This window comes from Clostridium rhizosphaerae, assembly GCF_016765585.1.
GTDB lineage: Bacteria > Bacillota > Clostridia > Clostridiales > Clostridiaceae > Clostridium_AT > Clostridium_AT rhizosphaerae.
The window spans coordinates 519,043-749,728 of record NZ_JAESWC010000002.1 but is presented as its reverse complement, the minus strand read 5'-3'; the positions used below and the strand labels follow the sequence as shown (position 1 = coordinate 749,728).

Here is a 230,686-nt window from a genome sequence, read left to right as displayed (position 1 = left end):
CTACATAAATTTTTAAGAATTATGAGTGAATTTTATTTATGCCTTTGTTAAAGAAACATGTTGGATTGCTGCATGTTATTCAAAGCCTTATTAATATTGGCACTAATGCTTTCTACAATGCAAAAAATATGTTTGTTTCAACGCTCTTCTTAAACAGGCCTTTACTAAAAGCAAGTAATAGCCTTATTATTATTCACATATTTAAATATAAACCTATAAAAATATTTAAATATTTATATATTTACTGAAGCCATGCTGGTTTGCAGTAGAATAAATAAAAAAGGATCTGAATATACATTCAAATCCTTGAGAAGCATGGCTTAGCCTGGCATTTTAGAGTCAGTTAATTTTCCTCCTATTTTTCCTAAAGCGGTACAGGTTGCAAGATTAACAATAGATAAAACAAATACAATAGCTTTTTCTGGTAAAGTTCTAAAACTTGTCTCAATTAAGACTATAGTAAGTATAGAAGATACAAAAAGTATAATTCCAAGATATATTTTAATTTTTAAGTAGGGTGGAGACAGCTTTTTGAATCTAACTTTTCCATCGTAAATGCCGCTTATAATAGCTATTAAAACCGTAATAGGAAAGAAGATAGATAAAATTTTTACAGTTGTTAACAGGTTTTCTGAAAAACTTCCTGATAGTAAAAAGGAAAGTATTAAAAAGCCTGTAGAAAACACTGCTATTGCCTCTGGAAAATGTACTGTGATAGGGTGAAGATGAAGATTTAAAAAATTTTCCCTTTTTTCGCTTACCTTGCTTTTGTACTCCACAAAAGCGGTTTTAGGAACGCCGCACGCAGGGCATACATCCTTTAAGTCCTTTTCTTCCATAATAAAACCGCAAACTTTACAAATAACGTATTTTTTCATAACAGCCTCCTGCAAATGTAAAATATAATTATAGATAAAAAGTTTCAACTATATATTATAAATTTTATTAATTTAGCTTAAAAAGTATAACTATAAAAATAAAAAAACACTATTTTGCTTTTAGATCAAAATAGTGTTTTTAACCTTATAAGTTATTCTTCTACAGGTTTAAATCGGATTACATTGTTAACTATTGAATAGGTATAATGAAAAGGTTGATTTTCTATTTCTACAGACATTGAATGATCAGTGAAATCCGTAACCTTTACTTCATCTGCCCCTATTGCATAGGTTTCACAAAATAAGTTTAGCACATTGCTTTTATCCATTGTATAATCTCCTTTGCTTAATTTTATAGCTATAGTATTTGCTTATTTATTATAAATTATTAGAACAATTTTCCTATGCCATATATTTAAAGGTCCAATCTAATAAATCTATTGCTAAGTCAGCTGTCATATCATTTCTATCTAACAAAGGATTAAGTTCAACGAAATCCATGGATTTTACAAGTCCGCTTTCAGCGAAAATCCTTAAAAGAATTTTTGCCTCATCTATAGTCATGCCGTCAGGTACTGGTGTCCCAGTCCCTGGCACAAATTGAGCGTCAATAAAGTCTAAATCGAAGCTTAAATGAATTGTATCGATATCTTTTTTCTTTAAATTATTCATTACTTCATTAACAACATATTCAAGTCCATATTCATGAATTCGCTTTGCAGTATAAACGTTAAGATCTTCTTTCTTTATTAAATCATATTCCCCCTTATCAAGGTCTCTTGCTCCAACAATATATACATGTTCATTTTCTACCTTTTTTCCTTTAAAATAAACATCTACAAGGTCAGGGTAGCCAATTCCCATTGCTTTAGCTAGCGACATGCCGTGCACGTTAGCACTTTCACTGGTTTCATGGGTGTTTATATCACCATGAGCATCTACCCATACTACAGCAAATTTTTTGCTTGCTCTGCTCACTCCTGCAACACTGCCAAGACCTATGGAATGATCGCCGCCGATTATTAATGGAAAACTGCCGCTTTTAATTGAGGAATAAACAATATGAGCAAGATTATTATTTACCTGTACTATAGGATCAAGGTATTTCATATTGGGATGTGAGAAAAATTTATTGTATTCTTTAACCTGGGGCACAAAAAGATCTCCAAAATCAAATACTCTGTGATTATATTTTCCTATAACTTCTACAATATTTTTTTCTCTAAGCTTTTCCGGTCCATATTCAGGTCCTCTTTTATCGGCACCGTAAAAGATAGGGACGCCTATAATATTAATATCCATAAAATTACCACCTTTTGCTTTACATTTAAAACTAAGAATAGTATGCCACTGTTTATTGAAAATAATTACATTTCACATATAGTTCTTATTGTATTTTGGGTAAAACAAAAGGGCATAACCTGAAAGTTATACCCATTAACAGTGTGCAATGCAATACAGTTGTTACATTGCATATATTATACTTTTGGATTTGGATTTTTGTCTGTACGTGTAGTTTGAGCCGTATTCATGCTCATGCTGTTTCCTTTATTATTGCTTGGAGTTTTATTTGCTTTAGCGTTTTTAGCTTGATTTTCACCTTTACTCATAATTAGTCTCCTTTCACTGGAATCTTTATCAAGAGCCAGCTTATCAGTAAAAAATTTAACACTTATATTTTTAACTGATTAAAGGCTAAGTATGTAAGATATTTTTACTTTATTTTTGTTCCGTTTTCATTTTGCTCAATCAAGTTTTTTTTCATAAGCCTGCCTAAAGCTTGTTTAAAGTAGTTTTTGCTAATATGAAAAGCTTCATATATTACTTCGGGAGAAGTCTTATCATTAAATGCCATAAAACCATCATGTTCTTTTAGATAAGCTAATATTTTTTCTTGAAGTTCACTTACTTCAGTTTTAGCAGATTTTCTTGTTGAAAGACCTAATTTGCCTTCTTCGTAAATTTTATTAACCGTTAGTTCTAGCACATCTCCATGATGAACATCGTTAAAATATTCATTGTTTAAAATAACGCCTCTATACATGTTGTCTACAGCTATCATGACGCTTTTATTGGTTTGAAAGCCATAAACAGTTCCTTTAACTGTATCACCAACTTTGTATTTGTCTGTAATATCAAGATACCTGTCTATGTTGGTTGTTGCGGCTATTCTTCCTGTCTTATCCAGATATATATAAAATAAATAGAATTTACCATCTGAAAGTCCGTAAAGTCTTTCTTTTAAGGGCACAAGTATATCCTTATCAAGTCCGAAATCTATGAAGCTGCCGATTTTAGTAGTAGCAACAACCTTAAGATATGCTAAATCAGAGACCTTTGCAAGAGGCTTTTCTAAGGTTGCAATTAATCTGTCCTTTGAATCTCTATATATAAAGACATCTACTTCATCATCAACATTAAGCTCATTACCTAAGGTGCTATTATTGGGAAGAAGTATATCATCCTTAGAGTTTCCGGTTCCAGCATCTAAAAAGTAGCCAAAGTCAGTTTGTCTTATAATTTTCAATTTATTAAAATCACCAATTTGAATCAAGTTCATTACCTCTTTCTGTTTTCAATATAAATATACTGTATTTATTGTTCTTCATTTTAGCATATTTTATGAAATTTGTATTCCTTTTTTATTATATATAATGTAAAAGTTCTAATACATTAATGACGTTCCCAAATTCCTTGAAGATTAGATATTTTGTGACAGTATCAATGTAAGAAATTTATTGAACTATATATAAAATAATATAGCACTTTTTGCGGGGTTTAGAGCAATATTGGTTATGTATCTAGTAAAATTTGTTGATATAATATTAATTAGAAATAATGATATATATTTAGGAGGAAAAAGATGAGCTTATTAAAAAATTATAAATCTTCTATTATTTTACTCGGCTCTGTATTATTAGGTGGAATTACAGGAGCTGTAATGGGACCCAAAGCAGCAGTGCTGGAGCCTTTTGGAAATTTGTTTTTAAATTTAATGTTTACAATAATAGTACCTCTTGTATTTTTCAGTGTTTCTTCTGCAATCGCTAATATGGCAAGTATGAAGAGGCTTGGGAAGATAATGGGAAGCGTGATAATTGTGTTTACTGCCACAGCCTTAATAGCCGCAATTATTGGAGTAATCGGAGCAGTTTTGATAAACCCTACAAAGGGAATAGATCATGGAATAATACAAAAGCTTATGGCTTCTGCTGGTGAAGCACCCAAGGCTGAAAAGGCAGGAGTACTTCAGCAGATAGTTAACACTTTTACTGTATCAGATTTTATGAATGTGTTTTCAAGAAAGAATATGCTTCAGCTTATTGTGTTCTCTTTATTATTTGGAATTTCAACAGCCTTGGTAAAAGAAAAGGCTGAGCCGGTTGCTAAATTTTTAAAAGCTGGCTCTGAAGTTATGATGAAATTCGTGGATATTATAATGTATTATGCTCCAATTGGACTTGGCTGCTATTTTGCTTCTGTTATAGGTCAGCTTGGAACTCAGATATTGCAGGGTTATTTAAGAGTTTTTGTTCTATATTTGCTGCTTTCAGTAATTTTGTATTTTGGAATATTAACTTTATATGCATTTTTGGCAGGTGGAAGAGAAGGAATAGCAGTTTACTGGAAAAATGTCATAACACCGTCTATAACTGCTTTAGCAACATGCTCAAGTGCAGCTTGTATACCTGTAAATCTTGAATATACAAAAAAAATGGGCGTCCCAGAGGACATATCAGAAACTGTTATACCGCTTGGGGCTAATACTCATAAGGATGGTTCCGTAATTGGAGGTGTGATGAAGATTACATTTCTTTTCGGATTATATGGAAAGGATATGAAAAGCTTAAGTGCTATAGTTGGTATAATATTTGCATCATATTTAGTTGGTGCAGTAATGGGAGCTATTCCTGGAGGTGGAATGATTGGTGAAATGCTTATATTAAGCGTCTATGGTTTTCCACCGGAAGTTTTGCCTATAATTGCGGTTATAAGCACAATTATAGATGCGCCAGCTACACTTCTGAACTCCACAGGAAACACAGTATGTGCTATGATGGTTACAAGGATTGTTGAAGGAAAGAACTGGCTTGTAAATAAAGTGAGCAGTTCTAATGAAGTAAAGGCTTAGGAAATAAATTATAGAAAAAATAATTTAAGTTAAGATAGTTCTATATAGATAAACGATACGTAAACTTAATTTATACAAACTGAAAATGCTGGATCTTCAACAGTTTTCAGTTTGATAAGTTAATAGTTGAAGTTGTTTCGCTATATGATATAATAGGAAATAAGAATTATTGTTAGATATTTAATGTTGCAAAAGTTTAGAGAGGTGATTTAATGCTAAAGATAGGATCTCATGTATCCATGAGCGGAAAGAAAATGATGTTAGGTTCTGTAGAGGAAGCTCTTTCTTATGGCGCAAATACATTTATGATATATACAGGGGCACCACAGAATACTGCAAGAAAGCCTGTTGAAGATTTAAAGATAGAAGAAGCTTTAAAGGCTATGGAGGAAAATGGAATAGAGGAAATCGTTGTTCATGCTCCATATATAATAAATTTGGGTAACAGCGAAAAGGCAGAGACTTTTGAATTGGCTGTAAGTTTTTTAAAGGAAGAAATAAGAAGAACAGAAGCCATTAAAAAAGCAAAGCAAATTGTTTTACATCCTGGAGCTCATGTTGGTGCCGGTGATGAAAAGGGCATACAGCAGATAATTAAGGGATTAAATGAAGTTATTACGAGGGAGCAGCAGGTTCATATCGCGCTTGAAACTATGGCAGGAAAGGGTTCAGAATGCGGGAGAACCTTTGAGCAGCTTGCGCAGATAATTGAGGGTGTGACTTATAATGAAAAGCTGAGTGTTTGTCTCGATACATGCCATATAAATGATGCAGGTTACGATGTTGTAAATAATTTTGACGGCATTTTAGAAGAGTTTGATAAAATTATAGGTCTTGACAGGCTTAGGGTAATACATTTAAATGATAGTAAAAACCCTTTAGGCGCAAGAAAAGACAGACATGAAAACATAGGTATGGGATATATAGGTTTTGAGGCGTTAAATTATGTGGCTAATCATGAAGCATTAAAACATATACCTAAGATATTAGAAACTCCTTATGTATCAAATGATTCAGAGGATAAAAAGGCTCCTTATAAATATGAAATCGAAATGCTTAGAAATAAGCAGTTTGATAATAGTTATAAGGAAAAACTCTTTGATAATTTATCAAAATAAAGTGAAATTAGGAATAAAATATAAGTATATAGAAAGTCAAGTACAGCAAACAGCTTTACTTGACTTTCTTTGCGTTTATATTTAATTTTCGGAAATCTATTGTATAAAAATAAGAAAAAATGTTTGGAGCTTTCAACAAGATACGCTATGGAAAAAATTTACATATTCTAATATAATTTATCATAAATATGAATGTAAGAGTTAGAGGGGCTAATTCCTACTTTCGTAAATAAAAATAAACAGGGGGTAGATTAAATGAAGGCTAGAAACCAAAAACTTGTTTCTATTATGGCTACTGCTGCAGTAATGTTTTCACTCGCAACAGGAACTGGGACAAGCAAGGTAAAAGCTGTGACACCGGGGCTTGATCAAAAGATAATCAATGAGCAGAAGAAAGCTGCTGCTCAGGAAGTTTCGCAAAAGGATACTTTAAATTGGCTTTCAAGTAAATATGGAGTTAAGGAAACTTTTAATGACAATTTACCTGTAGAAAGTACTAATCCGAATGATGATGTAAGAGTTATTGTTCAGCTTGAAGATTCGCCGGTACTTAAAAGACAAGGCCTAGAAGCTAATATTGCTGAAGATGGTGTAAGAATACAAAATCATGCTACAAAGGCAGCAGATAATGCTTTAAAGGCAGCACAAAATAAAAAGAAAGATATTATAAAAAAAGCAAGTAATCTTAAGTCAGCAAAAATAAGACATGAATATGATACAGCTTTTAATGGCTTCAGTATGGAGGTTAAAAGAAGCGAAATAGCAAATATTAAGAAGATGACTGGTGTTAAAAAAGTAACTGAGGCCAGAGTGTATAAACCAGACATGACTTCAGCTAAAGCTCTAACACAAGCTTATGATACTTGGAATGACTTAAAGCTTAAAGGCGAAGGCATGGTTGTTGCTATAATTGACACAGGTATTGATTTTACTCATAAAGACATGAGAATAACAAATACTTCAAAGGATGCTTTAAATAAGGATAACGTTTTAACAGCTGATGATAAAGGCAAATTCTATTCAGATAAGGTTCCATATGGCTATAACTTTGCTGATAACAATCAGGAAGTTAAGGACTTAACATCCAGCATGCATGGTATGCACGTTGCAGGTATAGTTGCAGCTAATGGAAAGAAAGCTCAAGTAGATACAAATCAAGCTATACAAGGTGTAGCTCCGGAAGCTCAGCTTTTAGCTATGAAAGTATTTTCAAATGACCCTAATAACACAGGAGCATATACAGATGACTTAGTTGCTGCTATTGAATCCTCTGTTGAACATAAAGCAGATGTTATTAATATGAGTTTAGGCTCACCAGCAGGTTTCCAGGATCCAGATGATCCAGAGCAATTAGCTGTTAAAGAAGCTGCAGATGCAGGTGTCCAAGTAGTTATTTCTGCAGGAAACAATTATAATTCAACCTATCCATATAAGATGCCTGGTGTAGTAGATACTGCAATGGTAGGTTCTCCAGGACTTGCAAAGGACTCTTTATGTGTAGCTTCCTATGAAAATACAAATATAACTTGCGTTGGCTTTGATTATACTGGCGGAACAAAGCCGGTAGCTTACTTCACTTCAGAAATAGATCCAGTTGGTACACTAAAAGGAGCATATCAGTTGGTTGATTGTGGAATTGGTCAAACTTCTGATTTTGCAGGAAAAGATTTAAAAGGTAAAATAGCTCTTATAAAGAGAGGAACATTAGACTTTGTAACTAAGAAACTAAATGCTCAGGCTGCAGGAGCTGCTGGTGTAGTTGTTTATAATCAAAGTACAGCAGAAAGAGCTGACGGCGGTGACTCTTATGTTTCAATGGCAACAGATACAAGAGTTAAGATTCCATCAATTTTTATTGGCAACACTGATGGTGTTAAACTTGTATCACTTATTTCTTCAGGTGTTACTATTTCCTTTAATGGCGCAGTTACTCAAGTTGCAAACCCTGCAACTAATGATATGTCTGACTTTACTTCCTGGGGACCAACTCCAAACTTAGACTTTAAACCTCAGATTTCTGCACCTGGTGGTAACATATATTCAACCGTTAATAATAATAAATATGAAACAATGAGCGGAACTTCTATGGCTTCACCTCATACTGCTGGATCAGAAGCTCTTATTATGCAGGGATTAAAGAAAGTTAATCCAGAACTGGCAGGAACTAGAATGATAGTTGATCTAGCTAAGATTTCCGCAATGAATACAGCTAAAGTAGAGATGGATAAGAATAATACAAAAGTTCCTTTCTCACCAAGAAGACAAGGAGCTGGCTTAGTTCAAATTGAAAATGCTATAAAGAATAAGGTTACAGTTACTACCGATGACTTTGAAGCAGCAGCTGCTTTAAAGGAAATAGGTAAGACTAAGAGCTTTAATCTTCAGTTAAGAAATCTTGGAAATAAAGCAGTAACCTATACTTTGGATAATATGGGTGGAGCATATACTGAATATAGTGATTTCTTAAGTAAGATGAGCTATGATGTAGCTATTGAAGGTGCAACAGTTACTTTTGACAAGAGCACTGTAAAAGTACCTGCAAATGGAGCAGCAAGTGTAAAAGTAACAATTAATTTGCCAGATAATTTTGCAACAGAACAGTTTGTTGAGGGTTATGTGAAGTTTGTCAGCAAAGATGCTTCAGTACCATCACTTTCAGTACCTTACATGGGATTCTATGGAAGCTGGTCTAAGCCAGATACCATTGATAAGCCAATATGGGATTCAAACAGTAACTTTGGTATAACAACTCAATTAACAAATATGCTAGGTGGATATTACTACTTAGGATACCAGGGAAAAGATAAGTATGGTAATCCTATAATAGACCCAAATCAAATTGCTATTTCACCAAATAACGATGGATATTATGATAATGTAATTCCAAAGTTATATCTGTTGAGAAATATCAAAAATATGAATATTGATGTTCTTGATTCAAACAATAAAGTTATAAGAACTATATCTCAAGATGAATTAATTAGAAAAGATAACTATACTTCTGAAAATTCTAAAGGTGCTTTTGGAAGGATGGATAATGCGTGGATGTGGGATGGAACAGTATTTAACAGCAAGACTGGAAATAATGACAAGGTTAAAGACGGACAATACTCAATTAGAGTTACAAGTAAAATTGACTTTAGTGGAGCTAAGCCTCAAACTTTAACTATGCCGGTAAAAGTTGATACAGTTGGTCCAGACGTACAGTTAACTTCCTCAGATAAGTCTGATTCATCAGCATATACCTTAAAGTGGACTGAAAATGATGCACTTTCTGGTGTAGATCCAGCAAATCCATGGGTATTCTTAAATGGTCAAAGAGTTGACGACTCCAAGATTAAAAAGGATTCAAACGGAGTATTCAGCTGCGATGTAACTTTAGCTGCAGGGGAAAACAGAATAGCTATATCTGCATTAGATAATGCTATGAATGAAACTGATAAAGAATTCTCAGTTAATCTTCCTCTTAACATGACTTTTAACAATTTTGAAAGCGGAATGCAGGTAAATAAACCTGATTTCACAGTTTCAGGTAAAATAAATGCTGCAGTAGCAAGCTTAACTGTTAACGGTACAGCAGCTACAATTAATCCTGATTTAACCTTTAGTGCTGCAGTTAAACTAAATGAAGGCATGAATGCGGTATCTGTAGTTGTTAAGGATTTCCAAGGCAACACTCTAGCAGATTATGCTAAGAAGGTAGTTTGCGATTCAGTAGGCCCAGTTATAGTTTTGGATAATAAGTTGGGTGATGACGGAAAGCTTCACGTAACTAAGAAAGCTGTTACTTTAACAGGAAAGGTTACTGACAATACTTTTGGCTGCAGATTCTATATCAATGGAAACCAAGTATTGAACTTAACTTCAGCTCTTGGAACAGGTGTAGAAAAGACTTTCAGTTATAATCTCAATGTAACCAATAACAGCTGGATAGAACTAAAAGCTGTAGATACTTCAGGAAATACTACAATTCAAAAAATACAAGTAGTTATTGATAAAGCAACTGCAAATGCAGCAGCTCCAACTGATAATGCTGTAGAACAATAATGATAGCAATATAAAACAAACTATAAAAACTGCTGGTGCGTTTTGCATCAGCAGCTTTTATTTTATCTGTTTGCAGGAAGAACTTCTATCCAATAGCCGTCTGGGTCATTTATAAAATAAAGTCCCATGCCGTAATTTTCGTAACAGATGCAGTTCATTCTTTTATGAAGTTCATGAGCTTCTTCATAGTCATCTACTGTAACGCAAAGATGAATCTCATTATCTCCTAAGTTATATGGCTCAGTTCTATCTCTAAGCCAAGTCAATTCTAATCTATGAGCAGAAACTCCATCGCCTAAATAAATAAGTTTAAAGCTTTTATCATCTGGTTCGTAAGTTCTAACTGGTTCAAAGCCTAAAGCTTCCTTATAAAATGTAACGCTTTTTTCAAGATTAAAAACATTTATATTATTATGGTCAAATTTAAACTTCATAGTATAAAACTCCTTTCCTATTTCATAACTATTATTATAACTTATCAAAGAAGTATTAAAAAGATTTTAGGATTAAAAATTAAAGTGATGATATAATAAAAAATATATACAAGTTGAGGTGGTTTAAGAATGAGAGAAGTAAAAGTTAAGATAAATTATTTATATAATAGTGCTTTTAAACTAGAAACAGAAAATCATGTGCTGATTTTTGATTATTTTTTGCAAACTTCAGACACTAAAAATAAAAATGCGTCCGATGGCATTATAGGAAGAGAGGATTTGACAGGAAATAAGCCTATATATGTATTTGCTTCACATAGTCATCCAGATCATTATAATGAAAGTATATTAAAGTGGAAGGAAGTAAATCCAAATATAAAGTATATATTAAGCAGTGATATAAATATTAAAAATAAGACGGCTGATATGTATACAATATCAGTGGATGAAAGCATTTCTCTTGATAAAGTGGATATAAAAGCTTTTGGTTCTACTGATCTTGGAGTTTCATTTTTAATTAAGCTGGATGACATTACATTATTTCATGCAGGAGATTTAAATTGGTGGCATTGGTATGACGAAAGTGATGAAGATAACAGAAAGCAAGAGGAAAATTTTAAAAAGGAAATAGAAAAACTTAGAAATGAAAATATACACATAGCTTTTTTTCCTGTGGATTCAAGGCTTAAGGAGAGTTATGCATTAGGAGCAGATTACTTTATATATAACTTGAAACCGCAAGTGTTTATTCCTATGCATTTTAGAGAGGATTATAACATAACAAAAGAGTTTTCTGAAAAGTATAAAGAAAAACACACAAATATTCTTAAAATATCTAAAAAAGGGCAAGAATTTAATCAATTAATACAATTGTAAAATAATATTGTTCTAATCAATAAATATTATTGACAAATAATTCTATTAGTTGATATCATAGACCTATAAACAGGAATAATTCGAAAATTAATTATTAATTTTATATGAGTATATGTATAGAGGAGAGAAAATTATGAAACAACATTTACTAGCTAGTCAATTAAAAGAGGTAGATTTTGAAGATAGAATAGCACTTCTATCTCTAGCAACTGGATTAACAAAAGAGTATGTAAGAGAAGAATATAGAAAAGGCATGAAAAATGAAGATGGTATGCTTATAGAATATGGATTTGCTTTAAAGATTGGAGAGCTAATGGAAATAATTCAAGACTTTACTGGTCAGTTTCCAGTACCAGAGATAGTTTCAGGTAAATATAGAGTTAAAATAGCATGGACAGATTTAAATGGAAAAGATGCAGAGGCAGATTCTGATTTACAAGGCAGCTATTGCGATGCTTTGTATGAAGTTGTTAAGCAGCTTTTAAAAGGAAAACATATTAGGGTAGAATAGTTCTATAGCTTTCAATAATTAATGGATAGTGTGTAAAGCATACTATCCATTAATTATTTTAAATACAACATTGGACATGTATATTTAAAAATAATAAGATTTAATGTATAATTATGTCTAATATAAGTAATATAATTTACATATTTTGAGAGGTTGCTAATGAAACAAATTAGACACAATTTAATAAAGCTTTTTACAATGCTTATTTTGGTTATAGTTTTTTTAACAGTATTAATAAAATATAGTTCAAGTGTGGGTGATTCTAAAAAGGTTGCAATAAATGCAAGAGCAGGAGTAATAGATTTAAGAGGCTGGGATTTTAATAAGGATGGTATTGTTAAGCTTCAAGGTGAATGGGAATATTATAATAATAAATTATTACTGCCTGATGATTTCAAAGAAGATGTTCATTTTGATAAAAAATATAATTTTATACCAGGGTATTTTGAAAACAGCGGATACGGTACCTATAGGCTGAAAATACTTGTAGATGATAAAACAGATATTTATTCAATAAGGATAGATTTTTTACAAAGTGCCTATAAGCTTTGGGCTAATGGGGAAGAGGTTATGTCTGTTGGGACTGTTGGTGAAGATAAAAATCTTATGGTGCCTCAGCTTATGCCAAAGTCAGGAGGATTATATGCTAAGAATGGAGAGATCGATTTAACTCTTCAAGTAAGTAATTTTTACTCAAAATACAGCTATATAGATAATATATCAATTGGCGGATATTCGCAGATAAATAAATTCAATAACAAAAAGCTTGCTTTTGATTTGTTTATATTTGGAGGAACTTTTGTTGCAGCTATATATAATCTTGGATTGTTTTTTAAAAGAAAAAAGGACAAGTCAACTTTGTATTTTGCTATAGTATGCTTGATAGTTGCAGTAAGAACCCTATTTTTAGGTGAAAGATTTTTTATTTCTATTTTTCCTAGCTTTAGTTATTTTGTTTCAGGAAAAATAATGCACTGGACGTTTTATCTGTACGTTCCCTTAATTGTATTTTTTATAAATGAGTTTTATAAAGGTATTCTATCTAAAACAATAATAAAACTTACAAAATATTCAGCTTATATTTACGGAATATTAGTGCTTTTAAGTCCTTGGAAGTACTACTCAGATTTGATACTTCCCTTTGAAGTACTAACTATGCTGCTTTTGATATATTTAATTTATAAAGTTTCTAAGGTTTATGTTTTTGGAAATCAAAGTGATCATGTTATAGTAGTAGCTCTTTTTTCACTGCTCTTAACTAGAATAAATGATATATTATATGAATACAGCATAATATTAACTGGCTCTTTTGCTCCTTTAGGAACACTTATATTTGTTGTGTGCAGCTCTTTTATTTTGGCAGAAAGACAGTCTATTGCTCTTTCAAATGTTGAGGACATGAGCGAAAAATTAAAATCCTTAAACAGCCTAAAGGACGACTTTCTGGCTATGACTTCCCATGAACTTAAAACACCTTTGAATGGAATTATTGGATTATCTGAAAGCTTAATAAAAGAAAATGCTACATTTAATTATAATCAAAAGGAAGACTTATTACTGATAAATAATAGTGCAAAGCGGTTGTCAAATTTGGTTAATGATATTATGATTTTTTCAAAACTTAAAAACGGCAACATAATACTTTGTAAAAGACCAGTTAGTGTTAAAAAGGCAATAGATATAGTGATTAGATTTTCTGATGTTTTAAATATTAATAAAAACATAAAAATTGATAATTTTGTTGGTGAAGATGCACCATTTGTTTTTGGCGATGAAGACAGAGTACAGCAAATTTTCTATAATTTAATAGGAAATGCAATAAAGTTTACTCATAAAGGAAAAATAACTATTTCGTATAAAATAATAAATAACCATATAGAAATTTGTGTAGAAGATACGGGAATAGGAATACCCAAGGATAAGCTTAATAAAATATTTAATATTTATGAGCAGGCGGAAGGCATTGGAGAGAAGTATGGAGGTACTGGACTTGGGCTTTATATTACAAAAAATTTAATAGAGCTTCACGGGGGGAGTATTCATGTTTTTTCTAAAGAAGGTGAAGGAAGCAGATTTACTTTTACTCTTCCATTATGCAGTGAAGACCAGAATGTAATTGATGAAAAATCCTTCTTTGATAATTATAAGCAAAATGAGAATTATAGTAATTTTATAGATGATAATAAAGATGCAATGGTTAAATATTATGATAATACAGATAAAAAGAGTAAGATACTCATTGTTGATGATGAATATGTAAATCATAAAGTTTTAGAAGGTTTTCTTAAAGGGGATAGGTTTTCAATAGTTAATGCTTTTAATGGAAAAGAGGCTTTAAAGATAATAGAAGAACAAGAGGATTTTGACTTAGTCATTTTAGATATGATGATGCCGGATTTACTAGGTTATGAGGTTTGTAACTTTATTAGAGAAAAATATTCCTTGTTTGAGCTTCCGATTTTAATTATGACTGCAGATAACAGGCTTGAAAATTTAGTAGTTTCTTTTGAGTGCGGTGCTAATGATTACTTAGTAAAGCCTTTTAACAAACATGAGCTCAATGCTAGAATAAATACTTTAATATCTCTTAAGCAATCAGTAAGTCAGGAGCTCAAGCTTGCACAAGATATTGCAGCGGCTAATAGTCAAGTTGAAAGCCTTAATGAGAAGAATAAGGAAAGCAACAAAAAAGTTGAAGAACTTATGGAGTATGACAAGCTTAGAACGGAATTTTTTACTAACTTATCTCATGAGCTTAGAACTCCTTTAAATGTAATTTGCAGCACTATTCAACTTATGGGAACTTTAGATAGCAGCACAAATATGGGTGAAGAGAGAATAAAGTACTATTTAAGCATTATGAATCAAAATTCTCTAAGACTTTTAAGGCTTATAAATAATCTAATAGATATGACAAAGGTAAATGGGGGATATATTAATTTAAATCTAGTTAATGGAAACATCGTTTATGCTGTTGAAGAAATAACTCAATCTGTAGCAGAATATATTAAATCTAAAAACATAACTATTACATTTGACACAGAAGTTGAAGAAAGAATAATCTGCTATGATGAGGAAAAGCTTGAAAGAATTATGCTAAATATACTTTCTAATGCTGTAAAGTTTACTAACGAAGGTGGAAGTATAGATGTGAATGTTTATGACAGAGAAAAGTTTGTTGAGATTTCAGTAAAGGATACAGGGATAGGTATACCAGAGGATAAATTAGAATTTGTTTTTGAGCGTTTTGCCCAAGTTGATAAATCTATGACAAGAAGAAGTGAAGGAAGCGGCATAGGACTTTCTCTGGTGAAGTCTTTAGTAGAAATGCATGGTGGTAAAATTGAGGCTAGAAGCAAACTTGGAGAGGGCACAGAATTTATTATAAAGCTTCCTTTAAAAACTGTAGATTCAGATAAAGCAAATAGCAATATTATTTACAAGGAAGTTCCAGAGTCAAAGTTTGATAAGAGCCTAAATATAGAGTTTTCAGACATATATATGTAATAATAAGATAAGGCTTAGGCTTTATCTTTTTTCTTTAGGTATACTATAATTAATAATGTAAATTATATATATAGAATTTACATTAAGAAAGGTCGAGAATTTTATGAGAATAGGATTAGTAAGACATTTTAAAGTGGATTTAAAAAGAAAAAGATTTATGACAGCAGAAGAATTTAACAAACACGTTTATGATTATGATAAAGCAGCAGTCATAGCTAATGAGCTAGTAGTCGATGAATATTGGGAAAAGTGCTATTGCAGCAGTCTTCCAAGAGCTATCACCACAGCTAAGACTATTTACCATGGGGAGATTATTACCTCGAATAAGCTTATAGAAATTCCAACAGCAGCCTGGGCAAATTTTAAATTTAAAATACCGTATCAGGTTTGGGCTATAGTTGGCAGATTTGCATGGATAAGAAATCATGTATCTCAGCCTGAGAAAAGAATTAAAACCTTGGAGAGGATAAATGATATTTTGAATACTATAATTGAAGAAAATGATCCTAAAAGTAATATTCTTATAGTAAGCCATGCAGGGACTCTTTATGAAATACAAAAGATGCTTAGAAAAAAGGGGTTTAAGGGGAGAGGTTTTATTAAGGCGAGCAATGGAAAATTATATATATATGATAAATAATAAAAGCTGTTCCTTTATTGCATTATACTTATGAACAGCTTTCATAATCTTATTTTTCTTTTGCCAAAATAACAACAGAAAGAAGTATAAAAATAGTGCCTAGGATTAAGGGGAAGGTTATTTTTTCATTAAATAAAATAATACCCATAATTATGCTGACAATAGGCTCAAAAGTTCCAAGTATTGAAGTTGAAGAAGGGCCTATTATCTTTAATGCTTTAACAAATAATCCGATGGAAATTATTGTTGAAATTAATGAAATTCCAATTATAGATGTTATTGATAAAGCGTTTACTGGGAAATAAAACTTTCCGCTCAAGAGTGTAATTATTAATAGGGAAATACCAGCAGAAATTGAAAAATAAAAAACTGTAACTAGATTGCTTAAGCCTTTAATAGCCTTATGATTCATACCCATTACGCAGCCAGCATAAGTAAAGCCAGAAAGAAGAGCTAATAGAGCTCCTCCAAAATGAATTCCTTGTGTTTTAATTCCGATTAAAACATAAACTCCAGCCATTGAAATTATAAGTGCGGCTGCTTTATGTTTTGTGAATTTTTCTTTATAGATTAAATAATTTAGTATTATAACTACTGCTGGGTAAATAAAATGCATTGTAGTAGCAAGTCCAACTGAAATATAGTTATAAGAATAAAATAAGGTCAACCCAGTTGAAGTATAACCTAAAATTCCTATAGAAAATAGAATTAAAAACTGTTTTTTATTAACCTTAAAATCAATTTTAAATATTAAGAAGTAAATATAAAGCATTAATGAAGCTAGTAAAAATCTAAAGCTAAGTACTGTAAAGGTATTGCTGCCGCTGTTATACATAGTTTTTGCAAATATAGGCATAAGACCAAAGGCGGCAGAAGAAAGCAGTGCATACATAATTCCGTATATTTTTTTCATATTAACCTCCGTGATATATCTTATAAGTCCAAAATAAGTTTAACAAATGAGGATAGGCTTGTCAAAATATGATATATTATATATATAAAGTTATAAGCTATTATAAGGAGAAAAAAATGGACTACTTTTTAATTTTATTCTTATTTGTATTTTCATTTTTACTAGGTTCCATACCGACAGCTTATATTGTTGTAAAGCTATTTACAGGAAAAGATCTTAGGATGATAGGAAGTGGAAATATAGGCGGTACAAATGGCAAAAGGGCAGGAAACAGTAAAATACAAAGTTACTTAATATATTTTTGTACAGGCCTAGGTGACATTCTAAAAGGATTGCTTCCGGTACTTGTAGCAATGAAGTTAACAAAATTTATAAATTTACCTGTAAATAAAGATTTGATCTATGTTTTAAGTGCTCTTTTAGCTATAACAGGTCACGACACTATGCCCTTTATGAAGAATGCAAAAGGAAAAGGCGTTGCTACAACAGCAGGCTCTCTTCTTTTAATAGAGCCAGTTCCTGTATTAGTTGGGGCTGCAGTTTTTGCATTATTAAATATTTTTTTTAAGGCTGCGTCAAGAAGATCTATTATAGCGAGTATAGCAATTGTAATAACATGCTTTTGCCTTAACTATTCAATTATAATAAAAATTGGGAGTGTTATAGCCTGTATTTTTATAGTAGTGAGACATAAGGAAAATATAGAAAGAATATTACGAGGTGAAGAATAACCAACTTAAATGTGTTATAATAAGTAAAGCATAAGGATAGAGATTCTATTAACTATCCTTATTTTTATGTGGTTAGATTGATTGAAAGGAATTGAAGCTTAATGAATAAAATATTAGTACTTGCAGAAAAACCTTCTGTAGCAAGAGATATAGCAAGGGTTTTAAATTGCAGAAAGCAGGGCAATGGTTATTTAGAAGGTGATAAATATATAGTAACTTGGGCACTTGGGCACTTAGTAACCCTAGCTGATCCTGAAAATTATGATGAGAGATACAAATCTTGGAGAATAGAAGATTTACCAATGCTTCCTGAACATCTAAAGCTGGTAGTTATAAAGGAAAGTTCAAGACAATTTTCTGTAGTTAGGGAACAAATGCATAGAAAAGATGTGGAAGAAATTATAATAGCTACAGATGCTGGGAGAGAAGGAGAACTTGTTGCAAGATGGATAATTGAAAAAGCAAATGTAAGAAAAAAAGTTAAAAGGTTATGGATATCTTCTGTAACCGATAAGGCTATTAAAGAAGGTTTTAGTAAGCTTAAACCTGGTAAGGATTATGAAAACCTTTATCACAGTGCAGTAGCGCGCTCAGAGGCAGATTGGTTAGTTGGAATTAATGCAACTCGTGCATTAACCTGTAAGTTCAATGCACAGTTATCCTGTGGAAGAGTTCAAACTCCTACTATTGCTATTATCGCAAAGAGGGAAGAAGAAATTAAAAATTTTAAGTCTAAGACTTTCTATGGTATTACAGCAGCTGCTGAAGGTATTAAATTAACCTGGCAGGATACAAGGAGCAAAGATACAAGAACCTTTGATAAGGAAAAGTGTGATAAAACACTTAGTTCTATAAAAGGAAAAGAAGCTCAGATAATTGAAGTAAACAAAACTCATAAAAAAAGTTTTTCACCACAGCTTTATGACTTAACAGAACTTCAAAGAGATGCAAATAAGATATTTGGCTTCTCTGCAAAGGAAACACTTTCAATAATGCAGAAGCTGTATGAGCATCATAAGGTATTGACTTATCCAAGAACTGATTCAAGATTTATATCTACAGATATAGTTGATACTTTAAAAGATAGAATTAAAGCCTGCGGTGTTGGACCTTATTCTAAGTTAGCTGTGAGGCTTTTAAGAGAACCAATAAAAGCAAACAAGTCCTTTGTAGATAACAGCAAGGTATCAGATCACCATGCTATTATTCCAACTGAGGAGACGGTGCAGCTTAGTTCTTTAAATGATAAAGAAAGAAAAATATATGATTTAGTTGCTAAAAGATTTTTAGCAGTTTTATATCCTCCTTTCGAATACGAAGAAACTTCAATAAAGGCTCAAATAGGAGAAGAACAATTTATTGCAAAAGGTAAGGTTGTTTCTTCTATGGGTTGGAAAGAAGTCTATGAAAACAGGTTTGATGAAGATGAAGAGGAACATGGACTTAAGGAACAGCTTTTACCTAATATAAATAAAGGAGATAGGCTTAAGATAAACTCTTTGACTCAAACAAAGGGTGAAACAAAGCCACCTGCTTATTTTAATGAAGCAACACTGCTTTCTGCTATGGAAAATCCAGTAAGATATATGAATAGCAGTGATAAAGAGCTTGCTAAGACGTTAGGCGAAACAGGAGGGCTGGGAACAGTTGCAACTAGAGCTGATATAATAGAAAAACTATTTAACACTTTCTTATTAGAGAAGAAAGGAAAAGATATTCACCTTACTTCTAAGGGAAGACAGCTTTTGGAGCTGGTTCCAGAAGAGCTTAAGTCACCAGAGCTTACAGCACAATGGGAGATGAAGCTTGGAGCAATAGCAAAAGGTACACTCAATAAGCAGGAATTTATTAATGAAATGAGAAGTTATGCGAAGGAAGTTGTAAATGAAATAAAAAATAGTGAAGAAAAATTCAGGCACGACAACCTTACTAGAACTAAATGTCCAGAGTGCGGTAAATATATGCTTGAAGTAAACGGAAAAAAAGGCAAGATGCTTGTGTGCCAGGATAGAGAATGCGGCTACAGAAAGGGTGTTGCTAAGATAACAAATGCAAGATGTCCGGAGTGTCATAAAAAATTAGAGCTGCGTGGTGAGGGTGAAGGACAAATATTTATATGCAGCTGCGGATATAGAGAAAAGCTCTCTGCCTTTAATGAGAGAAAGAAGAATGAAAGCAGCAAAGTAAATAAAAAGGATGTTTCAAATTTTTTGAAGCAACAGAATAAAGCTAATAACGAGCCAATGAATTCAGCATTAGCAGAGGCTCTAGCTAAACTAAAACTATAAAAGTTTATAATTTTATTATATAGAGAGTAAATATATTATTAATACTTTTTATATAGCTTACCTACAGAACAAATTCTGTAGGTTTTTGTTTTATAAAATATTACAAAATATTTACATAAGTTATGTAATATTAATAAAAATTGAAATAAATATACTTACAATATATGGAATTATTATAATGATAAAGCAATAAAATATTAGTACCTTAAAAACTGAATAGAAGGGAGGTTTATCTATTCAATTCTTAAAAATGACATCATGATCCTTGCGCAATAAACTATAATTTTAAGGTATAACTCAAAGAGTTATATAATGGGGGGAATTTAATTGATAAAAACGAAAAAGTTTAAAATTCTCAGCTGGGTAATGACACTTGCTTTGATTATTTCAAACTTTATAGGAATGGGGCCGTTGCAGATTGCTAAGGCGGAAACTCTAACTGTATTAAATGAAGGATTTGACGGAGTTACAAATGTAGCACCAGCTAACTGGACATTTATCGGCACTGTAGGTACCTATACTACTACAGGAAACTATGGCAAGACATCACCATCACTCAAATTTGCAGCAAGTAATAATCAGTTAGTATCTCCAAGTTTTAATTTAACATCACAAGCTGCTTTATCCTTTTGGATAAAAGGGCAAAGCACTGATACCAATTCTCATTTATTTGTGGAAAAGTCAGATGGAACTACTTGGTCATCAGTTGAAGATATTAAGCCATTACCTACTACTGGTACCACTAAGACTTACATCTTGGATAGTTCTACAAAGCAAATAAGATTCACATATACAAAGTCAGTTGGTAATTTATCACTTGATGATGTGGTTATAACACAAGAGGCTGTGTCAGCACCTGTAAACGTTACAGGAGCAACTTTAGATAAAAACACCCTAAGCCTTAAACCGGGCGAAACTTCTCAGCTAACAGCAACAGTATTACCTTCAAATGCCAGCAATAAAAATATTACCTGGTCTACAGATAATCCGGCTGTAGCAATAGTAACTAACGGGTTAGTTAAAGGTGTTAGCGAAGGAAAAGCTACAATAACAGCAACTACTGAAGATGGCGGCTTTAAATCTTTATGTGTAGTGACTGTTACTGCTAATGCACCTCCAACAAACAAAACCTTTGATATAGTAGAAATCACAGATTTTCATGGACAACTTCTTGATTCTACAAATACTAAGCCTGTAGGAGCAGGACTTGCATACTTAGTTAAGCAAGTTAAGGCTTCAAATCCGGACAGAACACTTATAATTGGCGGTGGAGACTTATATCAAGGAACACCAACATCAAATGTGTTGCAAGGTGTACCCGTTCAACAAGTTATGTCAAATATCGGCATGGAGGTAACAGCTCTTGGAAACCATGAGTTTGACTGGGGACTTAATACGATTATAAATAAAACCATGACTGGTGCCAACTATGAAATAGTCAGCGCAAACATGTATAATAAGGGAACAAACACAAGAACATTTAATCCTTATAAGATAGTAACTAAGGATGGAGTAAGGATAGCTGTAATAGGTGCTATTTTAAAAGATGCTCCAACGATAATTCTTCCTGCTAATGTTAAAGATTATGATTTCAGGGATGTAGCAACAGAAGTTAATGCTGCAGCCAAAGAAATCAGAGATAATAATAAAGCTGATATAGTTCTGGCAGTTATACACGACGGTGGAGATTCATTAAACACCATAGTAAATAACTTGCACGGAGTAGATGCAGTGTTTGGAGGACATACTCATACTACTTATGATGGTGTAAACAAAGATGCTGATGGAAAAGACGTTCCTACTCTAAATGCAGCTTCAAGCGGAAAAGGCTATATTGATTTCAAAATAACTATGGATGGTACTACAAAGGCTCTTACCTACTCAAGCAAAGGCAGCAATTGGAACTCGTTTACTGCTACGACTACATCACCAACAGATCCTGATTGCAAGAAGATAGTTGACGACGCTAGTGCTGCACTTCTGCCTATATTCAACGAAGTGATTGGTCATGATGACGTTGCCTATACTAAGGATCAGGTTGATTCACCCTATGGAGAGTCGCAGCTTGGAAACTGGATGGCCGATGTTGTTAAAAACTATGCAAATGCCGATGTAGGTATGGTTAATAACGGTGGGATAAGATTGAGCCCTGTACCTGCTGGAGACATAACTGTTGGTACAATATTCAATCTTATGCCTTTTGACAATACTGTTTGCAACGTAACCATGACAGGTGCTCAATTGAAGTATTTGCTTGAGCAGGCTGTTCAGGATAATGGAAAAGGAATTCAAATTTCTGGTGTTAAGTTCGTATATGACTCAACAAAGCCATCCTATAAACCAGCAGTAGTTGCTGCTGATGGAACAATAACTTCACCTGAAGTACTTGGACAAAGAGTTCAGAGTATAACTAGAGAAAGTGATAATACACCAGTAAAGGATGCAGATATTCTAAAGGTTGCCGCTCCAGATTTCGTAGCAACTGGCGGAGATACTTTCACAGGCTTCCTAGTGCCTTCAATAGCTTCTACTCTTGTAGATTCACATTACACAGTTAGAGATGCACTTAATGCTGATGTAAGAGCAAAGGACAAAATAACTGTTGTTATGAATAATAGAATAGATAATCAAATGGCGGTTGTAGCTCCTACAGCTATGAGCATAGCAGAAGCTAGAACAACAACTAAGACAGCAGTTATTCTAACAGGAACAGTTTCTGCAGTTAATGGCTATAACGTATTTATGCAGGATGATACCGCTGGAATATGTGTTTACAACTCAGGCGGTAAGGTATTCAGTGCTAAGAAGGGTGATAAGATTAAAGTAACAGGTAACTTGTCAACTTTCAACGGCCTGTTAGAGGTAACACCCACATCAGCTGCTAACGTTGTTTTAGTAAGTTCTGGAAATGCCGTAGCTCCAAAAGTAGTTACAGTAAATGGTGTTACTAACCAGATTCAAGGTCAGTTAGTTCAATTAAAGGGCCTGACCATCGACAGCATAGACAATGCTGGCGCTACAATGGCACATGATTCAACTGGAAGTATCAATATATACAAGATGCCGACAGTGACTGGTCTTGTTGTTGGAGATGTAGTTGACGTAACAGGTGCAGTTACCTGCTATGGAACAACTATGGAACTGGCAGTTGATAGTGCTGCAGATGTTGTAAAAACTACCCAAGCACCAACTGGAGCTACTATATCAATAATAGGAACCTCAGACCTTCATGGAGCAATATATCCAATGGATTATAATACAGGTGCTGCAACTAATGTAGGACTTGCTAGAATCTCCACATACATGAATAATCTAAGAGCATCAAATCCTTATACAATGCTTATAGACAATGGAGATACAATCCAAGGAACTCCTCTTGTTTATTACTATAATATGATCGATAAAACTGCGGAATATCCTATGATGAAGGTTATGGGCGCAATGCACTACGATTCATGGACACTTGGAAACCATGAATTCAATTATGGTTTAGAAACTTTAAACAGAGTTATAGCTGATGCAAATAAAAACAATATTACTGTTTTATCAGCAAATACCTATAACAATGCTGATAATACTAATTTTGTTAGACCATACTACTATAAAGATTTAGTAGTAAATGGTCACAGAACAAGAGTAGGTATTCTTGGACTAACAACTAAGACAATACCAAGCTGGGAAGATCCGGCACATTATGCAGGTTTACAGTTCAATGACCTAGTGGCTGAGGCTCAGAAATGGGTTCCAGTTATGAGAAATACTGAAAAGTGTGATGTTGTTATAGTAGCTGCTCATACTGGAGTAAGTGGTGCAAGCGACACAATTCCAGAAAATCAAGCTGATTTAATAGCTAAGCAGGTTTCTGGTATTGATGCTATACTAGCTGGTCATGCACATGCAGGAAAAACTTACACTTATGGTAACCCTGATGGCAAGAATGTAACCATCGTTGAACCTAAAAATGGCGACGGCATATTCAGCAGAATAGACCTGAACATTGATGCACAGGGAAATTACACTGGACTTAGTGCATACAATGTTGATACTTCTAAGGATAACACCTTGGTTGCAGATCCTAATATACTATCACTAGCTAAGCCATACCAGGACGCAACCCTTGCTTATACAAATACAGTAATAGGAAAGTCTACTGGAGAATTCACAGGAGCAGGACAGACAACTGGGCCAACTGCTATCATGGAACTTATAAATAAGGTTCAAACTAGCGCAGCAGGATCAGAGCTTTCAATAGCAGCTCCACTGAGTGCTTCAGCAAGAATTCCTCAGGGTGATATCAAGAGACAGGATATCATGGGAGTATATGTTTACGAAAACTTCCTCTTTGGAGTAAACATGACTGGAAAGCAGCTTAAAAATTGGATGGAGTGGTCAGTAAGATATTATAAGCAGACAGCTGGTGCAGGCGATTCTATAGTTAAGGATCCGGTACTAAATATCGCTGATTACAACCTTGACCAATTATACGGTGCAACCTATGATATAGACCTGTCACAACCAGCATGCACAGCTGATGCAAGTGGGTTAGTAGTTTCAGGCAACAGAATAAAGAATCTTAGAGTTAACGGTAAGTTAGTAAATGATACAGATACTTTCAAGGTTGCTATAAATAACTACAGATACAACGGCGGCGGCGGCTTCATGGCAGCAGCAGGCTTGATACCAGGAAGTGCTGCAACTACAGCTGCAACCTACTATGATTCAGCTAAGGCTCTTGGTGATGATGGACAGGTAAGAAACATGATGTTCAAATACGTTCAGGATAACGGAACAATATCTCCAACTAACAGCAATAACTGGAAGATTAGTACTACGCCTGTAGCACAAGCTAAGCCAGAAACAATTTCAATAGTAGGAACATCAGATCTTCATGGAGCAATATATCCAATGGATTACAATACCGGTGCAGCAGCAAATGTTGGTCTTGCTAGAATTTCCACATATATGAACAACTTAAGAGCAGCAAATCCAAATACAATGCTCATAGACAACGGAGATACAATCCAGGGAACTCCACTTGTTTACTACTATAATATGATTGATAAAACAGCTGAGTATCCTATGATGAAGGTTATGGGTGCTATGCATTATGATTCATGGACGCTTGGAAACCATGAATTCAACTATGGCTTAGAGACCTTAAACAGAGTTATAGCTGATGCTTATAAAAATAATATTAGCGTATTGTCAGCAAACACTTATAAAACTGCAGATAATTCAAACTTCGTAAATCCTTATTTCATAAAGACATTCACTATAAATGGGAAAACTTTAAAAGTTGGTGTGCTTGGTTTAACAACTAAGACAATACCAAGTTGGGAAGATCCAGCACATTATGCAGGATTACAATTTAACGACCTAGTAACCGAAGCTCAGAAATGGGTTCCAGTAATGAGAAATACAGAAAAGTGTGATGTAGTAATAGTTGCCGCACATACAGGAGTAAGTGGTGCAAGTGATACAATTCCAGAAAATCAAGCAGATCTTATAGCTAAAAATGTTTCAGGGATAGATGCCATTCTTGCAGGTCATGCTCATGCAGGAAAAACTTACACATACACTAACCCTGATGGCAGGAATGTAACTATCGTTGAACCTAAGAATGGTGATGGAATATTCAGCCAGATAGACATTAGTATTGACGTAGATGGAAATTTAGCAGGAATAAATGCAAAGAATGTAGATACATCAAAAGATAATACATTAGTTGCAGACCCAGCTATACTTGCAGTAGCTCAGCCATATCAAGATAAGACGCTCGAATATACAAATACTGTAATAGGAAAGTCAACTGGAGAATTCACAGGCGCAGGACAGACAACTGGACCAACTGCTATCATGGAACTTATAAACAAGGTTCAAACTAGCGCAGCAGGATCAGAGCTTTCAATAGCAGCTCCATTAAGTGCTTCAGCAAGAATTCCTCAGGGTGATATCAAGAGACAGGATATCATGGGAGTATATGTTTACGAAAACTTCCTCTTTGGAGTAAACATGACTGGAAAGCAGCTTAAAAACTGGATGGAATGGTCAGTAAGATATTACAAACAAACAACAAATGCAAGTGATCCAATAGTTAAGGATCCAGTATTAAATATCGCTGATTACAATCTTGATCAATTGTATGGAGCAATCTATGATATAGACTTATCACAACCAGCTTGTACAACTGACTCAACAGGACTAGTAGTATCAGGCAGCAGAATAAAGAATCTCAAGTTCAACGGAAAATTGGTTAAGGATACAGATGTATTTAAGGTTGCTATCAATAACTATAGATACAACGGCGGCGGCGGCTTCATGGCAGCAGCAGGCTTGATACCAGGAAGTGCTGCAACCACAGCTGCAACCTACTATGACTCAGCTAAGGCTCTTGGAGATGACGGACAGGTAAGAAATATGATGTTCAAGTATGTTCAAGATAATGGAACAATATCTCCAACTAACAGCAATAACTGGAAGATTAGTGCTACACCAGTGACTAATGTGGTTCCAGTAACAGGAGTTAAGCTTGATAAAACTTTAATAACAATAAAAACAGGAACTACTGCTGCTTTAGTTGCTTCTGTTAATCCAGATAATGCGACAAATAAGAAGGTTGCTTGGAAGAGCAGCAATGAATCTATTGCAACAGTTGATGATAATGGTGTGGTAACTGGAATTCTTCCTGGAACAGCTATTATTACAGCAACAACTGAAGACGGTGGATACACTGCAAAAGCAAATGTAGAAGTTCAGAAAGTAGCAGTTAAGTCAGTTAAGTTAAATAGCAGTTCTATTATAATGACCAGCAGTCAGACAAGTAAGCTTATAGCTGCGATAAATCCAAGTAATGCGACCTTTAAGGATGTCATTTGGACAATTCAAGATAATAGTATTGCTCAAATAAAAGGTATAGGAAATACAGCTACAATTACACCAGTGCATTTTGGAACAACTACTGTAACTGTAAGAACTGTAGATGGTAACTTTACTGATAGTTGTAAGATTATAGTTCTTCCAAGCCTTGCAGGAAAGCTTACAGCTTTAACACAAGCGGAAGCTTTACTCGTAAACTAAACTTAAGTTTATAGAGCACAGCCTAAAAAAAGCTGTGCTCTTTATACAAAATATAAAATGTAAGGAGAAAAACATGAAAAATAGGAACTTTAAAAAGATAAATGCAATAGTTCTATCAATATTTTTAGTAATTCTACAGTTAAGCGGGTTATCCTTTACAAAAGCTATACAAGCTAGTGCTGAAGCTGCAGCACCTTATCAATGGAATAATACAATTCCAGAAAAGAAACCAGCAGAAGGATCTAAAAATAACGGTAAGCTGGTTCTATTTGATAATTCACATCAAAATACAGCTGGTCAGGCAGACTGGGTATTAGATGGAGGTTTTTCAGATTTTGCAGATGCTTTAGTAAAAGAGGGCTACACTGTAAGGGAATATAGAGGAATTGATAAGGATAAGGATGGAGCAATAAGGTTTTTCGATGACAGAAGCTTGAAGGCTGAGGAAGAGGGAACACAAACGGATAAAAATGAAGCGATAATAACCTATGATGCCATAAAGGATGCAGATGTTTTTGTAACTGCAGAAGCAAACAGACCATTAAGGTTTTCAGAAAGAGAAGCTTTAAAAAAGTTTGTTGATTCAGGTAAGGGTATTTATTTTATAGGTGATCACTATAATGCGGACAGAAATTGCAATACTTGGGACGGCACTGAAGTTTATAATGGATACAATAGATTTGATGGAAGTCAATATATTATGGATGGTCTTTATGGAGATATGAGAAATCCTAAAGATGGGACCAAAGGCTGGCTTTCAGAAAACTTTGGACTGCGCTTTAGATTTAATGCAATTGATTTTAAAAGCGGCGCAACAGGAGTTAAGCCAGAAGGTGAGACAGAAGGCTTAACAAAAGGTGTTTCTCCAGTATTAATGGCTGCAAGTTCAACTCTTGCTATAACAAATCCTAATATAGCAAAGGGAATAGTTTATCTTTCAAACACTGATAAGGCTGCAAAATGGGGAAGTGCTGTAGACAAAGGAATTTACTTTGGAGGAGAAAATGAAGGAGCATATGTTGCTATATCAAAGCCAAGTGCTGGAAGGGCTGCCTTCATAGGAGATTCTTCACCTATAGAAGATGCTACAGCAAAATATAAAAATGAAAAGGACGGCTCAACAAAATCACTTCATGCAGGCTGGACAAGTGCAGGTAATGCAGCTCAACTTTCTATTAATATTGTTAATTGGCTTTCTGATTCTAGTATTAGCTATGTTGGTTTTGGAAATGGTGGTCATACAAAAGGCATAGCAACACCTACACCTATGGCTTTAGAAGAAATGACAGATCCTGATAAAGGAGCACCTTGGAGTAATCCAACTGTAGATTCTTGGAATACTGATAATTATGCAGCAGGTTCATATGGAGCACCTTTTGGTACAGCAACTGGAGGTGGAGGAACAACCCCGCCTGCAAGTGGAAGCCCTATTTTAACTTTAGCTCCTATATATATTTATGGCAGTGAACCTTTTGCTGTGATTATAGGTGGAACAGTAACTAATCCACAGCTTGGAATTTACTATAGAAATGGAGGAACTCAAGTAGGTGCAATTAAACAAGATGGAGTATGGTCTGCAGGAAATGCATATGCAACAGTAAATGGAACTCCGCCAATAGCTGTAACTGCAAAGGCAACTAAGCTTCCAAATGATGGTCAAATGGGAATAAGAGCAAGAGTTTCTGGAAACAGCAGTAAGGCTGATACACTATATGTTACTTCCATGAGTTCTGGCTATGGATTTATAGAAGGAACAGTGACAGCAGAAACTGGAGATGCAGCAGCAGTTATCGATGGTGAGGACATAATAGGAACTGCACAGGTTGAAACAGATAAAAAAGTAAAAATTGCAGTTAAAGAAGGAGCAAATTATAGTATAAGTATTTATGGTAAGAATGGAGAAAAGAAAACAGATTTACCAGGAACGTATAAAGTTACAGCTGGACAAAGTACTAATATAGTACAAGAAATAAAAGTAACGGGTATAAGCTTAAATAAATCTGAAGTTAAAGCAGCTGTTGGAAGTGAATTTAATTTATCAGCGACAGTTACTCCGGATAATGCTTCAAATAAAAAAGTAATTTGGACAACAAGTAATCAAGATGTAGCAACTGTTACAAACGGATTAGTGAAGCTTAATAATGCAGGGAAAGCGATTATTACAGCTGCAGCAGAAGATGGCGGATATACTGCGACATGTAATGTAACAGCTTATGTGCCAGTAGCTGGAGTTGAACTTAATAAAAATGCACTAACCATAAAACAAAATGAAAGCGAAACCTTAATAGCAAAGGTGCTTCCGGAAAACGCTGAAAACAAAGGTGTAAAATTTACAAGCAGCAATACTGAGGTTGCTTATGTAGATATAGATGGAAAGGTGACAGGAAAAACAGTCGGTTCAGCAACTATCACAGTTACAACTGATGAAGGCGGTTATACAGCATCAGCTGTTGTAAATGTAGAAGCTGTTCCAGTAGAAAACGTAGCAGTAAAGTCAGTTAAGCTTAATAAACATTCTTTGATAATGACAAGTAAACAGACATCTAAGCTAATAGCTAATATAAATCCTGAAAATGCAACAAACAAAAACTTGGTTTGGACTATAGATAATTCAAATTTAGCCGATATAAAAGCTAAAGACAATACTTTAGTAATATCAGCAAAACGCTTTGGAGTTACCACTATTACTGTTAAAACAGAAGATGGAGGTTTTGTAGACAGCTGTCAAATTATTATATTGCCTAGCTTATATTAAGATTATAATATGGACTATAGAAGTAAATTATATAAGTATACTTTTATAGCCCATATTATTTTGCTTTAATAACAAAAGACTATTATAATAATATAGTTGTGGTTAACGTAAAAGAGAGTTATTGTGATTTATATGAATTTATATTTAATAAATGTCAATTATATTATTAAGACTAAACTAATGAGGTATAAAAAATGAATGATTTTAAAGATTATAATTTAAGTGAAGAAATTCTTAAGGCATTAAATTTACTGGGTTTTAAAAATCCAACCAAAGTCCAGGAGGAAGTAATTGCTCTCGCACTTTTAAATAAAGATCTAGTAGTAAAATCCAAAACAGGAAGCGGCAAAACAGGTGCTTTTGGAATCCCTATTTGCAGCAACATAGATCTAGAGGTTAAAAACCCTAAAGCTCTTATTTTGACACCCACGAGAGAACTATGTGTACAGGTTAAAGAGGACATAACTAACTTTGGGAGATTCAAAAGGATAAGATGCGCAGCTGTATTTGGGAAACAGCCTGTAGAAGTTCAAGTAAGAGAACTTAAACAAAGAGTACATGTAGTTGTAGGCACACCTGGAAGAACTAAAGATCTTATAGACAGAAACTATTTATCTGTTGAGGAAATAAAATACTTAGTTATCGACGAGGCTGATAAAATGCTTAATATGGGCTTTATTGATCAAGTAGAGGAAATTATAAAGCTTCTTCCTAAAAACAGAGTTACCATGCTGTTTTCTGCAACAATGCCAGAGGAAATTGAAAGCTTGTGTCAAAAGTATATGATTAATCCAGAAAAAATCGAAATAGAAACTGATAATGAATCAAAAAACAATATTGAACAAGTGTTGTATGAAGTAGATGAGAAATTTAAGTTTGAACTTCTTAAGAGAATAATGTATATAGAAAACCCAGACAGCTGCATTATATTTTGCAGTACAAAGGAAAATGTAGATAAGGTATATGAAAAGCTGCAGGATACAGGCGTGAAGGTTGAAAGACTCCATGGCGGACTAATGCAGGAAGACAGGCTAAAGGTGATGAACAGTTTTAAGAAAGGAGAGTTTAGATTTCTAGCAGCTACAGATGTTGCTGCTAGAGGAATTGATGTTGAAAGCCTATCACTTATTGTTAATTATGATGTGCCAGTAGAAAAAGAAAGCTATGTGCATAGAATAGGAAGAACGGGACGTGCAGGAAAGAAGGGGAAGGCAGTAACTTTTAAGATATCTGCAGAAAACAGATATCTTAAAGAAATTGAAGATTATTTAGCTTATGAAATACCAAGAGGCAAAATTCCAACAGAAGATGAAGCGGATAACGCTAAAAAATCCTTTGATGAAAAGAATTCACAAAAGCCTCAGATAAAAGCCGATAAAGGTGCTAAGCTAAATAAAGAAATAACTAAGCTTTATATTGGTGCTGGAAAAAAGAAAAAGCTAAGAGCAGGAGATATTGTTGGAGCAATCACAAGCATTCAGGGGGTAAGCCCAGATAATATCGGTATTATAGACATTCAGGATAACCATTCCTATGTAGATATTTTAGATGGAAAGGGTAATTTAGTATTAGAAGGACTGAAAAGCGCTACTATAAAAGGTAAGAGCATTAAAGTAGAAAAAGCTGCTAAATAATTTCAAATAACTATTGAATAATATTTTGAAACATGGTAATATTAATAAGTAGTAAAAATTATGTTGATTTTTACTACAAGATTTAAATTGAAACAACAGTTCCTCTTTTATAGGAATCCATTGTTATCTAATTTTTAAATCTAAAATTTTTTATAAGGAGGAATGTTGAAATGGCAGATAAGAATTTAAATTGCAAAGATTGCGGAAAAGAATTCGTATTTACTGAAGGCGAGCAAGCTTTCTACAAAGAAAAGGGATTCGAAAACGAACCACAAAGATGCCCTGATTGCAGAAGAGCTAGAAAAGCTGAAAGAAACAACAATAGAGGATTCAGAAGATAATCTAAGCGTTGTGTGCCCTGTAGGATAAAACCTACAGGGTTTTTATTTTTTTTGATATTATAAAATATATTTGCGAAAATATATTTTAACCTAATAATCTACAATTTTCGAACAAGTAATAGTCTTGTTTCAAATACATACGTATATTTTATTTTTTGTTAACAAAATGTAAACGGTATACGGACGAATGATAGATAAAGCATATATGTATATTATTCGGATAAAGTAGTGAAAATTTAATTGTATTAACTTTTTTTAAAAAAATGTAAACGTTAATTAACGAATGTTAAAAATAATTAACTATATAATGAGAATTTTGTATATTTACACAAAATTTAAAAAGTTGTATAATTGAACGTGCATTGGAAGATAGTTGAATGTAAGGAGGTGTATGGATAAAAAGTAGACAAGCATCTAACAGCATACCATACTATTCTTAGCCTTCTTGTGCAGATATTAAAATTAATTAAGGGGGGAACCTGATTGTTAAAAAGGAAAAGTTTTAAAACACTAAGCTTAGCATTAACTTTAGCATTAACTTTATCTAATCTAACAGGACTTGGTGGTTTTAGCAAAGTTAAAGCTGCTGCAGGAGATAAGGTCTTCGACATAGTCGAAATAACAGATTTTCATGGACAGCTTACAACTACTGATACAGCTCAACTTCCAGTCGGAGCTGTTTTGGCTCAAAATGTAAAAAATATTAAAAAGAACAATCCTGATAGAACATTGATTATAGGTGGAGGAGACTTATATCAAGGAACACCAATGTCAAATGTACTTCAAGGGATACCAGTTCAGCAAGTAATGAACATTATTGGTTTGGAAGTAACTGCTTTAGGTAACCATGAATTTGACTGGGGTGGACTAGATACAATTAACAACATAACAATGAAGGGTGCAAACTATTCAATAATATGTTCTAACTTATATGATAAGAGAACAAATAAGAGAGTTTATGACCCATACAAGATTATTACTAAAGACGGAGTTAGAATTGCGGTAATCGGTGCAATCACCACGGATTTACCAAATATTGTAATGCCATCTTTGGTTGGAAACTATAATGTTACTAATCCAGTTACAGAAATCACTTCAGTTGCTAAAGAAATTAAAGATAATCATCTTGCTGATGTTATTATTGCAGATATACATGAGGGGAACGATGTTGATAAGGATGTAACCAATGTTAATGGAAAAGATATTCCTAACACTAATGGACCTATATCTGGTAAAGTAGAAGATATAGCTAATGGATTAGTCGGTGTAGTTAGTGCAGTTTTCGGTGGTCACTCACATACTGAAGTGCATGCATCCTCTTCAAATGGCATGCCAATCTATATTGCTAAGTCAAACGGTAAGGGAATTATTGATGCTAAGATGACTGTTCATGCGGATGGTACAGTTAGTTTTCCAACACCAAGTGCTAGTGACTATATAGCATTAGATAATGCAAATGCAAATGGATATAAAGCAGCAAATCCTGTTGCTGATGCTGATGTCAAAGCTATAGTTGATGATGCTAATGTTAAATTAGGACCAACCTTTAGTGTGGTTGTTGGAAATATTTCAGAGGATTTGAACAGGACTCAAGTAGCAAAACCTTATGGAGAATCACAGCTTGGAAACTGGGCATCTGATGTAGTAAAGAACAGTGCTAAGGCTGATATTGGTGTAGCTAACAATGGTGGCTTAAGATGCGACTTTAGCAAAGGTGACATAACTGTAGGACAAGTATTTAACTTTGCTCCTTTTGATAATGAAATTAATACAGTTAAAGTTAATTATGCTCAATTAAAAGCTATTCTTGAACAAGCTGTTATGGATGGCGGCAATGGGATACAAGTTTCAGGAATTAAGTTTTATTATGATCCTGCAAGACCTAGTTCAGACAGAGTTTATAAGATAACTAAGGAAGATGGATCACCTATATTCGGTACATTAACTTTGGCTGGTCCTGACTATGTTTTGACGGGCGGAGACAAATTTACTGCCTTTACAGATCCAGCTGTAAAAGCAACTTTAGTTGCTACACATGTCTTAGCTAGAGATGCATTTTTAGCAGATATCAGAGCTAAAAAGACAGTTAGTGTTGTTATGGATCAAAGAATAGTTAATGCTAAATCTCCAGTAACAACAATCTCTATTGTTGGAACTTCAGACGTACATGGTGCTATATATCCGATGGATTACAATACTGGATTGGCAGCAAATGTTGGACTTGCTAGAGTTTCAACATACATGAATGGTTTGAGAGCTGCAAATCCAAATACTATGTTAATAGACAATGGAGATACAATACAGGGAACTCCACTTGTATATTACTATAATATGATAGATCAAACTACTGAATACCCAATGATGAAGGTTATGGGAGCTATGGGTTATGATTCATGGACTCTAGGAAACCACGAATTCAATTATGGACTTACTACATTAAATAGAATTATAAAAGATGCTAGCAAAGAAGGAATTGACGTATTATCAGCTAATATATACAATACATCAGATAAGACAAACTTTGTAAAGCCATATGTTACTAAAAACTTTACTGTAAGTGGAAAACCAGTTAAGGTTGGGGTACTTGGACTTACTACAAAGACAGTGCCAAGCTGGGAAGATCCAGCTCACTATGCAGGATTACAATTTAACGATTTAGTAGATGAAGCAAAGAAATGGGTTCCAGTATTGAAAAATGCTGAAAAATGTGACTATGTTATAGTTTCAGCTCACAGTGGAGTTGCCAGCGCAAGTGATGTAATTCCAGAAAACCAAGTTGATGCAGTAGCTAAGCAAGTATCTGGAATAGATGCAATTCTTGCAGGACACACTCATACTGGTAAAACTTATTCCTTTACAAATCCGGATGGAAAAGTTGTAACAGTGGTAGAACCAAAGAATGGCGACGGAATAATTAGCCAGATAGACCTTAATTTCGACGCTGATGGAAATCTAGTTAATTTACTTGGATTTGATGTTACATTACCTACAGATACAGTTGCAGACCCAGCTATACTAGCGTTAGCTAAACCATATCAGGATGCTACGCTTGCTTATACTAATACAGTTATAGGAAAAGCTACAGCTGCATTTGAGGGAACAAAGCAATTAACTGAACCTTCAACAATAATGGAACTTGTAAACAAAGTTCAAATGGATGGAGCCAAGGCACAACTTTCAATTGCCGCTCCACTAAGTTTAACAGCAAAAGTTCCTCAAGGAGATATAAAGAGACAGGATATAATGGGGGTTTATGTATTTGAAAACTTCCTGTTTGGAGTAAATATGACTGGAAAGCAGCTTAAGAACTGGATGGAATGGTCAGTAAGATACTACAAACAAACAACAAATCCTAATGATTCAATAGTTAAGGATCCTGTACTAAATATTGCTGATTACAACTTAGATCAATTATTTGGAGCAACATATGATATTGATTTAACTCAACCAGCTTGCACAACAGATGCTAAGGGATTAGTTACTTCGGGAAATAGAATAAAGAATCTTAAAGTTAATGGGAAGCTTGTAAAAGATACCGATGTATTCAAAGTTGCAATAAACAACTATAGATACAATGGCGGTGGAGGATTTATGGCTGCAGCTGGATTAACACCAGGAAGTGCTGCTACAATAGCTGCAACTTACTATGATTCAGCTAAGGCTCTTGGAGATGATGGACAAGTAAGAAATATGATGTTCAAATATGTTCAATATAACAAAACAATAACTCCAACAAATGCAAACAATTGGAAGATTTACACTACAGCAGTAACACAGCAAGTGGATCAACCACAAGTTGTAGATAATAAGGATTCAGCTAGTGTTGTAAATGCTGTTAAGAATACAGCAGCTGGTTCAAAAGTAACTGTTGATATAACTACTAATTCAAAAGTTAGCAAAGATATATTCAACGCTATCAAAGGACAAGATAAAACTATAGTGTTCCAAAGAGATGGAGTAACTTGGACATTTAATGGAAAAGATATTACATCAGATGTTACAGCGGATATAGATCTTTCCTTAAAAACAGTTTCTGCTGAATTAAAGAACAAAGAAGAAGCTAAAATAAAGGCTGTTGTTGGAAAGGATGTAGCTATAGTTCCATTCTCCTTCAACTATGATGGACCTCTTCCAGGAACTGCAACAGTTAAAGTATTCATAGGTAAGGATTGGGCAAATAAAGCTGTTTATATTAACAGATATTATGCTGATAAGAACACATATGAGATAATTACTGATGTTACAGTTGACGCTGATGGATATATTACATTCACAACTAATCACTGTAGTGATTACTTTGTAATGGAAAAATCAGCAGCACCAAGTCTTCCTAAGACTGGTTCACCAATTGATTTTGCTGTAATGCTTGATTTAGGTGCATTAATTGCAGTACTTGGTGGAGCATTAATGGTAACTGGCAGAAGAAAGAGAGACAATGAAGCTGTTTAAAAAGCAGTAATAAAAGAAGATATGCTAAGGTTGAAATATACCAAAGCATATCTTTTTTTATTGCATTAAAACCATTCACATATGAAAGTATCAATATCTTTTAAATTTATTGTTTGCGATATCCATTTTGAGTTAATCCATACCCAGCAGACTATATTACCTTGATTTATTTGTATAGGTTTTGACCAAAAAGTTCTTCCGTTATTCAACCATATATAAGTTAATTTGTTTTGACAAGGTACTACAGTAGCTGAGGCAACTGTATTTGTTCCGGGCGTTTTAGTAAAGCCTAAGGCATGGGCTTTATCTTTATCAGGCAAAAAGTTTGGAGGTCTAGTTTTAGGAGCTTCGGAATCCTCTGGATTTCTGTCTACAGACAGAGTAGGCATACAGCCTCACCCTCTAAAATAGATGTAATTAGGCATGCTTTTTCCTACAAATAATTAATAACATATAAAGAAATCTATTCTATTTGTGTCGATTCCAAAGTATACCCATCTTCTGCCGTTCCATCTAAACCCTGCAACAGACCTTCTACCAACAAAGGTTAGAAAAGCCCAAAAAGAATTTCCGTTTCTAAGCCATAGGTAAGTAAATCTAAACAAGCAAGGCCTTAAAGATCTGGCATCAACTGCCAAAGCAGAAGGTCCGCCTGCTGAACTAAGACTCTTAGCCTGTGACTTAGATGGAGTAAAGTTTGGTGGTGGGCCTTGGGGTGCTCCGCCTTGACCTCCGCCAGGGCCCCCAGGAAAATTTCCAGGTCCGCCTGGGAATCCGCCAGGGCCTCCTCCTGGAGGACCAAAAGGTGGTCTAGGCGGCATAAAGCCTCCTGGAAACTGTTGACGATAAAATGGACATCCGTAAGGTGGAGTGAACTCAACAAATTCGTCAGCTTCTTCATCTCTAAAGTATTCATCACCTGATTCATCAATTTCATCATAATAATCATTTTCATTTAATTGCTCAGGATCACGATAATCGTCGTTGTACATACTATACTCCTTTAAAAAAGATTACATTACATATTATGCTTAGTAATTAAAATTTGTTAATAAATTTATAAGTATATTAGTAAAGTTTATAATATAATGTGGTAAAATATTGTTGTATTAAGTTGTGATAAAAAGGAGATATAAACTAATGAAAGCAGTAAGTTTTAGGGTAAAGTTAACTACAGCTTTTACAGATCCGCAGCTTATAAAAGGCGGGTGGAAGATAGAAGAGAAAGATAAGCTTTACACAAGAGTAAAAGGGAAGTTTAAATACAGTTATATAATAAAAATCTTTGGTAAAATTAGAATTAGTGAGATGAAAGGCGAACTTTACACTGAAGAGGAGCTGAGTCTTCATGATAAGCCGGAGTTTAATTTTGGAGATGGATGGAGTAACCTTTGGAACAAAAGCTTTAATCCGCAATCTGTTGAAATTATAACAAAAGATAATATTTTTGATAGGCTTATAGAAAATGGATGGAAGCCAGCAGTACTTGGAGTTATTGAAAATGTTGACGAAGGTAATAACTTAAGCTATTATTATCCGGCTCCAGAAGGAGAAGGTCTATATAAACTTGTTGATGACGAACCGGGAGATGCTTTGAAATTTATAGATAAACTAATAAAAATGAATATAGATTAGTAAATTTAACCTGATACAGATTTGATATTAACAAATCTGTATTTTTTTTATTAGAATTATACGAAGACAGTAATAAGAGGAAGCTAGCGGTAATATATTATATGGTAACTATAAATTAATTAAAATATAGTTACAAATGAATTGAATAATATTATAGGGGGTAAAATAGTGAAAAAAAGAACATTGTCAATCATTATTAGTATTGTTATGGTTACTTCGTGTATAACTTCAGTATCTGCAAAGGAAAAGAATACATCTTTAGAAAATGGGGCTAAAGCAAAAATAATAGAAAAAATGAAGGATAAAAGCGGTGACAAGCTAAAGATGAGTTTTCATGAAAACAAAGGACTGAATATATTTATTAGCGGTAAAATATCGGATAAAGTTAATGTAAATAATAATGATATTGTGAATTACTTAGAAGAAAATAAGGAGTTGTTTGGTTTAACAAATACCACAGAGAATTTTAAAATTTCAAAAATTGAAAAAGACGAATTGGGATATACTAAGGTAAAAATTAACCAGCTTATTAAAGGTGATCAAGTTAAGGGAAAAGAATTAGTAGTACATGTAGATAAAGATGGAATAATTTCAAATATTACTGGAAATATAGAAAATAAGATTAAAGATACGAAAGTTCTTGGAAATACAAGGATAACAGAAAAGGAAGCAGTAAAATTAGCTGAAAAGGAATTGAAATTTAAAGAATTAAGAACTGCTCCTAAGGTAGAGAAGCAAGTAATTATTAAAGATGATACTGCCTATGAAGTATATAATGTTAATATTCAATATAATGAACCTGAAATAGGAAATTGGAATATTTATATTGAAGCTAATTCAGGACAGATTATAGATAAAGAAGACAATATAAGATACGATGGCACTGCAACAGGAAGCGGAGTTGCTGTTGACGGCACAACAAAACCTCTAAATTTATACCTCTCAAGTGGAACTTATCAAATGAAGGATACAACCAAGCCAATGTCAGGACAGATTAATACTTATACAGCTGGCAATAAACAAGTTGAGCCAGGAACTTTAGTTACTAATAGCAGCAGTACTTTTAACACTACTGCACTTAAAGCGTCTGTAAGTGCACATTATTATGCTGGCGTAGTTTATGATTTCTATAAAAGCCTCTTTAATAGAAATAGTATAGATAATAATGGTATGAGTATAATTTCTACTACACATTACGGGAGTGCATATAATAATGCCTTTTGGGATGGGACTCAAATGGTATATGGAGACGGAGATGGCAGCCAGTTCACATACTTAAGTGGAGACTTGGATGTAGTAGCCCATGAACTTACGCACGGAGTTACTTCGTATACTGCAAATTTAAATTATTCGAATCAATCTGGTGCATTAAATGAGTCAATGTCTGATGTTTTAGGAGTTTTAGTTAATACTTACGATAAATATAATGTAAAAGGCGGAGGTACATGGACTTTTAATTCTTCTGACTGGGTAGTAGGGGATGCTGTATATACGCCTAGTACACCAGGAGATGCATTAAGAAGCCTTGCTAATCCATCATTGTACAGCCAGCCTGACAATATGAGTAAATATGTAAATACAACTTCAGATAATGGTGGAGTTCATACTAACAGCGGTATACCAAACAAAGCAGCGTTTTTAGTTGCTCAGTCTATAGGTAGTGAAAAAACAGCTCGAATTTACTATAGGGCATTAACAAATTATATGACAGCTAACACTGACTTTTTAGGAGCAAGAAATGCTGTTGCACAGGCCGCAGCAGATTTATATGGAGCTTCAGGTACGGAAGTTTCAGCAGTAAGTAATGCGTTTAATACTGTAGGAGTAGTATCAGTTAGTGATTCTTATGAACCTAATAATACATTGTCTCAAGCATATGCGATTACTTCAGGAACAACTTACAGCTCATATATATCTTCTTCAAGTGATATAGATTATTATAAGCTTTCAACTTCAACCGGAAGGAAAATAACTATAAGCTTATCAACTCTTCCTAAAGATTATGATTTATATTTATATAATTCAAGTGGTAATTTGCTAGCATCCTCAGAAAATGGAAGCACGACTTCAGAGAGTATCAGCTTTATAGCAAATTATACAGGGGCTTACTATATTCTTGTTGGAGGGTATAACGGTGCATATAGTACAACGACTAAATATTCCTTAAAGGCAACTTATTAAAACTATAATAAAGATATATATAAAAGAGTATGATTATTTTGTCATACTCTTTTATATTGGGATTGTGAAAATAATTTTTAATTGAAAATAATTATTGATAAATTATATTAATTCAGATAATATATATTTAAATCATTTGCTTAACAGCCGGCTGCATAATAAAGATAAAATGATAGTAGTGTATTATATTAAATTGTGTTAAAAAAATAACTAACTTTAAAGATATGGCAAGTTTGTTAAATACTATACAGGTTAAAATATAGAATATAATTAGCAAATAATAAGCTCAATTTTCTGAATTTACTTAATAAAACGAAATTTATTCCTCGAAACGTTTTCAATTTATTAAAAATTACTGGAATAATTTTAAAAATCAAAAATTATATTTTTATAAAAACTTTGTAGAAATTTTAACAAAAACTATTGCATTTTATTCAAAGTGCAATTATAATAATCTTGTGGTTAAAAATTTAACAATCAAATAAACACATAACATTGTAAAATAACTAATTTATATAAATTTTAAGGAGGCTTATTATGAGAGTTACTAACCCAGAAGAGTTAATCCAAAGAATTGAGCAAATTAGAGAAGCTCAAAGAAAGTTTTCTACTTACACACAGGAGCAGGTAGATGAAATTTTTAGACAAGCTGCTATGGCTGCAAACAACTCAAGAATTAAACTTGCTAAAATGGCAGTTGAAGAAACAGGGATGGGAATAGTTGAAGACAAGGTTATAAAAAATCACTTTGCTTCTGAATATATATATAATCAATATAAAGATGAAAAGACTTGTGGAGTTATAGAAACTGATGAAGCTTTTGGTATTACTAAAGTTGCTGAACCAATAGGAGTTATTGCTGCAATAGTTCCTACAACAAACCCAACTTCAACAGCGATCTTTAAAGCACTTATTGCTTTAAAGACAAGAAATGGTATAATTTTCTCACCTCATCCAAGAGCAAAGAAAGCTACAATAGCTGCTGCTAAAATAGTTTTAGATGCTGCAGTTAAAGCTGGAGCTCCAGAAGGAATCGTTGGATGGATAGACGAGCCTACAGTAGAAATGTCTCAAATGGTTATGGCAGAGGCAGATATAATACTTGCAACTGGCGGACCAGGAATGGTAAGAGCTGCATATTCCTCAGGAAAGCCAGCTATAGGGGTTGGTGCAGGAAACACACCAGCTATTATAGATGAAACGGCTCATTTAAAGATGGCTGTAAGTTCAATATTACTTTCAAAGACTTTTGATAATGGTGTTATTTGTGCATCAGAGCAGACAGTTATAGTAATGGATGAAGTTTACGAAGAAGTAAGAGCTGAATTTATTGAAAGAGGAGCTTATTTCTTAAAAGGTGAAGAAGTTGATAAAGTAAGAAAAACAATATTAAAGCCAAATGGTGCATTAAATGCAGATATAGTTGGACAATCTGCCTTCAAGATAGCTGAGATGGCAGGAGTAGTAGTTTCAGAAGATGCTAAAGTTTTAATAGGAGAAGTTGAATCAGTTGAACTTGAAGAAGCTTTCTCACATGAAAAGTTATCACCAGTGCTTGGAATGTATAGAGTAAAGAGTTTTGATGAAGCGCTTCAAAAGGCATCTAGGCTTGTTGAATTAGGTGGATTTGGACATACGTCTGTTCTTTATACTGATCAAGTTAAGTGCAAGGATAGAATAGAAAAGTTTGGCGCAATGATGAAAACTGGTAGAACAATAATCAATATGCCATCTGCGCAAGGTGCAATTGGAGATATATATAACTTTAGATTGGCTCCATCTTTAACACTTGGCTGCGGTTCTTGGGGCGGAAACTCTGTATCAGAAAATGTAGGAGTTAAGCATCTATTAAACGTTAAGAGTGTTGCTGAGAGGAGAGAAAATATGCTTTGGTTTAGAGTCCCAGAAAAAGTTTACTTTAAATACGGCAGCTTGCCAGTTGCTTTGAGAGAACTTCAAGATTTAGGAAAGAAAAAGGCATTTATCGTAACAGATAAGGTATTATATGATTTAGGATTTGTAGATACAGTTATAAGGGTACTAGAAGATATAGGAATTGATTATAAAGTGTTCTTTGATGTTGCTCCAGATCCAACGCTAGCAACCGCTAGAAAAGGTGCTGAAGAAATGAAGAACTTCCAGCCAGATACAATCATAGCAGTAGGCGGAGGATCACCAATGGACGCTGCTAAGATTATGTGGGTATTATATGAGCATCCAGAAGTAAAATTCGAAGATTTAGCTATGAGATTTATGGATATTAGAAAGAGAGTATACAAGTTCCCAACTATGGGTGAAAAAGCAATGATGATTGCTGTACCAACTTCAGCAGGAACTGGCTCAGAAGTAACTCCATTTGCGGTTATAACTGATGAAAAGACAGGAGTTAAATACCCGCTTGCTGATTATGAATTAACTCCAGATATGGCTATAGTAGATGCTGAGCTTATGATGAAGATGCCAAGAGGCTTAACTGCGGCTTCAGGTATAGATGCTTTAACACATGCTTTAGAAGCTTATGTATCAGTACTTGCTTCAGAATATACTAATGGATTAGCTTTAGAAGCTATAAGATTAATATTTAAATATCTTCCAGCTGCTTACAATGAAGGAACTACAAATATCAAGGCAAGAGAAAAGATGGCTCATGCTTCGACTATAGCTGGTATGGCTTTTGCAAATGCATTCCTTGGAGTATGTCACTCAATGGCGCACAAATTAGGAGCTGCACACCATATACCACATGGAGTAGCTAATGCTATTATGATTGACGAAGTTATAAGATTTAATGCAGTAGATAACCCAAGAAAGCAAGCTGCTTTCCCACAATATAAGTATCCAAATGCAAAATCAAGATATGCTAAGATTGCTGATTACTTAAATCTTGGAGGAAGCACTGAAGATGAAAAGGTTGAGCTTTTAATAAAGGCTATAGGAGAATTAAAGGCGGCAGTTGGAATGCCAAAGACAATTAAAGAAGCAGGAGTATCAGATAAGAAATTCTATGCTACACTAGATGATATGTCTGAGCAGGCTTTTGATGACCAATGTACAGGAGCTAACCCAAGATATCCATTAATAAGTGAATTAAAGCAAATGTATATAAATGCTTTTGAAGGAACAGTAGAAGAATAATACTATAATTTGTATAGGAAAGCTGCTAGAAATGTATCTAGCAGCTTTTTTTAATAGAATTTGATTTAATTAGAGTAATTATACAGATTAGTTACATATTTAGGAAACTTCAACATTGTACAAATAAGTTTTATAAATATTTTGCAATTATATAAAAGATAATGTAAAATAATGATTAGATTACTCGAATGGAGTGAGGATATGTTTAAGTTTTCCAATAATAAAAAAGAAACTATATCAAATAATGTAGAATCAACAAGTGGACAAGCTAATAAAAGTAAGAGTTATGATAATGAAATAAGCTTATTAAAGCATAATCAAAACAGTATTGTAAATAGGCTTGATAGCAAAATAGAAGAAGCATCTTTTGCTGCTGAAAATTTAATTTCACTTACTAATAATATTTCACAAAATGTTGAAGTTCAGATGGGGTCGATTGAAAAGGTTATCAACGAAATAAATAACTACTCAGCCTTAGCTGAAGAAGTATTTGCAAGCACAGAAAACTCAAAGCAAATAGCAGATCAAACTGTTGAAATTGCTAAAGGTGGCAGTGAGGCAGTAAATAATTCAATACAAGCAATGAAAGATATTGAGGAAGCTGTTGAAGGATCAAAGCAAGTAGTTAAAGAATTAAGTATAAAAGCTTCAAACATTAATCAGATGCTTGCAATCATCAAGGATATTGCTAATCATACTAACCTCTTATCTCTGAATGCATCTATTGAAGCAGCACGAGCAGGGGAAGCTGGAAGAGGATTTGCAGTTGTGGCACAGGAGGTAAAAAATCTTGCACAAAGAAGCGCTGAATCTGCAGGAAAGATAGCACAAACTATAGAAGAAATAAATGTGTGTATTGAAGATACAATAATAGCAATGAGCAAGAGCATGAGCAAGGTAGTTGAAGGTACTCAGATAGCAAACAATACAGTTGAAGTGTTTAATAATATTATTAATGCTGTAAGAATGACGAGCAATGTTACGGATGATATTAATGAAGCTGTTTCAAAGCAGACTAATAGTTTAGAGGAAATAATTACATCTGCTGAAAATATGAATACAACTTCTGAAAAAGTTATGGGAATGGTAGAATCTGCTTCATTAAATACGCAATATACAAAGACTTCCTTAAATCTGCTTTCTAATGTATCAAGCGATCTTAAAGTTGTTTCTCATAAGCTTCTTGATAAAATTATATGTGAAAACAAAGAAAATATCGAACTTAAGACTTATATATCAGAAGCTCCATTAACTTATGATCCAGCAATGGCTTTTGATCAACAAAGTGCTCAGATATTGTACAATATTAATACTGGACTTCTGCTTATTGGATCAACTGGAGAAATAACTCCTGGGGTAGCAAAAAGCTGGTATGTTGAAGAGGATAATACAACCTGGATTTTTAATTTGAGAAAAGGTGCTAAGTTTCATAATGGTAAAGAAATAACATCTGAGGACATAAAATATTCTTATGAAAGACTGCTAAGTCCTGCACTGAAATCGCCAAATTCATGGTTTCTGGATCAAATAGAAGGAGCTGATGATTTCAATAAAGGAAGAACAAGAGAAGTAAGCGGTATAAGAATACTTGATAGATATAGAATATCAATAAAATTATCAAGACCGTACAGCGGGTTCCTGCTAAATTTAGGTCAATGTGTATGTTCAATACTTTCGAAGGAAGATGGACAAAAAGGAAAGCTAACAGGCTGCGGACCTTTTATAATGGAGAAATTTGATAAAGATGGATGCGTTTTAACAGCTTTTAATGAATACTTTGGAGGAAGTCCATATATAGATAAAATAGTAGTAAGCTACAATGGGGCAGAATCTGTTAAAAGTTTTCTAAACAAGGAATGTGATTTTATTACGTTTGAAGATAAAGAAAAAATGGAGGAATTATCAAGCGCAAAAGTTTCAGGAATAAATTTAACTAGTGTTATGGGAACTTATTATGCAGGTTTTAATCTTCATTCTAACTCAATATTTGTAAAAAATCCTTCTATAAAGAAAGCAATTAATTATGCTGTAAATAAAAAGAAAGTAATAAATGAACTTCTTGGCGGCATGGGAGAAGAAGCAAAAGGACCATTTCCTCCAAATATGGTAAGCAATGATTATTTAGATGGTTTTAATTATAATACTAAAATTGCTAAAGAACTAATAGGCAAGACACCGGCTGCTAGGACAAATGAAAAGCTTAAGATACTCATGAGAGAGGACAATACAACATTGTTCAACAGAATAGCTGAGTACTTAATTAATGATTTGAAAGAAATAGGAATTGAGTGTATTCTACAAAGAGTATCATCAGGAGACTATTTGAAACCTGAGTCTATAAATAAGGCTGATTTGTTTTTAAGCCGTTGGATTTCTGATACAGGAGATATGGACAACTTTTTGCAGCCTATGTTTAATCCATCTAATTACACGGATTTTACTGGATATAATAATATAGATGTAACTGAAGCTATGGATAAAGCTAAAGAGATAATAAACCCTCAAAAGAGAATGCAGATGTACAAAGATATTCAAAATGTCATAATAGAAGATACTCCTTGGGTATACTTATATCATCCACAGGTTGGATATGTAGCTCAAAAAGGAATTTTGGGATTAAGAGTAAGCCCTCTTGGAATTGTTAGATATGATGATATAATAGTAGAGCATAAATAAAAGTTTAGACCATATAGGAAGCTATATGGTCTTTTTTAACTTTTTTTAGTTTTACCTTCTTTAATTAAGTATATATGCTCAAAATGCTCTGAGATTGCGATTAATAGAGCAGTAATAGCTGCACCAGTCGTGGTGATGTAAGAGCCTGATAAAAAAAACTGACTCAAATATATTATAATAAAGGAAAGAACTAAATCCGCAAAAGTATTGATCCACAAAGTACCTTTCCTAAGCATAAAGACTTCAGACATATGACCGATAATTGCAACCACCAATCCTGTTATAACAGCTTGATAAGTATTAGAATAGTTAATATCGTTAAATAACATGTCAGAAATATAAATAATTAATGGGCAAGCTACAACTTTAATTATAAGACCTATCAAAATACCACCTTCAATACGTAAAATATATAAATATTTATATAGTAGGTTTTCCAATAATGCGGAAATTATTCTTTTGTTAATATCAGTTTAGGTATTAAAACTCAATGAAAAATTACGATAATAAAGTATGAAAATGAAAAAATGGAAATTTATCTATATAATGTTTCACAGGAGGAGCTTATGGCAAGTAATGACAAACTAATTGTAGAAGAACTTAATAAACAGGAAATACTAAATAAAATTGAAGCATTCGAAGTATATAGAGCAATAAAAAGTTCTAATCCAAGAATAAAAATTGAAATAAAAAAACTTAGAAAAGAAATTTTAAGTGGCTTATCAAGACATGACAGAGTGAGCGGAATATGGTTTGTTAATCTTTATAAAAAGGTAGTTGAGGCTAGAAGTAAAATTATAAGTATAGAATCATTGGAAAAAGCCTATGATACTGAAGATAAAGAAATTATAGCTAAGAAATTAATAGCACATTATTCTAATTATGGTATTTCAGTAGGAGCAATCCTTGGTGCTTCAGGAGGATTACTTGGATTTATAACAGCTGCCTATGCTACTTTTGGAGAGGTTGCTTGTCTTTCATATTTTGAACTGTGTCTTTTATATGATTTATCGGTATTGTATGAAAGACCTTTAGATAAAGCAAATAATTTAGAGATTTACAGGCTTCTTAAGACAGCACTCGCTGTGAATGACTTAGATATGTCTAATGATAAAGTTGATAGCATGGTTGATAAAGGGGCTAAATTAATTGAAGAAAAGCTGTATAAAAATGATGTGCAGGTACTTCAAGGACTACTTAAAAATATGGGGGCTTCCATTGTAAAAAGAATGACTAAAAATTTATTTGCAAAGATGATTCCATTAATAGGTGTATTTTCGGGGACTTTAGTAGGGATTACTGAGGATTTTAAAGTAATTAAAAGTTTTGGAAAAAGAACCGTAGTATTTTATAAAAATATGAAAGATTATAAATTTAATTAAAACTATTAAGAAAGGAAAAAAATGAAGAGATTTATCATAGGATTTGTGTTCAGCTCTTTAATTGTTTTTGGAGCATATAAGAAAAAATCATTGGATATAAGCGGTGCTTTATCGGCAATTTTTCTTGGTACCTGTATATATTTTTGGGGAGGCTTATATATGTCAGCTATAATGATAAGCTTCTTTATATCTTCAAGCTTTTTTACAAAGATCAAGGAAAGCTTTGTAAAGGATCTGGAGGATATAAACGAAAAGACTGGCGCAAGAGATTATATGCAGGTAGCTGCTAATGGAGGTATAGGCTTAGTTTTTGCTTTTTTATATTATAGAACAAGTAATCCGGTGTTTTTAGTAATTTATGCAGTGGCCTTTTCTGCATCAAATGCTGATACATGGGCTTCGGAGCTGGGAGTTTTAAGTACTTCACAACCAATTTCAATTTTAAGTTTTAAAAAAGTAGAAAAAGGAATATCAGGAGCAGTAAGTTTAATAGGAACTTTATCAGCTATTTGTGGTGCTTTGTTTATAGCCTTAATTTATTCTTTTGGCTATGTTCTTAAGTTTGGATTTAGCATAAAATTGATCAGCCATATGTTTATCATAACCTTGTCAGGATTTATTGGCTCATTAATTGATAGTATTATAGGAGCGGCTTTTCAAGCGAAATACAAATGTAGTTTTTGCGGCAGAATAACTGAAAAGAAAGAGCATCATGGGCAAAATACTATACGCATATCAGGTATAAGATGGATAAACAATGATTTCGTTAATTTTATAAGCGGCTTAGCTGCATGTGCAATCTCGATAATTTTATATTGTATAGTATAGGTCTATATTAAAAGATATAGGCTTTTTTTATGTCATTTTTTAAGTTTAAGCATATTATTTAGTATAGAAACTTTAGGAGATGATCTTATAAATGATAGAATTGATTCTTTCAAGCATAAGTATGAGCCCTATACTTTTACTTCTATTAGTAATATGCTATTTAAGAATGAAAAAGGCCGATGAAAAATGGGAGAAAAGAATTTTAGATTATTCCTTTAAACATAAAAACAGAAAAGTTGAATGTGGAAAAGCTTATAATGAAAAACTAAAAGTAAATAAAAGTGACGTTATTAATGAGTTAAAGATATACTTTGAAGGTAAAATAACCACTTTTGATAAGGGGATAATATCTAAATATAACAGATATTATTTTTCCCTATATGATTTTCAAAAAATATTAGGATATTCAATTGAAAGCAAAGGAGATAATATCAAGCTGTTAATGAATAACAAAAAAATAATGATTAGTTATACTAACAACTGGTTTATTGATGCTGATAAAAAGTGCTTTAGAGTACCTGCAGTAATTTATAATGGAGAATACTATTTATCCTTAATAGATATATGTGAGATATTTAATCTGAAAACTTTATGGAATTATTATGAAAAAGAAATTAGAGTATTTAAAAACAGAAAAGAAATAATTAAAACTTCAAGAGAAAAACTTAAAAAGCCAGCACTTATAAGACTTGAGGATATTACAGCAGGTGATGAGTATGACGATGCAGAAAAGCTTTTTAAGCTGCGAATAGTGTCTGACTTAGCGTATTCAAAGTGCTTACCATTTCATATAGCTTGGATACCACATTATAAAAGCCCTGGGAGAGGAATAGATAATGATTTAGTTAAGGATTTTAATATATATAATGCAGACTTTCTCTTTACTTTAGATTATATGATAAATCGAGGAGGAATTATAGGGCTCCACGGTTATACACATCAATATAAGAATGGAGACAGCGTTGATGATTCTGAGTTTGGAATTGGTTTTTATTCTACAATAGATGAAGCGAGATCAAGAACTTTAATGGCAATAGAAACCGCAGAGAAACTTAATATTCCATATAAGTTTTTTGAAAGTCCTCATTACAGCTGTACCATTGAGCAGCAAGCAGTGTTTGAAAACTATTTTAAGTATATTTTTGAGCCTGCACAGGGAGTATGGAATCATATGCCTTATGTAAGCAAAAGAAATAATAAAACAATTTATGTACCAGCGCCATTGGGGTATGTGGAAGATGTGGATGTAGAGGCTATGCTTAAGAGAATAAAAAATAAGCCTAAAGGTGATTTAGCAGCTTTATTCTATCATCCATATAAGGAATTTGATTATATTATGTTAAATAAGTCAGCTGATGGATATTTAGAGTATAGTTACTTGGAAGACTCTATACTTCAAAAAATACTAAATTGTCTTTCAGAAGAAGGATATTCTTTAGTAAAGATTACTGACATTAGGAAATAGCTAGATATATATAATGTAAGAACTTTAGTGCATTATAAAATTAAAAGGGTATTACGTAAAGCCTGCAGTTAATTTACTTAAAACTGCAGGTTGTTTGTTTAAATAAGCGTAGTAAAATAATATTTTCTACACATACTAATAGAGATTATTATTTTATAATAGCGAGGTGCAGAAAATGAGCGTAACTAATGTTGATGAGTTAATGCAAAAATTAAAAGAAGTGAGAGAGGCTCAAAAAAAATTTGCTTCATATTCACAAGAACAAGTAGATGAAATATTTAGACATGCAGCAATGGCTGCAAATAATGCTAGAATTGAGCTTGCTAAAATAGCCGTTGAAGAAACTGGTATGGGAATAGTTGAGGATAAAGTTATAAAAAATCACTTTGCTGCAGAATACATATACAATCAGTATAAAGATGAAAAAACCTGTGGAGTTATAGAAAGAGATGAATCCTTTGGAATTGAAAAGGTGGCAGAACCTATAGGTGTTGTTGCAGCAGTAATACCAACTACAAATCCTACTTCTACAGCTATATTTAAATCTCTTATAGCGCTTAAAACTAGAAATGCAATAGTGTTTTCTCCTCACCCAAGAGCTAAGAAATCAACTATAGCTGCAGCTAAAATTATTCTTGAAGCTGCAGTAAAAGCTGGTGCACCGGAAGGAATTATAGGATGGATAGATGAACCTTCCCTAGATATGACTCATGTTTTAATGAGTGAATGCGATATAATTCTTGCAACAGGCGGACCGGGACTAGTTAGAGCAGCTTATTCTTCAGGTAGACCTGCAATAGGCGTTGGAGCAGGAAATACTCCAGCTATTATTGATGAAACAGCTCACATTAAAATGGCCGTAAGTTCTATACTTCTTTCAAAAACCTTTGATAATGGTGTTATCTGTGCTTCTGAGCAGTCGATTATAGTACTGGATGAGGTTTATGAAAAGGTAAGAGAAGAGTTTAAGGAAAGAGGAGCCTATATATTAAAAGGTGATGAAATAGATAAGGTCAGAAAAACAATATTAAAGGAAAATGGATCATTAAATGCAGATATAGTTGGTCAGACAGCATATAAAATTGCAAAAATGGCAGGAGTTGAAGTTCCTGAGACGGCTAAGGTGTTGATTGGAGAGGTTGAATTAGTAGAGCTTAAAGAAGCATTTGCCCACGAAAAGCTGTCACCAGTACTTGGAATGTATAGGGCAAAAGATTTCAATCAGGCACTAGACATTGCTATAAAGCTTATAGAACTTGGCGGCTTTGGTCATACTTCAGTTTTATATACTGATCAAGTTAAATCAGTGGATAGAATTGAAAAATTCGGAGCTGTGATGAAAACAGGAAGAACTATAGTTAATATGCCTGCTTCCCAGGGAGCTATTGGAGACATATATAATTTTAAGCTTGCTCCATCTTTAACTCTAGGCTGCGGCTCTTGGGGTGGAAACTCTGTATCAGAAAACGTTGGAGTTAAACATCTTTTAAATATTAAGAGTGTAGCACAGAGGAGGGAAAATATGCTTTGGTTCAGAGTTCCTGAAAAGATTTATTTCAAGTTTGGATGTCTTCCTATTGCACTTAGAGAGCTTGGAGAAATGCATAAAAAGAGAGCCTTTGTAGTAACAGACAGAGTACTGTTTGATTTAGGGTTTGTTGACTTAGTAACAGATGTTTTAGAGGATTTAGGAATTGAATTTAAAATATTTTATGATGTAGAGCCGGATCCAACTTTGGCTACTGCCAGAAAGGGAGCAATTGAAATGGCTATTTTCAAGCCAGATGTAATTGTTGCTTTAGGCGGAGGTTCTCCAATGGATGCTGCAAAGATTATGTGGGTATTATATGAGCATCCAGAAGTTAGATTTGAAGATTTAGCAATGAGATTTATGGATATAAGAAAGAGAGTTTATACTTTCCCTAAGATGGGGGAAAAGGCAATGATGGTATCAATACCAACTTCTGCAGGTACCGGCTCTGAGGTTACTCCTTTTGCAGTTATAACTGATGAAAAAACAGGTGTTAAATACCCTCTTGCTGACTATGAATTGACTCCAGATATGGCAATAGTAGATGCGGAGCTTATGCTTAAAATGCCAAAGAGCTTAACTGCAGCTTCAGGAATTGATGCTCTAACTCATGCTATAGAGGCGTATGTTTCAGTTCTTGCTTCTGAATACAGCAATGGTCTTGCACTAGAAGCTATGAGACTTATATTTAAATATTTGCCGCAGGCATATAATGAAGGTACTACAAATATTAAAGCCAGAGAAAAAATGGCTCATGCATCAACAATTGCAGGAATGGCATTTGCCAATGCTTTCTTAGGTGTATGTCACTCTATGGCACATAAGCTTGGAGCAATGCATCATGTTCCTCATGGAGTTGCCAATGCTCTTCTTATTAATGAAGTTATTAGATTTAATGCAGTAGATAATCCAAGAAAGCAGACTGCTTTTCCTCAGTATAAATATCCAAATGCTAAGTGGAGATATGCTCAAATTGCAGATTATTTAAGATTAGGCGGAAGAAATGAAGATGAAAAGATAGGAAGTTTAATAAAAGCAATCGAAGAGCTTAAAGAAAAGATCAATATACCTAAGACAATAAGAGATGCTGGAGTTTCAGAGCAGAAATTTTATGCTCACTTAGATGAAATGGCTGAGGAAGCTTTTGATGACCAATGTACAGGGGCAAATCCAAGATATCCTTTAATCTGCGAGCTTAAGCAAATGTATATAAATGCCTTTGAGGGTACGCCAGGTAAAATAGGACAATGTGAAGAGGACTCAGAACAAGGCGTTGAGTAAAATTTTTAATGGACAGTTCAGGGTGTAATGAACTGTCCTTAAAATTTATATAAAGTATTTGTAAACTTTAAAATTTATAGGGGCAAAGCTAGCTTAGTTGTGATAAAATAAATAAGGAAGGGATTTATTAATAAAAAGGTATAGGAGAAAGGATACAGTATGAATATAGCATTTTTTCTTACGCCTAAAAGTGAAGTAGTCTATGAGGATACCAAATCTACAATGAGACAAGTTCTCGAAAGAATGGAGTATCATAGATATACAGCAGTTCCTATTATTGATGATAAGGGTAGATATGTAGGAACTATAACTGAAGGTGATTTGCTCTGGAAGCTTAAAAATACCCCGGACATGAACATCAAGGAAACTAGCAATGTTAAGGTTACAGATATTGAGAGAAGAACAATTAATAAGCCAGTATCGATAAATGCCGATATGGAGAGCCTTATAAGCCTTGCAGTTAATCAAAATTTTGTCCCTGTTACGGATGATAATGGGATTTTCATTGGCATAATAAAAAGAAGTGATATTATTAATTACTTCTATAGCTATGTGGCAAATTCTGAGGAGAGTATGTTAAGTAATAGCTATGCGGCTACCTACAGCAAATAAGGATTAGAATATTTAAAAGTGGAGAAATTAAATTCTCCACTTTATTTTAATTTATAAGCTTTTTAGAAAAAATATCTTTTAACTCTAGGTCTTCAATTCTTTGCCGTATTTCTTCGTTATCTAAAGTGTAAAGATTAAGAGACTTCATTCTCTCAAAGTATTCAGCACCTGAAAAAGTATGTCTTACTTTTCTTCCTTCTTTTGTTGAAAGTCTGTAATTAGAATAGTATATAATATCACCAATTGATGTAGTCTCTTTTGGAAGAATTAATAAAGGTAAATTTAAAGAGAATCTTACTGCATTGTGGCCTGCTAAAGAACCGGTACTAATAGCTTCTGTATGACCTATGAAAAAGCCGGCTTTTTCACCTGCACAGAAGAGATTATCAACACCAATAACCTTCATATCATCTGTTCTAGGGGCTGCTGCCAGATATCTTATTGAGTTTCCTCTTCCACCTGAATAAGGATCCATAAATCTTACATTTTCAAGCCCTTTAAGTTTTCTTAGTTTTTCTAAAGGATAAAAAGGAGTCATTAACTTAATATGTCCTGTATCTAAAAGTACAAGGTTTTCAGCAAATTCCTCCAAAGCATATTGCTGGCAAACTTTAAGTTTTAATTTCTCTGTATTTATGTCTTCGGGCGGTATCTTTAGTACTGCAACGCCTTTCTCATCCAATTCCTTTAAAAGCTCTTCAGAAAGGCTGTCTCTAGACACCTCGCAGGAGCCGCTGAAAGCACCGGGAGAACCATCAGCTCTTTCACCAACTATATCCTGTACTCCAGCCTTAGAGCTTATGCTTATTCTCGCGCCAAAGGTAGGACATCTTAATACGCACATAACGCATCCATTGCCGTATTTAGCACAATTGTCCATTGCGCCAGTTGAACCTGTTGTATCTATAAACACATCTCCTGAAACAAGAGTATTGTTAGAAAGTCTAATTGCTTTAATTTTATTGCCTTCCATATCTACATTGGATACCCTAGCTACAAGGTTGACTTCTATTCCAAGACTTAAAATATATCTTCTAACTTCTGGTTCAAGTTTGTTTACATCGCATAAAGTAGCATGCTTATGTTCAGGAAAATCAACATTTTTATGACGCGCATTTTTATCAGTTATGTGTATCAAATCTCCCGCACCTAAGTTAATAAGCTCTTCAGCTGCAGTATATCTTCCATTGTTTCTCATAATTCCGCCAACATTTCCAACACCTAAGAGCAAATCAGATTTTTCATATATTGAAACCTCAGCACCAGCTTTTTTTGCTGTAATAGCAGCAGCGCAGCCAGCCCAGCCTCCACCTATAATAACAACTTTCATATCTTTTCTCCTTTCACTCAAAACACTGGGTAATCTAGAGTGTTTGCTTCACTCACAAATTATCCGCTGAATACTATTTAGGACTTCAACCCTCTATGTCAGAGTACTGGACAGTCTAATCTTCTCGTCTCAAGTATGAAGCCTGTCCGTTAAAGCTCATTTTTGGGTTTTGCCAAAAAATCAATTCGATGTAATACTATATTATGGGAGCTGAAAGCTTTCGGTTACCAATAAAATTATATTTGATAACAATTATTTAGTTAGTCAAATACTTAATAACATTTAAAGTATCATTTAAAATTAAATAATACTTTATAAAGCTGCAAATAATAATAAGGAATAAAAAAAGAAAGGAAGTATACAGCTATGAGCGATAAAAGTCATATATGTCTAAACAAATTAGATAAAGTACCAGCAGGAAAACCTTTTGAATATAAAGATATAGTTAAAGATGATTTTGAGCTTGAAAATCATACTGAGGATGGTAAAGTTTTTAAATCAGAGGTAGAACATGGAATATATGATAATATAAAAATCGAAAAAGATACAGGAAGTCATGTATTATATAGAAAAATATAAAATAAAAGCTGGAGTTCATTCTCTAGCTTTTATTTTTTTGGTATAATAAAGATTGTAATGAAATAATTTAGAGTTTATTAATTATATATAATGTAAGAACTTTATTGAATTATATATAGATTAAATGTTACAGGGTGGGTGGTCAGAAATTGAACTATGTAATAATAGATTTGGAATTTAATAACTTGAGAGATATAACAGAATTCTGCCCAACATTTTACGATGAAAATACAGAGGCATTAGAATATAAATGTCCTAACGAAATTATTGAGATTGGTGCAGTTAAGCTAAATAGAAACATGCAGGAAGTTTATAGGTTTAAAACTTACGTAAAGCCATCAATTTATAAGTTTTTAAATCCAAAGGTTTCTAAAATGACAGGGATTAAAGATGAAGATTTAAATAATGGAATAGCTTTTGAAGAGGCTTTGCAAATGCTGGGAAGTTTTGTTGGAGAAGACTCAATTGTATGCTCCTGGGCTAAGGATGATATTGCAGAACTTATAAGGAATGCTGATTATTATAACTGCAGCTCCATATGGTGGCTTAAGGGGTATATAGATCTTCAGGAATACTGTACAAAGGTTCTTGCAGAAAAGAAATCTTTAGGGCTTAAAAATGCTCTTAATAAGCTTAGAATAAAGGTGTTTGAGCAGGATTTGCATGATGCACTAAATGATGCTTCATATACTGCAGAAGTATTTAAAAGAATTTATAATGATAGAGCAGTAAAAGGTTTTATTGTAAAAGATATAATAAATATGCCTTCGATAATGATAAGAGATTATGAAAATATAAGACTTGAGGAAGAAAAAACTAAACTCAGCTGCCCTAAATGCGGAAATCCTATAGAACTTGAGTATCCTCTTAAACTTTTTAAATGGAGATTTATAGGACTTGGAAGCTGTGAGGAATGTAATAATAAAATATTGCAGAAGGTTGTAATTAAGCAGACATTAGCTGGAGATGAAGTATACATCAATACAAATAGAGTTTTAAATGATAGAGAATACTTGGAACTTATAGATAGATTTAATCATAACAAATTAATAGATTAAATGTAGCTTTTAAAAATAAAAAATACAGGAGGATACTATGAAACTTGATGCAGTACAAAGCAGAATAATTAGAAGCAAGCCTTCAAGTTTTAGTTTGCTTAAAGGTGTAAATGGAACTGGTAAAACAATAACGGCGGTACATAGAACATTTTACCTTAAGAATAATTTTTGCATTTATGATGAAGATAGAATACTAATATTAGCAAAGGACAGTATTAATAGAGATAGCATAAGGCAAATGTATAACAAAATAGAAGATGAGACCAAGATTGAATATAGAACACTTTTTACTAATAATATGGACAAGGTAGATATTTATACATTGGGAGATATTATTAATAGATATTATTTTGAGTACACAAATTCCTCTAAGAAATGCTTTAAAATTATACAAGAAGAAAAGGAAATACTGACTCTATTACAAGAATGTTCTCAGAAGTTAAGAGATAAATATAAGGGCACTAAAATATTAAGGAATGATTACTTGGAATTTTTTAAGGATGAAGTGCTTTGGATTAAAGCCTGTGGATACAGAGACTTAGAGTCTTATCAACAAGCTGATAGGATAGGAAGAAGATATAAAAAGGGAAAGGGGCCTTCAAGGCTCTTAAAAAATTCAAAAGAACGACAGTTTATATTTGAGCTTTTTGAAAGTTATAATAAAAAGCTTCAAAAAAACAGTTTGCTTGATTATCAAGATATAAACAGTATTGCACTTTATCAAACAGGAAAGAGTAAAAATAGTAAATATACGCATATAATTGTGGATGAAGCTCAAGAACTTACAAAGACGGAAATAGATTTTATAAGCAGCCTTCGCTTAGAGAGATCCTATGGAAGTATTACCTTTATAATTAATAAATCAATAGAACCTATTTATTCATCATGGTTTATAAAAGGAAGAAGGCTTAATAATTTAGGCTTAGGAACTGTTAAGAGCCATTTATTATCAAAAGTTTATATCACCGAGGGTGAAGGAGAGAAGCAAATGAATAATGCTCAAAGTTCATTTAATTCCATGGAAAGCTTTAAGTTTATTGATATAAAAAATCATAGAAGTTATGATTTTAAGAGAGACTCAAGTATTATAGATGAAATAATTTTAGAGGAAGGCAATAATGAAGAGAGCATTAAAGCAGAGAGCTTGAAAGCTTTTCCAGTTTACAGTGATATAGCTGCAGGGGAGCCTATTATGATGAATAATGAACTTGAGGCTGAATTTTATCTTCCAGAGTATTTTATACGAGGAGCAAAAGATTGCTTCATACTCAGGGTAAAAGGAGACAGCATGATAGGAGCAAATATATTTGACGGTGATCATGTTGTTATCAGGAGGCAACATATTGCACAAAAGGGAGATATAGTAGCTGTAGATTTAGAAGGAAATGCTACATTAAAAAGGCTTGCATATAATAAAAATATACCTGTGCTTATGCCGGAAAATGATAATTATAGTCCTATTTTTATTCATGACAGAGAAGCCTCTGTTTTGGGAGTTGCTGTAGGGATAATAAAAAGTATTCAATAGCGGAAAGGACTGTGGCAATAATTAGTTACCACAGCCTTTTTTGTGTCGTTTTTTGATTTGAGTACATACTGTGACGCATTATTAAGTTCTATCATATTATAGTAATAAACACTACGAAACAGGAGAAAACGATGAGATATTTAGAGGTGAAATATTCACAGCCGCTTAAAGGTGAAGTTAAAATTCCAGGTTCAAAAAATAGTTCTTTAGCACTTTTGCCTGCCTGTTGTTTAGCAGATGAACCTATCATACTTAAAAACATACCGCACATTCTTGATATTAAGAGAGTATTTGAAATTAGCAAAGATATTGGTCTTGGTATAGCAATAAAAGACGATAATGTTATACTTGATCCAACAAGATTAAAAAATTCAAATATAGATCCGCAGAAGGCTTCTTCCTTTAGGGCATCTTATTATTTTGTGGGAGCTTTACTTTATAAATTCAAAAGGGTTTCTATAGGTTATCCAGGAGGAGATAATTTTGGATATAGGCCAATAGACCAGCATATTAGCGGGCTAAAAGCTCTGGGTGCAAAATTCAATTTTTATACTAATCACTATGTGGTTGAAGCAGACGAACTTAGGGGAGCAGAAATAAGATTTGATAAGCTGACCTTTGGAGGAACGGTAAATGTTATGCTGGCGGCAGTAAGAGCTAAAGGAACTACTGTTTTATATAATGCGGCTAAAGATCCTGAAATTGCTGATCTTGCTAATTTGTTAAACAGCATGGGGGCAAATATTAAAGGTGCTGGAACAGATACTATTCATATAGAAGGTGTTAACAGTCTTAAAAGTTGTATTCATAGTGTGATTCCGGACAGACTTATTGCAGGAGCTTTTTTAATGGCAGCCGGAGCAACGGGAGGAAACATAACTATAAAAAATGTGATTCCAGAGCATCTTGAGTCTTGTATTAATAAACTTCGACAAACTAATTTAAAAATTGATATAAGATCTGACAGCATATGTGGATATGTAAATGACAGATTATTAGGAATTAATGTAGAGGCAGGAATGTATCCAGAGTTTGCTACTGACTTTCAGCAGCCATTAACTGCAATGCTTATACAGGCAAACGGAGTAAGTACTATAATTGATAAGGTATATCCAGGAAGATTTAATCATTGCAGAGAATTAAATAAATTAGGAGCAAAAATAACTATAGAAGATAATAAGGCAATAATTCCAGGCAAGAAATTTTTAGTAGGAGACTGGGTTAAAGCCACAGATGTAAGAGCAGGAATATGTCTTATGCTTGCTGGACTTACTGCTGCTGGAACAACATATATAACAGGTATTGAGCATATAGAAAGAGGTTATGAAAATATTGTACGTGATTTCGCTGCTCTAGGTGCCGATATAGTGCTTTATGACAGTGATGCCAAAAGAAAATAAAAAATTTAGAAAAATTGTAGAAAGAAGCTAATATGTTTAAAACTTACTATGCTTGCCTATATTTTTATAGTTTATTATTCTCAAAAAAGCACAAACTTATATTACAAAGCAACACCAAATAAAAAAATTATAAAATAGAAGGAGGAATTAATTATGGCAAGCAGAAGTAATAGAGTTTTAGTACCACAAGCTAAGGCAGGTTTAGATAGATTTAAGATGGAAGCAGCAAGAGAAGTAGGCGTTGAGCTTAAAGAAGGATACAATGGAGATTTAACTTCAAGAGAAGCTGGATCAGTAGGCGGACAAATGGTTAAGAGAATGGTTGAAGCTTACGAAAAAAATCTATAATCCAACATATACTTGAAGGTTAGGATTAAATTCCATATTATAAGTAAAGAGCTGAAACCTACGGGTTTCGGCTCTTTTTTTAAAGAATAAGGAGGTTGAGAAATGAATAGTCAGATAGCTCCTCATGAAATTTTAGAGCTTCATGAACTTTTAAACTCAAATATTTTAGCTTCTAAGAAATTAAATGCAACAGTTTCTATGGTACAGGATGAAAATTTAAAGGCTATTATTCAAAATTCTTTAAATAATAAAAAGGCACGAATACAAGAACTTCAAAATTTTGTTAATACACAAGTTAATTTGCAGACTAATAACCAGAATAATAATCAAAATAATAACCAAAGCGGTGGTGGAAATAACTCTCAAAATCAATAGAGTATAAATATACTTACAGATTAATTATTAAGTGGTCCGTGATAATACGAATTGTCATTTGGTTTTGAAAGGAGGAATAAATATGTCATGGTTAAACAATTTCTTATCAGAAGATGAAAATAATAATAACAATAATAACAATAAAAATAGTTTTCTTCCTGATAAAGAATTAGCTTTAGATATGATTACTAGTTCAAAAAATGACATAACAATGCTCAGTAAGGCAGTAACAGAAGCCGCCAATCCTCAGCTGAGACAAATACTTACCAATCAGCTAAATACAAGTATCAGCGAGCATTTTGCACTCTCAGATATGGCAATGCAAAAGGGATGGTATAATGCTTTTGCAAGTCCTGGTCAGCAGATTAAGCAGGATATGCAGGAGGCTTCCCAAATACTCCAGCAGCAAAACAAATAAATATGTAAATATTTATATATTTATATAACTTTGCAGCATAAAAGACTTTTAAAAATAATAATCCAAAAGTCTTTTATGCTGCAGAAATATATTAAATTAATTCAATCAGTGGTTTACGTAGCAGCTCATCAATTAAATTGTTTGAAATAATGGATATTATTTCTTTAAAACTGTCACTAGCTGTTATAGATGTATAGTAACTACTCATAAATGTTGTAACTAAATTGTTCAAGTCATTATTTAGCTTATCAGTATTTCTTTTTAAATTTGATAATTGAAACATTAATTTGTCATCGATAAGATTCATAGACATATCAATAAAGTTATTAGATAAAATATTTTGAATAGCACCTTCTGTAATCGAATTTATTAATGCCTTTCTTCCCTCAGTTGGAAAGCTTGAAGAAAAGTCGGAAATTTTCTTTTTAGTCAAGGTGTCGATCTGAGAATTAATCATATTAATAACTTCCATTACATTTGATGGATTTTCAAGATAACTATTAATAGAATCTTTAAGCTTAGTATAAATATTTGAAGTATTTATGAATCTAGATACCATAGGATTGATGCCATTTAACACATTGTTTAACTCTAAGCGTATCTTTTTATCTATACTTTCACTATTTAAAAAATCCTTAAGAGAAGATATAATGTCATCCTTATGATTATAGATGTAAACCTTAAGACTATTTAAAGCAGCAGCAGGAATTATTGTATCCAAAGTTCGATTAGAATTTTCTAAGTCCGTTATGTTATTATCTATAAATTTATATATTCCATCTTTGAAATTCTTTGTTTTTATAAGTTCAGTTATATTTTTTTTTATTCTGGACTTTATAGTTATATAAATATCTGTATGAATTAAATCTTCACTCTTGAATAATATTATATTTTTTATCTCATTGATTAGAAGGGTTCTTATATTCTGCTTAAAATCTTCTTGATTAATTATGTCAATTATATAGTCATTCACGTGAATTTTTAGATCATTAACCTTTTCCATTATATATACACTCCTTATAAATCATGGACTTCTATACAAGTATACTATATTGTTTATTACATTAGTATACAAAATTTTATCAAGTTGTTTCATAATAGATAATATATACAATGCATTAATGTATTAGAACTTTCGCATTGTATATATTAAAATTCTAAAAAATTAATTGAATAAAATTTATTTTACATATTTCGTTTTTGTAAAAGTGTACTATAATATAATTAATAATAATTATTAGTTATACAAATATTCGAGGTGATTGGCATATGGATAATAATAAAATTCTGCAAATAATTGAAAGAGATCCAAGCTATATAAAGATGATAGAAAATCCAACAGAAGAAATGCTTAAAATTGCGGTTAATAAGAATGGCACAATGATAAAATATTTTAATAATCCATCTTTAAGTGTAAAATGGGAGGCATTAAAATCAAATGTCTGGGCGATTGAGTATATTGATGAACCTGAAGAAGAGATGTGTCTTTATGCTATTGAAAAAGCATGGAATGCAATCAGATTTATAAAAAATCCATCTGAAGCGGTTCTTGAGAAAGCCGTAGCCATAAAAGGATGGGCTATACAATATATTGGTAATCCTTCAGAAAAAATTCAGTCTATAGCTGTAAACAAGGATTGGGATTCTATACAGTATATTAAGAATCCTTCGGAAGAAATTCAGCTTCTTGCAGTTTCAAAATATTTTGCTGCAATCAAATATATTAACAATCCAAGTTTAACCGTACAAAGAGCAGCGATACTAAAAAATGCCGAAGCGGTTTTATATATAAAAAATATCAATGAAGAAGCGAAATCACTTTTTATTAATGATAATATAGATGTTGTAAAATATATTAAAAATTTTGATTTAAATATAGTTCAGAAAATATTAAAAGAAAAACTTAAGGACGAAGCTTTAGATAAAGATTATATTATTAAGTTTATTAACTGCGATTCTCTTCCTATAAATAAAGTTAAATTTATTTATAACTATGGGAGCAGAGAAGCAAAAAAAATACTGGTAGACTATAAATTAGGCTTTTAAGAAAGGATTTTATTTATGAATTTTACAGATGCGTTAATGACAACAGAACTTGTATTAGAGAGTGGAGCTGTTCCGCTATTAATTGGAGAGAGCGGCATAGGAAAAACAGCATTAATAAAAAAGCTGTGCAGCAAAAAAGAATATTATAGTATAGTTATAGACGGAAATATGCTTAAGGAAGGGGAGATAGGTGGTCTTCCAACAGTAGAAGAATACAGAGTTTACATAGATGGAAAAGAAGAGAGAAGAAAAAGAACAGTATATGCTGTTCATACAAAGCTTCAGGAGATAGATAAGGCTTTGAGTGAAAAGCCTGAAATGACTATACTTCTTTTTATAGATGAAATAAACCGCTGTGAGCATACTGTTCAGCAGGAGCTTATGAACATAATTTTAAATAGAGAAATAAATGGATATAGACTGCCTGAAAATGTATTTGTGGCAGCAGCTATGAACCCTTCAAATAAGTACGAAAAATATTCCGGAAGTGATTATCAAGTTGTAGATATGGATCCTGCTCAGGAAGACCGCTTTGTATGGATTGAGCTTGAAGCTGAGGTTAAGACATGGCTTGCTTGGGGTGTAGAGGAAGGGAATATACAAAGGGATGTACTTGAGTTTATTTCATCCTTTCCTGAATATCTTCATACACCTTATTCAAATGAGATGGTAAAAGCAACTCCGAGGAGCTGGGAAAGAGTGTCAAATTCCTATAAGGTGTACCTCAAAAAAAAGGATAGGTTTCCTTCTAAAATACTTTTAAATATTATAAGAGGAAATGTTGGAGGAAGCATTGCACAGGAATTTTATAATTTTATTGAAAACAGCAAAAATCCATTAATTACTCCTGAGGATATATTTAATGAAACTTTAATCAGTGAAGAAATGAAGGCTAGAGTGAAGAGGGAAAGTCATTCAAGGCTATATATGGCAGCGAAAAATATACTTCATTATATAAAAGATAGTGAAGATAAAAAAGATAAAGTAAGAATATTTTCAGAGTTTATTCAAAACTATCCTCAGGACTTAAAGATTGGTATTATGAGAGAGATTAAGGAAGGCTATGAAGAGAGTATCTATAAGGATTTTTTAGATGACGATTCCTTTATAGAAGGCTTTTTTCAAATTTATAATGAAGTAGAGGGTTAGGTAACTTTATGGAAGCAAGCAAGTTTCAACAATTAAAGGACGAACTATTTGTATATATTTCTAATGTAAATTATGAGAACGAGCTTACAGAGGAATTCAGGCAGAAATTTTACAGGCTCATTGAGTTGTGCACATTTTCTATGATGAGTAGCGGCGATAATTTTTTTGCTCAATTTCTAATTCAATTAAAACGAGAAATGAAGCTTGATTTACCTTCTGCTTTAGGAACAAGAATGACAAAAGAGGGATTTGTGATGTATTTTAATCCTGCTGTATTCTTAAACTGTTCTTTGCTTGAAATGCAGGCTCTCATAAAGCATGAGATATATCACATAATGAGCGGTCATCATATAAGACAAAGAGCACTTAGGTATAAATACAGCAGCCTGGCTGTAAGCTTAGCTATGGATATATCCATAAATCAATACATAGTTAACCTGCCTTTATGGATGGACAATATAGATAGTGTAAGAAATTCCTATAATGTGGATTTAAAAGATGAGTTAACAATGGAGCAGTATGCAGATAAAATTCAAGAAGCTATTGATAAGCTTAAAAAGGATGCAAATAAAAATGATGAAAGTGATAAACTGGATTTTGAGGAGGGCTATATTAAAAGAGAGCATGATGAAGAGACAGTTCATGATTTTTGGAATATAAATGTTGATTTTGATGAACAAGCAATAAAAGAAACAGTTAAAAAGCTCGCTGAAAACGCATCTAAAGGAAAGCTGCCTGAAAGCATAGAGCAGCTTTATAGAGAATTAAATAGAAAATCAGAGGTTACCTGGAAGGATTATTTAAAAAGACTTTTGGGTACACTTCCTGCAGGTTATAAAAAAACAATAACAAGAAGAGATAGAAGGCAGCCTGAGCGTTTAGACTTAAGAGGTAAGTTGTCAAGACATATTGCTGAGATTGCTGTTGCTATAGATATAAGCGGAAGTGTAACTGACAAAGAAATTGAAGAAATAATGAGTGAAGTATTTTCAATAGTTAGAAATTATCCTTCTGATATAACAATTATTGAATGTGACAGTGATATTAGAAGGGTTTATAAAGCTAGTAACATAAAACAGATAAAAAAGAAGGTCAATACCAGAGGAAACACAAAATTCACTCCAGTTTTTGAGTATTTAGCTAAGAACAGGCTAAGAAATCATGTGCTTATATATTTTACTGATGGTTTAGGAGAAGAAGAACTTGGAATTACCCCCGTTCATAAAAATACAATTTGGGTTTTAACAGAAAAGGGTGAGGAACTTTCACTTAAAAAATCCTATGGAGTTGTTAAAAAACTTTCAAATGTAAAGGTGAAAGAAAAAGAATACGAATACGCTCCAAATGCTATTAAGGAGTATAGAATGCTTGAATGGTCCAGCTTTTAAATATTATATAATTGTTAAATATCATGTAAAATATTGTCGATAAATCTGTCTTGTAGTATTATTAGATTATTATTATAAGGGAGATGGGTTTTATGAATAGATTTAAAAAGAGCATTATTATATTATTATCTGTCTCAATGCTGTGGGGATGTGCAGCAAAACCTTCAGGCAGCATATCAGCAAAAGGAAATGATGTAAACATAGACAGCAGCAAGCAGCAAACAAATGTTGTGCAGCAAGCTGTAAAAAAGGAAGAAAACAATAAGGTTAGTACTGCGTCTAACAACACTCAAAGCAGCAGTCAAAAGACATCAGGCAGTACTTCATCAAATAATAAGACAAGCACTCTTCCTAAAAGCAATAATACACCAAAGAAAATTGTAGCAGAAGCTCCTAAAGTTAATCCGCCAGCAAAGCCTCAGGTAGTAAATACTGTAGAAAAGGTTCAAATACCTGTGCCTCCACCAGCTCAATCCAGTAATCAGCAAACTAATACAGAGGGGCAGGGACAGCAGACTCAGACAGCTGCACAAAACCAAGCAAGCAGTGTATCAAGTATACCTGGACTTCCTGCAATCAATTATGAAGTTAGCAGCTACAATGATTATTATAAGACAGTATATAACTCTTTGAAAAATTTTGAAAGCAGCGTTTACATTAAAGTTAATAACTATGACAGCAATATATTCAACCTTAATGTAATTGACAGCTTAATGATAGATAATTATGACATTGATTATGGGCTTACATCTGTTAAGGCCAGAATATATTCCATGGGTAATATAAACGTATTAAACATTCAATTTCAATACAAATTCAGTAAGGACAAGCTTCTATCCATGAGAGATACTTCTGAATCTAAAGCTAAGCAGATAATATCAGAGATAATAAAGCCGGGAATGAGCGATTTAGATAAAGAGAAAGCCATTCATGATTATATTGTTTCACACACATCCTATGACTATAACGACTATATAAATGGAACACTTCCGGGAACTGTGTTTAATGATTATGGAGTATTTATTAATGGCAGCGCAGTCTGCGAAGGTTATTCAAAAGCTATGCTTAAGCTTATGAGAATGGCCGGCCTTGAGGCTAAATCTGTTACAGGCTATGGAATAGATGGAGGAAACAAAATACCACATGCATGGAACATGGTTAAAATAAACGGAGTGTACACACTGGTTGATGCTACCTGGGATGATCCAGTGCCGGATGAAAAAGGCAAAGTTTACTATAATTATTTTGATGTGTCAGATAGTCAATTATCTAAAGACCACCAATGGGATACAAGCAAATACCCAAGAGCATCTGCCATACAGGTTAGCGCACAATAATATAATAGATTACTAATAGAAAAGGTACAAGCTTACTATTGCTGTACCTTTTCTATTAGTCAAATTTGCTTCTGGCCACTATTTCGCGCTCAAAGCTTTCTACTGCATTTCGAACTTCATTTCCAGCCTGCCTGGAGGTTATTCTGCCTTTATCCTCGGACTCTGCTGATGTATTTGTAGTTTGAGGCCTGTAATTGATAGAGTTTACATTATTAGAGTTAATTTTAAGTTCCTCTTTTGGCTTCACCTTAATCACCTCAATTTATTAAAGCTGTATTTTATTTTTAGCAGAGGGAAGAATTTTATACTATATTTTCACTAGTCTCGAACTAAAGTGAAAAATATAAGGTATTACTAGCTTTTAGCAATATTTTGTGATAAATTCAATTATAAAGTCAACAATATAAAAGTATATATTATATATGGAGTTGTTAATATGGGAGAAAAGACTTTAGTTAAGGAAGAACAAAAGGTAAAAGTTAATAGACCTAAGCTGTATAAGGTTATTATGCACAATGATGATTATACTACTATGGAGTTTGTTATAGAAATATTAAGGGATATATTTAGCAAATCAGTACCTGAAGCTACTATGATAATGCTTGATGTACATAAAAAAGGTTCTGGAATAGCGGGAGTTTATCCTTACGATATTGCTGTTACCAAAATCACTCAAGTGCATAATGAAGCAAACCAAAAAGGTTTTCCATTAAAATTAAGCTTGAAAGAGGAATAAATATGGATATTGACAGACTTTTAAACGAAATTTTTATGGCTGCATACAACGAAGCAAAAGCTGATAAACACCAGTACATAACTCCGGAGCATATTTTATATGCAGCATTATTTTTTGATGAAAGTAAAGAAATAGTTGAAAGCTGCGGAGCAAATATTGATGAACTAAAAAAAGATATTAAAAATTACTTAGACGCGTACGTAGATAAAATTGATAATAAGGAACCAGTGCAAACACTAGGAGTAGACAGCATTTTGTCGTCTGCAGCAAGCCATGTGCTTTCAAGTGGAAAGAAAGTAATATCTTTTGGTGATATTTTAGTTGCGATATATGATGAAGAGGAAGGCTTTGGGAGCTTCTTTTTAAAAGAACAAGGAATAACAAGGCTTGATATATTAAATTACATTACTCATGGTGTATCAAAAATCGATATTAGAAGAAATTTATCTGAAGGTATAAGCAAAATTGAGACGGAAGATGATACAAAAGAAAATAATGATAGAAGCATTTTAAATAATTTTGCTGTTGAACTTACTGAAAAGGCTTTAAAGGGGGAACTGGATCCCTTAATTGGACGAGAAGAAATACTTGAAAGAACTCTTCAGGTATTGTGCAGGAGGCTTAAAAACAATCCTGTTCACGTAGGAGATCCGGGAGTAGGAAAGACTGCAATAACTGAGGGAATAGCTCAGCTTATTGTTTCTGGAAAAGTGCCTAAAGCATTAAAAAACTATAAGATATATTCAATAGATATGGCGGGAATGCTTGCTGGTACAAAATATAGAGGGGATTTTGAAGAAAGAATAAAAAAGGTGCTTAATAAAATTGTCAAAGAAGAAAACGCAATAGTTTTTATTGATGAAATACATACTGTAATAGGAGCAGGAGCGATTTCTGGAGGCTCAATGGATGCGTCAAACATATTAAAACCTTTTCTTGACAGGGGGAAGCTTAGAGTTATTGGTTCTACTACCTACGAAGAATATAAGAAGGTATTTGAAAAGGACCGAGCTCTTTCTAGAAGATTCCAGAAGATTGAAATTCCTGAAACATCTGTAGAGGATACTGTTAAGATACTTGAAGGATTGAAAGAAAAGTATGAAAGTTATCATAAGGTTCAGTATACTGAAAGAGCAATTAAGTTAGCGGTAGAGCTTTCAGCAAAGTATATACAAGACAGGCATTTGCCTGATAAAGCGATTGATGTTATTGATGAAGCCGGAGCTTATGCTGGACTTCATTTTAGTGAAGGAGAAGAAACTAATATAATAGATGAAAAATTAATAGAAAAAATTGTTTCTCTTATGGGTAAGATTCCAGCAGAAAGTGTTTCTGTAAATGAAGTAGATAAGCTAAGAACCATTGAAGGAAGACTCAAGGATGTAATATATGGACAGGATAACGCAGTTGATACTGTTGTTAGAGCAATAAAACGTTCAAGAGCTGGTTTTAATGAAGGGGAAAAACCTATTGCCAGTCTTTTATTTGTAGGCCCTACCGGAGTTGGAAAAACTGAATTATCAAAGCAGACAGCTGAACATTTAGGTGTGCCACTGATTAGGTTTGATATGAGTGAATATCAGGAAAAACATACTGTAGCTAGATTAGTTGGTGCTCCTCCAGGTTATGTAGGCTATGAAGAAGGAGGACTTTTAACAGATGCAATTAGAAAAACACCTCATTGTGTACTTCTTCTTGATGAAATTGAAAAGGTGCATCCTGATGTTTTAAATGTTCTGCTTCAGATTATGGATTACGCTACACTCACAGATAATACTGGAAAGAAAGCTGATTTTAAAAATGTAATTTTAATAATGACTTCAAATGCTGGAGCAAAAGAAGTAGGAAAAAGTATGATAGGTTTTGGAGATCGGATACTTGAGGAAGAAGCTATAAATAAAGAAGTAGAAAGAGTATTTTCACCGGAATTTAGAAACAGACTTGATGATATAGTTGTATTTAATAAAATGGATGAATGTATGGCGATATCAATTGCTAAAAAAGCAGTGAGAAAATTTGAGGATAAGCTTAAAAATAAAAATATAAGCTTAAAGGTAACAGATAGGTGCTATAAATGGATTGCTGATAAGGGGCTTTTATCTCATTATGGAGCGCGGGAAATAAATAGAGTTGTTCAGCAGGAAGTTAAGCCTTATTTTGTTGATGAGGTACTTTTCGGACAGCTGTCTTCCGGAGGAAATGCATTAATTGATATAATAGACGGAAAGATAAATATCACAAAAGTTTAAATATCCTTAGAAAAGGGGAATTTACTATGTGCGGACGTTTTTATATAGAAAGTGATATAGATGATATTATAAGCAGCTTTAATATTATAAAAGTAAATAATACAGCACAAATTAAGGGTGAAGTCTTTCCAGGTACAAATATCCCGGTGGTATTAAAGAATAAATTTAAGGAATTAGCTTCTTTAAGATGGGGATTTAAAATTAAGGGACTCGGCAGAGAAGTAATAAATGCACGTATTGAAACAGTAAGTGAGAAACCAGCATTTAAAAAGGCCTTTGAAAGCAAAAGATGTATTATTCCTGCAAACGCATTTTTTGAATGGGAAACTATAGAAAAGAGCAAGATAAAATATAAGATTTCAATTAATAATAGTAATCTTTTTTCTATGGCAGGGCTTTATGAAACCTTTATTGACAATCATGGTAATCCCTATACAGGAGTTGTTATATTAACTCGTCCTGCGAATGAAGCAATGAGCAGGCTGCATCATAGAATGCCTGTTTTTATAAGCAAGGACGAAGAGGAAATATGGCTTACAAAAGATTCGTATTCTGTAGAAGTGCTGCAAAAAAAGCTTCAGGAAAGTGATTGGTTTGATCTTAGAATTGAACCAGCAGAAGGAACAAGACAACTATCAATATATGATATGATATGAGGCCTGGGTAATTTAAATATCCAGGTCTTTCCCATATTGGATATATGTTTGGGTTGTTTACATTTTCATATGCAATTATAATGAAAGCAGACAAGCCTAACAATGAAAGGAATTTGCATATGAAAATGGATAAAAAGACTAGACTGATATTGGCGGTAACACTAATAACTGCAGCAGGTGCTTTAACAGCCATGACATATGGCATACAAAAAGGTAAACATACAAGCAAAATTAACTTATATACATATTCCATTAATGATGATGCTTTAAAAAATGAAGCTGTTGAGATGACAAATAGTATAAGAACTTCTGAGAGCTATACAACAGCTAATAATGATCAAAGTGATAAGTTAGTTGTTATAAAAGATGAAGTGAAAAACATAGAAAATAAGGACAAGGAATATTCAAGAGGTGGGACTGGATTAAGCGAGGCTAAGCCTAAGACAGCTGCTCAGCAAAAACCACAAGTAAAAACACCATTAAAGCAGCAAACAAAAGTTCAGTCAAAGCCGGCATCTAATTCAACCGCTGCAAGTGTTGCTGCTGCAGGTGACGAGAAGGACTTATTTGCAAGGCTTGTATCTGCAGAATCTGCAGGAGAATCCTTTGAAGGACAGTTAGCTGTTGCAACAGTTATAATGAACAGAGTTAAAAGCCCCAACTATTCAAATTCTATTACCGGAGTAATAATGGACAAGTCCTGGGGATATCAATTTACGCCTGTTCTTGATGGCAGGATAAATCAACCTGCCACTGCAAGTGCTAAAAAAGCAGTAGATATGGTACTAAGCGGTTATAGAAGCTTTGGTACTGAAATTATGTTCTTCATAAATCCAAAGAAGGCTGAAAGCACATATGTTGTAAAAAATAAAACCTACTTTAAATCAATAGGAAACCATGATTTTTATTACTAAACAAAAGCTTCTGCATTGAATTTTGCAGAAGCTTTTGTTTTTTATTTATTAAAGTTTACAAAATAGTAATAAAATATAAAAAATAACTTTACTTTTGCCTGGATTATAAACTTTTTAATATAAAAGAATTGTGATAAAATGATTTTTGTTAATTTATACTAAAAGGAATTTTACTGGAAATAATTTTAAAGGATACAAGGAAGCTAAAGCTCTGAATAAGCTTTAACTAATGACTTGCATGTGAAGGAGAAAGCAGTAAGTCACAAGTTGACCTAAGAAAAAGGAGTCATTTTAAAATGATTCCGTTATGATGAGAATAGGAGGGAACAAATTGATAGAAATTAAAAACCTATCGAAAAGATATGGAAGCAATGAAGTGCTTAGAGGAATCAATCTTAGTATTAATAAAGGAGAAATTCTTGGCTTCTTAGGGCCAAATGGTGCTGGAAAATCTACGACTATGAATATTATAACCGGATATATAGGCGCCAGTGAGGGGACAGCGACAATAGATGGCATAGATATTTTAAAAGAGCCTAAAAAAGCTAAAAAGAAAATAGGGTATCTACCAGAAATACCTCCACTGTATTTAGATATGACTGTGGAGGAATATCTTAAATTTGCATGTAAGATTAAAAACATTGATGCAAAAAATTTAAAAGAAACAGTAGATAAGGTTTGTAATATAGTAAAAGTAAGCCAGCATAGAAATAGGCTTATAAAAAATCTTTCAAAAGGATATAAGCAAAGGGTAGGGCTTGCCCAAGCAATAATTGGTACTCCTGAGGTTCTTATACTGGATGAGCCAACAGTAGGGCTTGATCCTAAGGAGATTATAGAAATTAGAAATCTTATAAAGGAAGTTGGTAAAAACCATACTGTTATTTTAAGTTCTCATATTCTTTCAGAGGTAAGTGCTGTCTGTGATAGAGTAGTTATTATCAACAAAGGTGAAATAGTTGCCAGCGGTACGCCTGAAGAACTTTCTAAAAAATTAAGCTATAGCAGTAAAATTTTAATAAGAGTTAAAAAAGATTCTAAAGAAGTCTTAAATCTTTTGAAGGATTTAAACAGTGTAGATAAGATACATATTCAAGGAGAGGTAGAAAAGGGTACCTCAGATATTATAATAGAAGCAAAGCAAGACAAAGATATAAGAGAGGAATTGTTTTGGAAACTCTGTAAAGCAGAAGTGCCAGTGCTTTTAATGAAACCTGTTGATTTGTCTTTAGAAGAAGTATTTCTTCAGGTTACTACACAGGAGGAGGTTTAGTATATGCTTGCTATACTTGGTAAAGAACTAAGGTCTTATTTTTATTCTGCTACTGGTTATGTGTTTATGGGAATATTCCTTCTGATATGCGGAATATTTTTTGCTAATTACAATCTTTTGGCAGCGAGTACAGCCTATAGCAATGTACTTTCAAGTATTATATTTTTATTTTTAATATTAGTACCCATACTTACTATGAAGCTCTTAGCTGAGGAAAGAAATCAGAAGACGGATCAGCTGCTTCTTACTTCACCGTTAAGTGTTGGTGAGATAGTGATAGGAAAGTATTTGGCTTCTGTTGTGTTATTTTTTATTACTTTAGCAGTAACCTTTTTATATCCCTTGATTTTAAGTCAGTATGGAACCTTGCCCACGGGAGAAATCGTAACTGCTTATATAGGTTTTGCGCTAATGGGTGCAAGCTTTATAGCTGTAGGTTTGTTTGTTTCTTCTTTAACTGAAAATCAAGTTATTGCAGCAGTTTCATCCTTTGGGATGCTACTCCTTATATGGATATTAGACTGGATTCAGAAGGGACTACCTACTGGCAGGAACTCGGGAATAGTTTTTGCTGCCATATTAGTATTAGCGTTAGCTTCATTAATTTATATGTCTACAAAAAATATAATAGTTACTGCTGCTGAAATTATATTAGGTGCTGCAGTTATGCTGATTATATTCTTTAAAAATTCTACTTTGTATGAAGGCTTTCTGCCAAAGTTTTTTGAATGGTTTTCTTTAATTAAGAGATTTGATAATTTCAGCATTGGAATTTTAGATGTAAGCTCTATTATATTTTATCTTACATTTTCAATAGCATTTGTGTATTTATCAATACTTATGATGGAAAAAAGAAGATGGAGCTAAGGAAGGTGAAATGAACATGAAAAAATTTGATATTGGCAAGTCCTTTAAAAATAACAGATTTAAATACGGAGGATACTCTGCACTTGCTGCAATATTAGTTTTAGCTGTATTAGTAGCAGTAAACCTGGTAGCTTCAAAACTTGATATTAAAAAGGATTTATCTAAGGACAAAATATATTCTATTACCGATCAAAGCGTAAACATAGTTAAAAACTTAAAAAGTGACGTTAAAATATATGCATTTTTTGAAACAGGAAATGAAGATCCAAATGTGAAGATGGTCCTCGATAAATACGAGTCTGCTTCCAAAAAAGTTTCTGTGCAATATCGAGATCCAATAAAACAACCTCAGCTTGCTAAAAAATATAGTACAAGTGATAAAACTGTTGGTGCAGGTTCTATAGTAGTAGAAAGTGGAAGTAAATTTAAGACAGTTGACTACAATGATTTGTACAATTATTCTAGTAACCAATATGGACAGACAGATATTAATTCTTTTGCTGCAGAACAGCAAATTACTAATGCAATAATTTATGTTACCTCAGGAACTCAGCACACTTTGTATACTTTAACGGGACATCAGGAAAAACAACTTGATGAAGATATAAAGAAACAGCTGGATGTAGAAAACTACCAAGTTAAAGATATCAATTTATTGCAGGGAAATGCTCAGTTAGTCAAAGATAATCTTCTTGTGGTAAATGCCCCTTTAAAGGACATATCAAAAGAGGAAGCAGATAAAATAAAAAGCTTTTTAGCCAGCGGAGGACGTGCAGCATTTTTTGTTGATATAACAAAAGAAGTTCTTCCAAACTTTCAAAGTGTTTTATCAGCTTATGGAGTAAAACCTCAAAATGCCTTGGTTGTAGAAGGTCAGGCAGATATGATTGCAAACAGCGCTATTGAGCTGCTTCCTTCAATACAGAGCCATGACATTGTTAATGCAATAAAGTCTAATAAGACTCCACTTTATATGCCGGTAATGCAGGGGATAGAAAATCTAAAACTAAATAAGGATTCTCTTAAAATTGAACCACTTTTGAGTTCCTCAAGCAATTCTTGGGCTAAGACTAATTTGAATTCTACTAAAATGTCAAAAGAAACTGGAGATCTTAATGGACCGTTTAATATTGCAGTTGCAATTACAGATGAGGATAAAACTTCAGGTAATACTGCAAAGCTTATTGTGGTAGGCGGCTCCACATTTATGAATTCTAATATAAATTCAGCGACGAGCGGTACCAATTTAGATTTTGTAATGAATTCCTTCAACTGGCTTCAGGATAAAAAAGATTCTATAACAATAAGACCTAAAAACTTTGAGACTTCAAGTTTGATGATAAATGAGCTTCAGAAGCTTGCATGGTCTGGTGTTGTTGTAATTTTAATTCCTCTTGTTATTGCAATTTTAGGAGTTACTGTATGGTTTAGGAGGAGGCACAGATGAGAAAGCTTTGGAGCATAATCGCTTTAGCAATCATGTTGGCAGCTTTAATTGGCGCATATGCATATCTAACTAAACATCCCCAGGATAAGAATGGAGCAGATAAAAAGTCTGAAAATAAGATTGATTTGTTGAAACTTGATCAGAGTAAAATTAATATAATTAATATTATGAATGAAAAGGGAAATATCATACTTGAAAAAAAGTCTTCAAAATGGATAATTAGCCAAAAGGAAAACATAAAGCTTGATGATCAGTTTGTAGGAAATATTGTAGAGGACTTCACCAATTTAAGTGCTGACAGGCTTGTAGATAAGGATTCAAAGGACTTGGAGCAGTATGGTCTTAAGACTCCAAAAGTAGTTGCAACAGCTTATATGGAAGATGGAAGTTCAAAGACTATAAATTTGGGGAATGAAACTTCAGATAATTCAAGATATTATATTATGATTAAGGATGATCCTAATGTTTATGCTGTCTCAAGTTCTGCAGGCTTAAGCCTTAATTATAGTTTAAATGATATCAGGGATAGAAACATATCTTCATTAAATAATTCTGATATTAAATATCTTAAGTTTGTAAATGCAAATAGTACAATTATTGAAATAAAAGCAAATGATAAAAATGAATTGGTTATAACTACTCCGAATACTAATAACAAAAAGGTTGACGACAATAATTTTCAAGATTTCTTAAGCACAGTAACAGGGATGAAGATAAAAGATTTTATTGAAGATAATAATAAATCATTATCAAAATATGGATTGGATAAACCAAGCTCAGAACTTCTGATTAAAGATAGCAAAAATGAACTGCATATATATTTTGGAAAAGATTTAAGCGAAGGGAGTATAGCTTTCAAACTTTCTGGAAATCCAGAAATCTACAGTATTGATAAATCAGTTATAGAATCATTAACTTCTAAAGCGTTAAATTGTCTGAAATAAATAAATTCCGAGGCACAATGCCTCGGATTATTTTTAGCTTGTAAAAGCTTGAAGAACAACGAAATCTTCTCCTTCTCCTTGAGCTCGTTCTTCTGCTTCCTGAATCGTTATTCCATTTATAACAATATTATCTTCCATAGTATTAATTTCAGTCAAACTTTTTACAATTGTCTCATCATCCTGACCTCTTTTTCTCATATCTTGAATCTGGTCATAGGTATTCTTGCTTATCTGCTTAACTGCACAATTACTTTGATCAAACATCAATACAACGCTGTAGTGTTTTTTCATTATTTAATCCTCCATAATATAAAATTTAACACAACTTATTTTGCCACTAATTAATTTTTTTATGATTATATATGCATAAATTTTAGAAATAATATGTAATATATATAAGAAAATGAAGAAAGAGGGGATACACATGGATGAGGAACAATTTATTCAAGAGATGACGGAGGCTCTTGAGAATAATGGAGAAATAACTATTACAGGAGAAGACCTGGAAATTTTTATTCAAACAGTTGATGATAAAGAAGGCTATTCTTATGTAAGCAATACTAATAAGGAATTTGAAGATGCAGAGGAAGCTATAGAATGGGCTGTGCTTCAATTTGACGGTATTGAAAATGTTGAGGAATGGGAATAGTATAATAATTTAATAATTAACCTATATCTTCTAAACGCAAGATATGGGTTTTTATTTTTAGTAAAGTTAGATATAATATGTATAAGAATTGGTAATATTAGACCGATATAACATGAAGCCAAAGAAATTAAAGGAGGATGAGGTTTTGCAGAAAGCAGAAAATACATATGAAAATAGAAAAAAACATTATGATATATTTTTAAAAAAGCAACAAAGTACTATTAATTTTATTAGTACACTAAGACTTATTATATTTTTGGCTGGTTTAGGATTTTCAATATATTTTATTTTTCATAAGCAGTATTACCTTTCAAGCGTAATATTCCTTGCGTCTGTTATTATTTTTATAATACTTGTACTTAAACATGGAAAGATTATATTAAATAAGAACTTAACTGCTGCACTTTATGATGTCAATAAGACATCAATCAAGCGAATAAAAGGTCAGTGGAAGGAATTTTTAGATAATGGAGAAGACTTTAAGAATCCAGAGCACAGTTATTCGGAGGATTTGGACATTTTTGGTAACAATTCGTTGTTTCAGTGGTTAAATACAGCTTCAACTGCTATGGGTAGAGAGAAGCTTAAAGAGTTACTTATTAACCCTGATTTGAATTCGGATAATACAATAGAAAGGCAGCAGGCTGTAAAAGAATTAGTTAGCAAAATAAGCTTTAGACAAAGACTTAATGGAGAGGGAAATTTAATACCTAAGAATAAACAAAATGTACAAGAACTACTTTCCTGGTCTGCTCAAAAAAACGATCTTGTAGACAAAATTTATTTTAAGCTGGCACTTATAATCATGCCTATACTAACTTGCAGCTCTATTATTTATTATTTGATTAAGCCAAGCATAGGATATGCTTTACCTTTGCTTTTTATAGCTTTTAATATAATTATTCTTAAACTTGGAGAAAAGATAAGAAACGATGTGTTAGAAACTGCTTTTTATTATAAAAACAGCATAAAATCCTATGAAAGAATGATTAGACTAATTGAAAAACATAAATACAAAGCACAATTGCTCAAAAATTTACATAAAAAATTGGTTTGCAGTGAAGGGGTAAAGGCATCAGAGGCTATAAGTAAGCTAGTTAACATTAATAATAAAATTTCTGACAGAAAAAATCTTTTCAGCATTATATTAAATGTTTTATTTTTATGGGATTATAATTTAATTGTAGGTTTAGAAAAGTGGAAGAGAAAGTATGGGGGAGATTTGGTAAATTGGCTTGAGGTTGTAGGCGAATTTGAGACTTTGGTAAGCCTCTCAGGAATTTACTATGATAATCCAGACTGGTGTATGCCAACATTTAGTAAAGCCATGGAAATTAAGGCAAAGTCACTAGCGCACCCGCTTTTGCCTGATAGTAGGGTAAGCAATAATGTAGTTATAGGTAGTAGAGCAAATATTCTTTTAATAACAGGTTCAAATATGTCGGGGAAAAGTACCTTTTTAAGAACCATTGGTGTTAATTTAATACTAGCTTATGCAGGAGCACCGGTTTGTGCTGGAGAATTCAGTTGCTCGTTAATGAATATATATACTTGTATGAGAATAGGAGATAATCTTGAGAAGAGTATATCTTCCTTTTATGCAGAAATACTCCGTATAAAAATGATTGTATCTGCAGTGAAAGAAGGAAAACCTATATTTTTCCTGTTAGACGAAATATTTAAAGGAACTAATTCTGTAGATAGACACTTAGGAGCAGAAACGTTAATTAATAGATTAAGCGAAGAAAATTCACTAGGTTTAGTATCCACTCATGACTTAGAACTTGGAAGTCTTGAGAAGAAAAATGAAAAGGTTAAGAACTATCATTTTTTGGAGCATTATAAAGATAATGAAATATTCTTTGATTATAAATTAAGGGAAGGAATTTCTACAACAAGAAATGCAATATATCTTATGAAAATGGCTGGAATCCAATTTGATGAATAGAATGCTGACCATATATTGACAATATTTAATTAGAGTAATAAAATATTGCATGGAATACAAAAGAGTATATAGAAAGTAATAATCTAATTACACTGAGCTGTCCAATAAGTCTTTGAAGATTAGACATTTTGGGACAGCTCAGTGAAAAGATTATTATTACTTTCTATATAGGAATACAGCAAAAGGAGGGGTTTTAATGAATAAGGAAAATGGAAATATATCCATTCATACGGAAAATATTTTTCCAATTATTAAAAAGTGGTTGTATTCTGATAAAGACATATTTATTAGAGAGCTTATAAGTAACAGCTGCGATGCTATAAGCAAGCTTAAAAGGCTGGCTTCAATTGGAGAGGCAAAGGTTGACGAGGATACAAAGTTTGAAGTAAAGGTAGTCTTTAATAAGGATACAAAAACAATTAAGTTTATAGATAACGGTATAGGAATGACTGCAGAAGAAGTTAAAAAATATATAAACCAAGTAGCTTTTTCTGGAGCAGAGGATTTTATTGCAAAGTATAAAGATAAAATGGATGAAGCTAATCAAATAATAGGACATTTTGGACTTGGTTTCTATTCTGCTTTTATGGTAGCAGAAAAGGTTGTTATAGATACTTTATCTTATCAGGAAGGTGCAGAAGCTGTTAAATGGATATGTTCCGGTGGTACAGAATATGATATGGAATCTTCTGATAAAAAAGAGAGAGGAACATCCATAACGCTGTATGTTGATGAAGAAGGAAAAGAGTTTTTAGAAGAGTCAAAGTTAAGAGAAATAATTACAAAACACTGCTCATTCCTGCCAATTGAAATTTACCTAGAAGATGAAAAAGCAGATAAGAAGGAAGAGGCTGCACCGCTGAATGATACACATCCTCTTTGGATGAAAAATCCAAAGGACTGCACAGATGAAGAATACAAGGAATTTTATAGAAAAGTATTCATGGATTTTAATGAACCATTATTTTGGATACATTTAAATGTTGATTACCCGTTTAATCTTAAAGGAATATTATACTTTCCTAAATTAAAACATGAACTGGATGCAAGCGAAGGACAAATAAAGCTCTACAACAATCAAGTTTATGTTGCAGACAATATAAGGGAAATAATTCCTGAGTTCCTTCTTCTCTTAAAGGGAGTAATTGATTGTGCTGATTTGCCTCTTAACGTATCAAGAAGCTTTCTTCAAAAGGATGCAAATGTTATTAAGATTTCAAAACATATAACCAAGAAAGTTGCAGATAAGCTTACAGAACTGTTTAAAAAGGAAAGGGAAAAATTCAACAGCTTCTGGGAGGATATCAATGTATTCATAAAATATGGCTGCATGAGAGATGAAAGCTTTTATGACAAGGTAAAAGACATTATCATATTTAAGACAACAAGTGGAGAATACTTAACACTTTCTCAGTATCTTGATGCTAACAAGGATAAACACGAAAAGAAAGTATTTTATGTAAATGATGAAAATCAACAGGCTCAATATATTAAACTGTTTAAGGAAAATGGTCTTGAAGCTATAATCTTAAATTCTGCAATTGACAATCACTTTATTAATTTCCTCGAAATGAAGGAAAGCGGAGTTCAATTTAATAGAATCGACTCTGACCTTACAGATGTCCTTAAGAACAAAGATGAAGTAATCGATGAAAACACAACAAAGGAACTTGAAGGACTTTTTAAGGAAAATATAAAAAATGATAAGCTTACTATTAAGGTAGAGAGTTTAAAGGCTTCAAGAATACCTGCAATGATGCTTTTATCCGAGCAGTCAAGAAGAATGCAGGAGATGAGTGCCATGTTTGGAGGCATGGATGTTAAGAGCATGTTCCCAAATGAAGAAACTCTAATAATAAATAAGAATAGTGCTCTGATTAGTTCACTTCTTTCTTTAAGCAAAAAAGAGGAAAAGAAAGAAGATGTATCGATGATATGCCAGCATATATATGATTTAGCTTTGATAGGAAATAAACAGCTGGATGCAGAGTCAATGTCCGATTTTATTGAAAGAAGCAATAAAATTTTAGAAAAGCTAGTTTAATTTTTTATTATTGACATATACTACAATAAAAAGTATAATATATAATAATTTAATAAGGATATAAACATTGATGAGAAGAGTAGCTATAGGATAGATTTAAAGAGAGCCAGCGCTGGTGGGAGTCTGGTATGAAGCTTATAGTGAAGAACATCTCTGAGTTTCTAACCGAAATTGTTTAAAGTAGGCTTAGACGAGGCCAACACGTTACTAGTTGGGAAGTATTATATGTACTTATTAAGCCGGCTTTTTATTAAGCAATTTGGGTGGCACCGCGCAAGTTAACCTTTCGTCCCATTATTTTATGGAACGAAAGGTTTTTTTATATTTCAAAATAAAAATATATGATGTAAAAGTCCTAAATGGACTTTTGCGAGTAATTTTTGAGCGGAAGCGAGTAATCTTTAATTGCTCAGTGCTTCCGACTAAAAGGAGGTAAAAGGTCTAAATGACCTTTTACGAGTAATTAGCGAGCGGAAGCGAGTAATCTTTAATTGCTCAGTGCTTCCGACTAAAAGGAGGAATAAAAATGGAAACAGTTGTAATCAAACAGTTGTACAGAGAAACAGAAAAATATGCTGGACAAATTGTAAGCATATCTGGATGGATAAGGACGGTTAGAGCTTCTAATGCCTTTGGATTTATAGAGCTAAATGATGGAAGTTTCTTTAAAAACGTTCAAATAGTTTTTGAGAGCGAACTAGATAATTATAAGGATGTATCTAAGCTTCCAATAAGCTCTTCAATTACAATAGAAGGTATTGTAGAATTAACACCAGAATCAAAACAGCCTTTTGAAATTAAAGCTAAGAAAATAATAATTGAAGGACTTTCTCATTCAGATTTTCCGCTCCAAAAGAAGAGACACTCTTATGAATATTTAAGAACAATAGCTCACTTAAGACCAAGAAGCAACACTTTTGCGGCGGTATTTAGAGTACGATCAATAGCTGCCTTTGCTATTCATAAGTTTTTCCAGGAAAGAGGTTTTGTGTATGTTCATACTCCAATAATTACTGGAAGTGACTGTGAAGGTGCTGGAGAAATGTTCAGATTAACTACATTAGATTTAAACAATGTCCCTAAAACTGAGGATGGAAAAATAGATACTTCAAAAGACTTCTTTGGAAAAGAAACAAATCTTACTGTAAGCGGACAGCTGAATGTTGAAACTTTTGCTTTGGCATTTAGAAATGTTTATACCTTTGGACCAACCTTTAGGGCTGAAAACTCAAATACTACAAAACATGCTGCTGAGTTCTGGATGATTGAGCCAGAAATGGCTTTTGCAGATCTTCAGGATGATATGGAAGTTGCTGAAGAAATGGTTAAGTATATAATAAACTATGTTATGGAAAATGCTCCAGAAGAAATGGAGTTCTTCAATAAGTTTATCGACAACACTTTATTTGACAGATTAAATAATGTAATAAGCTCAGACTTTGGAAGAGTTACGTATACTGAAGCCGTAGAAATCTTAGAAAAATGCGGTGAAAAGTTTGACTATCCTGTTAGCTGGGGAGTTGACCTTCAAACAGAACATGAAAGATACTTGACTGAAAAACACTTTAAAAAACCCGTATTTGTAACAAATTATCCAAAGGACATTAAAGCTTTTTACATGAAATTAAATGATGATGGAAAAACTGTTGCAGCAACAGATCTTTTAGTACCTGGTGTAGGTGAAATAATTGGTGGAAGCCAAAGAGAAGAAAGACTAAGCGTTCTTGAAGCAAGAATGGAAGAGCTGGGGCTTAACAAGGAAGATTACTGGTGGTATTTAGAACTGAGAAAATATGGAGAAACAGTACATTCAGGCTTTGGACTTGGATTTGAGAGAATACTAATGTATTTAACAGGAATGGCGAATATAAGAGATGTTATTCCTTTCCCAAGAACTCCTGGTACAGCAGAGTTTTAATAATTAGATATATGAAAAGCAGCAATTATGTTCATTATAATTGCTGCTTTTTAACATTGGTCTATTTGAATTCATTCTTATGGACTGACTAAATTCTTCTCTTTTTGACATAATTAATATTTAGTAATATACTATTATGATGAAAAAATACAGAAAGACGGAGATAAAATGTTTAAGACAGTTGATTATAGTGAATTAAAGGGAAATTATCTTATTATAGATGTAAGAAGTCCTCAGGAACATAAGGAAGCAAGTATACCAGGAGCTATAAACATTCCTATATTTGATGATGAAGAAAGAAAAGAAATAGGCTTTTTATATGTTAATGAAAGTGTTGAAAAAGCTAAAAAGACAGGAATAGAGGCAGTATCAAAAAAGCTTCCTCTTATATATGAGCAGATTTCTGAGCTTGATAAGAAATATGATAAACTTATTCTTTTTTGTGCAAGAGGAGGAATGAGAAGTTCTAGTTTATGTTCTTTGTTTAGTACTTTAGGCATGGATACATATAAGCTTAGCGGAGGTTATAAGGGATATAGAAAATTTATTAATGAACAATTAATTAAAGTTAATGAAAATATAAAATATATAGTTATTCACGGAAAAACTGGCGTTGGCAAAACGGAATTACTAAAGTACTTAAAGGGAAAAGATATGGATGTACTTGACTTGGAAGAAGCAGCAAACCATAGAGGCTCTCTTCTAGGAAATGTAGGACTTGGCCAAGGAAGAAGCCAAAAGCAGTTTGAAGCCTTAGTTTATGAATCAATAAAAAACAGAAAAACAAATTATGTTTTTGTAGAAGGGGAAAGCAAAAGAATAGGAAACATTATAATTCCTGATTATATATACAGCAGTATGGAAAAAGGAGTTCATATTTTAGCTGACGCAGATTTAGATTTTAGAGCTGGATTAATTATAAAGGAATACACAAATTCAGAAAATGCAGTAGAAGAAATACTTTCATCGTTAGATAGTTTAGAAAGATATATTAGCAGTAAAAATATTGAAAGGTATAAAGATTTAGTGCAGAAGGGTGATTTTGAAGAGGTTGCCAAAGAACTTATGGTTAAATATTATGATCCAATGTACTTAAATGGGATCAATAAATATAAGTATGACTTAAATATTAATATACAAGATATAAAAAAAGCTGGTGAATTTTTAATTGAGTGGGTGGAAGAATATATTCATAATTAAAATAACAACAGGGAGAAAATTATGATATATGCTAAAGAACAACAGGCTCAAAATAGATGGCTTATTCTAGCTGTAGTTTTAATAGGACCTTTTATGTCTACATTAGACAGCAGTATTGTTAATGTAGCTCTTCCTACAATAGCAAAACAGCTTGACGTAGGAATGTCTGCGATACAATGGGTTGTTACAAGTTATTTAATAGTGATTTCCTCAATGATTTTAACATTTGGAAGAATTGCCGATTTAAAAGGTAAAAAACTTGTTTATCAATATGGTTTTTTAATATTCTCCATAGGTTCATTGTTTTGCGGTATTTCAAAAAGTGTAAGCACTCTTATTATTTCAAGAATAATACAGGCTGTTGGAGCTTCTATGACTATGTCCTGCAGTCAAGCTATAATAACAAGCGTATTTCCAGAAAACGAGAGAGGCAGGGCACTTGGACTCTCTGGTACTACCGTAGCTTTAGGGACAATGATAGGACCTCCACTAGGTGGAATAATGGTTGGACTATTTAACTGGGAATCAATTTTTTTGATAAATGTTCCAATAGGAATTGGTGCGTTTTTACTTGGAGTTAAACTTCTGCCTAAGGACACTAAAACGATAAATGAAAGCTTTGATTTTTTAGGCGCAGTATTTTTTTCGATTGCTGTTGTATCTTTATTTTGGTCAATGCTGAGTGCAGAAGAATTTGGATGGAGTAATATCTATATTTTGTCAGGTTTTATTGTTGCCGCAGTTTGCTTAATAGTTTTTTATTTTTGGGAAAAAAGAGCTAAGTATCCTATGCTTGAGTTTTCATTGTTTCATAATAAGTTATTTACTATAAGTATCATCTGTGCTTTTATATCATTTTTAACTATATTTTGTACAAATATTATACATCCTTTTTATCTTCAAAATGCGATTAAGACTAATGCGCAAGTAGCAGGAATGCTTATGATGGTTTATCCTATCACAGTAGCCCTGGTGGCACCTTTAAGCGGATATCTATCTGATATAATAGGCAGTGAAATATTAACACTCTTAGGGCTTGTATTAACAGCTTTAGGATTATTGTTTCTATCATTTTTAAACTTAAATTCAAGCTTTATATCAATAATACTGAGTATGAGTGTACTAGGAATAGGAAACGGACTTTTTCAGTCTCCTAATAATTCTTTGGTAATGTCAACCGCACCAAAATATAAGCTTGGAATTGCCGCGAGTATAAATGCTCTTATAAGAAACTTGGGAATGGTTTTTGGAATAGCTTTTTCTTTAACCTTACTTTATAATAGAATGAGTGCTAAGATTGGATATACAGTTGTAAGCTTTGTAGAAGGAAGAGAGGACGTGTTTGTATACGCTATGATGTTTGTATATAGAACAGCTGCAGCAATATGCATTTTAGGGGTTTTATTAACTTTATTTAGACTAATTAATAGGAAAGAAAAAACGGCGTAATAAGTTTTAGAATTATGCTGAATTTAATATATGGTGATTATTTTGAAAAAAGGATATTTATATTCAATAATCTCTGCAATATTTTTTGGTAGTGCGGGGCTTATTGTAAAACTTGCTTTTCTAGAAGGAACTGAATCTGTAGATTTGTTAACCTTACAATACTTCATTGCGGTACCGCTCATGTTTATACTGCTGTTTGTTTTTAATAGGAGCAGAATGAGGGCCTCTAAAAAGGAGCTGTTTCATTTATTTGTCTTAGGAGTAGTTGGAAATACATTCATGACAGTATTTTATTATAAATCCTACAGTTATTTGCCAATGTCTATGGTAACTATACTACTATACACCTATCCAATAATCGTATTTTTTTATTCTGTTATATTTGGAAAAGAAAGAATAAGCATGCATAAAATACTAGCACTTATTTTAGCTTTTATAGGATGTATATTTGCTTTAGGGTTAATGAAAGGGGAAATTAAATACTCGCCTTTAGGTATACTCTTTGGTATTTTGGCAGCCGTATTTTATGCATTTATGAATATTTACTCTGAACATAGGCTTTCAAATGTAGAACCGCTTGCAATAAATGCATATTCTACGCTGTTTTCCCTATTGAGCTTAATGTTGTACAAGTTCCCTGTATTTATATTTCAGGGTAAAGTTTCTACAAATATGATTAAATATACTGTTATATTAGCTTTATTTTGCGAAATAATTCCTCTAACTCTTATGTACGCAGCAATAAAATATATAGGTTCTTTAAAAGCCTCAATTATAGGAAACATAGAGACTCCAACCGCTATGCTCCTTTCATTTTTAATTTTAAAAGAACCTGTTACTATAATACAGCTTTTAGGTGCAATTTTAATTTTTTATGCTGTTTATATTATAAGGAAATAAATAATTACTAATCTGTTATAATATAATAATTAATGAAGTATAGAATAGGATGTGGGGTACATAGTGTTTTATTTGTTTTTATATCTAGTTATTATTAATATTTTTGCTGTTTTTGTTATGTATTCTGATAAGAAGAAAGCAAAAAAAGGATATTGGAGAGTACCTGAACAGAGGCTTTTTATAATTGCAATTTTGTTTGGGAGTTTAGGAATTTTAATTGGAATGAGAATGTTTAATCATAAGACAAGACACTTTAAGTTTGTGTTTGGAATACCTGTAATTTTAATAATACAAATTTACATAATTTACAGGTTCTTTTATTATTTCTGGTAACTTCAAAGTAGTATTAAAAGTTCTTTTTTCTGGGCAACCTAGTAGTGAAAACTTTAAAATTTAAAGGAGATGATTTAATGGCTCAGAATAAAAGAAAGAATACTGTAGAAGAGGCTAAAAATCAATCTATGATGGATAAAACTTTTAATAGTCTAAATTCTGAAACAGGATATAAAGATACAGGAAATGATGCCCAGGTTCATGGAAAAGCCAGAGCAGTGAGGCAGAGTGAAAATGGATCACATATGTAGTTAAAATAAAGCAGCATTCACTATTACAGTGAGTGCTGCTTTAGTAATTCTTAATATTTATTTCCTTTATGCTTTTCTAAATCTAGTTTTCTATAAGCTAAAGTAGCATTAATTTCACCGCCAATAAGTATAATAACTGAACTTATAAAAAGCCAGGACATTAATGCTATAACTGCACCAAGACTTCCATAAATTTTTGAATAGCTGCCAAAGTTATTTACATAATAAGAAAATCCTACAGATATTAAAGTCCATCCTATAGTAGTAAAAACTGCACCAGGGAATGTTTCTCCCCAAGTAAGTCTCTTACTAGGTGTGTATCTATATACTGCATTAAATACGATTATCATTGCAGTCAATCCAATAATATATCTGGCAAAATCAATTATATATTCAACTCTAGGAGTAACATGAAATCTATTTATTAAAAATTTTACACCTACTTCTCCAAAAACTAAAAGCGCAAAGGCTGTTATTATTATAAGCACTAATCCAATTGTACATAAAATTGCAGTTAGCTGGACTTTCCAATAAGGCCTTTTTTCCCTTTCATCATAGGCTTTATTGAGCCCTCTAATTACAGCATTAAATCCGTTAGAGGCAGTCCATATAGTTGTAATCATACTTATTGATAATAGTCCACTGCGTCTTGTATCTACAACTTCAACAACAGTATTTTTTACTAATTTTAGAACATCAATAGGAAGAATGGTGCCTAAGGCTGTAAGAACATCTTCACTTTTTACAGAACTATAGCCTACTAATGTCATTAATAATATCAAGAAAGGGAAAAAAGCTAATAGCAAACTGTAAGCTAGCTGTGAAGCCATAGCAGTGATTTCATCATCTATATATCTAAAAATAATGCTTTTTAAAAAGCTTTTTGTTTTATATCTTGCCAAGATCATTCCTTCTTTCACTGGTAAACTTTCCTTTAAAGCCAATTAAGGACTTTAACCTTCTTAAATCAAATAAATTCAGATATAAATAGTATATTATTTTGTGATAAATTATATTATAAAATGCATCAGGTTTAATTTTACCATATTGAGGATAATATAAAAGATATAAATTTAAATTTAGGCTTTGTTAAAGAAACGTGTTGAAATCCTGCTTGTTATTCAAAGTCGTATTAATATCGGCACTAATGCTTTCTACAATATAAAAAACATTTTGTATCAATACTCTTCTTGAACAGGTTTTTATTAAAAGCAAGTAATGGCATTTTTATTATTTACATATTTAAATATAAACCTATAAACCTATAAACCTATAAAAATATTTAAATATTTACTGTAACCATGATGGTTTGCAGTAGATTTGCTTTCTAAAATATAAAAGAACATGCTTATATCAACACTATTATTAAACAGCACTTAAATTTAAATAAAATATAAGGCTTTAAGTTAAATTTCTTAGTAAAAATCTTATATTTAGAACAGGTGATAAAGTGAGCAGAGAAATATACTATAATGAGAAAAAACTAGCTGATGAAAGTATTTTTGGTGGCAACGGACGATTTATAAATTTAAATGGTTCAAAAACATATATTGTTGAAAAAGGAAAAGGTGAAAACATAATTTTTTTGAATGGAATAGCTGCTTCAATATTTACTTGGAGATATCTTATAGACGATCTTTCTAAAGATTTTCATGTGTTCGGTATGGATTTTACAGGTGCAGGTCTTTCAGAAAAAAAAGATTCAAAATATAGCATAGATATATTTACAGATCAGACCATAGCTCTTATGAATTATTATAATATAGATAAGACTATAATTGTTGGCAATTCTCTTGGAGGAGAAGTAGCATTAAATACTTCTTTAAAATATCCGCATAAGATTAAAGGAATGATACTTATAGACAGTGCAGGATATCAAGGAAATAAGGAAGTTACAAAATTTTTAGTAAAGTTAAGCCGTTTAAAGATTACTTTGAAGATGTTAGAGTTTTGCATGAGTAGAAAATTAGTTAAAAGAATTATTAGATGGGCTTTCTATAATGATAAAATTATAGGTGAAGATACGATAGAAGGATATTATAAACCTATGAAAACAAAAGGAAGTATAGAAGCGTTTATAGAATTAGTTAAAAATTTAAGCTTTACAGAGTTTGACTACGAAAAAGTTAAAAGCATAAAAGTACCAACTCTTATTATTTGGGGAGAAAATGATAAGTGGATTCCCCTGTCAGATGGCTATAGATTAAACAGAGATATGATAGATTCTCAGCTTATAATAATAGAGCATTGTGGGCATGGACCTCAGGAAGAAAAGCCAGAATATGTTTCGTTACTCATAAAAAATTTTATAGATAACAAACTGTAATTACAATAAATAGAAGTGATATTATTTTATTGGAATTTTATTAATAATGTCAAAGTATTAGCATAAATATGATATAATAAACTTAAAGAATTTACTGCATATAATATAATAAAGAACATATAAATTAAAAAGTACTCTTATTAATAAGAATTATAAATAGTAAAGATTAAGAGAAGGAGGAAATTCTTATTGTATAAGTGTGAGGTTTGCAGCAGACAAGCTGATATTCATCATATAGTTCATAAGAATGAAGGAGGATTGGATTTTCCTCTAAATTATAAATATTTATGCCCTGAGCATCATAGAGGTAAACAGGGTCCCCATAGAAACAGTAAAATAGATATTGAGTATAAGCTAGAAATGCAGGAAAAGCTTAGAAATATATTGAATAAGAATTTTTACACTATGGAGGAACTGATTATTATTCTTGAACTTAATAAAACTAGAGCTAAAAAGTTTTTTAAGGACTTAAAGCTATTCAAGGAAGGATATAAGAAAGAAGATATAATTTACAGGCTTATGGGAAGGAAAATATATGATGAACAGATGCTTGAAGATTATTATGAAATAATGGTTGTTTTAATATAATAAACCGGATTGTTTATATAGCTTCAATTCATAAAGTTATATAAGACAGTCCGGTTTTTGCATACAAATTAATAATTAGTTTTTAGAGTAAAACTCTAATATTTTTGAAAATTTTAAGTTTATAGGGATTTCATCCTTTATAGGAAGCTTAGTCAGCTTACCTGAAAAGTCATTTTTATCTTTTTCAAGATAACTGTACACATTTTCAGTACATATGAAATTTTCAGTAAACATTTCATTTTTCCTGGATTTTTCTCTTAACGTAAGCACCTCACCTACTTTAACTTTGTAGGAAGGTATATCTATTCTGCTTCCATTAACTAGGACATGGCCATGTACAACCATTTGTCTTGCTTGTCTTAGAGTAGAAGCAAAACCAAGTCTATATACTATATTATCCAATCTTCTTTCTAAGTTTTGTATTAAAAACTCTTCAGATTTTTGCTTAGAATTTAGTGCATCAAACACATAACGTCTAAATTGTTTTTCAAGTACACCGTAATATGCTTTGAGTTTTTGTTTTTCTAAAAGTTGCTCTCCATATTCAGAGAGATTTCTATGAGGCTTTGCACCTCTATTTAAGGCTTTTGGGTGATTAAATACATTTACGCCCAAATGTCTTGCTACTTTAAATCTAGGTCCTAAATATCTTGCCATAGTATACCTCCAATATAATGTTATTATATTGCGGTAATTTGGCGCCAACAGCCTTTATTATAATAGCATAATGAGATGAGTTTGTAAATAAGAATTGTTATCAATATTATATTTTTGTATTATAATTTCCTATAAGCTTTTGTATAGTTCTTATTAAAGCATCTTTTGAAGTATTCCATGGCTCATTAGCAAAGCGGTAGTCAAACTTTGAAATAAACCACTCCAATTCCTGCTGAAGTCTGTTTAAGTTCTCTTCTTGAATCTTTGAAGTAATCTCAATAAACTCTTCCTGTTTAAGTTGATTATTGATTATAACAGAAGAGATTTTAAGTACTTGATTGTAATGTTTTAAGCAAAATCCTCTTGAATTTTTATAGATCTCCTTAAAATTTTCTTCCTTTACCCAAAGATTAACTAAAGTTTTCATATAATTATTCATACTTTCATCTAATTTATTACATAGCAAGCATTCCTTTTTATCCTGAATCGTCTCTATATTTTTTATAAATAGTTTTTTGATTGGGTTTTTAGAGACACTTTTTCGTGGCAGCTCACTACTTTTTAAGGCTTCTTTTTTCAAGTGTAAAATTCTATTAGTGAGTACAGCTAAGCCGCATTTATCCGGATATCTATATAGCTTTTCGAAGTGTTCATGACAAAAATCATAGTTTTCAACAAGGTGAGGGTTTAAGCGGACATCCATAACCATTTCAGAAAATAAGGTTTGTATAAAATTGTCATCAGATTTTTTTTCTATACTGCAAAGAGGGCATTCACAGTTTTTTGTTTCATAAGCTTCCCAAATGGGAATTTCATATATCTTTTGCTTCATTAAATAAATCCTCTCAAAATTATTTTTTTAAAAAGCCTTTTCTATCTAAAAACTCTTTCATATGAGGTCTTAAAGGCTTACTCATATGTTTGGCCATTTGTCTTGTCCATGTATCACTTCGCAGAGCATTGGTTCTTTCTATATAATAATCACTTATTTTTTTATCATATTGTTTAATTAAGTCTATTTTACTGTCGATATCATATTTATCAGTACAGCAGACTGCATCAAGGGGAAGTCTGAGCTTTGTTTCAGGATTATCAGCTGGATAACCGAGGCACATGCCAAATACAGCATAAACATTATCAGGCAATTCCAGAAGTTTTGATATTTCATTTGGATTATTTCTGATACCTCCTATGTAAACGCCTCCTAGACCTAGGGACTCTGCAGCAAGCATAGCATTTTGGGCTGCCAAAGCCGTATCTACTGTTGCAATTATGAAAGCTTCTGTATATCCTTGTTCAATTTGTTCACTATTTAAGCTGCCTGCAATTTCAAATTTATGAAGATCAGCACAAAAAACAAGAAACAGAGGACATTCTTCAATGTAGGTTTGGTCACCAGATAAAATTCTTATAGTATTTCTTTTTTCTATATCCATAACATTAATTATTGTATAAGCCTGCATAAAACTTGAAGTAGATGCAGCCTGTGCTGAAGAGATTATCTCTTTTATAATATTGTCTTTCACAGGTTTGTTTAAATATTTTCGTATGGATTTATGTGATTTTATTAAATTTATTGTTTCATTCATCGTAACACCACCATCTTATAATTAAAACTTTATAAAATCATTATATCCTATATGCTTTCACTTATGAAAATTAATTTTTACTATAAAGGTATGGAAGATATAGTTATGTAATTTGGTAAGTTTTAAATAGTATTTTAATAATGAAAGTTAGCAACAATATTATTGAGATTATAAGAAAGTGTATAGCACTTTTTAAGTTATGTTAGCTTTAGAAGTAGGAGGAATGAATATGAGTAATAAAGATGCAGAAAAACAAAAAAAAGCGCAGCAAAAAGAGAATGAAAGAAGAGTAGATGATTTAATAAATTTAGTTGAAAATAAAACAAGGACAGAAAGACATTTAGAGCAACACTCAGATATAGGAGATCCTGACAGACTTCCTCATGTTTATGAAGTTCAAAGTGCAAGAGATGAGCAAATAGAAAATCTCAAAAATGCTATAGTTTATGGAGATAACACGAAAAATGATACTGATGATCAGCTTGAAAGTTTAAAGAAAAATTATACTTTCTCTGAAGGCTACATCGAACACAATGGAGATCATATGGATTCTCAAGCTCTTCAAAACTTAAAGGCAAAACAAGAAAATAGAAAAGAACAAATGGATATATTAGAATAAAAAGGAAGCATGTTTTAGATTAATTTCTAAAACATGTTTTTTTGATTAAAATATTTATTGTTTTGAGAAAAAATGTATTGTAAAATTATACCATAGGATTAAGGGATAACTAAAGGAGGAAAGATATATGAAACTTGAGGGGAAAGTAGTTGTGGCTCAAGGCGGCGGCCCAACTGCTGTTATTAATCAGTCCTTAGTTGGAGTGGTGTTGGAATCAAGAAAGTTTATGCAGGTTACAAAGGTATATGGGGCTGTAAATGGAGTATCAGGCATTATTAATGAAGATTTTTTTGATTTAACTCAAGAAACAACACACAATTTAGAGCAAGTGGCTGTAACACCATCCTCAGCACTTTTTTCTACAAGAGATAAACCTGATGAAAAATACTGCAAAGAAATATTTTCAGTGCTCAAAGCCCATGACGTAAGATATTTCTTCTACATAGGAGGTAATGATTCTGCTGATACTGTAAGAATAGTTAATGAGCAGGCAAAAAAATCCGATTATGAATTTAGAGCTATACATATACCAAAGACTATTGATAATGATTTAATGATAAATGACCATACACCAGGCTATGGATCCGCTGCTAGATTTATAGCTAATGCCTTTATAGGAGCAAATCTTGATAACAGAGCACTTCCTGGAGTTTATATTGGTGTTGTAATGGGAAGAGATGCAGGATTTTTAACTGCCGCTTCATCTATAGCCCAAAAGTATCCTGATGATGGACCTCATTTAATATATCTTCCAGAAAGACCTTTTGATATGGAAAAGTACTTACTGGATGTTAAAAAAGTTTACGATAAGCATGGGCGATGTGTTATAGCTGTTTCAGAAGGAATAAAGGATAAAAATGGAGTGCCAATAATTACAAAGCTTATAGATGATGTGGAGAAAGATGCTCATGGAAACATACAATTATCAGGAACAGGCGCCTTAGGAAATTTACTAGCTAATTATATAAAGAAAAATTTGAATATCAAAAGAGTAAGATCAGATACATTTGGGTATCTTCAGCGTTCCTTTATGGGTTGTGTTTCTGATGTAGACCAGCATGAAGCTAGAGAAGTAGGAGAAAAAGCTGCTCAATTTGCTATTTGGCATAATATAGATGGTTCAATAACTATACATAGAACCGGTTACTATTCAGTGGATTATAAGATAACGCCTCTTAAAGATGTTGCCGGAAAAACAAAGCATATGTGCGATGAATTCATTAATACTGAAGGAAATAACGTTACAGATGCTTTTAAGTTTTATGTAAGACCTCTTTTGGGTTCCGGACTGGAGTCGGCACATAGAATCAGAGCTCCCAGGGTTTCAAAGATTTTAAGGAAAGAAGAATAATTTTGAATGTATATAAAGTTAATTAATATAAAACCGGCTGAGAATTTCAGCCGGTTTTTCAGTTGCATAAAAAAAGTAGGTAAAAAATTAAAAAAATAAGAACAATTTTCGATGCAAGTTAATAAGATAGTAGTATGAGTTGATTTGATGAGGTGAAGTGCGATTGGCGTATGATAATAGAGAACTATTTGCAAGGATACTAAAATGTGAAGCTGGTGGGGAAGGCGAAAATGGGATGAAAGCCGTGGCAAGCGTAATAATGAATAGAGTGAATGCTGCTAGCGGGGAATACCAAAGAATAGGACAGGGAAGTATTAGAAACATAATTTATCAAAAGGGTCAATTTGACTGTGTACGTCCTACACTTGGAGGAGCTCAAAATCCTCAGACTGTTTGGGCAAATCCACCGGAAGATATACACTATCAGATTGCTGATTGGGCTATATCCGGAAACAGACTTTTTACAGTTGGAGCATCACTTTGGTACTTTAATCCTTTTAATCCCTCTTGCCCATATACTTTTCCTTATAATGGAACTGGAAGTTTTCAGGTAAGGGTAAATCAACATTGCTTTTATAATCCAACAGCACTTTATTATAAAACTTGATTATTGCATTATGTTTTCAATTAAGATCTATATTAAATTAATATAAAGAGGAGGAGCTTTATGAATTCTGAATATTTATATGATTGTCCATTTAGACAAATGGACAATACACCAATGACTTCTGATAATATGCAAATGCCTATGTTTCAACAAGGACCAGGAGGAATGCCCGTCATTTCTGCAGGGATGCCAGCATTAGCACCAGGAGGAACTACTGCTATACCGCCTTTTCCAACACCACAAGCCGTTCAGGGGATGAATGCTGCCTCTGGTCAATTTCAGAATAATTTTGAAATGCAGCCGGGAGCACCAGTTCAGCAGGATATTAACTATACACAGGGCTACTTAAGAACACAAATAGGGAAAAGAATGTTGGTTAGCTTTCTCATTGGAACAAATACTTATCAGGATAGAACAGGTACACTAGAGAAGGTGGGAATAAGCTATATTATCTTAAGAGAACCTGAAGGAACACAACTTCTATGTGATATATATTCAATAAAATTCGTTAGAATATTCCAATAGAAGAAAACATAAAGGTCGAAACTGTTTAGTTTCGACCTTTATGTTTTCTTCTATAATTTTCATGCTACAATTGCTTGTCCTTAAAAGATATAAATGTTATACTGATAAAGGTGAAAAACCTCTAATAAAGGTGAAAAATATCAAAAAATGGAGAGATGCTGAATGAAACGTACTGCTATTAGCTTTTTATTAGCTTCACTATTAATTGTTGCAAATGTAGGGCAAGTTAAGGCTGCTGACAGTGGAATGCCTAAGATTCAAGGTAAAGCTGGAATTACTATGGATATTGAAACAGGAGAAATAATTTATAATAACAATATAGATGAAAAAGAATATCCAGCAAGCACCACTAAGTTAATGACTGCACTGCTTTTTGCGGAAAATAAAAGTAAAAGTGATGAAATTAAATATACAGAGAGTGCAAAAAAACAACCTGAGTATTCTCTAGATAAGAACTTACATAAGATGGATATAGGAGAGAGCATGTCTGCTTCAGACACAATGGATGCCCTGCTTTTATTCTCAGCTAATGATGTTGCATATATGATAGGAGATAATGTAAGTGGCAATACTCAAAAGTTTGTTGATTTAATGAATGATAGAGCAAAAAAGTTAGGATTGAAAAATACTAATTTTGTTTCTCCAAATGGACTACATGATCCAAATCACTATACAACTTCTTATGATTTAAGTGTTATTGCAAGAGAAGCTTTTAAAAATGATTGGGTTAGAGAAACTATGGCCAAGAAAAACAGTAAAATAACAACTTCCAAAGGAGCCATATTATTACTTGAAAATAGAAATAAGCTTGTTGGCGTTGATGGCTGCGTAGGTGGAAAAACAGGATATACAGAACCTGCCGGAAGAGCTTTGGTGGCATTTTATGAAAGAGATGGAAGAAAGCTTGTTGGCGTTGTTATGAAATCAGTTTACGATAGTCAAGATTCTGCTGTTTTTGATGATATGAAAAAGATAATTGACTGGAGCTATAATGAAAAGCAAGTTCAACTTCATAAAAATGGCGATACTGTTAAAACAGAAACCTTAACCTATAAACCATTTAGATTCTTTGGGCCAGAAAAGAAGATTGAAGTACCTTTTGTTCTTCATGAAGATATAAGTTATTACAATAATGATATAAATAAGAAGGAATTAAAAGAAGAATATAATATTGATAAAATAAATGTTTGGAACCTAAGTTCTGATAAATCAGCAGGAACTATAAACATAAAAGAGAGGGAAGCTAATAGAAGCTTTAAAGTATACAGCACTATATCAACAAAGGATATAGTAAAGCAAAACCTTGCTCTTTATATTGGATTAGGATTGGCAGTTATAATAGTTATATTAGGAGTGTTAGGTCTAATTCTTAAAATTAAGAATACAAGAAGAAGAAGCTCAAGAACATATTATTAATTTTTAAATCTCTAGTTGAATAAAACTAGAGATTTTTTTATATAAGCTGCATCTGCACATGCAGATACAGCCTTTTAATACAATGTTAAAATTAAAATATTACTTTTTCTTTGAATTGTTTTTTGAGCTGCTGCTGGAAGAAGATTTTTTATTGTCGTTTTTCTTAGGCTGTTTTTTATCCTTATTTTTTGCCATATTCTTACCTCCTTATAGTTGTAATTGTTAGGAAGATATCCCTAAATCTTTAGTTAATACATTTATATTTAAAAAGTTTTTTTTTAGAATAAAAAAATAGCCTCTGCAGTAAGAAAAAATTTTGCAGAGGCTACATATGTTTTAGTATTGGAGATAAAGCAATTTAAATTATTTTAAGGAATTATATCTGTTTGATACTTCTTCCCAATTTACTACATTCCACCATTCATTTATATAATCCGGTCTCTTATTCTGATATTTCAAATAATAAGCATGTTCCCAAACGTCAAGACCAAGCAATGGCTTATGACCTTCAGAAATTGGATTATCCTGATTTGCTGTAGATACAATTTCTAATAAACCTTCTTTAGAAATTACTAGCCAAGCCCATCCGCTTCCGAATCTAGATATTGCAGCTTTACCAAAAAGCTCTTTAAATTGTTCTAAGTTCCCAAACCTTTCATTTATCTTTTCAGCTAATTCACCAGAGGGTTTTCCAGTTGAATCAGGTACCATTACAGACCAGAAAATTGAGTGATTGTAATGACCTCCTCCGTTATTTCTAACAGCGGCTTTAATATCTACTGGTAAGGAATCTAGTGAAACTAGTAAATCTTCTAGATTTCTATCTTGAAGTTCAGGATATTTTTCAAGTGCAGCATTAAGATTATTTACATATGCAGCATGATGTTTAGTATGATGTATTGTCATTGTTAATTCATCTATATACGGTTCTAAAGCGTTATAATTATAGTTTAATTTTGGTAATTCATATTTCATTTTTTATCTTCCTTTCATATCTAAGTGATTTATTAGAATTAATATTATGTAATATTTGTTAGTTGATGATTTTATTATAATCACAAATTAAATAAAAATCAATATCAAATGATAATAATTATTACTAATTTACAGTTTATTCATAAGTTGCCTGTAATTATTTAGATTTGAGTTTATAAATGGTAAAACTGTATATTGTATTTACCTTTTTTGTGATATAATATATATGTGGCATATTTTAGTAAAAAAGAATTAAAGTGGATGAAGCGACGTTTGTTAATATTTAGCTTCGACAAAAGTATGGGGGGTATACTAATGAACAAAGGTGCTGTAATTTTAAAAACTAACATTAAAGGGATATTGGGAGAATTAATTAAAAAAGTATTTGTGATATTATTAGTCTCTGCTGTATGCATAGCTGCTAGCAAACTTAGAACCTATGTAGCTGACAAATTTCATATTAGTGGTTCTATTTTTAAGGGAGAAATAATGGGGACTATATCTATGATACTTGTTTATATAGTTTTAGGAATTTTATTTATATTACTAGCTATAGCTGTATTTAAATTTTTAATGGTGTTTTATGAATTGAAAAGGGTCACTACAATTGATTTTGACAGAGAAAAGATTATAATTCAAAAGTATGATTTTCCTTTCGATAAAGAAATATTAGAAAAAAAGTTTAATAGAATAGTTGGTGTAGAAATAGCACAAAAATCAATAGACAGAACAGTTGATGCAGGAACCGTGTATCTTGAATATTTAGTTCAGAGCAAAAATGATTCAAAACTTAGGGGTATAGAAATACCATATACTATAAATCCATTTAATTTAAAAGATAAGCTAATGGAGGAATTATAGAATTTTAGTAATAAGATTTCCTCAAAGTTAATTAACTTAAAAGTCTAAATAAAATCTTATAAAAAAATTTGAGCGAGCAGTATTAAAATAGAACTGCTCGCTTTTTATTTTTAAAAATCTAGGAAAAATTTGCTAAAAATATGCATACTATTCCTCAACTTTCAAATAATAAATAAGTAAATAACATTAGGGTGATTTTTATATTACATACGAGGAGGATTAGTTTCATGCAAAAAAATATGAAAACAATGGATGGAAACCAGGCTGCAGCATATGTTTCCTATGCTTTTACCGATGTTGCAGCTATATATCCAATAACTCCATCAACTCCAATGGCAGAAGGTGTTGACGAATGGTCTGCACATGGAAAGAAAAATATTTTTAATCAGCAGGTTAGAGTAGTAGAGCTTCAATCGGAAGCAGGAGCAGCTGGTGCAGTTCATGGTTCACTGCAGGCAGGTGCATTAACTACAACCTATACAGCTGCGCAAGGTTTACTATTAATGATTCCTAACATGTACAAAATGGCGGGAGAGCTTCTTCCTGCAGTATTTCATGTTAGCGCTCGTGCCATAGCAACTCATGCTCTATCAATATTTGGAGACCATCAGGACGTTATGGCTACAAGACAAACTGGCTTTGCACTTTTAGCATCTTCAAACGTTCAGGAAGCTATGGATATGGCGGCTATTACACATCTTAGTGCTATTAAGGGAAGAGTGCCATTTTTACATTTCTTCGATGGCTTTAGAACTTCTCATGAAATTCAAAAAATTGAAGTTATAGAATATGATGATTTAGCTAAGATGGTAGATTATGACGCTATTAAGGCTTTCAGAGATAGAGCTTTAAACCCCAATCACCCAGTAGTTAGAGGTACAGCACAAAATCCAGATATATACTTCCAGGGCAGAGAAGTTTCAAATCCATTTTTCCTGGCTGTTCCTGACACAGTAGAGAACTACATGAAAGAATTTAAGAACATAACTGGAAGAGAATATCATCCATTTGACTATTATGGAGATCCAGAAGCTGAAAATATAATAATCGCAATGGGCTCAGTTTGCGACACAGCAAGTGAAGTTATAGACTATTTAAGAGGCAAAGGTGAAAAAGTAGGTATGATCAAGGTTCACTTATACAGGCCTTTCTCAGAAAAATACTTCTTTGATGTTTTGCCTAAGAGCGTTAAAAAAATAGCTGTATTAGACAGGACAAAGGAACCAGGTTCACTTGGGGAGCCTTTGTATCTTGATGTAACTAAACTATTCTATAACAGAGAAAACAGCCCAGTAATAGTTGGTGGAAGATACGGACTTGGCTCAAAGGATACAAGGCCTTCTCAAATACTTGCTGTATTTAAGAATTTAGAGCATGAGGAGCCTAAGGACAGATTTACTATAGGAATAGTTGACGATGTATCCAACACCTCACTTCCAGAGGATGAAATAATTAGTACAGTTCCAGAAGGAACAATAAGCTGCAAGTTCTACGGACTTGGCTCAGACGGTACGGTTGGAGCAAACAAGAGTGCCATTAAGATAATTGGAGACAACACAAACCTTTATGCTCAAGCTTATTTCTCCTATGACAGCAAGAAGTCAGGCGGAAGCACAGTATCTCACTTAAGATTTGGAAAGTCCCCAATAAGATCTCCTTATTTAGTGTTCAATGCGGACTATATTGCCTGCCACAATAGATCTTTTATATACAACATAGATGTATTAAAGGGCTTAAAGCAAGGTGGCACCTTTGTGCTTAACTGCCCTTGGGACCCTACAGAGCTTGAAACTAAGCTTCCAGCTAATATGAAAAGATTCTTGGCTAAAAACAATATTAACTTCTACATAGTTGATGCAGTTTCAATAGCTAAAGAAATTGGCCTTGGCAACAGAATAAATATGATAATGCAGTCAGCTTTCTTCAAGCTTGCTAATGTTATTCCAATAGAAGATGCTGTTAATTATTTAAAGGAATCAATATCAAAGACTTATGGAAGAAAAGGCGAAAAGATAGTTCAAATGAATTATGCAGCTGTTGACAGAGGGCTTGAAGCGGTTAGAAAGATAGAAGTTCCATCTCATTGGGCAGATGCAAAAGACGAGGTAGGAAATATTAAAGTAGAACCTGACTTTATTAAGAATATCGCTAGACCAATGGAAAGACACGAAGGCGACGAGCTTCCGACAAGTGCTTTTGTTGGTATGGAAGACGGTACTTTCCCACTTGGAACGGCATCCTACGAAAAGCGCGGCATTGCAATAAATGTTCCTGAATGGCAAATAGATAAATGTATACAATGCGGACAGTGTGCTTATGTATGTCCTCATGCTACCATAAGACAATTCCTTGTTGATGAGGAAGAGCAGAAGAAGCTTCCTGAGAAATTCCTCGTTAAAAAGGCAGCAGGAAAAGGGCTTGAAAGCTTTGGCTATAGAATACAGGTTACACCTCTTGATTGTACTGGATGTGGAAACTGTGCAGATGTATGTCCGGCACCAGGAAAGGCTCTTATCATGAAGCCTCTTGAAGAACAGATACTTGAGCAGGCTGAAAACTGGGAATTTGCAATGACCCTAAAACCAAAGGAAGACCTATTGGATAGAAATACCCTAAAGGGAAGTCAGTTTGTAAGACCATTATTAGAGTTTAATGGTGCTTGCCCAGGCTGCGGAGAAACTCCATATATAAGACTACTAACTCAATTATTTGGGGAAAGAATGATGATAGCAAATGCAACAGGCTGTTCATCAATTTGGGGTGCCAGCGCTCCATCAATACCATATACAACAAATCATGAAGGAAAGGGTCCATCTTGGGCTAACTCCTTGTTTGAGGACAATGCTGAATTTGGTTATGGAATGTATCTAGGCGCAAACCAAGTAAGAAACAGACTTAAAAATCTTATGGAAGAAGGCCTTGAGTCAGATCTTCCGGAAGAAGTTACAGGCACATTTAGAAGCTGGCTCGAAAACATCCATGATGGTCAAGGTTCAAAACTTGCTTCTAATAAGATTATTGAAATACTAAGCAATGACAAGTATTCAAATCACAAAATTGCTAAAGAAATTCTTGAAAAGAAGGATTATCTGACAAAGAGATCTTTCTGGATGATAGGTGGAGACGGCTGGGCTTACGATATAGGCTACGGAGGACTTGACCATGTTCTAGCTTCAGGAGAAGATGTTAATATATTTGTCATGGATACTGAAATTTACTCAAATACTGGAGGCCAGGCTTCCAAGTCCTCTCAAACTGGTGCAGTTGCCAAGTTTGCTGCTGCTGGTAAGAATACAAGAAAGAAGGATCTTGGAATGATGGCAATGAGCTATGGCTATGTATATGTTGCACAAATAGCTATGGGCGCCAACATGAACCATGCAATAAAGACAATAGTTGAAGCTGAAAGATATCCAGGACCATCATTAATAATTGCATATGCTCCATGTATCAGCCACGGTATAAAGGTTGGTATGGGAAGTTCAATAAAGGAAGAAAGAAAAGCTGTAGATGCTGGTTACTGGCATTTATACAGATACAATCCTCTTCTTAAGGATCAAAACAAGAATCCATTTACATTAGATTCCAAGGAGCCAATAGCTGCCTACAGAGAGTTCCTCGAAGGCGAAATAAGATTCTCCTCATTGATGAATACATTCCCTGAAAGAGCAGATGAATTATTTGGAATTTCAGAGAAAAATGCTAGAGAAAGGTACATGAACTATAAGAGACTTGCTGATATGCAGTATTAAAAAACTAGTAATAAAAAATCCCCGAATTTCGGGGATTTTTTATTACTTTTCGTTTTCGTCTACATATTCCTTAGCATTAGCAATCATCCATTCATCTGGAACATTAACATTTGATAGTGGTTTTGTTTTTTCAATATTAGCCCATGCTGCAGTTTCATGGTTTTCAATAGGCATAGCCATAAATTTTTCTTTATAATGAAGCTCTTTCATAAATATACCTCCTATAATTTTATTAATACATAACAACTATTAATTATCATGTATCCATATTTTATATCACTAATTATTATCTTCAATGTATTCAAAAGTATAAGGGTTATTTGTTTGAATAATAAAATTTAAGAAATAGATACTATAGTTGATATTTATATTTAATTAAAGAAAGGAGAAGTTTTAAATGGATGCAGCAAAGAATTTTCCTAAAAAAATAGTACCTCAAAAGCAAAATAAACAACCAGGTATAGAAAAAATTATGAATCCAAGACCGGTATTTGAGGATCCGGACTATAAAGCCTCAAATCGACTGCAGGGAAAAGTAGCTATTATAACAGGAGGAGACAGCGGGATTGGAAGAGCTGTTGCGACAGCCTATGCCTTAGAAGGTGCTGACATTGCAATAATGTATCTTAATGAACATGAGGATGCAGAAGAAACAAAAAAAGTTATTGAAGATAAAGGAAAGAGATGTATAATTATTGACGGTGACATAGGAGAGGAAAAAAATTGTTATGATGCAGTAAAAAAGGTTATGGATACATTTGGTAAAATTGATATATTAGTAAATAATGCAGCTGAACAGCATCCTCAAAACAGTATAGAGGACATAACTAAGGAACAGCTTGAAAGAACTTTTAAAACAAATATTTTTTCTATGTTTTATATGGTAAAAGCCTGTCTTCCTCACATGAAGGAAGGAAGTATCATTATAAATACGTCTTCAGTAACTGCCTATAAGGGACATGAAACCCTTATAGACTATTCCTCAACGAAAGGTGCTATAACCACATTTACACGTTCACTAGCTATTTCTCTATCTAAGCGTAACATAAGAGTTAATGCAGTAGCGCCAGGACCAATATGGACTCCTCTAATACCAGCGTCCTTTAATGAAGAAGAAGTGGCTAAGTTTGGCAGCAATACTAATTTAGGACGACCAGGACAGCCAGTAGAGCTTGCTCCAGCCTACGTGTTTTTAGCTTCAGATGCGTCTACCTTTATAACTGGAGAAACAATACATGTAAATGGAGGAGAAATAATAAATTCATAGCAGATGCAACTCATTAAATTATTTATATCAGCATAAATATAATACAGATTATGTTTGGAGGTAATATTAATGAGGAAAAATACGATAGCGTTAACAACTGTCCTTGGTATATGTGCAGCAGCTACAACTTTGATGAAACTAAAAGCAAAAAATAATTCTATCCTTGAAAATGCGGTAGATGAAAACGCAGAAGCAGAAGATGAGAGAAAAGATTTAGAATCTGATAAAAAGCAGGTTAAAAATAAGAATAAGAGTCAAGTAAAAGTAAGCAACTCTCTTATAACAATTAATATAAAACTATTAAGCAAATAAACAAATTTAATTCAAATTTTATATTTTTATTGTATTTTATAAATTGTTATTTTATAATAAAGAAGCATGAGGGAGTAGCTTCCTGTATTAACAGGCAACAAAATCGTCAGTACGGTTTAAAAGCCCGGTTTTGTTTATAAAGTAGCCAGACTCTGCATGAATACATTTATTGTATTTATGCAGAGTTTTATTTTTTGCTTTCTAATCATAATATTATATGAGTAGAAGCAGTAAAAATTTATATAAAAGGAGAGATGGTTTTGAAAACAAAAAATGCAGTATTTTGGGTATTGTTTTGGATACTATTAGCAGTGTTATTCAATATAGGTATCTACGTTACTTTAGGACAAGATAGTGCTTTGAAGTTTTTAGGTGGATATGTAATTGAACTCAGTCTTAGTGTGGACAACTTATTTCTGTTTTTAATGATATTTGAGGCCTATAGAATACCAGTAATATATCAAAGAAGAGTATTGAATTATGGAATTATTGGAGCTGTTATACTTAGGTTCTTATTTATTACACTTGGAGTATCTATTGTCAATAAGTTTCACTGGGTATTATATATTTTTGGGGCTATACTTTTGGTAAGCGGCATTAAGATGATGGTTAAGGAAGAAGATGATAATACATATAATGGGAGCAGATTGCTAAGAATATTGGATAAGATAATACCAACTACTAATAGTATACATGGTGAAAAGTTTTTCATCAGAATAAATAATGTGTTATATGCAACACCTCTTTTTGCTATTATTTTTCTTATAGAAACTTCGGATATATTGTTTGCTATTGATTCAATACCAGCAATATTTTCTATAACTACCAACCCGTTTATTGTTTATACTTCCAATATATTTGCTATTTTAGGGCTGCGAAGTCTTTACTTTGTACTTCAAAAGCTTCACAGTGCATTCTGCTATGTAAAATATGGAGTAGCTTTGGTTTTAACTTTTACTGGTGTTAAGCTCCTAATTTTATTCTTTAGTATAGAAATACCTATCTTAACCTCGCTGCTTATAATAATATCTATATTAATATTGAGCGTAATAGCATCAGTACTGTTTCCACAGAAACAGTACAAGAAGGCATAGAATTTTCAAAGAATAAAAAAAACTCGGTTTTGTAAAAAGCCGAGTTTTTATTTGCTGCCAGTAACTTTGTCAATAAAATTGTATACTTTATCTTTATAAGCATCAGGGTTAGTCTCATAGGACTTAATATGTGAGGCATTAGGGACTATAAAAAGCTCCTTTGGACCGCTTTTTAACTTATACAAATCTTCACAAGAGTTTTTAGGAATAAAGTTATCCTGATCACCTTGTATAAAAAGAACAGGTGTAGATATATCTTTCATGATATATTTTGGCGAAGCCTCATTGAACTTAAAATTATTTCTTAATTGATTTACTTTTTCAGTATAAAACAACAATATATTAGCGGTAAATTTATTATTAATCTTATAATCATCTTTTAATCTTAGTAGAAATTCATCCTTCAAATCAGCATAGGAACTATCAGCTATATAAAAGCTTACTCTCTTTTTATCCTCATTTAGTTCTGCCTGTAAAAGGGCAGTGGCGGCACCCATAGATTCACCATGTACACCAATAATACCACCTTTATTTTTTAGATACACCCATCTTACCCAGCTGTCTAAGTCATTCTTCTCATCATAACCATAAGTAACATTATCGCCGCCGCTGTGGCCGTGATTTTTAGAATCATAAATAAGTATATTATACCCCTTATCTAGATACATATCAGCATATTTAAGAACTGTCCATCTGCTTCCTGCTAAGCCATGAACAAGTATAATTGTGTCCTTAGTAGCTTTAGAATTTTTTATATATGTTCCATATAATTTATAATTATTTTTAGAACTTATAGACACTTCTTCCTTCTGAAGATTTACAAAACGCCTCTCATTAAAAGTTGTTTTGCTAGCTTCATAAAGATCCACTTCCTTTTTTGTATCTATATCAAAGGCTTTTTTATAAAATATATTTCCAATATATAAACCGCTTAAATTAGCAGCTAATAATATTATTAAAATAGAGTAAATTATTAGCTTAGGTTTTCTGTTTTTGTTTGTTCTTCTAACATCTTTTAAAGAAGTAAATTGTATTTGCATACCCATTTTATCACCCTTGTCCCAAATTCAACAATTTATATTGTATCATTTTTAAAAAAAATTTAAATAGCTTAATATAATTATATATAAATTTATTTTGGAAACTATGGAAACATATATGATTTAAGAAAAAATTAATATATGATGCAAAAGTTCTAACACATTATATACTATCACCTTTTCCAGAGTTTTTTATATAAATAGAAATATGGGGTTTACGCAAAAAAGTTTATATATGGTATAAAATACCAAGTGATTATAGTATTATATGGTGATAAAGTAAACAAAATTATAATGTGTAATAAAAAATGCGTAATATAAAAGGCAGAATAGCTAAAGATATAATTAAAGATTTTATTGTAATGGAGGTTCTGAAAATGGAAAAAGTTCTTCAAAAGGATAGTAGTGCTATTAAAAAATTAAAGGAAAATATGTTAGCCTTTTGTGCAATGCTTGGGCTCCTGCCTTTAAATATATTTTATATAGCCTTGAATAATTCGAAAAGAGAGGTGCACAGTTTAATAACTGCAGCAGACAATGCAATACCCTTTATGAAAATATTTATAGTTCCATATGTAGCCTGGTACGGCTTTATATTTTTTACAATGGCATATTTATGCTTCAAAGATAGAAATGCTTACTTTCAAACACTTATTAGCTATGGAGCAGGGCTTATTTGTTCTTTTATAACCTTCTACTTTTTTCAGACTACTGTTACAAGACCAGAATTAACAGGAAACGGTATACTGACTTCTATGATACAAATTATATATAGTGCAGATCAGCCATACAATTGCTTTCCAAGCATCCACGTTTTAACGAGCTATTTAATGGTAAAAGGCATTATGAGCAGTTCTATAAGAAATAGGAGGAATAATTTTATAGTTTCGATTACTGCACTATTAATAATAATATCAACTTTATTTATTAAGCAGCATGTGCTTTTGGATGTTGTCTTTGGGGTGATTTACGCAGAACTAATATTTAGATTATCACAAACTATTTATAAAAAAATCTTTAACCCTCAAGTTTAAATTTGAGGGTTAATTTTTTTCTTTGTAAACAAAATAATATTAATATAAACTTTTATTATTTTTATGGTATTATAAATTATGTTAATTAGAATTACAGTTTATAAGGAGGAAAAAATATGAATCCAATAGCATTTAACTTATTTGGAATAGATGTGAGATGGTATGGTATACTAATTTCTCTTGGTATGATAATTGGAATACTTCTTACTTCCTATACTTGCAATATAAGACAACTAAGTTATGACAGTATGATGGATATAATACTTATATCACTTCCAGCAGCCATAGTTGGAGCAAGAGCATATTATGTTCTTTTTAATCTTCCATATTATTCTGCTAATCCCTCTGAAATTATAAACATAAGGCAAGGAGGTTTAGCAATTCATGGAGGAGTAATTTTTGCATTAATAGCTGCCTACATATATACTAGAAAGAAGAAACTTAGCCTTTTAAGTTATGCAGATGCTGCTGCTCCATCACTGATTTTAGCTCAGGCTATAGGGAGATGGGGAAACTTTTTTAATCAGGAAGCACATGGAGGCCAAGTATCTTATCAGTTTATCAGCCATTTTCCTAAATTTATTCAAAAGGGAATGTATATCGAGGGAGCATATTACCATCCAACATTTTTATATGAGTCATTATGGAATATACTTGTTTTTATAGTATTAATTGTGATTATAAAAAGAACAAGTAAAAAAGGAATTGTATTTTTTACATATGTAGGACTATATTCACTGGGAAGGTTTGTGATTGAAGGCTTAAGAACAGACAGTTTGATGCTTGGTCCGATAAGAGTTGCTCAGCTTGTAAGTCTTTCAGGCATTATTGTTTGCCTTATTTATTTTTATTTTATATACTATAGAAAGAAGTGATGTTATGGAAATTTATTTTGATAATAGCGCTACCACAAAACCTTATGATGAGGTTATTGAAGTTATAGCTGAAACTATGAAAAATTATTACGGCAACCCTTCTTCTGCTCATAGGCTTGGGTTAATATCAGAAACAAAAATGAATGAGAGCAGAGAAATATTAGCCAAAACTATAAACTGTACAAAGGAAGAAATAATATTTACCTCTGGAGGCAGTGAAAGTAACAATTTTTTAATAAGAGGTTTTGTTAAGGAAGGTTCCCATATTATTACAACAAAAATTGAGCATCCTAGTGTGTTAAACATGTGCAGAGAACTTGAAAATTTAGGCATTATAGTTACCTATTTAAACGTAGATAATAGAGGTAAAATAAATATAAAAGAGCTTGAAAATTCTATTTGTAAAGATACTCAAGTAGTAAGCATTATGCATGTTAATAATGAAATTGGAACACTGCAGGATATATATTCTATAGGTAAGCTCTTAAAGGAAAAAAGCAGCAGAATTAAGTTTCATGTAGATGCTGTGCAAAGTTATGGAAAGTATAAAATTGATGTGCAAAAGGCTAAGATAGACTTAATGTCTGTTAGTTCTCATAAAATTCACGGGCCAAGAGGAATTGGATTTGCATACGTAAGAAAAGGTTTAGTTCCCAAGCCTCTTATATTTGGGGGAGGGCAGGAAAGAAATCTTCGTTCCGGCACAGAAAATTTAGCATCTATGTCTGCCTTTGCAAAAGCAGCAGAAATAATTTATGAAAATCGGGAACAAAATTATACTAAAATTTTAGATTTAAAAAGCTACTTTATAAGTAGATTGCAAAGTATTGATAATATTAAGATAAATAGTCCAATAAGTGAGGATTTTTCACCTTATGTGCTAAGTGTTTCATTTATAGGAGTTAGATCGGAAGTATTGCTTCATTTGTTGGAAGAAGGCGGAATATATGTATCTACAGGTTCAGCATGCTCATCTAAAGATACCAAAGACAGTCATGTGTTAAAATCAATTGGATTAAAAGAGAAAGAAATAAAGGGAACCATTCGCTTTAGTTTTAATGAATATAATACAAGAGAAGAAGTTGATTATACTATAGATGTTCTTGATAAATCACTAAGATTTTTAAGGAGAGTTGGCAAATGAGAAAGCTTGTTTTAGTTAAAAGCGCCCCAGAAATATTTCTAAAGGGATTAAACAGAAATAAATTTGAGAAAAAACTTAAAGATAATATAAAGAAGGTACTTGACGAGACAAAATATGAGTTTGTTGTGGATCAGGGAAGATGGTTTATTTATTCTGAAGAAATAGAAGAAGTTGTTGATAAAGTTAGAAAAGTATTTGGCATTTCCGAGGTTTGTATAGTTACTGAAGTTGAAGCTTCCATGGAGGCTATTAAAAGTCAGGCTGTAGAGGAAATAAAGGAAGCAGGTCAGGTCACTTTTAAAGTAGAAACAAATAGAGCAAATAAAAATTTCCCAAGAAATTCCATGGATATTAGTAGGGAAGTAGGAGCTTACATTTTAAAAAATGTTCCTGGTTTAACCGTTAAGGTTAATAAGCCCCAGTTTACTGTAAATGTAGAAATAAGAGACAATGCCTATGTATATTCTAAAAGAATAAAAGCTGTTGGAGGACTTCCGTATGGAATGAATGGAAGCACTATGCTTATGCTTTCTGGGGGAATAGATTCACCGGTTGCTGGTTATATGATGGCTAGAAGAGGAGTGGAACTTCATTGTGTGTATTATCACAGTCATCCTTATACAAGTGAGAGAGCAAAGGAAAAGGTTAAGCAGCTTGCTGCTATATTAAGTGATTTTACAGGCAGCGTGAAATTATATGTTGTTCCATTTACTGATATCCAAATGTCCATAATTGATAAATGCAGGGAAGATGAACTCACTATAATTATGAGAAGATTTATGATGCGAATTGCTTGTGCTTTGGCAGACAAACTTAAAATAAACTCAGTAACAACAGGGGAAAGTATAGGTCAGGTGGCAAGTCAGACAATGGAAGGCCTTATAGTTAGTACTGATGTGGCCGACAGACCGGTATTTAGGCCACTAATTGCAATGGATAAAGTGGATATAATGGATATATCGAGGAATATAGGAACCTATGAAACTTCAATTCTGCCGTATGAAGACTGCTGCACTATTTTTGTTCCAAAGCATCCTAAGACAAAGCCTGCATTAGATATGATGAGAAAGGCAGAAAGTGTGTTAGATACTGATAGACTAGTAGAAGAAGCTATAAATAATATGGAAATTTATGAATTATAAAAAAAACCTCTCGCATGAGAGGTTTTTTATTTAAATTTGACATAACTGTATAATTTAGTACAATAAAAATGGACAATGTAATAGTTTTCTGAAAGGTAGTTGTTTATTATTGGGAACTTATATACAACGCTAATAGTAGATGATAATATAAATAACTTATTTTAATAAGTTTGATGAAAGTAATAAAATATATAAGAAACAAAATTAATAAATTTTTTATAAAACTTTTACAAATAGTATGTTATAATATTTGTAAAATCCTTATGCTTGCATTTAAACCTTAATTTGGATAATGAAATTAGGCATGTTGGGGAAAAATTTCTTTTGGGGGATTAGGAATTGAAATATATATTAAAGAGGATATCTAACTTTATAACTACTTTAGTTATGCTTATAATGGTTATAATTGTAGGATTATATTTTTGGTCTGTGAATGATTCACAAAAATCAAAGGCTGCTTTTGATGAAACAAAAATAACTTATAATTATTATGAAACAGAGGAATATGATATGGAACAGATCAATCTTGTTAAGAAAGCAGCTGAAGAAAATAGGAGAAAAGCTTTTTTAGAGGAACAGGTTAAAATAGAGGCAGAGAAAGTAAAAGCTGACGCAGAAAAGGTACAAGCATCTGTAGAAGAAAAGGTTAAACAATATTTAGGAAATAATATTTCAAAGGTTGGTATTGGATACTATGATGTTGAAACAGGAAAAGGCTTTTCTATAAATGGAGATAAATACTTTACAGCTGCAAGTACTGTTAAAGTTCAAATGAATATGGTTTTGTTTGATATGATTAAAGAAGGTAAATTAAATATTGATGAAACTATTAAATACTTGCAAAGCGATTATGAGGGAGGTACAGGAATTCTTCAAGGTGAAGATAAGTCAAAACCTATAGCTCTTCAAAAACTAAGCGACTATAGTATAATGTACTCAGATAATATAGCTACAAACATGATTATAAGAAAAATTGGCTATGCTCAAATGAAAAATAGATTTAGCGAGAAAGTTGAACATCAAGTTCCTCAAAATGATAATTTAGTTACGCCAAATGAAGGATTAGCATTTCTTAAAATGCTTTATGAGAATAAGAACAATAACATATATTACCCAAGACTTATAGGTATAATGAAGACAACTGTATTTCACGATAGGTTAGATAAATATGTTCCTCAAAATATAGTTGCTCATAAGGTAGGGGATTATGGAGCATTTGTAAATGATGTAGGTATAGTATACTCAAATAAGCCATATATAATAGCGGTTTACACACAAGGGCTTCCAAATGCTAACGAAACTATAGCAAATATTAATAAGATAATATATGGATACCATAAATAGTGTGTATGCTTACGAAAATAATATATGTGAAAATATAGCATATAATAAAAAGAAAGTCTGGAAAATAAATTACCAGACTTTCTTTTTTTAGTCAATTGCAGCTTAAAGGCCTTCAGTAAATTCTAATATTTGAGCTATTAAATCTTCGCTGTTATCACCTACAAATAATTTACCCTTTATTCTTGCTATAGGTTTATTAGCACATTCTCCACAGCAATAAATGCACTTTGCTACGGAAGTTTCAAACTCAGGATATAGCTGATTTAATATTGAAATTACATCATCTTTTTGTTCATTGAACATACAAAAACTAATTTTCATTTTATAAATTCCACCAATGTCTGTTATCTCTTAGGAGAAGTTCATCAGCCTCTTTTGGTCCGAAGCTTCCTGATTCATAGTTGGGTAATGAAAGTTTTTCACTTCCCCATTGCGAAGATATATTATCAACAAATTTCCAGGAATATTCAACTTCATCCCAGCTTGTAAACAGAGTATTATCACCATTCATAACCTCAAATAATAGTCTTTCATATGCCTCAGGAGTATTGCTTTCAAACTGGCAAGTCTGACAAAAATCCATCTCAACTGGTATTATAAAGTTTTCGGTACCAGGTTTTTTTGTGTTAAACTTTAAATAAATACCTTCTCTAGGCTGAACACCGATTACTAAAAGATTAGAATTTAAGTTATCAAATTCTTTAGAATAAAGGAATTTTGGTATGGATTTAAATTGTATAATTATTTCTGTTGACTTTTTCTTCATTCTTTTGCCGGTTCTTATATAGAAGGGGACTCCCGCCCACCTGTAATTTTCTACATGAAGCTTTAAGGCTACAAAGGTTTCAGTGTTGGAATTTAGAGAAACTTTATCCTCTTGTCTGTAACCTAAGATTCTTTTATTATCAATCATGCTTTCCCCGTATTGACCTCTTATTATATCCTGCTTTATCTTTTCAGGTGTAATATCTTCTAAGGAGCGAAGAATTTTCACTTTTTCATCTCTAATAGAAGAAGAAGAAAGGTCAACCGGAGCTTCCATAGCAGTAAGAGTCAGAAGTTGAAGCATATGATTTTGAACCATATCCTTTAAAGCGCCAGAGTTCTCGTAATATCCACCCCTATTTTCTACACCTACAGTCTCGCTGGAGGAAATTTGTATATTGTCAATATACTTACTATTCCATAAAGGTTCAAAAATAGAATTTGCAAATCTTAAGACCATGAGGCTTTGAATCATTTCTTTTCCTAGGTAATGATCAATTCTATAGGTATTAGCTTCACCAAAAACTTCTGTTATTTTTTTGTTTAGTTTTCTTGCAGAACTCAAGTCCCTGCCAAATGGTTTTTCAATTATAAGTCTCTGCCAGGAAGCTTCGTTTTTAACCATACCTTGTTTATATAACTCATCATTAATAAGTGAGAAGTATTCTGGAGCAACTGCTAAATAAAATAATCTATTTCCTTTTGTATTATAAGAGTTATCCAATTTATCTAAAAAACTATTTAATTCCTTATAGCCTAAGCTATCATGAAACTCAAATTTTTTATAATAAATCCTCTTGGCTATATCTTCCCAGAGAGTTTCATCAATGATTTTGAATCTTGAAGAATTTTTTATAGACTTGTAAGCTTGTTCTCTGTATTCATCATTGCTTATATCTTTTCTTCCGATGGATACAAGTGCAAAGTTATCTGGAAGTTTTCCACTGTGTTTCAAGTTGTATATTGCTGGTAATAATTTTCTATGAGTTAAGTCTCCTGTTCCACCAAATATTACAAGTATGCATGATAAATCTGTGTTAAAATTCATTAAGTCAACCGCCTTTCATAAGGAAAGAGTATTATTTAAAGCTTGGAACTATCAAATCTTTTCCTAAAGTTGTATCAAATTTCCTAGTTTATAAACGTATATTTCCCAACATTGGAACTTTTAAATCCTAGTATTTACATTATAATAAATAATAATTGTTATTTATAAATAAGTATCATATTTAACAAAAATGTTACATTTCAAAAATATTAAAAATTTATGGATAAAATTGCACAGTACTAGGAAATCTATTGGTAAGCAATGAACTTTAAGGAAAGTCAAGGTGATATTTTTGAATAAGAGATTTATGAAATATGGTCTAGCTGCTATTATTATTACTTATTCTGCAGTTTTGATAAATATTAATTACAGTGATAAATATAATAAACAATCAGGAGATAAGGACATAAATTCAAATAAAGTAAGTGCTAGTGTTTCAGAAGATGAAAAAAATAGGTATACAGTTGCATATGAAGGTGCATATTTTAATCCATATTTCAATTCTAATGGAACAAAACTTTTATACAGCTCAGGTGATAACATATATGAGATGGATCTGTTAAAAAACAAAACAGTACAAATTACTACTTTAAATAATTGTTATAATCCTATATACGAAAACGGTAATGATAATGTTATAGCTTTTGCCAGAAATAACGGTATATTCATTATGGATATAAATAAAAAGGATATAAAAAGGCTGACAGGAAGTGAAAATCCTGAAGTTTCATATGCGAAACCAAATTTTACAACAGAAGGCGATATCATATATTTCAAAGTTACTGTCTTGCCCAAACCTGATGGGCATGGATTTGTTGAAAAAGAACCTGCTATATATAAGGTATCAAAAGATGGAAAGAAAGAAGAAAAGTTGCTGGATGGATACAATCCAGTTATATCACGTGATAGTAAAAAGCTTCTTTATGAAATGAATAATAATATATATGTAATGGATTTACAAACTAAAACTTCAAAGCTTGTAGACTCTGGTAAATACGCAGCTTGGTCTTCAGATGGAAAGTATATAAGCTATGCAAAATTTGAAAGAGATATTGAACACTATACAAAGTTTAAGCAGCAGAAAAAACTATATATAGATAAAGAATATTCAAATATATATATTGCAGATATGGAAAATTTAAAAAAGAAATATAAAATAACAAAAGAAGAATTTCAAGATAGAGAGAAGGAGATATCAGACTGGTCTAATGATATAAAAAATACTACAGAAGAACAACATTTTTTAATTGTGTCTAAGATGGCTTACTTTGACAGCGTATGGTCAAATAGTAAGGATGAGATATATGTATCAGCTTATGATGGCGATAAAGCTAATTTCGAACTTTTAAAATTTAGGTTTAATAAAAAATGATAAACACACTGGAAAAACTCCAGTGTGTTTAATTTATTTTTCTAAGGAATATTTAACTACTAAGTCAAGAGTGTTTAAAACTGCATCCATGTGTGTTCTTTCATAGGCATGTGAGGAGAACACACCTGGTCCAATAAGTGCTACCTTTATATCCCATCCAGCTCTTAAAGCGGCAGAAGCGTCTGATCCGTAAAATGGATAAATATCAATCCTGTAATCAATATTATTGTTTTTACAGGTTTCTGTTAATCTTTTTCTTAATTCAAAATCATAAGGTCCGGATGAATCCTTTGCGCATATGCATACAGCATATTCAGTAGAATTTTGATCTAGGCCAGGTGCACCCATGTCAACTGAAATAAATTCTTTAGTTAAAGGAGGAAGTGCCGCTGAAGCTCCATGTCCAACTTCTTCATAATTGCTTATAAAGAAATTGGTAGTATAGGGAAGCTCTAAATTATTTTCTACTATATATTTTATAGAGTAAAGGAGAATTGCAACACTGGCTTTATCATCCAAATGTCTGCTTTTAACAAATTCCTTTTCTGTAATAATAGTTCGGGTATCAAAGCAGATAAAATCACCTACATTTATTCCTAGGCTCTCAACATCTGACTTTGAATTAACTTTTTCATCAAGAACAACTTCCATATTTTCAGGAACCTTTTTCAGGTCATAAGCTTCCTGCCCACTTATATGTACAGAAGGTTTAACAGCATGGATAGTTCCAGTAAATGTTTTGCCATCCATTGTTTCAACTATACAATTTTCGCCGTCAATAGCACCCATCATAAAACCGCCAAGAGGAACAAGAGAAAGAGTTCCGTTTGATTTTATTCCTTTAACCATTGCACCTAAAGTATCTACATGAGCAGAATAGGTTCTTTGATAGCTGTCGTCCTTTCCCTTTAGACTTACTATAACAGCTCCTTTAGTCGTAACTGTATAAGGAATGTTTATTTTATCAAGTTCATCCATTATAAATTTCATTATTTTTTCTGTGAAACCTGTTGGACTTGGAATATTAAGAATGCTTTCCAAATAATACTTAATATTATCTTTACAATAATTCATGACAATATACCCCTTTCTATAACTAGAATTATGGAATGTGAAATTACAAATAATTTTTACTTTTCAAAATTATATTATCATATTCAAGCTGTTTTTAAAACTAATTTTCATTTAAAACGTAAATATATGTATAAAACAAGATGATCTTATAGTATAATATGGAGGTAGATAGAAAGAGGGGAAGGTAAATGAAAAAAAATGCAATTATAATTACTATAACTTCCATTATACTTCTGGCCGGAGGTACAGCTGGTGCTAGAGTTGGATATATGAGTAATAGTACTAAAGATTATTCTGATGTTATATATCCAAAAGTGGCTGTTGAAGATATTGATTTATCAGGAAAAACTAAAAACGAAGCTATAAAACTTTTACAAGAAAAGTATGAAAGTGAAGTTTTAAAGAAAAAAATAGCTATTACAGGAACAGATAAGACTTATACAATTGACTATGCAAAATTAAATGCTAAATATAACATAGAAGAAACTGTGGATGAGGCTATGGCATATGGTAAAAATTTAGGATTATTTCAAAAGTATAAGCTTATTAAAACACCAGAGCAAAAGATATATAAATTAAAATTTACATATGATTCGAATCCCGTTAAGGATATTGTTACAGGAATGCAGAAGGAAATAGACAAATCTCCAGTTAATGCTAAAATAACAATGGTAAGCAGCGGCAAGTTTTCTGTTACACCAGAGAAAACTGGTCTAAAGCTTAAAGTAGATGAGTTAGAAAAGTCAATTAATGATAAAGTAAATGGTGACATAAGTGGAGACGCTGAAGTTAAGGCTCCAATAGAAGTTGTACAAGCTTCTGTAACATCAGATAGTCTATCTAAGGTTAACACAAAAATATCAAGTTTCAGCACAAGCTTTTCAGGTTCTTCAGCTAATAGATCAGCTAACATTGGTTTAGCTACTAAATCAATAAATGGAAAGCTGCTTATGCCTGGTGAAAGTTTTAGTTTTAATGATGTAGTTGGTCAAAGAACTGCTGCAAAAGGTTATAAAGAAGCTCCAGTAATAGTTAATAACAAGCTTGATTCTGGACTAGGCGGTGGAATATGCCAAGTTTCAACTACTCTTTATAATGCAGTGATGAGAGCAAATATAAGTTCTACAGAAAGATCACATCATTCACTACCGTCTCATTATGTTGCATTGGGACTTGATGCAACAGTAGATTATGGCAATTTAGATTATAAATTTAAAAATACTTTGAGTTCTCCAATATTTATTGAAGGTATTATTTCCGGTAATTCTGTTATATTTAATGTGTATTCGGATAGAAGCCTTTCAAGCAGAACCTATGACCTTGTAAGTGAAACGACTGATACAATTCAGCCGAATACAAAGTACATAGATGATCCAAATATGTATGAAGGTGAAACAAAAATTGAACAGCCTTCTTCAATTGGCTATAAGGTTAAGGTATATAAGAAGATATATGAAAATGGAAAATTAGTCGGACAAGAAACAGTATCCAGTGAAACTTACAATAAGGTTGATGGTGTAATAAGAAGAGGAACTAAAAAGAAGGAACAATAGCAAAGACAGGCATATGCCTGTCTTTTAAATTGTACTTTGAGTATAAATTTGTAAAAAATGAAAGACAATTGTAAACAGCCATAAACTTATGCTATAATTAAAATATTATGAATATACTATGGGGATTAAGGGAACAGAAGTACAAATTTTGAAAAATGAGAGGGGATATGTCATGGAATCAGAACAAATTATAAAAAATATTGTGTATAATATTGAAAAGGTAATAATAGGTAAACGATATGAGGTCTTTAATATTATGAAGGGAATTATTGCTGATGGACATATACTGATTGAGGATGTACCAGGGGTAGGAAAAACAACTTTGGTTAAGGCTCTGGCAAAGTCTCTCAATTTATCTTACAGCAGAATTCAGTTTACTCCAGATTTACTTCCTTCGGATATTACAGGTATATCAATTTATAACCAGGGAGCTATGGAATTTGAATTTAGAAAAGGACCAGTATTTGCAAATATTGTGCTGGCAGATGAGATCAACAGAACTTCACCTAAAACGCAGTCTGCACTTCTTGAAGTTATGGAAGAAAAACAGGTTTCAGAAGGTAATAATACATATAAATTAAATAAACCATTTTTTGTACTGGCGACTCAAAATCCTATTGAAAGTGAAGGAACCTTCGTGCTTCCAGAGGCACAGTTAGATAGATTTCTAATTAAGGTTAAAATAGGCTATCCCGAAAAGAAAGAGGAAGCTAACATTTTAAAAAGATATAGAAATTCAGAACCTCTTAACGAATTAACTTGCATTGCCGATGCTAATGATATTTTAGAACTGCAGAAGAAAGCTCGAAAGGTTCATGTATCTGATGAAATTAATGAATATATCGCAAGTATTGCAGATGCTACAAGAAACAATAAGTATTTAGTATTAGGAAGCAGCACAAGAGCTTCATTAGCGTTATTAAGAATTGCTCAAGCAAGTGCGCTTATAAATGGAAGAGATTATGTAATACCGGAAGACATAAGAGAAAATGCACTTTTAGTATTAAGTCATAGAGTGGTTGTTTCAGCATTGGCAAGAGCTAATAATTTTGACAGTGAATCTGTAATATTAGATATTTTAAAAACAGTTTCTGTTCCAAAGGTGAAATAAAATGTTTGGGTTTAAAATTAGTATTAAATTTATAATCATTTTAATTCTTTCTTATGTTTTTGCATTAATACAAGGTGGTAATCTTCCGTATAGAATTTTTCACGGGCTTTTATTAACTTTTTTAATAAGTCTTATATACATTTTATTGATTCAAAAAAATATACATCTTCAAATGAAATTTGATAGAAAGATTTATAGTGCTGATGATGAACAGGAATTTATAACTATAATTAAAAATTACGGACTTCTTCCAATTCCTTATGTGATCATTAACAATAAAGCTTTATCAAAGATAAATCCTAAATATAATGGAGATGCTGTTTGGGTTAATTCAGATGAAAGCAAATGGCTTAGAAATAAAGTTAAATTTAACAATAGAGGAATTTATAATTTTGGGGAGTTTGATATTAGTATTAAGGATTTATTTTCAATATTTGAAAGAAGAAAAAATACTAATTTAAATGTTCTCATCAAAGTTTATCCAAAAGTATATCAGTTGGCAAAGTTCCCTGCCAATGGGAGTGATATTTTTAAAAATGCAGTAAGCAACAAAACCAATATTGAGGATTTATACAGCACTAAGGAAATAAGAAAATATAATCAAGGTGATAATCTAAAAAGAGTAAACTGGAAGGTCAGTGCTAAGCACGGAGAACTATATGTAAGAAATTTAGATACTGTTTCTGGAGAAGAAAGCAACATGTTTCTTAATATGAGTAGGAATAACTTCGCTCTGGATCAGGAGGGTATATATGAAGAACAGCTTATAGATTTATGTGCATCTACTATAAACTTTATGCAGCTTAAAGGAATAAAGACTAAGCTCTTTATTAACAGTTCGGTTCAAAGAAGATTTGACATAGACAGCAGGGAAGATTTTAACGAGCTCATGGAGTTTTTTATAACACAAAAGAGTGATGGCGAAGATGATTTCGTGCGTTTTGTAAATTCAAATTTAAATAAAATACCAAGATTAAGCTGGATAGGGATAATTACTATTGGTGTAAGCAGAGAACTGAAGGATAATCTTATAATGATGAGAGATAGAGGATATAATATTACAGTTTTTTATTCTGCTAGTTCTTTGAAAGACTTAAGTAATATGGAATTTCTCAAGAAAATAGGGATAAGCTGCTTTAGTTTTAATGAACTCATTAAGAAACAAGGAAACAGGGTGAGAATATGAGTTTTCTAAAAGAAAATAAATTTTTTATAATATTAATTTATATAAATATTATGTTTATAGTAACACTAGCTAAGATATGTTATAAAATAGAAAACTTCAACTATCTATTTATATCTGTTTTATATCTTTCAGGAATTATTTTTTATTGGGCATTTTCAAGTATTAAAAAAAGAGTATTAAAAACTATTATTATAATATTTTTAGTAAGTGCTGCTGTAGTATATTGTTTTTTGAATTTTAACTATGTTCAAGCTTTTTTTGTTAATCGAATTGCTGATAACTTTAATTATATTAACAATTTGGTAGCAAAATCTATGTCTACGGATTTTACAAGCTTTAAACCTATTTTTATAATGATTCTTCCAATATTAACTGTAATAATTATTTCTTTAAGCTCAAAAGGACTTCCTAATTCTGTACTTGTTTTGAATCTAACTCTAATTATTACGCTTTGGTATCTAGGATACACGGAAGAAATTAAAAAAATTTTATTTTATTATGTGCTGATAACCCTTAGCACATACTGTATAAACAGTTTTATTTATAACACTAAAAAACTTTCTAAAAAAGGTATAAAAATAGAGATTCAATCCTATAAAATATTTATATATACAATTTTAATGTGTCTTTTAATAGCAGGAATATCTAATATATTGCCCCAAAACTTCAAGGGGAAATATTCTTCAGAGCTGCAAAGCAAGTTTTATAATAAGTTTATTAATTCAGGTGAAACTCAGCAGGAAAAAGGGAAAAAGTATAAATATGATTTAAGCTTTTCAGGTTACGATAACAATAAGAAAAAACTTGGTGGACCTATTGTACTAAACAAGCTAACAGCTTTTAAAGTTAATTCTGAAAAAACTTATTATTTGAGAGGCGCCATAAAAGAAAATTATGATGGTTTTTCCTGGTCTTTGGATGAAAGAAAATATACACTAAAAAAGCCTAAAGAGGAGTTGGTACCTCAAGATAAGTTCTATAGATCTTATGCAGAATTAAATCAACAAATAAAAATAATTCCTCAGGAGTTAAATACCTCCACTCTTTTTACGCCTTCACTGCCATATAACGCGGAAATAGTAAAGGGGTACACCTATTATGATGATATTCCTACGCTGATAAGTAATGAAGTTTTAGTAAGTCCTTACACAGTATATTTTTACAGCTTAAACTATGAAGGTCAACAATTATTAAGAAACAGTACTGGTAAAGCAAAAGAAGTAAGTGGAGTTTATTATTCAGAAGCTTATAAAAAGTATTTACAGTTACCGGAAAATATTAGTTCCAGAACTTATGATTTAGTATATAGTTTAGTAAAGGATAAGAAAAATAATTTTGAAAAGGTTAATGCTATTAGAGATTATCTAAATAAAAATTATCCATATACTTTGAAAGTTTCCAAAGTTCCAGAGGGGCAAGAGTTTTTAGATTATTTTTTATTTACTGAGAAAAAAGGATATTGTACTTATTTTGCTACAGCTGAGACTATAATGTGCAGAATAGCAGGTATACCAGCAAGATATGTTGAAGGTTTTAACATGACTGAAGAAAAAGATGGGGATGGACTTTATGTAGTAAGAAACGAAAATGCTCATGCCTGGAGTGAGGTTTTATACTTAGAAGATACAAATAAAGGAATGTGGTATACAGTAGATGCGGTGCCTAATGCCGTGGAATCCATCCACAAGGAAGAAGAAGCAGATAAATTAAAAACCAGTAATACACCGGCTGTAAATCCAGAGATAAATAATAATACATCTAGAAAGCCTGGTGCAAATAATGATAAAGCATATGAAGAGTCTACTGGTAAGATAAAAATTCCGCCTGTTATCTTAAAACTTATTTATGTAATAGCTGCGTTTATCACTATTAATATAGTTGCTATTTTAACTTTTATTGTAAAGAAAAAAATAATTGTTGATAGTAAAAGTTCAATTCCTGTTTATAAATATTCTCTAAGCAGACTTGAAACCATAGGATTTATAAATTCTAAGTTTATGCCTGATACTAATCTAATTAGTAAGATGGATGTTAGTCTTGCTCAGAAGGTTAGGGAAGTATCAGTTTTGGCTTATAGAGAATATTATGGTGAAAAAGAACCCGTAGATTTCAATAAAAAAGATTACTATAATTATATAGAAGATTACATTAGAAATAATCAATCAAAATTTGAATACTATATTAAAAAATATTATTATATTGAAAAAATATCTTTATTAAAAAATAAAATTGTGATATTATATAGAAAGATAAGAAAACTGTAAATTGCGGATATGGCGGAACTGGCAGACGCACTAGATTCAGGTTCTAGCGGGAAACCATGCAGGTTCAAATCCTGTTATCCGCACCAAAGCTTAAAATATACCCATGGATTTAATCCATGGGTTTTTTGCTCGTACTTTTTCTGATAATATAAAGTTAGATCTGTTATTTAATTTGAAAATTCCTGAGCTGAATATGCTTTATTTTTTGAACTAAAAGCAAGGCCTACACCTATTTGCTTAAAGTTTATATAAAATATTTGCCTTGTGGCCTGGGGAATTGATCCAATCTTTTATCTCATTGCTTTTATAGCGAACTATTTTTCGTAATGTTTCATTTATTTGTAGAGGAGCTGCTCCAACTTTAACTCTTTCTGCATTCATCTTTTACAATGCTTTCTGTTAAGGTGAGGCTAACATCCTCATTAGAGGATTGTACAATTTTATTTGATATTATAGATTTGTCTAATGTTTTATGAGTATTACAGCCAATAAGAAAAATAGGTGAGATAACTAAAGGTATAATTTTAGAAATAAATTTGATCAAAAAAATCACCATCTTTTAAACTTATGTTAAAAGTATAGGGAAACCTCCTATTACATTCTATAATGTACAAGCTATTTGGTTACAGCTTGAGTATTAACTTAATAATTATAATAATATTTTTATAAATCTAAGCATATAAATTGATTTTTTTACAGACCTATTATATTATTAAAAATAAAAGGATATGTGAGGTATAATATGAGGATAAGAATTAAAGATAGAAAAAGATTTTCTATAGGGTGTATTGTTTTAGTATTAATGATTTTTAATCTTATTTTCGCGTTAAGTAAACGTTCTGAAGGTATACTTACAACTAATGAATTTACGAAAACTTCATATGTTGCTTTGGCTGCAGATAAGGATGGAAGCATCTCTTTGCTAGAAAATAAATATTTTAAAAAATACATAATAAATGGTCAAAAGGAATTTAAAGATATTAAATGGAATGAAACAAAAGATTTTGTTGAAATTCAACTAAGCAAAGATGATGTACTCAAGGTTAATCTAAAAGGGGACAAACAGTCAGAACAAAAGGATATATATTATGAAAATACAAAAGATGGCTTAATTATTAAAATTAAAAAGAATTATAATGAAAATAATTTTGTTTATGTAGATAAAAACGATAGCAGCAAAGCAATTATATTAATTTCAAAGATTGAAAAGCCTTTCCATAATACTGTAGTTATAGATGCTGGTCATGGAGGAATCGATAAAGGAGCTAATTTAGGTAAAATATACGAGAAGGATTTAACGTTAGAAATTGCAAACTATGCCTCCGAGGAACTTAAATTTGCCGGCTATAAAGTCATTATGACTAGGGATAATGATAAGCTATTGTCTCTTAAAGAGATAGGAGATATTACTAATGCTGCTTCAGCAGATATATTTGTGTCGGTTCATATAAATGAAAATAAATCAAGTGTATTTAAGGGAATGACCAGCTATTATTATGATCCAAATGGGTTCCAAAAAAATGAACGAATTAAACTTGCGAAAATAATGCAGGACAATTTAATAAAAAGTGATGACTGGGAAGATAGAGGTATTTTAAGACAAAATTTAGCTGTATTAAGATACAGCCAAATTCCATGTGTGCTTTTGGAGTGTGGATTTTTAAGCAATACAGAAGATAAGGACAAGCTAACAAAGGATGAGGTTTTAAAAAATATTGGAATAAATATAGAAAAAGGAATTACAAGTTATCTATCTGCTGAATAAAAGGGTATATATTGTGAATTATAAGCACGAGAGCAATTCTCGTGTTTTTGCGTAAGTTAATAGTTTTTATTATAATGATAAAGTAGCTGTATTCAATGTATTAGAGCTTTTGCATTGTATATATTAAGAGAAGCTTTATTTTAGGAGGAAGTGTATGTATAAACTATTATGCACAGATATGGACGGAACTCTTTTAAACAGCAAAGGTAAAGTAAGCGAAAAAAATCTAAAATTCATAAAAATGGCTCATGACAAGGGTGTTAAAGTTACAATATGTACCGGAAGAATATTCACATCAGCAAGTTATTTTGCTGACTTAATTGGAGTGAAGGTACCTTTAATAGCAGCCAATGGTGCCTATATTAGAGAAAAAGATAGAGAAGAGGTTATTTATAAATCAGCACTTGGGTATGAAAATTGCAAGAAGGTTTTAAAAGTATTAGAAAGGTATGGAATTAATCCTCACTATAATAGTTCTTCTATCATATTCACGGGAAAAATAAGCTTTGCTTCAGCTAATTATGAAAAAGCGAACAAAGATTTACCAAAAGACAAACAAATAGATATTAGGATAATAGAGAATTGGGATAAAGTGTTTGAGGAATATAAGGATGAAATATTAAAATGTATTTGTATTGATGAGGATATTGAAAAGATAAGAAAAGCAAAAGAAGAATTACTGAATTATGATGATTTGGAAGTAGTCAGTTCAAACTATAATAATTTTGAAGTTATGTGTAAAGGCGTTTCAAAGGGAAGAGCTGTAGAAATTTTAGCAGGATATTATAATATAAATAAAGAAGAGATAATATGTATCGGGGATAATGAAAATGACTTGTCAATGATTAAATATGCTGGTCTTGGAGTAGCGATGGGCAACGGAGAAAAATATGTTAAGGATGCAGCAGATTATGTTACTTCAACTAATAATGAGGATGGAGTAGCAAAAGTTATTGAAAAATTTATAATATCTTAGTATTCTATAATAATAGTAAGTAAAAATTATCTTAAAAGGAGTTTTAATAATGAATTTAAATATAGTTTTATTTGAACCTGAGATACCTCAAAATACTGGAAATATAGCTAGAACCTGCGTTCTTACTAATTCTAAACTCCATCTAATTAAACCATTAGGGTTCAGCTTAGATGAAAAACATCTAAAAAGGGCTGGATTAGATTATTGGCAATATTTAGACATGGAAATACATGAATCTTATGAAGCGTTTAGAGAGAAATACAAAGAAGGAAACTTTTATTTTTCAACAACCAAGGGTAAGAAGTTTTATACAGAAGTAAAATTTGAAGAGGGGGATTTTGTGATTTTTGGAAAAGAATCAGCAGGGCTTCCAGATTACATAAGAAATAGCAATCTAGATAATTTAATTAGAGTTCCAATGCTTCAAACAAGCACGCGATCTTTGAATTTATCTAATACAGTAGCTATTTTAGCGTATGAGGCACTTAGGCAGATGGAATTTCCAAATATGAAATAGAAAAAGGAGAACAAATGTGGAGAAAATAAAAATAATTACAGACAGCACAGCGGATTTACCTTTAGAGATAATAAGAAAGTATGATATTGAAGTAATTCCGTTAACTGTCCATTTTGGAGATGAAAGTTATAGGGATGGTATCGACATAGACATAAAAGAGTTTTTAAATAAAATAAAAATCAGTGAAGAATTTCCCACTACTTCTCAAATTAATCCTAATATGTTTTACGATTGCTATAATAAATATTTAAAGGAAGGCTATAAGATACTATCTATTCACCTATCTTCAAAATTAAGTGGAACTTATCAATCCGCATGTATAGCAAAAAACATGCTTGAAAGTGATGATATCATAATAATTGATAGTCTTAATGTAACTTCGGGATTAGGAATTTTAGTACTAAAAGCCTGCAGATTGATAGAAGAGGGCAACTCATTAATTGAAGTTGAAAGAGAAATAAAAGGTCTTATACCACATATAAGAAGTGCACTAGCATTTGAAAGTCTGGAAAACTTAGTAAAGGGAGGAAGACTGTCAAAAACTGCTGGAACAATAGGTTCAATTCTTGGAATAAAACCTATAATCGAAATTAGAGATGGAGAGCTAGTAGTAAAAGATAAAGTCAGGGGAACAAAAAAAGCGATTAAAAACATATTGAAATACTTAGAAGGCTACGGTATAAAAAGCGGTGAACCTTGTATGATTCTACAAGCAGAAAATAAAGAAATTAGAGATGCTCTTAAAGAAAATATGCTGGAAAGAAAAAAGGAATTTATAGAGTGTGAGGTAGGATGTGTTGTTGGAACTCATTCGGGAATCGGAGCCTGTGGTATATTTTTTATAGAAAATCACTAAAAATGAATTTTTGCATTCATAATTTTCACAAAATAAAATAAAAAATTCAAGAAAAATATAGCATTTTAATTTACTTTAATATATAATGAATATTGTAAACATATTATTTGCACAATTCGAGGAATTTCTGCAATTTGATATAGTAAAAATATTATGGATGGATGAAGTTTTCGGGAGATAATCTTTTTATAAGGTAGCCGAAGGAATAAGCATGATAACCCGTATTATGTGAAGCTCTCAGGCAAAAGTACCGGAAATGGACATACCTCTGGAAAGCTTAACTATATTAAGTTAAGCACCGAAGGAGTAAATCTCTCAGGTTATAAGACAGAGTGCAAGGGTCAAGGGGCTTTTGTATTATGTCTTTTTTGTTTGCCTCGTGAAAACCTATTCAGATAAGTGGGAGGATATAACAATGGTAGAGCAATTTATAATTATTACGAATAATCCCATGAGCAAGAATAAATACATAGGAAAGTATGAAGTAATCTATATTGATGGTACTGTGATTGATGTATATAAAAAGGTAAGAGATTATATTCATTTAAATCACAGGCTTTTAACTCATCCTTTAATAAGCAGTATAAAGCCCAATGAAATACCGTTTAGAACGGTTATTATCTCTAAGAAAAGGGATACTATTACTGATATGGAATCCCTCAATATGATTGAAAACAGTATAGGTGCTACTAATAAATTCTTGAAAGATTTTGGAATTCCAAATTGGAATGAAAAAATCTTGGAGGATTTTCAATTAATAGATTATGATATTATTTATAATGCTATAAAAAATTAAATCAAGGTCGATAATTAAGGAGGAAAAAATATGGCACATATTTATGACACCATTATAATTGGTGGTGGACCAGCAGGACTTTCAGCAGGACTATACGCAGCAAGATCAAAAATGGATACATTAATAATTGAAAGATCGAAGTTTGGTGGTCAAACTGCTACAACTGATGAACTTGAAAATTATCCTGGTTCTATAGAAAACTGTACAGGACCAGAACTTATTGAAAGAATGAGAAAGCAGGCTGAAGAATTTGGTACAAAGTTTGCTAAAGATGAGATTACCACAGTTGACTTTAGTGGAAAAATTAAAAAGTTAGTAGGAAATAAAGAAACCTATGAAGCTAAAACTATAATAATTGCTTCAGGAGCATATCCTAGGCTTGCTGGTTTTGAGAGTGAATTAGAGTTACGTGGAAAGGGTGTTTCCTACTGTGCAACCTGTGACGCTGACTTCTTCACTGAGTTAGATGTAGCTGTTATAGGAGGAGGAGACTCCGCATTAACTGAATCAATTTATCTGACTAAGTTTGCTGATAATGTAACAATAATTCATAGAAGAGATCAGTTCAGAGGAGCTAAGTCAATACAGGATAAGGTGTTTAACAATCCTAAAATAAAGATAATATATGATTCGGTAGTTGAAGCAGCTAAAGGTGATGAAATACTAGAAGGTTTAACTCTTAAAAATGTTAAAACTGGAGAAGCAAGCGACCTTAAGGTTGATGGATGCTTTGTATTCGTTGGATATCTTCCAATATCTGAGCTTTTCACTGGAAAGATAAAATTAGATGAAGCTGGATATATCATAACTGATGAAGAGATGAGAACTGACATCCCAGGAGTATTTGCAGCAGGGGATGTAAGACAAAAATCCTTAAGACAGGTTATTACAGCAGCTGCAGATGGAGCTATAGCAGCTACTAATGCAGAACATTATATTGAAAATGAATTCGATGAGCTTCATGTTTAATAGATTAAAAATGTGATTGCTAATTAACTATTTAACTTCTTATCTAGTTAAATAGATAAGAAGTTAAATAGAAATATTCTTATATAAAATAATTCAACTAATAAAAGGAGGAACTTCAAATGTTAGAACTAAACAAGGATAATTTTGATGCTGAGGTTACAAACTATACTGAAAAACCTGTATTTGTAGATTTCTGGGGAGACAAGTGCGAGATCTGCATAGAACTTATGCCAGGCGTGCATGAACTAGAACATAAATATGCAGACAAAATAAAATTTGCAAGCTTAAATACTTCAAGTGCTAGAAGACTTGCGATTTCTCAAAAGGTACTAGGACTTCCAACTATGATAATTTACAAAAATGGAGAAAGAGCTCATATAGCTACTCCAGACAGACTAAAAACTTTAGCTGATGTAGAAAGCTTTATTAAGGAAGTTTATGATACTCTTTAATTTTTATTACTAAGTGGTAGTTAGGACTATCTTACAAAAGATATCAGTCTTAAATATAAATTTTAAAATATAGGGAGGTGACCGCTTTGCGTCTAGAACTTGGAAAAATTTATATAAAGGATATACAGTTTGGACCAGAAACAAAGGTTGAGAGTGGAGTTCTTTATGTAAACAAAGAAGAGTTATTAAAGGAAGTTGGTGGAGATGAAAGATTAAAGTCCATCAATTTTGATTTAGCAAAGCCTGGTGAGGAAACTAGAATAATTCCTGTAAAAGATGTTATTGAGCCTAGAGTTAAAGTTGAAGGAAAAGGTGGTATTTTCCCTGGCTTCATAAGCAAGGTTGATACTGTTGGTTCTGGAAGAACTCATGTGCTTAAAGGAGCTGCTGTTGTTACTACTGGTAAGATAGTTGGTTTCCAGGAAGGTATAATAGACATGAGTGGAGAAGGTGCTAGATACACACCATTTTCAAAGACTAACAACCTGGTTATTATATGCGAGCCAAAAGACACCGTACTTCAGCATGAACATGAAGAAGCTGTAAGAATGGTAGGCTTTAAGGCTGCAACGTACCTTGGAAAAGCTGGAAAAAATGTTGAACCAGACGAAATAAAGGTTTTTGAAACAAAACCTATTTTAGAGCAGGTTAAAGAATATCCAGAACTTCCAAAAGTAGTTTATGTCTATATGCTTCAAACACAAGGACTTTTACATGATACTTATGTTTATGGAGTAGATGCTAAGAAGATAATACCTACTTACATTTATCCAACAGAAGTATTTGATGGAGCTATCGTTAGCGGAAACTGTGTTTCAGCCTGCGATAAGAATCCAACTTATGTTCACTTAAATCAGCCAATAATTGAAGACCTTTATGAAAGACATGGTAAGGACTACAATTTCTTGGGCTGTATAATAACAAACGAAAACGTTTATCTTGCTGACAAACAAAGATCTTCTGATATGACAGCTAAGCTTGTAGAATTTTTAGGAGCTGATGCAGTTATAATTTCAGAAGAAGGCTTTGGAAATCCTGATGCGGATTTAGTAATGAACTGCAACAAGATAACAGAAAAAGGAATAAAGACAGTTTTAGTTACTGATGAATATGCAGGAAGAGACGGAAGCTCTCAATCGCTTGCAGACTCAACTCCAAAGGGAGATGCAGTAGTAACAGGTGGAAATGCTAACGAAGTAGTTACACTTCCAGCAATGAAAAAAGTTATAGGACACCCAGAAGCTGCTAACATAATTGCAGGTGGATATGTAGGAAGTTTAAGAGAAGATGGTTCAATTAACGCTGAAATTCAGGTTATAACTGGAGCAACTTCAGAAGTAGGCTTCAACTATTTAACTGCAAAGGGCTTCTAGAATTAAAAATATATAAAACAATACAATACACCGAAAGATTATATAATTTATTAATTTTTGAAAGGAAGGATATTATGTTAAAGGGTAAAAAAGTAATTGCCATTGGCGATAGAGACGGAATCCCAGGACCAGCTATAGAAGAGTGCGCTAAATCCGCTGGTGCTGAAGTTGTATTTGCATCAACAGAATGCTTCGTTTGAACAGCTGCAGGTGCTATGGATCTGGAGATCCAACAAAGAGTTAAAGACCTTACTGAAAAGCATGGTGCTGAAAATGTAGTTGTTATCATAGGTGGAGCTGAAGCTGAAGCTTCCGGTCTTTCCGCTGAAACAGTTGCAGCAGGAGATCCTACTTATGCTGGCCCACTTGCTGGAATAGCTTTAGGATTAGGAGTTTATCACGTTGTTGAGCCTGAAGTTAAGGATGAATTTGACGCAGCTGTTTATGATGAGCAATGCGGAATGATGGAAATGGTTCTTGATGTAGATGCTATTATAAGTGAAGTTAAAACTGTAAGAGAACAATATTCTAAATTTTAATAAAATACTCCGAGAGGGGGGAGCACACTTGATACGTGTCGTTCACTATATTAATCAATTTTACGCTGGAATAGGCGGAGAAGAAAAGGCTGATATAAAACCAGAAATCAGAGAAGGTTTCATAGGACCTGGTATGGGGCTTAATGGTTTATTAAAGGCAAAAGGTGCAGAAATAGTTGCTACAGTTATTTGCGGAGACTCTTATTTTAATGAGAACATGACTGAAGCAAAAGCTGAAGTTATAGAAATGATAAAGAAGTATAATCCAGACTTGTTTATAGCAGGACCTGCTTTCAACGCTGGAAGATACGGAGTTGCTTGTGGTGCTATAGCTACAGAAGTAGAAGAAAAGCTTAATATTCCTGTAATAAGCGGTATGTATATCGAAAATCCAGGTGCTGATATGTATAAGAAACAGTTATATATAGTTTCTACTAAAAACAGCGCTGTAGGTATGAGAGACGCTCTTCCTAAAATAGCAAACCTTGCATTAAAGCTAGCTAACAAGGAAGAAATAGGATCTCCTGAAACTGAAGGTTATATTGAAAGAGGTATCAGAAAGAACTTTTTTGCAGAAGAGAGAGGTTCAAAGAGAGCTGTAGATATGCTTGTTAAAAAGATAAAGGGTGAAGCATTTACTACAGAATTTAAAATGCCTGTATTTGATAGAGTAGAACCAAATCCACCAATTGCTGATATAACAAAAGCTAAAGTGGCAATAGTTACATCAGGTGGAACTGTTCCAAAGGGAAATCCAGACCATATTGAATCCTCAAGTGCATCAAAGTTTGGAAAGTATGATATAGAAGGAGTTATGGATTTAACTTCTGAAACATATGAAACTGCACACGGAGGATACGATCCAACTTATGCTAATGCAGATAACGACAGAGTTATACCAGTAGACGTATTAAGAGAATTCGAGAAGGAAGGCAAAATAGGCTCACTTCATAGATACTTCTACAGTACAGTTGGAAATGGTACTGCAGTTGCTTCCTCAAAGAAATTTGGCGAAGAGATTGCTAGACAATTAATTGCAGATGGAGTTCAGGCAGTTATACTAACCTCCACCTGAGGAACTTGTACTCGTTGCGGTGCAACGCTTGTTAAAGAAATTGAAAGAGCAGGACTTCCTGTTGTTCATATGTGTACAGTAGTTCCGATATCCTTAACTGTTGGAGCTAACAGGATAGTTCCTACAGTAGCTATACCACATCCTCTTGGAAATCCAAACCTTGACAAGAAGGATGAATATGAGCTAAGAAAGAAACTAGTTACTAAGGCTTTAAGAGCTTTAGAAACTCCAGTAGATGGACAGAAGGTATTTGAAGATTAATTAATTATAGCTTATTAAATGGAGAAATGGAGAAATTAATGCAAAAACTTCTCCATATCTCCATTTTTAATTTAATGATATAAGGGAGGATTATTAAATGAGTTTTCCAGTAATAAAAAAAGCATCCTATGTTTTAGTTAATACACCTGATATGATAATTCACAATGGTACTACTCAAACATTAGAAAGAGAGACTAATCCAGATTCAGATTATTTAAAACAGATAAAAGATCATTTAAGAAGCTTTGAAGATGTGGTTTCATATGCACCTAACCAAACTTATATAGGAAATTTAACTCCTGAAGAATTAGCACTTAGAAAAAGACCTTGGCACAGCGAAGCTTTAGAAGGTGCACAAAGATATGGCAAGTTTGGTGAAATAATGCCGCAGGATGAATTCTATGGTTTAATAAAAATATCAGACGTATTTGATCTTGTGAAATTAGAAAAAAGTTTTACTGCTTCTGTTAAAGAAAAATTTATGAAACATCCTGTGTTAAATTCTAAGGCAGATGCTTTAGGAGAGGGAGAAGAAATAGTTGATATTGAAAAGATGGTTGAGTCTCATGTAGCAGAAGGACTTTATGAAAATGGAAATCTTGTGGGCTGTGTAAGACGTGCTCATGAACATGATAAAAATTTATCTTCACATATAATGGTTGAAAATTTGGCTGTTAAGGCATCAGGAGTTCTTGCTCTTATGCATTTAGTTAAAGAGCTTGATGTCGATGTAAATAGCATTGAATATATAATAGAATGCTCTGAAGAAGCAATTGGAGATATGAATCAAAGAGGCGGCGGTAATATAGCTAAGGCTATAGGTGAAATTGCAGGACTTAGAGGAGCAACAGGCTCTGATATGAGAGGTTTTTGTGCAGGTCCAACTCATGCAATTATAACAGCGGCATCTCTTGTTAAGTCAGGCATATATAAAAATGTTGTAGTTGTTGCAGGCGGCGCTACTGCTAAACTCGGCATGAACGGAAGAGACCATGTTAAGAAAAACCTTCCTATATTAGAAGATTGCTTAGGAGGATTTGCTCTTTTAATTTCAGAAAATGATGGTATAAATCCAGTTTTAAGAACAGATATAATTGGTAGACATACTATTGGGCATGGAGCATCGCCTCAAGCTGTATTAGAAGCTTTAGTTCTTGAACCACTAGAAAAAGCAGGATTAAAAATAACCGATGTCAATAAGTTTGCCCCAGAAATGCAGACACCAGATATAACTGAACCAGCAGGAGCTGGAGATGTTCCAACTCAAAACTATAAGATGATAGGAGCTCTTGCTGTAAAAAAAGGGCAAATAGATAGAAAAGACTTGCCAGGCTTTGTAACTGAACATGGATATCCAGGTTTTGCTCCAACTCAGGGACACATCCCTTCAGGAGTTCCAATAATTGGCCATGGAAGAGAATATATGTTAAATGATAAAATGGATAATTTCATGATAATAGGAAAAGGAAGCTTATTCCTTGGAAGAATGACCAATCTATTTGATGGTGTTTCAATTGTTGTTGAAAAAAATAACGGAAATAAAGAAGACAGCAGCGAAAACACAGGAATCTCTAAAGAGGAAGTTAAAGCTATGGTTGCAGATGCTATGAAGGATTTTGCAGCATATATTCTTAATAAGTAAATTAAGAAGTGTCTTTGATAATATCGTAGTGCTTCATAATAGATAAAAGACTATTAGAAGATAGGAGGATAATAATGGATAATATTCAGGCTAATAAAATGATAGCTGAAGTTTTTAATGAAATAGCAGACGGAATAAAATCCGGAAGCTTTGGAAAAAAAGTTAAAATCGGTCTCACTATATTAGGCTCAGAGCATGGAATAGAAGAGATGGTAAAGGCAGCCGAAATGGCACAGAAAAAGTTTAATGATTTTGATATAGTATTAATTGGTCCTAAAAACTCTTCTAGTATAAACACAGTTGAAGCTAATACTCCAGAAGAAGGACATCAAATTATGGTTAAACTTCTTGAAAGTGGGGAAATACAAGGGTGTGTTACACAGCACTTTGATTTTCCTATAGGAGTTTCAACAGTTGGAAAAGTAGTAACCCCTGGAAGAGGCAAAGAAATGTTTATAGCTACAACAACAGGTACTTCATCAACTAACAGAGTTGCCGGCATGGTTATAAATGCTATTTCAGGAATAGCAACTGCAAAGGCCAATGGCATAGAAAATCCTAAAGTGGGTATATTAAACTTAGACGGTGCGAGGAAAGTAGAAAGAATACTTAATGAATTAAAAGATAATGGGTATGAATTTGATTATGCAGATTCCTTAAGAGCTGATGGAGGAGCTGTTATGAGAGGAAATGATCTCTTAGCAGGAACGCCAGATGTTATGGTGTGTGATTCTCTCACAGGAAATCTTCTAATTAAAATATTTTCTTCATTTACTACTGGTGGTGATTATGAAACAGCAGGTGCAGGCTATGGACCAGGTATTGGAGAAAATTATAATAAGCTTATAAACATTGTCTCAAGAGCATCTGGTGCACCTCTTATTTCCGAGGCATTAAGGTATTGTGCTGTTTCTGCTAAAAATAATGTCCTAAAAACCGCAAAGATAGAATTTGAAAAAGCAAATAAAGCTGGATTAAAAGATATAATTGCTAAAAACACAATTGATAAAGCTCCTGAGCAAGCTGAAGAGGTAAAAATACCACCTAAAAAAGTTGTTACAGCAGACATAACAGGAATAGATATTCTTGAACTGGAAAATGCATGCAAAACATTATGGAAATCAGAAATATATTCGGAAAGCGGTATGGGTTGTACAGGGCCTATTGTTCTTGTTAATACCGATGACTTAAATTCCGCGAGAACAATACTTAAAAATTCTGGATTTTTAAGTTGATTTTAAGCTGTGCTTGAGATAAAAAAATCAAGCACAGTTCAAAATTTATATTATTTTCGAGATTATGCATTGATTTTATATAAAAAATGAAGTATATTATTAAATGGACATGCTAAAATGTAATAATAAACAATAATTTATAGAATAATATGTATAGCTTTACAATATAATTTAGTATGCTCGTACATAATTAATATTTTATAACGTATATGTAAAATTTTTTTAAACAATTTTACATAAAAAGAAGGAATTTAAATTATTTTATAGAATAGTTTAAATATATGTCTTATTTATTATTTAAATTAATGGGAGGGAACTATTAATGAAAAAGAAAAGAATTCTATCAATGCTAGCAGCTGCTGCAGTAATTACAACTTTATTTGCAGGCTGCGGAGCAAAAGAAAATCCGGCACCTTCAACTGGTGGAGATAGTAAACCAGCTACAAAAGTAAAAGTTGGTTTAGTTACTGACCAAGGCGGAGTTAATGATGGTTCATTCAATCAATCTGCTAGAGAAGGTATAGAAAAAGCTGCTAAGGAATTAAGCATTGAAGCACTTAATCCAATTGAATCAAAACAACAAGATGCTTATGAGCCAAATCTTAAGACAATGTCAAGCACAGCTGATTTAACAGTTGGATGCGGATTTATGATGCAGCAGGCAATAGACAATGTATCAAAACAAGCAACAGACAAGAAATTCTTGTTAGTTGATGCTGTTGTTGCAAATCCAAATATATTATCAGTTACTTTTAAAGAGCATGAAGGTTCATTCTTAGCTGGTGTTGCAGCTGCTAAGACTACAAAAACTGGTAAGATTGGATTTATAGGTGGAAAAGAAGGAGACGTTATTAATAGATTTGAATCTGGTTTCGTTGCTGGTGTAGCTTCAGTTAATAAAGATATGGCAAAAGCATTAATGCCAAAAGATGATAAAACTCCAGGACCAAACGCTATTTATGTTGACTCTTTTGATGACCAAGGAAAAGGATATGAAGCTGCAAAAACACTTTACAACAGCGGAGTAGATGTTATATTCCACGCAGCTGGCGGTGTAGGACTAGGAGTATTTAAAGCTGCTAAAGAAATGAATAAGTATGCTATCGGTGTTGACTCAGACCAAGCTGTTACTGCACCTGGATATAAAGATCAAATTCTTTTCTCAATGGAAAAGAAGGTTGGTGTTGCAGCTTATAACACTATAAAAGATTTACAAGCTGGTAAATTTGATGGTGGAAAGCATATTGAGTTAGGAATTAAAGAGGATGCTGTAGGATTAGCTCCAACAATAAATCCAGTAGTTCCTAAAGAAGCAACAGACTTAGCAAATAAAGCAAAAGACATGATAAAAGCTGGAACAATAGTAGTTCCAGGAACAAGAGCAGACCTACTTAAATTTACACCAGTAGAAATTAAATAAGTTTAAAGCAATTGGCTAGATGTTAAAGCATCTAGCCTATTTAGTCAAAAGGAAGGAGATAAGGCATGGACAAAGTTTTGGAGCTAAAAGGTATTAAAAAGATATTCCCTGGAGTAATAGCAAACGACGATGTTAATTTTGACCTAAATAAAGGAGAAATCCATGTTCTTCTTGGAGAAAATGGTGCAGGTAAAACAACTCTAATGAATATTGTTTATGGTCTTTATCAACAAGAAGCTGGAGATATTTTTATTAAGGGTCAAAAGGTTAATGTTAAAAATCCTAAGGATGCAATAAAACTTGGTATAGGTATGGTTCATCAGCATTTTATGCTTGTACATAATTTCACTGTAGCACAAAATATGATTCTTGGACACGAAACAAGAAAAGGATTAAACTTAGATATAGATAAGGCTGTTAAGGACACTAAAGCACTCTCTGAGCAGTATGGATTTAATATTGATCCTAATGCAATAATTGAGGATATGACAGTCGGTCAGCAGCAAAAGGTTGAAATATTAAAAGCTCTTTACAGAGGTGCAGAGATTTTAATATTAGATGAGCCAACTGCAGTTTTAACACCACAGGAAATTGAAGATCTAGGTGTAATACTAAGAAACTTAGTTAAACAAGGAAAATCTATAATACTTATTACTCACAAGTTAAAAGAAGTTATGAGTTTAAGCGACAGAGTAACTATTATAAGAAGGGGTAAAGTAATTGATATAGTTAATACTAAGGATACAAATATAGATGAGCTTGCAGAAATGATGGTAGGTAGAAAAGTAAATTTAGTAGTAACTAAAAAGGAAGCTAAGTTTGGCAGTGCTGCTCTTAAAATTGAGAACTTGAATGTACTTGATCATAGAGGACTTCCAGCAGTTAAAAACGTAAACTTGGAAGTTAGAAAAGGCGAAATTCTTGCAATAGCAGGAGTTGATGGTAATGGACAAACGGAACTTGTAGAGGCTATAGCAGGTCTTAGAAAATCTTCAAGTGGAAGAATAGAACTTAATAATAAAGATATTACAGGAAAATCACCAAAGGATGCAATAGAAGCTGGACTTGGACATATTCCTGAGGACAGACATAAAAGAGGTTTGATATTAAAATATTCTTTGGCTGAAAATTCTATACTAGGTATACATTATAAAGAGCCATTTGCTAAAGGAATCATAATGAATTATAACAAGGTAAAAGATCATGCTAGAAAACTAATAGCAAATTATGATGTAAGAACTCCAAATGAAGATGTAGCTGCTTCAGCATTGTCTGGAGGTAATCAGCAAAAAATGATAGTTGCTAGAGAAATTGAGAAAGACCCTGAACTTATAATTGCAGCTCAACCTACAAGAGGCTTGGATGTTGGTGCAATCGAATACATTCATAAAAGATTAGTAGAAGAAAGAGACAACGGCAGAGCTGTGTTACTGGTTTCTTTAGAACTTGATGAAGTTCTTTCACTTGCAGATAGAATTGCAGTAATATACGATGGAGAAATAGTTGACATTTTAGATGCTAAAGAGGCAACCGAGCAAAAACTTGGTATTCTTATGGCTGGAGGAACTTTAAACAAGGGAAGCAAGGAGGTATAAATAATGAATTCCAAAAAAAATAGCAATGGATTTACAAATTCTTTAAAAGCGTTGTTGATATCCTTACTTTCCGTAGTAGTAGGGCTGTTCATATCTATATTTTTTGTAATGTGGGCTAAAAAATCTGGCTTCTTTTCTTCTGCCAGCCTATTGTTTACATCAATTTGGAAGGGAAGCTTTGGAGAAAAACGTCAACTTATAGAAACATTAGTTTTTGCTACACCTCTTATATTTACAGGCCTGGCACATGCTGTAGCATTTAAAACAGGATTATTTAATATAGGTGTTGAAGGACAATTTATAATAGGTATGCTTGTAGCTTCTTTATTAGGACTTATACCTGGAATTCCAGGACCAATTCATATAGTCATAATTATACTAGGCGGAATTGTGGGCGGAGCTATATGGGCAGGTATACCGGGATATCTTAAAGCAAAGCTTGGAACTAATGAAGTTGTTAATACTATAATGATGAATTTTATAGCTATGCATTTATCAAATTATTTTACTATGGGACCATTCCATAAACAAAGTAGTGCAAGTACAGAATTAATTCAAAAAAGTGCAAACTTAACACGTTTTTTAGGGGTTAATTATAGACTTAACACTGGTATTTTCATAGCATTGATATTGGTGGTTGTTGTATATATTTTACTATGGAAAACTACGATTGGGTATGAAATTCGTGCGGTTGGTTTAAGTGCCACTGCTGCTGAGTACGGCGGAATAAGCATGAAGAAGAATATTATTTTGGCTATGGCTATTTCTGGAGCTATAGCAGGTTTAGGTGGTGCAGTACACATTGCAGGAGTTCAGCATCAATCTATTCAGTTGTTTGGATTCCCTAATTATGGATTTGATGGTATAGCTGTTGCTCTAGTTGCAAAGAGCAATCCTATAGGCGTTATTTTCTCAGCAATTTTATTTGGTGCTCTTAATTTAAGCTCAGGTATGTTAATGCTTTACGGAATACCAAAAACTATATCAACTTTAATTCAAGGTGTTGTAATTCTGTTTATTGCTGCGGAATATATGTTTAAATATTTTGCTGAAAAAAGAAAAAAGGAGGCTGCTTTAAATGAATAGTACAACTTTAGCTATAGTAGGATTAATTGCTGCTACACTTAGACTTGCTACGCCTCTTGTATTTACTAGCTTAGGTGGTGTGTTTTCTGAAAAATCTGGTGTTGTAAACATAGCTCTAGATGGAATTATGACGGCAGGAGCATTCTTTGCTGTTTTAGGATCATATTTAACAAAAAGCCCTCTTATTGGTATATTGTTTGGTATTTTAGGAGGAGTTTTGTTTGCAGGGATACACGCATATTTAAGTATACACTTAATGGCCGATCAGGTTATATCTGGTACTGGTATAAATGTGTTTGCTCCAGCATTAGTTAGTTTTTTAGTGTTCACTTTCTTTGGAACACCATCGCAAACAAGTAATGTTGCTTCACTGCCATATCCTTCAGCGTTCTTTGCTAAGATACCAGTTATAGGAGTCGTTTTGAAAGAATTAAATTGGTTTGTATGGCTTGCTTTTATACTTGTATTTGTATCTCATTATGTTTTATTTAAAACTCCTATAGGACTTAGAATAAGAGCAGTTGGAGAGCATCCTAAGGCAGCTGATACTTTAGGGATAAGCGTATATGGGATAAGATATATGTCAGTTATTATTTCAGGAATTTTAGGAGGGCTTGGCGGAGCTACACTTTCTATAGGTATAATGGATTTATACAGAGAAAATATGGTTAGCGGAAGAGGATTTATTGCTCTTGCTGCTATGATATTTGGTAACTGGAAGCCTAAGAATGCAATGCTTGCATGTCTTCTGTTTGGGTTTGCTCAAGCACTTGAAATATATGCAAAAACTTTTGGATGGAGAATTCCAGGAGAGTTTTTTGCTGCTTTCCCTTATCTTTTAACAATGCTTGTACTTGCAGGCTTTGTAGGAAAGACTCAAGGTCCTTTATATGACGGAGTTCCTTACAAAAAGGGTGAAAGATAAAAAATACAACCTGCCTTTGCGCAGGTTTTTATTTTTTAAAGTTATTTTATGATATAATAAAGTAAAACTAACTAAAGTGCGGTGATATTGCATGGAAATGAACTTTAATTTAAATTTAACTCAGGAACAAAAGTTAATAATGACCCAGCAAATGCAGCTATCTATTAAACTTTTACAGATGTCAAGTCAGGAACTTCGGGAACAAATTGAAAAGGAAGTACAGGAAAATCCAGTGCTTGAATATTCCGAGTCTTATTTTGACAAGGAAGAAGAAGTTAAAAATAGAGTTGATTATAAAGAATTAGTTAAATATTTAGATTTTGATAAATATGGTCAGCATCATTATGAGAGAAGCGAGGATGAAGAGGTATCTCCATTTAATTTCGTTTCGGAAAAAATGTCACTTAAAAAGTATTTATATAATCAGATTATTGACTTATATGTAAAGGGTTACCTTAAAATTGTTTGTGAATATATAATTGATAATATTGATAGCAGAGGATACTTAGACATTAGAATTGACGATATTTCAAACGAGTTAAATATTAGACAAGAATTGGCAATTGAGGCTTTGAATCTCGTTCAAAGTCTAGATCCTCCAGGTATTGCTGCAAGAGATATCAAAGAATGTTTAAAGCTTCAGTTGAAAAGAAAGAATATGCTGAGTAAAGAAATAATTGAAATAATTGACGAACATCTAGAAAATATAGCTGATAACAAGTATTCCTCTATAGCAAAAGCATTAAATATTGAAATAAAGGAAGCACAAAGGTACGGGGATATTATAAAGTCTTTAGAGCCAAAACCTTCAAGTGGTTTCTATACTGGAGATGAGGTAAGGTATATAACTCCAGATGCTTATATAAGAAAAATAGGCCAAGATTATCATATAATAATGAATGATGATTTACTGCCAAAGTTTAATATAAATGATAGATATAAAGAAATTATTAAAGAAGAAAGCAATAAGGAAGCTGTAGAATATATAAAAGACAAAATTAACAATGCACTTTTTTTAATTAAAAGTATCGAGCATAGGAAAAGCACTATATATAGGGTTTTAGAGAAAATAGTGGAGCTTCAAAAAGATTATTTTGAATACGGAGCAAACTATCTAAAGCCAATGACGCTAAAAGATATTTCTGAGAGCATAAATATGCATGAATCTACTGTAAGCAGAGCAATTAAAGATAAATTTATAAATGCAAATAGAGGAACAATAAAAATAAAAGATTTATTTACAACTGGTCTTTCCTCCAATACTGACATAGAAGATGTATCTACATCTATAATAAAGAAAGAAATAAAAGCATTAATTGATAATGAAGACAAGGGTAAGCCGCTTTCAGATCAAAACATATGCGATATATTGAATAATAAAGGAATGAATATTTCACGTAGAACAGTAGCAAAATATAGAGAGGAATTGAATATCAAATCATCCAGTAAAAGAAAAAGGTTTTAATTTGTTTACACTTTATTAACAATTTTTTTTCAAATACTAATTTAAAAAAATTAGTATTTAATTTATAATAGAAGTGGGACAAGAAATGAATGACTGGGACGCTAAGTGACCAAAGAGGTGTTGTTATTGCATGACGTTTTAAAAATTGCTCAGAAGATTGTACCCGAGTATGTAGAAATACTTCTTAAAAGATATGACATCTTAAGAACAATATACTATAATCAGCCTATAGGCAGAAGAACTTTATCTAACAACCTGGGATTGGGAGAAAGAATAGTAAGAACAGAAATAAGTTTTTTTAAAGAACAAAACTTAATTGAGATTAATACTCCCGGTATGAACGTAACAAAGGAAGGCGAAGAAATAATCAATAAGCTTAAAGATTTCGTTCATGAGCTTAAAGGACTTTCTGAAATTGAAAAATACATAAGAGAAAAACTAGGATTAAAGAACATAATTGTAGTTCCAGGAAATGTAGATGAAGATGTTACTGTTTTTACTGAACTTGGGAAAGCTGCTGCTCTATATTTAAAAGAACTTATTAAAGATAATTCTATAATTGCTATTACGGGTGGTTCAACAATAAAAGAAGTAATAGACAATATGCCGAAGGTGAACAATCTTAATAACGTTCTTGTTGTACCAGCCAGAGGAGGTATGGGAAGCAGTGTGGAAACTCAGGCTAATAGTCTAGCGGCAAGCCTTGCTAAAAAGATGGGAGCTTCATATAAGCTGCTGCATATTCCTGATAATTTAAGCAATAACGCTTTAAGTGCTATGCTTAATGAAGGTGATGTTAAAGAAATTGTTAAAAATATAATGATTTCAAACATACTTATCTATGGCATAGGCAGAGCAGACAAGATGGCTGAAAGAAGAGGATTGTCAACTGAAAAATTAGATGAATTAAAATTTAAAGGTGCGGTTGGCGAAGCTTTTGGTTATTATTTTAATGCGGACGGTCAGATTATTTGTTCAACATCAACTATTGTAGTTGACAGTGAATCTTTAAAAAACATAGAAAATCTCATAGCTGTAGCAGCAGGAAAAAATAAAGCAGAAGCTATTATTTCTGCAGAGAAAAATCTATCAAACAGTACACTAATAACTGATGAAGGAGCTGCTAGAGAAATTATAAATATTATTAGTAAAAAAGAGTAAACTAATAATGTTAACTATTTAGTCAAATAATTATATTAAAATATATTATTTAAAAATTTTAGGAGGTACTTATATGTCAAATGTTAAAGTAGCAATCAATGGTTTTGGTAGAATAGGACGTCTTGCGTTCAGACAAATGTTTGGAGCAGAAGGTTTTGATGTCGTTGCAATCAACGATTTAACAGATCCTAAGATGTTAGCACACTTATTAAAATATGATTCATCACAAGGAAGATATGAAGGAACAGTAGAAGCTAAAGAATCTTCTATAGTTGTTAATGGAAAAGAAATTAAAATATATGCTGAAGCTGATGCTTCAAAACTTCCATGGGGAGAAATTGGAGTAGACGTAGTACTTGAATGTACTGGATTCTATGTATCAAAAGCAAAATCACAAGCACACATAAATGCAGGTGCTAAGAAAGTTGTTATTTCAGCTCCAGCTGGTAATGATCTTCCAACAGTTGTATACAATGTAAACCATGATATATTAACAGCTGATGATCATATTATTTCAGCTGCTTCATGTACAACTAACTGCTTAGCTCCAATGGCTAAAGCACTTAACGACTATGCTCCAATTCAATCCGGTATAATGTCAACAATCCATGCTTACACTGGAGACCAAATGGTATTAGATGGACCACATAGAAAAGGCGATTTCAGACGTGCTAGAGCAGCAGCTGTAAACATAGTTCCAAACTCAACAGGAGCTGCAAAAGCTATAGGATTAGTTATTCCAGAATTAAAAGGAAAATTAATCGGTTCTGCACAAAGAGTTCCAGTTGCAACTGGTTCAACAACAATTTTAGTTTCAGTTGTTAAAGGAAAAGATGTTACAGTTGAAGGAATCAACGCTGCTATGAAGGCTGCTTCAAATGAATCCTTTGGTTACACTGAAGATGAAATAGTATCTTCTGATATCGTTGGAATTAGATTCGGTTCATTATTCGATGCAACTCAAACAATGGTTTCTAAAATCGGAGAAGATTTATACCAAGTTCAAACAGTTTCATGGTATGACAACGAAAATTCATATACTAGCCAAATGGTTAGAACTATAAAGCACTTTGCTAACTTCTTAAAGTAATTTAAGTATTCGATTATAAGAATTTAAAGATTAAAAATAAGGTCTGGTTTTGTAGTTAGGGCTATAAACCCAGACCTTTATTTAGTTTTACATATAAATAAACTAAGTATATAAAGGAGATAATACTATGAAATTCAATAAAAAGACTATCGAAGATATTGAAGTAAAAGGTAAAAAAGTATTAGTAAGATGTGACTTTAATGTGCCTATGAAGGACGGAAAAATCACAGATGAAAATAGATTAAACGGAGCACTTCCAACAATAAAATATTTAATGGAACATGGCGCAAAGGTAATTCTTTGTTCTCACCTAGGCAAAGCAAAGGGCCCAGATCCAAGTTTAACTCTTGCACCAGTAGCTAAGAGATTATCTGAAATGCTTGGAAAAGAAGTAGTATTTGCTGCTGATGATGAAGTTGTTGGTGAAAATGCTAAAAATGCAGTAGCTAGTGCTAAAGATGGCGATGTAATTCTTCTTGAAAATACAAGATTTAGAAAAGAAGAAGGAAAAAATGAAGATTCTTTCTCTAAGGACTTAGCTTCTATTGCTGACGTATATGTAAATGACGCATTTGGTACTGCTCATAGAGCACATTGCTCAACAGTTGGCGTAACAAAGTTTGTTGATACAGCTGTATGTGGATATTTAATACAAAAGGAATTAAAGTTTTTAGGGGAAGCTGTTGAAAATCCAACAAAGCCTTTCTGTGCTATACTTGGTGGGGCAAAGGTTGTTGATAAAATAGCTGTTATAGAAAACCTATTAGATAAAGTTGATACTTTAATAATAGGCGGCGGTATGGCTTATACTTTCTTTAAGGCACAAGGCTATGAAATAGGAAAGTCACTCCTTGACGAAGAAAGACTTGATTATGCTAAAGAAATGATGGAAAAGGCTAAAGCTAAAGGAGTCAAATTACTACTTCCAGTAGATAATAGAATTGCTCCGGAATATGCAGATGTTGATGCTAAGATTACAGAAGACCAAAACGTTCCAGAAGGTTATATGGGACTTGATATTGGACCGAAATCAGAAAAATTATTTGCAGATGCAGTAAGAGAAGCTAAAACAGTTATATGGAATGGACCAATGGGAGTTGCTGAGTTTAAGAACTTCGCAGATGGTACAGTGGCAGTAGCTAAAGCAATGGCTGAATCAGGAGCTACTACAATAATAGGCGGAGGGGACAGCGCTGCTGCTGTTAACAACCTTGGTTTTGGAGATAAGATGACTCATATATCAACAGGTGGTGGAGCTTCACTTGAATTCCTGGAAGGAAAAGAGCTTCCTGGAATAGCTGCACTTAATGATAAATAGTAGTAGATAATAATTATCAATTAGAGTTTACAATCAAGATTTAAATGATATAATAAAAGTATAATGAAGAATTAAGAATGATGAATGAAGAATGTTGATAGAACTTTCATCCATCAATTATTCATTCTTAATTCTTCATAAAAAACAAGGAGTGTTTTTTATGAGAAAGCCAATAATTGCTGGAAACTGGAAAATGCACAAAACTATTGATGAAGCAGTTAGTTTTGTTGAAGAAATAAAGCCACTAGTTAAAGATGCAAAAGCTGAGGTTGTAGTTTGTCCTACATTTGTAGCCCTTGATGCTGTTGTTAAAGCAGCAAAAGGAACTAATATAAAAGTAGGAGCTCAAAATGTTTACTTCGAAGAAAAAGGAGCTTTTACAGGCGAAATTGCACCAAACATGCTTGAGGCAATGGGCGTAGATTATGTTATAATAGGACACAGCGAAAGAAGACAATACTTTAATGAAACTGATGAATCAGTTAACAAAAAAGTTAAAGCTGTTTTTGCTCATAATATGGTTCCAATACTTTGTGTTGGCGAATCCTTAGAAGAAAGAGAAGCCAACATAACAGAAGAAGTAATTGGAAGACAAGTAAAGCTTGATTTAGCTGGACTTACAAATGAGCAGGTTGAAAACATACTAATAGCTTACGAGCCAATCTGGGCTATTGGAACTGGCAAGACTGCTACTTCAGATCAAGCTAATGAAACTATAGCGTTTATAAGAAGCGTTGTAGCTGATGTATATGGTAAAGAAACAGCAGAAAAGACAAGAATACAATATGGCGGTTCTGTTAAGCCTTCAACTATTGCAGAGCAGATGGCTAAATCAGACATAGATGGAGCGTTAGTTGGGGGAGCTAGTTTAGTAGCAGCAGATTTCGCAGCAATAGTCAATTTTTAAGGGGGAAAAATGATGTCAAAGAAACCAGTTATGCTAATGATCCTAGATGGATTCGGATTATCAGACAAAGTAGATGGCAACGCAGTAGCTGCAGCAAACAAGCCAAACTTTGATAAATATTATAAAGAATACCCTCACACAGAGCTTGGTGCCAGCGGAATGGATGTTGGACTTCCAAGAGGGCAAATGGGAAATTCAGAGGTAGGACATCTTAATATAGGTGCAGGAAGAATAATATATCAGGAATTGACAAGAATAACTAAAGCAATAGAAGATGGTGATTTCTTTGATAAGACTGAGTTTAATGAAGCTGTTGATAAAGCTTTAAAGACTGGAAATTCACTTCATCTTTTAGGTCTTTTATCAGATGGTGGTGTTCACTCACACATAGATCACCTAAAAGCTCTTATCAAATTAGCAAAGAACAAGGGACTAAAGAAAATCTATGTTCATGCTTTTCTTGATGGAAGAGATGTTCAGCCTGGTTCTGCTAAGAATTTCATAATCGAACTAGAAGATTACATGAAAGAGCTTGGTGCAGGAAAAATAGCAACTTTATCTGGAAGATACTATGCAATGGATAGAGATAAACGCTGGGAAAGAGTTCAATTGGCTTATAATGCTATTGTACTTGGACAGGGTGAAACAGCACATTCAGCTGCAGAAGCCATAGAAAAGTCATATCATGACAATAAGACTGATGAATTTGTTCTTCCAACAGTAATTATAGAAAATGGAGCTCCAACTGGAAAAATAGAAAATGGAGATTCAGTTATTTTCTTTAATTTTAGGCCAGATAGAGCTAGAGAGATTACTAGAGCAATTAATGATAAAGTATTCGATGGTTTTGAAAGAGAAACCTTAGACTTAAATTATGTGTGCATGACCCAATATGATAAAACTTTGGAGAATGTTACTGTTGCCTTTAAGCCTGAATCATACTCTAATACAATAGGAGAATACGTAAGTAGACTAGGCAAGAAACAGCTTAGAATTGCTGAAACAGAAAAGTATGCACATGTAACTTTCTTCTTCAATGGCGGAGTTGAAGCTCCAAATGAAGGTGAAGATAGAGCCTTAATTCAATCTCCTAAGGTTGCAACTTATGACCTTCAGCCAGAAATGAGTGCTTATGAGCTTACTGATGAGCTTGTGAGAAGAATTGACACAGATGAGTATGATATGATAATCTTAAACTACGCAAATCCAGATATGGTAGGACATACCGGTGTATTTGAAGCTGCTAAGAAAGCTATAGAAGCAGTAGATGTATGCCTTGGAAGAGTGGTAGAGAAGATACTTGAAAAGGATGGTACAGTATTTATTACTGCAGACCATGGAAATGCTGAGCAGATGATAGATTACTCAACAGGAGAACCTATGACAGCTCACACAACAGATCCTGTTCCATATCTTTATGTTTCAAAGCAAGCAAAAGGCAGAGCACTTAGGTCAGGAGGAGTATTAGCTGACATAGCTCCTACTATGCTTGATGCAATGGAACTTGAGTCTCCAGCAGAAATGACTGGAAAATCTCTAATAATAAAATAATATTTAGCTAATCTACTGTGGAATAAAAATTTATTATTCCACAGAGACTATACATATTTGAAAGTTTGAAAGGAGTTTTTTTAAAATGAAAATTCATGTAGACATCGTAGACGTTGTTGCAAGACAAATTCTTGACTCAAGATGCTTCCCAACTGTAGAGGTAGAAGTAACTCTTGAAGACGGAACTATAGGAAGAGCTGCTGTTCCATCAGGAGCATCAACAGGTATATTTGAAGCTGTTGAGTTAAGAGATGATGACAAAGCAGTGTATAATGGAAAAGGTGTTCTTAAAGCTGTAGAAAATGTAAATAACGTTATAGCTTCAGAATTAATTGGAATGAACGTATTTGATCAAGTAGCTATAGACAAAGCTATGATAGCACTTGATGGAACAAAAAATAAAGGAAACTTAGGAGCAAATGCAATGCTAGGTGTATCACTTGCTGTTGCACACGCTGCTGCTAACTACCTTGGATTACCTTTATATCAGTATGTAGGCGGAGTTAATGCAAAAGTTTTACCAGTTCCAATGATGAACATCATCAATGGCGGAAAGCATGCTGACAACAATGTGGATCTTCAAGAATTCATGATAATGCCTGCAGGAGCATCATCCTTTAGTGAAGCATTAAGAATGAGTGCTGAAGTTTACCATGCTTTAAAATCATCCTTAAAGTCAAAAGGATATGAAACTGGAGTTGGCGATGAAGGTGGATTCGCTCCAAACCTAAAGTCAAACGAAGAAGCTATCACTGTTATAATAGAAGCTATCCAAAAAGCTGGATATACTCCAGGAAAAGATATATTTATAGCACTTGACCCAGCTTCCTCAGAATTATTTGAAGATGGAAAGTACAACTTAAAAGGAGAAGGAAAAGTTCTTACTCCAGCTGAAATGGTTGACTTCTATGTTGACTTAGTAAATAAATACCCAATAATCTCTATCGAAGATGGTATGGCAGAAGAAGATTGGGAAGGTTGGAAGTTAATAACTGAAAAACTTGGTAACAAAATTCAATTAGTTGGAGACGATCTATTCGTAACTAACACTGAAAGATTATCAATGGGAATTGAAAGAGCTACTGCTAACTCAATTCTTATAAAGCTTAACCAAATCGGAACATTAACTGAAACTCTTAACGCTATAGAAATGGCTGAAAGAGCTGGTTATACAGCAGTTATTTCTCATAGATCAGGAGAAACAGAAGATACTACAATAGCTGATTTAGTTGTAGCTATGAATGCAGGACAAATTAAAACTGGAGCTCCTGCAAGAAGTGAAAGAGTTGCTAAATACAACCAACTTCTAAGAATCGAAGAAGAATTAGGAGATATGGCTGAATACAGAGGAATAAACGCTTTCTACAATATAAAGAAGTAATTTAAAAGTGAGGCTTGCCTCACTTTTTTTCATAAGTGTTGTATTATATAGTTTATTGTGGTAGAATATGACTGTATAACTTTATGGGAGGTATATGACATGAGAATTGCACTTATAGTTGCTCTTGTAATTATTTCTATAGTATTAATAGTTTCTGTCCTTATGCAGCCAAGCAAATCAAATGGATTATCTGGACTTGTGGGTGGTGGAAGCACAGATACATACTACAGCAAAAATAAGACTAAGACTTATGAGGCTGTTATGGCAAGAATCACGGTTATTACTGCTATATTATTTGCTTTAGATGTAATAGCACTAAATTTGATAAAATAATTCTACACTAAAGTATAGTCTGTTGGCTGTACTTTTTTATTTTGCTTTTTAGTTAAAATTAAATTACATATTAGGAATATATATTGAAATTATACAAAAAATAAAGAAATAAATAATGAAATGGAGTGATTTTATATTGAATATTAGGGAAACTGTTGTTGAATTTATGAGAGAAAAAGCTTACAAGCCTATGTCTATTTATGAACTTGCAAGTGGAGTTGGAATAAGCAAAGATGAATTTGATATGTTTCAAGATGTTATTATAGAGATGGAAAAGGATGGAGAAGTTATAAGAAATAGAGCAGACTATTACGGAGTTCCTGAAAAGATGGGGCTGGTAGTAGGAAAGCTTCAAGGTCATCAAAAGGGATATGGTTTTGTGATACCAGAGATAAATGAACCAGATGTATTTATACCAATTTCCAGTATGAATGGAGCTATGCATAGTGATAAGGTTATATGTAAAGTAACAAGGGAAGAACAGGGAGGAAAAAGAAGAGAAGGGGAAATTATTAGAATACTTCAAAGAGGCAGTAAAACTGTAATAGGAACTTACGAAGACAGTAAAAACTTCGGATTTGTTGTTCCTGATGACAAAAGAATATATCAAGATATATTTATACCTAAAAGTGACAGGAATGGAGCCAAAACAGGTCAAATTGTAATTGCAGAAATAACAACCTGGCCGGATAAGAGAAGGAATCCAGAAGGAAGAATCAAGGAGATATTGGGAGACAAAGGGGATAAAGGCATTGATATTCTTACTATAATAAAAAAGCATGGTCTTCCGGAAGAATTTCCTCCTAAGGTTGAGAAGTTTGCTGAAGGGATACTAAATGAAATACCTGAAGAAGAATACAGTAGACGTGAAGATATAAGAAATCTTAGAATGGTTACAATAGATGGAGAAGATGCAAAGGACCTAGATGATGCAGTTTCCATAGAAAAATTATCAAATGGAAACTATAGATTAGGAGTTCACATAGCTGATGTATCACATTATGTCAGGGAGAAAAATCCTCTTGACAAGGAAGCTTTAAAAAGAGGAACTTCTGTTTATTTAATTGACAGAGTTATACCGATGCTTCCTAAAAAGCTTTCAAATGGCATATGCAGTTTGAACCCTAAGGTTGACAGGCTTGCATTGACTTGTTTTATGGAAATTGACAGATCAGGTAAGGTACTTGACAGTAAAATAGCCGAAACTGTAATTAAAACAAGTGAAAGAATGACGTATACCGATGTTACTAAGATATTAAAAGATAAAGATGAAGAGCTTATAAAAAGATACGATTACCTATATGAAGATTTTAAAGCAATGGAAGATCTGTGCAATATTCTTCATAAAAAGAGAATGGGCAGAGGTGCAATAGATTTTGAATTTGAAGAAAGCAAAATAATACTAAATGATAAAGGCAAACCCATAGATATTAAGCCTTATGAAAGAGAAATAGCAAACAGGATAATTGAAGAATTCATGCTTGTATGTAATGAAACCATTGCAGAGCATATATTTTGGGCTAATCTTCCTTTTGTGTATAGAATACATGAAGACCCAGATGAAGAAAAGCTTAGTATATTTAATGAATTTGTTCACAATTTAGGCTATGCAGTAAAATGGACTAATGATATTCATCCTAAATCTCTTCAAGAGGTTATAGAAAAGGTAAAAGGAAAGAAGGAAGAAACGGTTGTAAGTACCTTACTTCTTCGTTCAATGAAGCAGGCGAAATACTCTCCAGAGTGTGTGGGGCATTTTGGCCTGGCGGCAAGGTACTATTGCCATTTTACTTCACCCATAAGAAGATACCCTGACTTAATAATTCATAGAATTATTAAGGAGTATATAAATGGTCAAATTGATGAATCAAGGAATTCAAGACTTACTAAGGAAGTTGAATATGCTTCAAAACAATCATCTGATATGGAAAGAATAGCTCAAGATGCAGAGAGAGAAGTAGATGATTTAAAGAAGGCTGAGTATATGGCTGATAGAATCGGTCAGGTTTATGAGGGTATTATATCCTCTGTTACTAGCTTCGGTATTTTTGTTGAGCTGCCTAATACAATAGAAGGCTTAGTTCATATCAGTAATATGGAAGATGACTATTATGTATTTGATGAAAAGCATTTATGTCTTATAGGTGAAAAAACTAAAAATATGTATAGACTAGGTGATGAAGTTAAAATAAAAGTCACAAAGGTTGATATAGATTTTAGAGAAATTTATTTTGACTTATATGATGAGGAAGAAGAAAATACAAAGGGAAAAGAAATTGGTGAAAGTAAAGTTTATCCTATAATATCTGTAGACGAATTTGAGCAAGAAAGCACATTAAACCTAAGTGAAAATATGGATTAGTTAATAGCTGCCTTCATAGTTATATTGAAACTATGAAGGCAGCTTTATTATTTTATTTTTACAAATAATAAAAATAGTTTGACATTTATACAAGAGGATTGATAAAATAATAACATAGTTTAGTCAAGCAATTAGAGAGTATTCTCTATATATTTGATTGTATTAAAAATTTTGTGCCTAACAGAAAAGATAATTCTAATCTGAAAGGAAAGAAGTAATACGAAGTTTTTAGGCTGCTTTAGGCAAGTCTAAGTTTTTGCGTATAAATTCTGCTTTCCTTTAAAGAGGAAGGCTTTTTTATTTGCCTTTGAAAGGGGATAGAACACATGAAAAAAATAGCTGTAATTAGTGCTATTCTGGAAGAGCCAAAGCATTGTCAAAAAGAATTTAATGATGTGATTTCAAATTTTAAAGGTTTAATCAAAGGAAGAATGGGCATACCCTTTGAGGAAGAAGGTATTGCAGTAATATCATTAACCGTTGTAGGTGAGTTAAACGATATCAATAGCTTAACTGGAAAGCTTGGTAATATAGAGCATGTATCAGTAAAAACAGCCATTTCTAAGAAGGAGATTCAGTAATGAAAGTTTTAATAGACAAGCTATATACACATAACTATTTAAGCAGAGAAGAACTTTTAACTCTCCTAAATAGTATGACTGAAAATGATAAAGAGTTTCTAATTAATAAGGCTCATGAAACACGTATGAAACATTATGGAGATAAGGTCTTTATGAGAGGTCTAATAGAATTCACCAATTACTGCAAAAGAAACTGTATGTACTGCGGCATAAGGGCGGCAAACAAATATGCAGACAGATATAGGCTAACTATAGAAGAAATCCTTGAAGCCTGTGAAGAAGGGTATAACTTGGGATATAGAACCTTTGTACTCCAAGGTGGAGAAGATGATTATTATGGCGATGACTTAATTGTTATGATTGTTGAAAAAATAAAACAAAAATATCCTGATTGTGCCGTAACTTTGTCTATTGGAGAAAGAAGCTGTAAGTCCTATGAAAAATATTTTAAAGCAGGAGCGGACAGATACTTGATGAGGCATGAAACGGCTTCTGAAGAACTCTATAAAAGACTGCATCCGGGCATGACATTGGAAAATAGGAAAAAATGCTTAAGGGAATTAAAAGATATAGGCTATCAGGTTGGTGCAGGCTTTATGGTAGGGCTTCCTAATCAGACTAATGAAGACTATGTAAATGATTTGATGTTTTTAAAAGAACTTGAGCCTCACATGGTGGGTATAGGTCCTTTTATACCACATAAAGATACACCGCTTAAAGGTGAGCACGGTGGAACTGTAGAAACTACGATAATAATGCTTGCATTGGTAAGGCTGCTGCTTCCAAATGTGCTTTTGCCAGCTACTACAGCTTTAGGCAGCATAGATCCAATTGGAAGAGAAAAGGGAATTAAAGCAGGAGCAAATGTAGTTATGCCTAATTTATCACCGTTAAGTGTAAGAAAGAAATATGCTTTATATGACGGAAAAATATGTACAGGGGATGAAGCAGCAGAGTGTAGAATGTGCATAGAAGGAAGGATAAAAAGAGCAGGATTTTCAGTTGATATGTCAAGGGGAGATAATACAGCATGGTCTCGCAGCAGTTAGGTTAAGTTAAGCAGTTTATACGATGAATTAATAATTAATTAAATGGAGGGATAAATATGTTTATTGATCATGAATATATAGAGAGTTTACTTAAGGAAGCTAAAAATGCTACAACAGAAGATATAGCTGAGGTATTAAACAAAGCTAAAGATAGAAGAGGACTTTCACATAAAGATATTGCTGTACTGCTTCAAATTGAAGATAAGACCCAAGAAGAAAAGATGTTTAAAATAGCGGGTGCAATAAAGGAATCTATATACGGAAATAGAGTTGTTGTTTTTGCACCATTATATATAAGCGATTACTGCGTAAATAATTGTACTTACTGTGGATATAGAAGAGACAATAAATTTTCAAGAAGAAAACTTACTAAAATAGAAATTGAAGAAGAGGTTAAACTTTTAGAAAAGATGGGACATAAAAGACTTGCTTTAGAAGTTGGGGAAGATCCTGTTAACTGCGATATAGATTATGTATTAGAAGCAATTGATACAATATATAATACTCAAAATGAAAAGGGAAATATCAGAAGAATAAATGTTAACATTGCAGCAACTACAGTTGAAAACTATAGAAGGCTTAAGGAAGCTAAAATAGGAACCTATATCTTATTCCAAGAAACCTATCATAAGCCTACTTATGATAAGGTTCATCCAAAGAGCATGAAGGGAGACTATGAATATCATCTTACAGCCTTTGATAGAGCTATGGAAGCAGGTATTGAGGATGTTGGAGGAGGAGTTTTATTTGGACTTTCAGATTACAAGTTTGAGGTTTTAGCCTTAATGCTGCATAATGAACATTTGGAAGAAAATTATGGAGTAGGCTTCCACACTATATCAGTACCAAGACTTAAAAAAGCTGAAGGAATGAACTTGACTGATTTTCCTAATTTAGTAGATGATAATAGCTTTAAGAAAATAGTAACTATACTTAGAATTGCAGTACCTTTTACAGGTATAATTTTATCTACAAGAGAAAGTGCTCAAATGAGAAGAGAGCTTATTAAATATGGTGTATCACAGGTCAGCGCAGGCTCAAATACAGGTGTAGGCGGCTATAAAGAGCATGAAAAAGGAAACAGTGTAGACCAATTTGATGTAGCTGATCACAGAAGTCCCCTTGAGGTTTTAAAGGAATTAATTGACGATAAGCACCTTCCAAGCTATTGCACAGCCTGCTACAGAAGCGGAAGAACAGGTGATAGATTCATGCGGCTTGCAAAATCAGGTCAAATACAAAATGTATGTGCTCCAAATGCAATGATGACTTTAATGGAATTTGTTATGGATTACGGTGATGAAGAGCTTTATAAAAAAGCAGAGGCACTCATTAAAGAAGAAGCAGACAAGATTAAAAGAGAAGATATAAAAAAACTTCTTCTAAATAATATAGAAAGAATAAAGATGGGAGAAAGAGATTTATATGTTTAGTACGCCAAATGCAGAGAGAACACATATAGCTATCTTTGGAAAAACTAATTCAGGAAAATCCTCTCTTTTAAATGCAATAATAGGTCAGGATATATCAATTGTATCCTCTGTGAAAGGAACAACTACAGACCCTGTAAGCAAAGCTATGGAATTAATACCATATGGTCCCGTAGTTTTTATCGACACCGCCGGTCTTGATGATTCAACAGAGCTTGGAGAACTTAGAGTAAAAAGAAGCTTAAAAACTCTTCAGAAAACAGATTTTGCTATATATGTTATAGATGGTGAGGATAATGAAGAAGAGGAATACAATGAGTTTATAAAAAGATTTGAAAAATATAATATACCTTACATGATTGTTATAAATAAAATTGATAAGCTCTCCGAAGATGAGATTATAAAGTTAAGAAACACATATAAAGAAGCTGTTTTAGTTTCAGCCAAAGAAGAAAAGAATATTTTGTTTTTAAAGGATGAATTAATAAAAAGACTTAATGAGGGGGCAGCAGAAGAGACTATAGCAGGAGATATAGTGCCTTACAATGGCAAAGTTATAATGGTGGTTCCTGTTGATTCTGAAGCACCTAAAGGCAGAATTATACTTCCTCAGGTGCAGCTTTTAAGAGACTGCCTGGATCATGGAATAAAAAGCTATGTAGTTAGAGATACTGAACTTGAATCTGCAATTCAGGATATTAATAATCCGGATTTAGTTGTTACAGATTCACAAGCTTTTAAAAAGGTAAGTAAAATTGTTCCGAGAGATATAAAACTCACAAGCTTTTCAATATTATTTGCAAGGTATAAAGGTGACTTAAAGGCTTTTGTGGATGGGGCAAGAAAAGTAGAGGATCTTGATGAAAACTCAAAAATACTTATTTCAGAAAGCTGCACCCATAACCATTCCCATGAGGATATAGGAAGAGTAAAGATACCAAAACTTCTTAACAAACACTTAGGAAAAGAACTTAATTATGAGTTCAAGATGGGACAGGATTTTCCGGAGGATATAGAAAAGTACGATCTAATAATACATTGCGGTTCCTGCATGCTAAATAAAAAGACTATGCTTACAAGAATTGATATGTGTTCTGAAAAGAAAGTAAGCATAACAAATTACGGCGTTATTTTAGCATATCTGAATGGAATACTAGACAGAACCACAGAAATGTTTGACTGTTGACTTGTTCCACATTTTGTAATATAATTATAATCTACTAATAGCTTATAAAGATGGTGGTTTTATGGCAAAGGACAAGAGCAACAATACTCTTGCAGAAAACAGAAAAGCGTGGCATGACTATTTTATAGAAGAAACCTATGAAGCAGGAATTGCTCTTGTTGGTACTGAAGTCAAATCAATAAGAGCTGGTAAGGTAAATTTGAAAGATAGTTATGCAGAAGTTAGAAATGGAGAAGTCTTTGTTAGAAATATGCATATAAGTCCTTATGAAAAAGGAAACATATTTAATAAGGACCCCTTAAGAGACAGAAAACTTCTTCTTCATTCAGGTGAAATTGACAAGTTAACTGGATTTGTAGCTCAACAAGGGTATACTTTAATACCTCTATCACTTTATTTAAAGAATGGAAGAGTAAAGGTCGCTTTAGGTGTTGCTAAAGGAAAGCATAACTATGACAAAAGAGATACAATGCTAGAAAAGGCTGCTAAAAGAGATATAGATAGGCAGATGAAGGAAAGAATGAAACAGTAAATAAATTAAGAGAGTTTTTCCTTATATTTATTATTGCTTATCTATATAATATACTGTATTATAGTAAATGTAGTTGAGACATGAGAGGAAAATAAAATTAAATAGTTAACTTAAGATACACTTAATACTCTCTATGTACTCCATATAATATGGGGGCGTACTTGGTTTCGACGGGGGTAAGGGGTATCTAGGAAGCGAGTCGAGGGAACCTGTGGACCCGCGTTAAAAAACTATGGGATTAAATATAAACGCTAAAAACGATAATTTAGCTTTAGCAGCTTAGTCTGCTAACGTCAGACCGGTAGTACCGCGGACCGGAGCCTGGCGCCGACAGCGGTGAAACGAGCCTGTGTAAGCTTTGCCACAGGAACGGGATTTATGAAGCTACTGAAACCAAAAGCCTGTCCTTAGGCGTTTGGCAGAGGGAATGTAAAACTAAGGACTGCACTCGGAGATGCTTAGGTATGTCTGCTTTCGGACAGGGGTTCGACACCCCTCGCCTCCACCATGAAATCCACGACCATTTGTATGTGGCTTAAATAGCTGCTTATGGGTGGTCGTGGTTTTTTATTGTTATGGTTTTCCTCCACCACTGATATGTACAAAAAAGATGATAAGGTTGATATCTACCTTATCATCTTTTTTGTACTATAACTGATTCTGTATAAGTGTTAATGATTGTTTTTAGGTCACTAGCACTTTTTTCATTTATAGCATTTATATTATTAATTAAGGTTTTGTTTAAGAGTACTGTTGAAATTGAGGTTTTATCATTCTCGGTTACAACAATGAACACCACCTTATTCTTTGGAACATTACATTGTTAATGGATATATTTTTCCTATAAGATTATCTGTATAGGCTAGTTTTCCATCCACAGTTATTACAACAGCACCCATCCCCTTAATGCTATTAACTCTACGAATAATTGAAGCAGCATCTAATCCAAACAATTTTGTAGTATATATATCGCAGTCTAGGGATTTATCAGCAATAATAGTTAAAGAAGCTATATTGCTTACTATTGGATAGCCTGTTTTGCTGTCAAATATATGGTGGTATCTACTGCCATCCTTTTCAAACACTCTCTCATATATTCCTGAGGTTACAACGGATTGATCTTTTATTTTCACAAGTGCCACCGAATTTCCTCTTGGTAGAAATGGATTTTGTATTCCCACATTCCAGTCATCTCCTTCGGATGGTGATTCTCCAAAAACCAGAACATTACCTCCCATATCTACCATAGCTGAAACAGCTCCATTTTCCTTAAATAAATCCATAACTTTATCAGCAAAATAGCCCTTAGCTATGGCTCCAAGGTCTATCTCAATGCCTTTTTTCAAGAAATACACGGTCTTTTTTTCATCATCTAGTTGTATATTTTCAGGCTTTAAAAGATCCAGTACCTTTACTATAGCTTCTTTCTCAGGTACATGTGCCTCCTTAAAACCTATTCTCCATAATTTTATTAATGGACCTATTGCAATATTTAAATATGTATTCTCACATAGACTATGTTCTTTTCCTATTCCTATCAGCTCATACAATTCCTCATCTACTTTTTGTGGAGCCAATGAAGCTGCTTTTTTTAGCATGGCAAGCTGTGAGGTATCACTGTTGGCACTAAAGACTTCTTCATAATGAATCAGCATATCGCAAGCCTTTTCTGCAAGCTTTTCAGCAGCATCTCCCTTTATATATAGAGAGATTTTTGTTCCCATAAGATATATTATCTTCCTATACTCATTCATTTTGCTCTCCTATATTGAAATTATTTTGACCATGAGTTAGAAATGCTTCTATAAGATCTTTATCAACGGCAGTTAGTTTTTTTTCACTGTGATATGCTATAAAATAATCTAAACTCAGCTCATCAATTGGAATTTCATATATATTGTATTCAGATGGACACTCCTTTACATAGATGCTTTCTGGTATAAAGGTCAGTCCTAAATTACTGGTTGCAAGGTTAAGTACAGTATTTATTTCGGTGCTTTCCATTATGATTTTGGGTTCCGCCTTATAAAGGCTTAATAACTGGTCTATCTGCTTTCTTATAGCAGAACCCTTGGAAGTTAGTATCAGCTTTTCACACAATATCTTGTTTATGTCCATAGTTCCTTCTGGAATAATGGCCACGTCTTTCTGATATAGATCACAGCAGCGAGGAATAACAGCACGGTATCTGTGTCTGCCCCAAGTAATGGAGTTTAAGTTGGGAGAAATATTTCTTGAATTTTGTCCAAGCCAAAAATCCAATTCACCATTCTGAGTTAGTTTTTCATTTTTTTCTGGTAAAGACTCTGAAAGCTCTATTTTGCAGTTTGGATGCATAACTAAAAATTTTGGTAAAAAAAGAGGTAAAAGATAGGTTCCAAGGCTAGGAAGCACTCCTATCTTGATAACCTTGCTATCTATATCTGACACAGCTGATATTTCTCTAAGCAGTTTAGCATAATTATTTTCTATTGAAGTTAAATACTGATAATATATCTTTCCCTGCTCGGTTAATCGATATGGCAGATTGCTACGATTGATAAGCTCACAGTTTAACTGACTTTCTACCCTTTTAATAACCTGTGTCAAGTAAGGTTGAGAAATATAAAGTGATTTGGCAGCCTTGCCATAATTACTGTACTTTAAAATGGCATCAATATAATATAAAATATCCTGAGAGTAGTATTTTGACATTTAATTCATCCTTTTGTGAAACAATTAACTTATTTTTTATTGTGTTTGATTATAACAAATATGTTATCAAACTTCAATAAATAACTATTAGATATAATATATTCAACATGTTAAAATTATATCAAACAATTACTGAAGTTATGAATTTTGAAATACAGAAAGGGGATTACTATGAAATATTTAGCAATTGTAGGTACTAACTCAGATGTGTCAACTAATCGTATGCTGCTTCAATTTATGCAGAAGCATTTTTCTCATGAGGCAGAGATAGAACTATATGAAATTAAGGCTTTACCTGCCTTTAATGAACCAGAGGATTCTGATATTCCTGAAAAGGTAGCAGAATTATCTGATAAAATTCTTAAATCAGATGGAGTAATAATAGCAACTCCAGAGTATGATCATGCAATACCTGCGGTTTTAAAGAGTGCTCTTGAATGGATTAGTTACACAAGTCAAGCACTTACTGACAAGCCTGTTTTAATTGTGGGAGCTTCCCTTGGTACACTTGGTTCTTCTCGTGCACAGGCACATCTTAGACAAATACTTGATTCGCCTGAGCTTGCTGCCAGAATCATGCCAAGTAGTGAATTCCTTTTAGGAAAATCACAAGGTGCATTTGACAGCCAAGGAAATCTTATTTATTTAGACAAGCTATCAGAGCTAGAGGAAATTTTCAGAGAGTTTCTTCTATTTACAGATATTACATCAAAACTTTTAGCAGAAAAAGTTTTAAATAAAAAAGTTAAAAAATTCACTTGGCAAGAGTAGGAGGATTAATATCAATGAAATTTATAGCAATTGTTGGAACTAGTGCAAAAAGATCATATAATCGTAAACTCCTTCAGTTTATGAAAAAATACTTTGAGTCAAAGGCAGAAATAGAGGTACTTGAGATTACAGATGTTCCTATGTTTAATCAATTTGATAATCAGTCCTCCAGTGAAGTGATACAGATGTTCAATGATAAGATTATAGCAAGTGATGGTGTTATTATAGCTACTCCTGAGTATAATCACTCAATACCATCTAGTCTTAAAAGCTTAATTGAATGGCTAAGCTTTGATCTTCATCCACTTGCTGGCAAACCAGTAATGATCCTTGGTGCTTCCCTTGATACTCAAGGTTCTTCTCGTGCACAGCTACATCTTCGTCAAATCCTAGATGCACCAGGTGTTGACGCAAATGTAATGCCAGGATATGAGTTTTTACTTGGAAGCGCAAATAAAGCATTTGATGAGCAAGGTAATCTAAACAATGAAAGAACCATAGATTTCCTAGAAATATGCTTCCTACGCTTTATGCGTTTTGCAAAGATTTCAAATCAGCTAAACGAAGAAGAAGAGTTTACCTTCAAACCAGGAGTATATGAGGTAAGTGCAATGGGGCACAGCGGAAGTCTTCCAATGAAAGTATCTTTTAGTGAGAACAGAATAGAAGGTATAGATATAAATACAGAGGGTGAGACAGAAGGGCTTGCAGATGTAGTTTTTGTAAGAATACCAGATAAAATAATCGAAGGACAGACATTAAATGTTGATGCTCTTTCAGGTGCTTCAGAAACTAGTAATGCCGTAATTGACGGTGTAGCAAAAGCAGTTAAGCTTGCAGGAGTTAATCCTGATATACTTAAGAGACGTCCAAAGCCTGCTAGCAGCTTAATCAAAGAAGACGAAGAATATACTTGTGATGTAGTAGTTGTAGGCGGAGGCGGCGCTGGACTAAGTGCAGCTGCAACAGCACTGCAAAATGGTGCAAGTGCTATTGTTCTTGAGAAATATCCAGCAGTAGGTGGAAATACCATACGTTCAGGTGGTCCTGTCAATGCTGCAGATCCAGAGTGGCAGATGCAGTTTGAAGAAAATCCAGGAGAAAGACATACTATTGAAGCACTACTAGATACAGATGAGAGCTTAATTCATCCAGAATATATAGAGGATTTCCGTGCACTTAGAAAAGAGTTTTCAGCTTATCAGGAAAGGTTTGGTACACAAAAGGGACATCTATTTGACTCTCCACTACTTCACAGAATGCAAACATATTTTGGTGGTAAAAGAACTGACCTTAGTGGCAACACTATATACGGACAATATGACCTGGTAAAGATACTTACAGACAGAGCTTTAGAAAGTGTTAAATGGCTAGAGGAAATAGGGGTGGAGTATGATAAGAGCATAGTATTTGCTCCTGTTGGTGCACTTTGGCGTCGTGGTCATAAGCCTACCAAAAGCCATGGCTCATCATTTATACTTGCACTAACAAAATATGTACAAGATAACTCAGGAAAAATCATTACTGATAGCCCTGTAAAAGAATTAATTATAGAAGATGGTGAAATAAAAGGAGTTATAGCAACTGGTGTTAATGGCCAAAAGATAACTGTTCATGCAAAAGCAGTAGTGCTTGCAAGTGGTGGTTTTGGTGCAAACACAAAGATGCTAAAAGAATACAACACTTACTGGAGTGAAATTGCTGATGATATAAAAACTACTAATTCCTACGCTATGACTGGTGATGGAATATTACTTGGTAAATCTGTAGGAGCAGCACTTACAGGAATGGGCTTTACCCAAATGATGCCTGTAGCTGATCCTGAAACTGGTGAATTATTTAGTGGACTTCAAGTACCTCCTGAAAACTTTGTAATAGTTAATAAGGAAGGAAAAAGATTTATTAATGAATTCTCTGGAAGAGATGTTTTAACAAAAGCTGCTATTGGACAGGGTGGGTTATTCTACCTTATAGCCGATGATGAAATAAAGAAAACTGCAGCTAATACAAGTCAAGAAAAGATAGACCGTCAGGTAGAAGCTGGCACTCTGTTTAGAGCAGATACCCTAGAAGAGCTAGCAGTAAAAGTTGGTATGGATCCTGCAATTCTTATAGACACTATTAATAAATATAATTCATATGTTGATGCAGGCTTTGATCCAGAATTCCATAAGGATACATTTAGCTTAAAAGTTTTAAAAGCACCGTTTTATGCTACTCCTAGAAAGCCAGCAATTCATCATACAATGGGTGGACTTAAGATAGATACTAAAGCCCACGTATTAGACGAAAATGATAAATCAATTAAAAATCTTTATGCTGCTGGAGAAGTTGCTGGAGGTATCCATGCAGGTAACCGTCTTGGCGGTAATGCATTAACTGATATATTTACCTTCGGAAGAATTGCTGGTAAAACTGCAGTTGAAGAAATGAAATAGCTAATGTTTAGATAATTAAAATAAGAAATTTCAATTCCCCATTCGGGCCTAAACGACTGAATGTATAAACTGTCAAGGAGCAAGATACAAAGACGAAGAGCCTATGACACGCATAAGTAAAAATGCGGTTATAGGCTCTTTCTTTTTGAATTGCGCAGCACTGGGGATGTAGAAAGATTTGTTTGAAAATAAATCTACTACATCCTTTTTTAAATTAACTAGTGGTGGATTTGGAATAATATTATTTAAATAGAGGGGGATTCAAAATGAAAGAAATTGAGTCACCTAATATAAATTATTAAGAAGAAATAAAAAAGTGCAAAACCATGGATGATGTGGTAGGTAAAAATGGATTGATGCAAAAATTATTAAAAGATGTTATCTTTAGGATACATATACAAAATGTTACGGTGGAAAAATTTGCACATGAATATCTTGTGGATTTTAAAGGTCGTGCTTCGCCTCCACCATACATATATGCAACCGCCTGTAGATGGCTTTAACAGCTGCTTACAGGCGGTTGTATTTTTTCGAAGAGTGAGAGTGTAAAAAATGAGGGGATGTATATTTTCAGTAGTATAAGGGTTAATTGAAGTAGATATATTTATATTTATGGAAAAGTATGAGGAATATTTAATGTTAAAGCTGAGGTTTAAAGAGAAAATAAATAAACGAGTGATAATATTCAAATATATCATCACTCGTTTATTAGCTTAATGCAAATTACTCTCCATCCTCCCCTCCAGGGCCATCGCGTCTTGGGCGTGATGATTCTGGAAGAGGTTCAACGTTTTTGTATTTATTAGAGATAGCGTTAGAGTTAGAGAATTTGCTCTGACTTGTAGAATTTAAAGAATTATCTTTTTTGTTTGAATCAAAATTAATGTTTTTATCGGCCATTTTATAATCACCACCTTTTAATTATTTTGTACAGATAATAAGTTTTTATGTTAGAAGTTTTTGTCGATAAAGATAAAATAATTGAAATTGAATTGGATAATTATAACAGGTTTCTGAATAAATCTTTAATCATTTTAAAATAAAAGGTTTTCATGTTGAAAAAAATATGTTATTATCATAATATGTCGTAAAAATGACAAATTACATTAGGGGGTATGACTTATGAATAATAAGTTATCAAAAGATGCATATGGCGGCATAGATGGTAAAGACTATGTTCCATATATTTCAAGCGGTTCTAAATCCGGAGGGAATATTACAGTATTAATAATCGGTATTATTTTGGCTATTTTATTTGCAGCATCAACTGCATATTCTGGTATGAAATCAGGACTTACAGTTGCAGCAGGTATACCAGGATCTATAATAGGTTCAGCCTTTATAGCTGCATTTGCTAAGCAAAAAGGCATACTTGGTAAAAACTTAGTACAAGGTATGGCAAGTGGTGGAGAATCTGTTGCTAGTGGTATAATATTTGTTTTGCCAGCAGTCTTATTAATAGGTTCTAAAGTTACTTTCTTTGAAGGAATTGCTGTAGGTATAGGTGGAGTTTTATTCGGTATAGGAATTGCTTCACTTGTATACAATTACTTAATCATTGAAGAACATGGTAAATTAATGTACCCTGAGTCAATGGCTATATCTGAAACACTTGTTGCTTCAGAAGGTGCTGGAGATTCAATGAAGTTCATGGGAATTGGATTTGGAATAGGCGGTATTATAACTGTTATAACTAGCTCATTTATGAATGCAGTTAATAATGTTATAAGCTATGTGAACGAATCCTTCTACAAGTGGAAATTAGAAGTAGAAGTTAATCCGCTGTTATTAGGAATAGGATTTATAGTTGGTATCGAAGTGTCTTTAACTATGTTTGCAGGTTCTATATTATCTAACTTTGGTATCATGCCTTTAATAGGTTATTTTTCAAGCTTTGCAAAGGATGGCTTAACAGTATGGAATAATCCTCACGTTGCCATTAATTCAATGCAGGTTAAACACATTGCTGGTAGTTATGTAAAATATATAGGCGCTGGTATGATGCTTTCTGGTGGTTTAATAGGTGCTGTAAAGCTAATACCTACTATTATATCTTCCATAAAAGAAACACTTAATGCTAAGTCTTCAGGTAGCGGTAAGGGATCATCAATTGGAACTCTAATATTACTTGCAGGTGTAGTAGTAGGCTTTATAGCTGGCTTTGTTGTATCTGGTGGTAATATATTAATGGCGATAACCGCTTCTGTTTTATCATTATTCTTATCACTACTATTTGTTATAGTTTCAGGACGTTTAACTGGTACTATAGGAACTTCAAATCTTCCTGTATCAGGTATGACAATAGCTTCTATAGTTCTTGTTACTTTGTTATTCGTTGTAATGGGATGGAAAAATCCTGAGCATAACAAATCATTATTACTATTTGGTACATTTATAGTTACTGCTATATCTATAGCAGGAGGTTACGCTCAATCACAAAAGGTAACTTTTATTGTGGGTGGAGAGAAAAATGAAATGGATAAATACTTCGTTATTTCTGGTATAGTAGGTGTTATAGTAGTTGTTGGTACTATATTGCTGCTATCAGGACAACTTGCGATGACTGGTGATAATGTTCCATTTGCACTACCACAAGCTAACTTAATGTCAACATTAACAGCTGGCATAATGTCAGGTAAATTACCTTGGGTAATGATTATTGTTGGTGTTGTTATGGGACTTGTCTTATTCCTATTAAAGCTTCCAGTAATGACAGTTGCTATAGGATTCTATTTACCTATATCTACAACTTCAATAATATTAATAGGTGCATTAGTTAGAGTATTTATAGAAAAAACATCCAAATCAGCAAAGGAAAAAGAAGTTAAGGTTTCAAATGGTATAAGTTTATCTTCTGGTCTTGTTGCTGGTGGTTCTATACTAGGACTTGTAGGTATAATTCTTCAAGTGACTGGTGTTATAAAAGGCGCTGGACCAACAGGATTTGCTGCATCTAATATAATGGCATTTATTATATTAGTATGTTTAGTAATAGCTACTATAATACCTATAATAAACAGTAAGGTAAAAGATGTTAAATAATAATGAAGATGTTTTAAGGATAATATTTAAAGTCTCAGAGAATTTAGAATATGAAGTGGATAAAGATGATATCGTAACTATTCTTGAAAAACAAGATCATAAGATCCAAAAGTTCTTTAGAAAGCTTAAGTTCAGAATTCCGGAGTATAAAAGAATATCTTTAGATGAGTATGGAAGTTATGTATTTCTACAAATAAATGGTAAGACAACAATAAAGGATATTGGAGAAAGTTTAGAAAATAAGTATGGTGAGAAAGCTTATCCACTATATGAAAGATTATTATTATTCTTGAAACACATCGACGTTAATTGTAAGTATATAGAAAAGGTAAACTCCTAATAAAAAGATGGCACTACATTGTAGTTGCCATTTTTTTATAGGAAATCAAAGATATAACTTAATATATCAACTGAAGTTAGCAGACCTTTAATTTAATTAAGGATACAATTATTATATTAAAATTTAACTAAAAATAAAGGAGTTTGGTATAATTTGTAGAATTTATATGTCACAATATGTTTGAATATTGGTGATACTAAACATAACAAAATATAGTATAGGAATTTATGAAAACATTTATAATAGATTAATTATTTAATTTTATTTTGACATAGTGTATGAATAAAGAAGGTAGGAAAGCTATTATATGGATATAGAGGTTAATGAAATTTATAAGAATATGTGTATAGAAGATCTGGTTCAAAGGTTAAAAGATAGTGAAGCTAATTTGGAAGAAAATAAATTAAAAACAGAGTATTTTGCAAATTTGTCGCATGAATTGAAAACTCCGTTAAATATAATACTTGGATCCATGCAGCTTATAGAGCTTCATATGCTTAATGGGAGAATACAGGATTCGGAAAATATACTTGAGAAGTATATTAACAATATGAAACAGAATGCCTTAAGGCTGTTAAGACTAATTAATAATATTATTGATCTGACCAAAATAGATGCTAATGAACTTTATGTTGAATTTCATAATTATGATATAGTAGATATAGTTAAAAATGTTGCAAAATCTATAGAGTCATATGCTCGAATTAAATCAGTCAATATAAATTTTTATTCACAAATTGAAAGTCAAGTAATCGCTTGTGATGCAGATAAAATAGAAAGAATACTATTAAATCTGCTCTCAAACGCACTTAAATTTACAAATGAAAATGGAAATATAGATATTAGTATAAAAAAAATCGCTGAAAAGATATCTATTTGTGTGGAAGATGATGGAATAGGCATACACAAAGAAAAACTAAAAACTGTTTTTAAAAGATTTAGGAAGGTAGATAAATCATTTACCAGAAACAGACAGGGTAGTGGTATAGGTTTATCTATTGTTAAATCACTTGTAGAACTGCATAACGGTACTATTAGTGCAGAAAGTGAATATGGTAAAGGAAGCAGATTTATAATTCAGCTTCCTTCAATAATGCTTGATGAGGAAAATAACGTAAACTTATATTCTAAATTTCAAGACGGGATAATTGAGAGAGTGAGAGTTGAATTCTCAGATCTATAATATACTTTTATGGAAGTGATAATGTGATTCATAATTTAAATCGATTAATGAAAATTACTGAAGATGCGCAAAAATTTGAAGAGCAAAATAATATTAAGGAAGCGCTTGAAAGCTATGAAAAGGTACTTGATATTTATACTGAAGGATATAAAGATGATAAAGTATTTAAGATGCAATTAAAAATAGGAGATTTATATCAGATAATCGGGAAAATTGAAAGTGGATTAAACTATTTTTTGATGGCTTATGAATCAGCAAAGAGTCTACAAAATAAGTTTTTTCAGGTCGATTCTCTTGCAAAAATATCTGACAGTTATTTAAGTTTAGGAAAAATTGAAGAAGGCATAAAATATGCAGATGAAGCAGAGAGTATTTTAAGCTGTGTTCAATATACTAAGGGCAGGCTTGAATTGAGTATATTTTGGGCTAGAACTTATTATGTGAAGAAGCAGTTATATAAAGCACGTGATATTTGCAATGAAGCACTTAAACTATGCAGTGATGATTATCCATTTTTAAAAGGCAGGATTCTGACAACATTGGCTGAGTTATATAAGGATATAACCAGTGTTGAAGAGCACCTGGCATTATTAAATCAAGCTTATGAGTGTTTTGAAAAAGTAAATTATAAAAGAGGAATGTTGGGAGTTATAAATAATATTGCTGCTGTTTATGGGGATAAGCTACAAGACTATGAGAAAGCCCTAAATTATTTTTTTAAATTAAAAGATATTAGTGAAAATAGTATATTTGTGGAGTTTCATAAGATATCCTATCTTAATATAGGAGAAGCATACTTCAAATACTTTAAATATGATGAGGCTGTTTTTTGGTTTACTGAGGCTCTTAAAAACCCTGTCGGTGCTTATATGGATAACATATTAGTATATAATTATTCATATTTACTACTGGCAAATTTGAAATTGCATAACTATCGTGAGTCATATAATTATTTTATAAAAGCCAAAGATGAAGTGAATAAGAATGCAAACGTTGAATCTACATTAGTTCAATATTACAAGTCATCTGCACTGATGTTTTTAGAGTTTGGTTATATCGACAAAGCTGAAGGGTTTATTAAACAAGCCTTAAATTCTGTCAGCAAAGATGAAACTATGATTAAATGGAATATTGGCTTAATTTATGAATATATAAAGCTTAAGAAAGCTTCATCAGAATCTGAAATAATTGATATAATTGAAGGTATAAGATATACTATTTCAAAATATACAAACAAGGATGAAGTTCTGGATGCAGTATATGATACTGCTATTGAATTGATATGCAGTAAGCGATATGAATTGGCATTTAAATTAATTGATGAATATAGTCATATAAAGTCAGATAATGATAGTGTAATATTAAAAGAACAATATATTCTTGCTAAGAAGAACGAATTTAACGGCAGTGAGAATTTAGAAATATTAAACTCCGCGTTGGGGCTAGCAGGTCTTACAGGGAATTCTAAAATTTACTCATATATATGTTGCTCCATAGGTGATTATTTTGAAAAAAATAATGAACTACTGGATTCTATAAATTACTATTATAAAGCATACAGCATTGTTAAGAAATTAATATTTTCTGTTCCAGAGGAATACAGAATAGCGTATATAAATTGCAGCAACTCTTTAGAGATAATTAATAAGTTGATTTTATTAAAAAAACAAAGTACTAAATTAAGTGATTATAGCTATGCAGAACTAAAGTCTTTATCAAATTTGAAACAATTAGAAGACATTTTAAACATAGTTGATTCAATATAGTCACTAATATGTACGGGCACTAAAATTAGTATTTGTTTGTAGATAAATATTATTAAGATTACTTTAATAAACTCCTTGCGTTTAGTAGCCATTAATAGATGGTTAAATGCAGGGAGTTTGTTTCGCTTAAATAAAATATTATTATAGGTATAATCAAGTTGAAATAAATAAACTAAATTATTGATTACTAATGAACATAGTATGTCAAATCTACATATGATAAATTGATGCAATATTTAACGGAGGTTAGTTATGAGTCAAAAGTACGAAATGGAAGAGTTTGTACCCTTCCAATATCCTATGATGACAGACATGATGTACAGAATGGATGATGAAGTAGAAAGGAAAATGATGCCTCAAACAAAGCCAATACAACAGACAATGCCGCAGATGCAGCCGCAACCTGTAAAGCATGCTCAGCCTATGCCGCAGATGCAGCCACAGCCTGTAAAGCATGCTCAGCCTATGCCTACACCGCAGGTTATGCCGGTAAAAACACAGGAGATGAAGATATATCCAAAGATGGAGCCTACAATGATGGACCTGAATATACAGCCAAAAGTCCAGCCCCAGAGCATGGAGCTGATCATTCAGCCAAATATGAATCCACAGAATATGCCCTTAAATATTCAGCCAAATATGAATCCGCAGAACATGCCATTGAATATTCAGCCAAATATGAATCCGCAGAACATGTCATTAAACATTCAGCCAAATATGGAACCTCAGAACATGGAACTAAATATTCAACCAAAGATGGAACCCAGCAATATGGAGCTGAATATACAACCTAAGATGGGGTCAATCTATATGGAGCCTATAAAACTTCAGCTAAAGATTGAACCTATAATGGAACCAACAAAAATGAAGTTATGTATTGAGCCGGTAATGCAGCCAGTTCAGGCGCCAATAATGACACAGCCTAAACCGCATTGCAAGGAAAAGAAAGTTTCTTATGATAAATGCCACGATAAATGCCACAAGAAGAATAAAGTAAAAGATAGGAACTACGATGTTATGCTTTGCCCAATAACAAACAATCCATGTCATATGATGAGTCCAATGATAATGGAACAGTATCCTTTGTTGGAAACTTCAATGCCTTATGAAATGATACCATTTGATGATATATATGATGGCGATAGATGGGACGAATATATAGACTAGAGGATTGATGTTTAAAAAAATAGAAGTAGTAAATATTAGTGATAAAAATCGCCATGCACAAGCATGGTGATTTTTATCGTAACAAATATTACATACACAATATGGAGTTTTTATGATAAAATATCTAAGTGGCTAAGCAAGAAAGGATTGTGAAGTTAGGATGATAAAAGAAGTTATAATGGCGGAGAATGCAGGCTTTTGTTTTGGAGTGAAAAGAGCAGTAGATACGTCTATTGATTCAAATAAAGACAGCAATACAAACATTTATACTTTTGGTCCTTTAGTTCATAATAAAAACGTTACTAATAACTTAAAGGAAAAGGGAATAAATGAAATTATTTTATCTGAACTAAATAAACTAAGTAGCTGTGATACAGTTATAATACGATCACATGGAGTAACTCCTAAGGTTATGGAACTAATAAAAAGCACAGGTGCAAGAGTAATAGATGCAACATGTCCATATGTTTCAGCCATTCATAAAAAGATCAAGAAGTATTATGATTTAGGCTATCAAATTATTATAATTGGCGATGAAAATCACCCTGAGGTTATTGGCAGCAATGGCTGGTGTGACGATTCTGCAATTATAACAAAGGATGGCTGCAATTTAAATAATTTATCGCAAAAAGTATGTATTGTAGTACAAACAACTGAAAAGAAGGAAAACTTCGATAAAGTTGTTGATATTGTTTCTAATAAATGCAGTGATGTGGTTACATTTAACACTATTTGCAGTGCAACTAAAGAAAGACAGGCAAGCGCAGAGGAAACTTCTAAAAAAGTTGACGTAATGCTTGTTGTAGGAAGCAAGGATAGTTCAAATACTACAAAGTTGTATGAAATTTGCTGTAAAAACTGTAATAAGACTATTTTTGTAGAAAGCAGCAGCGATATCCCAGAATGGATATTTAGAAATGAATATATTAATAGGATTGGTGTAACAGCTGGGGCTTCTACTCCAGATTGGATTATAGAACAGGTGCTTGATAAAATAAACAATAAAAGTAATATATGAATTGAGTTAAAAAAACCACATTGAAAGCCAATGTGGTTTTTTAATTACAGTTATCTATTATTTTACACATGTTTTCAAAAACTTTTGTTATTTCTTCATCACCGCAGAGTTTGTAAAGAATTTTTGCTTTGACATAATAATCAACTAATGGCATTGTCTGCTCTAAATATACAGAAAGTCTTTCTAATATAACACTTTCAGTATCATCTTTTCTTTGAATAAGGCAACCTCCACAGGTATCGCATTTATCTTTATGCTTTGGAGGTGTAAAATATACATGATAACACCTTCCGCAGCAAGAGCATATGCGTCTCCCGGTATTCCTCTTAATAACTAGATCGAGATTAACCTCAAGAAAGAAAACTAAATCAATATGTTCTTTTATACCCAAATAATATTTCTTTAAGGATTCAGCTTGAAAAACAGTTCTAGGAAAACCATCTAATAAGTAACCATTTCTGCAATCTTTTTCATTAAGTCTTTCTTCTATTATCTTTATGGTTAGTTCATCAGGTACTAGAAGTCCATTATGGATATAACCTTCTGCTTCTAATCCAAGCTTTGTTTTATTTTTTATATTTTGCCTGAATATATCTCCAGTAGATATGTGAGGGATATTATATTTCTCACTTATCAAGGCGGCTTGAGTTCCTTTACCTGCTCCAGGAGGACCAAGCAGTATTAATATCATTCCTACCTCCAGCAAAATAAGATTATATAATTATTATATTATAAGATCACTAAATTGTTTCTTACAAATAAAGGACTTTAGCCTAATATAACAATCGTAATGAAGATTCTTAAGACTAGAATTTAAAAGTTGAGAATATTTTGAAAATGTTTACAAGGATTAATATAAATAAACTTCCAAACTCATATAAATTATAGTGAGCGTGATGATTATTTCTGTAAGGTATTCATATATATTAATCTTTTCCATGAATACAAAATAAAACGGAAATTCATATAGAGAGAAAAGAATATATTAGGTATCTTATCAAAATAATCAAGCTTTCATAAAGGGAAGGAGGGAGTACTCAGTATTTCATTAGCTTTAGAAATTAATTTATTTTATGAAAGGATGATTATTATGATAATCGATAAGATGGAACAGAGCTTAAGACCAGTTGAAACTCCAATGGTAGAGTATCCTGCTAAGTATATAACCTTAGCAACTGGAGAGAAAATGGTAGTAAGACAAATAACAAGGGATGAGGTTCCTATGGTTCTTGAAGCTGTAAAGCCTTTAATGAACGTTGAAAAAGACTTCTATGACATAGTAGCCTCCAGAGTGTATTCTGAGCTTTTAGGCTACTATCGCTATAGAGTTAAAGATGAGTACTGTTTAATTGGAACTATTGATGGGGTTATAGTAGGTATTGTTAATGGCCGTATGGTTGATGAAAAGGTTGGAATGTCTTATCATACTATGACTTTAAGACAAGGGTTAAGAATAGGTGCTCAATTATTTGCGGCAAAGATGGAATACCATCTTGATTACTTAAATCAAGAAGAGGTTTGGATAGTAGCTGAAAGTCCAAATGGTTTCAAGCGCTGGATGATTGAATATGAATTAGAATCAAGACCAGAAGTTTGGCATGAATTAGGTGGAGTTCCTACTTATGTTTTAACAAAGGCACTTTGGGAAAAACATAAGGCAAACAAGTGTACTGGACGCCGTCCGGTTAGTGAAAAGCTTATGGAATCAGCTATGAATCCAATCCTCCCAGAAACCTACGCACAAATTCCAGGATATAAAAGATGCGTCAAGTAGGAATTGTTGGTGTAGGGCACACAAGATTCGGTAAATGGTCAGGGGGGACATTCACTGATATGCTTTGTGCTGCTGCGGTTGAAGCTCTAGACGATGCCGGTGTAAAACTTGATGAAAATCATGGTATAGATCAAGTTTTAGTAGCTTCTATGGGTTCTGGTCTAGTAAACCGCCAAAGCGGTGTTGCTTCAGCTCTAGTTGATACTTTAAATCTAAGACCAGCTATGGCAGAAACTATTGAAAATGGCCCAGCTTCGGGAGCTTCTGCAGTGAAGCTTGGATATATGGCCATAGCAAGCGGACTTTGCGACGCAGTACTTGTTGTAGGCGGAGAAATGATGCGAGTAATAAGCGGTTGGGAAGGGACAGATTTTGTTGCAACAATGCTTCATCCGGAAGCTGAATATAATTATGGATTAACACTTCCAGCTTTTGCAGGGATGTTCACTAGGTTGTGTATGGAGAAGTATGGAGTTACAGAAAAGGATTTAGCTATAGTATCTGTTAAAAACCATGAAAATGCTATGCATAATCCAGTAGCTCATATAAGACTTGTGCCAAATCTTTATGCAATAACTGAGGATGAGGATGCAAATGTTATAAACCCTTATGTGGCGGACCCGTTAAGAGTTTACCATGTGTGCCCAGTATCTGATGGAGCTGCAGCAGTTCTTTTATGTGCTATGGATAAAGCAGAAAGATTTGATAAAAAGCCAATTAAAATTGCAGGTATAGGTCAAGCCACCGATACCCATGCTGTTGCAGAAAGAGAAGTACCAACAGATTTACTCGCTGTTAGACTTGCTGCACAAAAAGCTTATAAGATGGCAGGGCTTAAGCCTGAAGATATAGATGTTGCCGAGCTGCATGATGCGTTTCAGATATTAGAAATAGTAGAATCTGAAGAAGTTGGTTTCTTTGAAAGAGGTCAAGGACACATTGCAGCTAGAAACGGTGAAACTAAAATAGGCGGAAGAATTCCTATAAACACTTCAGGAGGCTTAAAAGCAAAGGGACATCCACTTGGTGCGACAGGAGTTTCTCAAATAGTTGAGCTTGTTAGACAACTTAGGGGGGAAGCAGCAGGAAGGCAGGTTGAAGGAGCAAAGGCTGGACTTGCTGTAAACTTTGGCGGTTTTGGAAACAACGTAGTTGCTACAATACTAACAAAGGAGGAGGAATAATTATGGCAAATAATATGTATGCATATAAATGCACAGGCTGCGGAGAGCTTCATCACCCAAAGCATTACGTATGTAGAAAATGCGGTGCTCGTGAATTTGAAGAAATTCTATTAGAAGGTGAAGTAACTCTAGTTACTTACACTAAGGTTTATAATTTGCCGGAAGGATATATGAAGCCTTATCTAGCCTTTGGTATTGTAAAGTTTAAAAATGGATTGACTGTCAGCGGTCAAATAGATGCTGAAGTGTTAAGCATAGGAATGAAGCTTATACCTACGGTAGGTGTTATAAAGGAAGGTATAGGTAAAGACTATTATGGCTTTATTTTTAAACCTTTAGCTTAGGAGGTTTATATAGTTGTTTTCAAAAGAAAAGTTTATAGTTTCTACATCTGCTGTTTATATAGGTGAGAGCTTTAAGTCAATACTAGAAAGCTTAGATATATATGAAAATTTAAAACTTCACAGTGTTTTCCATAACGTAATAAATTTAGATACAGACTTTGGACTTTTGTCCGTTGTGACGTCTAAAATAGGGCATATGGGAGTTTATGTTGAGATACAGGAGTTTTGTGATGAGGGTTTTCTATATCTAGGTATTGATAAAACTAATGGATGTTTATATACAGGATATAGTTTAGAGTTTAATAATAAGTTAAATATTGATTTAAGAAATGCAAGGTTATGGAGGGGCACTCTAGACAGCGGTTTTAGGTGGAAGCTTAATGAGCTTAAAAGGGATAATGTATCAGTATTAAAAGCAGCTTTAAATATATATGCAAAGAAAAACAGTGCTTTTCAAAGGCTTTATAAGCAAAGAGAGGCTTATTTTGCAGAGGCTTTTGAAAATTTAAATTTTAATAATGCTGAAAAACTTTCTAGTGCGGTAAAAGGTTTAATAGGTTTAGGACCAGGATTAACGCCAACTGGAGATGATTTCTTAACTGGTTTTTTAGCAGTTTTTAATTCCTGCGGTGATTATATATACAACCGTAAAGTATTAAATAATTTAATATTTAAAAACTTAGATAGAACTAATTATATAAGCAGCAGCATGCTTAAAAATGCTGCTAATAATCTTTATCATGAGTATATTCAAAACCTTATATATACTGTTATCTGCGGAAGTGTTGAAGAAATAATCAATGCTTTAAAAGTATTAGTTGGCGTAGGTGCTACATCAGGAAGTGACTTAGCTTGTGGAATATATACAGGTTTTTTAAAAGCTCTTGAGTTAATTGGAAGGCAAGGTGAAAACATTGCACACTAAAACTATTGTAAAATCTAATGCTTATTTTGATTCTGTAACGCTTATGAAGATTTCGGGAGAAGTTTCCAAATTAAATGGAGTTATAGAAGTATTAGTCGGAATGGGAACTGAATTAAATAAAGATTCCCTAAGACATGTAGGACTTCTTTCGAAGGATTGTGAAACTGCTTCTCCTAACGATTTAATGATAGGCATAAGCACAGAAAATGAAGAGGCTTTAAATAATGCTTTAAATAAAATAGAAGATCTATTGAGTAATAGAGGAAAAAAGAAAAGTCAAGGCAATGAAAAAAGCTTTGAAAGAATTGAAGAAGCTGCAAGGCTCGATGCAGGTTATAATATGGCTGTAATTTCTGTTCCAGGAATTTATGCTGCAAGAGAAGCTAAGATTGCACTTGAAAATAATATGAATGTTTTTCTATTTAGCGATAATGTTACCGTTGAAGAAGAAATAGAACTAAAAAATTTAGCAAACGAAAAAGGACTGCTGATGATGGGGCCTGACTGTGGTACCGCTATAATAAACGGAGTGCCACTAGGTTTTGCTAATAGAGTGAGAAGAGGAAATATTGGAATTGTTGGAGCTTCGGGTACAGGGCTTCAGCAAGTTACAACTCTTATCCATTCCTTTGGCGGAGGAGTATCTCAAGCTATTGGTACTGGAGGAAGAGATTTAAGTGCAAAGGTTTCAGGAAGAACAATGCTTAGTGCACTAGAAGCCTTAAAGGAAGATGAAGAAACGAAAGTGGTTGTAATAATCTCAAAGCCACCTGCAGCTGAAGTAGCTTATAAAGTGTTTAGTTGTGCTGAAAATTTAAATAAACCAGTAGTTTTATGCCTCTTAGGTTCCAAAGATATGGAGGTAACTGGGAAGAATATAATAAAATGCAGCAATTTAGAAGAAACCGCAGCTAAGGCTGTATCTCTTTCCTTAGAAAAAGAAATAATTACTGAAAACTCTGAGGATTTTTCAACGGCTTTAGCGGAATTTAAGGCTGCTAGAAAGCCGAATCAAAAATATATCAGAGCAATTTATGGTGGGGGAACCCTTTGCGATGAAGCAATGACAGTGTTTAGAAGAAAAGGTATACCTATGTTTTCTAATATTCCTTTTGATAAGAGAGAGGAACTTTCAAATATAGAAATTAGTCAGGGAAATTGCTTCCTGGATATGGGTGATGATTTTTTTACCAGGGGAAAACCACATCCAATGATTGAGCCTAGTCTTAGAAATAAGAGAATTGTACAAGAAGCCCTAGATTCTGAAACTGCAGTTATACTTTTAGATGTAGAACTTGGGCATGGATCACATATAGATCCTGCAGGTATAGCGGCTGAAGCAGCAGCAATTGCAAATATTAAGCTTGACGCACAAAAAAGAAAAGTGTTCTGGATAGCTGCTCTTGTTGGAACAAAAGAAGATCCTCAAAATTATGAAGAACAAGTTAAGAAGCTAAAGGATGCTGGTTTCGTTGTTTTTGACAGCAATGTAAGGGCAGCAAGTCTTGCAGCTGAATTAACTTTGGGCTTTGAAGGAGGAAGCGGCTTATGGCAATAAAGGATTTGTTTAAACAAAGCATAAAGGTAGTAAATCTTGGCAATGAAGGCTTTGCTAATGAACTGAAAAACATTAATGTTGACACAATTCACCTTCAATGGAAACCAATAGCCAGAGGCCAGGTTGGACTTATTAAAGCATTGGATAAACTTTCAAACAGACCGGAAATAGATGAAGCAAATTTAGAGGTATTAAGAAGAATAAATACTTCACAGGCTGTTTTGGTAGATATTCAAAGAGCTATAGATGTTATATCTTATATGGATGAGGATACGATTTTGCATGCAGGTCCGCCAATAACCTGGGAAAGAATGGCCGGGCCTATGAAAGGAGCTATAATAGGCGCTCTTATATTTGAAGGCAGAGTTAGTAATGAAGAGGAAGCAGTGAAACTTGCTTCTTCAGGAAAAATTAAATTCAGTCCTTGCCATGAGCATAATTCAGTAGGGCCAATGGCGGGAATAATATCTCCTTCAATGCCAGTGTTTGTTGTAGAAAATAGAACCCTTAAAAACTTTGCCTATTGCACCTTAAATGAAGGATTAGGCAAAGTATTAAGGTTTGGAGCTTATAGCGGTGAGGTTATAAATAGACTGAACTGGATGAAGGATGTTTTAGCTCCTGGTCTTCAAAAGGCTATAAGACTATCTGGCGGTATAGATATTAAGACTATAATTGCGCAAGCCATGCATATGGGAGATGAATGTCACAATAGAAATAAGGCGGGTACTTCTTTATTCATTAGAACTATTATGCCTTATTTGATAGAAGCAAAACTTCCTGAAAAGGAGCTTGTAGATATAGTTAAATTTGTAAATGGAAATGATCACTTTTTCTTGAATCTTTCAATGCCGGCTGCAAAGTGTATTTTGGATGCTGCAGATGGTGTTAAAAACAGCACTGCAATTGTAACTATGAGCAGAAATGGTACTGATTTTGGTATAAGAGTAAGCGGACTTAAAGGCGAGTGGTTTACTGCACCAGCAGAAATGGTTAAAGGATTATTATTTCCAGGTTTTAAAGAAGAAGACTGCAATCCTGACATAGGTGACAGCGCTATTACTGAAACCTGCGGCTATGGCGGCTTTGCAATGGCTGCTGCTATAGCAATTGTGCAGTTTGTTGGCGGAGTTCCACAGGATGCATTGAATTACTCAGAAAAGATGTATGAAATAACAGTTGGAGAAAGCAACACATTTTCAATTCCTATTCTTGATTTTAGGGGAACAGCTACAGCGGTAGATGTAAGAAAAGTAATTGAAAAAAATATACTTCCTCAAATAAATACAGGAATTGCCCATAAAGAAGCAGGCATAGGCCAAGTTGGAGCAGGACTTGTTAATCCGCCTTGGGAATGTTTTGCTAATGCAATTATAAAATTAGCAGAAAAATTATAAAATCAGGGGGTTTGTTTTATGATTAGTAATTGGAACAATATAAAGATGTATGATTTAAGTCAGCCTATAAGCCATTTAACACCACCATGGCCAACTTATGAGCCACTACAAATAAAATTTTTTAAAAGATTATCACCAAATGGAGCTAATGGTCAAGTATTGACACATTCAAATCACGTTGGTACACATCTTGATGGACCTCTTCACTTTTGTACACATGGAGGAGACATTGCAAGCCTAGAGCTTGATTTTCTCTGCGGGGAAGGTGTAGTTGTAGATTTAAGCGATATAGCTGAAGATTACGGTGTATATACTTCAAAAGATATTGAAGATAGAGTAGAAGTTAAAGAAGGAGATATCCTTATTATAAATACAGGCTATCATAAATATGCTTGGGATCAGCCAGAAGCAGATGAAGTAAGATATATGGTTAAACATCCTGGACCCTTAAGAGAATTTGAAGAGTGGTGTATAAGAAAGAAGATTAAATGGATAGGCGTTGACTGTGGTTCTGCTGATCATCCTATGAATACAAAAATTCGTGAGTGGCAGCCTAAAGAAGCTAAGGAATGTGATGCTTATTTAAGAAGAAAGTATGGTAAGACTATGGAGGAATTAATGCCAGACAGTGACTATCAGGTAATGCATATTCCGCTGTTTCCTTTAAATATAATTCATGCTGAAAATCTTGGCGGGGAAATAGATAAAGTTTTAAATAAGCGTTTAGTTATAGGAGCTTTCCCTTGGAAGTTTGTTGGTGGAGAATCCTGCATTTGCCGTATTGTTGGCTTTGATGAAGAATAAAATATAAATTTAAATTACAGTTATGGCTCACTGAAAATACAGTATTATATGGATTTAGTATTTTTAGTGGGCTATTTTTATATAGAATAGGGGGTAGTAAAGTGCTTGAGCAAGAATATTTTAGGCCTGAATCCATAGCAGAGGCTTGTGAGCTTCTAGACAGATACGGTAAAGAAGCTAAGGTTTTAGCTGGAGGAACAGATTTAATAATTAATCTTAAAGATAATATGATTAGCTGCAAATATTTGATTGATATAAAGAAAATAGCAAAGATGAGAGAATTGAAATTTACACAGGACATAGGCTTATCAATTGGGGGAGCTGTAACCTTAAATGAGATAATAGAAGCAAAGGATGTTAGAGAAAACTATCCTATTCTAGTAGAAGCAGGTAAAACTCTGGCTAATTATTTGCTGAGAAATCGCGCCACAATGCTGGGGAATATTTGCAATGCTTCACCTGCTGGTGATATGCTTGCACCTTCTTTAGTGCTTGAAGGTATTGTGGAGGCAGTTTCAAAACAGGGCTTAAGGCGGATACCTTTAAAAGAGTTCTTCTTGGGTGTTAAGAAAACTGTACTTAAGGAAAATGAAATAGCTGTAAGAATAATATTCCCATACTTAAAGGGAAAGGGACATTATTTTAGAAAATCCAGGATTAAAGGGCATGACCTGGCACAGATAGGAGCAGCAGGTTTTATTAAGGAAGATGGAAGCTTAAAGCTTGCCTTAGGAGCGGTGGCGCCAATACCAGTGCTTCTCGATAACTTTGAAGCGGCAACTAAATATAGTATTAAAAATGTTAAGATTCAAGAAGAAATAATAGAAAAGGTTGTGTCTGTTATTAATCCTATTGGTGACCAGAGAGCATCGAGAGATTATAGAATTGCGATGGCAAGATATCTAACTAAGCAATTGTTAGAAAGCTTAGCGAAAGAGGTGTAGAAAATGAATAAAGAAAAATTGCATCTTTTTGTTAATGGAGAAGAGATTTTTACAGAGGTTGCACCAAACAAGACTTTACTTTGGCTTTTAAGAGAGGAGCTTGGTTTAGCTGGCACAAAGGAAGGCTGTGGTGCCGGAGAATGTGGGGCTTGCACTGTTATTTTAAATGGTAAGCCTGTAAACTCTTGTTTGGTAATGGCTTTAGAGGCGAAGGATGGAGAAATCTTAACTATTGAGGGAGAAGCAAAAAATGGAGAACTCTCAGAGCTTCAGAAGGCATTTATTAAGCAAAATGCACTTCAGTGCGGATTTTGTACGCCAGGTATGATTATGTCAGCTAGAGCGCTTTTAAATAGAAATCCATCACCTACTAGAGAAGATATAAAAGAAGCTATGCAGGGAAATTTGTGTCGCTGCACAGGTTATGAAACTATTATTGAAGCAATTGAGTATGTAGTTAAGGGTGAGGTGGAATAATGAATAATAAGTATGTAGGTAAAGGCATACCAAGAGTCGATGGAGTAGAAAAGGTTACAGGAGAGGCAGAATATGTTCAAGATATGAAGCTTCCAGGTATGCTTTATGCCAAATTAAAAACCAGTACCTATGCTCATGCTAAGATAAAAAATATAGATATTTCAAAAGCTAAGGCACTGCCTGGAGTTAAAGCAGTACTTACAGGTAAGGAGGCTTATTATAAACTTGGAATTTATATGGTGGATAAACCTATACTTGCAGTAGACAAGGTAAGGTATTATGGTGAAGCGGTTGCAGCAGTTGCAGCAGTCGATATTGATACAGCAGAAAAAGCTGTAAGTTTAATAGAAATTGAATACGAGCCTTTGCCTGTTGTTCAAGACATTGAAGAAGCTTTTAGGGAGAAAAGTGTTTTGGTTCATGAACACATTGAAAGTTATAAGTGGATTGAAAATGTATTCTTTCCTGAGCCGGGCACAAACATTGCAAATCATTTTAAATTAAGAAAAGGGAATTTAGAAGAAGGCTTTTCAAAAGCAGACTTGGTTTTAGAAAATAAGTTTTATCAGCCTCAAGTTCTTCATGTACCTCTGGAAACGCATGCAGTCATTGCAAAATGGGGTTCAGAGGACAGAATAAAAATTTGGTCCAGTGCTCAATCTCCTTTTGCAGTTAGAGATTTATTTGGAGTAGCACTTGGAATACCAAAAAATAAAATAGAAGTTACTGTACCCTATGTAGGTGGAGGCTTTGGAGGAAAGGCAGGCATCCACTTTGAACCCTTAGTTGCTCTTCTGTCCAAATACTCAAATGGAAGACCTGTAAAGTTTGTAGCTACTCGAGAAGAAGAAGTATGTACTTTTCCATGCAGGCAAGGCCTTTTAGCTAAAGTAAGAACTGGAGTAACAAAGGAAGGTAAAATTGTTGCCGAAGAAATTCAGTACCTCTGGGATGCAGGAGCCTATGCTGATTACGGAGTAAACATAGGAAGAGCTTCAGGATATTCGGGTGTTGGACCTTATGATATAGAAAATGTAAAGCTGGATTCCTATACTGTATATACAAACCATGTATTTGGTACTGCCTATAGAGGATTTGGGCATGCTGAATTTTTCTGGGCAATTGAAAGACAAAGAGAACTTATTGCTAAAGCTCTAGGTATGGATCCTTTAGAGTTTAGGATGAAGAATTTACTAAAGCCAGGATCTAGAACAATAACAGGAGAACTTGTTAATGAAAACACTGGAAGGGTAGATAAATGTCTTGAACTAGTAGCAGAAAAAATTGGTTATAACATAACAAAGACGGATGAAGAAAAAGATAGAGAAAAGAAAACAGGAAAGTACAGAGGAAAGGGAATTGCTGTACTTCATAAGGCACCTGCTATGCCAAGCTCCTCTGCAACTTCTGCCATAATACAAATGAACGAGGATGGAACCTTAAGATTTAATGTAAGCGGTATTGATTACGGGCAGGGAACTTATACAGCACTGGCTCAGATGGTTGCTGAAAAGCTTCATCTTCCAATTGAAAAGGTAAAAGCTGTTTATGAGAGCAATACAAATTCGGGCCCTTACGACTGGCAGACTGTTGCAAGCCGTATGCTCATATTAGCAGGCAACGCAGTACTGGATGCATGTGATGATCTTATAAATCAAATTATGGAGGTAGCCTCTGTAGTTCTCCGTGCCGTAAAACATGAGCTTGCTTTAGAAGATGGATATGTATATGTTAAGCAGCATCCAGAAGAAAGAGTAGCCTTTGATAAGCTGGCTATTGGATATGTTTACAGCAATGGAAACTCCATAGGAGGACCTCTAATAGGAAGAGGAAAGAGCATTGCTCAAGGACTTTCAAATCTTGATAAGGAGACTGGACAGGGAAGGCCTGGACTTGATTGGACTTATGGTGCTCATGGTGTAGAAATTGAAGTTGATACTAGTACTGGAGACATAGAAATATTAAAAATTGTTTCTTCCTTTGATGTAGGTCATGTAATAAATCAAACTCTTATTAAAGGTCAAGCGATTGGAGGAATTATTCAAGGACTTGGTACAGCGCTTTCAGAAACTCTTCTCTATAATTCGGACGGAAAGCTTTTAACTAGAAATTTTGTAGATTATAAGATTTTAACCATGCAGGATTTACCTGAGAAGATGGAAGTGTATTTTGTTGAAACACCTCAATTAGATGGTCCTTATGGTGCGAGAGGCTGCGCTGAGCACCCAATGATTTCTATCACTTCAGCAATTGGTAATGCAGTGTCTAATGCAATAGGAACTGAGCTTTATGAGGTTCCATTAACTGCAGACAGAGTTTACAAAGCCATCCATAAATAATAATTAAATTATAGGAGTGTGAATTTAATGAGAAGAATAGTTGGTATTCATGAAAAATTACCTATTATAGAAACTATTCCGCTAAGCCTTCAACATCTTACCGCAATGTTTGGTGCTACTATATTAGTACCTTTTTTACTCGGGGTTAATCCTGCTATCGCGCTGCTTATGAATGGTATAGGAACAATAGTATATACCTTAGTTACCAAAGGCGGAATACCTGCATACCTAGGTTCAAGCTTTGCGTTTATCGCGCCTACAACACTTATTATTTCTAAATATGGAGGCTTCTCACACGCTCAATCAGGATTTATCTTTTTTGGCTTATTCTTTGTTATTGTATCGTTTATAATAAAATACGCGGGTATAAAGTGGATAGATATAGTTATGCCTCCAGCTGTAATGGGAGCAGTGGTTGCGGTTATAGGCCTTGAACTTGCACCAGTAGCAGCCAGTCAGGCAGGCTTGGTTGGAGATCCAAACTCTAAGGTTATCGCAGTGGCTTTATTTACATTAGCTATAGGAGTATTTGGTTCTGTACTCTTTAGAAAGTTCCTTCAGATAATTCCAATACTCATAGCGGTAATTGCAGGGTGTATTTTTGCTTCTTTTATGGGACAGTTTGATGTAAAACCTATAATTGCAGCTCCTTGGTTTGAGCTTCCTAAGTTCACAGCTCCTGTTTTGGATTTTAACGCTATAGCCATTATTGCTCCAGCTTGTTTAGTAGTTCTTGCAGAGCATATAGGACATTTAATAGTAACAGGAAATATTACTGAAACAGATTTAATAAAGGACCCAGGTTTACACCGTTCCTTATTAGGTGATGGTATTAGTAATATTTTATCAGGCTTTGCAGGTTCACCTCCAAATACTACCTATGGTGAAAATATAGGTGTAATGGCTATTACTCGTGTTTATTCTGTTTGGGTAATACGAGGTGCTGCTGTATTTGCAATTATATTCTCTTGTATAGGAAAAGTTGCTGCTGCTATAAAATGCATACCAACTCCAGTAATGGGTGGTATAACTATACTTCTTTATGGTGTTATTGCAGCTTCAGGTATAAGAATGCTGGTTGAACAAAAAGTTGACTTCAGCAAGAACTATAATATGGTTTTAGCTGCAGTAACCTTCGTTATAGGCGTAAGTGGAGCAAAAATAACTATAAATACAGTAGAATTAAAGGGAATGGCTCTTGCTGCAGTAGTTGGAATAATTCTATCAATAATATTCTATATTTTAAGCAAACTCAAGATTATGAATGAGGAATATACTATTAAGACTGAAGAAAATAATTAGAATAATAGAAGCTGTCTCGCTTTGATGAGACAGCTTCTGTTATTTTAAGCTTCTATTTTAATTTTCATAGATAGAAATAAATTTAAGATTGCTATAAAGGCAGCTGCAAGAAATACGTATTTGTATCCAAAACTAGCCCATAATATTCCTCCAAAGAATGGAATGGTCATTGCTATAACATGATCAAAACTTGTTCCTGCCGATAAAGTTGGAGTTACATCTTCAGGATGGACAGCTATCTTTTTAACATAGGTTGAACGTGCCATTTCAACTACGCTCATTGAGTTATCTATAATATAGCAGGCAGCAATTATAATAACAGCTATACTAGCTGGTGCAATGTCGGCAGCAAAGGAGTATCCAAGGCAAATAATAATTAATATTATTGCTTCAAGTGAAAGAACAAAACGTTCTCCTTTTATATCAATTGCATTTCCTATAACTGTTCTGGTTAAAATGCTTAGCGCTGATACTATAAAGCCTAATATTGCAAAAGTAGGAGGGCTAAGATGATATACTTGAATGAGTACCCAAGGTGCGAAGGTTAAGAAAATTTGTTTTCTAGCACCATTTACTATGCTTAAAATATAGTAGAGTTTATATTCTTTTCTAAATATAAATTTAATTTTTTTCTTTTTAGGCTTAGAAGTTTTCATAAGGCCAAGAAATACTGCAGCGAATACATAAAAAAATGCAGCTATTAAAAATGCTATTTTATAAGTAAGTCCAAGATAATTAAATCCTAGCCACACAATTGTATAGCCTATAATTGAAGCTATTAAATTATAGGCACTAAACTTTCCAAGTCTGGAGCCGAAGTTTTCTTTTTTAGATAAAGACATTCCTATGCCTGCGGATAAAGGCATAAAAATATGAGTGCCTAAACTTAAGAGCATCATCCAAACCAGCATGCTTGCAAAGGTAGGCGAAAACATGCCCAATCCTAGCATTCCTAATGCTGCAAACAGCATTCCCAGTACTGAACTTTTTATATCACCAAGAAAAGAAAGAAGAGCTAAAACAACAACTATAAGAGCTCCGGGGAGTTCTCGAGGAAATTCTACTATTCCTCTTGCAGAAGCAGAGAGCTTATAGGTGTCGCTTAAAAAGTTATTAAAAATTGTAGAATTTATTCCACTTGCTATTCCTGTAAAAAGTCCTACAATTAAAAATAACGTAAAGTCTCTGTCAGTATGAAGGCCTTTCATCAAATTTGCTAGTATGCCTTTAAAGCCATGCTTATCTAGCATTTTGCTATTGATTTCTGTGTTTGAATTCATAAAATATTAATCCCCCTTAAATCGTATACATTATAAGTATATATCAGAAAAAAATTCTAAGCAATTTATAGTTTTTTATAATAAATAATGATAAAATAAGCATGGCATAAAATTCTAAAGCTGGGGGGATAAATATGTTTCACTCACATATAGGTGAGTTAGCAGCGTTTGCTACAGCAATATGCTGGACAGCAACTCCTATTGCCTTTGAAGCTGCAGGAAAAAGAGTTGGATCTTTAACTGTTAATTTTATAAGGCTTATAATTGCATTTGTATTAATTGTTTTTTTTACTTTAGCTACAAGAGGAATGTTTCTGCCTTTAGATGCTACGGCTGTTAATTGGACATGGCTTACTATTTCAGGCATGATAGGTTTTGTTATAGGTGATTTGTTTTTATTTGAAGCTTATGTACAAATTGGAGCTAGAATTTCTCTGCTTATTATGGCTGCTGTACCGCCAATAACAGCTCTTGCTGGATTCCTAATATTGGGTGAAACCTTAACATTTATGGATTTACTAGGTATGTTTATTACAGTAGCGGGTATTGCTATGGTTATACTTGTAAAGGGTAAAAATGAAAAAAAGGTACAATTGTCACATCCAGTAAAGGGAATTATCTTTGCTTTTATAGGGGCACTAGGGCAATCCTTTGGAACTATTTTCAGTAAGCTTGGAATGGGAGATTACAATGCTTTTGCCGCAACCCAGATAAGGATAATTGCAGCAATAGCTGGTTTTTCTATAGTAGTTACAGCAAGAAAGCACTGGAAAAAAATATTTGAGTCTCTTAAGGATTATGCAGCATTAAGGAACATAGCCATAGGCTCAGTTTTTGGACCTTTTATAGGAGTCTCACTTTCACTTTTATCTGTCCAATATACAACAACTGGTGTTTCTTCCACTATTACTTCTATATCAAGAATATTAATAATTCCAATTTCAATATTTGTTTTCAAAGAAAAGATATCCTTGAAGGAAATACTAGGAGCATTAATTACTATAGGCGGTGTAGCTCTATTATTTGTATAGTTTAAATAAAAATATATCTCACTTTGTTATGTGTTTTCATATAATAAAGTGAGATTTTTATTTAAAGGAGAAAGTTGTAGTGTATTATAGTAATTATCCTTATGAATATCCTTTTTTTAATGGTAACTTAGATAACTTTAATTGTCAGGATAACAGAGAAGTTAAATTAGATAATAAGGCATCGAATCTAAGGCTTGAGGGTGTTGGAAGCATAATGGTGAAACCTGATATAGCTGCATCATTTTTAGGAATTATGACCCAAAACAAAAATTTAGCTGATGCACAAAGCCAAAATTCAGAAATATCTAATAAGGTTTTAAATGCTTTATTAAACTTAGGAATTGAAGATAAAGATATAAAAACAGAGAATTTTTCAATCAGCCCGGAATATGACTATGTGGATGGAAAACAAATTTTTAGAGGTTATAAGGTTACAAACAATCTTAGGATAACAATAAGAGATATTTCTAAGGTTGGAACTGTTATAGATACTGCCGTAAATAATGGAGTAAATGTAGTTTACAATGTTAATTTCACATTATCAAATAGAGAAGATATTTATAATAAAGCTCTGTCTTTAGCGATTAAAAATGCTGTAGATAAGGCTTTAAGCGTTGAAAAAACCTTAAATATAGCTGTAGATACAACGCCATCAGAAATTTTAGAAGAAAGCAGTGGTGTAATAACTCCTAAAACAGGTCTATACACTTTAGAAGTACCAGCTTCAGCTACCAATATCAAAAGTGGAGAAATTGAAATAGCGGCAAAAGTTACAGCCATATTTAATTATACTGAAATTTGAAATAAGCTCAGAGCAATCTGAGCTTATTAATTTTGTTCATTGAAATACTTTTGTAAACATGTCAATAATTATACTGATTATAATAATAAAATTGTGCTATAATTAGTTGCGAAACTTTGCAATAGAGGTGAATCTAATGAAGGAAGCTTTATCGACACTACAAAAGTATTATGGTTATAAGGAATTTAGAAATTCCCAAAGGGAAGTTATAGACAGTATATTAAATGGAAAAGATACTTTAGCGGTAATGCCAACAGGAGGAGGAAAATCTATATGCTATCAAATACCAGCCTTGCTTTTTCAAGGTATTACAATAGTTATTTCTCCTTTAATATCTTTAATGAAGGATCAAGTAGATAGTATTGTGGAATTGGGTATTAATGCAGCATATATAAATAGTTCTCTTTCAAATTTAGAAGTTAGAAATATTATTGAAGATTTAAAGGCTGGTTCTATTAAAATATTGTATGTAGCCCCAGAAAGACTTGAAGCCAACGGTTTTTGCGAGCTTATAAAAGACTTAGATATTGCACAGCTTGCAGTAGATGAGGCTCACTGCGTATCACAGTGGGGACATGATTTTAGAACAAGTTATAGATATATATCAAGATTTATCAAAATGCTGGATAAAAGACCTGTGGTAAGTGCCTTTACGGCTACTGCTACAGAAGAAGTAAGAGAGGATATAGTTAGATTAATCGAGCTAAAAGAGTCTAATATATTTATTTCTGGTTTTGATAGGTCAAATTTAAAAATTAGTGTATTAAAGCTTGGAAGCAGATTTAATTATATTTTAGACTACGTCAAGGAAAATAAGGATCAGTCTGGGATAATATATGCTGCAACTAGAAAAGAAGTTGATTCTATTTATGAAAAGCTTTCTGAACATGGATTATCAGTTTCAAGATATCATGCAGGGTTATCTGATGATGAAAGAAGGAAAAACCAAGAAGACTTTGTTTATGATCGGATAAGTATTATGGTTGCTACCAATGCTTTTGGCATGGGAATTGACAAGTCAAATGTAAGATATGTTATTCATTACAATATGCCTAAAAATATTGAAGCCTACTATCAGGAGATTGGAAGAGCTGGCAGAGACGGAGAACCCAGTGAATGTATCCTCCTTTTTTCTGCTCAGGATACAATAACTCAGAAATATCTAATTGAAACAAGTGTGCAGTCTCCAGAAAGAAAAGTAAATGAATATAGAAAGCTTCAATTTATGGTGGATTTTGTACATTATAATGGATGTTTAAGAAAATATATACTTAATTACTTTGGTGAAGAAGTACAAGAAGAGTGCGGAAACTGCAGCAGCTGTCTAAGTGAAGGAGAGCTCGTAGATAAATCTGTAGACGCTCAAAAAGTTTTATCTTGTATATATAGAATGAAAAGAGACTTTGGAGTTAATACAATAGTAGATGTACTAAGAGGCTCCGCCCAAAAGAAAATAATTCAAAATAGATTCAATGAACTGTCAACGTACGGCATTATGAAGGAATATTCAAAGGAACAGCTTTCTAATTTTATAAATACCTTAATATCTCATGGATATATATCTTTAAAAGAAGGAGAGTATCCTACTGTGGTGCTAAATACTCAGTCTATGAAGATATTAAAAAATCAGGAAAAGGTAATTTTTAAGGAAGTTGTCAAAGTTAAAAAGATTGAGACTGATAACTTATTATTTGAAGCTTTAAGAGAACTTAGAAGAGAAATTGCCAGAGAAGAAGGTATTCCACCATATCTTGTATTTGCTGATACCGCTTTAAAAGAGATGAGCACAAGACTTCCTTTAAAACAGGAAGAAATTATGGATATTTCAGGAGTTGGTCAGGTAAAGTATGAAAAGTATGGCTTAAGATTTCTTGAAGCTATTAATAAGTATGTAGAGGAAAACAATATTGAAGTAAAATGGAGCTATGAAAAAACACCCAATAGCAAAATAGATAATTTAAATAACAGAAACAAAAACAGTTTAGAAACTGAAAATAAAAAGCAGAAGACGCATGAGGTAACATTAGATATGCTTAAAAATAGAATGAGTATTATGGAAATCCTAAAAGAAAGAGGTCTTACTATTTCAACAGTCTTAAGTCACATACAAAAGTGTATAGAAGAGAATAGAGAGCTTCCAAATATTGATTTTACAGGAATATTTACAGAGGAAGAAGAAAAAGAAATTATGAAGGCTATAGACGAGGTTGGAATGGAAAAACTTACGCCTATTAAAAAGCTGGTTTCAGAAGCTATTAGCTTTGATACAATTAAAGCTGTAATTTTGAAAAAATACGTAATGTAGATACATTTAAAAGTAAATAAATACTAATTCTGTGGAAATAATAATATAACAAAGCATTTTATTAATTTAACACCTTTTTAGGGGGTATATCATGAAAAGAGGAGCAGTTGAAAGAAATTTCAGGAAACTAAAAAATCAGCTTTCTCAGATAGAAGAAATAGTACGGCATACTAAGACTAAGGCTTTATGGGAACATGAAGCTGCCTTAAGAAAAAAGCTTAAGGAGCTAAGGGAATATGAGTCTGCTGAACTAAAGGATTTTAAGAATATCTATAATTCTTACTTAAATTTACTTGAGTATGTATCAGTGAGGTTAATAGATGACTATAATAAAAAAAATAATACTGATTTTTATTTTGATGAAGTTGTTAGAGATCATTTCGAGAGCTATGTGAAGTCAGGGATAATGAGTGTGCTTATAACCCATCATATACCAGATTTAGCTTCAAAGGAATTTGATAAGGTATTTCCCGCAAATCCAAAGGATGAATATAGAGAAGCCAGAAGGTTTAACAGAAAGTTTTATCTTCATCTTGGAGAAACAAATACGGGAAAAACATATAATGCTGTTCAAAGGCTTAAAAGTGCTTCTAATGGAGTATATTTGTCTCCTCTTAGAATACTTGCCCTGGAAAACTATGAAAGACTCAATAGAGAAGGCACTAAGTGTAATTTAATTACTGGTGAAGAAGAAATTATTATAGAGGAGGCAATGCATACAGCCTGCACTATTGAAAAACTGGATATTAATCAGGAATACGAAGTAGGTATTATTGATGAAATACAAATGATTGATGACGACCAAAGGGGAGCTTCCTGGACTAGAGCTCTTTTGGGACTTAAGTGCAAGGAAATACATGTTTGCGGAGCGATAAACACAAAGGAACTTCTTATTAAAATACTTGAAGACTGCGGAGAGGAATATGAAATAAAAGAATATAAGAGAGAAATACCTCTTGAAGTAGTCTATAAATCATTTACCAGCAAAGATATACAGCTGGGTGATGCATTAGTCGTATTTTCAAAAAAGAAGGTGTTGGAACTAGCATATTTTTATTCGGACTTAGGAATTAAGGCAAGTTTAATATATGGTGATTTGCCTCCAGAGGTCAGAAGGAAACAGTATGAGCAGTTTATAAATAATGAAAATACTATACTTATAACTACAGATGCGATAGGTATGGGGGTTAATCTTCCCATTAAAAGGATAGTATTTATGGACATAAAGAAATTTGATGGCACGGAAGTTAGATATTTAAAATCTCAAGAAGTAAAGCAGATAGCTGGGAGAGCAGGCAGAAAAGGAATTTATGATGTAGGTTATGTTGCAGGTGCAGGACATACACAGGATTTCTTAGAGGAAAACTTAAAAAGTGAGGACTATCCTATAGAAGAAGCTGTGCTTGGTCCAAGTGAAGAGATATTAAAAATAAGAGGACTTCCATTAAAAGAAAAACTGGCACTTTGGATTACCAGAGAAGAAAAGATACCCTATTACAGGAAAATGGATATTAGTGAGTATCTTATTGTACTAGACAGTATTAAAAGCTATAAGCTTGATGAGGCTGTGCAGTGGAAATTATTAAAGATACCTTTTGATGTATCAAACGGCGATATGATGGATGCCTTTTTAAGTTATATTGACGAACTTTTTGTTGCAAAACGAAAAGTCATATCAAAACCGGAATTTTTGAAAAAAGAATTGTATGATTTAGAAATTTATTATCAAAAAATTAATCTGTATTACTCTTTTTCAAGGGCCTTTAAGCTTGAGCTTGATGAGAAGTGGGTTTATGAAGCCAGAGAAAAAATAAGCAATCAGATTAATGATATTTTATTAAATATTTAATTTCAATTACTTGGCAAATTAATAAAGGGATGTTGCAAATAACAGGCGGCAGGTTTGAGCTTATTTGCAGCATCTCTTTTGTTATTAGCTTCCAAAGACAAAATTCATAAAACATGTTATAATTCTACTGAAAAGGAGAGGTGTATATATGAGTTCAATTGCAGGAGAAGGATGCGAGGTATTAGTTCCTTTTAACGAAAGGAAGCCTCTTGATGTTGTAGAAAGAAGTTTGACTACAACCTATAGAAAACATATATGGGCTAAGTTTATCAAAGCAATAAATGATTATAAGCTTTTAGAGGATGGAGACAAGGTTGCTGTTGCGATTTCCGGCGGTAAAGACAGTTTATTAATGGCTAAGCTGTTTCAGCTTTTACACAGGCACAGCAAGGTAAAATTTGATTTGGAGTTTATTGTTGCAGACCCTGGATATCATCCTAATATAAAGGAGCTTCTTATTGATAACTGTAAATATCTAGATATACCAATTAAAATTTTTGATTCCGGTATATTTGAAGTTGTAGATAAAATAGCAAAGGATTATCCATGCTATATGTGCGCTAAAATGAGACGCGGTGCTTTATATTCTAAAGCTAAAGAATTGGGTTGTAATAAACTTGCACTTGGTCATCATTACAATGATGTTATTGAAACAACACTTTTAAATGTGCTTTATACAGGAAACTTTAGCACAATGCTTCCTAAGCTTAAGGCTGATAATTTTGAGAATATGGAGCTTATAAGACCGCTTTTTTATGTAGAGGAAACCTATATAGAACGTTTTACGCAAAACAGCGGAATATGGCCGCTAAACTGTGCGTGCATGGTAGCTGCTAAAAAAATTGGCAACAAACGTTATGAAATAAAGGCGCTTATAAAAGAGTTGAAGAAGAATTTTAATGATGTAGACAAATCCATATTTAAGGCTGCTGAAAATGTTAATTTGGATGCTATTATTGGATTTAAAAAGGATGGACAAAAACATTCATATTTAGATTTTTATGATAAAGAGTAGTTTAGACTGCTCTTTTTGTATTTTATACCCCTGTAGTTGCAAATACTATTTTAGAAGAAATAAGAGTTTTAAGAATAGGGGTGTAAAATGTGAAAATGCTCGAAGAAAAAAATTATATTATAAGAAAAACTATTAGCTTGGCAGTTGTAATAACATTAATCAGTGTTTGTTTAATGGGATGCAGCAATAGCAATTTGAGTGCTCAGCAAAGCAGATTTGAAAATCAAAACAATACATCAGTGCATCAAGGAACAACCACTTCAATTACTAATACATCAATAACTGCAGCAGCCGAACAGGTAACTCCTGCTGTTGTAGGTATAACAACAACAAGAATTGAAAAGGATCTTTATTCCCAAAACCAGAGAGTACAAGGTGTAGGCTCTGGAGTAATAGTAGATAATAAGGGATACATATTAACTAATAATCATGTAGCCGGAAATGCGGAATCTTTAATGGTATCTCTATATGATGGAAGAAATGTAAGAGGTCAGGCTGTATGGACTGATCCGGTATTAGATCTAGCTATAGTAAAAATAAATGCTGATAATCTCAAAGTAGCTACTCTTGGAGACTCAAAAAACATTAAAGTAGGCCAGAATGCAATAGCTATTGGAAACCCTCTTGGATTAACTTTTCAAAGAACCGTAACAGCAGGCATAATAAGCGCATTAAACAGAACTATTGAAGTTGAAAAAGGAACTTTTATGGAGGATTTAATTCAAACAGATGCTTCAATAAATCCAGGAAACAGCGGCGGACCTCTAATAAATGAAAGAGGCGAGGTAGTGGGGATTAATACAATCAAGGTTACTACTGCTGAAGGCATGGGGTTTGCAGTGCCGGTGAATGTTGTTAAACCTGTTGTAGCAAAAGTAGTTACAGGAGGAAATTATGGTTCGCCGAATATTGGCCTTCAGGCTTTTGATAAGGAATTAGGAAAAATTTTCGATTTTGTTATTGATAAAGGAGTTTATGTATATGACTGCAAAGATGGAGGTTGTTCTCATAATGCAGGAGTTAGAAAAGGAGATACAATACTGTCAGTAGATGGAAAGGCCGTAAACACAGTAGTAGAGCTTAAGGAGGCCTTGAATAGTGCGGGAGCAGGAAAAACAGTGAAACTTAGAGTTAAAAATGGAGATGGAGAAAAAGATGTTCATATAACTCTTGATGGTATGAAGAAATAAATTAAAAAGTGTTTATGAAGTTTTAGTTATGTTTTATAATAGTATTATTATAAAGCATAGGAGGAACACATGATAAAAATCTGGGGAAAAATAATGAAAAATAATAAGATAGTTAAAGATGCTGTAGTGACATCAAACTTAGATGCATCTTACCAAGATAATTTAAAGGCCTGTATAAATGAACTTTGCAACAAGTTTGACATACAAAAGCCTTATTGGCTCCCCACAAATTTAGAGGAGTATAATAAAAGAAATAAGACAATATTTAATTATCACAACTTTATGGAAGAAATTGATTTTGATAGATTTGTAATTGAAGAGCTTGATATTGAAAAATAATGGGTGTTTTAAAACAACTTAAACATATCGCGTGGTATTTGAATTCTAGGAAGCTTTCGCTTTGCAGATAAGACTAATAATTAAAAGATTTATAAATCCTAAATCCTATAAACTCTCTTCGTTCAAACAATATAGGATTCTTAACGGCTTTATAAATCTTTTAATTAAAGTCTTATTACTGCTTGCTCAAATGCTTCTACGTTTTCAAATACCACGCTAAGTTTAGCTATTTTGAGACACACCCTTTATTTATGCAAATTATATACTTATATAGTGATTTACTAATTGAAACTATGTTGTTAAGATTATATCGCGATAAGAAGATATCTTCTTATCGCGATATCTAGTTACTTAAAATATGTTTGGATCTATTTTATTTTTGCCCTTATTATAATAATTTAGTGGATTTAAAGCAGGACCTTCCATAATATCACCTGTATATGTAAATCTTGAACCATGACATGGGCAGTCCCAGGATTTTTCAGCAGAATTCCAATTAAGTTCGCAGCCCATATGTGTACAGGTTGTATCAATAATATGAAGACTCCCTTCTTCATCTCTATAAGCCCCAACTCTATGACCGTCAATTCTAGTAATCTGAGCTTCTCCATTTTTTATATCCAGGTCTTCTGGAAGAGCTTGAAGTTTGCCTTCAAATAGTTCTTTTGCCACATTTAGATTTTGTGTTACAAAAGTTTTAGCAGACGCTGAAGGCGTAAATCTTGAAGGATTATAAACTTCAGTCCATGGATTTTCGCCTTTAATTATAAGATCTCTAATCATAATTGCAGATACGGTACTGTTTGTCATTCCCCATTTTCCAAAGCCTGTAGCAACATATATATTGGGAGTGCGGGAAGTTAAATGTCCTACATATGGAGCACCATCCATAGTGTTATAATCCTGAGCAGACCATCTATAGGGAATATCTATTACATTGTAATTATCTTCTGCAAACTCTTTAAGAATTTTATAATGCTCAAGAAGATTTTCGCCATGTCCAGTTTTGTGATGTTCTCCGCCTATAATTATAAGTTCTCCGCCATTATAGGGCTGAGAGCGTAGTGAACGACTGGGTTCTTCTGCATTAATAAACATTCCTAAAGGAAACTTTTCTTTTGTCCTTGTGCCAATCGCATACGAACGATGGGGATAAATCCTTGTAAAATATAGACCAAGTCCATCATAAAAAGGAAAGTGCGAAGCTACAATCAATCTGTCTGCAGTTACAGTAAAACCTTTATGAGTTTTAATCTTGACTTTTGCACCCTCATCAACATCCACTGCTCTTGTTCCCTCAAATATATAACATCCATCTCCCTGTATTTTGCTTGCCAGATGAAGCAGATATTTTCTTGGATGGAACTGTGCTTGATTATCAAAGCGAACTGCAGCTTTGATTTTAAAAGGAAGAGGAATTTCTTCCTGATAAAAGGCTTTTATTCCAAGCTTCGATGCAATTTCAACTTCAGATTGAATGAGACTTGTGTATTCAGTAGTTTGTGTATATACATAGGATGGCTGAAACGAAAAGTCACAATTAATATTTTCATCTTTAACTAAATCGTGAATAAATTTTATGGCATATTCATTTGCATCAGCATATTGTTTAGCTTTTTCTTCTCCAAATTGAAGCTTAAGCTTATTGTAAATTAATCCATGCTGCGAGGTTATTTTTGCTGTAGTATGTCCGGTTGTATTCATAAGAATCTTATCTGCTTCTAAAATAGCTACCTTAAGACCTTCTTTTTTTAATAAGTATGCCGCGGTTATACCTACCATACCTCCTCCAACAATAACAGTATCAACATTTATGTCTTCATTAAGAGAAGGAAAATTAGTAGTTGGGGTTGAGTCAATCCAGTAAGACAATGGATCGTTTACTAAATTATTAATATTTGAAGTAGTATCCAGCACAATAAGAGCCTCCTTTTGCATTTTGTATTTATGATTTACTACTTTCTCTATAATATGCATTATGTTGTAACGTGAGCATAATTATACATAAACAAATTTGAGTAAGGGTGCATTAAATACCATAGGACAACAAGTTGCGCTTTTGCTTTTTTATGAAAACGTTTATATTGTTCAAGTATAAGTAATCCGTTGAAAATGCTTGAACTGGCGCATATAGTATTCTAAATTTGTTAATAAAATAATTAGCAAAAATGTCTAAAAAATGTTTGTAATTACAATACAATTGTGCTATATTAAATTTGGTTATAATTATGCGTGAAATCTGCATCATTATAATCGCCTAATTAATAAAATCTTCTATGCTGGTACAAGACTAGTGGAAGGTTTTTTTATTTTGAATAAATTATTTAAAAAAGGAGTTGTTAAGGTGTGACAGGGAATGCTTTTATTCAGTTGTCAAATGTTTACAAAAAGTATGATGGGGCAGAGGGTGCAGTTATAAGTGATTTGTCCCTAAATGTTAAAAAAGGTGAATTTTTAACATTACTCGGACCTAGCGGATGTGGAAAGACTACTACTCTTCGTATGATTGCCGGTTTTGAGCAGCTTACAAGCGGTAGTGTCATCATCGATGGTGAAGATGTAACGAATATGTCACCACATGAAAGGTGCGTTAATACAGTATTTCAAAACTACGCACTATTTCCTCATATGAATATTTTCGACAATATTGCATTTGGATTAAAAATGAAAAAGGTTTCTAATAGTGAGATTAAAGCAAGAGTTTCTGAAATGTTGAAAATGATTCAATTGGAAGGTTATGAAAAGAGAATGCCTTCTAGTCTGAGCGGAGGCCAGATGCAGCGTGTGGCTATAGCAAGAGCAGTAGTAAATAATCCAAAAGTTTTGCTCTTAGATGAGCCGCTGGGCGCCCTTGATCTAAAACTTCGTAAGCAGATGCAATTGGAATTAAAGCATCTCCAGAAAAGGCTTGGGATAACTTTTATATTTGTTACCCATGACCAAGAAGAAGCCCTTACAATGTCAGATAGAATTGTTGTTATGAAAGATGGAGTTATAGAACAGCTTGGAACTCCCGATGAAATTTATGAGAGACCTGTATCAAAATTTGTAGCAGACTTCATAGGAGATACTAACCTGCTTGAAGGAAGAATAGAAGATGTATTCAGTAATGAAGCTTTGCTTCATATTAATGGGGAAGAAGAACTAATTAAGGTTAGTGCAAAAAACCTATTGGCAGGAGAGCAAATTTTTGCAGCCTTAAGGCCTGAAAGAATTAAAATTAAAAAAACGCCAGAGAATGAAGACATTTATCTAAAAGCAAATTTAAAAGATAGAATATACACAGGAATTTACTACAAGACAATTTTAGAGCTTAATAGTGGAAATGTTATAATTGTAAATGAGCCAATTAGTGAAAGTTATAATTTTTCAAATGACGAAGGGCAAGTATATTTAACTTGGAAAACTGAGAATTTGGTGGTGATGAAATCATGATGCTGCAAAATAAAGCATTAAGTATAAACAAACCACTGATTAAGGAAAAAACTCTTTTAAGAAAAAATTCAGGCATATTTGCCTCATTGGCTCCAATTGTCTTATGGATGACAGCTTTTTTTGTTCTGCCTGTTTTGTATATAGTAGTAGTAAGCTTTTGCAGCAGGGGAGAAACTGGAGACTTAGTATATAAATTTACTTTAACAAACTATAAAAGTTTATTAAATCCTCTTTATGCTAAAATATTTTTTAACTCTCTAGTAATTTCTGTTTTTACTACAGCACTTTGCTTGATTTTTGGATATCCTTTTGCCTATATAATTGCTAGATCAGGAAAGAAATACAAGCCTCTGCTTTTGCTATTAATTATACTTCCATTCTTTACTAACTCTTTAGTAAGGACTTATGCTATGATTATTCTTTTAAGAAGCGAAGGTATAATTAATTCTTATTTATTAAAGCTTCACTTGATTAAAGAGCCTTTGAAGCTTTTATATAACAATGTTTCCGTTATGATTGGAATGCTGTATATGATGTTTCCTTTTATGATACTTCCTTTATATGCTTCTATTGAAAAACTTGATAAAAGACTTATTGAGGCGGCATCGGACTTAGGGGCCTCTCCTATAAGAACCTTTATAAAGATTACTTTACCTCTTACAAAAAGCGGAATAGTGTCAGGCTCAATGCTTGTATTTGTTCCTACATTAGGTCTTTTCTTTATAACCGATTTAATGGGAGGAAGTAAAGTTGTTTTAATGAGTAATCTTATAAAAAATCAATTTTTAACTGCAAGAAATTGGCCTTTAGGTTCGGCTATAGCAGTTGTTTTGATAACAATTATGGCTCTATTGATAGCTTTTTCTTCAAAACATGGTTCTAAAAAAGAGAATATGGGGGTGTTTTAGTAGATGAAAAAGAAGAGTTTTCTGGCAAAACTATATAGCTTTTTAATTTACATGTTCCTCTATATTCCAATAATTATATTAATAGCATTTTCTTTCAATGACTCAAAGCTTAATGCTGTATGGACAGGGTTTACTTTTAAGTGGTACAAGAGTTTAGTTCACAATGCCGGAATTCTTGGTGCAGTGAAAAATAGTTTAATCATAGCTGTGGCTAGCACTATTATTTCTGTAATGATTGGTACTTTAGCTGCTGTGGGAATGTATAAGTATAACTTTAAAGGTAAGAACATAATGGATGGAATTCTATATATTCCATTAGTTATACCTGAAATAGTGATGGGAATATCTCTTTTAGCATTTTTCTCAATAGTAAAGGTCCCAATGGGAATGGTGTCTTTAATTATAGCGCATGTTACTTTTAGTGTTTCTTATGTTATTGCAGTTGTACGGGCAAGGCTTGATGGATTTGATAAATCTGTTGAGGAAGCTGCTATGGATTTAGGTGCAACTCCAGTTCAAACATTTTTAAAGGTTACTTTGCCTATTATTATGCCTGGAGTAATAGCAGGAGGCCTTCTTGCTTTTACTCTATCATTAGATGATATGATAATAAGCTTCTTTACTGCAGGACCTAACAGCACTACTTTGCCGCTAAAAGTATTTTCAATGGTTAAGTTTGGAGTAACTCCAGAGATAAATGCACTTTCAACTTTAATAATTTTATTTACTATAGTAGTTGTAAGTTTTGCATTAATTCTTAGAAAGTCTAACATTAATATGAAAAAAGCAGGTGCAGTTTTTATAGTAATTGCTATCTGCATAACAAGCATCAGCGGAGGAATGTGGGTACTTGCAAAACAGTCTGAGGGAGCGAAGCAGGAACTTAGTATATTTAACTGGTCAGAATATCTGCCTCAATCTGTAATTGATAAATTTGAACAAACCTACAACATTAAAGTTAACTATAGTACTTTTTCATCTAATGAAGAAATGCTTGCTAAAATAATGGCTGGAGGTTCACAGTATGATTTAACTGTTGCCAGTGATTATATGGTAGAGATAATGAGAAAGCAGAATTTGCTGAAGGAGATAAATAAGGATAGCCTGACTAATATCAATAATATGGGCAAACAGTTTATGAACCAATCTTTTGACCCCGGAAATAAGTACAGCATACCCTATATGTGGACTGCAGGAATAATTGCAGTTGATGGTTCAAAGGTTAAAGATGGAGATGTTACCTCCTACGCAGATTTATGGAAACCTGAATTTAAGGGCTCTATAGCATTATTAGATGATGAAAGAATAATAATAGGTATGGCACTTAAAAAACTCGGGTACTCAATGAATGAAGTTGATGAAAAGGCCTTGGCACGAGCCAAAGAGGAGCTTAAGAAGCTTCAGCCTAATGTAAAGGCCTATGACAGTGACAGCCCTAAAACTATGCTTATAAATGGTGAAGCAAAGATGATTTTTGCCTGGGGAGCAGAGGGAAGTCTTGCAGGTAGAGAAAATAAGAATGTTAAGATGGTAATACCTAAAGAGGGTTTATTTCTTCAACAGGATAATTTCGTGATTCCTAAAGGTGCTAAAAATGTGAGAGCTGCTGAATTATTTATGAACTTTATTATGGAGCCTGAAATAAGCGCAGAAATATCTGAAGCGTATCCTTATGGGAATCCAAATACAGCAGCTTATCAATATATAGATAAGAAAATTTTAGATGATAAGGGGATTTATCCGCCTGAAGAAGAAGTAAAAAAAGGAGAGCATTTAAAAGATATCGGTGACTCAATCAAGCTTTATGATGATATATGGTCAGAGGTTAAACAATAAAAAAAGCCCGGAATTTCCGGGCTTTTTTATTCGAAAGGTTTCATCTGCATTGCATTGTAAAATTCCTTGTCAATAGTATGAGTTATTTTTAAATTATTATCTTTTCTAAATTTAATTACCTGTGCCTTCATTCCTTCCCCATATCTTCCATCTAATGGCCCACTATAATAACCCTTATCTTTAAGTCGCCTTTGAACTTCATATACATCTGAACCTGTATTTCCAGGATCTAAAACTCTGAATTCATTTACAAACATATTATATGGACCTCCGTATATACATACAGGGGTACCATACCCTACAAGCTTATAAAGATCTTCGACATCCATATTTAACATTCGTATGCATCCAAGTGAAACATGACCACCGATAGATAAGGGTTTATTTGTTCCATGAATACCGTATCTCCCCCAAGGCACATTGAGGCCCATCCAGCGTGTGCCAAAACCAGCACTCCACTCGCCTTTACTAATAATTGTGAAGGTTCCTAAAGGGGAAGGTGTTGTAGGCTTTCCGCCGGCTATTGGATAATTTTTTATAATCTTGTTATTTAATTGATCAATCAAGTATAATCTGTTATCGACTAAATCAACTAGTATACTATAATTTTTATTATGTTTAGAATTATGATCATATAAATTTTCGGCTTTTACAATATTACAAAAAGGGTGTATTATAAAAAATAAAAAGAATATAATGGTAATTAGGTATATGCGTTTTATAATAATGCCTCCTTCACAAAAGATAAATACTGATTATATACAATGCAAAAGTACTATTATATTCATGATGTCCTCAAAACTCATAAAAATTAGAGATTTTGTGATATCATGAATATAAGAATTTTATTGCATTATGTTTACTTACTTGATTATTATTTGATTAATAAAATAAAATATGTGATTTTCATAAATAATAAAAGCATAAAAATCAATATAAAGATAATATCTTGGTAAAGGTTCAATAGCTTTTAATGAAAGGATGATATAGATGAATGTATTAAATGCAATAAAAACCAGAAGGTCTATAGGAAAGGTGAAAAGCGATGAAATACCAAAAGAATTAATAGAGCAAATAATCGATGCTGGAACATGGGCACCAAACAGATATTTAACTCAGCCTTGGAGATTTTTTGTTATTGCAGGAGATGGAAGGAAGGCTCTTTCAAGGGTAATGGAAGATATAGCTTTAGATATGGGGGTTAGTGCAGATACAGAAGAGGGGAAGAAAAAGCTTGAAAAAGAAAAAAGTAAACCTTTTAGAGCACCTATAATAATTGCAGTAGCAGCAGAAGTAACTGAAAACGAGAAAGTAATCAGATTAGAAGAATTAGGAGCGGTTTATGCTGCTGTTCAGAACATGCTTTTAGCAGCTCATGAATTAGGTTTAGCAGCTTATTGGAAAACAGGCAAAGCTTGCTACCACGTAAAAATGAAAGAGTTTTTTGGACTTAAGGAAAAAGATGAAGTATTAGCATTGATATATTTAGGGTATCCTGATATGGAAAAACACGGGGCTGTAAGAAAGCCATCATCAGAGCTTACAAAGTGGATTACAACAGATAATTAATAGTAAAGGAAGAAATAAAATGAGAATTTATTCATGGAATGTTAATGGACTTAGAGCAGTAATGAAAAAAGGTTTTTTAGAGTGGATAAAGGCAGACAATCCAGATATATTATGTATACAGGAGACTAAGCTTCAAGAGGATAAGCTTGAGGACAGTTTTACAAATATCGAGGGTTATTACTCTTACTTTAGCTTTGCAGAGAAAAAAGGCTACAGCGGTGTAGCAACCTATACAAAGATGAAACCACTAAGTGTAAAGCACGGAATAGGCATTGAGAAGTTTGATAGTGAAGGAAGGATTCTTGAAACAGAATTTGAGACTTTTACTTTGCTTAATATATATTTTCCAAACGGTCAAATGAATGAAGATAGACTTAGCTATAAAATGGAATTTTATGATGCCTTGTTAGAATACTGCAATTCACTTGTAAGTGAAGGGAAAAAACTCATAATTTGCGGTGATTACAACACTGCTCATACCGAGATGGATATTAAAAATGCTAAGGCAAATGAAAAAAACTCAGGTTTTCTTCCGGTTGAAAGAGCATGGCTGGATAAGTTTATTAAAATCGGCTATACTGACAGCTTCAGATATATTAATCCAGATAAAATACAATATTCCTGGTGGAGCTATATGTTTAAGGCTAGAGAAAGAAATGTAGGGTGGAGAATTGATTACCATTTTGTCTCTAACAATTTGCTGCCATATGTTAGTGATGCAAAGATTTTAAATGAAGTTACCGGATCAGACCACTGTCCCGTAGTTATAGAAATAAAAGATCAGCTATAGTGCTGATCTTGTTTCATTTGTAAGCTTTATTCGTTTAAAGATTATTTCAATAAGTACCAATGCCAGCAAGCCTCCTAATAATGCAGTAACAAGCTGAGCTGCTCCCATAGCAACAGATAATGCTTGTGCAACTTTTTTAGGAAAATTCATGTTTAAAGCATAAATTATCTTATTTGCAGATAAGTATAGGAAGCCGAATTTTAGTATAGCACCAATAATAATACCGGCATACTTTCCAAAGGGTTCTTTCTTATATATAATTCCAAAGGCAATAACAAAAATAGCATTACCAAGCATTATAAATGGTATAAAGGGTGTCATTGCAGGCTTTAGCTGACCTACAAGCAAGGCTGTCCAAGGTGTTAGTACACCAACAGCTGCTCCGTAAAAGGTTCCGCTTACAAATACAGTAATCAATAAAGCAGCGTTAACCACTGAGCCAACAATATATTGGTTTATGCCTGGTATTCTGCTGCCAATAATCTGAAAAACTATAACAACAGCTAATAAAAGAGAGCTTTGAACTAATTTTTTTACATCTCTGTTTTTCATGTTAATCATCCCCATAATTACAAATTTAATAAAATTATTCTATTTAATATTAGCATTTGTAAAAGAAAATGTACAGCCTATTGGCTGTACACTGTATTAATATATATATTTTACATAATCATTAGATACCCATCCCTGATTTCCATTGATACTTATTTTAAACCAATCAGGATTTGAAGTGGAATCTATTACCTCAGCATATTGATTATTGCTTAAAGTGCTGATTATTGATGCTGAAGTTGATGGATTAACTCTTATATTAAGCATATAAGCATTATAAAGCTCAATGTACTTACGAGAAGAAATTGTTGTGGTTAGATTTTGAGATACCCATCCTGTCTGTCCGTTATAAGAAACTTGATACCAGCCATTTAAATTTTGCAATACTTTAACAACAGTATCTTTAGGAATTCTTCCAATAATATTTGAAGCTGTTGAAGCATTTGCTCTAAAGTTAGCATAGTAGTTTACATTAGCTATTTTTATAAAATTTATAGTCTGACTGGTTGATGGAGAAGCTTCTGAAGTATTCTCAATAATGTTAACATATCTTCCAGGAATATATCCGTTATTTATATCATCCATTGTTACAAAGTAATTCTTTGTGCCCTGTATACCTCCAAAGACTTGATCCCAAGTAGATTCGTAGGTAAAGGCACCTTGTATTCCATTTAAAGTTCCCCATTTGTCAAAAATTAAAACGTGATCTCCAGGTCTATCAAGAATATCCATATGCTTTAAATCACTTAAACTTATTTTCTTGAAATAGGTGTCAAACATAGAGTAGGTTGATAATTTTGTACCAGGTATATTATAAGAAGCTTGTACAAATCCGGAACAGTCAATTCCTGCGGTTCCCGGGATAAGTCCATAACCAGCATCCGTATTAACATTTCCTATAAAAGCGCCTTTGTTTACTGCATCTGAAAAATTTGTCCAAGGAGTATTGTATGAACTAGAATCAAGACTATCATGCCCACCCCAATTATATGGAATTCCAGTCATTAATCCGTTAGATATTCCATTCATCTGATTAGGCTGAGTTACATAAGGGACATAAGCTGTGCTTAAATTTGAATTCTTATTTCTGTCATAGTTCCAAGTAAGGTTTATCATTTGAAGTGCTCTGTTTTCTGCCTGCGCTCTACTTATAGAAGGGATTTCAGCTGCGCTGGCATAGTACTTAGGAACTAATATTAAAGCAGATAAAATTATAATTGAAGTAACGAAAGATTTCAATCTTTTTACAATAATCACTCCTATAAATTAAATTTTTAAAATTATATATTTTATTAGTGCTAAAGATAGGTAGAAGGTTATCTGTAAAAACAAATAACCTTCTAAACACAATTAGTATGAAAAAACCATATTATCTACTCTTAGTGCTACTGGCTTTGACCAAAGCCAAGTATTTTTAGTGCTATCATCAAAGTAGAACTGAGCTCCATTTGTTGGGTCATAACCATTTAATGCATCAAGAGCAGCTTGTCTATCTTCTGAAGTTGCAGCTTGATTTATCATTCCGTTTAAAACCGGTGAAAATTGATAATAACCATTTATTCTTTGGTAAATTACATCTCTTATGGTATTTGGCCAAGCAGAGCTTTGAACTCTATTAACAACTACAGCTGCAACTGCAGCCTTAGCCTTATAAGGTTCACCTTGAGCTTCAGCATGTACTAATCTGGCCAAAAGGTCTAAATCGCTATCTGTGTATGGTATTACGCCATAATGAGTTTGAGAAGTAGAATTAACAGAATAGCTTGTACCAGGTATTATCAGTTTTTGACCTGGGTATATATAATCGGTCCAATAATTATTGGCTTTTCTTAAAAAATTTAGTGAAATACCATTATTTTTAGCTATCAGATAAAGAGTATCACCAGATTTTACAGTATAATCCTTAGCTCGAACGTTCAATACTTGTCCAGGATAAATTATGTCGCTAGACAACCTATTATCTCCTTTTAAAGTATAAGTATTTGTATTGAAAAGTTTACCTACTGTATATAGTGAATCGCCTGATGAAACTGTATAATCGGCTGCTTTAGCTGAATGAGCTGAGAAAAGAGTTATGGCTGCTGTAAATAATAATACTTTAAGATTCTTTGAATTTATCATGTCTTCCTCCTTTTGCCTCCGAGGTTAGTTGACGGGTTAGGGTAAGAGGTACCCTTCTTTAAAATAAGATTCACCCCAATGGATATCCCCCGTACTCCTTTATGGAGATTCGGCTTTTCATTACATTAACAATTGTAACAGACACAATTGGACAAATCTATACTAAATATGTGGCATCGCAGTAATATAAATAGCAGAATTTCAAATATATAGATATTTATATAATAAATAAGGCTGCATATATAATTTCATATGCAGCATAAAGAACTATTAAGTTAAAGTAGATTTAAGCTTTTTAAGTCATCTTTTAACTGGTTGGAATTTTTAAAGTGGATAGTTGCTATATCAATAGATTTTGCAGCTTCAATATTTGCAAGAGTATCATCGATAAATATGCTTTCAGAAGCTTTTAGTGAATACTTATCTAATAAATGATTATAAATTTCCTTGTTAGGTTTTAATAAATTTATATGCGAAGATATAACAATCCCATTAGCGAGCTTTAAAAATTTGTACTTGCTGTAAACTTGATTGAAAGCATTATAGTGAAAGTTAGAAAGCAGATAAATTTTATAATTACTCTTCTTTAAAGTTTCAAGAACTTCCACAGTTCCTTCTATTGGGCTTAAGATATCAGTCCAGTTACTCATTATCTGCATTATTTCTTTATTATAGTTAGGATTTCTTTTACAGAATATATTAACAGCATCAATATCATTAATACTGCCTTCATCAAGACCTATCCATTCCTTGCTGCAAAATATCTCCTCATATAGTAACTTAGATAAATTGCTATCAGAATATAAATTATTTAGATATATAAAAGGTTCAAAATCCAGCAATACTCGTCCTATATCAAATATAACATTTTTAATCATATACAACCTCCAGATAAAAAATAGTAGAGCATTTTAATCCTACAATAAAATAGGGATTTGTACAATAAGTAATGCTATTGAATTTATAACTATACCACGGGAATACTATAAAAAATTATGTCAGTGGTTTAAGGCTGATTAGTAATTCGATGAGGTGAAGAATAATGAACGCACTAGTAAATGAATTTATGGATAAGATGAATAACTTAGATCAAAAAGAATATTTGTATGATATTATTACATATGGTATGGCACCAACAATTTCAGGAGACAAATGTGCAACTTTAATAAATTTATCTAATAAATATATGAACAGTTATAGTTTATGGAAGGAAAACAAAAAAGAATTTATTAAAAATATTCCCTTAAAATACTATGAATTAAATATTACATATGAAAATTATACTGTTTTATTTTATGATGCACAACTTTTAGAGAATGTACTTTGTGAAGATAAGAGTATAAAGTTCTTAGAAGGAGAGGGGTATCAGGATAAAGGATCCGTTGATAATTTACTGAATACATTAAGAAAAAACTATGGAGAAGGCTGCCCGTATGAGATTGGTTTGTTTTTAGGAATACCACTACATGATGTATTAGGCTTTAGAAAGAATTCTGGTAAAAACTATTTATACAGTGGATATTGGAAGGTATATGAAGATGTTAAGGGAGCCAAAATGATATTTCATAAATATGATAGTGTAAAAAAAAGAGTTATGAAGGCGGTATCAGATGGAAAAAGTTATAAGGATATAATAGATATTTTAAATTAGATATAGTAAAGGGGCTGTTTTGATACAGCCCCTTTATATTATATAAATTTTATTGTATACAATAGCAAAATTGACTTCACCTTGACGGTGTTGTACAATTAATACAACAAAACATGGAGGGAGTTTTAATATGGATAAAGTACTGGAGAGCCTGCAAAACTTTAACTTTACAAGGATTGAGGCAGAAGTTTTCATATGCCTTTTAAAATATGGACAGCTCAATGGATCACAGATTTCAAAATACTTAAGTATATCGAGAACTTCTGTTTATGCAGCTCTTGAAAGTTTGTACAATAAAGGGCACGTATTTATGTTGTCTGGTGAACCTACAATCTATAAAGTTGAAGAGCCAAAACAGCTTATTGAAAAAATAAAAAAAAGTTATTCAAGTTCTATAGATTATTTGGATAAATATTTATCCAGTTTTGAAAGCAAAGGTTCAGAAGAACAGTATTGGAATATTAAAGGCTTTGATAATTTTATTAATAATACTAAGAGGCTGCTGCTTAGTGCTGAAAAGGAAGTTTATATCTCTACTAATTTTCAAATACAGTTATTTAAAGATGAGTTAATAACTTTATCTGAAAAGGGTGTAAGAATAATATTATTTTCCTTTGAACCTTTGGATATGTCCGGAATTAAAGCTGAATATTATCATCATGAATCAAAGACCATTTACTGTGGTGATAAAAGATTGATGATGGTAGTAGATAACAAACAGGCATTTATTGCAAATGAGAATAAAAATAAAGAGATATTTGGAACATTTACTGGTAATTCTCTTATGGCTTCTATTATATCTGAGCATATACATCACGATATATATCTTTTAAACTTGAAAAACAAATATAGCAGAAATCTGGTTACTGAGGATATATTGATAGGAAGTTCTTTTGAAAAAAGCTCAGAAGTTTGCAGCGGAAACATTAACAAATAATATAGGTATAGATTTACAAGGGGGACAATAATGAATAAGGCTAAAAAGAGAAAAATGAATGTAGTCAGCTTAACGTGGCCAATTTTCATAGAAATATTATTATTTATGCTTCTAGGAAGTGTTGATACATTGATGCTTGGAAAATATTCTGATAATGCTGTAGCTGCAGTAGGGGTTTCTAATCAGCTCATAGGAATGATGAATATTCTTTTTGGAGTACTTTCCACTGGAACTGCAGTTTTAGTAGCTCAAAACTTAGGAGCTCAAAATAAAGAAAGAGCAAGCAAGGTAACTTTAGTATCTTTGTGCTTAAATCTTATTATTGGTGTAGTTTTGAGCTTAACTATGTTTTTGGGAAGTACTTCGATTTTAAGGATTATGAACATAAGAGCAGATTTATTGCAGTATGGAAAGGACTACTTAGGTATTGTTGGTGGATTTTTATTTTTCCAATCAGTGCTTATGACTATAACAGCTGTTGTAAGAAATCACGGTTTGACAAAAATATCCATGTATGTTACTTTAGGAATGAATGTAGTTCATGTAATTCTAGATTATATCTTTATTTTTGGACCATTTGGCCTTCCGGTACTTGGAGTAAAAGGAGTGGCTGTTTCTACTAATATAAGCAAGTTCTTAGGGCTTATTGTAATGCTTTATATACTTTTAACAAAAGTTGAAAAGAATTTAAGCTTTAAGTACTTGCGTCCTTTTCCAAAAGATATATTGAGGGATTTATTAAAGATAGGCATACCAACTGCCGGCGAGCAGCTGTCTTATAATATGTCTCAGCTTGTAGTAACTTATTTTATAAACATGCTCAGCAATGAAGCATTAACTACAAAGGCTTACGTTCAAAATATTGTTATGTTTGCTTATTTATTTGCAGTAGCAATAGGGCAGGGAACAGAAATACTTGTTGGTCATCTGGTAGGAGAAAACAAAAAGGAAAAAGCTTATAAGACATGTTTGAAGAGTTTGAAGCTTGCTATGATTTCTTCACTGGTTATGGCAGGAGTATTTGCTCTCTTTAGAACTCGGCTACTATCAATATTTACACAGAACAAAGACATAATAGCTATAGGGGGAACTATACTTATAATAGATTTCATTCTTGAACCAGGAAGAACTTTCAATCTTGTGGTCATTAATTCTTTGAGAGCTTCTGGAGACGTGAAATTCCCGGTTTATATGGGTATTATGTCCATGTGGGGGGTAAGTGTTTTACTTTCATATATTTTAGGAATTCATTTTGGGTTAGGGCTTGTAGGGATGTGGATATCCTTCGCTTGTGACGAGTGGCTGAGAGGTATATTAATGCTTTGGAGATGGAAATCTAGAAAGTGGGAAAACATGTCTTTTGTTAAAACACAAACTGCATAAGCTTAAATTTAGGGGGAATACAATGAAGAATATTTCCGCAAGTATTAAAGACTTTGGTAAAACAAATTTTCATGCATTGACGCATAAAAACTTTAGATATTATTGGTCTGGGCAGTGTGTGTCACTAATTGGAACTTGGATGCAGAATATAGGTCAATCTTGGTTGGTATTTACTCTAACAGGTTCGCCATTCTTGCTTGGACTTGTTGGAACCATACAGTTTTTGCCTGTAACAGTTTTTTCACTATTTGCAGGAGTTGTTGTAGACAGATTTCCTAAAAAGAAGATTTTACTTATAACACAAAGCATATCAATGATACTTGCCTTTGTTTTATCCTTTTTAGTCTTTACCCATAAAGTCAGATATGAGCATATTCTTATTCTTGCACTATTATTAGGTTTTACAAATACATTAGATATGCCTACAAGGCAAACTTTTATTGTTGAAGTAGTAGGTAAAAAGGATTTGATGAATGCTATTGCATTAAATTCTGCAACATTTAATCTTGCAAGAATTTTAGGTCCTGCAGTAGGTGCAGTTTTAATGAGTAAATTAGGGGCAGCTTGGTGTTTTCTATTAAATGGTTTAAGCTTTGTAGCTGTAATATTTGGTTTGCTGCAAATAGAGCCTATACCATATGTTAGAAAAGAGAAAGATAAAAGCAAAATTATAGATGAAATTAAAGATGGGTTAAAATATATATATAAAACTCCTATTTTGTTTAAAACAGTATTGATGGTAACTGTTATGGGCATATTTGCTTTCAACTACAACGTGCTTCTTCCTGTTTTCACTAAGAACGTTCTTCGCCAATCTGAAGGAACCTATGGATTTTTGATGTCATCACTAGGTATTGGTTCCCTGATTGGGGCGTTAACTGTATCACTAAAAAGCAAATCAGGGCCTAAGACTAGAATTCTGGTTAGGAGCTCTATTATAGTATCTATTTTGCTTGTTTGTACTGGACTTAGCAGATATCAATATTTAACAGCATTAACCTTGGCAGCTACAGGAATATTCAATATTTATTTTTCAACAACTGCAAATTCAACTCTGCAAATTAACTCTGAAGATAAGTACAGAGGAAGAGTGATGAGCGTTTATGCCTTGGTATTTGCTGGAAGTACACCAGTTGGAAATTTTTTTTCTGGAACAACAGCAGATAGATTTGGAGCGGCATGGGCTTTTATAGTCAGTGGTATTATAATATTTATTTTTATAACACTCCTAGCTATGATGCATAAAAACATACAAAAAGAAAAGCTTAGATAAGTTTTTATCTAAGCTTTTCTTTTATTTGCTGTAATTCTTAAAGTAGTTGCTTCTAATAATCTTATCCGCTATATCTATACCTTTTACAGCCTCTTGCTCTTCTTGGTCGCTTGATTTATCACCTATATATTTTCCGCTTGCAAGAACTGCAAAGTTTTTCTTTGTATTTAATAGATTTCTTCCTATTGCTGTACTTTCATAATCAGAAGGATTAATTCCCATCAAGTAAGACAATGTTGGAAATAAATCAACTTGACCACCGATTGTTTTTATTTCCTGACTGTTTAAGTTTTTTGAATACATAATAAGGGGAATTCTCCAATTATTATTATTCCACCAAGACTCTTGAGGAGTTATTTTGGAAACTTCATCATCATAATATTTATGAATTCCCGTATGGTCTCCATAAACAACAAGTACGGTATTATCAAGAGTACCTTCTTTTTCAAGTTTATCAACTAGCAACCCTATGTGCTTGTCAACATAATGAATACTTTGCAAGTACCCGCCCATTTTTGTATCCTCAAGCTTAGGATCAAGCTTCAATTCTCTGTATTGTTTAGGAAGATCAAAAGGGCCATGGCTTGTTAGTGTAACTAGGAAATCATAAAAAGGCTGCTTTTGATTAGCTATAATAGGTTCAACTTGTTTTAAATATGAGCCGTCACTTAACCCAAGCCCTATGGTCTCATCCATATTAAAGTGAGATGAGTCTATAGTCTTTTGAAAACCTATTGAAGTAAGAGCAGGCTGCCAGTTCCAGTAAGAACCTTTGTCTGGATGTATAGCTGTTGTACTATACCCATCCTTTTCCAAAAGCTTAGGCAGAGAATTATAACTGTTATTTGGAAACCTGAAAAATGTACTTCCCCTTCTAATAGGATAAATTGATGTATTTGTCATCAAATCAGCATCTGAGCTTGTACCATTATAAACCTGCTCATGATAATCACTGAAATACAAGCTGTTTTTAAGCAGTTTATTGATATTTGGTGTAATTTCCTGATTATTTATTTTTTGATTTATAACGAAGTTTTCAAGGGATTCAACCTGTAAAACAATTAAATTCTTGCCCTTAAATAAGCCTTTATATTCATTATCAGGCAGGTTTTCTTTCTTCGCATTAAACCAATCCTTTATTTCAGCTTTGTCCTTTTCAGACATCTCAAAAGGTTTGTTATCCAGCCAGAAATTATATCCGTCATATATATGGTAGCCAATTGGAGACAAATTAGCCATAGTTTGATTAGGAGTCCAGCAAATTCTGAACAGTATAGTTTTTTGTCCTTTTTCAACTATGTCAATTTTATAATGTGCAAACCAAATGTAGGCTACTGATATTAATGATATAGTAATAAATAATAATGGTAACCTTCTATGATTTTTGTAAGCTTTCTTAAATATTAAAGCTAAAGGTATAAGCACGAATATATCTATAAAAAATAGTATATCAATACCTCTCATCATCGAAACTATATCACTAGATAGGTTGTCCAAATTTGTTGCCTGATCAAATACATGCAAGGTTATAAAGCTATTAAAACCTCTGTAATACCATAAATCTGATACTAAAAGTATAGTAAATAAAATATTGAAAATAATTAAATACCAAACATGAGCTCTTTTCTTAAATAAAAACGAAAAAGACAAAAATACTGCTATAAAGCATACATAAACCAATATATGAGGATCTCCATAAAAAGCCCAGGCAGGATTTAATTTGATTGCCTTATCACTATTTATTAATAAGACAAAGAAAATAGATTTTAAAAGTAGGGTTATTAAGGTTATATAAAAAAATATATCCTTAGCAAGAAAAAGTAAATTTTCTTTAAGTATATTTTTTAATCCTCCTTTAGATTCATAATCTGTTTTTTTAATTGTGTGTAACAAAAATTTCAACTCCTTTATACAAATACATAATGAAATTATACAATAAGCTTTGCAAGTCGACAATAATAATATTTTGGAAGCATTATAAATGGTTTATTTCTGTAAATTGATACATATAATTTAATGGGGACATGTATTATTTGCTGGCAATGGTTTTAGTGGAAAAGTAAATTGTTTTTAGAAGGGAGGGTAGAAAAAATAGTAATATAGTAAAATAATTTAGGGGGAGTTTTGATGAAAGATTATTTTAAACTGGAGGAAAACAACACCACGGTAAAGACGGAAATTATTGCTGGAGTAACGACTTTTATTACAATGGCTTACATTATATTTGTAAATCCTCAAATACTAGGGCAGGCAGGGATGAATGGAAAAGGTCTTATGTTTGGGGATGTGGCCAAAGCTGGGCTTACAGTAGCTAACGATCCAATTATAGGATCAGTTTTTGTAGCAACAGTTTTATCTGCAATTATTGGAACCTTAGTTATGGGTCTTGTTGCTAATGTTCCATTTGCACAGGCAGCAGGAATGGGTATGAATGCCTTCTTCACATTTTATGTGGTTGGAGCAGCTAAATATTCATGGAAAGCTGCTTTAGCAGCAGTATTTATTTGCGGTCTTATTAATATTTTTATAACTGTTACAAAGATAAGAATAGCAATCGTAAATGCTATTCCTGAATCATTAAAAAATGCTATCGGTGCTGGAATTGGGCTATTTATTGCTCTTATAGGCTTTAAAGAAGCTGGGATTGTTGCTTCAGATGCTGCAACACTAGTTAAGTTTGGTGATATAAGAAATCCAGGAACTCTTCTTGCAGTATTTGGATTAATTTTAACTACAGCACTTATGGTTAAAAGAGTAAAAGGATCTATACTTCTTGGAATTATTGCCACAACAATAGTAGGAGTTATAGCCCAGGCTTTCTTTGGTGCTAAACTTAATATTTTTCTTCCGGAATCCTTTAATATAGTTTCACTTCCGCCAAGCTTAAGCCATACCTTCTTAAAACTTGACTTTACACAATTATTCTCAGCTAAAACAGGAATACTTACTGCTATAACAATAATTGTTTCTTTTAGCTTAGTAGATACCTTCGATACAATTGGAACTTTTATTGGTACAGGTGCTAAAACAGGTATGTTTGATGAAAAAAATGACGTTCCTAAAAAAGGAATGTTTCCAAGAAAAATTGATAAAGCTTTATTTGCTGATGCCACAGCTACATCCATTGGAGCGCTTCTTGGAACAAGTAACGTAACTACTTATGTTGAGAGTGCTGCAGGTATAAGTGAAGGGGGAAGAACAGGTCTAACTTCAGTTGTTGTTGCAATATGTTTCTTCTTAGCACTGTTCCTATCTCCCCTTGTTGGTATAGTTCCAGCCCAGGCAACTGCACCGGCTTTAATAATAGTTGGTGTTCTTATGATAAGTTCAATTATGAGAATTGACTTTGACAATTTTGAAGAAGCACTACCGGCTTTCCTGACGCTTGTTATGATGCCTTTTACTTATAGTATAGCTAATGGCATAGCTGCTGGCTTTATATTTTACACAATAGTAAAAATAGTTAAAGGAAAAGCAAAAGAAGTACATCCAATTATGTATATCTTTGCAATACTATTTATATTGAAATTTGCTCTTCAAGTATAATTAAAATCCGATTGGCGGTGTGCCAATCGGATTTTTTAGGGATAAGATAAAATAATTATATTTTGATCATAATTATTAAAGTATTTTATGTCAGTTTCCTTATTTTTTACGTAACCTAAGTAAATAAGTAAAGCTTCAATAAGCAATATTAAAACTAGTACAGCTACTATTTTTAAAAACTTAGACATTATACTCCCCCTAAAAATACTTTGTTAAATATTTCTTTCAATATAGTTTATGAAGGAGTTTTTAATAATAGATATAGTATACATATATTGTCAATATAAAGTTTCTAAAAATATAAAGCTAAAATACTTTACTGAAATAGTTTTTAAGTCTTGGATTTTTCTCTATAATAACAAGCAGAGGAAGTCCGAGAACATAGCATACGACAAGCTCGCCAAAGGCAACCTGAAGCGCTGGAATTATAAAAGGTATTTTGGCAGTATAACTTATGAGTAACCCAATTACAACACCATTAACAATTACTGCAGGAAGGGGAGCAAGATATCTTTTGAATCTTAAGTTGCTTTTTCCGATATAATAGGTAATAATTGCAGCGATAAGAGTTGCAAAGGAACCAAAAATCATATCTAATGGTCCAATTGGGCTTAAGATATTTGCTGCTATACAGCCTATAAAAAGTCCATAAATAGGAAAACTTGAAAAGAAAGGCAGAATCGTGAGAGCCTCAGAAGCTCTAAACTGGATTTCTCCGTAGCTGAATGGTGCTAAAAATAGAGTAAGTACAGCATAAACAGCACCAATTAAAGCCGCAGTTACAATTTTACGTGTTTTAAAATTCATTTTATATACCTCCTAGTTTTGTTTATAGACAGGATGGTTACGAACTGTCTTTAATTAAACATTTTAATACTTGTACATTTTAACAAGGTTTTAAAAGTAAGTCAATTTTATTAAGAAATTAATAACATTTTTATTTACATACAATGTAAAAGCTCTAATACATTAATGATGTCCTAAAAATCCTTGACGATTGGATATTTTGTGACATCATTAATGTGAGAACTTTATTGCATTATATATATATTGTATTATAATAATTAAGTATTAAGCACAGCTTTGTTAATTTGTTAGTTAAGGAGATAGTATGGAAAATAAGATATTTGATACTGAAACAAAAATTTTACATAATGGATTAAAGGTAATTACAATAAAGAGGAATACACAAATAACTTCTATTCATATAGGAATAAATGTTGGATCAGTTATTGAGAAGGCAAGGAACAGAGGTGTATCTCACTTTATAGAACATATGCTTTATAAAGGTACAAAAAATAGAAATAATGAAGAACTTAATGATGCTCTTGAAAAAAGGGGAGGAGAATATAACGCTTATACTGATTATACCTGCACGGTATATGGTATTACGGCACTAAGTGAAGAGTTAGAACCTTCTCTTGAAATACTCTCAGATATGATTATAAACTCTACCTTTCCAGAAGAAGAAATAGAAAAGGAAAGAGGAGTTATATTAGCAGAGATAAGAACAAGCAGAGATGATATAGAAGATTATAGTTTTAATAAAATAAATGAGATAGCGTTCAATAAAAGTGCGCTGAGATATGATATCTTAGGAGAAGAAAAAACTGTTAAAAGACTTAACAGACAGCAGCTAGTTGAGTTTTATAATAGATATTATGTTCCCAATAACTGTAACATAACAATTGTATCTCCTTATGAGCATGAAGAGGTTTTAGAACTTGTAAATAAATATTTTTCCCTATGGCAATATGGAAAGTTAGAAAAGGAAAAAATTATAACTGAAGATAATATAGAAATAAAAAAGACTACTTATAAAGAGAATATAGAGCAGAGTACTATTATTTATGCTTTTACTTTTCATGGTTTTAGCAAGCTCGAAGAATTGGCTCTAAAAATTTTAAATCATAAGTTTGGAGAAAGTGCAAACTCCATTCTTTTCAGGGAATTGAGAGAAGAAAAAGGTTTAGCTTATGATGTGTATTCCCAGCTTGATATGACAAGCCATGTCAAAACTCTTTATATTTATACAGCTGTTGGGGCTGATAGTATAGAAGAGGCTTTAAGCACCATAGATAGCTGCATTGCTAAAATTAAAAATAGGGAAATAGACTTTAATGAGGAAACAGTAAATTTAATGAAAAAGGTGTTAAAAACTGCAGTTGCTGCTACCTTGGAAGATTCAACAGATCTTGGAAATTATGTTCTTCATCAGAGTCTTGAGGAAGAAAGTATATATGAATTTGTAGAGGATATGAAAAACTTGGAGATAATTAAAATGCAGCATATTTATGATGTTGCAAACAAGGTGTTTAGTAAACCAGCAATCCATATTTTAACTTCAAGGTCTAGTTAAAGAAAGGTAATACTAATAGTTATGAAAAATATTATAACAAAAATAGAAACTCAAAAGAAAAACGTAGATAGGGTAAATATTTATATTAATTATGAATATACTTTTTCCTGTAGTGCAGAACTTGTTTACATACATAAGCTAAAGGTAAATGAAGAGGTTGACGTAGATAAGCTCAAAGAGATTGTAGATGGGGATAACTTTTTAAAATGTAAAAGTACTGCCTTAAAGATAATAGAAAGAAGTTATAAAACAGAAAAGCAGATATATGACAAGTTAATAGAAAAGGAATATGAAGAAGCACATGTACAAAAGGCTATAGAATTTTTGAAAAGCTATAATTTTATAAATGATGAGGAGTACGTTAGGCTTTATATTAATGATAAAATAAAATCTCAGGGAAGAAATAAAATAAAATATGATTTGATAAAAAAGGGTATATCAGAATATATTATTGAGGATAAACTTGGAAGTACAGATAAAGATATTGGAGAAGCAGCAGCACTAAATCTTGCTGAAAAAAAGTATAGAAGTCTTGTTAAGAGTGAGAGTGATAAAAGAAAGCTCCATAAAAAGCTTAGTGAATTTATGCTCAGAAAAGGATATTCATGGGGAGAAGTTAAATCAGTATTAAATAATTTATTCAAAGATGATGATAGCTATGAATAAAATAAGCTGATGGACCAAAGAGGTCCATCAGCTTATTTTTTAAGCATTGTATAGCTTGGAAGGCCATTTTCAGTGGGAATAACCGGAGAACCTTGTATAAGAGGGAGGATATAATCAACAGCCTCTTTACTAATTCCATTACCTTCTTTATTGATCCAAGTTTTTGGGAAATATTTCACATGATTTGCAACTTTAGAAGGTTCAACTAATATTGTATCAGATTTATAAGGTTCATTCTGAAGTCTTCTTATAGCAACCATATATCCAGTAATGCCTTCAGAGGAATATTTAACTGCTTTTCTTCCTACATTATAGGCTTCATCTATATCTGTTAAAGAAGAGCAGTGCATTGCTGAACGCTGGGTAACTCCAAGTTCTAATGTTTTAACACGGGAGGTTATTCCGCTTTCTACTATAAGATTTTTTAAGCTTCCGCACACTCCGCCAAGTTGTGCATGACCAAAGTTATCATGAAGCTGACTTGAGGTTGAGGTAGCAACAAATTCTCCATTTTCATATTTAATTCCCTCAGAGGCAACTATAAATACTTGATTTTGATCTTCAAATCTTTGTCGTACATCAGATATAAATTTTTCCTTTGAAAAAGGAGCTTCAGGAAGATAAATAAAATCAACAATACTTCGTCCATTTATTTTTGCAAGTGCTGCACTGGCAGTGAGCCATCCGGTGTCTCTTCCCATAGTTTCTACTATAAAAATACCATTATTTATATATACAGAAGAATCTAAATAGCTTTCTAAAATAGTGGTTGCTATGAATTTTGCAGCACTACCAAAACCAGGAGTATGATCAGTTTCCATTAAATCATTGTCAATAGTTTTTGGGATACCTAATACTTTAACATCTATGTTTTTAAGCTTAGTATACTCACTAAGAGCTCTCACTGTATCCATAGAGTCGTTTCCGCCAATATAGAAAAATGTTTTTATATTATACTCTTCAAAGATTTTAATTAAATTTTCGTATTCTGAGCTGTCACATTTATAATCTTTCATTTTATATCTGCAGGAACCCAATGCAGAGGAGGGAGTATATTTTAATCCTTTAAGTTTATCATAAGGAATAGCTGATAAATTTTTAAGTTTTTTATTTAGTATGCCTTCTATACCATTTATACCAGCATAAATATTATCATAAGAATTACAATTCAAAGCTTCATCTAAAACTCCCATAAAGGAAGCATTTATTACAGACGTAGGTCCACCTGATTGAGCAACTAAACAATTATTCATTATTTTATCTCTCCTTCAAATTTTCTAAAAGTGCTATACTATAAGATTAATAGTGCATTTAATTTTATTATTTTAATAAAATAAACTTATTTACTGATTAATTGTAATATATTATATATGTGTAATCAATATATTTAGTTATAAAAGTTTCTAAAGTGCTATACTAAATACTGAATAATATATTTTAGGTTGCAGTAAATTATTAATATTAATCTTGAAATAAAGGAATATTTAAGTCATGCTGATAAAAACTATACTAAGGTTAAAGGTCTAAATGACCTTTAACGAGTAATTTTTGAGCGGGAGCGAGAGTTTTAAATTACTCAGTGCTTCCAGATGTAAGGAGGTAAAAGTCCTAAATGGACTTTCACGAGCAATTAGCGAGCAGGAGCGAGAAATCTTTAATTGCTCAGTGCTTCCGACTATAAGGAGGAACAAAATGGATGCAATAGATCTAATGGTAAGTGAACACAAAAATATCAAAAGAATGCTTAAAGTTATTCGAAGTATGTGTATAAAGGTGCTTAATAATGATGAGGTCGACTACCAAGATTTTGATAAGGTTATTGATTTTGTTAGAAATTATGCTGACAAACACCATCATGCAAAGGAAGAGAATATACTTTTCAAAAAAATGCAGCAGAATCTAGACGAAAGTATAGCAAAAGGTCCTGTTGCGGCAATGTTTGCTGAACATGACCAAGGAAGATTCTTTATATCAAACCTTGAGAATGCACTAGAAAAATATAAAGCTGGGGATAAAGATTCTAAAGTAGATATAATTGCTAATTCAATTTGCTATACTGATTTATTAAACAGACATATTGATAAAGAAGATACTGCAATTTATTCTTTTGCTAAGAGAGCGCTGAGTAAAGAAGCTCTAGAAGAAGTAGAACAAAAATGCAAAGAGGTAGAAAGTACTGCAAAGGAGCAAAAAAAGCAGGAAAAATATATGACCTTAGTTGAAGAATTTGAAAAGAAGTATTTATAAAAACAGCTGAAGTACTAAAGTGTGCTTCAGCTGTTTTTACATTATTTATTTTCGAGTATATTTTTAAATGTATCAATTACATAATTTATATCTTCTCTAGAAACCCAATAATTAGTAAGAAATCTAAATTCACCATTTTCTGACGGACTGATTTTTATACCCTTATTATAAAATTCCTGTACTAATTTATCATGATCATATTTGATTTCAGAAGCATCAAAGAATACCATATCAATATGTACATCATCTATTTTTACCTTTATGGAAGGTATTTTTGAAAGCTCTTCTGCCAGGTATTTTGCGTTTTCATGATCCTCTTTTAATCTTCCTGTCATTTCTCTGAGAGCCACAAGTCCTGCCGCAGCTAAAAAACCTGCCTGCCTAAGGCCACCACCCATAAGTTTTCTTCCTTTGCGGGCACTATCTACAAAATTTTTGCTTCCTGCCAGAATTGAACCAACAGGCGCACACAGGCCTTTAGAAAGACAAAACATTACTGAGTCACAATATTTGGTCACATCCTTCACAGGTACATTAAGATATGTACTAGCATTAAAAAGTCTTGCTCCATCAAGATGCACAGGAAGATTATGTTTTCTTGCTATAGCATATATTTTTTCCATATTATCTAATGAAATTACTCTGCCATTTGAATGTGCGTTTTCAAGACAAATAAGTCCTGTACTAGGAAAATGGATATCTTCACCTCGTATTTTGGATTCTACTTCTAGGGGATTTAATTCTCCTTTTACGCTATTTAAAGTTCTGAGCTGAACACCTGCTATAACTGCAGAAGCCCCAACTTCATGAACAACTATATGGCTATCGTCACCTACTATAACTTCATCGCCTCGTCTGCAGTGAGTTAAAAGAGCAAGCTGATTTCCAAAAGTTCCGCTTGGTACAAATATTGCAGCTTCTTTACCCACAAGTTCTGCTGCATAGGCTTCAAGTTCTATCACAGTTGGATCATCAGCGTATACATCATCTCCAACTTCTGCATTATACATAGCATCTCTCATCGCTTTAGTAGGTACTGTTACAGTATCGCTTCTTAAATCTATAAATCTCATAATAAACCTCCTGAAAAATATTACTATAATATTATAAATCTTTTTATTATTATATTAAAGCAAAAAAGCAAATGACTGGTGGAAGATAAAAGGGGGTTGCCACCAGTCATTTACTCTAAGTAAGGGTGTATATAATGGGGAGGAACATATGAAAATGATATATTTCAAATACAACATTAATTAGTTGAAATCTTCATTTCATATTAGTATAATATGCTGAAAGCAATAAGTTGCTACAGATTTTATATATTTCTACAAATTATGTTTAAGTCTTTCATTAGCTATAACAATTTGCCCAAAGGAAATACCTCCATCATTAATAGGGATAGATTTATTTGTATATACAGCAAAGCCATCTTCTTTAAGTCTTTTAACTACATTCACTAAAAGGTAAGAGTTTTGAAAAACGCCGCCGCTTAATGCAACTTCGTTAATGTTTGTTTTATTACGAATTAATGAGCATATATTATAAGTAATCTCAACTATTGTATTATGAAATTTCGCGCTGATTTCACTACTTTCAACATTATTAATTTTATCCTTTATAATAGATAAAATAGTTTCATAAGGCTCAATAATGTAAGATTCATCCTCATAAACTATATTAAAAGGATAATATCCTGTGACTGTTTTATTAATGATATTCTCTAGTTCTATTGATGCTTGGCCTTCGTAGGTTACTGCTTGATTTATTCCTATTATGCTTGATACTGCATCAAAAAGCCTTCCCATACTTGAGGTTTTTATATTATTTAAAGAGCTTTCAAGTATTTTTATAAGGTTTAATCCTTTATCAGCAAAAAGAATTTTGATTAGAGCATTAAGCTCATAATTTTTTTTAAATTCATTATTGGGGATCCTTTTATAAGCTTCATGTACATAGGAAGCACCCATCCTCCAGGGCTCTTTAATAGCCATCTCGCCTCCTGGCATTTTAATATAATCTAAATGAGCAAGTCTTTTAAAATCTAAAGTATCACAAATAAAAAACTCACCGCCCCACAAGGTTCCATCTGTTCCATAGCCTGTACCATCAAAAGCAATACCAATAACCTTGCTTTTTATTTTATTTTCAGCCAAGCAGCTAGCTATATGAGCATGATGATGCTGGATTCCTATCTTAGGAGTAACATAGTCCTCCGAATAAATTGTTGAAGCGTAATCAGGATGAAGATCGAAGGCTAAGTATTTTGGATGAAAAGAAAAAATATTTTTTAAGTGCTCTATATTTCTGCTATAGTGTTCAATTGTTTCTAAGTTTTCTAAATCTCCATTATGCTGACTCATAAATATAAAGTTTTCCTTGCCTATGCTGAAGGTGTTTTTCATGTTTGGGCCGCAAGCTAAAATTTCTTCTATATCTTCATATTTAAAAGGATCCGGGGCATAGCCTCTTGCTCGCCTAATAATCATTTCCTCATCATTTATAACTTTTACTACTGAATCATCCACAGGTATATATATATCCCTATTATGAAAAAGAAAATAGTCAACTATAGAAGACAAGTTCTTTATAGCAGAATCGTTATTAAATTCTAGAGGAAGACTATAAAAATTCGCACTTGTCATAATCATGATATCCATGCCTTCATTAAACAACAGTTCATGAAGTGGAGTATATGGAAGCATTACTCCTAAAGTATTTTGATTTGGAGCAATAGCCTCAGTTAAGGAGAAATCCTGCTTTTGATTTAGCAGTACAATAGGTTTTTTTATTCCTGTTAACAAACTTTCTTCTCTAGTGTTTACATGACAATATTTTTTTACTATATCTAAGTTTTTAGCCATTACTGCAAAAGGTTTATGAGGTCTGTGCTTTCTTTCCCTTAATAGTTTAACGGCTTCTTCATTATAAGCATCACAGCATAAATGAAACCCAGTTAAGCCTTTTATTGCAAAAATTTTACCTTCCTTAAGCTTTTTAACAGCCCATTTAAGTGTATTTAAGCTTCTAGGTATACTTGATTCATAATTAATGTTTAATTCAGACCCATTAGCATCAGTAATCCATATATGAGGTCCGCAATCATCACATGCATTAGGCTGAGCATGAAACCTTCTGTTTGAAGGATCTTTGTACTCACTCATGCAAAGACAACACATTTTAAATTTTTTCATAGTTGTTTTATCTCTATCATAGGGAATAGATTTTATTATTGAAAACCTTGGACCGCAATTTGTACAGTTAGTAAAAGGATAACCATATCGCCTGTTGTTTGGATTAAGTATATCTTTTCTGCACTCTTCGCAAGTCGCCATATCAGGGGATATTAGAGTGATATTACTTTCATCTCGTTCACTTTCTTTTATAGTAAATGCGGCATAATCCGCAGGAGTCATTTCTTCAGTAATAATATTTTCAATTCGAGAGAGAGGTGGCGGATTATCCTTAAGTTCAGTCAAAAATTTATCGATGTCATAAGATTGACCTTCTAAATCGATGTAAACGCCTTCTGAATTATTGTTTACCCAGCCCTTTAAATTTAGAGAGGCTGCAAGATTATAAACAAAAGGTCTGAATCCTACACCCTGAACAATTCCTAAAACTTTAATAAAAACTCTTCTAAGATTCATGTAAATTACCTGCCTTTGCCTTTGTAGAATATATATAAATTATATGAAACTTTTGAATAAACTTAAAGATAAAGAATAATAAAACTTTATATATTATTGAAGTTAAGTATATATGTTATATAATATTTATTGTGATGTTATAAATTATTTCAAATTGCAGGGGGTAAGAATGGATAATAAAAGACTTGCACATGTTTTAGCGATCTTAATAATGTTGATTTGGGGTGTATCTTATTTAAGTATTAAAGTAGTAGTTCTTGAAATAAATCCTGTTTTATCTGCGTTCTATAGATTTTTTATTGCTTCTATAATACTTTTTATAATTCTAAAGAAAAAGTATCCGGATGAAAAAATACTCAAAGAGGATAGAATAAGAATGGCCCTTGGAGGATTTTTCGGAGTAGCACTATATTTTTTCTTTGAAAATTATTCAGTGCTTTTTACATCAGCGTCAAATGTAGCCATATTAATATCCTCTATTCCTCTTTTCACACTAATAATACAAAGAATTTTGTTCAAAGAAAGGCTTACTTTATGGAAAGTACTTGGAGCTTGTTTAAGTGCAGCAGGTATAGTAATAATAATAGTTTCTAAAGAAAGAATAAGTCTATTCTCAAAGGGTACATTAGGTGATATGATGGCAATAGCCTCAGCTTTATGCTGGGTTGTATACAACGTTATTACAAGCAGATTTAAAGGAAGTTATAAAAGTATAACTATAACTACATATCAAGGTATCTGGGGATGTTTATTTTTAAGTCCTGCTTTGCTGTTTAGCAAATTATCTATTCCTTCTGCAAAAGCTGGCATCAATTTGTTGTTTTTAGCGGTATTTTGCTCATGTATTGCTTATGTAATGTATATTTATTGTTTAGAGCATTTAGGAGCAACAATGATTTCAACTTATATAAATCTTCAGCCTATTATAAGTCTCATATCAGCATATCTTATTTTAAAGGAAAGTATTAATATTTGGCAGATAGTTGGATCTATCGTTATAATACTAGGAGTATTTATGGTCAGCTTTGGTGATAAGTTTAGCAGAGATAAATTTAAGCAATTAGTGTAGCAATTTTGTGAGGTGGTTCAATGATTAATGAAATTAAGAATTTATTTAATAATAGACCTGCAAATATAATGGGAAATTATAAAAAAAATGCAGTAATGCTCCTTCTTAGTGAGGAAGAAAATGAAACTTATATAATTTTTGAAGTTAGAGCCTTTGGTTTAAGGCACCAGCCAGGAGACATATGCCTTCCTGGAGGTAAAATCGAAGGAGGAGAAACACCCAGGGAAGCTGCAGTCAGAGAGACATTAGAAGAGCTCAATTTATTAGAAGATGACATAGAGTATATAGGTGAGATGGATTATTTTATAAGTCCTTATGGAAGTATTATGTATCCTTTTATAGCAAAACTTAAAACTAAACGTATTAATCCTAATAAAGATGAAGTTGATCATATTTTTAAGGTTCCTTTAAAATATTTTTTAAGCAGCGACCCGCAGTTTTATGAAATGGAAGTAGGTCCAAATTTAAAAGAGGATTTTCCTTATCATCTTGTAAAAGGAGGAAAAAACTATAAATTCAGCAGAGGTAAGCTAAATCAATACTTTTATAAGTATGACAATTATGTCATATGGGGTTTTACAGCAATGATAGTTAAAAATTTTATTGATATAATAAAAAAGGAAGCTAAATTTTAGACTTCCTTTTTGCTCCAGATATTGCTATTGAAACAACCATTAAAACCAGGTATGCTATAACGTAAACAGCAGATATGAGCCCTGTTCCATAATAATACTTTAGGTAAATAAATATACCTAGTGAAACTATAGACCAAAATAAGAAAATATAAGACATTTTATTGTTCTTGTCTCGCCAAGTATCTGGATCTTTCATTTTGCCAATTATCTTGTCTCTATTCGAATTTCCTTCAGAAGTATTTGAAACTATAACCTTAAAATAAAATAAAAATATTATAGATAAAACAGTAACTGCTAGAAAAAAATAAGAGAGAGATGAGCTTGTCAAATTCATATATACTCCTCCAATCATTTTTTATTGTACATATAGTATATCCATTTAATATTAATATATTTTTAAAAGTTTATATTGAAAATCTTATAATTAGATGTTAAACTAAAAATGAACTTAATATCAGATTGTGTAAGGGAATGCGGTCAAATGCCGCAACAGCCCCCGCTACTGTAGGCACAGACAATTGATACAATGCCACTTGATAATTATCAGGGAAGGGTATCAGGAGGAAGAAGTGCAAGTCAGGATATCTTACATAATTTTGGTTAACATCCTTCGGCGGGAAGGCAATGGTAGTTTAATCAATAAGGATTATTATGCCAAGCTTTTCCAAAGCTTGGTTTTTTTGTGTGTAAAATAAATGTTTGATTGGTGGAAATATGGATAATTATTATAAAATTTTTCATGTTGTAAGTCCTATAATATTCAGCGTAATGCTTTTTATTATAACTTTTTCAACTAACAATCCAATAATTTTGCTTTGCATATTTTGCATCAGTGTATTAGTATTTGCAAGCAGTAAAAATTATAAAAAATTAAAAATGGGATTTATTATGTTTATACCTCTTTCTGTAATAACAATTATTATTAATATGATATTTGTTCAGCAGGGAAGAATAGTATTATTTTCTTTTGGGAGCAGAAATGTTACTTTAGAATCCTTAATTTATGCTTTTATATTATCTTTTAAATTGCTGCTTATCATATATATTTTTTCTATGCTTGGCATAATGATAGATACAGATAGAACTGTATCATATTTTTCAATGATTATGCCTAAAACCACATTAACTTTTATGATAGCCCTAAAACTTTTTCCTGCAATGAAAAGAAGGCTTGCTAATCTTAGAGAAATATACAGTATTAGAGGTATAGAGTATGATGGAAAGAAGAAAAAAGATAAAATACTAAGCTACTTGCCAATACTATCTGTACTTCTTGAGGATTCACTTGAAAAATCCTTCGATATTGGTGAAGCGGCTTATGTTAGAGGATTCTTAAGTACAAAGAGGAGTATTTACGACAAACAGAAATACAGATTATATGATTGTGTTCTTATTTTTTCTAGTTTATTTATTATGTTGTTTTATTTAGTTACAAATATTTTAGGCTTAGACAGCTATGATATATATAGCTGCGATATTAGAACATTCTTAATTAACAAAGGCAGTTTGCTGATGAGTGTAATATTTATTCTATTATTTATAGAACTTTTGATATTTTGGAGAAAGCTAGTGGTGACATATGAAATATATTAGTATTAAAGATTTGAATTATAAGTATCCTGACTCAGACAGCTGGACTCTTCAAAATGTAAGCCTTGATATTGAAAAAGGAGACATGATCTTAGTTTTAGGTGATTCAGGTTCAGGAAAATCTACTTTAGCTAAATGTATAACAGGTGCCGTACCGAATTTCTACGGTGGAACTTTAGGGGGGAATATATTTATAAAAGAAATAAATATAAAAGATATGGAACATGTAAGCAGAGCTAAAGAAATAACTATGTTGTTCCAAGATCCTGAAAGACAGCTTGTTATGGATAAAGTACATAGAGAAATTGCCTTTGGACTTGAAAACATTGGTATAGAAGAAAATCAGTTTAAAAGAAGAATTTGGGAGGTCCTTGAATTTTTAAATATTGAGGACTTGGCCTATAGAGATATAAGTACATTATCAGGAGGACAAAAGCAAAAGGTTGCAATAGCTTCTGCAGTAGCATATATGCCTGGTTGTATTATACTGGATGAACCTACCTCGCAGTTGGATCCTTCTGCAGCAGAAGAAGTAATTAATATTGTAAAAAAAATTAATGAAGAACTTGGAATTACAGTTATAATCATTGAGCAAAAAATAGGGAAATGGTTTGATTATGCTGATCAGATTGTTGTTTTAAGAGAAGGAAAAGTTGTTCATAGTGGAGATAAAAAATCAATTTATAAAAGTAATGAAGAATATGTAGCAGAATTTCTTCCAACATATCTTAAACTTTTTAAAGCCTTTAAAGTTGAAACCTATCCAAGCAATCTTAAAGAGGGAAGAAAACTTCTTGAAGATTATCATAGGGTGAACGTTAAAAGCAGCGAAAGAATACTATCTGAGGATAATTTAATAGAAATAAAAAACTTAGAATGCAGATATGGAAAGTTTCAAGCCTTAAGAGAATTTAATTTAAATATAAAGAAAGAAAACTTCTTAGGAGTTATAGGATCAAATGGAGCTGGCAAAAGCACGCTTTTAAAAGCCATAATGGGGCTTGTTGATTATTCAGGAAGCATAAAAGTTTTTGATAGGGAAGTGAAAAAATATAAATTAAAGGAATTAGCTAGAACTATAGGTTATGTTGCACAAAATCCTAATGATTATATATCAAGAGATACAGTATATGAGGAATTAAAATTTACTTTAGATAATTATAAGATAGATGATGATAGACTAATTGAAGAAACTCTAAAAAATTTAGATATACTTCATTTAAAGGATAAAAATCCTAGAGATACAAGCGGGGGAGAAAGACAGAGAATAGCTATTGCTTCTATACTTGTGCTTAAGCCTAAGATACTACTTTTAGACGAACCTACCAGAGGACTTCATGGCAGAGCAAGGCTAAAACTTGGAGAAACTCTAAAGAAGTTAAATGAAGAGGGAACAACTATAATCATGATTACTCATGATATAGAGTTTGCGGCACAATTTTGCAATAAGTTTCTACTTATATTTGATGGAAAAAAAGCAGCAGAAGGAAGCAAAGAAGAAGTGCTAAGTAATGGAATATACTACACTACTGTTATTAATAAGCTTTTAAGAGATGCAGATGAACATATTTTTACACTAGAACAGGCTTTGCAGGGAGAAATAAAGAGATGAAAAAAATCAGTGTATTTATCACTTTCTTAATTATAGTTGGCCTCCTGGTTTTATCATTTATAAGTAAAAGCAGTGACAAACTGCCTCTTATATTTACCTTAGCAGTATTTTCTGTTATTATTTTAAGCTACTTTTACTTTGAAAAGAGTGCAATGGGTACAAAGGAGATAGCTCTGATAGCTACATTAAGTACTTTTGCAGCAGTATCAAGGGCAGCTTTTGCAGCTTTTCCAAATATTAAACCTACCACGTTTCTTGTAGCCTTATCAGGATATGTATTCGGTCCTTATGAAGGGTTTTTGATTGGAAGTACCGCTGGTTTTATATCTAATATATTTTTAGGTCAAGGGCCGTGGACTCCTTGGCAGATGTTTTCCTGGGGATTAGTTGGCGCCATCTCAGGAAGCATTGGAAAAAGAAATGAAAAAATTTCTGCAGAAGTTTTTTCCTGTTTATGTTTTGCGTATGGTTTTTTATTTGATTGGATAATGAATCTATGGCATGTGCTTGGGTTTATAAAACCATTAAATTTAAAAACAATAGCCGCTGCATATTTGTCCGGAATTACCTTTGACATAATGCATGCAGCTTCAAGTTTTATATTTTGTATTATTTTCTACGACAGTTTTCTTAAAGTTTTAAGAAGATTTAAAAGAAGGCTGGAAGTAAGTTATATTAAGTGATGGAGGGAAGATTAAATATGAAAAATAGTTTTAAGACAAAGATATTAAGTATGATGCTTGTTTTTAGTATAATACTTGGTCAGATGGTGGGAGTAGGAAGCTTTAAAGTTAAAGCAGCTGGTAATATTACTGTACAGGTCGTTGTTGAAGATAACAAGAAAGTTTTAACAGATGATTCGGTACAATTGTCCTCTGATGATACAAAGGCTTCAAAGGCAATGATTACTGCTTTAGATAAAAAGGGAATTAGTGATCACTCAATACTAGGTGGATTTATAACTTCAATAAATGGGTTAACAGGTGGAAGTACATCATATTGGATGTATGCGGTAAAAAGAAATAACAACTATGTCAGCATAGATCTTGGAATTGAAAGTTTTCAACTTCAAGATGGAGATAAGCTAATTGTATATTATGCTGGAAATAATACTTTAGCAGCAGATAAAATTTCTTATTCCACAAATTTATCTAATAGTCCGTTAACCATTACATTACAAGGCAGCTACTGGGGTGGCTCAATAAAACCAATATCAAATGTGGAAGTAGTAGTCTATAATAATATTTCAAATAAAACAGAAAATGTAACTGTTAGTGAAAACAAAGTAAATATTCCTTCAGGTCTTTCAGAAGGAAAGTATACACTTAAGGTAAGTGATTTTAATAATCAAAGTGGTACACCTAATGTAGTTGCAGACAGTTTCGACTTTACAATAACTTCAGCTCCGCAAACAAATACACCTAGCGATAACTCAAATAATACTTCAAGCAGTCCATATGACAGAGACAATACAAAAGTAGTTAAGGATGTTCAAACTGATTTGACAAACACCTCTAACTACATAAAGAATAAAAGTGCTGGAGATGCCTGGTCAATAATAAGTATGGCTAAATTAGGCTTAAAACCTGACTTGACTTTCATTAATCAAAGTGCAGCTGATATAAAAAAGAATAATGGTGTTGCCGATTATACTAATACTGATTTAGAAAAATTGATTATGGTTTTAACTGCTGCAGGATATTCACCATATAGTTTTATGGGTTATAATCTTGTATCAGAGCTTTACAATAGGGATATAGATTCCTTCCTAATTAACGATGCTATATACGGATTAATGACTTATAACTACGCAAATATAACAGGTAATTACACTATTAGTAAAGATAAGCTTATTGACTTAATATTAAAGGATAAACTTGCTTATAAAAAGGATAATACTGATATAACAGGATGGGCACTTTCTGGAAATGCAATAAATCCAGATATAACCGGACTTGCAATTAATGCTTTGTCACCATATTATAAGGATAATGCAAGCGTAAAGACTGCAGTTGATGCTTCTGTTGCAAGCTTGTCAAAGCTTCAAACTGAAAGCGGTTATTTGGCTGATAGTTATGGATATTCAAGCGAAAGCTTGGATGTGGTAATACTTGGATTAACTTCTATTGGCGTTAATCCTGAGGGTGATAAATTTAAAAAATCGAAGGGTGACTTGGTATCTGCTATGCTTTCATTTAAGGGAACTGACGGTCAGTTTAAGCACAGCATAGATGGAAAGAATGACTTTATTGCTACTGAAGAGGCTTTAAGAGCGTTAATATCTCTAAAGGAGTTCAAAACAAAGGGTATCTATAATTATTACAGCAGCAGTATAGATAGTGCTAAGCTACCTGTATTTGCAATGAGTGGAGAAGAACCATCAAAAGCTACCGCAGTTGAATCGGAGAATCAGAAAGTACTTCCGCAGACAGGTTCATCTGTAGACTCAAATGTTTTATATACTTTAGGAACAATTATAACATTAACAGGTTTATTCTTTATTCTAAGAACAAAACCATCAATAAAATAAATTACTAAAGATAAGTCCTGATCCTTTGGGTCGGGACTTTATGGCTTGAATTAATTGAAAGGGGCAGTTTTAGATGAAGAAAAAGTTCATGTTAATTGGAGTTATGCTTGTTGTTTGTTTTGGAATACTCTTTGGAATAAAAAGTATTCAAAAAACACCTGCTACTGGTGAAGTACAAAACAATTCTGTTGCCGCTGAGAACGTCATTAAAGAAGAGGCTCAAAAAGAAGAGAGCAAACAAGAAAAAAACAATGATAGTCAAACATTAGCTGCTAGTGAAAATTCAAATCAAAACAGCGCGACAAGTAATGCTGAAACTGATACAGCTAAAACACAAGAACAAAACAAGTCAGAGGTGACTAAGCCAGCGGCTAAGGCTAATACAGCTGCCAGCAACAGTACTGCAAATAACAACAAAGCAACAAGTAGCAATAGCACAACAAATAATACAAAAATAGATACTCAAAAGCCAGTTGCACAAGAACCAAATTTAATTATCACTAATACTATAACAGGAGAAAAGATATTGGAAACAAACATGAGTTTTGATGGAATGACTGCTGCACAAGCTACTATAACTGAATTGAATAAGAAGGGAATACACTATACCCCTCAAGGTGCTGGTGAATCGATTTACTTTAGCGAAATTAATAAATTAGTGGCTAAAGGTATTAGTGGCTGGTGTTACTATGTAAATGGGAAAAAAATGAACGTAGGCTCAGGAGCTTATACGTTGAAAAAGGAAGATAAATTAGAATGGAAATATCTAAAAGATGGATTATCTAATTAATAGTTAGGCGCTGTTTAATAATAGTATTTATATAAGTATGTTCTTTGATATTATAGGGAGCTAACCTACTGCAAACCTGCATGATTGCAGTAAATATTTACATATTCAAATATATTTATAGGCTTATATTTAAATATGTGAATAATAAAAAGAGCATTACTCTCTTTTAACAAAGCCAATACGTAAACAAATACAAATTTAATAAAAATTTAATATTCTAAAAATTACTTCATTTTTTATAAAGTTTACATTATAATGGTATAAAAGGTTTAAAAGACGGGGAGGGGAGCTCATGGCACTATGTTCTTTTTTATCCACTGCTGGAAATGAAACTGAATGTTTTTCCGAGTGTGCTTTTTATAATTGGGAAGAAAATGGGGGGATTTGTCCATTTAAAAATTTATCAGGAAATAGATTAGGAAAATTTAAAGATTTGTTTCAATATAATCTATTTGGAGAAGAAGGATTAAATATAAAAGAAATTGATGAGTACTATGTAGAAGAAGAATTTGTTTAGTAAATATAAAAATACACTTGTTAACTTTATTAAACGAGTGTATTTTTTTATGAATAAAATAAAGAAGAATATGGTAAAATAGTGCATAATTAAAATTAACTTGACAAGGAGGTATATATATGGAAAGAACGCTAGTGCTTATTAAGCCTGATGGTATAGAAAGAAAACTTATCGGTGAAATAATCAGCATATATGAAAAAAAGAACTTAAAGATAGTTGGCTTAAAAATGCTTAAAGCAACAAGAGAACTAGCTGAAAAACACTATGAGGAGCACAAAGGAAGAGAGTATTTTGAAGAGCTTATAGAATATATAACAGAGGATAGTATATGCGCTTTAGTTATTGAAGGAGAACATGTTATTGATAACATTAGAAAAGTTAATGGAGATAAAGATCCGTTAAAAGTTGATATGGGAAGCATTAGAGGAAAGTATTCATCTAATAAGACAAGAAATCTTGTGCATGCCTCTGATTGCATAGAAAGCGCAGAGCGCGAAATAGGAATTTGGTTTCCAGAATTAATTTAAAAAGATGGCATATAGCCATCTTTTATTATGCTCCACATTTTGATGAGCAAGAGCCATCGTTTTTACAGCCGTGATTACATGTGGTACAATCTTTAATTATTTCTTTACGTAAAAGTGTTTTTAACATAAGAGAAGAATTTCTGTAAACAACAGTAATTTCTTTTATATTTTCTAAAACTTCAGAATCATATATTATCGGAAGCTTATCTATACTTTCTTCAATATCATTACTTTTAGAATTATCAAGAAATATATCTATCTTAGAGCTTCCACAGCAGCCGTCTTTATACTTGAATCTTAAATGAGAGAACTCAGGACAATTATGAAGTATATTTAATAACTCTTCATAAGCCTTTTCGGATATTCTTATTTTAACTTTTTCATTCATGATTATTCCTCATATATATCGGAATATTGGTGAAGTAAGCTTTGCTTTAATTTCCAAAGCTTCGTTGACAAATCTACATAGAATGTATGAGGATTTTCAAAACGCAAAACTTCAGACCAAAGCTTTTCAGTTTCCTGCTTAGCATATTCCTTTATTTCCATAACACTAGGGCTTTCATATATAGGCTGACCTTTATCGAATATTTTAACGAGCAAGTCTTTTACATAGTAATTTTTTAATTTCTTTCTCTTCCAGGTATGAACTGGATTAAATATTTCTAAAGGCTTGCTTTCGTCTATTGATTCGTCATTTAAAGTTAT

The 230,686-nt window shown here is 32.7% G+C and carries 195 protein-coding genes, 1 tRNA gene, 1 other RNA gene, 3 riboswitches and 1 other annotated feature (1 of these 201 cut by a window edge); of the genes, 153 read left to right on the top strand and 44 right to left on the bottom strand.

The genetic code is table 11. The features are described 5' to 3' along the window. Positions 1 to 320 precede the first annotated feature (320 nt). The 5 genes from JK636_RS06720 to JK636_RS06705 all read right to left on the bottom strand — a co-directional run bounded on the left by JK636_RS06720 (position 321) and on the right by JK636_RS06705 (position 3,432). Positions 321 to 878 carry a rubredoxin-like domain-containing protein gene (locus JK636_RS06720; protein WP_202748065.1) on the bottom strand — a complete coding sequence of 186 codons (558 nt, stop codon included), beginning with the start codon at positions 876 to 878 and terminating at the stop codon, positions 321 to 323. A gap of 152 nt (positions 879 to 1,030) precedes the next feature. After that, a complete protein-coding gene (locus tag JK636_RS06715) occupies positions 1,031 to 1,207 on the bottom strand; it encodes a hypothetical protein (protein ID WP_202748064.1) in 177 nt (58 codons plus the stop codon). Between the two features lie 73 nt (positions 1,208 to 1,280). Next, positions 1,281 to 2,180 carry an arginase gene (rocF, locus tag JK636_RS06710; RefSeq protein WP_202748063.1) on the bottom strand — a complete coding sequence of 300 codons (900 nt, stop codon included), beginning with the start codon at positions 2,178 to 2,180 and terminating at the stop codon, positions 1,281 to 1,283. Between the two features lie 176 nt (positions 2,181 to 2,356). After that, entirely contained in the window at positions 2,357 to 2,488 is a 132-nt protein-coding gene (locus JK636_RS23830; RefSeq protein WP_274601593.1) for a hypothetical protein, read from the bottom strand. Between the two features lie 104 nt (positions 2,489 to 2,592). Next, positions 2,593 to 3,432 carry a CvfB family protein gene (locus tag JK636_RS06705; protein WP_202748062.1) on the bottom strand — a complete coding sequence of 280 codons (840 nt, stop codon included), beginning with the start codon at positions 3,430 to 3,432 and terminating at the stop codon, positions 2,593 to 2,595. A gap of 309 nt (positions 3,433 to 3,741) precedes the next feature. On the opposite strand from JK636_RS06705, the gene JK636_RS06700 reads away from it, so the two are divergent. The 3 genes from JK636_RS06700 to JK636_RS23825 all read left to right on the top strand — a co-directional run bounded on the left by JK636_RS06700 (position 3,742) and on the right by JK636_RS23825 (position 10,175). After that, positions 3,742 to 5,010 (top strand): dicarboxylate/amino acid:cation symporter, encoded by a 1,269-nt coding sequence (locus tag JK636_RS06700; protein ID WP_202748061.1) that lies wholly within the window; start codon positions 3,742 to 3,744, stop codon positions 5,008 to 5,010. Positions 5,011 to 5,222: 212 nt separating this feature from the next. Continuing rightward, complete coding sequence (locus JK636_RS06695) at positions 5,223 to 6,128, top strand: deoxyribonuclease IV (RefSeq protein ID WP_202748060.1); 906 nt, start codon at positions 5,223 to 5,225, stop codon at positions 6,126 to 6,128. Positions 6,129 to 6,383: 255 nt separating this feature from the next. Next, a complete protein-coding gene (locus JK636_RS23825; RefSeq protein WP_202748059.1) occupies positions 6,384 to 10,175 on the top strand; it encodes a S8 family serine peptidase in 3,792 nt (1,263 codons plus the stop codon). Positions 10,176 to 10,237: 62 nt separating this feature from the next. Here the strand turns inward: JK636_RS23825 and JK636_RS06685 are convergent, their stop codons facing one another. Further along, on the bottom strand, positions 10,238 to 10,609 hold the full coding sequence (locus JK636_RS06685) for a VOC family protein (RefSeq protein WP_202748058.1): 372 nt from the start codon (positions 10,607 to 10,609) through the stop codon (positions 10,238 to 10,240). Positions 10,610 to 10,738: 129 nt separating this feature from the next. Between JK636_RS06685 and JK636_RS06680 the strand changes: the two genes are divergently transcribed. From JK636_RS06680 to JK636_RS06665, 4 genes are all read left to right on the top strand, one after another. After that, positions 10,739 to 11,485 carry an MBL fold metallo-hydrolase gene (locus JK636_RS06680; protein WP_202748057.1) on the top strand — a complete coding sequence of 249 codons (747 nt, stop codon included), beginning with the start codon at positions 10,739 to 10,741 and terminating at the stop codon, positions 11,483 to 11,485. Between the two features lie 133 nt (positions 11,486 to 11,618). Next, entirely contained in the window at positions 11,619 to 11,996 is a 378-nt protein-coding gene (locus JK636_RS06675) for a hypothetical protein (protein WP_202748056.1), read from the top strand. Between the two features lie 159 nt (positions 11,997 to 12,155). Further along, positions 12,156 to 15,503, top strand: a complete 3,348-nt coding sequence (locus JK636_RS06670) for an ATP-binding protein (RefSeq protein WP_202748055.1) — start codon at positions 12,156 to 12,158, stop codon at positions 15,501 to 15,503. A 103-nt stretch (positions 15,504 to 15,606) separates the two neighbouring features. Continuing rightward, the gene (locus JK636_RS06665; protein WP_202748054.1) at positions 15,607 to 16,143 is read left to right on the top strand and encodes a histidine phosphatase family protein; all 537 of its coding nucleotides are present in this window, start codon (positions 15,607 to 15,609) and stop codon (positions 16,141 to 16,143) included. Positions 16,144 to 16,192: 49 nt separating this feature from the next. Here JK636_RS06665 and JK636_RS06660 read toward each other — a convergent pair whose 3' ends face one another. Next, positions 16,193 to 17,056 carry a DMT family transporter gene (locus JK636_RS06660; protein ID WP_202748053.1) on the bottom strand — a complete coding sequence of 288 codons (864 nt, stop codon included), beginning with the start codon at positions 17,054 to 17,056 and terminating at the stop codon, positions 16,193 to 16,195. 116 nt (positions 17,057 to 17,172) lie between these two features. On the opposite strand from JK636_RS06660, the gene JK636_RS06655 reads away from it, so the two are divergent. The 7 genes from JK636_RS06655 (at position 17,173) to JK636_RS06625 (ending at position 36,331) form a co-directional block, all read left to right on the top strand. Then, positions 17,173 to 17,787, top strand: coding sequence for a glycerol-3-phosphate acyltransferase (locus tag JK636_RS06655; protein WP_202748052.1), 615 nt, complete (start codon positions 17,173 to 17,175; stop codon positions 17,785 to 17,787). Positions 17,788 to 17,888: 101 nt separating this feature from the next. Beyond that, positions 17,889 to 20,075, top strand: a complete 2,187-nt coding sequence (topB, locus tag JK636_RS06650; RefSeq protein ID WP_202748051.1) for a DNA topoisomerase III — start codon at positions 17,889 to 17,891, stop codon at positions 20,073 to 20,075. A 327-nt stretch (positions 20,076 to 20,402) separates the two neighbouring features. After that, positions 20,403 to 27,152, top strand: a complete 6,750-nt coding sequence (locus JK636_RS23575; protein ID WP_202748050.1) for a 5'-nucleotidase C-terminal domain-containing protein — start codon at positions 20,403 to 20,405, stop codon at positions 27,150 to 27,152. A 73-nt stretch (positions 27,153 to 27,225) separates the two neighbouring features. After that, positions 27,226 to 29,907, top strand: coding sequence for an Ig-like domain-containing protein (locus JK636_RS06640; RefSeq protein WP_202748049.1), 2,682 nt, complete (start codon positions 27,226 to 27,228; stop codon positions 29,905 to 29,907). 194 nt (positions 29,908 to 30,101) lie between these two features. Continuing rightward, positions 30,102 to 31,541, top strand: a complete 1,440-nt coding sequence (locus JK636_RS06635) for a DEAD/DEAH box helicase (protein ID WP_202748048.1) — start codon at positions 30,102 to 30,104, stop codon at positions 31,539 to 31,541. A 170-nt stretch (positions 31,542 to 31,711) separates the two neighbouring features. Further along, a complete protein-coding gene (locus JK636_RS06630) occupies positions 31,712 to 31,882 on the top strand; it encodes a zinc-ribbon domain-containing protein (RefSeq protein WP_021657560.1) in 171 nt (56 codons plus the stop codon). A gap of 483 nt (positions 31,883 to 32,365) precedes the next feature. Next, positions 32,366 to 36,331, top strand: a complete 3,966-nt coding sequence (locus JK636_RS06625; RefSeq protein WP_202748047.1) for a 5'-nucleotidase C-terminal domain-containing protein — start codon at positions 32,366 to 32,368, stop codon at positions 36,329 to 36,331. A 65-nt stretch (positions 36,332 to 36,396) separates the two neighbouring features. Here the strand turns inward: JK636_RS06625 and JK636_RS06620 are convergent, their stop codons facing one another. After that, the gene (locus JK636_RS06620) at positions 36,397 to 36,720 is read right to left on the bottom strand and encodes a hypothetical protein (protein WP_202748046.1); all 324 of its coding nucleotides are present in this window, start codon (positions 36,718 to 36,720) and stop codon (positions 36,397 to 36,399) included. 54 nt (positions 36,721 to 36,774) lie between these two features. Then, positions 36,775 to 37,323 (bottom strand): hypothetical protein, encoded by a 549-nt coding sequence (locus JK636_RS06615; RefSeq protein ID WP_243428130.1) that lies wholly within the window; start codon positions 37,321 to 37,323, stop codon positions 36,775 to 36,777. Between the two features lie 148 nt (positions 37,324 to 37,471). Here JK636_RS06615 and JK636_RS06610 point away from each other — a divergent pair, with 148 nt between their 5' ends. The 4 genes from JK636_RS06610 to JK636_RS06595 all read left to right on the top strand — a co-directional run bounded on the left by JK636_RS06610 (position 37,472) and on the right by JK636_RS06595 (position 45,958). Beyond that, on the top strand, positions 37,472 to 37,966 hold the full coding sequence (locus JK636_RS06610; protein ID WP_202748045.1) for a hypothetical protein: 495 nt from the start codon (positions 37,472 to 37,474) through the stop codon (positions 37,964 to 37,966). A gap of 168 nt (positions 37,967 to 38,134) precedes the next feature. After that, positions 38,135 to 40,147 (top strand): M4 family metallopeptidase, encoded by a 2,013-nt coding sequence (locus JK636_RS06605; protein WP_202748044.1) that lies wholly within the window; start codon positions 38,135 to 38,137, stop codon positions 40,145 to 40,147. A 537-nt stretch (positions 40,148 to 40,684) separates the two neighbouring features. Continuing rightward, positions 40,685 to 43,282: a bifunctional acetaldehyde-CoA/alcohol dehydrogenase gene (gene adhE / locus JK636_RS06600; protein ID WP_202748043.1), complete on the top strand. Its 2,598-nt coding sequence runs from the start codon at positions 40,685 to 40,687 to the stop codon at positions 43,280 to 43,282. A gap of 201 nt (positions 43,283 to 43,483) precedes the next feature. After that, entirely contained in the window at positions 43,484 to 45,958 is a 2,475-nt protein-coding gene (locus tag JK636_RS06595; RefSeq protein ID WP_202748042.1) for an ABC transporter substrate-binding protein, read from the top strand. Between the two features lie 35 nt (positions 45,959 to 45,993). On the opposite strand, the gene JK636_RS06590 is transcribed toward JK636_RS06595, so the two are convergent. Next, complete coding sequence (locus JK636_RS06590; protein ID WP_202748041.1) at positions 45,994 to 46,344, bottom strand: DUF2512 family protein; 351 nt, start codon at positions 46,342 to 46,344, stop codon at positions 45,994 to 45,996. Positions 46,345 to 46,524: 180 nt separating this feature from the next. Here JK636_RS06590 and JK636_RS06585 point away from each other — a divergent pair, with 180 nt between their 5' ends. The 5 genes from JK636_RS06585 to JK636_RS06565 all read left to right on the top strand — a co-directional run bounded on the left by JK636_RS06585 (position 46,525) and on the right by JK636_RS06565 (position 53,057). After that, positions 46,525 to 47,340 carry a hypothetical protein gene (locus JK636_RS06585; protein WP_202748040.1) on the top strand — a complete coding sequence of 272 codons (816 nt, stop codon included), beginning with the start codon at positions 46,525 to 46,527 and terminating at the stop codon, positions 47,338 to 47,340. A 21-nt stretch (positions 47,341 to 47,361) separates the two neighbouring features. Beyond that, a complete protein-coding gene (locus tag JK636_RS06580; protein WP_202748039.1) occupies positions 47,362 to 48,168 on the top strand; it encodes a DUF92 domain-containing protein in 807 nt (268 codons plus the stop codon). Positions 48,169 to 48,259: 91 nt separating this feature from the next. After that, positions 48,260 to 49,633, top strand: coding sequence for a DUF2334 domain-containing protein (locus JK636_RS06575; RefSeq protein ID WP_202748038.1), 1,374 nt, complete (start codon positions 48,260 to 48,262; stop codon positions 49,631 to 49,633). A 175-nt stretch (positions 49,634 to 49,808) separates the two neighbouring features. Then, positions 49,809 to 52,445, top strand: a complete 2,637-nt coding sequence (adhE, locus tag JK636_RS06570; protein WP_202748037.1) for a bifunctional acetaldehyde-CoA/alcohol dehydrogenase — start codon at positions 49,809 to 49,811, stop codon at positions 52,443 to 52,445. A gap of 159 nt (positions 52,446 to 52,604) precedes the next feature. Then, on the top strand, positions 52,605 to 53,057 hold the full coding sequence (locus JK636_RS06565; protein WP_202748036.1) for a CBS domain-containing protein: 453 nt from the start codon (positions 52,605 to 52,607) through the stop codon (positions 53,055 to 53,057). 46 nt (positions 53,058 to 53,103) lie between these two features. Here JK636_RS06565 and JK636_RS06560 read toward each other — a convergent pair whose 3' ends face one another. After that, positions 53,104 to 54,387 (bottom strand): FAD-dependent oxidoreductase, encoded by a 1,284-nt coding sequence (locus tag JK636_RS06560; RefSeq protein WP_202748035.1) that lies wholly within the window; start codon positions 54,385 to 54,387, stop codon positions 53,104 to 53,106. 366 nt (positions 54,388 to 54,753) lie between these two features. Between JK636_RS06560 and JK636_RS06555 the strand changes: the two genes are divergently transcribed. From JK636_RS06555 to JK636_RS06525, 7 genes are all read left to right on the top strand, one after another. After that, complete coding sequence (locus JK636_RS06555; protein WP_202748034.1) at positions 54,754 to 54,966, top strand: hypothetical protein; 213 nt, start codon at positions 54,754 to 54,756, stop codon at positions 54,964 to 54,966. Between the two features lie 149 nt (positions 54,967 to 55,115). Further along, complete coding sequence (locus JK636_RS06550; protein WP_202748032.1) at positions 55,116 to 56,024, top strand: 3'-5' exonuclease; 909 nt, start codon at positions 55,116 to 55,118, stop codon at positions 56,022 to 56,024. 37 nt (positions 56,025 to 56,061) lie between these two features. Next, positions 56,062 to 57,552, top strand: a complete 1,491-nt coding sequence (locus JK636_RS06545; protein WP_202748030.1) for a S24 family peptidase — start codon at positions 56,062 to 56,064, stop codon at positions 57,550 to 57,552. 131 nt (positions 57,553 to 57,683) lie between these two features. After that, positions 57,684 to 58,952, top strand: a complete 1,269-nt coding sequence (murA, locus tag JK636_RS06540; protein WP_202748028.1) for a UDP-N-acetylglucosamine 1-carboxyvinyltransferase — start codon at positions 57,684 to 57,686, stop codon at positions 58,950 to 58,952. Between the two features lie 153 nt (positions 58,953 to 59,105). Further along, entirely contained in the window at positions 59,106 to 59,300 is a 195-nt protein-coding gene (locus JK636_RS06535) for an alpha/beta-type small acid-soluble spore protein (protein ID WP_202748026.1), read from the top strand. Between the two features lie 102 nt (positions 59,301 to 59,402). Continuing rightward, the gene (locus JK636_RS06530; protein WP_202748820.1) at positions 59,403 to 59,675 is read left to right on the top strand and encodes a hypothetical protein; all 273 of its coding nucleotides are present in this window, start codon (positions 59,403 to 59,405) and stop codon (positions 59,673 to 59,675) included. 82 nt (positions 59,676 to 59,757) lie between these two features. Further along, complete coding sequence (locus JK636_RS06525) at positions 59,758 to 60,093, top strand: spore coat protein (RefSeq protein WP_021657537.1); 336 nt, start codon at positions 59,758 to 59,760, stop codon at positions 60,091 to 60,093. 91 nt (positions 60,094 to 60,184) lie between these two features. Here the strand turns inward: JK636_RS06525 and JK636_RS06520 are convergent, their stop codons facing one another. After that, entirely contained in the window at positions 60,185 to 61,096 is a 912-nt protein-coding gene (locus JK636_RS06520; protein ID WP_202748024.1) for a DUF445 family protein, read from the bottom strand. 266 nt (positions 61,097 to 61,362) lie between these two features. Here JK636_RS06520 and JK636_RS06515 point away from each other — a divergent pair, with 266 nt between their 5' ends. From JK636_RS06515 to JK636_RS06500, 4 genes are all read left to right on the top strand, one after another. Beyond that, entirely contained in the window at positions 61,363 to 62,139 is a 777-nt protein-coding gene (locus tag JK636_RS06515) for a hypothetical protein (RefSeq protein ID WP_202748022.1), read from the top strand. Between the two features lie 15 nt (positions 62,140 to 62,154). Continuing rightward, a complete protein-coding gene (locus JK636_RS06510; protein WP_202748020.1) occupies positions 62,155 to 63,288 on the top strand; it encodes an ATP-binding protein in 1,134 nt (377 codons plus the stop codon). Between the two features lie 8 nt (positions 63,289 to 63,296). Next, the gene (locus tag JK636_RS06505) at positions 63,297 to 64,676 is read left to right on the top strand and encodes a vWA domain-containing protein (protein WP_202748019.1); all 1,380 of its coding nucleotides are present in this window, start codon (positions 63,297 to 63,299) and stop codon (positions 64,674 to 64,676) included. A 92-nt stretch (positions 64,677 to 64,768) separates the two neighbouring features. Next, complete coding sequence (locus JK636_RS06500; protein ID WP_202748018.1) at positions 64,769 to 66,013, top strand: transglutaminase domain-containing protein; 1,245 nt, start codon at positions 64,769 to 64,771, stop codon at positions 66,011 to 66,013. 55 nt (positions 66,014 to 66,068) lie between these two features. Here the strand turns inward: JK636_RS06500 and JK636_RS06495 are convergent, their stop codons facing one another. Next, positions 66,069 to 66,260: a hypothetical protein gene (locus JK636_RS06495; RefSeq protein WP_202748017.1), complete on the bottom strand. Its 192-nt coding sequence runs from the start codon at positions 66,258 to 66,260 to the stop codon at positions 66,069 to 66,071. Positions 66,261 to 66,449: 189 nt separating this feature from the next. On the opposite strand from JK636_RS06495, the gene JK636_RS06490 reads away from it, so the two are divergent. From JK636_RS06490 to JK636_RS06455, 8 genes are all read left to right on the top strand, one after another. Further along, positions 66,450 to 66,749, top strand: coding sequence for an ATP-dependent Clp protease adaptor ClpS (locus tag JK636_RS06490; protein WP_202748016.1), 300 nt, complete (start codon positions 66,450 to 66,452; stop codon positions 66,747 to 66,749). A gap of 2 nt (positions 66,750 to 66,751) precedes the next feature. Then, on the top strand, positions 66,752 to 68,998 hold the full coding sequence (gene clpA / locus JK636_RS06485; protein WP_202748015.1) for an ATP-dependent Clp protease ATP-binding subunit ClpA: 2,247 nt from the start codon (positions 66,752 to 66,754) through the stop codon (positions 68,996 to 68,998). Positions 68,999 to 69,024: 26 nt separating this feature from the next. Further along, positions 69,025 to 69,654 carry an SOS response-associated peptidase gene (locus tag JK636_RS06480; RefSeq protein WP_202748014.1) on the top strand — a complete coding sequence of 210 codons (630 nt, stop codon included), beginning with the start codon at positions 69,025 to 69,027 and terminating at the stop codon, positions 69,652 to 69,654. A gap of 119 nt (positions 69,655 to 69,773) precedes the next feature. Continuing rightward, on the top strand, positions 69,774 to 70,568 hold the full coding sequence (locus JK636_RS06475; protein ID WP_202748013.1) for a cell wall hydrolase: 795 nt from the start codon (positions 69,774 to 69,776) through the stop codon (positions 70,566 to 70,568). Positions 70,569 to 70,899: 331 nt separating this feature from the next. Then, complete coding sequence (locus tag JK636_RS06470) at positions 70,900 to 71,841, top strand: ABC transporter ATP-binding protein (protein ID WP_202748012.1); 942 nt, start codon at positions 70,900 to 70,902, stop codon at positions 71,839 to 71,841. A 3-nt stretch (positions 71,842 to 71,844) separates the two neighbouring features. After that, positions 71,845 to 72,708 (top strand): ABC transporter permease, encoded by an 864-nt coding sequence (locus JK636_RS06465; protein WP_202748011.1) that lies wholly within the window; start codon positions 71,845 to 71,847, stop codon positions 72,706 to 72,708. Positions 72,709 to 72,724: 16 nt separating this feature from the next. Continuing rightward, positions 72,725 to 74,155: a GldG family protein gene (locus JK636_RS06460; RefSeq protein ID WP_202748009.1), complete on the top strand. Its 1,431-nt coding sequence runs from the start codon at positions 72,725 to 72,727 to the stop codon at positions 74,153 to 74,155. Continuing rightward, on the top strand, positions 74,152 to 75,099 hold the full coding sequence (locus tag JK636_RS06455; protein WP_202748007.1) for a DUF4340 domain-containing protein: 948 nt from the start codon (positions 74,152 to 74,154) through the stop codon (positions 75,097 to 75,099). Before JK636_RS06460 ends, JK636_RS06455 begins: the two co-directional genes overlap by 4 nt. A gap of 33 nt (positions 75,100 to 75,132) precedes the next feature. On the opposite strand, the gene JK636_RS06450 is transcribed toward JK636_RS06455, so the two are convergent. Then, positions 75,133 to 75,390, bottom strand: a complete 258-nt coding sequence (locus JK636_RS06450; RefSeq protein ID WP_202748006.1) for a hypothetical protein — start codon at positions 75,388 to 75,390, stop codon at positions 75,133 to 75,135. A gap of 133 nt (positions 75,391 to 75,523) precedes the next feature. Between JK636_RS06450 and JK636_RS06445 the strand changes: the two genes are divergently transcribed. The 9 genes from JK636_RS06445 (at position 75,524) to JK636_RS06405 (ending at position 85,791) form a co-directional block, all read left to right on the top strand. Beyond that, complete coding sequence (locus tag JK636_RS06445; RefSeq protein WP_202748004.1) at positions 75,524 to 75,748, top strand: hypothetical protein; 225 nt, start codon at positions 75,524 to 75,526, stop codon at positions 75,746 to 75,748. A gap of 145 nt (positions 75,749 to 75,893) precedes the next feature. Continuing rightward, complete coding sequence (locus JK636_RS06440; protein ID WP_243428129.1) at positions 75,894 to 77,696, top strand: MutS family DNA mismatch repair protein; 1,803 nt, start codon at positions 75,894 to 75,896, stop codon at positions 77,694 to 77,696. A 196-nt stretch (positions 77,697 to 77,892) separates the two neighbouring features. Then, positions 77,893 to 79,740 carry a molecular chaperone HtpG gene (gene htpG / locus JK636_RS06435; protein WP_202748000.1) on the top strand — a complete coding sequence of 616 codons (1,848 nt, stop codon included), beginning with the start codon at positions 77,893 to 77,895 and terminating at the stop codon, positions 79,738 to 79,740. A gap of 58 nt (positions 79,741 to 79,798) precedes the next feature. Continuing rightward, positions 79,799 to 80,037 (top strand) — a binding site (T-box leader). 229 nt (positions 80,038 to 80,266) lie between these two features. Continuing rightward, positions 80,267 to 81,658, top strand: a complete 1,392-nt coding sequence (gene asnS / locus JK636_RS06430; RefSeq protein ID WP_202747997.1) for an asparagine--tRNA ligase — start codon at positions 80,267 to 80,269, stop codon at positions 81,656 to 81,658. A gap of 168 nt (positions 81,659 to 81,826) precedes the next feature. Next, a complete protein-coding gene (mnmH, locus tag JK636_RS06425) occupies positions 81,827 to 82,858 on the top strand; it encodes a tRNA 2-selenouridine(34) synthase MnmH (RefSeq protein ID WP_202747996.1) in 1,032 nt (343 codons plus the stop codon). Between the two features lie 21 nt (positions 82,859 to 82,879). Further along, entirely contained in the window at positions 82,880 to 84,307 is a 1,428-nt protein-coding gene (locus JK636_RS06420; protein WP_202747994.1) for an MFS transporter, read from the top strand. Between the two features lie 33 nt (positions 84,308 to 84,340). Beyond that, positions 84,341 to 85,207, top strand: coding sequence for a DMT family transporter (locus JK636_RS06415; RefSeq protein ID WP_338025755.1), 867 nt, complete (start codon positions 84,341 to 84,343; stop codon positions 85,205 to 85,207). 63 nt (positions 85,208 to 85,270) lie between these two features. Next, entirely contained in the window at positions 85,271 to 85,540 is a 270-nt protein-coding gene (locus JK636_RS06410; protein WP_338025732.1) for a DUF1294 domain-containing protein, read from the top strand. Between the two features lie 77 nt (positions 85,541 to 85,617). Beyond that, the gene (locus tag JK636_RS06405) at positions 85,618 to 85,791 is read left to right on the top strand and encodes a hypothetical protein (RefSeq protein WP_202747991.1); all 174 of its coding nucleotides are present in this window, start codon (positions 85,618 to 85,620) and stop codon (positions 85,789 to 85,791) included. 50 nt (positions 85,792 to 85,841) lie between these two features. On the opposite strand, the gene JK636_RS06400 is transcribed toward JK636_RS06405, so the two are convergent. Beyond that, positions 85,842 to 86,699, bottom strand: a complete 858-nt coding sequence (locus tag JK636_RS06400) for a YihY/virulence factor BrkB family protein (RefSeq protein WP_202748770.1) — start codon at positions 86,697 to 86,699, stop codon at positions 85,842 to 85,844. 542 nt (positions 86,700 to 87,241) lie between these two features. Here JK636_RS06400 and JK636_RS06395 point away from each other — a divergent pair. Both JK636_RS06395 and JK636_RS06390 read left to right on the top strand, forming a co-directional pair. After that, positions 87,242 to 88,117 (top strand): alpha/beta fold hydrolase, encoded by an 876-nt coding sequence (locus tag JK636_RS06395; protein WP_202747989.1) that lies wholly within the window; start codon positions 87,242 to 87,244, stop codon positions 88,115 to 88,117. Positions 88,118 to 88,306: 189 nt separating this feature from the next. Next, complete coding sequence (locus tag JK636_RS06390) at positions 88,307 to 88,705, top strand: HNH endonuclease signature motif containing protein (RefSeq protein WP_202747988.1); 399 nt, start codon at positions 88,307 to 88,309, stop codon at positions 88,703 to 88,705. Between the two features lie 75 nt (positions 88,706 to 88,780). On the opposite strand, the gene rpsD is transcribed toward JK636_RS06390, so the two are convergent. From rpsD to nfsA, 3 genes are all read right to left on the bottom strand, one after another. Continuing rightward, positions 88,781 to 89,362: a 30S ribosomal protein S4 gene (gene rpsD / locus JK636_RS06385; RefSeq protein WP_202747986.1), complete on the bottom strand. Its 582-nt coding sequence runs from the start codon at positions 89,360 to 89,362 to the stop codon at positions 88,781 to 88,783. A gap of 106 nt (positions 89,363 to 89,468) precedes the next feature. Further along, on the bottom strand, positions 89,469 to 90,194 hold the full coding sequence (locus JK636_RS06380) for a DUF6062 family protein (protein ID WP_202747984.1): 726 nt from the start codon (positions 90,192 to 90,194) through the stop codon (positions 89,469 to 89,471). Between the two features lie 19 nt (positions 90,195 to 90,213). Beyond that, entirely contained in the window at positions 90,214 to 90,951 is a 738-nt protein-coding gene (gene nfsA, locus JK636_RS06375) for an oxygen-insensitive NADPH nitroreductase (protein ID WP_202747983.1), read from the bottom strand. A gap of 229 nt (positions 90,952 to 91,180) precedes the next feature. Here nfsA and JK636_RS06370 point away from each other — a divergent pair, with 229 nt between their 5' ends. The 5 genes from JK636_RS06370 (at position 91,181) to JK636_RS06350 (ending at position 95,469) form a co-directional block, all read left to right on the top strand. After that, positions 91,181 to 91,570 carry a hypothetical protein gene (locus tag JK636_RS06370; protein WP_202747982.1) on the top strand — a complete coding sequence of 130 codons (390 nt, stop codon included), beginning with the start codon at positions 91,181 to 91,183 and terminating at the stop codon, positions 91,568 to 91,570. A 127-nt stretch (positions 91,571 to 91,697) separates the two neighbouring features. Further along, positions 91,698 to 92,921: a 6-phosphofructokinase gene (locus tag JK636_RS06365; RefSeq protein ID WP_202747981.1), complete on the top strand. Its 1,224-nt coding sequence runs from the start codon at positions 91,698 to 91,700 to the stop codon at positions 92,919 to 92,921. Between the two features lie 163 nt (positions 92,922 to 93,084). Further along, positions 93,085 to 93,528: a cell wall hydrolase gene (locus tag JK636_RS06360; protein ID WP_202747979.1), complete on the top strand. Its 444-nt coding sequence runs from the start codon at positions 93,085 to 93,087 to the stop codon at positions 93,526 to 93,528. A gap of 60 nt (positions 93,529 to 93,588) precedes the next feature. Next, entirely contained in the window at positions 93,589 to 94,053 is a 465-nt protein-coding gene (locus JK636_RS06355; RefSeq protein WP_243428126.1) for a hypothetical protein, read from the top strand. Positions 94,054 to 94,215: 162 nt separating this feature from the next. Continuing rightward, the gene (locus tag JK636_RS06350; RefSeq protein ID WP_202747977.1) at positions 94,216 to 95,469 is read left to right on the top strand and encodes a D-alanyl-D-alanine carboxypeptidase family protein; all 1,254 of its coding nucleotides are present in this window, start codon (positions 94,216 to 94,218) and stop codon (positions 95,467 to 95,469) included. Between the two features lie 363 nt (positions 95,470 to 95,832). Here JK636_RS06350 and JK636_RS06345 read toward each other — a convergent pair whose 3' ends face one another. Further along, positions 95,833 to 96,444 carry a superoxide dismutase gene (locus JK636_RS06345; protein WP_202747976.1) on the bottom strand — a complete coding sequence of 204 codons (612 nt, stop codon included), beginning with the start codon at positions 96,442 to 96,444 and terminating at the stop codon, positions 95,833 to 95,835. 315 nt (positions 96,445 to 96,759) lie between these two features. On the opposite strand from JK636_RS06345, the gene JK636_RS06340 reads away from it, so the two are divergent. Both JK636_RS06340 and nifJ read left to right on the top strand, forming a co-directional pair. After that, on the top strand, positions 96,760 to 97,305 hold the full coding sequence (locus JK636_RS06340) for a hypothetical protein (protein WP_202747975.1): 546 nt from the start codon (positions 96,760 to 96,762) through the stop codon (positions 97,303 to 97,305). 227 nt (positions 97,306 to 97,532) lie between these two features. Further along, a complete protein-coding gene (gene nifJ / locus JK636_RS06335; protein ID WP_202747974.1) occupies positions 97,533 to 101,057 on the top strand; it encodes a pyruvate:ferredoxin (flavodoxin) oxidoreductase in 3,525 nt (1,174 codons plus the stop codon). A gap of 42 nt (positions 101,058 to 101,099) precedes the next feature. On the opposite strand, the gene JK636_RS06330 is transcribed toward nifJ, so the two are convergent. Further along, the gene (locus tag JK636_RS06330; RefSeq protein WP_202747973.1) at positions 101,100 to 101,267 is read right to left on the bottom strand and encodes a CDIF630_02480 family spore surface protein; all 168 of its coding nucleotides are present in this window, start codon (positions 101,265 to 101,267) and stop codon (positions 101,100 to 101,102) included. A 187-nt stretch (positions 101,268 to 101,454) separates the two neighbouring features. Between JK636_RS06330 and JK636_RS06325 the strand changes: the two genes are divergently transcribed. From JK636_RS06325 to JK636_RS06315, 3 genes are all read left to right on the top strand, one after another. Continuing rightward, positions 101,455 to 102,324, top strand: coding sequence for an SDR family oxidoreductase (locus JK636_RS06325; RefSeq protein ID WP_202747972.1), 870 nt, complete (start codon positions 101,455 to 101,457; stop codon positions 102,322 to 102,324). A 69-nt stretch (positions 102,325 to 102,393) separates the two neighbouring features. Then, on the top strand, positions 102,394 to 102,636 hold the full coding sequence (locus tag JK636_RS06320) for a hypothetical protein (protein WP_202747971.1): 243 nt from the start codon (positions 102,394 to 102,396) through the stop codon (positions 102,634 to 102,636). A 254-nt stretch (positions 102,637 to 102,890) separates the two neighbouring features. After that, positions 102,891 to 103,730 carry a TerC/Alx family metal homeostasis membrane protein gene (locus tag JK636_RS06315; protein WP_274601592.1) on the top strand — a complete coding sequence of 280 codons (840 nt, stop codon included), beginning with the start codon at positions 102,891 to 102,893 and terminating at the stop codon, positions 103,728 to 103,730. A 47-nt stretch (positions 103,731 to 103,777) separates the two neighbouring features. Here JK636_RS06315 and JK636_RS06310 read toward each other — a convergent pair whose 3' ends face one another. After that, positions 103,778 to 104,776 carry an alpha/beta hydrolase gene (locus tag JK636_RS06310; RefSeq protein WP_202747968.1) on the bottom strand — a complete coding sequence of 333 codons (999 nt, stop codon included), beginning with the start codon at positions 104,774 to 104,776 and terminating at the stop codon, positions 103,778 to 103,780. A gap of 371 nt (positions 104,777 to 105,147) precedes the next feature. Between JK636_RS06310 and JK636_RS06305 the strand changes: the two genes are divergently transcribed. The 5 genes from JK636_RS06305 to JK636_RS06285 all read left to right on the top strand — a co-directional run bounded on the left by JK636_RS06305 (position 105,148) and on the right by JK636_RS06285 (position 110,309). Then, entirely contained in the window at positions 105,148 to 105,804 is a 657-nt protein-coding gene (locus JK636_RS06305; protein WP_202747967.1) for a phosphatase PAP2 family protein, read from the top strand. Between the two features lie 116 nt (positions 105,805 to 105,920). Then, positions 105,921 to 106,679 (top strand): prolipoprotein diacylglyceryl transferase, encoded by a 759-nt coding sequence (lgt, locus tag JK636_RS06300; RefSeq protein ID WP_202747966.1) that lies wholly within the window; start codon positions 105,921 to 105,923, stop codon positions 106,677 to 106,679. Between the two features lie 4 nt (positions 106,680 to 106,683). Beyond that, positions 106,684 to 107,823 (top strand): cysteine desulfurase family protein, encoded by a 1,140-nt coding sequence (locus JK636_RS06295; RefSeq protein WP_202747965.1) that lies wholly within the window; start codon positions 106,684 to 106,686, stop codon positions 107,821 to 107,823. Further along, positions 107,820 to 108,965 carry a tRNA uracil 4-sulfurtransferase ThiI gene (thiI, locus tag JK636_RS06290; RefSeq protein ID WP_202747964.1) on the top strand — a complete coding sequence of 382 codons (1,146 nt, stop codon included), beginning with the start codon at positions 107,820 to 107,822 and terminating at the stop codon, positions 108,963 to 108,965. The genes JK636_RS06295 and thiI overlap by 4 nt, the downstream gene beginning before the upstream one ends. Before the next feature lie 339 nt (positions 108,966 to 109,304). Beyond that, on the top strand, positions 109,305 to 110,309 hold the full coding sequence (locus JK636_RS06285) for a serine hydrolase (protein ID WP_202747963.1): 1,005 nt from the start codon (positions 109,305 to 109,307) through the stop codon (positions 110,307 to 110,309). 102 nt (positions 110,310 to 110,411) lie between these two features. Here JK636_RS06285 and JK636_RS06280 read toward each other — a convergent pair whose 3' ends face one another. Continuing rightward, entirely contained in the window at positions 110,412 to 110,630 is a 219-nt protein-coding gene (locus JK636_RS06280; protein ID WP_202747962.1) for a DUF1450 domain-containing protein, read from the bottom strand. 1 nt (position 110,631) lies between these two features. After that, on the bottom strand, positions 110,632 to 112,122 hold the full coding sequence (gene zwf / locus JK636_RS06275; RefSeq protein WP_202747961.1) for a glucose-6-phosphate dehydrogenase: 1,491 nt from the start codon (positions 112,120 to 112,122) through the stop codon (positions 110,632 to 110,634). 292 nt (positions 112,123 to 112,414) lie between these two features. Between zwf and JK636_RS06270 the strand changes: the two genes are divergently transcribed. Beyond that, on the top strand, positions 112,415 to 113,494 hold the full coding sequence (locus tag JK636_RS06270; RefSeq protein ID WP_202747960.1) for a hypothetical protein: 1,080 nt from the start codon (positions 112,415 to 112,417) through the stop codon (positions 113,492 to 113,494). 33 nt (positions 113,495 to 113,527) lie between these two features. Here the strand turns inward: JK636_RS06270 and JK636_RS06265 are convergent, their stop codons facing one another. Then, positions 113,528 to 114,568, bottom strand: coding sequence for a M42 family metallopeptidase (locus tag JK636_RS06265; RefSeq protein WP_202747959.1), 1,041 nt, complete (start codon positions 114,566 to 114,568; stop codon positions 113,528 to 113,530). A 188-nt stretch (positions 114,569 to 114,756) separates the two neighbouring features. Here JK636_RS06265 and JK636_RS06260 point away from each other — a divergent pair, with 188 nt between their 5' ends. The 36 genes from JK636_RS06260 (at position 114,757) to ssrA (ending at position 155,018) form a co-directional block, all read left to right on the top strand. Next, positions 114,757 to 116,121: a VanW family protein gene (locus JK636_RS06260; RefSeq protein WP_202747958.1), complete on the top strand. Its 1,365-nt coding sequence runs from the start codon at positions 114,757 to 114,759 to the stop codon at positions 116,119 to 116,121. 172 nt (positions 116,122 to 116,293) lie between these two features. Next, positions 116,294 to 117,232, top strand: a complete 939-nt coding sequence (locus tag JK636_RS06255) for an AAA family ATPase (protein ID WP_202747957.1) — start codon at positions 116,294 to 116,296, stop codon at positions 117,230 to 117,232. Position 117,233: 1 nt separating this feature from the next. Further along, the gene (locus JK636_RS06250; RefSeq protein ID WP_202747956.1) at positions 117,234 to 118,418 is read left to right on the top strand and encodes a DUF58 domain-containing protein; all 1,185 of its coding nucleotides are present in this window, start codon (positions 117,234 to 117,236) and stop codon (positions 118,416 to 118,418) included. Continuing rightward, positions 118,415 to 120,682, top strand: coding sequence for a transglutaminase TgpA family protein (locus JK636_RS06245; RefSeq protein ID WP_202747955.1), 2,268 nt, complete (start codon positions 118,415 to 118,417; stop codon positions 120,680 to 120,682). Before JK636_RS06250 ends, JK636_RS06245 begins: the two co-directional genes overlap by 4 nt. A gap of 3 nt (positions 120,683 to 120,685) precedes the next feature. Further along, positions 120,686 to 120,768, top strand: a tRNA-Leu gene (locus JK636_RS06240). A gap of 656 nt (positions 120,769 to 121,424) precedes the next feature. Then, on the top strand, positions 121,425 to 122,447 hold the full coding sequence (locus JK636_RS06235; protein ID WP_202747954.1) for an N-acetylmuramoyl-L-alanine amidase family protein: 1,023 nt from the start codon (positions 121,425 to 121,427) through the stop codon (positions 122,445 to 122,447). A 154-nt stretch (positions 122,448 to 122,601) separates the two neighbouring features. After that, positions 122,602 to 123,423 (top strand): Cof-type HAD-IIB family hydrolase, encoded by an 822-nt coding sequence (locus JK636_RS06230; RefSeq protein WP_202747953.1) that lies wholly within the window; start codon positions 122,602 to 122,604, stop codon positions 123,421 to 123,423. A gap of 49 nt (positions 123,424 to 123,472) precedes the next feature. After that, the gene (trmL, locus tag JK636_RS06225) at positions 123,473 to 123,940 is read left to right on the top strand and encodes a tRNA (uridine(34)/cytosine(34)/5-carboxymethylaminomethyluridine(34)-2'-O)-methyltransferase TrmL (protein WP_202747952.1); all 468 of its coding nucleotides are present in this window, start codon (positions 123,473 to 123,475) and stop codon (positions 123,938 to 123,940) included. Between the two features lie 16 nt (positions 123,941 to 123,956). Next, the gene (locus tag JK636_RS06220; protein WP_202747951.1) at positions 123,957 to 124,796 is read left to right on the top strand and encodes a DegV family protein; all 840 of its coding nucleotides are present in this window, start codon (positions 123,957 to 123,959) and stop codon (positions 124,794 to 124,796) included. 161 nt (positions 124,797 to 124,957) lie between these two features. Beyond that, positions 124,958 to 125,059, top strand: a riboswitch (glycine riboswitch). A gap of 152 nt (positions 125,060 to 125,211) precedes the next feature. Continuing rightward, positions 125,212 to 125,592: a GrdX family protein gene (locus tag JK636_RS06215; RefSeq protein WP_202747950.1), complete on the top strand. Its 381-nt coding sequence runs from the start codon at positions 125,212 to 125,214 to the stop codon at positions 125,590 to 125,592. A 30-nt stretch (positions 125,593 to 125,622) separates the two neighbouring features. Beyond that, positions 125,623 to 126,561, top strand: coding sequence for a thioredoxin-disulfide reductase (trxB, locus tag JK636_RS06210; RefSeq protein WP_202747949.1), 939 nt, complete (start codon positions 125,623 to 125,625; stop codon positions 126,559 to 126,561). Between the two features lie 119 nt (positions 126,562 to 126,680). Further along, positions 126,681 to 127,013: a thioredoxin family protein gene (locus JK636_RS06205; protein WP_202747948.1), complete on the top strand. Its 333-nt coding sequence runs from the start codon at positions 126,681 to 126,683 to the stop codon at positions 127,011 to 127,013. A gap of 86 nt (positions 127,014 to 127,099) precedes the next feature. Further along, positions 127,100 to 128,386, top strand: a complete 1,287-nt coding sequence (locus tag JK636_RS06200) for a glycine/sarcosine/betaine reductase component B subunit (RefSeq protein WP_202747947.1) — start codon at positions 127,100 to 127,102, stop codon at positions 128,384 to 128,386. A gap of 74 nt (positions 128,387 to 128,460) precedes the next feature. Beyond that, on the top strand, positions 128,461 to 128,925 hold the full coding sequence (gene grdA, locus JK636_RS06195; RefSeq protein ID WP_202747946.1) for a glycine/sarcosine/betaine reductase complex selenoprotein A: 465 nt from the start codon (positions 128,461 to 128,463) through the stop codon (positions 128,923 to 128,925). 28 nt (positions 128,926 to 128,953) lie between these two features. Beyond that, the gene (gene grdB / locus JK636_RS06190) at positions 128,954 to 130,261 is read left to right on the top strand and encodes a glycine reductase complex selenoprotein B (protein WP_202747945.1); all 1,308 of its coding nucleotides are present in this window, start codon (positions 128,954 to 128,956) and stop codon (positions 130,259 to 130,261) included. A 97-nt stretch (positions 130,262 to 130,358) separates the two neighbouring features. After that, on the top strand, positions 130,359 to 131,903 hold the full coding sequence (gene grdC / locus JK636_RS06185; RefSeq protein ID WP_202747944.1) for a glycine/sarcosine/betaine reductase complex component C subunit beta: 1,545 nt from the start codon (positions 130,359 to 130,361) through the stop codon (positions 131,901 to 131,903). 74 nt (positions 131,904 to 131,977) lie between these two features. Beyond that, complete coding sequence (grdD, locus tag JK636_RS06180; protein ID WP_202747943.1) at positions 131,978 to 133,138, top strand: glycine/sarcosine/betaine reductase complex component C subunit alpha; 1,161 nt, start codon at positions 131,978 to 131,980, stop codon at positions 133,136 to 133,138. A 322-nt stretch (positions 133,139 to 133,460) separates the two neighbouring features. After that, positions 133,461 to 134,558: a BMP family lipoprotein gene (locus JK636_RS06175; protein ID WP_202747942.1), complete on the top strand. Its 1,098-nt coding sequence runs from the start codon at positions 133,461 to 133,463 to the stop codon at positions 134,556 to 134,558. A gap of 65 nt (positions 134,559 to 134,623) precedes the next feature. Continuing rightward, positions 134,624 to 136,153, top strand: a complete 1,530-nt coding sequence (locus JK636_RS06170; protein ID WP_202747941.1) for an ABC transporter ATP-binding protein — start codon at positions 134,624 to 134,626, stop codon at positions 136,151 to 136,153. A gap of 3 nt (positions 136,154 to 136,156) precedes the next feature. Continuing rightward, complete coding sequence (locus tag JK636_RS06165) at positions 136,157 to 137,239, top strand: ABC transporter permease (RefSeq protein WP_202747940.1); 1,083 nt, start codon at positions 136,157 to 136,159, stop codon at positions 137,237 to 137,239. After that, positions 137,232 to 138,164 carry an ABC transporter permease gene (locus JK636_RS06160; RefSeq protein ID WP_202747939.1) on the top strand — a complete coding sequence of 311 codons (933 nt, stop codon included), beginning with the start codon at positions 137,232 to 137,234 and terminating at the stop codon, positions 138,162 to 138,164. The genes JK636_RS06165 and JK636_RS06160 overlap by 8 nt, the downstream gene beginning before the upstream one ends. A 97-nt stretch (positions 138,165 to 138,261) precedes the next feature. After that, on the top strand, positions 138,262 to 139,629 hold the full coding sequence (rpoN, locus tag JK636_RS06155) for an RNA polymerase factor sigma-54 (protein WP_202748766.1): 1,368 nt from the start codon (positions 138,262 to 138,264) through the stop codon (positions 139,627 to 139,629). 126 nt (positions 139,630 to 139,755) lie between these two features. Next, a complete protein-coding gene (locus tag JK636_RS06150) occupies positions 139,756 to 140,790 on the top strand; it encodes a sugar-binding transcriptional regulator (protein ID WP_202747938.1) in 1,035 nt (344 codons plus the stop codon). Between the two features lie 73 nt (positions 140,791 to 140,863). Continuing rightward, complete coding sequence (gene gap, locus JK636_RS06145; RefSeq protein WP_202747937.1) at positions 140,864 to 141,880, top strand: type I glyceraldehyde-3-phosphate dehydrogenase; 1,017 nt, start codon at positions 140,864 to 140,866, stop codon at positions 141,878 to 141,880. Between the two features lie 127 nt (positions 141,881 to 142,007). Next, on the top strand, positions 142,008 to 143,198 hold the full coding sequence (locus JK636_RS06140) for a phosphoglycerate kinase (protein WP_202747936.1): 1,191 nt from the start codon (positions 142,008 to 142,010) through the stop codon (positions 143,196 to 143,198). Positions 143,199 to 143,358: 160 nt separating this feature from the next. Next, entirely contained in the window at positions 143,359 to 144,105 is a 747-nt protein-coding gene (tpiA, locus tag JK636_RS06135; RefSeq protein ID WP_202747935.1) for a triose-phosphate isomerase, read from the top strand. Between the two features lie 12 nt (positions 144,106 to 144,117). Then, on the top strand, positions 144,118 to 145,656 hold the full coding sequence (gene gpmI, locus JK636_RS06130) for a 2,3-bisphosphoglycerate-independent phosphoglycerate mutase (protein ID WP_202747934.1): 1,539 nt from the start codon (positions 144,118 to 144,120) through the stop codon (positions 145,654 to 145,656). Positions 145,657 to 145,741: 85 nt separating this feature from the next. After that, positions 145,742 to 147,037 carry a phosphopyruvate hydratase gene (gene eno, locus JK636_RS06125; RefSeq protein WP_202747933.1) on the top strand — a complete coding sequence of 432 codons (1,296 nt, stop codon included), beginning with the start codon at positions 145,742 to 145,744 and terminating at the stop codon, positions 147,035 to 147,037. A 99-nt stretch (positions 147,038 to 147,136) separates the two neighbouring features. Continuing rightward, positions 147,137 to 147,370 (top strand): preprotein translocase subunit SecG, encoded by a 234-nt coding sequence (gene secG / locus JK636_RS06120; RefSeq protein WP_202747932.1) that lies wholly within the window; start codon positions 147,137 to 147,139, stop codon positions 147,368 to 147,370. Positions 147,371 to 147,506: 136 nt separating this feature from the next. Then, positions 147,507 to 149,732, top strand: coding sequence for a ribonuclease R (gene rnr / locus JK636_RS06115; RefSeq protein ID WP_202747931.1), 2,226 nt, complete (start codon positions 147,507 to 147,509; stop codon positions 149,730 to 149,732). A 326-nt stretch (positions 149,733 to 150,058) separates the two neighbouring features. After that, positions 150,059 to 150,313 carry a TM1266 family iron-only hydrogenase system putative regulator gene (locus JK636_RS06110; RefSeq protein ID WP_202747930.1) on the top strand — a complete coding sequence of 85 codons (255 nt, stop codon included), beginning with the start codon at positions 150,059 to 150,061 and terminating at the stop codon, positions 150,311 to 150,313. Further along, positions 150,313 to 151,362, top strand: coding sequence for a [FeFe] hydrogenase H-cluster radical SAM maturase HydE (hydE, locus tag JK636_RS06105; RefSeq protein WP_202747929.1), 1,050 nt, complete (start codon positions 150,313 to 150,315; stop codon positions 151,360 to 151,362). The genes JK636_RS06110 and hydE overlap by 1 nt, the downstream gene beginning before the upstream one ends. 56 nt (positions 151,363 to 151,418) lie before the next feature. Next, the gene (hydG, locus tag JK636_RS06100) at positions 151,419 to 152,795 is read left to right on the top strand and encodes a [FeFe] hydrogenase H-cluster radical SAM maturase HydG (RefSeq protein ID WP_202747928.1); all 1,377 of its coding nucleotides are present in this window, start codon (positions 151,419 to 151,421) and stop codon (positions 152,793 to 152,795) included. Further along, positions 152,788 to 153,978 carry a [FeFe] hydrogenase H-cluster maturation GTPase HydF gene (hydF, locus tag JK636_RS06095; RefSeq protein ID WP_202747927.1) on the top strand — a complete coding sequence of 397 codons (1,191 nt, stop codon included), beginning with the start codon at positions 152,788 to 152,790 and terminating at the stop codon, positions 153,976 to 153,978. The genes hydG and hydF overlap by 8 nt, the downstream gene beginning before the upstream one ends. Before the next feature lie 61 nt (positions 153,979 to 154,039). Continuing rightward, a complete protein-coding gene (smpB, locus tag JK636_RS06090; RefSeq protein WP_202747926.1) occupies positions 154,040 to 154,510 on the top strand; it encodes an SsrA-binding protein SmpB in 471 nt (156 codons plus the stop codon). Positions 154,511 to 154,661: 151 nt separating this feature from the next. Continuing rightward, positions 154,662 to 155,018, top strand: a transfer-messenger RNA (tmRNA) gene (ssrA, locus tag JK636_RS06085). A gap of 307 nt (positions 155,019 to 155,325) precedes the next feature. Here the strand turns inward: ssrA and JK636_RS06080 are convergent. After that, positions 155,326 to 156,264, bottom strand: coding sequence for an FAD:protein FMN transferase (locus tag JK636_RS06080; RefSeq protein WP_202747925.1), 939 nt, complete (start codon positions 156,262 to 156,264; stop codon positions 155,326 to 155,328). Further along, on the bottom strand, positions 156,257 to 157,204 hold the full coding sequence (locus JK636_RS06075) for a LysR family transcriptional regulator (RefSeq protein ID WP_202747924.1): 948 nt from the start codon (positions 157,202 to 157,204) through the stop codon (positions 156,257 to 156,259). The genes JK636_RS06080 and JK636_RS06075 overlap by 8 nt, the downstream gene beginning before the upstream one ends. 171 nt (positions 157,205 to 157,375) lie before the next feature. Here JK636_RS06075 and JK636_RS06070 point away from each other — a divergent pair, with 171 nt between their 5' ends. Further along, a complete protein-coding gene (locus JK636_RS06070; protein ID WP_202747923.1) occupies positions 157,376 to 157,975 on the top strand; it encodes an NADPH-dependent FMN reductase in 600 nt (199 codons plus the stop codon). A 14-nt stretch (positions 157,976 to 157,989) separates the two neighbouring features. Further along, entirely contained in the window at positions 157,990 to 160,413 is a 2,424-nt protein-coding gene (locus JK636_RS06065) for a flavocytochrome c (RefSeq protein ID WP_202747922.1), read from the top strand. Positions 160,414 to 161,136: 723 nt separating this feature from the next. On the opposite strand, the gene JK636_RS06060 is transcribed toward JK636_RS06065, so the two are convergent. Beyond that, entirely contained in the window at positions 161,137 to 161,313 is a 177-nt protein-coding gene (locus JK636_RS06060) for a hypothetical protein (RefSeq protein ID WP_202747921.1), read from the bottom strand. A gap of 222 nt (positions 161,314 to 161,535) precedes the next feature. Here JK636_RS06060 and JK636_RS06055 point away from each other — a divergent pair, with 222 nt between their 5' ends. The 6 genes from JK636_RS06055 (at position 161,536) to ispH (ending at position 168,929) form a co-directional block, all read left to right on the top strand. Next, positions 161,536 to 163,455, top strand: coding sequence for an OPT family oligopeptide transporter (locus JK636_RS06055; RefSeq protein WP_202747920.1), 1,920 nt, complete (start codon positions 161,536 to 161,538; stop codon positions 163,453 to 163,455). Beyond that, entirely contained in the window at positions 163,445 to 163,795 is a 351-nt protein-coding gene (locus JK636_RS06050; RefSeq protein WP_202747919.1) for a PqqD family protein, read from the top strand. The genes JK636_RS06055 and JK636_RS06050 overlap by 11 nt, the downstream gene beginning before the upstream one ends. A gap of 307 nt (positions 163,796 to 164,102) precedes the next feature. Further along, on the top strand, positions 164,103 to 164,978 hold the full coding sequence (locus JK636_RS06045) for a sensor histidine kinase (RefSeq protein WP_243428125.1): 876 nt from the start codon (positions 164,103 to 164,105) through the stop codon (positions 164,976 to 164,978). A gap of 23 nt (positions 164,979 to 165,001) precedes the next feature. Then, positions 165,002 to 166,744, top strand: coding sequence for a tetratricopeptide repeat protein (locus JK636_RS06040; protein ID WP_202747918.1), 1,743 nt, complete (start codon positions 165,002 to 165,004; stop codon positions 166,742 to 166,744). A 252-nt stretch (positions 166,745 to 166,996) separates the two neighbouring features. Then, the gene (locus JK636_RS06035; protein ID WP_202747917.1) at positions 166,997 to 167,911 is read left to right on the top strand and encodes a hypothetical protein; all 915 of its coding nucleotides are present in this window, start codon (positions 166,997 to 166,999) and stop codon (positions 167,909 to 167,911) included. A gap of 160 nt (positions 167,912 to 168,071) precedes the next feature. Further along, positions 168,072 to 168,929 (top strand): 4-hydroxy-3-methylbut-2-enyl diphosphate reductase, encoded by an 858-nt coding sequence (gene ispH, locus JK636_RS06030; RefSeq protein ID WP_202747916.1) that lies wholly within the window; start codon positions 168,072 to 168,074, stop codon positions 168,927 to 168,929. Positions 168,930 to 168,969: 40 nt separating this feature from the next. Here the strand turns inward: ispH and JK636_RS06025 are convergent, their stop codons facing one another. Next, on the bottom strand, positions 168,970 to 169,620 hold the full coding sequence (locus JK636_RS06025) for an adenylate kinase (RefSeq protein ID WP_202747915.1): 651 nt from the start codon (positions 169,618 to 169,620) through the stop codon (positions 168,970 to 168,972). A 399-nt stretch (positions 169,621 to 170,019) separates the two neighbouring features. On the opposite strand from JK636_RS06025, the gene JK636_RS06020 reads away from it, so the two are divergent. The 11 genes from JK636_RS06020 (at position 170,020) to uraA (ending at position 181,977) form a co-directional block, all read left to right on the top strand. Continuing rightward, a complete protein-coding gene (locus tag JK636_RS06020; protein ID WP_202747914.1) occupies positions 170,020 to 170,703 on the top strand; it encodes a hypothetical protein in 684 nt (227 codons plus the stop codon). Next, a complete protein-coding gene (locus tag JK636_RS06015) occupies positions 170,691 to 171,887 on the top strand; it encodes a thiolase C-terminal domain-containing protein (RefSeq protein ID WP_202747913.1) in 1,197 nt (398 codons plus the stop codon). The genes JK636_RS06020 and JK636_RS06015 overlap by 13 nt, the downstream gene beginning before the upstream one ends. A 2-nt stretch (positions 171,888 to 171,889) precedes the next feature. After that, positions 171,890 to 172,231 carry a Zn-ribbon domain-containing OB-fold protein gene (locus JK636_RS06010; RefSeq protein ID WP_202747912.1) on the top strand — a complete coding sequence of 114 codons (342 nt, stop codon included), beginning with the start codon at positions 171,890 to 171,892 and terminating at the stop codon, positions 172,229 to 172,231. Between the two features lie 13 nt (positions 172,232 to 172,244). Next, entirely contained in the window at positions 172,245 to 173,156 is a 912-nt protein-coding gene (locus JK636_RS06005) for an oxamate carbamoyltransferase subunit AllH family protein (RefSeq protein WP_202747911.1), read from the top strand. After that, positions 173,137 to 174,714: an acyl-CoA synthetase FdrA gene (gene fdrA, locus JK636_RS06000; protein WP_202747910.1), complete on the top strand. Its 1,578-nt coding sequence runs from the start codon at positions 173,137 to 173,139 to the stop codon at positions 174,712 to 174,714. Before JK636_RS06005 ends, fdrA begins: the two co-directional genes overlap by 20 nt. After that, the gene (locus tag JK636_RS05995; protein ID WP_202747909.1) at positions 174,705 to 176,111 is read left to right on the top strand and encodes a YlbE family protein; all 1,407 of its coding nucleotides are present in this window, start codon (positions 174,705 to 174,707) and stop codon (positions 176,109 to 176,111) included. The genes fdrA and JK636_RS05995 overlap by 10 nt, the downstream gene beginning before the upstream one ends. An 18-nt stretch (positions 176,112 to 176,129) precedes the next feature. Beyond that, positions 176,130 to 176,915, top strand: a complete 786-nt coding sequence (locus JK636_RS05990) for a cyclase family protein (RefSeq protein WP_202747908.1) — start codon at positions 176,130 to 176,132, stop codon at positions 176,913 to 176,915. Between the two features lie 101 nt (positions 176,916 to 177,016). Beyond that, positions 177,017 to 177,859 (top strand): FAD binding domain-containing protein, encoded by an 843-nt coding sequence (locus tag JK636_RS23820; RefSeq protein WP_202747907.1) that lies wholly within the window; start codon positions 177,017 to 177,019, stop codon positions 177,857 to 177,859. Between the two features lie 3 nt (positions 177,860 to 177,862). Then, positions 177,863 to 178,336 (top strand): (2Fe-2S)-binding protein, encoded by a 474-nt coding sequence (locus tag JK636_RS05980; RefSeq protein ID WP_202747906.1) that lies wholly within the window; start codon positions 177,863 to 177,865, stop codon positions 178,334 to 178,336. Beyond that, complete coding sequence (locus JK636_RS05975; protein ID WP_202747905.1) at positions 178,336 to 180,675, top strand: xanthine dehydrogenase family protein molybdopterin-binding subunit; 2,340 nt, start codon at positions 178,336 to 178,338, stop codon at positions 180,673 to 180,675. The genes JK636_RS05980 and JK636_RS05975 overlap by 1 nt, the downstream gene beginning before the upstream one ends. 27 nt (positions 180,676 to 180,702) lie before the next feature. Next, positions 180,703 to 181,977: a uracil permease gene (gene uraA, locus JK636_RS05970; protein ID WP_202747904.1), complete on the top strand. Its 1,275-nt coding sequence runs from the start codon at positions 180,703 to 180,705 to the stop codon at positions 181,975 to 181,977. A gap of 44 nt (positions 181,978 to 182,021) precedes the next feature. On the opposite strand, the gene JK636_RS05965 is transcribed toward uraA, so the two are convergent. After that, on the bottom strand, positions 182,022 to 183,257 hold the full coding sequence (locus tag JK636_RS05965; RefSeq protein ID WP_420839263.1) for an MFS transporter: 1,236 nt from the start codon (positions 183,255 to 183,257) through the stop codon (positions 182,022 to 182,024). Positions 183,258 to 183,391: 134 nt separating this feature from the next. On the opposite strand from JK636_RS05965, the gene JK636_RS05960 reads away from it, so the two are divergent. The 7 genes from JK636_RS05960 to JK636_RS05930 all read left to right on the top strand — a co-directional run bounded on the left by JK636_RS05960 (position 183,392) and on the right by JK636_RS05930 (position 191,788). After that, positions 183,392 to 184,288, top strand: a complete 897-nt coding sequence (locus JK636_RS05960) for a DMT family transporter (RefSeq protein ID WP_202747903.1) — start codon at positions 183,392 to 183,394, stop codon at positions 184,286 to 184,288. A 79-nt stretch (positions 184,289 to 184,367) separates the two neighbouring features. Further along, the gene (locus JK636_RS05955) at positions 184,368 to 185,090 is read left to right on the top strand and encodes an SIMPL domain-containing protein (RefSeq protein WP_202747902.1); all 723 of its coding nucleotides are present in this window, start codon (positions 184,368 to 184,370) and stop codon (positions 185,088 to 185,090) included. Positions 185,091 to 185,226: 136 nt separating this feature from the next. Further along, on the top strand, positions 185,227 to 187,395 hold the full coding sequence (recQ, locus tag JK636_RS05950; protein WP_202747901.1) for a DNA helicase RecQ: 2,169 nt from the start codon (positions 185,227 to 185,229) through the stop codon (positions 187,393 to 187,395). A gap of 91 nt (positions 187,396 to 187,486) precedes the next feature. Next, complete coding sequence (locus JK636_RS05945; RefSeq protein WP_202747900.1) at positions 187,487 to 189,244, top strand: helicase-related protein; 1,758 nt, start codon at positions 187,487 to 187,489, stop codon at positions 189,242 to 189,244. A gap of 148 nt (positions 189,245 to 189,392) precedes the next feature. Beyond that, complete coding sequence (locus JK636_RS05940) at positions 189,393 to 190,259, top strand: tRNA 2-thiocytidine biosynthesis TtcA family protein (protein WP_202747899.1); 867 nt, start codon at positions 189,393 to 189,395, stop codon at positions 190,257 to 190,259. A gap of 95 nt (positions 190,260 to 190,354) precedes the next feature. Continuing rightward, positions 190,355 to 191,449: a S1C family serine protease gene (locus JK636_RS05935; protein ID WP_243428164.1), complete on the top strand. Its 1,095-nt coding sequence runs from the start codon at positions 190,355 to 190,357 to the stop codon at positions 191,447 to 191,449. 69 nt (positions 191,450 to 191,518) lie between these two features. Then, positions 191,519 to 191,788 carry a hypothetical protein gene (locus tag JK636_RS05930; RefSeq protein WP_202747898.1) on the top strand — a complete coding sequence of 90 codons (270 nt, stop codon included), beginning with the start codon at positions 191,519 to 191,521 and terminating at the stop codon, positions 191,786 to 191,788. A gap of 351 nt (positions 191,789 to 192,139) precedes the next feature. Here JK636_RS05930 and JK636_RS05925 read toward each other — a convergent pair whose 3' ends face one another. Continuing rightward, positions 192,140 to 193,726, bottom strand: a complete 1,587-nt coding sequence (locus tag JK636_RS05925; protein ID WP_202748758.1) for an FAD-dependent oxidoreductase — start codon at positions 193,724 to 193,726, stop codon at positions 192,140 to 192,142. 408 nt (positions 193,727 to 194,134) lie between these two features. Here JK636_RS05925 and JK636_RS05920 point away from each other — a divergent pair, with 408 nt between their 5' ends. The 3 genes from JK636_RS05920 to JK636_RS05910 are packed head-to-tail and all read left to right on the top strand — an operon-like array spanning position 194,135 to position 197,967. Then, positions 194,135 to 195,223 carry a polyamine ABC transporter ATP-binding protein gene (locus JK636_RS05920; protein ID WP_202747897.1) on the top strand — a complete coding sequence of 363 codons (1,089 nt, stop codon included), beginning with the start codon at positions 194,135 to 194,137 and terminating at the stop codon, positions 195,221 to 195,223. Beyond that, the gene (locus JK636_RS05915) at positions 195,223 to 196,131 is read left to right on the top strand and encodes an ABC transporter permease (protein ID WP_420839267.1); all 909 of its coding nucleotides are present in this window, start codon (positions 195,223 to 195,225) and stop codon (positions 196,129 to 196,131) included. The genes JK636_RS05920 and JK636_RS05915 overlap by 1 nt, the downstream gene beginning before the upstream one ends. Positions 196,132 to 196,134: 3 nt before the next feature. Continuing rightward, positions 196,135 to 197,967 carry an extracellular solute-binding protein gene (locus JK636_RS05910; protein ID WP_202747895.1) on the top strand — a complete coding sequence of 611 codons (1,833 nt, stop codon included), beginning with the start codon at positions 196,135 to 196,137 and terminating at the stop codon, positions 197,965 to 197,967. 26 nt (positions 197,968 to 197,993) lie between these two features. Here JK636_RS05910 and JK636_RS24000 read toward each other — a convergent pair whose 3' ends face one another. Then, a complete protein-coding gene (locus JK636_RS24000) occupies positions 197,994 to 198,566 on the bottom strand; it encodes a L,D-transpeptidase family protein (protein ID WP_338025754.1) in 573 nt (190 codons plus the stop codon). A 391-nt stretch (positions 198,567 to 198,957) separates the two neighbouring features. On the opposite strand from JK636_RS24000, the gene JK636_RS05900 reads away from it, so the two are divergent. Together JK636_RS05900 and JK636_RS05895 are read left to right on the top strand one after the other, a co-directional pair. Beyond that, on the top strand, positions 198,958 to 199,536 hold the full coding sequence (locus tag JK636_RS05900) for a nitroreductase family protein (RefSeq protein ID WP_202747894.1): 579 nt from the start codon (positions 198,958 to 198,960) through the stop codon (positions 199,534 to 199,536). A 19-nt stretch (positions 199,537 to 199,555) separates the two neighbouring features. Then, complete coding sequence (locus JK636_RS05895) at positions 199,556 to 200,326, top strand: exodeoxyribonuclease III (RefSeq protein ID WP_202747893.1); 771 nt, start codon at positions 199,556 to 199,558, stop codon at positions 200,324 to 200,326. Here the strand turns inward: JK636_RS05895 and JK636_RS05890 are convergent. The 4 genes from JK636_RS05890 to JK636_RS05875 form a co-directional block, all read right to left on the bottom strand. Continuing rightward, a complete protein-coding gene (locus JK636_RS05890) occupies positions 200,321 to 200,878 on the bottom strand; it encodes an ECF transporter S component (protein WP_202747892.1) in 558 nt (185 codons plus the stop codon). The two genes, JK636_RS05895 and JK636_RS05890, sit on opposite strands and share 6 nt — an antisense overlap. A gap of 96 nt (positions 200,879 to 200,974) precedes the next feature. Further along, positions 200,975 to 202,117 (bottom strand): SH3 domain-containing protein, encoded by a 1,143-nt coding sequence (locus JK636_RS05885; RefSeq protein ID WP_243428124.1) that lies wholly within the window; start codon positions 202,115 to 202,117, stop codon positions 200,975 to 200,977. A gap of 111 nt (positions 202,118 to 202,228) precedes the next feature. Beyond that, the gene (locus tag JK636_RS05880) at positions 202,229 to 202,999 is read right to left on the bottom strand and encodes a cell wall hydrolase (protein ID WP_202747891.1); all 771 of its coding nucleotides are present in this window, start codon (positions 202,997 to 202,999) and stop codon (positions 202,229 to 202,231) included. After that, positions 202,998 to 203,124: riboswitch (cyclic di-AMP (ydaO/yuaA leader) on the bottom strand. (Overlaps the previous gene by 2 nt.) 150 nt (positions 203,125 to 203,274) lie before the next feature. Beyond that, entirely contained in the window at positions 203,275 to 203,877 is a 603-nt protein-coding gene (locus JK636_RS05875) for an HAD family hydrolase (RefSeq protein WP_202747890.1), read from the bottom strand. 164 nt (positions 203,878 to 204,041) lie between these two features. Between JK636_RS05875 and JK636_RS05870 the strand changes: the two genes are divergently transcribed. The 4 genes from JK636_RS05870 to JK636_RS05855 all read left to right on the top strand — a co-directional run bounded on the left by JK636_RS05870 (position 204,042) and on the right by JK636_RS05855 (position 208,243). Further along, a complete protein-coding gene (locus tag JK636_RS05870; protein ID WP_202747889.1) occupies positions 204,042 to 204,650 on the top strand; it encodes a DUF3793 family protein in 609 nt (202 codons plus the stop codon). A 130-nt stretch (positions 204,651 to 204,780) separates the two neighbouring features. Next, the gene (locus tag JK636_RS05865; protein ID WP_202747888.1) at positions 204,781 to 205,587 is read left to right on the top strand and encodes a TrmB family transcriptional regulator; all 807 of its coding nucleotides are present in this window, start codon (positions 204,781 to 204,783) and stop codon (positions 205,585 to 205,587) included. A 30-nt stretch (positions 205,588 to 205,617) separates the two neighbouring features. Next, complete coding sequence (locus JK636_RS05860) at positions 205,618 to 206,970, top strand: MATE family efflux transporter (RefSeq protein ID WP_202747887.1); 1,353 nt, start codon at positions 205,618 to 205,620, stop codon at positions 206,968 to 206,970. A gap of 22 nt (positions 206,971 to 206,992) precedes the next feature. Continuing rightward, complete coding sequence (locus JK636_RS05855) at positions 206,993 to 208,243, top strand: MFS transporter (protein ID WP_202747886.1); 1,251 nt, start codon at positions 206,993 to 206,995, stop codon at positions 208,241 to 208,243. Between the two features lie 21 nt (positions 208,244 to 208,264). On the opposite strand, the gene JK636_RS05850 is transcribed toward JK636_RS05855, so the two are convergent. Next, a complete protein-coding gene (locus JK636_RS05850; protein ID WP_207751700.1) occupies positions 208,265 to 210,136 on the bottom strand; it encodes an LTA synthase family protein in 1,872 nt (623 codons plus the stop codon). A gap of 234 nt (positions 210,137 to 210,370) precedes the next feature. Here JK636_RS05850 and JK636_RS05845 point away from each other — a divergent pair, with 234 nt between their 5' ends. Further along, a complete protein-coding gene (locus JK636_RS05845) occupies positions 210,371 to 211,789 on the top strand; it encodes an NCS2 family permease (RefSeq protein ID WP_202747885.1) in 1,419 nt (472 codons plus the stop codon). A gap of 35 nt (positions 211,790 to 211,824) precedes the next feature. On the opposite strand, the gene JK636_RS05840 is transcribed toward JK636_RS05845, so the two are convergent. Both JK636_RS05840 and JK636_RS05835 read right to left on the bottom strand, forming a co-directional pair. Further along, a complete protein-coding gene (locus JK636_RS05840; protein WP_202747884.1) occupies positions 211,825 to 211,977 on the bottom strand; it encodes a hypothetical protein in 153 nt (50 codons plus the stop codon). 118 nt (positions 211,978 to 212,095) lie between these two features. After that, complete coding sequence (locus JK636_RS05835; protein WP_202747883.1) at positions 212,096 to 212,596, bottom strand: QueT transporter family protein; 501 nt, start codon at positions 212,594 to 212,596, stop codon at positions 212,096 to 212,098. A 304-nt stretch (positions 212,597 to 212,900) separates the two neighbouring features. Between JK636_RS05835 and JK636_RS05830 the strand changes: the two genes are divergently transcribed. After that, complete coding sequence (locus JK636_RS05830; protein ID WP_202747882.1) at positions 212,901 to 214,148, top strand: M16 family metallopeptidase; 1,248 nt, start codon at positions 212,901 to 212,903, stop codon at positions 214,146 to 214,148. A gap of 21 nt (positions 214,149 to 214,169) precedes the next feature. Next, positions 214,170 to 214,814, top strand: a complete 645-nt coding sequence (recX, locus tag JK636_RS05825; protein WP_202747881.1) for a recombination regulator RecX — start codon at positions 214,170 to 214,172, stop codon at positions 214,812 to 214,814. A 32-nt stretch (positions 214,815 to 214,846) separates the two neighbouring features. Here recX and JK636_RS05820 read toward each other — a convergent pair whose 3' ends face one another. Further along, positions 214,847 to 216,067, bottom strand: a complete 1,221-nt coding sequence (locus JK636_RS05820; RefSeq protein WP_202747880.1) for a 6-phosphofructokinase — start codon at positions 216,065 to 216,067, stop codon at positions 214,847 to 214,849. Between the two features lie 439 nt (positions 216,068 to 216,506). Here JK636_RS05820 and JK636_RS05815 point away from each other — a divergent pair, with 439 nt between their 5' ends. Next, positions 216,507 to 217,061: a hemerythrin domain-containing protein gene (locus JK636_RS05815; protein WP_202747879.1), complete on the top strand. Its 555-nt coding sequence runs from the start codon at positions 216,507 to 216,509 to the stop codon at positions 217,059 to 217,061. Positions 217,062 to 217,102: 41 nt separating this feature from the next. Here the strand turns inward: JK636_RS05815 and ltaE are convergent, their stop codons facing one another. Beyond that, complete coding sequence (gene ltaE / locus JK636_RS05810) at positions 217,103 to 218,134, bottom strand: low-specificity L-threonine aldolase (RefSeq protein ID WP_202747878.1); 1,032 nt, start codon at positions 218,132 to 218,134, stop codon at positions 217,103 to 217,105. A gap of 252 nt (positions 218,135 to 218,386) precedes the next feature. Beyond that, complete coding sequence (gene hypF / locus JK636_RS05805; RefSeq protein WP_202747877.1) at positions 218,387 to 220,708, bottom strand: carbamoyltransferase HypF; 2,322 nt, start codon at positions 220,706 to 220,708, stop codon at positions 218,387 to 218,389. A 169-nt stretch (positions 220,709 to 220,877) separates the two neighbouring features. Between hypF and JK636_RS05800 the strand changes: the two genes are divergently transcribed. Next, a complete protein-coding gene (locus JK636_RS05800; protein ID WP_202747876.1) occupies positions 220,878 to 221,777 on the top strand; it encodes a DMT family transporter in 900 nt (299 codons plus the stop codon). A gap of 20 nt (positions 221,778 to 221,797) precedes the next feature. Then, entirely contained in the window at positions 221,798 to 222,412 is a 615-nt protein-coding gene (locus tag JK636_RS05795; RefSeq protein WP_202747875.1) for an NUDIX hydrolase, read from the top strand. Here the strand turns inward: JK636_RS05795 and JK636_RS05790 are convergent. Further along, complete coding sequence (locus JK636_RS05790; RefSeq protein ID WP_202747874.1) at positions 222,402 to 222,746, bottom strand: hypothetical protein; 345 nt, start codon at positions 222,744 to 222,746, stop codon at positions 222,402 to 222,404. The genes JK636_RS05795 and JK636_RS05790 overlap by 11 nt on opposite strands. A 94-nt stretch (positions 222,747 to 222,840) precedes the next feature. Further along, positions 222,841 to 223,019, top strand: a riboswitch (cobalamin riboswitch). A 107-nt stretch (positions 223,020 to 223,126) separates the two neighbouring features. Between JK636_RS05790 and JK636_RS05785 the strand changes: the two genes are divergently transcribed. The 7 genes from JK636_RS05785 (at position 223,127) to ndk (ending at position 229,978) form a co-directional block, all read left to right on the top strand. Beyond that, complete coding sequence (locus JK636_RS05785) at positions 223,127 to 224,005, top strand: energy-coupling factor transporter transmembrane component T (protein ID WP_202747873.1); 879 nt, start codon at positions 223,127 to 223,129, stop codon at positions 224,003 to 224,005. Continuing rightward, positions 223,992 to 225,614 (top strand): ABC transporter ATP-binding protein, encoded by a 1,623-nt coding sequence (locus JK636_RS05780; RefSeq protein ID WP_202747872.1) that lies wholly within the window; start codon positions 223,992 to 223,994, stop codon positions 225,612 to 225,614. Before JK636_RS05785 ends, JK636_RS05780 begins: the two co-directional genes overlap by 14 nt. Further along, the gene (locus JK636_RS05775) at positions 225,611 to 226,297 is read left to right on the top strand and encodes an ECF transporter S component (RefSeq protein ID WP_202747871.1); all 687 of its coding nucleotides are present in this window, start codon (positions 225,611 to 225,613) and stop codon (positions 226,295 to 226,297) included. Before JK636_RS05780 ends, JK636_RS05775 begins: the two co-directional genes overlap by 4 nt. 17 nt (positions 226,298 to 226,314) lie before the next feature. Continuing rightward, a complete protein-coding gene (locus JK636_RS05770; protein WP_202747870.1) occupies positions 226,315 to 228,144 on the top strand; it encodes a DUF4430 domain-containing protein in 1,830 nt (609 codons plus the stop codon). A gap of 73 nt (positions 228,145 to 228,217) precedes the next feature. Next, positions 228,218 to 228,934, top strand: a complete 717-nt coding sequence (locus tag JK636_RS05765; RefSeq protein ID WP_202747869.1) for a DUF4430 domain-containing protein — start codon at positions 228,218 to 228,220, stop codon at positions 228,932 to 228,934. A gap of 292 nt (positions 228,935 to 229,226) precedes the next feature. Continuing rightward, on the top strand, positions 229,227 to 229,451 hold the full coding sequence (locus tag JK636_RS05760) for a hypothetical protein (RefSeq protein WP_202747868.1): 225 nt from the start codon (positions 229,227 to 229,229) through the stop codon (positions 229,449 to 229,451). A 119-nt stretch (positions 229,452 to 229,570) separates the two neighbouring features. Continuing rightward, on the top strand, positions 229,571 to 229,978 hold the full coding sequence (gene ndk, locus JK636_RS05755) for a nucleoside-diphosphate kinase (protein ID WP_202747867.1): 408 nt from the start codon (positions 229,571 to 229,573) through the stop codon (positions 229,976 to 229,978). Between the two features lie 25 nt (positions 229,979 to 230,003). Here ndk and JK636_RS05750 read toward each other — a convergent pair whose 3' ends face one another. Next, positions 230,004 to 230,366 (bottom strand): iron-sulfur cluster biosynthesis family protein, encoded by a 363-nt coding sequence (locus JK636_RS05750; RefSeq protein ID WP_202747866.1) that lies wholly within the window; start codon positions 230,364 to 230,366, stop codon positions 230,004 to 230,006. 2 nt (positions 230,367 to 230,368) lie between these two features. Continuing rightward, positions 230,369 to 230,686: the 3' portion of a nicotinate phosphoribosyltransferase gene (locus JK636_RS05745; RefSeq protein WP_202747865.1), read on the bottom strand. The gene runs 1,161 nt beyond the window's last position; 318 of the gene's 1,479 nt are visible here — the last part of the coding sequence; its start codon lies off the right edge, out of view — the gene reads right to left on this strand; it ends in the stop codon at positions 230,369 to 230,371.

Excerpts from the sequence above, each read along its gene's own strand:
- JK636_RS06355 (WP_243428126.1), top strand. The coding sequence starts at position 93,589 with ATGAATTCTGAATATTTATATGATTGTCCATTTAGACAAATGGACAAT.
- JK636_RS06310 (WP_202747968.1), bottom strand. The coding sequence starts at position 104,776 with ATGGGTATGCAAATACAATTTACTTCTTTAAAAGATGTTAGAAGAACA.
- adhE (WP_202748037.1), top strand. The coding sequence starts at position 49,809 with ATGAGCGTAACTAATGTTGATGAGTTAATGCAAAAATTAAAAGAAGTG.
- JK636_RS05815 (WP_202747879.1), top strand. The coding sequence starts at position 216,507 with ATGGATGCAATAGATCTAATGGTAAGTGAACACAAAAATATCAAAAGA.
- htpG (WP_202748000.1), top strand. The coding sequence starts at position 77,893 with ATGAATAAGGAAAATGGAAATATATCCATTCATACGGAAAATATTTTT.
- trxB (WP_202747949.1), top strand. The coding sequence starts at position 125,623 with ATGGCACATATTTATGACACCATTATAATTGGTGGTGGACCAGCAGGA.
- nfsA (WP_202747983.1), bottom strand. The coding sequence starts at position 90,951 with ATGAATGAAACAATAAATTTAATAAAATCACATAAATCCATACGAAAA.
- JK636_RS06365 (WP_202747981.1), top strand. The coding sequence starts at position 91,698 with ATGAAACTTGAGGGGAAAGTAGTTGTGGCTCAAGGCGGCGGCCCAACT.
- mnmH (WP_202747996.1), top strand. The coding sequence starts at position 81,827 with ATGTTTAAGACAGTTGATTATAGTGAATTAAAGGGAAATTATCTTATT.
- JK636_RS06315 (WP_274601592.1), top strand. The coding sequence starts at position 102,891 with ATGGTTTTGAAAACAAAAAATGCAGTATTTTGGGTATTGTTTTGGATA.
- JK636_RS06610 (WP_202748045.1), top strand. The coding sequence starts at position 37,472 with ATGAAAGCAGTAAGTTTTAGGGTAAAGTTAACTACAGCTTTTACAGAT.
- JK636_RS05835 (WP_202747883.1), bottom strand. The coding sequence starts at position 212,596 with ATGAATTTTAAAACACGTAAAATTGTAACTGCGGCTTTAATTGGTGCT.
- ndk (WP_202747867.1), top strand. The coding sequence starts at position 229,571 with ATGGAAAGAACGCTAGTGCTTATTAAGCCTGATGGTATAGAAAGAAAA.
- JK636_RS06035 (WP_202747917.1), top strand. The coding sequence starts at position 166,997 with ATGAGTCAAAAGTACGAAATGGAAGAGTTTGTACCCTTCCAATATCCT.
- uraA (WP_202747904.1), top strand. The coding sequence starts at position 180,703 with ATGAGAAGAATAGTTGGTATTCATGAAAAATTACCTATTATAGAAACT.
- JK636_RS06675 (WP_202748056.1), top strand. The coding sequence starts at position 11,619 with ATGAAACAACATTTACTAGCTAGTCAATTAAAAGAGGTAGATTTTGAA.
- JK636_RS05855 (WP_202747886.1), top strand. The coding sequence starts at position 206,993 with ATGAAGAATATTTCCGCAAGTATTAAAGACTTTGGTAAAACAAATTTT.
- JK636_RS05910 (WP_202747895.1), top strand. The coding sequence starts at position 196,135 with ATGAAAAAGAAGAGTTTTCTGGCAAAACTATATAGCTTTTTAATTTAC.
- topB (WP_202748051.1), top strand. The coding sequence starts at position 17,889 with ATGAATAAAATATTAGTACTTGCAGAAAAACCTTCTGTAGCAAGAGAT.
- murA (WP_202748028.1), top strand. The coding sequence starts at position 57,684 with ATGAGATATTTAGAGGTGAAATATTCACAGCCGCTTAAAGGTGAAGTT.
- JK636_RS06370 (WP_202747982.1), top strand. The coding sequence starts at position 91,181 with ATGAGTAATAAAGATGCAGAAAAACAAAAAAAAGCGCAGCAAAAAGAG.
- adhE (WP_202748043.1), top strand. The coding sequence starts at position 40,685 with ATGAGAGTTACTAACCCAGAAGAGTTAATCCAAAGAATTGAGCAAATT.
- JK636_RS06020 (WP_202747914.1), top strand. The coding sequence starts at position 170,020 with ATGATAATCGATAAGATGGAACAGAGCTTAAGACCAGTTGAAACTCCA.
- JK636_RS05865 (WP_202747888.1), top strand. The coding sequence starts at position 204,781 with ATGGATAAAGTACTGGAGAGCCTGCAAAACTTTAACTTTACAAGGATT.
- JK636_RS06015 (WP_202747913.1), top strand. The coding sequence starts at position 170,691 with ATGCGTCAAGTAGGAATTGTTGGTGTAGGGCACACAAGATTCGGTAAA.
- JK636_RS05995 (WP_202747909.1), top strand. The coding sequence starts at position 174,705 with ATGGCAATAAAGGATTTGTTTAAACAAAGCATAAAGGTAGTAAATCTT.
- JK636_RS06250 (WP_202747956.1), top strand. The coding sequence starts at position 117,234 with ATGTTTGGGTTTAAAATTAGTATTAAATTTATAATCATTTTAATTCTT.
- eno (WP_202747933.1), top strand. The coding sequence starts at position 145,742 with ATGAAAATTCATGTAGACATCGTAGACGTTGTTGCAAGACAAATTCTT.
- JK636_RS06305 (WP_202747967.1), top strand. The coding sequence starts at position 105,148 with ATGGAAAAAGTTCTTCAAAAGGATAGTAGTGCTATTAAAAAATTAAAG.
- JK636_RS06330 (WP_202747973.1), bottom strand. The coding sequence starts at position 101,267 with ATGAAAGAGCTTCATTATAAAGAAAAATTTATGGCTATGCCTATTGAA.
- JK636_RS06255 (WP_202747957.1), top strand. The coding sequence starts at position 116,294 with ATGGAATCAGAACAAATTATAAAAAATATTGTGTATAATATTGAAAAG.
- JK636_RS23825 (WP_202748059.1), top strand. The coding sequence starts at position 6,384 with ATGAAGGCTAGAAACCAAAAACTTGTTTCTATTATGGCTACTGCTGCA.
- JK636_RS06490 (WP_202748016.1), top strand. The coding sequence starts at position 66,450 with ATGGGAGAAAAGACTTTAGTTAAGGAAGAACAAAAGGTAAAAGTTAAT.
- JK636_RS06520 (WP_202748024.1), bottom strand. The coding sequence starts at position 61,096 with ATGGAAAAGGTTAATGATCTAAAAATTCACGTGAATGACTATATAATT.
- JK636_RS06295 (WP_202747965.1), top strand. The coding sequence starts at position 106,684 with ATGGAAATTTATTTTGATAATAGCGCTACCACAAAACCTTATGATGAG.
- JK636_RS06700 (WP_202748061.1), top strand. The coding sequence starts at position 3,742 with ATGAGCTTATTAAAAAATTATAAATCTTCTATTATTTTACTCGGCTCT.
- JK636_RS06160 (WP_202747939.1), top strand. The coding sequence starts at position 137,232 with ATGAATAGTACAACTTTAGCTATAGTAGGATTAATTGCTGCTACACTT.
- JK636_RS05765 (WP_202747869.1), top strand. The coding sequence starts at position 228,218 with ATGAAGAAAAAGTTCATGTTAATTGGAGTTATGCTTGTTGTTTGTTTT.
- JK636_RS06380 (WP_202747984.1), bottom strand. The coding sequence starts at position 90,194 with ATGAAGCAAAAGATATATGAAATTCCCATTTGGGAAGCTTATGAAACA.
- JK636_RS06340 (WP_202747975.1), top strand. The coding sequence starts at position 96,760 with ATGAACAAAGGTGCTGTAATTTTAAAAACTAACATTAAAGGGATATTG.
- recX (WP_202747881.1), top strand. The coding sequence starts at position 214,170 with ATGAAAAATATTATAACAAAAATAGAAACTCAAAAGAAAAACGTAGAT.
- nifJ (WP_202747974.1), top strand. The coding sequence starts at position 97,533 with ATGCAAAAAAATATGAAAACAATGGATGGAAACCAGGCTGCAGCATAT.
- JK636_RS06050 (WP_202747919.1), top strand. The coding sequence starts at position 163,445 with ATGTTAAATAATAATGAAGATGTTTTAAGGATAATATTTAAAGTCTCA.
- JK636_RS05870 (WP_202747889.1), top strand. The coding sequence starts at position 204,042 with ATGAACGCACTAGTAAATGAATTTATGGATAAGATGAATAACTTAGAT.
- JK636_RS06055 (WP_202747920.1), top strand. The coding sequence starts at position 161,536 with ATGAATAATAAGTTATCAAAAGATGCATATGGCGGCATAGATGGTAAA.
- JK636_RS06400 (WP_202748770.1), bottom strand. The coding sequence starts at position 86,699 with ATGATCTTGGCAAGATATAAAACAAAAAGCTTTTTAAAAAGCATTATT.
- JK636_RS06350 (WP_202747977.1), top strand. The coding sequence starts at position 94,216 with ATGAAACGTACTGCTATTAGCTTTTTATTAGCTTCACTATTAATTGTT.
- JK636_RS05760 (WP_202747868.1), top strand. The coding sequence starts at position 229,227 with ATGGCACTATGTTCTTTTTTATCCACTGCTGGAAATGAAACTGAATGT.
- JK636_RS06615 (WP_243428130.1), bottom strand. The coding sequence starts at position 37,323 with ATGTACAACGACGATTATCGTGATCCTGAGCAATTAAATGAAAATGAT.
- JK636_RS06640 (WP_202748049.1), top strand. The coding sequence starts at position 27,226 with ATGAAAAATAGGAACTTTAAAAAGATAAATGCAATAGTTCTATCAATA.
- JK636_RS06680 (WP_202748057.1), top strand. The coding sequence starts at position 10,739 with ATGAGAGAAGTAAAAGTTAAGATAAATTATTTATATAATAGTGCTTTT.
- JK636_RS06580 (WP_202748039.1), top strand. The coding sequence starts at position 47,362 with ATGAAGAGATTTATCATAGGATTTGTGTTCAGCTCTTTAATTGTTTTT.
- JK636_RS06660 (WP_202748053.1), bottom strand. The coding sequence starts at position 17,056 with ATGAAAAAAATATACGGAATTATGTATGCACTGCTTTCTTCTGCCGCC.
- JK636_RS06505 (WP_202748019.1), top strand. The coding sequence starts at position 63,297 with ATGGAAGCAAGCAAGTTTCAACAATTAAAGGACGAACTATTTGTATAT.
- JK636_RS05945 (WP_202747900.1), top strand. The coding sequence starts at position 187,487 with ATGAAAAGAGGAGCAGTTGAAAGAAATTTCAGGAAACTAAAAAATCAG.
- thiI (WP_202747964.1), top strand. The coding sequence starts at position 107,820 with ATGAGAAAGCTTGTTTTAGTTAAAAGCGCCCCAGAAATATTTCTAAAG.
- gpmI (WP_202747934.1), top strand. The coding sequence starts at position 144,118 with ATGTCAAAGAAACCAGTTATGCTAATGATCCTAGATGGATTCGGATTA.
- JK636_RS06025 (WP_202747915.1), bottom strand. The coding sequence starts at position 169,620 with ATGATATTAATACTGCTTGGTCCTCCTGGAGCAGGTAAAGGAACTCAA.
- JK636_RS06345 (WP_202747976.1), bottom strand. The coding sequence starts at position 96,444 with ATGAAATATGAATTACCAAAATTAAACTATAATTATAACGCTTTAGAA.
- JK636_RS05980 (WP_202747906.1), top strand. The coding sequence starts at position 177,863 with ATGAATAAAGAAAAATTGCATCTTTTTGTTAATGGAGAAGAGATTTTT.
- hydF (WP_202747927.1), top strand. The coding sequence starts at position 152,788 with ATGTTTAGTACGCCAAATGCAGAGAGAACACATATAGCTATCTTTGGA.
- lgt (WP_202747966.1), top strand. The coding sequence starts at position 105,921 with ATGAATCCAATAGCATTTAACTTATTTGGAATAGATGTGAGATGGTAT.
- JK636_RS06555 (WP_202748034.1), top strand. The coding sequence starts at position 54,754 with ATGAGCGATAAAAGTCATATATGTCTAAACAAATTAGATAAAGTACCA.
- JK636_RS06245 (WP_202747955.1), top strand. The coding sequence starts at position 118,415 with ATGAGTTTTCTAAAAGAAAATAAATTTTTTATAATATTAATTTATATA.
- JK636_RS05780 (WP_202747872.1), top strand. The coding sequence starts at position 223,992 with ATGAAATATATTAGTATTAAAGATTTGAATTATAAGTATCCTGACTCA.
- JK636_RS06510 (WP_202748020.1), top strand. The coding sequence starts at position 62,155 with ATGAATTTTACAGATGCGTTAATGACAACAGAACTTGTATTAGAGAGT.
- JK636_RS06060 (WP_202747921.1), bottom strand. The coding sequence starts at position 161,313 with ATGGCCGATAAAAACATTAATTTTGATTCAAACAAAAAAGATAATTCT.
- JK636_RS06655 (WP_202748052.1), top strand. The coding sequence starts at position 17,173 with ATGGACTACTTTTTAATTTTATTCTTATTTGTATTTTCATTTTTACTA.
- clpA (WP_202748015.1), top strand. The coding sequence starts at position 66,752 with ATGGATATTGACAGACTTTTAAACGAAATTTTTATGGCTGCATACAAC.
- JK636_RS06080 (WP_202747925.1), bottom strand. The coding sequence starts at position 156,264 with ATGAATGAGTATAGGAAGATAATATATCTTATGGGAACAAAAATCTCT.
- JK636_RS06325 (WP_202747972.1), top strand. The coding sequence starts at position 101,455 with ATGGATGCAGCAAAGAATTTTCCTAAAAAAATAGTACCTCAAAAGCAA.
- JK636_RS05965 (WP_420839263.1), bottom strand. The coding sequence starts at position 183,257 with ATGAATTCAAACACAGAAATCAATAGCAAAATGCTAGATAAGCATGGC.
- JK636_RS06455 (WP_202748007.1), top strand. The coding sequence starts at position 74,152 with ATGAGAAAGCTTTGGAGCATAATCGCTTTAGCAATCATGTTGGCAGCT.
- JK636_RS23830 (WP_274601593.1), bottom strand. The coding sequence starts at position 2,488 with ATGAGTAAAGGTGAAAATCAAGCTAAAAACGCTAAAGCAAATAAAACT.
- JK636_RS06165 (WP_202747940.1), top strand. The coding sequence starts at position 136,157 with ATGAATTCCAAAAAAAATAGCAATGGATTTACAAATTCTTTAAAAGCG.
- JK636_RS06715 (WP_202748064.1), bottom strand. The coding sequence starts at position 1,207 with ATGGATAAAAGCAATGTGCTAAACTTATTTTGTGAAACCTATGCAATA.
- JK636_RS06500 (WP_202748018.1), top strand. The coding sequence starts at position 64,769 with ATGAATAGATTTAAAAAGAGCATTATTATATTATTATCTGTCTCAATG.
- JK636_RS06215 (WP_202747950.1), top strand. The coding sequence starts at position 125,212 with ATGGTAGAGCAATTTATAATTATTACGAATAATCCCATGAGCAAGAAT.
- JK636_RS05895 (WP_202747893.1), top strand. The coding sequence starts at position 199,556 with ATGAGAATTTATTCATGGAATGTTAATGGACTTAGAGCAGTAATGAAA.
- JK636_RS05775 (WP_202747871.1), top strand. The coding sequence starts at position 225,611 with ATGAAAAAAATCAGTGTATTTATCACTTTCTTAATTATAGTTGGCCTC.
- hydE (WP_202747929.1), top strand. The coding sequence starts at position 150,313 with ATGAAAGTTTTAATAGACAAGCTATATACACATAACTATTTAAGCAGA.
- JK636_RS06420 (WP_202747994.1), top strand. The coding sequence starts at position 82,880 with ATGATATATGCTAAAGAACAACAGGCTCAAAATAGATGGCTTATTCTA.
- JK636_RS06065 (WP_202747922.1), top strand. The coding sequence starts at position 157,990 with ATGAAATTTATAGCAATTGTTGGAACTAGTGCAAAAAGATCATATAAT.
- rocF (WP_202748063.1), bottom strand. The coding sequence starts at position 2,180 with ATGGATATTAATATTATAGGCGTCCCTATCTTTTACGGTGCCGATAAA.
- JK636_RS05930 (WP_202747898.1), top strand. The coding sequence starts at position 191,519 with ATGATAAAAATCTGGGGAAAAATAATGAAAAATAATAAGATAGTTAAA.
- JK636_RS06445 (WP_202748004.1), top strand. The coding sequence starts at position 75,524 with ATGGATGAGGAACAATTTATTCAAGAGATGACGGAGGCTCTTGAGAAT.
- JK636_RS05875 (WP_202747890.1), bottom strand. The coding sequence starts at position 203,877 with ATGATTAAAAATGTTATATTTGATATAGGACGAGTATTGCTGGATTTT.
- JK636_RS06460 (WP_202748009.1), top strand. The coding sequence starts at position 72,725 with ATGAAAAAATTTGATATTGGCAAGTCCTTTAAAAATAACAGATTTAAA.
- JK636_RS06560 (WP_202748035.1), bottom strand. The coding sequence starts at position 54,387 with ATGAAAGTTGTTATTATAGGTGGAGGCTGGGCTGGCTGCGCTGCTGCT.
- JK636_RS06075 (WP_202747924.1), bottom strand. The coding sequence starts at position 157,204 with ATGTCAAAATACTACTCTCAGGATATTTTATATTATATTGATGCCATT.
- JK636_RS05845 (WP_202747885.1), top strand. The coding sequence starts at position 210,371 with ATGAAAGATTATTTTAAACTGGAGGAAAACAACACCACGGTAAAGACG.
- JK636_RS06070 (WP_202747923.1), top strand. The coding sequence starts at position 157,376 with ATGAAATATTTAGCAATTGTAGGTACTAACTCAGATGTGTCAACTAAT.
- JK636_RS06630 (WP_021657560.1), top strand. The coding sequence starts at position 31,712 with ATGGCAGATAAGAATTTAAATTGCAAAGATTGCGGAAAAGAATTCGTA.
- ispH (WP_202747916.1), top strand. The coding sequence starts at position 168,072 with ATGATAAAAGAAGTTATAATGGCGGAGAATGCAGGCTTTTGTTTTGGA.
- JK636_RS06405 (WP_202747991.1), top strand. The coding sequence starts at position 85,618 with ATGGCTCAGAATAAAAGAAAGAATACTGTAGAAGAGGCTAAAAATCAA.
- JK636_RS06320 (WP_202747971.1), top strand. The coding sequence starts at position 102,394 with ATGAGGAAAAATACGATAGCGTTAACAACTGTCCTTGGTATATGTGCA.
- JK636_RS05830 (WP_202747882.1), top strand. The coding sequence starts at position 212,901 with ATGGAAAATAAGATATTTGATACTGAAACAAAAATTTTACATAATGGA.
- JK636_RS06260 (WP_202747958.1), top strand. The coding sequence starts at position 114,757 with ATGAAAAAAAATGCAATTATAATTACTATAACTTCCATTATACTTCTG.
- secG (WP_202747932.1), top strand. The coding sequence starts at position 147,137 with ATGAGAATTGCACTTATAGTTGCTCTTGTAATTATTTCTATAGTATTA.
- hypF (WP_202747877.1), bottom strand. The coding sequence starts at position 220,708 with ATGAATCTTAGAAGAGTTTTTATTAAAGTTTTAGGAATTGTTCAGGGT.
- JK636_RS06515 (WP_202748022.1), top strand. The coding sequence starts at position 61,363 with ATGGATAATAATAAAATTCTGCAAATAATTGAAAGAGATCCAAGCTAT.
- trmL (WP_202747952.1), top strand. The coding sequence starts at position 123,473 with ATGAATTTAAATATAGTTTTATTTGAACCTGAGATACCTCAAAATACT.
- JK636_RS06045 (WP_243428125.1), top strand. The coding sequence starts at position 164,103 with ATGGATATAGAGGTTAATGAAATTTATAAGAATATGTGTATAGAAGAT.
- JK636_RS06175 (WP_202747942.1), top strand. The coding sequence starts at position 133,461 with ATGAAAAAGAAAAGAATTCTATCAATGCTAGCAGCTGCTGCAGTAATT.
- JK636_RS06140 (WP_202747936.1), top strand. The coding sequence starts at position 142,008 with ATGAAATTCAATAAAAAGACTATCGAAGATATTGAAGTAAAAGGTAAA.
- zwf (WP_202747961.1), bottom strand. The coding sequence starts at position 112,122 with ATGAATTTTAACACAGATTTATCATGCATACTTGTAATATTTGGTGGA.
- JK636_RS06280 (WP_202747962.1), bottom strand. The coding sequence starts at position 110,630 with ATGAAAATTAGTTTTTGTATGTTCAATGAACAAAAAGATGATGTAATT.
- JK636_RS06685 (WP_202748058.1), bottom strand. The coding sequence starts at position 10,609 with ATGAAGTTTAAATTTGACCATAATAATATAAATGTTTTTAATCTTGAA.
- JK636_RS06620 (WP_202748046.1), bottom strand. The coding sequence starts at position 36,720 with ATGCCTACTCTGTCTGTAGACAGAAATCCAGAGGATTCCGAAGCTCCT.
- JK636_RS06535 (WP_202748026.1), top strand. The coding sequence starts at position 59,106 with ATGGCAAGCAGAAGTAATAGAGTTTTAGTACCACAAGCTAAGGCAGGT.
- JK636_RS05940 (WP_202747899.1), top strand. The coding sequence starts at position 189,393 with ATGAGTTCAATTGCAGGAGAAGGATGCGAGGTATTAGTTCCTTTTAAC.
- rpsD (WP_202747986.1), bottom strand. The coding sequence starts at position 89,362 with ATGGCAAGATATTTAGGACCTAGATTTAAAGTAGCAAGACATTTGGGC.
- JK636_RS06465 (WP_202748011.1), top strand. The coding sequence starts at position 71,845 with ATGCTTGCTATACTTGGTAAAGAACTAAGGTCTTATTTTTATTCTGCT.
- JK636_RS06595 (WP_202748042.1), top strand. The coding sequence starts at position 43,484 with ATGTTTAAGTTTTCCAATAATAAAAAAGAAACTATATCAAATAATGTA.
- grdC (WP_202747944.1), top strand. The coding sequence starts at position 130,359 with ATGAGTTTTCCAGTAATAAAAAAAGCATCCTATGTTTTAGTTAATACA.
- JK636_RS06670 (WP_202748055.1), top strand. The coding sequence starts at position 12,156 with ATGAAACAAATTAGACACAATTTAATAAAGCTTTTTACAATGCTTATT.
- JK636_RS06565 (WP_202748036.1), top strand. The coding sequence starts at position 52,605 with ATGAATATAGCATTTTTTCTTACGCCTAAAAGTGAAGTAGTCTATGAG.
- JK636_RS05800 (WP_202747876.1), top strand. The coding sequence starts at position 220,878 with ATGGATAATAAAAGACTTGCACATGTTTTAGCGATCTTAATAATGTTG.
- JK636_RS06525 (WP_021657537.1), top strand. The coding sequence starts at position 59,758 with ATGTCATGGTTAAACAATTTCTTATCAGAAGATGAAAATAATAATAAC.
- tpiA (WP_202747935.1), top strand. The coding sequence starts at position 143,359 with ATGAGAAAGCCAATAATTGCTGGAAACTGGAAAATGCACAAAACTATT.
- recQ (WP_202747901.1), top strand. The coding sequence starts at position 185,227 with ATGAAGGAAGCTTTATCGACACTACAAAAGTATTATGGTTATAAGGAA.
- JK636_RS06450 (WP_202748006.1), bottom strand. The coding sequence starts at position 75,390 with ATGAAAAAACACTACAGCGTTGTATTGATGTTTGATCAAAGTAATTGT.
- JK636_RS05935 (WP_243428164.1), top strand. The coding sequence starts at position 190,355 with ATGCTCGAAGAAAAAAATTATATTATAAGAAAAACTATTAGCTTGGCA.
- JK636_RS05900 (WP_202747894.1), top strand. The coding sequence starts at position 198,958 with ATGAATGTATTAAATGCAATAAAAACCAGAAGGTCTATAGGAAAGGTG.
- JK636_RS06170 (WP_202747941.1), top strand. The coding sequence starts at position 134,624 with ATGGACAAAGTTTTGGAGCTAAAAGGTATTAAAAAGATATTCCCTGGA.
- JK636_RS06585 (WP_202748040.1), top strand. The coding sequence starts at position 46,525 with ATGGCAAGTAATGACAAACTAATTGTAGAAGAACTTAATAAACAGGAA.
- ltaE (WP_202747878.1), bottom strand. The coding sequence starts at position 218,134 with ATGAGATTTATAGATTTAAGAAGCGATACTGTAACAGTACCTACTAAA.
- JK636_RS06545 (WP_202748030.1), top strand. The coding sequence starts at position 56,062 with ATGAAACTTGATGCAGTACAAAGCAGAATAATTAGAAGCAAGCCTTCA.
- JK636_RS05925 (WP_202748758.1), bottom strand. The coding sequence starts at position 193,726 with ATGCAAAAGGAGGCTCTTATTGTGCTGGATACTACTTCAAATATTAAT.
- JK636_RS05840 (WP_202747884.1), bottom strand. The coding sequence starts at position 211,977 with ATGTCTAAGTTTTTAAAAATAGTAGCTGTACTAGTTTTAATATTGCTT.
- JK636_RS05790 (WP_202747874.1), bottom strand. The coding sequence starts at position 222,746 with ATGAATTTGACAAGCTCATCTCTCTCTTATTTTTTTCTAGCAGTTACT.
- JK636_RS06480 (WP_202748014.1), top strand. The coding sequence starts at position 69,025 with ATGTGCGGACGTTTTTATATAGAAAGTGATATAGATGATATTATAAGC.
- JK636_RS06205 (WP_202747948.1), top strand. The coding sequence starts at position 126,681 with ATGTTAGAACTAAACAAGGATAATTTTGATGCTGAGGTTACAAACTAT.
- JK636_RS06235 (WP_202747954.1), top strand. The coding sequence starts at position 121,425 with ATGAGGATAAGAATTAAAGATAGAAAAAGATTTTCTATAGGGTGTATT.
- JK636_RS05795 (WP_202747875.1), top strand. The coding sequence starts at position 221,798 with ATGATTAATGAAATTAAGAATTTATTTAATAATAGACCTGCAAATATA.
- JK636_RS05890 (WP_202747892.1), bottom strand. The coding sequence starts at position 200,878 with ATGAAAAACAGAGATGTAAAAAAATTAGTTCAAAGCTCTCTTTTATTA.
- JK636_RS05860 (WP_202747887.1), top strand. The coding sequence starts at position 205,618 with ATGAATAAGGCTAAAAAGAGAAAAATGAATGTAGTCAGCTTAACGTGG.
- gap (WP_202747937.1), top strand. The coding sequence starts at position 140,864 with ATGTCAAATGTTAAAGTAGCAATCAATGGTTTTGGTAGAATAGGACGT.
- JK636_RS05915 (WP_420839267.1), top strand. The coding sequence starts at position 195,223 with ATGCTGCAAAATAAAGCATTAAGTATAAACAAACCACTGATTAAGGAA.
- smpB (WP_202747926.1), top strand. The coding sequence starts at position 154,040 with ATGGCAAAGGACAAGAGCAACAATACTCTTGCAGAAAACAGAAAAGCG.
- JK636_RS05880 (WP_202747891.1), bottom strand. The coding sequence starts at position 202,999 with ATGATAAATTCAAAGAATCTTAAAGTATTATTATTTACAGCAGCCATA.
- JK636_RS06695 (WP_202748060.1), top strand. The coding sequence starts at position 5,223 with ATGCTAAAGATAGGATCTCATGTATCCATGAGCGGAAAGAAAATGATG.
- JK636_RS06665 (WP_202748054.1), top strand. The coding sequence starts at position 15,607 with ATGAGAATAGGATTAGTAAGACATTTTAAAGTGGATTTAAAAAGAAAA.
- JK636_RS06110 (WP_202747930.1), top strand. The coding sequence starts at position 150,059 with ATGAAAAAAATAGCTGTAATTAGTGCTATTCTGGAAGAGCCAAAGCAT.
- JK636_RS06635 (WP_202748048.1), top strand. The coding sequence starts at position 30,102 with ATGAATGATTTTAAAGATTATAATTTAAGTGAAGAAATTCTTAAGGCA.
- JK636_RS06475 (WP_202748013.1), top strand. The coding sequence starts at position 69,774 with ATGAAAATGGATAAAAAGACTAGACTGATATTGGCGGTAACACTAATA.
- JK636_RS05820 (WP_202747880.1), bottom strand. The coding sequence starts at position 216,067 with ATGAATAATTGTTTAGTTGCTCAATCAGGTGGACCTACGTCTGTAATA.
- JK636_RS05990 (WP_202747908.1), top strand. The coding sequence starts at position 176,130 with ATGATTAGTAATTGGAACAATATAAAGATGTATGATTTAAGTCAGCCT.
- JK636_RS05770 (WP_202747870.1), top strand. The coding sequence starts at position 226,315 with ATGAAAAATAGTTTTAAGACAAAGATATTAAGTATGATGCTTGTTTTT.
- hydG (WP_202747928.1), top strand. The coding sequence starts at position 151,419 with ATGTTTATTGATCATGAATATATAGAGAGTTTACTTAAGGAAGCTAAA.
- JK636_RS06230 (WP_202747953.1), top strand. The coding sequence starts at position 122,602 with ATGTATAAACTATTATGCACAGATATGGACGGAACTCTTTTAAACAGC.
- JK636_RS05750 (WP_202747866.1), bottom strand. The coding sequence starts at position 230,366 with ATGAATGAAAAAGTTAAAATAAGAATATCCGAAAAGGCTTATGAAGAG.
- JK636_RS06010 (WP_202747912.1), top strand. The coding sequence starts at position 171,890 with ATGGCAAATAATATGTATGCATATAAATGCACAGGCTGCGGAGAGCTT.
- JK636_RS05785 (WP_202747873.1), top strand. The coding sequence starts at position 223,127 with ATGGATAATTATTATAAAATTTTTCATGTTGTAAGTCCTATAATATTC.
- rpoN (WP_202748766.1), top strand. The coding sequence starts at position 138,262 with ATGAACTTTAATTTAAATTTAACTCAGGAACAAAAGTTAATAATGACC.
- JK636_RS06530 (WP_202748820.1), top strand. The coding sequence starts at position 59,403 with ATGAATAGTCAGATAGCTCCTCATGAAATTTTAGAGCTTCATGAACTT.
- asnS (WP_202747997.1), top strand. The coding sequence starts at position 80,267 with ATGGAAACAGTTGTAATCAAACAGTTGTACAGAGAAACAGAAAAATAT.
- grdD (WP_202747943.1), top strand. The coding sequence starts at position 131,978 with ATGGATAATATTCAGGCTAATAAAATGATAGCTGAAGTTTTTAATGAA.
- JK636_RS05960 (WP_202747903.1), top strand. The coding sequence starts at position 183,392 with ATGTTTCACTCACATATAGGTGAGTTAGCAGCGTTTGCTACAGCAATA.
- JK636_RS05975 (WP_202747905.1), top strand. The coding sequence starts at position 178,336 with ATGAATAATAAGTATGTAGGTAAAGGCATACCAAGAGTCGATGGAGTA.
- JK636_RS06575 (WP_202748038.1), top strand. The coding sequence starts at position 48,260 with ATGATAGAATTGATTCTTTCAAGCATAAGTATGAGCCCTATACTTTTA.
- JK636_RS06265 (WP_202747959.1), bottom strand. The coding sequence starts at position 114,568 with ATGAATTATTGTAAAGATAATATTAAGTATTATTTGGAAAGCATTCTT.
- JK636_RS06720 (WP_202748065.1), bottom strand. The coding sequence starts at position 878 with ATGAAAAAATACGTTATTTGTAAAGTTTGCGGTTTTATTATGGAAGAA.